Here is a 224117-nt window from a genome sequence, read left to right as displayed (position 1 = left end):
GTTGCGACAGCGAAGCCCACATCTGCGCAGGCGTGCCCTCGAAAAGCCGTCCGCAACCCAGTGCCATGAGGCTGTCGGCAGTGAAGGCCGCACCAGCGGCTTCGAGGTAGAAGGCGATGTGACCCAGAGTATGACCGGGCACATCCATCACCTGAACCGGATGGCCCGCAAAATCCAGCGTATCGCCACCGGCAACCTGCACATCAAGGGCTGGCAGCCGGTGGGAATCTGCTGCGGCCCCGGTCACGCGCGCACTGTACCTGTCCAGCACAGCATCCAGCCCCTGAACATGGTCATCGTGGTGATGCGTGAGCCAGACCTCGTCCAGCTGCCAGCCACGCGTATCCAGGGCTGCGAGCACGGGGGCTGCTTCGGGGACGTCCACCAGTGCTGTGCGGTGGCTGGCAGGATCGTGGATCAGGAAGGCATAATTGTCGCTCAGGCAAGGGACAGTAACGATTTCGGGGGCCATGGTCATTCTCCTGCGGTTTTGCGACACTATGTACTGACAGTGAACCAACACGGGGCCACCTGCAATGCACCTGGATGTCCAGGACCTGCGCGACTTTTACTATCGTTCTGCGCTGGGCCGTGCGGCCCAGGCGAGCCTTCGCGGCAGAATGCTCGAGATCTGGCCCGAGGCCAAGGGTCAGACCGTGGTCGGGTACGGGTTCGCAGCACCTTTGCTGCGTCCCTATCTCGGCGATGCCCGGCGGGTTATGGCGCTGATGCCCGGACCACAGGGGGTGATGCCCTGGCCTGCGGGGATGACAAACGTCTCGGCACTCATCGAAGAAACACTCTGGCCCATTGAGACGGGGCATGTGGACAAGCTGGTGCTGTTGCACGGACTGGAAACCTCCGAACGTGCCTTTGACCTTCTTGAGGAGTGCTGGCGCGTTCTGGGGCCGGGTGGCCGGGCGCTGTTCATTGTGCCCAACCGGGCCGGCCTGTGGGCACGGCGTGACCGTACGCCATTCGGCTTCGGACGTCCCTATTCGCCGGGTCAGCTCGAGACACAGCTGCGCAAACACCAGTTCCTGCCCGAACGTCACCTTGGTGCACTCTATCAGATCCCTTCCTCAAAGCGCTGGTGGATGAAATCCGGCGCTGCCTTCGAGAACATCGGTCGACGTATGCCCACCATGATGGCAGGTGGAGCCTTTATGGTAGAGGCCACAAAGCTGGTCTATCCACCCAAAGGAAAAGTGTCGCGCGCGCCGCGTGCGAGTGCCGTCGGTGTGCTGAAGCCGGCCGCGAGAGGTGTCTGAGCTGTCGGGGCCCGCGAAAACCGCCGGTATGCGCGAATTTGTGGCGCGGGAATCGGGTCTGACACAGGATATTTCACTGTTTTTGTAAACTTTCTGACCTGCCAAACCGTCGCACCTGGGCCAAGGCTCTGAAAACATGGGAAAACACGTCTCCAGCGGCGGTGCGATCATATGTTGCGGGGTCTGATCACGTCTGTTACATCACCGCTGATTTCGACGTCTTGACTTGAATCAAGCCGCGCCAACACTCCCGGTGACGCGATCTGTTCGCATATCCGGGGCCAGAACATCGGAAGGGTGGACGTGTCAGAACCAGCTTCGATTTCCACAGGCATTGCGAAACGCTATGCCACTGCGGTCTTCGAGATCGCCAGAGAAGGCAAAGCCGTCAAAAAACTGGAAGCAGACATCGATGCGCTGCAGGCCGCCCTGAGCGACAGTGGCGACTTTAACGCGCTGATCCATTCGCCAGTATACACGCGCGACGAGCAGGCCGGTGCCATTTCTGCGATCGCTCAGAAGATGTCGCTGTCAGAGACCACCGCAAACACGCTTGCGCTGATGGCGCAGAAGCGCCGCCTGTTTGTTCTGCCGCAGCTGCTGTCGACGCTGCAGGAACTGATTGCGGCCGACAAGGGTGAGGTGACTGCAGAGGTCGTCTCGGCCAAGGCGCTCACGAAAACCCAGTCGGACAAGCTCGCGAAAACGCTGAAAGCGTCCACTGGCAAAGACGTAAAACTCAAAGCTTCCGTCGATGAAAGCCTCATCGGCGGACTTGTCGTTAAAGTTGGTTCGCGCATGATCGACACGTCGATCCGCTCGAAACTGAATTCCCTCCAGAATGCAATGAAAGAGGTCGGATAAATGGGTATCCAAGCAGCAGAAATTTCTGCGATCCTGAAGGACCAGATCAAAAACTTCGGCCAGGAAGCTGAAGTGGCCGAAGTGGGCCGCGTACTCTCCGTCGGTGACGGTATCGCGCGTGTTTACGGTCTGGACAATGTGCAGGCCGGTGAAATGGTCGAATTCCCCGGCGGTATCCAGGGTATGGCGCTAAACCTCGAATCCGACAACGTCGGTGTGGTTATCTTCGGCTCCGACCGTGACATCAAAGAAGGCGACACCGTCAAGCGCACGAACTCAATCGTGTCCGTTCCGACAGGTGACGAACTGCTGGGCCGCGTTGTTGACGGTCTGGGCAATCCCATTGACGGCAAGGGCCCGATCAACGCGAAAACCTCTTCGCAGGCAGACGTCAAGGCGCCGGGCATTATCCCGCGTAAATCCGTGCACGAGCCCATGGCGACAGGCCTCAAGGCCGTCGACTCCATGATCCCGATCGGCCGTGGCCAGCGCGAGCTGATCATCGGTGACCGTCAGACCGGCAAAACAGCTGTGGCCCTCGACGCGATCCTGAATCAGAAATCCTATAACGATGCCGCCGGCGACGATGAGGGCAAAAAGCTCTACTGCGTCTATGTCGCCATCGGCCAGAAGCGCTCCACCGTGGCGCAGCTGGTGAAAAAGCTCGAAGAAACCGGCGCGATTGACTACTCCATTGTAGTTGCCGCGACCGCCTCCGAGCCTGCACCCATGCAGTTCCTGGCACCCTATGCTGCGACAGCCATGGCCGAGCATTTCCGCGACAATGGCCGCCACGCGCTGATCATCTATGATGACCTCTCCAAGCAGGCCGTGTCCTATCGCCAGATGTCCCTGCTGCTGCGCCGCCCACCAGGCCGTGAAGCCTATCCGGGTGACGTTTTCTATCTCCACTCCCGCCTTCTGGAACGCTCTGCGAAGCTGGGTGATGACGCAGGTAACGGTTCGCTGACGGCCCTGCCGATCATCGAAACCCAGGGTGGCGACGTTTCGGCGTTTATTCCGACCAACGTGATCTCGATCACGGATGGCCAGATCTTTCTCGAGACAGAGCTTTTCTATCAGGGTATCCGCCCGGCCGTGAACACGGGTCTGTCGGTATCCCGCGTGGGTTCTTCCGCTCAGACATCTGCAATGTCGTCGGTGGCTGGCCCGGTGAAACTGTCGCTGGCTCAGTACCGTGAAATGGCGGCCTTTGCACAGTTTGGTTCCGATCTTGACGCCTCCACACAGCAGCTGCTGGCCCGTGGTGCGCGCCTGACTGAACTGATGAAGCAGGCGCAGTATTCGCCGCTGACCAACGCGGAAATCGTCTGCGTGATCTTTGCCGGTACAAACGGTTTCCTCGACAAGGTTGACGTCAAGGACGTTGGTCGCTTCGAGACAGGCCTGCTGGCGCATATGCGGTCCAAGCACAACGATGTGCTGGAATGGATCACAAATGAAGATCCGAAGATCAAAGGCGATGCCGCCGACAGGCTCAAAGCAGCGATCAGCGAATTCGCCACTGACTTCGCTTAAGAGGTAGGCCCATGCCAAGTCTTAAGGACCTGAAAAACAGGATCGAGTCGGTCAAATCGACCCGCAAGATCACAAAGGCCATGCAAATGGTTGCCGCGGCGAAACTTCGCCGCGCGCAGGAGGCTGCTGAGCAGTCGCGCCCCTATACGGAGCGTTTCAACGCGGTGATGGCAAATCTTGCCTCTTCCGTGGGCGGATCGGATTCTGCGCCCAAACTGCTGTCGGGCACCGGCAGCGACAAGGTGCAGCTGCTGGTCGTGATGACATCCGAACGCGGCCTCTGCGGCGGCTTCAACTCGAACATTGCCAAGCTGGCGAAAACCCACGCAGCAAAGCTGCAGGCCGAAGGGAAAGAGGTCAAAATCCTCACCGTCGGCAAAAAGGGCCGTGACCAGCTGAAGCGTGATTTCGGATCGCTTTTCATCGGCCATGTGGATCTGACCGAGGTCAAGCGCGTCGGCTATGCCGATGCTCAGGGCATCGCCAAAGACATTCTGGCCCGCTTTGATGGTGGCGAGTTTGACGTTGCCACGATCTTCTACGCGAAGTTCGTGAATGTTGTCAGCCAGATCCCGACGGCGCAGCAGATCATCCCCGCCAGCTTCGAAGATGCCGAAGGCGATGAGGCCTCGACGCTCTTTGACTACGAGCCGGACGAAGAGGCGATCCTCGCCGACCTTCTGCCGCGCGGTGTGGCAACACAGATCTTCTCTGCTCTGCTGGAAAACGGCGCCTCTGAACAGGGTGCCCGGATGTCTGCAATGGACAACGCGACCCGCAATGCAGGCGAAATGATCGACAAGCTGACCATCGAGTTCAACCGCTCGCGTCAGGCTGTCATCACCAACGAGCTGATCGAAATTATTTCCGGCGCGGAAGCGCTGTAGAACAAACCGGAGAAACGACATGGCAAATGCAGTCGGCAAACTTACACAGGTCATCGGCGCGGTCGTCGACGTCCAGTTCGAGGATCACCTGCCGGAGATTCTCAACGCGCTTGAAACGGACAACAACGGCAACCGCCTGGTTCTCGAAGTTGCGCAGCACCTTGGTGAGAACACCGTGCGCGCCATTGCGATGGACAGCACCGAAGGCCTCGTACGTGGCCAGACCGTGACAGACAGCGGTGGCCCGATCTCGATCCCGGTTGGCAACGCAACGCTGGGCCGCATCATGAACGTCGTGGGTGAGCCCGTGGACGAACAGGGCCCTGTAAACGCGGACGAGAAACGCTCCATTCACCAGGATGCACCGGAATTCGCGGCACAATCGACAACTTCCGAAGTGCTGGAAACCGGCATCAAGGTTATCGACCTGCTCGCACCTTACGCCAAGGGCGGTAAAATCGGCCTCTTCGGCGGTGCGGGTGTGGGCAAAACAGTTCTCATTATGGAACTGATCAACAACATCGCCAAAGTGCACTCGGGCTATTCCGTATTCGCGGGCGTGGGCGAGCGGACTCGTGAGGGCAACGACCTTTACCACGAGATGATCGAATCCAACGTGATCGACCCTGAAAACCTTGAGAACTCGCAGGTTGCCCTGGTCTACGGTCAGATGAACGAGCCTCCCGGAGCACGTATGCGCGTTGCTCTGACCGGCCTGACGCTGGCCGAACAGTTCCGTGACCAGTCCGGTACCGACGTTCTGTTCTTTGTGGACAACATCTTCCGCTTTACACAGGCGGGTTCCGAGGTGTCCGCTCTGCTGGGCCGTATTCCTTCCGCTGTGGGCTACCAGCCGACACTCGCAACCGACATGGGTGCGATGCAGGAACGGATTACATCGACCAAAGCAGGCTCCATTACATCTGTGCAGGCCGTCTACGTCCCTGCGGACGACCTTACCGACCCTGCGCCGGCGACATCCTTTGCGCACCTTGACGCGACAACGGTTCTGTCCCGTGCGATTTCCGAGCTGGGCATCTATCCGGCCGTTGACCCGCTCGACAGCTCCTCGCGTCTGATGGACCCGCAGGTTGTTGGTGAAGAGCACTATCAGGTGGCCCGTGACGTTCAGGGTATCCTGCAGCGCTACAAGTCACTCCAGGACATCATTGCGATCCTGGGGATGGATGAACTCTCCGAAGAGGACAAGCTGACCGTGGCCCGTGCCCGGAAAATCCAGCGTTTCCTCAGCCAGCCGTTCGACGTGGCCAAAGTCTTCACCGGTTCTGACGGTGTTCAGGTCCCACTGACCGAGACCATCGAGAGCTTCAAAGCGGTTGTGGCCGGCGAATACGACCACCTGCCCGAGGGCGCCTTCTATATGGTTGGCGGCATCGAGGAAGTGAAAGCCAAAGCCGAGAAAATGGCGGCCGACGCCGCTTAAGGAGCCTGAACCATGGCAGATACAGTCCAGTTCGACCTTGTCTCACCGGAACGTCGCCTCGCCTCTGCGCAGGTGACAGCGGTGCAGATACCAGGTGCCGACGGCGACATGACAGCGATGGCGGGCCATGCGCCTACCATCACGACCCTGCGCCCGGGTGTTCTGAGTGCCGAGGGCCCGGACGGTACAACTGACTATGTTGTCACCGGCGGTTTCGCAGAGATCAGCGCCGAAGGTATTTCGGTGCTGGCTGAACGCGCGATTCCCAAGGCCGACATGACCAAAGCCGATCACGATGCGATGGTCAAAGAAGCTGAAGAAGCGCTGGCAAATGCCAAAGAGGTATTTGTAAACGAACCCGGACCGGTTGATGATGCCGCCAAACTGCTCGCCGATATGGTGGCCGTCGGCGATCACATCAGCGTCTGACCCGGCAGCAGCCTGAATTTCCGAAAGGCCCCCGTGTGGGGCCTTTCTTGTACCTGCCGCCGAGAATTATTGCGGCTTTTGCCGGCGCAGCCATTTCAGGAACGTTGCCAGCTGGGGTGAAGAGCGGCCTGGCACTGTGACAATGTGGTAGCCCACCCCCTGTTCCCGCAGTTCACAGACGGCAACCAGCTGACCGCTGCGCAGTTCGCGCTCTACAAGCGAACGTGGCTGGAAAGTAACACCGAGGCCAGATACCGCAGCAGACAGCGCCAGCTCGTTGGTGTTGAGCATCGTCAGCCTGACCTTATCCAGATCAACGCCCTCGCGTTCTATGATGCGGCGGCGCTCCATTACATGGGCGTCCAGCAGCCACGGCAGATCCAGCAGGTCCTCGAGGCAGTTTATTTTACGTCCGTCGATCAGGTCCGGGTGCGCAAGGCCAAGGTAATCGGCGCGGGTCAGCAGCTCCGCATCCAGTCCCGGCCAGGAACCCTCTCCATAGCGCACGGCCAGATCAAACCCATCCCGTCGCAGGTCAACAACCGTTGACGCCGGGCTGATGCTGATCTGAACCTCTGGATGTGCGGCCCAGAACTCACCGATCCGCGGCATAAGCCAGCCTGCAGCGAATGCGGGGGTCACACTGATATTGACCGGTCGGTCCGCGCCCCGCCTTCGCTGATTGGCAACAGCTTCCCCGATCCGGCCAAACCCCCCGGCCAGTCCCGCGGCCAGCTGGCGTCCGGCATCGGTGGGGATCACCCCACGGCCCTCGCGTACAAGAAGGCTTTCTCCGAACTCCTGCTCCAGCGCGCGGACATGCTGAGCGATCGCTGCATGTGTCACGTTCAGTTCACGAGCAGCGGCACTGAGGCTCTGATGCCGCGCAGCTGCCTCATAGGCGCGCAGCGCCGAGAGCGAAGGGATTTTACTCCAGTCCATAAGTGTAATTTCAACTTACATATTAAAAGACATATTGTTTTGCCTGAACGGCCATGCGGCAACTATGTTCAGTGTCAGAGGATAAATCAAGGAGACTGACATGTTCGAAATACTTTCACATAGCCTGAGAACTGCCACCCGCGAAGAGGTCTGGGGTCATCGTCGCTCGCTCCCGGAACATGACGGGCTGATGTCCGAGGTCGAACGCCGTGCCAGAGGCGCGCGGGGACGCTGGCGTGCACCTGACAGCTGGACCCGCCGCTGAAAGTCGCAGCCGCCCATTCGGCTGTCGCTGCCGCTCTTGTCCTGCGCGTGTATTCCCCCTAATGACATCCGGGGAAAACAAGCGGCGGAGGGCGGCAGATGCAGAAAACGGTGGTCAACAGCTGGAACGAATGGGATCCGCTGAAACATGTGATCGTAGGCCGTGCCGACGACTGCCACATCCCGCCCGAGGAGCCGGCTTTGGATGCAAAGGTACCCGAGGACAGCGACATGCGCGGCCAGTGGGGCCGCCGCCCGCAGGAAACCATCGACCGCGCCAACGAGCTGCTGGACAACTTTGCCGCACAGCTGCAGGCGCGCGGTATCCGTGTCGACCGGCCCACTTCGATTGACCACTCGCTGCCCGCCACAACCCCGGACTTTCATACTGACAGCCAGTTCGGCTGTATGCCACCGCGTGACGTGCTTCTGACCGTTGGTTCCGAGATGCTGGAGGCAACGATGTCCTATCGCTGCCGCTGGTTCGAATACCTGAACTATCGCCCGCTGATGCAGCAGTATTTTGATGAGGACCCGAATTTCCGTCATGAAAGTGCTCCCAAACCGCGCCTGACCGATGCGGACTATCACCCCGATTACCTGAGCGACAAAATCGGCGTGGAAAAGCGCCTGCAGTGGGCAGCTGAAAAGTTCTTTGTCACCACCGAGGAAGAGCCGCTTTTTGATGCGGCCGACGTGCTGCGCTTTGGGCGTGACCTTGTCGTGCAGCACGGATTTACGACAAACCTCAAGGGGATCGAATGGCTGCGCCGGCACTTCCCGGAACACCGTGTGCATACGGTGAACTTCCCCGGTGACCCGTACCCCATCCACATCGATGCAACCTTCACGCCACTGCGCCCGGGTCTGATCCTGAACAACCCGCAGCGCCGTCTGCCCGAAGACCAGCGCGGTATGTTCGAGAAAAACGGCTGGGACATCGTGGATGCCGCACAGCCGGCGCATAACACACCGCCACCACTGTGCTATTCCTCGACCTGGCTGAGCATGAACGTTCTTGTACTCGATCCTAAAACCGTCTGTGTTGAGAAATCAGAAGTCTACCAGGCGGAGCAGATGGATAAACTGGGCATGGAGGTCGTCGAGGTGGAACTGCGCGACGCCTATGCCTTTGGCGGCGGGCTGCACTGCTGTACAGCTGACGTCTATCGCGAGGGCGATTGCGAGGATTATTTCCCGAACATGTGAGGGTGCGATGAACAAGCGCAGATGGACGACATTCTTTGAGGTGCTGGGTTCGGGTCTTGCGATCCTCTATGCGCTGCTCATTGCCTCGAACACCGGCAACGAGATCACCGGCTTTGCCCTGCTGCTGGCCTCGGCGCTGCTCTTTGCCGGCTGGGCGGTGATCGACAAACGCTGGGCTTTTCTGGTGCTGCAGTTCTTTTACGCGACCTCGGCCATTATCGGACTGATCCGCTGGTCCTGAACCCGCTGTGATCCAAAGGACTGCCCCGCGCGGGCGCGGGACAGACGCCATGCCCCGGGCCGCGTGAGAACACGCGTCCGGCGCGCAGCGGCAGGGGTCTGCGGGGATGGCATGCGCCGGTCGCAGCGGTAAGGGAGTGTTTGGAAAAAGCCCGTTTCAGCCACCGCGCGGGACACACCGACAAAAACACCGACGTAATACCGACGTTTTACCGACGTGATACCGACCTGCGGTTTTGCCATGTTTTACAGGGGCTTTTCCCGCGCGCTGGCCCCGGGACCCCGCTACCATGACCGGAGTGTTGCGCGTACGCTGCGTTTACTCCGCGGCATACATCCCGTCATAGATCGGGCTCAGCGTGTCCGCCTCAAAAAGCGAGGAGACCGAGGTGCCGTTCCAGATGTTCAGGATCGCCTGGGCGAAAACCGGTGCAGTGGGCACAACGCGGATATTGGCGGCCTCCTTGACGGATTTGGTCGGGGCAATCGTATCTGTAATGACCAGCGACTTCATGACCGAGGCCGTGACACGTTCGACCGCCGGGCCGGACATGATCCCGTGGGTGATATAGGAGTGCACTTCCTTGGCACCGTGCTCCATCAGTACTTCCGCTGCCTTGCAGAGTGTGCCGGCGGTGTCGCACATATCGTCCACAATCAGGCAGATTTTCCCCGTCACATCACCGATGACTTTCATTTCCGCCACTTCGCCGGGTTTCTCACGGCGTTTGTCCACAATGGACAGCGGCGAGTTGATCCGCTTGGCCAGTTCGCGCGCACGTGCCACGCCGCCCACGTCCGGGGACACAACCATCAGTTCGTCCATCCGATCCTTGAATTCTGATTTGATATCAAGGGCAAAGATCGGCGAGGCATAAAGGTTGTCCACCGGAATATCAAAGAAACCCTGGATCTGAGCCGCGTGCAGGTCCATCGTTAGAACACGTTCGATACCGGTGCCAACCAGCATGTTGGCGACCAGTTTTGCAGTTATCGGCGTGCGCGCCTTGGTGCGGCGGTCCTGGCGGGCGTAGCCGAAATAGGGCAGAACGGCCGTGACCCGCGCGGCCGAGGACCGGCGGAGTGCGTCGGCCATGATCAGCAGTTCCATCAGATTGTCGTTGGCGGGGTTCGAGGTGGACTGCAGGATGAACATATCCTCGCCGCGCACGTTCTCGAACACTTCGACAAAGATCTCACCGTCGTTGAACCGCTCGACGCGCGCATCGACCAGCCCCACCTGCATGCCCCGGTGCATCGACATGCGCCGCGCAATGGCCTGGGCCAGCGGCATGTTTGCATTGCCGGAGATCAGTTTTGGTTCGTGAAGCTGTGGCATGGGGGAGGGGTCCTGGAGCAGAGGCACGGGAATGTGACAGATTCGTGATGTTGACTCCACCTAACACGGCCTTACCAATCGGCAAAGAACCCAGACCCAGCTAGGAGCCGCAAAATGGCGCATATTGATCTGTTTTTCTCAACCATCTCCCCTTACGCCTACCTTGCCGGGAACCGGGCGGAAAAGGTCGCGCAGAAGCACGGTGCCACGATTACCTACAAGCCATTGGATATCATGGGCTTGTTTTCCCGGACGGGTGGAACACCCCCCAAAGACCGGCATTTCAGCCGCGTGGAGTACCGGGCTCAGGAGCTTGTGCGCCAGGCCAGAAAACTGGACATGCCCTTTAACCTGAAACCGGCCCACTGGCCCACGAACCAGGCACCTTCGGCCTATGCGGTGATCGCCGCGCAGAATGCGGGTGGTGGCGATATAGGGGCGCTCTGTACCGGCCTTTTGCGCGCTGTCTGGGCCGAAGACAGGGATATTGCACAGGATGACGTTGTGCGTGATTGTCTCGGGGCCGCCGGGTTTGACCCGTCCCTGGCAGACAGCGGTATGCTGGTGGGGGCTGAAACCTACGCGGCCAACCTGGAAGAGGCTGTTGAGCGCGGCGTGTTCGGCTCACCTTTTTATATCACGGACGGCGATGCGCGTTTCTGGGGGCAGGACCGGATTGATGATCTGGATGCGCATCTGTCCGGAAATCTGTGACCTCGCATTCTGAGGCACGGGTATGGGGGGCGGGCCCTTACCCGGCCCTGGCCATCCACTGTACGCTGGGTCATTCGGGCATGTGGCGCGGGGTCGCCGGGCACCTGAGCGACCTGCTGACGTTTACGGCCTTTGACCTTCCGGGTCATGGGCATGGTCCCGCGTGGGACAGCACCACAGATCTGCACCGCGCCTGCTGCGACACTGCGCTGCCGCATCTCGCAGAACCACAGCATCTGATCGGTCATTCATTCGGTGCCACGGTTGCGCTGCGGCTTGCAGTCGAAAATCCGCAGATGGTGCGCAGTCTGACCCTGATTGAGCCGGTTTTCTTTGCCGCACTGAACGGGACCGGTCAGGCACATCTGGCAGCGCATCTGAAATCAGCAAAACCATGGACGGAGGCGATAGAACGCGGGGATTTCGCTGTGGCGGCGCGGCTTTTCAACCGCCAGTGAGGAGATGGCACGCGCTGGGCAGATATCTCTGAAAAGTCAAAACATTACATGACAGAGCGTGTTCATATGGTGCCGGCCCAGACACCTGCGATCTTTGACGATAATGCAGGTCTGTTACGGCCCGGCGCCGCAGAGCGGGCAGATATGCCTGTGACCCTGATCCGTGGGGCGCAAAGTCTGGAAGTCACACGCCAAATCAACCACGCGCTGGCCCAGAGGCTGCCTGACGCGCATGAGGTGACGATCGGGGGTGCCGGACATATGAGCCCGGTTACCCACGCTAGTGAGACCGCAGAGGCAATCCGGTCACTGGTCGAAAAGGCCGAGGAACGTGTCAATCTGCGCGGTTGTCACTGACCAGTCGCAGACAAGGCGCGCCTCAAGCATCTCTTCGGGGTCATCGCCCTCCAGCTCGCCTGACCAGATATAATAGACCGCTCCGGCGTCATGCAGCGCGCGGTGAATGCGGCGCGGAAACGCTGCAAAGATCATGTTGGCCTGCGGTTCATGCACAAATTCTGCCCCGGCAGACCGCAACCCTGAGATCAGATGCGCGGCATTCGCATTCGCCTGACGCGCGGTTTCCAGCCAGAGATCGTTATCAAGGTATCCTGCCATTTGCGCCGACAGATAGCGGTGCTTGGAAAAGAGGTGTGCGCCCCGTTTGCGTCGCAGCTCGAACTCCCACGCCTTGTCCGGATCGAACATGATAACGGCTTCTACCCCCAGGCAGCCGTTCTTTGTGCCTCCGAAACTGACAACGTTAACGCCGGACTTCCAAGTCATCTCTGCTGGTGTGCACCCAAGAGCCACCATCGCATTTGCAAAACGCGCGCCATCCAGGTGGACCGGAAGATCATACTTTTTTGCCACATCTGTCAGGGCGCGCAGCTCTTCCAGGCTGTAGACACGGCCGCGTTCTGTCACCTGAGTGATCGACACAGGCCCGCGCTGAGGGCCATGCACACCGCGCGTGTTTTCAGAGCGGATCGCCGTTTCCAGCGCGTCTGCCGTCATCTTGTCGCCGCCGCGCACCAGCGTCAGTTTGGCCCCTGAATAAAACTCCGGCGCGTTGCATTCATCCTCGTGCACATGGGCGACCTCTGAGCAGAACGTCGTCTGCCAGGGCGCGCAATAGCAGGCCAGCGCCAGGCTGTTGGCAGCAGTACCTGTCGCGACAAGATAAACAGCGGCGTCCGGTGCCTCAAAAACATCGCGGATCCTGGCTTTTACACCGTCCATGATCGGATCAGCACCGTAGGGCAAAGCAAAGCCTGCGTTGGCCTCGTTTACGTGTTGCATCACCTGAGGGTGCGCGGCTCCGGCATTGTCAGAAGCAAAATACATCAGGTCGGCTCCTCAATTATATGCTCTTCCCATTCGTCTTCGGGAACGTCGAACTCGCTCAGGGTCATCCCGCGCACTGAAATGCCTGCATCATGGACTGACTGCGGGGTGCCGCTGATGAGCGGATGCCAGTCATAAAGCGGCTTGCCGAGCCACAGCAGCCGGTATGCACAGGTCTGTGGCATCCAGTAGGCATGCGTATCCAGATTGCCGGGCTTCAGAACAATGCAGTCGGGCACAAACTGGTGGCGGATGTCGTACTGCGCACAGCGGCAGCTTTCGTCATCCAGCAACCGGCAGGCGACGCGAGTCAGTGCAACGTCGCCGCTGTCTTCATCTTCCAGTTTGTTCAGGCAGCATTTCCCGCAACCGTCGCACAGCGCTTCCCATTCCTGATCGTTCATTGCCGAGAGCGGCTTGCGCTCCCAGAACCTGTGGCCGAGGCCTGCACGGTTGATCGGATCCTTCACAGCGCGGCCAGAATATCGCGTGTCCGGACGCTGTCAGCATCCATCTGGGTGATCAGGGCATCAAGCCCGTCAAACTTCGCCTCTGGCCGCAGGTATTCCACAAGACCGACCGACAAAGGTGTGCCGTAAAGGTCGCCCTGAAAGTCAAAGATGAAGGTTTCCAGGTTCGGGCGGTTTTCCCCGAACATCGGGCGCACGCCCATCGAGGCGACACCGTGATAACTGCCTGCGTGGGGTCCGCTGAGCACGTCAACCAGCACCGCATAGACACCAAAGGCGGGGGGGTGCAGCCCATCGATGGACATATTGGCCGTCGGATATCCCAGCTCGCGGCCGCGTTGTTCGCCGCCGATCACCGGCCCCTCAATCCTGTGCCAGTGGCCCAGCATCGCCGCTGCATCGCGCGGCGCACCATCACTCAGAGCACGGCGGATTGCGGTGGAAGAAACAGTGGTTTCCGCCTGAGACACAAGTGGTGCAACAGTGACACCAAAATCCATTTGCCGGCCAAACTGTACAAGATCCGCGGCGGTCCCCGCGCGTCCCTTACCAAAGCAGAAATCCGAGCCGACAATCACGTGTTTCAGGCCGAACCCATCCGCAATAACCCGACGCGCAAACTCCTGTGGCGCAAGAGCCGCAAGGGCGGCATTGAAGTTGAGTTCGCACAGAACTTCGACTCCCAGCTTTTCAAGGCGACTGGCACGGGCTTCACGGCTCATCAGGCGAAAGGGCGGGGCATCCGGTGCAAAAAAAGCCCGTGGGTGCGGCTCGAAAGTCAGGACCCCCAGCGGTGCATCCGGTGCAGCGGAGCGCGCCAGCGAGATCACCGACTGGTGACCGATATGCACCCCGTCAAAATTGCCGATGGCGGCGGTGGCACCGCGGTCTGCCGGGTCTACAAACTGATAGTCGCGCAGTATTTTCATGCCCCGTGGTTAGCCGCCGGGGCGCACAGGTGCAAGCCGTGAGAGGCGCTTTCAGGAGCGCGCGATCAGTCGAATTTGCGCGAGGGCGCCAGGACAGTCGCTTCGCCTGCCAGTACCTTTTTGCCGTCGACGCTACACTGGCACTCCATCCGGACCCTGCGTTTGGCGGGATCAATGTCGGTAACAGTGACCTCGGCGTGCACCAGATCGCCCGGGCGGACCGGTGCGAGGAACTTCAGGGACTGGCCAAGGTATACCGTACCGTGGCCGGGCAGCTGTTCACCGATCACCGCAGAAATCAGCCCCGCGGTCAGCATCCCGTGTGCGATGCGCCCCCCGAAGATCGTATCGCGTGCGTAGTCATCGTCCAGGTGTACCGGGTTCCGGTCCGTGGAGATCTGCGCAAACATTTCGATGTCTTCGTCCGTCACTACCTTCTGAAGGTAGCGGGACATCCCCATTTCGATGTCTTCGATGCAGATCGTGCCTCGGGGCAGGTTATCCAACATTGCGCGCCTTCCGGTAATTTTCTGAAACTTACGACACTAAAGTTGAAACTTAATTACTTTGCGGGCGCAGAAAATCAAGGGAAAAATAGGTCAGCGCAAATGCCCTATTGTAAAGGTCGGACTCGATTTTTCCTTTGAAAGATAGGAGGCTAGCGCATCCGGATCGGGTTGCTCAGAAGTCTTTGTTTCTTCTGCCGCAAGGCCGCCGGAAATAAACAGCGAATCAATATCCTCTCCCATGGCCCCGGCTATGTCGGTGAGTATGCCGTCACCGATTGCCAGAATCCGGTCGTCCGGGACGCGCGCGCCCAGCTCCGCCAGCCTGCGGCGTGCGAGATCATAGATCGGCGGATAGGGTTTGCCGAAATAGAGGCTCTCACCGCCCATTTCAGTATACAGAGCGGCCAGGGCACCGGCACACCATTCGCGGACCTCGCCCCGGTCCACCACGATATCCGGATTGGCACACAGGAGTTTCAGGCCCATCTGCTTGGCCATCAGAAACTGTGGGCGCATGACAGCGGGCTCTGCGAGGCTGTCGAACGGGCCGGTGCAGACCATTCCCTCGGCGTCTTCCAGCGCCACCCTCTCTATGACCAGCGGGTTATCGACGACGTTGATCGGTTCAAAGAATTTCAGGTCAGTGGGTGGCCCGATGTGCCAGACCTTTTTCCCGACGACACCCCGGTACATGGCTGACCGGGCGCTGTCGCCTGATGTGGCAATGGTGTCCCAGGCATCATCCGGCACGCCAAAGTGGACCAGCTGTTTGCGAACGCCGGCCCGCGGACGTGGGGAGTTGGTGACGAGTACTACCTTGCCCCCGCTTGCGCGATATTTCTGCAGCGCCGAGACGGCACCAGGGAGAGCCTGCACGCCGTTGTGCACGCAGCCCCACAGATCGACAAAAAGCGCGTCATATTGCGCGGAAATTTCGGCAAGTGCGGAGATGATCCGGGTCATTCTGAGCGGTATCCTGAACTGGGAGCTGTTGCCGTTCTATGCCGGACTGGCCGTGTAATCGCCAGACAAAAGCTCTGCTCAGTTGCTGACGCTCTGAAAAAACCGGGGTGTGTCGCGATCTTTCTTCGCGCCGAAGCCGGAGAACTCCAGTGTCTCAAGATGACTCAGCGCAAGCGGCACCACGATAACACCTGCCCAGATCACAGGGACGACATTCAGCATAAACCCAAAAGGCTGCTTTCTGGTTTTGTGCCGGAACCTGCGCTGTGCCAGTTTCGCCGCGGGCCAGCCACCGCAGAGCGACAGGGCAAGCAGTGTGATTTCGGGTATCCGGCGTGTCTTTGCCAGCGCGCGATGTTTGTCGGAACGGAATGCCATCCAGGTCATGGCATTCAGCGGAACGAGATAGAAAAGAACAGCGGTCAGGGTCATATGCCCTGCGTGGCGTGGCAAAACGGCGCCAATGCGGCGCCGTTCGGAAAAATTATGGCATTTGAAAAATGGTTAGACCGCGAGATTCGGGATGATCTGTTTTTTGCGGCTCATTATGCCGGGCAATACGACCGTGTCGCCATCCACTGCGGCATCAAAGCTTTTCTCGGCCACGGTTTTCACAGTGTCGTTGGGCACCAGCAGAGTTGCCTCTTCATTCAGGATGTCGACGACAAAAAGCAGTACTTCGTCAGCGCCGTCTTCTTTGGCTACGCCGGGCATGGCCGCCATCAACGCATCCTTGCGGTCAAGAACCTGCGCCGGTGAGGTGGTTTCCAGAACCGACACCCGGAACTGCTTGCCGCCAACCGCGTATTCCTTGCTGTCCATGCGCAGCAGTTCTGCTTCTGAAAAGGCAGAGACATCGGATTTTGCCGCGAACATTTCGGCTGCGTATTCTGCAATATCAACGCCCAGATCTTTGGCCAGATCATGCGCAATTGCCTTGTCTTCCTGCGTGGTTGTCGGGCTACGGAACTCCAGCGTGTCCGACAGAATGCACGACAGCATGGCGCCTTTGACGTTTTCAGGCATCTGCGCCATGTCCTTGCCGATCATCTTCCACATGATGGTGGCCGTACAGGCGAGTGGTTCGATACGGATGTCGATCGGCCCTTTCGTTTCCAGTCCGCCGACCAGTTTGTGGTGGTCGATAATCTGGCGGATGTCGGCGTCATTGATATTGTCCGGCAGCTCCGCAGGGTTGTTGGTGTCAACGATCACAACAGGTGCGTCTTCATCGAGACGGCCTAGAACACGCGGCATGGTAAGCCCCCAGCGTTCGACGACGAATTTTGCCTCGGTATTTGGGTCACCCAACAACACGGCCTCGGCCTTTTCGCCTTTGATCTGGTTGAGATACCAGGCCCAGATAATGGGCGATCCTGTGCTGTCGGTGTCGGGGGACTTGTGGCCGAAAACGAGCGTGGTCATTTTTGTGTTCCTGATAATGCAACTGAATTCGCGGGCCTTATAGCATGGTGCTCTGCGTTGTCACCCCGCGCCTGCTGCAGTGCGGCATCGTGGTTTACAGCGGATGGAGGTTGCGGTCGGGCGTCCGTTGCGGGCAGGATCAAGCCAACCGGTTCCGGGACGGAAAAAGTGACGAAACCCAGCGAGACAAACCTTTATCCCCCTGTAAAATCCTTTCTTGAGGATCAGGGGTATGTGGTGAAGGCCGAAGTCGGGGCCGCCGATGTGGTTGCTGTCAGAGGGGGCGAGCCGCCGGTTGTGGTCGAGCTGAAGCTCGGATTTTCACTCGCGCTTTTTCATCAGTGCATTGCGCGACAGGCAGTAACGGACGATGTCTATCTGGCAGTGGCGCGTCAGCCGGGCAAACGCTTCGCAAGGGCACTGAAGGACAATACGGGCCTGGCGCGTCGCCTTGGGCTGGGGCTGATCACAGTGCGCCTGTCGGATGAGCTGGTCGAGGTGCATTGTGATCCGGGCCCGTTCAGCCCGCGCAAATCGGGAAAGCGTCAGACTGCGCTGCTGCGTGAATTTGCGCGACGGCAGGGAGATCCGAACGAAGGTGGACAGACCCGCAAAGGTCTTGTCACAGCCTATCGGCAGGACGCCCTTAAAATTGCGCTCTACCTTTTCGAAGCCGGTGCGAGCAAAGGCGCGGATGTGGCGCGTGAAACCGGCGTGTCCCGCGCGACGCGGATGATGGCTGATGATCACTACGGTTGGTTTGAGAGGGTGGAAAAGGGAATTTACGGTCTGACGCCTGCGGGCGCATCGGCGGTTACAGCTGCGAGCGACATCCTTGGCACCGGCTGAGATGGCCCGCGAAGATTCATAAAAATTTTGCAATGCCTCTGGTTGACAGCCACCGGACCCTTCCTTAGCTATGCGCCGTTAGCACTCACCACTGTCGAGTGATAACGGGCCGCCGCGCAACTGCTGCGGGGGCTCTGAATGGGAGAAACTTTGAGCCTCAAGGAGCTGCAAAGATGGCATTGAAACCGCTTCATGACCGCGTGCTGGTACGCCGCACGGAAAGCGAAGAGAAAACTGCTGGCGGACTGATCATCCCCGACAGCGCAAAAGAGAAGCCCTCCGAGGGCGAAGTGGTGGCTTGCGGTGCAGGCGCACGCAAGGACAGCGGCGAGCTGATCGAGATGGCTGTAAAGCCTGGTGACAAAATCCTGTTCGGCAAATGGTCCGGCACAGAGGTGTCGCTCGAAGGCGAAGAACTGCTGATGATGAAAGAAAGCGACATCATGGGGATCATCGAGTAAGCGCAACCGCTGCTCTGAACCTTTCGCTGACTTCAAACTGATATTTCTCAAGAGGAGAAGACAACATGGCAAAAGACGTCAAATTCGACACCGATGCCCGCAACCGTATGCTGCGGGGCGTGAACGTCCTGGCAGACGCGGTCAAAGTGACCCTGGGCCCCAAAGGCCGTAACGTGGTTCTGGACAAATCCTTCGGCGCTCCGCGCATCACAAAAGATGGTGTTTCCGTAGCCAAGGAAATCGATCTCGAGGACAAGTTCGAGAACATGGGCGCGCAGATGGTCAAAGAAGTGGCCAGCCGCACCAATGATGAAGCAGGCGACGGTACAACAACCGCGACTGTTCTGGCACAGGCCATCGTAAAAGAAGGTATGAAATCGGTTGCCGCTGGCATGAACCCGATGGACCTCAAGCGTGGTATCGATCTGGCAACAACCAAAGTGGTTGAAGCAATCAAATCCGCGTCCCGTGAAGTTAACGACAGCGCAGAAGTTGCGCAGGTCGGCACGATCTCTGCCAACGGCGAAGCTGAAATCGGTCAGCAGATCGCAGACGCGATGCAGAAGGTTGGCAACGAAGGCGTTATCACCGTCGAGGAAAACAAAGGTCTGGAAACAGAAACAGACGTCGTCGAGGGCATGCAGTTCGACCGCGGCTATCTGAGCCCCTACTTTGTCACCAACGCTGACAAAATGACCACCGAGCTGGAAGACTGCATTGTGCTGCTGCACGAGAAAAAGCTGTCCTCGCTGCAGCCGATGGTGCCGCTGCTCGAGCAGGTTATCCAGTCTCAGAAACCGCTGCTGATCATTGCAGAAGATGTTGAAGGCGAAGCGCTGGCAACTCTGGTCGTGAACAAACTGCGCGGCGGTCTGAAAATCGCAGCTGTCAAAGCACCGGGCTTCGGCGATCGCCGCAAAGCCATGCTGCAGGACATCGCAATCCTCACAGGCGGTCAGGTGATCTCCGAGGATCTGGGCATGAAACTCGAGTCCGTCACGATGGACATGCTGGGTTCGGCCAAGAAAGTGCAGATCACCAAGGACGAGACAACAATCGTTGACGGTGCCGGCGAGAAAGCCGAGATCGAAGCACGTGTTGCTCAGATCCGCACTCAGATCGAAGAAACCACATCCGACTACGACCGTGAGAAACTGCAGGAACGTGTTGCCAAACTGGCAGGCGGTGTTGCTGTGATCCGCGTTGGCGGCATGACAGAAGTCGAAGTGAAAGAGCGCAAAGACCGCGTGGACGATGCTCTGAACGCGACACGTGCCGCTGTTCAGGAAGGCGTCGTCGTCGGTGGTGGTGTTGCTCTGGTTCAGGCAGGCAAAGCTCTGGACGGTCTCGAAGGCGTGAACAACGACCAGAACGTCGGCATTAACATCGTGCGTAAAGCCATCGAAGCGCCCCTGCGCCAGATTGCAGAGAACGCGGGCGTTGACGGTGCTGTTGTGGCGGGCAAGGTCCGCGAAAGCTCCGACGTCACATTCGGCTTCAATGCGCAGACCGAAGAGTACGGCGATATGTTTGCCTTTGGTGTGATCGACCCGGCCAAAGTTGTCCGGACTGCTCTGCAGGACGCGGCATCCGTGGCAGGTCTGCTGATCACCACCGAGGCAATGGTTGCTGACAAGCCGGCCAAAGAGGGCGCAGCACCTGCTGGCGGTATGCCCGACATGGGCGGCATGGGCGGCATGATGTAAGCCACCCCGGCATTGCAGAAAAATCAGGGCCCGCCGTTCAGGCGGGCCCTTTTTCGTCCGTACCTGCCGGTTTCAGGCCGGTATCGACGCTGTCTGGTTGTCGCCACCCAGCGTACTGAGCGCAGCAAAAAGGCTGTCCCGCGGATTGTCTTTGCACAGATGCGCCGCAACATGTGGTTCGTAAGGAGTGAGAGCGTCACGTGTGATCTCGTGGGAGGAGAAGGGCAGTACCACGATGTCCTGAAGCGACGGATCGGCGCTGACGACATCGAGAAATTCGATCCCGTTCATACGCGGCATGTTGATGTCGAGCGCCACGATAAACGGGGGCAGTGCGCCCCCGGCGGTTTCGACCTCATTGTGCAGAATATCAAGTGCTTCCCGGCCATCCCGGGCGACAAGCGTGCGGTTATCGATCTCCAGTTTTCGCATTGCCCGCTGCATCGCCATGATGCTGATCTGGTCGTCATCGACCAGCAGAAATGTGGCATCGTTCAGTTGTCCGGCCATGTGCGTTCCTCGGGGTTTGCGTTGTGTCTTTGTGCAGCCCGCATCCGGTTGAATGGGGCGCCCTGCGATGGCGCTCTTGTAGGCTCAAGAGGTTTACAGAGCGTTGTCCGGTGATGTTTCCCGGCAGAGCGGCGCTGTTAACCGAGTGTTCAAGGCTGCCTGTTACCACCACCTTCACACTGAATTCTGAGGTCCAGTCTATGAATTACCCTGATATGATTTCGGACAATGCGGACCGGTCCGTTCCCGCGGATAGTGCTCGCGCGTCGAAGGAGTTCGAGGATTTCGTCTATCTTATCAGTCACGATGTCCGGAATTCCGTCCGGGCCCTGATCGAACTGCCACAATGGATCGAAGAAGATCTTTCCGAAGCCGGTGTTCGGATGGATGGTCCGATCGGCCGGAATATCGAGCTGATGAACAGGCATACCGGACGGCTGGATCGCATGCTTGTGGATCTTCTGACGTTCTCCCGTGTCGGGCGGATGCAGGACATGGTGTCCGCGGATCTGGCGGGCGTACTCGAAGAGGTGCTGGATGAGGTAATTCTGCCCGGTGGGTTCAGGCTTGTGAGCGCTTTTGACTGCACTCATGTCCGGATTGGCGAGCGCGACATCCTGACCCTGCTGACGGCCCTGATATCCAATGCAGTCAAGCATCACGATGGCGATGCGGGAAAAATCATCGTTTCTGCGCATGAGGAAAAGGACGGTGTTGTCCTGTGTGTCAGCGACGATGGTCCGGGTATTCCCGAAGATTTCCGCAACCAGGTTATGGACGCAATGACCACATTGCGCCCCCGCGATGAAGTCGAAGGAAGCGGTATGGGGCTCGCAATCGCGCGAAAAATCGCATTGCGCTACGGCGGCTCGATTTCCCTGAGCAGTGCCGGAGATGGCCGCGGTACGCGGGTCAAAGTCATATTGCCTCTGCAACGATAGAAAAACTTCCGGTTTTGTCGGCCGTTTTCCGGGTGATCACATTTGCGGCACGGTGTCTGGTGAACTGAACATTGTACTTGGCCGCATTGATGCGAACAGCTAATCGGAAGCAATGCGCCTGATACTGCTGACCGTTGTCACTATGGTGGCTTTCGCCTCCAATTCGCTGCTGACCAGGCTGGCAGTCGATACAGGCGCTTCCGACCCTTACAGTTTTGCGCTGCTGCGTGTGCTGGCAGGTGCCAGTGTGCTCGCAGCAATTCTGGCAATCAGCGGAAAGGGAAACGCATTCAGCCCGCATCAGAGGGCGGTAGGTGCGCTGAGCCTTGCCGTCTACATGATTGGATTTTCACTGGCCTATCTGACGCTGGACGCAGGCCTTGGCGCTCTGATCCTTTTCGGCGTTGTGCAGATTACGATGTTTTCGCACAGCGCTCTGACCGGCTCGGTCCCGACGCTGCGTCAGATGACGGGGGCCGCCGTCGCTTTTTCGGGGTTACTTCTTGTTTTGTGGCCCGGTGACGCTGCTCCGACCGATATCGTGGGTGCGGCCTTTATGGTACTGGCAGGGCTCGGGTGGGCCGTCTACACGATCTCGGGCCGTTCTGCTGCTGACCCTCTGGCAATGACCGGTGCAAATTTTTTATTGTGTCTGCCAGTCATGTTACTCTTTTTGCTGGCACCGGACAGGAACGTGACGGCGTCGGGATACCTGCTCGCGCTGATCTGCGGCGCGCTGACATCGGGTCTGGGGTATGCACTGTGGTATCTGGTTCTGCCGCAGCTGCAACAGACGGTCGCAGCAGTCGTCCAGCTGAGCGTTCCGGTAATCGCGATCGCCGGCGGTGCTGTGCTTCTCGGAGAACCCGTTGCCATTCAGGTTGTCGTCGCCGCCACTCTTGTTCTTGGCGGAATCGCTCTGGCGGTTACATCACAATCGTCTCAAGCGGGTCGTAAATAGCGGTCTCATCATCGGAAAATGCAACTCTGCGCAATCCGTCTGGCTTTAAGCGCACGGAATCCAGCTCATCGGCAGTAACCCACATGTGCTGATCGACAATGTTCTCCGGATCCCGCCAGTCGTGGTCAATTCTTGCGTCACCAACAATGCAACAACGGAAAAACACTTCGATCTGGTGAAAGCCGATACGCGGGTCGTGAAACTCGTTGACCATACAGGGTACACCGACCTCGATGCTCAGGCCGGTTTCTTCATACACCTCGCGCGCGAGATTTTCGGGCAGACTGGTGCCCGGGTCTGCACCGCCACCCGGTGCGCACATGAGATCGCTTTTGCCGTCTGGCCAGGCGTTGACGATAAGCAGCCGGCCTTCATGCACAATGACAGCACGCACAGCGATACGAGGCGTTTTTGAAGTCATCCGAATCTTATTCCCCGCAATTTCGCGTGACGTCATTCTTTTGTAACGGTGCAATTGCGCCTATCTCAATGATCATGAGACACGCAGGCGTTCTTTTGGTTGTCGTATCGCTGTTCTGGGGCCTGGCCGCCCCGGCGCAGGCGCGTTGTGTGGTTTTGCTGCACGGTCTTGCGCGTACAGAGTTTTCTTTTGCACTGATGGAGGCAGCACTGGCATCCGAAGGCTATCAGGTTGTCCGTCCCGGATATCCGTCCACGTCAGCTGAGGTCGAGGAACTGGTCCGGCGCACTGTTCCGGATGCGGTTTCGTCCTGCGGTCCACGCAATACAGTTGATTTTGTGACCCATTCTATGGGTGGCATCCTCGTGCGCCAGTGGGCAGCTGCCAACCCCGAGGCGCCCATTGGCCGCGTCGTCATGCTGGCACCGCCCAATCAGGGCAGCGAACTGGTTGACGCACTGGATGACATCGAGGCTTTTGACTGGATCAATGGCCCGGCCGGTGCGCAACTGGGAACAGGACCGGACTCGCTCCCGCGCAGTCTGCCCCCAGTGAATTTTCAGCTTGGTGTGATCGCCGGTGATCAGTCACTGAACCCGTACTTCTCCTCGCTTCTTCCCGGGCGTGACGATGGCAAGGTGTCTGTGGCGTCAACCCGGGTTTCAGGTATGCGGGACCATATTGTACTGCCTGTGACGCATACCTTTATGATGAACAACCCGCGTGTAATTGCGCAGACGGTGGCCTTTCTCGGTGCCGGCGAATTTGACCATTCTCTCAGCTGGCTTGATGCGGTACTTGGACAGCTGGGCTGTCCGGATGGCAGCTGTATGCCAGGGGTGGGAACTGCAGTTGGTAAGCCTTGATCTTGTAAATGCCCGCGTTCTGCGGCCCCGGGGGCTGGAGCACGACACACTGTCATTTGCCGGTGGATTCATCGCGGAGGAACCTGTCGGGCGGCCTGTCGACCTGAGCGGGTTTCTCGTTTTGCCGGGTATCGTTGATCTGCACGGAGACGCGTTTGAGCGGCATCTGGCACCACGGCGGGGGGCAATGAAGCAGATGTCCGAAGGTCTTGTGGCAACAGCCGCAGAGCTTGCGGCGAATGGCATTACCACCGGTGTTCTGGCGCAGTTTGTGAGCTGGGAAGGTGGGGTGCGTGGTCCGGAGTTTGCCGAAAAGGTCTTTGAGGCGATCCGGGATACAGCGCCGACGCTGGATACAGATATCCGCGCGCAACTGCGCCTCGAGATGCACCTTCTGGACCTGTACGAAGACCTGCCCGACAAGCTCCGGGACTGGAGTGTGGACTACGTCGTGTTCAATGATCATCTGCCGCATGACCGTCTCGCCGAAGGGCGGCGGCCACCTCGTCTGACGGGCCAGGCTCTCAAGGCGGGGCGCAATCCGGACGCCCATTTTGAGATGTTGCTTGAACTGCATGCGCGCCGTGCTGATGTGCCGGCGGCGCTGGACCGTCTGTGTGGACGGCTGGCCGAAAGAAATGTGCTTATGGGCAGCCATGACGACAATACAGCGGCAGAACGAAGCGCCTGGAATGCACGGGGTGCCAGACTGGCCGAGTTTCCGGAAACAGCCGAAGCCGCCGAGGCCGCCCGGGAAACGGGCGATACGATCATCCTCGGCGCGCCGAACGTCGTGCGCGGAGGTTCGCACAAGGGAAACGCGAGCGCGGTGGAACTTGTGGCGATGGGGCTCTGTGATGCGCTGGCGTCGGACTATCACTACCCCAGCCCGCGCCGCGCGGCGCTCATGCTGGCAGACAGCGGCGTGACCGACTTTGCCGGTGCGTGGTCGCTGGTCTCGCACGGTCCTGCAAAGGCGCTTGGCCTTCACGACAGAGGCACCCTGGACGCCGGGAAACGGGCTGATATCGTTATCCTCCACGAGAAAACCCGCCGGGTCGCTGCCTCCCTTGCGGGGGGCAGTTTCACCTTTCTGTCGGGCGAGCTCGGATCCCGCCTGTTTACCTGAAATTCACAGGATCAGCGGGCGATCCGGTTGACATGACCCATTTTCCGGCCCGGCTTGATATCGGCTTTGCCATAGAGATGCAGTGCAGCGTCTTTTTCCCGGGCGATTTGCGGCACCCTGTGCATGTCGTCTCCGATAAGGTTCTCCATCACAACATCCGCATAGCGCGAGCCGTCTCCCAGTGGCCAGCCTGCGACGGCGCGAATGTGTTGCTCGAACTGGTCTACGGCACAGCCGTTCTGGGTCCAGTGGCCGGAGTTGTGAACCCGTGGCGCGATTTCATTCACGATCAGCCCGCCCGGTGTCACAAAAAGCTCGACACCCAGAACACCGACGTAGTCCAGGGCATTGAGGATTTTCGCTGCCATAAGAACGGCATCGGTGCGCTGTGACGCGCTCAGCCGTGCGGGAACAGTTGTGGTGTGAAGAATGCCGTCACGGTGTACGTTTTCGCCCGGATCGAAACAGGCCACATCGCCGTTTTCACTGCGGGCCGCGATCACGGAAACCTCATGGGTAAAGTTCACAAACCCTTCAAGAACAGCCGCCTCGCCGCCCATCTCCCGGAACGCAGTGTCCGCATCTGACGGTGACATCAGCCGCGACTGGCCCTTGCCGTCGTAGCCGAACCGGCGCGTTTTCAGGATAGAGGGCGTGCCCGCCTGTTCCAGTGCCACGTCAAGACCGGCCCGGTCTGACACACCTGCGAAAGGGGCGACCTGAAGGCCGAGATCCTGGAGAAATGTCTTTTCCGTCAGTCGGTCCTGGCTGATGCGCAGCGCCTCGCGTCCCGGTCGGATGGGCACAATGTTTTCGATCACATCCAGCGCGGCCGTCGGGATGTTCTCGAACTCATAGGTGACCACGCTGACGCTTTTTGCAAAAGCGGTCAAAGCCTGCGCGTCGTCATAAGATGCGGTGGTAACCACTTCCGAAACATGACCGGCGGGCGCGCCCGCACCCGGTTCAAACACGTGGGCCCGAAGTCCAAGGCGGGCGGCCGCGACAGACAGCATGCGGCCAAGCTGGCCACCGCCCAGAATGCCAATTGTCGCCCCGACGGGCAGCGGGTTACTCATCGACGGGGCTCTCCGGAATTGATGCAGAAAGGGCTGCGCGCCAGGCGTCGAGGCGTTGCGCCAGATCCTGGTCCTGCAGAGCCAGGATACCTGCCGCCATCAGCCCGGCATTTTTCGCACCGGCGGCCCCGATGGCCATCGTCGCGACCGGATAGCCGCGGGGCATCTGGAGGATGGAATAGAGCGAATCGACGCCCGAAAGAGCGCGCGTCTGAACCGGTACACCGATCACCGGCACGCGGGTTTTCGAGGCCATCATACCAGGCAGATGCGCCGCCCCACCTGCACCTGCAATAATCACCTGCAACCCGCGGTCCACGGCCGTTTTGCCATAGTCCCACAGGCGGTCAGGCGTCCGGTGCGCAGAGACGATGCGTTTTTCAAAGGCGACGCCCAGTTCGTCCATAATATCGGCTGCTTCGGACATTGTGGGCCAGTCCGACTGGCTGCCCATAATGATTCCGACAGATACGGTGGTCATGAAAAAGGCCCCTTACGCCCGTGACTTGCGAAGCGGCACTATAGCCAAAACCAGGGGTCAGGCAATGATGTCGGGCGTCAGGCGGTCTTCGATCTGTGCAATCAGGTCTTTCAGCCGCAGCTTGCGCTTTTTCAGCCGTTGCAGGGTCAGCTGATCACTCACGCCTTTCTCGACCAGCGCGTGGATCGCTTCATCCAGGTCGCGGTGCTCACGGCGGAAAACCTCAAGTTCCACGCGCAGCACCTCATCGGTTTTCATCGACAGATCCGAGGGGGCATTCATGTCATGCGTGATTCCAAAGCTGCAGTGAACATAACATAGGGTGTCGCAGACAAACCGCCTAGCCCTTGCGTCATCAAAGGATGCTCCCCATATTCACCTCAGGTGTCGCCAAAAAGGGGCCCTGAATGACTGTCGCTTGACCACAAAGGACGTGTCGTATGACGAAAATGACGCTGGGATCTTATCCCCATATGCTGGGTTTTGAGCAGCTGGAGCGCCTGCTTGAGCGTACCGCCAAATCCGGCAACGAAGGCTATCCGCCTTTCAATATCGAACAGACCTCTGATTTTTCCTATCGTATCACGCTGGCGGTGGCCGGTTTTGCCGAAGACGATCTGTCGATCACTGTAGAAGACCGCCAGCTGGTCATCCGGGGACGGCAGACGGACGACAGCGAGGGGCGGATTTTCCTGCATCGCGGGATCGCTGCACGGCAGTTCCAGCGGAGTTTTGTTCTGGCAGACGGCGTCGACGTGGGCGAGGCCGTGATGGAAAACGGCCTGCTGCACGTGGATCTGACCCGCGCGCGGCCACAGAAGGTCGTTCAGACGATCAGCATCAAGAAGGGGTAAGACATGACAGAAGCATTTGATTCAGCACCCGAAGCGACCCGCATTGTCTATGTAAAGACCGTGGATGTGGCAGAACTGCCTGATGAAGTTCAGGGTCAGGTTGAAGGGTTTGAGCACCTCTACGCCGTTCATGACGCCGAGGGCCAGCAGCTGGCACTGGTTGCGGACCGCAAACTGGCGTTCCGGCTTGCGCGTCAGAACGATTATGCACCCGTCGCGGTGCATTGACCCCGACACCGGAACGTTGAATTCTGAAAAGGCCGCAGTTCCCTGCGGCCTTTTTTCATGGAGCCTGGTATGCAGTTCAGTTTTGATTGGGTCGACGCCTTTTCTGATGTGCCCTTTGGCGGAAACGGATGTGCCGTTGTGCACGACGGAGCCGGTCTGCCCGACGATCTCTGCATGGCATATGTGCGGGAAACATCACTGGTTGAATGTACTTTTACCGGGCCGTCTGAAGTCGCCGATCTGCGCGTGCGGTATTTTCTGGCCAGCCGCGAAATCCCGTTTGCCGGTCACCCGACAATTGCCACGGTTGTCGCCCTGCGTGCGCGGAACATAATCGGAGACGGGGATCTGGTGCTGGAAACCCTGGCCGGCAATATCCCCGTGTCCGTTCAGGGGAACCGGGTGAAAATGACGCAGAATGCGCCGGTCTTTGGTCAGCGGTTACCGGAAGACCTTGTCGCCGCTGTCGGCGGGATCAGTCCAGAGGACATCATTGCACCCCCGCAGATTGTGTCGACGGGTCTGCCATTCTGCATAACACTGCTGAAAGACAGGGCTGTTCTGGACAGCCTGGAACTGGATGCTGCAGCACTGCGCCGGTTTGCTGATCATCTGGGGCAACCGGGCACGGATATGATGGAACCCTTCTGGGTGACCCGGCACGATACTCCGGAGGGAAGTGATACCATCAGCCGCCTGCTGATTGCTCCGCCCAGTCCGCCCGAGGATCCCTTTACCGGATCGGCGACGGGCGCGATGGCTGCGTTCCTCTGGCAGGGTGGTCATATCAGTCGCCCGGAATTTGTTGCCGCGCAGGGCGATGGCATGGGCCGTCCGGGTCGTGCGCAGGTGCGCGTGCTGGGAGCACGCGATGCGATTTCAGGTGTTGAAGTCAGCGGCGCCGGAACGGTTGTGATGTCGGGTCAGGTGACATTCCCCCCGGCGGATCAGGCGGCCATGCGCAAATGCTGATCGCCCTTTCGAAGCACGATCGGCAAACCACCTTTCGGTTTCGGGATCGGCATCCGTTGCCAGTCCGGTGCGCCATGGGGCAGGACCACATGGTGATCCCGCAGAAGGGTCGCAACGAATAGCTTCACCTGCATCCGCGCAAAATGCATGCCGATACACTTGTGGGCGCCGCCGCCGAATGGCGTCCAGGCAAAACGGTGACGCTGGTCCTCGGCACGCTCGGGTGAAAAACGGTCCGGGTCGAAGGTATCAGGGTTTGTGTAGAGGTCCGGCGACAGCATCGTTACCCCGGGGTTGAGCGCCAGCGAAGTGCCCGCGGGGATATCGTAGCCGTGCCAGTGGAAATCCCGCAACGCCTTGCGGGGAATGAACGGGACCGGCGGCACAAGGCGCAGCGCTTCGCGGAAAACCTTGTCGGTTTCGGTCATGCTGCTCAGGGCCTCCTCGTCCAGAGGGCCCTTACCCAGTGCCGCTACCTCGCGCAGAATACGTTTCTGCCAGTCCGGATGGCTGCCAAGTGCGGCCATCATCACAGAAAGCGATGTTGCCGTCGTGTCGTGGGCTGCCATGATCAGCAGGTTGAACTGGTTCAGGATCTCATCCTCGGTCCAGACTTTGCCGTCTTCATCCTGCGCCAGGCACATGCGGGAGAAGAAATCATCTCCCCCTTTGGCGCGCCGCTCGGGGATCATTGTCCGGAAGGTTTCGCGCAGAAAATCCCGGCCGCGCACACCGTGCCACATCGGTGTCAGAGGAAAAGGCTGACGGATCGGCGTGACCGACGCGCGGATTTCATCAGTGATCGCCCGGTTGATGCGCTTTGCCAGATCACCGTCCAGCGGCAAACCCATGAACACGGCGCCGCCGACGCGCAGCGTCAGATCCTTGATCGCGGTATAAAAACAGAACGGCGTGTCCTTGGGCCAGGTCGTCACCAGGTCAGCCATCGTTTCCGCCATGCGGTCCCGATAATCCCGGATCGCCGAAGCCCGGAATGCCGAATTCATTATGCGCCTGTTCTGTCGGTGGTGATCAAAGTCCTGGAGGATCAGACCACCGGGATAGATGCGCGCCAGTGCGTCCCACCCACCTTCGGAGGAGAAGTTTTTCTCCTGATCCATCAGGACGTATTCCAGCGCATCTGGCCCGCACATATTCACCCGCCAGACCCCGAGCATTCTGGTTTTGTAAACGTCGCCGTAGCGCCGGATGTATTCCTGCTGCGTGCCATAGCTGTCGCGCGCGATAGTCAGGGTGTGGCCGATGACCGGCGGAACAGGAGGGCCAGGGATGTGGGAAAGGGCGGCACGGGTGGGCATATTGGACCTCGCAGGAGACGAAAAAGCAGCGTGTCTCAGTGGACACAGACTGCTTTATCCGTCTGCAAGGTTTGGGGCGGCTTAACCCACCGTACGCACGCAACACCTCGGCGATGCGGCTTTATTCCGCGGCACTCTCTGAGAGCACTGCGGTCTCGTCTGTTTCGTTCTCTGCGAGGAAACGTTCAGCCTCAAGTGCTGCCATACACCCCATGCCCGCCGATGTGACGGCCTGGCGGTACTTGTGATCTGTGAGATCGCCAGCGGCAAACACGCCAGGGATGGAGGTTTCGGTGCTGTCAGGCTTTGTGACGACATAGCCGCCCATGTGAGTTTCCAGCACGTCGGCGACCAGCTCGTTTGCCGGAGCATGGCCGATTGCAACAAAGACACCCTTTGCCGTGATTTCACTGATTTCGCCGGTTTTAGTGTGTTTCACGCGTACAGCTTCAACACCCAGCGGAGCATCTGTGCCGATGACTTCCTCAAGCTCGTGGAACCACAGGGGCTCAATTTTCGGATTTTTCATCAGCCGGTCGATAAGTATTTTTTCTGCACGCAGTTCATCGCGGCGGTGAATCAGGGTGACCTTAGACGCAAAGTTTGTCAGAAAAAGTGCTTCTTCTACGGCAGTGTTGCCGCCCCCGATGACCACAATCTCCTGACCACGGTAAAAGAATCCGTCACATGTTGCACAAGCGGATACGCCAAAGCCCTTGAACTTTTCTTCTGACGGCAGACCCAGCCATTTTGCGCGCGCGCCGGTCGCCAGAATGACCGCGTCGGCGACATAGGTCGTGCCACTGTCACCGGTGGCGACAAAAGGGCGGGTGCTGAGGTCCAGATCGTTGATGATGTCACCGATGATCTCGGTGCCCATGGCCTTTGCATGCGCTTCCATGCGCACCATCAGGTCGGGCCCCTGGACTTCTGTATCTCCGGGCCAGTTTTCCACTTCTGTTGTTGTGGTAAGCTGACCGCCGGGCTCGATACCCTGAACCAGGATGGGTTCAAGCATTGCACGGCTGGCGTAAATGCCTGCGGTGTATCCCGCCGGGCCGGACCCGATAATAAGAACGCGTGTTTTCCGTGTGTCGCCCATTGGATCCCCCGAGAATCTGGCTCTGTGTAGCAGACCCGATATACAGTCCGGCGGCGTTGTCTTAAACCCCCGCCGTCGCCGCGTCAGTTACAGGTCCGGCTGCTACGTTTGCGCGTGTAAGGAAATATTGTTGCGTGATTGCGAAATATTATTGCGCATGACGCGGTTGATGTTATAACTTCCGCAAATTCAAAGGGGGGCTTATGGCCGGAACACGTCTTGATCCGATTGATCGGAAAATTCTGGCTGAACTGCAGGCGGATGGTCGTATGACCAACGTAGAGCTTGCAAAACGGGTGGGTATCTCCGCTCCTCCCTGCCTGCGCCGCGTGCGGACCCTTGAAGAAGCCGGGTACATCCGCGGATATCACGCAGAAGTCGATGCCAGAGAACTGGGGTTTGAGGTTCAGGTCTTTGCTATGGTCGGACTGGCAAGCCAGGCAGAGGCAGATCTGTCAGCTTTTGAGGAACGCTGCCGGGCGTGGCCTCTCGTACGCGAGTGCCACATGCTCAACGGCGAAGTCGACTTTATTCTCAAGTGCGCCGCGCCTGACCTGTCCAGTTTCCAGAAATTCCTGACCGGGGAACTGCTGACGACGCCAAATGTGGCCAGTGTCAAAACGTCACTGGTGATACGTGGCGCAAAGGATGAACCCGGTGTGCCATTTGACGTGCTTGAACAGCGGCTTGCGTCCGGAGACTAGGCCGCGGTCAGATCGGCGTCATCACCGGACAGTCGCGCAAATTTCATCGGACCAAAATCGCTCAGCGCGCTGATGTGGGGAAACAGCGACATAAACACATCGCTCAGGGTCTGTGACATATGCTGCAACGGGTCACGACCCGGATGATAGCTTTCCACTTCTAGGCCTGCAGCAACAACCGCTGCATGTCCGCGCAGGCCTATGTGAAACAGACGCACCGGCGTCGGCGGCGACATTTCGATGACGTTCACACCATCCACGAAAGCGCGCGCAGGGGTCAGCACCTGCTGGCCGTCGCGGGCCTTGGCGGTCCCTGGTTGTGACTGTAAAAGGCGTGCGCCAGCACCAAGGCTGACGAAACTGTCGGGCCGGCTCACACCGAAACTGTCAGCCATGATCCTAGTGAGGGGCATACGGCCCATTCCCTGTGTCGGCGCAAACGATGCAGAACCGATCCAGGTAATCTCGCTGTGCTGGCCATCAGACGTCAGGACGGCGTCGCCGGGCTGAAGGTCTTCAACGGCTGTCTGGCCATGTTGTGTCTGGATCAGGGTGCCCTGCGCAAAGGCGGAAAAGGCGGCGTCAAAAACTGCAAGTGCGGGGATCCGGCGCTGACCGATCACCATGCTGCCGTCCGGGCGCAAAGCAGCGATATCTGCGATGCGGGTTCCGGGCGAGGACTGGCCGGGAACGCGGGACATGCCATGATGAGACGTGGCGGAGGAAGCAGCGTGTGGGGTCGGGGTCATGCAATCACCTTTTAACGGTTGGTCACATCCCGTGCCGGCCCCCACCGACGATCACGGAAAAGACAGTTTACAGTTCTTTCGTGTACAGGGTCTGAACAAACTGACCGATGCCGGCCCATTCTGTCAAAAAAGACAGTTAATTGTTTGTTGACGCGTGCCAGTGGGCGCCAGCCCGGTTTTTTGTTTCCGGACAGGCACGCCCGTCGTCACAATTGGGATCGCAACAAAAAACCCTCCTGCGATTCGACACAGGAGGGTTTCTGTCGACAGTAAAACCTCTGGTGAAGCAGAGGAGAGTTTCAGGCAGACTTTCTGAGAGGTGTCTGCTCTTGCTTTCGACGCGCAATGAAAGCCGCCCGGCGGCTGCCGCGGGTCCAGGGCAACTCGGTGTCTGACGCCGACGCTGTCCTGATGACCGATTGTATGAAACGTGCGTTCTTTTTCATTGTCGTGTCCTGCTCGATTATCTGCGATTGGGCCTTTTTGCCTCTTGTTAACCCTTAAATTGCCCGTTCAATCTGGCCGGATTTTGACCATGACCGTTTTTTTTCAACAATTCTTTCAGCAGATCCGCTGCAATTTTGAACGAATTGCCGCAATTCTCCATAAATGCGTAATAAATTGAAATTAAACGGAAAAGGGTAGATCGGTTTTTTATGACCCGAACAATCCGTGTAAAGCAGCGGGATTGTTTATGAGCATTCTGGCAATTTCCAGGCAGCGTTTGCCAGATTTCTGCCGGTATCGGTGCTTTTTCAGAGCGCGATCGCGGCAATCAGCCGGCCATAGTCCGCTTCCTTGGCGTGCGTCGTTCGCCTGTAGGAATAGAAACGGTCAGGGTCTGAATAGGTACAGTGACGGGTCCATTCAGCTTCAGCTATTCCCACGCTGCGCAGCCGGTGAAGGCCGAAGCCAGGCAGATCGAAATGAAAGCGATCGCCTTCTCCGTTCGCAAAGAACCGGGCATAGTCGCTGTCTTCGGCCATGAAGGTGTCAAAAAACTCCGGGCCCACCTCGTAGGCAGTCTGGGAAATTGACGGGCCGATCACAGCCGTAATGTCATTGCGCTCCGCGCCGAGCCCAACCATGGCTTCGACCGTTGCTTCCAGCACACCGTCCAGCGCACCACGCCAACCCGCATGTGCGGCGCCAATGACGCCGGTACCGTGATCCGCGAACAGCACCGGCTGGCAATCTGCGGTCAGAACCGAAAGTGCAATGCCGGGTGTACGCGTGACCATCGCGTCAGCCTGGGGTTTGTCCGTCAGAGGCGCGTTTATTTCGATAACTCTTGCAGAGTGGACCTGGTAGACCCCAACCAGGTGATCTGCGGGCACCTGCATGGCTCCGGCGACGCGCCCACGGTTAATCGCGACGATTTCTGACTGGTCCGAGCTTCCTGTTCCACAGTTCAGGCCAGCGAATACTCCGGAAGAAGCGCCGCCACGGCGGGTAAAGAAACCGTGGCGTACGTCGCCGAGAGTGTCAGATGTCAGAATTTCGAGGGTCATACTTCCAGTCCTGGCGGAGGTGTGCCGGCGTGGGGAAAAAGCCCCAGAACCTTGAACAGGTTTCCCATTTCCTGAGGGTGCGTCAAGCGGCGATGTGCGGCGATGTGCTGCTCCAGCGCAGCTCCGCTCAGCCTGCTGGCCAGCGCCTGTGCGCGCGCAGTGATGCCCAGACGTTCAAGAAATATCCCCTGTGGTGTCACGCGCGTACAGGCACAGGGAGCGGCGGCGGAGAGCGCTTCGAAATCGACATGGGCCGTAAGGTCAGCCTCGCCAGGGGACGCCAGGGGATCAACCGGTGACCGGGACTTCAGAGCCTGCAGCGTATCGCCCAGGCTGCGCCAGTCGCCATAGTCGATGATCAGTCCCGCACCACCATACTCCGCAATCCGGCGGCCAGTTGCATCGACCGCAGGTGCTGCGGCCGGACAGTACTCGACAAGATCGCCGGACACGGTGTCGTCGAGGCGACCCGCCAGGGCAGGTTGCGGGCTTAGGGGCCCCAGTCCGAAACAAAGATCACCGTCTGCCTCGCCGATCTGGCGTTCCCGCCAGTGCGTCTGATCGCGCTGAAATTGCCGGATCGGCAGCGCGTCGAAAAATTCATTCGCCACAAAAAACAATGGTGCGTCAGGCAGCTCTGCACAGGTGTTTACGAAAGTTAACTGAATGCCCTCCAGCGTCCTGCGCTGCTCGTTCCTGAGGCGATCGGACGCCTCAATCAGGACGACGTTCGCCGCCTCCCGAAAGCCCGGCAGCTGACCGGCCGCGCGCAGGATATCTGCCATCAGTGTCCCCCGACCGGGTCCGGCCTCTGCCAGTGTGAACGCTGCCGGCCGCCCCTGGTCTGCCCACGCCTGTGCAAGGCAGAGGCCGACAAGTTCTCCGAACATCTGGCTGATTTCCGGAGCGGTCACAAAATCGCCCGCGCTGCCGAATGGCTCGCGCGTGGTGTAATAGCCAAACCGGGGGTGCAGGAGGCATTCCTGCATGTATTCCGCAACACTCAGCGGTCCGTTTGCCGCAATCCTGGCAAGCAGTTCTGCGCGCAGGCTCACCGGACCGGTCTCGCTTTCAGGATCAGCCAGGCTCCGGCCAGTATCATCGGCAGCGACAACAGCTGACCCATTGTCAGCCCCCAGCCGCCGACGTGCCATGCAAGCCCCAATGGGTTACCTGCCGTAACGAAATGCGCATCAGGCTGACGCACAAATTCGACGAGAAACCGCGAAAGGCCGTAACCGGCAAAGAAAACGCCTGCGATCAGTCCCGGACGCCGCAAGGCGCCTGAACGCCAGACCAGCCAGATCAGCAGGACACCCAGCAACAGGCCTTCCAGCCCGGCTTCGTAAAGCTGGGACGGATGCCGGGCGCATATACCCGCCACATCCGGGCAGTTCTGTGCCTCGGGTCCGGGGAAGGCCACGCCCCATGGCAGATCCGTGGGCCGGCCCCAGAGCTCGCCATTGATAAAGTTTGCCAGCCGCCCGAGCAACAGGCCCGGCGGCACGCCGAGTGCAATTGCATCTGCAAGGCTCAGCCGGGGCAGAGCGTGCTTCCAGGCAAAAAGAAACGCTGCAGTGATAACACCCAGCAACCCGCCGTGAAACGCCATACCCCCCTGCCATACGGCGAGGATTTCTCCGGGATGGTCGAGATAGTAATCGCGCTGGTAAAAAAAGACATAGCCCAGCCGCCCGCCGATGATGACGCCCAGGATCACCCAGGTCAGCAGGTCTTCGATCTGACGGGGTGTGGCCGGTGGGGTTTCAGCGGGCCAGAGAGCGGGGCGCTGCAGCGCCGCGACAACCAGCCGCCAGCCGATGACAATCCCGACGATATACGCCATGGCGTACCACCGCAGGGCCAGCTCAAAGCCAAAGACGGTAACAGAAAAAATCTCGGGTGAAATTTCCGGAAACGGGAGGATCGCTTGCATAACGCCCAATTGCCCGCGCTGCGTGCGGGAAGTCAACCTTGCAGCGCGGGTCGAACAGCCCCATATACCAACTGACAGCGAGACGGAGAGATCACATGCAGACGCGCAACAAAATGTTCGACGACATTTCACAGCTTATGACCAACGCCATGGGTGTGGCGCAGGGTGCGCGTGAAGAGGCCGAAACCGCCATGAAGAGTCTTGTTGACCGCTGGCTCGCTGACCGCGATTTCGTGACGCGCGAAGAGTTCGACGCGGTGCGCAGCATGGCGCAGAAGGCGCGTGAGGAAAACGAAGCGCTGCGTGCGCGCCTTGATGCGCTCGAAGCGAAAGAGTGATCTTTTGGCGGTGCGCCGCCTGATACAAACCTGCGAAATGACCTGAAAACCGGCGAAACGGTAAAGATTTTCTTTACCCGTGCCTCAGGTGTTAACACATGCGGACAATTTGAGCCGCAAATCGCGATATCCACAACTTATTGTGTTAACCCGCAAGAAAAGGGGTTGCCAGAGAAGCCATGGCACAGCACCATATTGTGTATGGGTCGAGGGGATCGCCCCGACCCATAGCGCAGGCACCTGGTTCCTGGGGGCCAATAGGCCCTCATCGCCAGAGCGAAAAAAAGAGGTGTACCTATGGCCCTGTCCGAGCAGTATCTGGAAGAAGACATTCACCCCATCGACATCGTTGAACATCTGGCTGCCCACCATGAATGGGATTTTGACCGGATTTCCGATGAGCAGATCGCGATGGCCGTAGAAGGGCAGTGGCGCACCTATTCGCTGACGCTTGCGTGGTCCGCCTATGACGAGACGCTTCGGATGATCTGCACATTTGACATGGAGCCGCCCGAAGAGAAACTGGCTCTCACGTATGAGCTTCTGAATCATATCAATGATCAGTGCTGGGCGGGTGCCTTCACGTACTGGCAGGAACAGAACCTCATGGTTTATCGCTATGGCCTCGTGCTTTCCGGCGGTCATGTGGCCAGCGCGGATCAGATTGACACCATGATCCGGGCCGCAGTGATGAGTGCCGAGCGTTACTACCCTGCAATGCAGCTGCTTGCCTGGGGCGATCAGACACCGGCCGAGGCACTGCAGGTGGCCATTGCAGAGGCTTACGGCCGCGCGTAAACCTGACCCCCGAACGGAACGCGAGGGGGGTACATGGAAAACAGTCGAATCGCGCGCGAGGGCCTTGTCCTTCTGGGCTGTGGCAAAATGGGGTCAGCGATGCTTCAGGGCTGGCTGGCCCAGGGGCTGCCGGCGTCCTCCGTCAGTGTCATTGACCCTTATCCTTCGGACTGGCTGAAAAGCACAGGTGTCGTACTGAACGCGCACCTGCCTGCGACACCCGCGGTTGTCCTGGTCGCCGTCAAGCCACAGATGATGGCCGACGCATTGCCGGAGCTGAAAGCCATGGGCGGGGGCAGCACAGTGTTCGTGAGCGTGGCCGCCGGTATCACCATCAGTTACTTTGAACAGATGCTGGGCGCCGATACGCCGGTAGTACGCGCAATGCCGAACACCCCGGCGGCCATCTCGCGCGGGATTACGGCGATTGCGGGCAATGATAGCGCGGGCGAGGCGTCGCTGAATGAGGCCGAGGCTCTGCTGTCAGCTGTCGGCGAGGTCGTGCGCCTCGAGGCAGAGGCTGATATTGATGCCGTCACCGGTGTGAGCGGTTCAGGACCGGCGTATGTTTTTCATATGATCGAAACGCTTGCGGCGGCGGGCGAGGCCGAGGGACTGGCACCTGACCTGGCTCTGAAACTTGCAACGGCGACCGTGGCGGGTGCCGGTGCTCTTGCGCAATCTGCAGATATCGGTCCGGACCAGCTGCGCATCAACGTCACATCGCCCAATGGGACAACACAGGCAGCCCTCGAAGTGCTGATGGACGCAGAACACGGCTTTCCCGCGCTGATGAAACGCGCGGTGAAAGCGGCAACAGACAGATCAAGAGAGCTGGCAAATGGCTGAAATTACGTTCGATGACTTCATGGCGGTGGACATCCGCAAAGGCACGGTCCTGCGTGCGGAACCCTTCCCGGAGGCGCGCAAGCCCGCAATCAAGGTCTGGATCGATTTCGGCCCGGACATCGGCGAGAAAAAGACCTCTGCCCAGATAACCACGCATTACACGCCGGAAACGCTGGTGGGCCGGCAGGTTATGGGTGTCGTCAATTTTCCGCCACGTCAGATCGGGCCATTCATGTCTGAAGTCCTGTTGCTTGGGGTCGCGGACAGTGATGGTGCGATTGTGCTGATCAGTCCGGATCATGATGTGCCGGACGGAGGGCGGATGCATTGACCCGCGTTTTCATGAGCCGCCCGCTGCCAGAGCGTGTCCAGGCTGCCGCACGCGCCCGCTTTGACGTGACTGTCCGTGCTGAGACAGGTCCGCTGAGCCGCGCAGAGATGCTGGAGTCGCTGCGGGAGTATGATGCGGTGGTCCCGACCCTCGGCGATCTCTACGATGCCAGTCTGTTCGCAGATGTGCCGTCGCCGCGGTGCCGCCTGCTGGCGAATTTTGGTGTCGGCTACAACCATATTGATGTGGACGCCGCCCGCGCCGCAGGCATTGCGGTGTCGAATACGCCCGGTGCGGTAACCGATGCCACCGCAGATACCGCGATGACGCTGATGCTGATGAGCGCGCGCCGGGCGGGTGAGGGCGAGCGGATCGTGCGGGCAGGCGCCTGGGAAGGCTGGCATCCGACGCAGCTGCTGGGGATGCACCTGAGCGGAAAAACGGTCGGTATTGTCGGTATGGGCCGGATTGGTCAGGCCATCGCGCGGCGCTGTCATTTCGGATTTGGCATGACAGTTGCCTATCACAGCCGTTCGGAAAAGCAGCTGGATTTCCCGGCAACCCGGGCGGACAGTCTGCTGGCCCTGGCCGGCTCTGTTGATGTGGTCGTGATTGCTGTGCCGGGTGGTGCGGAAACCAACCATCTGATCAATGCTGACGTGCTGGCGGCCATGCAGCCGCATGCGCACCTGATCAATATCGCGCGGGGTAACGTCGTTGAAGAAGCAGCGTTAATCGGGGCTCTGGAACAGGGGCAGATCGGCGGTGCGGGTCTTGACGTCTATGAGTTCGAACCACGGGTGCCGGATGCTCTGAAAGCGCTGGAAAATGTGGTTCTGCTGCCGCACATCGGCACGGCAGCTCTCGAAGTGCGTGAAGATATGGGGCTGATGAGCGTGAACAATCTGGTCGCGTTCTTCGACGACCAGCCATTGCCCAACGGCGTCTAGGCGCTGTTCTCTGTTTCGTCCCGCCAGTGGCGGCGGCACAGCGAGACATAGGTTTCGTTTCCGCCGATCTGCACCTGGGCGCCGTCAAGCAGGGCTTTGCCGTTCTGATCTTTGCGCACGACCATCGTGGCTTTTTTCCCGCAATGACAGATGGTACGTACTTCACGCATCTCATCCGCGAGCGCGAGAAGTGTGGCCGACCCGGGAAAGAGCTCGCCGCGAAAATCCACCCGCAGTCCAAAGCACATGACAGGAACACCAAGGTCGTCAACAGCGCGTGCAAGCTGCCACACCTGCTCCTTGCTCAGAAACTGGGCTTCATCGATAAAAACGCAGGCTACCGGACCGGCATTCTGGCGTTTGTGAATGAGAGCAAAGAGGTCATCTTCACGGCCGAAGGTATCAGCGGGTTCACCTATGCCAATCCGTGAGGCGATCCTGCCTTTGCCGGCGCGATCATCGAACCGGGCGGTCAGAAGATAAGGCTCCATACCCCGTTCCCGGTAGTTGTGCGCAGCCTGAAGCAGCACCGTGGATTTGCCGGCGTTCATGGTCGAATAGTGAAAGTAAAGCTTGGCCATGCGGTTTGATAATCCGGGGCACGGGCGGTCGCAAGCAGGACCAGGGGTGTTGAAGGGAGCGGCTGCGCAATACCCGGCGGGGGCCGGACTGTTTTCCCGTCACAACAGAGCGCAGCGCGGCTCCTACCAAAAAACCAGCTGCGGGAGCGCCGGCCACTCTTTATGCCCAAAACACGCGGGTGCGTTTTTATAAATGACATTTCCCTGCCATCCGATTAATGGGGAAAGCCATAACTGTATTTCCGGCGACCGATTGGCGAGACCGGGTTCGGGAGAATGCTCAATGACTGCGATCGCGCGTTATCTGAAAAAACACACCGAGGCCCTTGTGAAGGATGTGGGCATCGAGCAGGCCTGCCGTGTGACCGGGAAGTCAAAGGCGACGCTGGGCCGCTATTATTCGGACCACGACGAGCATTCGGATCGCTTTATGCCGATCGAAACGGTTGCACTGCTGGAGCAGGCCGCACGGTACCCGCATGTAACCGGCGCGCTTGCAGAACTGTCCGGTACCTCATTGCAGTACGACGAGCGGCGTCCGAACGACGAACGTCCCGGCGGTGTAAACAGCGATGTGATTGCACTGAGCCAGCGCTTTGCCATGCTGATGGGCGAATATCAGCAGTCAATGGAAGACGGAAAAATCACCGTCAACGAGGCTAAGCGTCTGTTGAAGGAGACAACGCTGTTGCAGCAGGTACTCATCGACATGAAACTGCACCTGGAGCAGGATCACGGGGCCGCCTGACCTGGTGACACAGACTCAGCTGTGCCTGCGCAGCAGCACCGAACCTACCGAATAACCCGCACCAAAAGAACAGATCAGCCCGGCGTCACCTTCTGCCAGGTCATCGGAGTATTTTGAGAATGCGATGATGGATCCGGCAGACGACGTGTTGGCATAGTCCTGCAGGATGTTGGGCTGTTCTTCGGGCGCGGGCGTTCTGCCAAGAACTTTCCGGCCGATAAAATCATTCATTGTTTTGTTGGCCTGGTGCAGCCAGAGGCGTTTCAGGTCATCAGCCGCGATGCCTTCGCTCTGCATATGTGCGGCGATATGATCGGACACCATCGGCAGGACTTCCTTGAACACTTTCCGGCCATTCTGCATGAACTGCATGTCGCGGCGGTCAGCCATGCCGGCGGGGCGGGAGCGGCGCAGGTAACCGTTGTTATTGCGGATATTGTTGGAAAAATCGGTCGCGCAGCGGGTCGACAGGATTTCGAAATGCGCCCCGCTGGCGGCGTCCCGGCGTTCTATCAGGGTTGCCGTGGCCACGTCGCCAAAGATGAAATGGCAATCGCGGTCACGCCATTCCAGGTGCGCCGAGCAGATTTCGGGGTTGATCACGAGGGCACTGCGGATACTGCCGGAACGCACCATGTCGGCTGCGGCCTGGATGCCGAAAGTGGCCGAGGAACACGCGACATTCATGTCGAAAGCAAAGCCGCTGACACCCAGAAGCTGCTGGATTTCGATCGCCACAGCGGGATAGGCGCGCTCCATGTTGGAGGCGGCACAAACTACCAGATCAACGTCGCTCGCTGTGCGTCCGGCCTGCAACAGAGCTTTGCGCGCCGCATCAACACCCATTTCTGCCATAAGCGAGGGTTCATCATCGTCGCGCTGCCGCAGCAACGGGTGCATGACAGCAGGGTCAAGCACACCTGACTTGTCGATCACATAGCGCTGTCGGATGCCCGAGGCTTTGACGATAAAATCCTCGGATGAATGTTCTTTGGCCTCGACGGTGCCTGCGGAAATTGCCGCTGCATTCTCTGTATTGAAGAGGTCTGCATATGCATTGAAGGCCGTCACGAGTTCGGCGTTGGTGATCACATTGTCCGGTGTGAATACGCCGGTTCCGGTTATGACGGGTCTGTGCATGGCTCATATCTCCGAAGGTGCGCCGTTCTGGTCCCATCTGTGCGGTGTGGTCAAGCCCGGCAAGGGCAAGTGACGCAGCGTCTGCGCATTATCGGTACGGCGTCGTCAATGTATGGGCGCGCGGGGAATGCCGGAGCACCTGGTCGTCAGCGGACGGGAACTGAATAGAGCACATAGCCATCACGCCGCGCGACCTCGACCGCGCCGGTGTCGATCACAAACACACCGAGGTTCTCGGCATCTGCAGGGCATGCCACGAGATCGGCGGCATCATCGAGGAACTGGTTGGTGAAATCATCCTCGCCGACGCGGCGGCAGATATCGCCTTTGAACCGGTAGCCTTCGCCGAAAAGCGGCAGGGAACCGGAGACGGGTTCGGGGGCGGGGGTGCAGGCTGAAATCATGGTTGCGAAAACGACAGCGGTGGCAATGCGCATGTTTGTGATCCTTCAGTGAATGGAGTGCAGTCTATGCCAGACGGAGCGTTCTGTCCAAACAGGGCACCACCCGGTCCGTCCGGCGGCACGCAACGCCATGTAAAAACCGGTGTTTATAACCGCCCCGCCGACCGTCGCGCTCGGGAGGCAACCGTTATCCCCGATGCGTTTCCCTGTACGGAACGCCGGCCGCACGGATGTTCTCCGCCAGCCACGACAGGCTGACACCGGAATACGGTTGCAGCTGTACCGGGTCACGTGCATGGAAATGTACCCAGTACTCGCGTTTGTCCTGTGCTTCGTCCTGGTGAATTGTCCGGAATTCGATTTCTTTCAATTCATCAAGTCTGGCGGAGAACCCGCTTTCGCTGCCGTGCGCATGGCGCGGTACATGCCAGAGAAGTTCGCCGTCTTTCAGACGGAAGTGCCATTCGCCGGAAGTCCCGAGGGAGCGCGCTGCGAATAAAAGCTCTCTCAGCATTCCACAGAACCCGCAGGCGATGCAAACGACGCCAAGGAACGCCTGAACAGACCAGGTTTCCACAGCCTCGATTTCCACTTTCAGGATAGTCTTGTCCGGAATGAGCCAAAGCCCGGATGCAATCAGTACAGCGGACATCATTGGAGCAATGATCAGGCGCGTGGTGTTACGCTTCCGGACAGACTGGCGAACGTCGAAGAAGGGGAAATCGCTTTCTGTTTCCATCAGGTGAATGACCCGTGAGTTCCGAAGGCCCGGTGCATCACTTAACGCCCACAATGCTTTGCGGTACTGTAACGTGTTTGCCGCCCCGGCCGCACAGCAACCCGATCTTTCTGTTGCCTGACTGTCCTTCCGCATATGTAGCACATTACGTCAACTTGCGTGACAGTGCCGGCTGCATCGAGGCCGTGACCATCGTCATGTGGCTGCACATGCCGGACGCGCCTTGCCTGCTGGCAGTTTCCTGCGCAACACGGCGCTGTGCAACGATGCGAAAAGGGTTTCGTCGCAACAGCAGACGTTCGTGTTCGCAAACGGGAAAGGGCAGCTCTTTATCCCTGCAGTGATTTGACGCCAACATCCCCATCAGCCTGTGCCCGGATCGCAAGCGCTGCGGCATAGGACCCGGCAGCTGTGGTGAAGTAGGGAATCCGGTCATACAGCGCGATGGAACGAATGGATTTGCTGTCCTCGACGGCTTGGGCGCCCTCGGTGGAGTTCATCACCAGCTGGATGCCTTCGTCCTTCATCATGTCGGTGACGTCCGGGCGGCCCTCGTAGACCTTGTTTACCGTCCCGCAGGTCAGGCCCTGCTCGTTGAGCCAGCTGGCTGTGCCGCGTGTGGCCACGAGGGTAAAGCCTTGCTCCAGAAGAATTTTTGCTGCTGACAGCATATCTTCTGTTTTGTCTGCGTCCTTGATCGAGATAAAGGCACAGCCGGAGGTTGGCAGCGGGTTGCCCGCGCCCATCTGCGCCTTGAGGAAGGCGCGGGGGAAGTCGCGGTCCCAGCCCATGACCTCGCCGGTGGAGCGCATTTCAGGCCCAAGGATCGTGTCCACGCCGGGGAAACGGGCAAAAGGAAGCACAGCTTCCTTGACCGAGAACCACGGCATGTTCGGATCGGCCAGCGTCATCGGATCACCAAGTGGCAACACGTCATCATAGGCGGCACTGGCATCATAGGGCGCGCGCAGAGGGAAGTTGCTCAGCGGCTCACCGGCCATGATGCGCGCGGCGATGGACGCGATGGCGCTGTCGGTTGCTTTGGCGACAAAGGGCACGGTGCGCGAGGCGCGCGGGTTGACCTCAATAAGATAAATCTCGCCATCCTTGACCGCGAACTGGATGTTCATCAGACCGACCACGTTGAGGGCTTTTGCCAGGGCGCGTGTCTGCTCCTCTACCTCCGCGATGACCTCGCGGGAGAGGGAGTAGGGCGGCAGGGAACAGGCGCTGTCGCCCGAGTGCACGCCGGCCTCTTCGATGTGCTGCATGATGCCCGCGACATGCACATCCGTGCCGTCACAGAGCGCGTCGACGTCCAGCTCCACCGCGCCGGCAAGATAGCTGTCGAGCAATACCGGGCTGTCGCCCGAGACAACCACGGCGGACGTGATATAGCGTTCAAGGCTTGCCTGATCGCGCACGATTTCCATGGCCCGTCCGCCCAGCACATACGAGGGGCGGATGACCAGCGGGAAGCCAATGTCCTCTGCAATCTCCAGTGCTTCGGCGTCGGAATGGGCGATGCCATTGTTTGGCTGTTTCAGGCCAAGCCCCTGCACCAGCTGCTGGAACCGTTCACGGTCTTCGGCCAGATCGATGGCGTCTGGTGTGGTGCCCAGGATCGGGATGCCCGCGTCGTGCAGCGCGTTGGCCAGCTTGAGAGGTGTCTGGCCACCGAACTGAACGATCACACCGTGCAGGGTGCCGTTTTCCTGTTCGACACGCATGATTTCCATGACGTGCTCGAACGTGAGCGGTTCAAAATAGAGGCGATCCGAGGTGTCATAATCTGTCGAGACGGTTTCGGGATTACAATTGACCATGATGGTCTCGTAACCGGCATCCGTCAGGGCGTAACAGGCATGGCAACAGCAGTAATCAAATTCGATCCCCTGGCCGATCCGGTTCGGGCCTCCACCGAGAATTACCACTTTTTTGCGATCAGAAGGGCGCGCTTCGCATTCCACATCGCCAAAAACCGGCGTTTCGTAGGTGGAGTACATATAGGGCGTCTGCGCTTCGAATTCGGCGGCACAGGTGTCGATACGTTTAAACACGGCGGTGACACCAAGATCGGTCCGGGTGCGGCGGACAGATGTCTCGGACTGGCCTGTCAGCGCGGCCATTCGGGCGTCGGTGAAACCCATCATTTTGAGGTGCCGCAGTGCACCTGCGTCGTCCGGCAGTCCGTTGGTGCGCAGGTCCCGCTCAGCTTCGACAATCTCACGGATCCGCGCAAGGAACCAGGGGTCAAACATGGTCACGCCATGGATCTCGTCATCGCTCAGCCCGTGCCGCATGGCCTGAGCTATCGTCCGCAGCCGGTCGGGTGTCTGCCGGCTGATCGCCTTGACGATTGCCGCTCTGCTGGCACCTTCGCTTTCCCAGTGGCCGACGCCAACGCCTTCGATGTCGATTTCATCAAATCCGCTCAGACCCTCTTCCATCGAGGCAAGCGCCTTTTGCATGCTCTCATGGATGGTGCGTCCGATCGACATCGCTTCGCCGACGGACTTCATCGCCGTCGTCAGATCCGGTGTCGACCCGGGGAACTTTTCAAAGGCGAACTTGGGGATTTTAGTGACGACGTAGTCGATCGTTGGCTCAAAGCTCGCAGGGGTGACGCGGGTGATGTCGTTATCGAGCTCATCCAGCGTATAGCCTACGGCCAGTTTTGCCGCGATCTTTGCAATCGGGAAGCCGGTGGCTTTGGACGCCAGCGCCGAGGAGCGCGACACGCGCGGGTTCATTTCGATCACGACCATGCGGCCATCGACCGGGTTCACGGCCCACTGCACGTTGGAGCCGCCGGTTTCCACTCCGATCTCGCGCAGAACGGCGATCGAGTGGTTACGCATGATCTGGTATTCTTTGTCCGTAAGCGTCAGGGCCGGGGCCACTGTTATGCTGTCGCCGGTATGCACGCCCATCGGGTCGACGTTCTCAATCGAGCAGACGATGATGGCATTGTCGGCCGTGTCGCGCACCACCTCCATCTCGTATTCTTTCCAGCCCAGCAGCGATTCATCGACGAGGATCTGACCCACAGGCGAGGCATCCATGCCTGACCGGCAGATCGCCTCATAGTCATCCCGGTTATAGGCCACGCCGCCACCGGTGCCGCCCATGGTAAAGGCGGGACGGATGATGGCAGGCAGGCCAACTTCTTCCAGCGTGTTGAGCGCCAGACGCACGCCCTCGGCCAGGTCTTTCCTGCCATTGGCGTCTTTCGGGGCGGTGACAATCGCCGCTTTGGGGTTCTCGATGTTCAGGCGGTCCATCGCTTCGCGGAACAGTTTCCGGTCTTCGGCCATTTCGATGGCTTCGCGTTTTGCGCCGATCATCTCGACATTGTATTTGTCGAGCACGCCCATTTCCTCAAGCGCCAGCGAAGTGTTCAGACCGGTCTGTCCACCCATGGTGGGCAGCAGCGCGTCGGGGCGTTCTTTCTCAATAATCTTGGCAACCATCTCTGGCGTGATCGGCTCGATATAGGTTGCATCCGCCAGGCCGGGGTCGGTCATGATCGTCGCGGGATTGGAGTTGACCAGGATCACCCGATACCCCTCTTCCCTGAGGGCTTTACAGGCCTGTGCGCCGGAATAGTCGAATTCGCAGGCCTGACCGATAACGATGGGCCCCGCGCCGATGATCATGATCGATTTGATATCGGTTCTCTTTGGCATGGCGCAGCCCCCTTTTGATCAGACACCCCCGTGTGTCCAAATTGTCCTGCGTTATAGGCATGAGAGGCCGCTGCGCAAGGGGGAATGGGCGATTCGCCGGGTGTTTGTGCGGGCCTGTCAGCCGCCGCGTGTTCAGAGCCCCAGGAATGTCCGTACAGCAGCTTCGAACTCGCGCGGTTTCTCTGCATGCAGCCAGTGGCCAGCGCCCCGCAGTTTCGCGAAATGTGACTGAGGAAAGAGGCGCCTGATCCCGGGACGATGGTCCGGCAACACATAATCTGACGCCGCACCGGACAGAAACAGGGTCTCACCGTCAAACCGTGCATCTGTCGCAGGAAAGCCGAGGATTTTGTCCATTTCTGCAGCAAGCGTATCCAGGTTCAGCCGCCATGTTTTGCCCGGCACATCCAGTGACTGTGTGAAAAAGCTGCAGAGCGCAGGTTCAACACCCTGTTCGGCCAGTTGGCTCTCTGCTTCCGACCGCCGTGTCACCATGCTCAGGTCAACCGCGCGCATGGCTTCGATGTACTGAATCTGGCTGTGACTGTAGCTCACGGGGGCAATGTCCGCGACAATCAGGCGATCCACCAGATCGGGGCGGGTCAGGGCCAGCATCATGGATGCCTTGCCGCCCATCGAATGCCCGACCACATGAACCGGTCCGCCAAGATGCGTGATCAGTTCTGCGAGGTCTGTTGCCATGTCATCATAGGTATGTGTTTCGGTGCGCGGGCTGTGACCGTGGTTGCGCATGTCCACCGTGATCACGCGCGTGTCCGCTGCCAGGCGTTTTGCGATTACACCCCAGTTGCGCCCGGAACCGTAGAGGCCGTGCACAATCACCACCGCTCTGGTCCCGCCCTCGCCATATTCGCTGTAGTTCAACATGACCCCTCGCTAGCGGATATTCCCGCTCCGCGCCAGACCGCAGGCGCAGGCCCTGGTGGTGATAAAGATTTGTTAAGACTTTCCGGCCAGAAAGGCTTTGGGGGCGCCAGCTCAGTATGACGGCGCGAGGACCTGACCGAACCATGAAAAAAACCGTTATCGGACGTCTGGGTGAAAGCCCGGAGCAGGAGGATCTTGATCTGTTCCGGACGTACGGCGGACCGATTGAGGTCGAGATTGTTCCGGGGTTCCACCGATCAGGCAGATACCTTTTTCTGGCCCGCGCATTCTTTGAGAGTGACAAGGAAATCGTGACCGTTTTCTCAGGCCGCAGAGCGCTTGATACAGGCCCGCTGGCCCGCACCCTGCAGGCGTTGGAAAGCCTTGCCGCACAGCGCGCGGCTGCACAGCGCAGACCACCGCCGCCCAAGGACGCAATCCGTCTGCCGGTTCAGATAAAAGGGGCGTGGCAACATCAGTACTATGCTGATGACGAAGGCGAAGAAGTGAAGATTTTCCAGCTTCTGGTCGCGCGCTGGAGCTTTACTGATCTGCAGGGGCAGGAACACCAGTTCGGCGAATCCCCGGCGGGTGCGGTGCGTGCCCAGAGACGGGTAAAATCCCGCATTCTGCAGCGCCGCGAAATTGATGCCGTTCCGCGCGAACGGGCCTCCGGACCCGCCGAGGGCTGACGTCACAATGAAAATGGCCCCGCATCGGCGAAGCGGAGCCATTTCAGCTGTAAATCTGCAAAAACGATCAGAGGTTGGGGTACATCGGAAAACGCGCACAGAGTTCTGCGACTTCGGCTTTTACCTTCTCTTCGACGGCGGCATTGCCGTCCTCGCCATTGGCTGCCAGACCGTCCACCACTTCGATAATCCAGTCTGCGATCTGCCGGAACTCAGGCTCGCCAAAGCCACGCGTCGTCCCTGCCGGGGAGCCGAGGCGGATACCGGATGTGACCATCGGTTTCTCGGGATCGAACGGCACGCCGTTTTTGTTGCAGGTAATATGCGCGCGACCCAGCGCTTTTTCGGTCGCGTTGCCTTTCACACCTTTGGGGCGCAGGTCTACGAGCACCACATGCGTATCAGTGCCGTGGGTTACCGTATCCAGTCCACCTTTGATCAGCTGATCGCTGAGTGCCTGTGCATTGGTGACGACCTGCTGAATATAGCTTCTGAACTCAGGGCGCAGCGCTTCTCCAAAGGCCACCGCTTTTGCCGCGATTACATGCATCAGTGGCCCGCCCTGGATGCCCGGGAAGATCGCAGAGTTGAACTTTTTCGCCAGCGCCTCGTCATTTGTCAGGATCATGCCGCCGCGTGGGCCGCGCAGGGTTTTATGGGTCGTCGTTGTCGCCACGTGTGCATGGGGAAAGGGCGAGGGATGTTCGCCTGCCGCCACGAGACCGGCAAAATGCGCCATGTCCACATGCAGATAGGCGCCGACGCTGTCTGCGATTTCACGCATCTTTGCAAAGTCGATCTGGCGCGGGATTGCAGAGCCGCCGGCGATGATCAGTTTCGGCTGGTGCTCGTGGGCAAGGTTTGCAACCTGTTCGTAGTCCAGCATGTTGTCCTCTTTGCGGACGCCGTACTGCACGGCGTTGAACCACTTGCCGGACTGGTTGGGCCGCGCGCCGTGGGTCAGGTGTCCGCCTGCGTCCAGCGACATGCCGAGGATTGTATCGCCCGGTTGCAGAAGCGCCTGAAAGACCCCCTGGTTGGCCTGGCTGCCCGAATTGGGCTGGACGTTTGCAAAATCACAGCCAAAGAGCTTGCAGGCCCGTTCAATGGCCAGGTTTTCCGCCACATCAACGAACTGGCAGCCGCCATAGTAACGGCGCCCCGGGTAGCCTTCGGCGTATTTGTTGGTCATGACCGAGCCCTGGGCCTCCAGAACAGCGGCCGAAACGATGTTCTCAGAAGCAATCAGTTCGATCTCGTCGCGCTGACGTCCCAGTTCGTCGGTGATAGAGCCGAAAAGTTCCGGGTCACGGTCTGCAAGGCGTTCGGTGAAAAATCCGGGTGTGCGGTGCGGGGCGTTCATGGGGCAGTCTCCCTGGCAAAAAGCAGATATGCGCGCCTCATAGCCTAAACATCAAACCGGCAAAAGACGGTAAAGCGACGCCCCGCCGCTTTACCGCGGCATTGACTGAGCGGATCGGAAACCTGAGAACCCGGTTGTTTGGCAGGGCTCTGGTCATGGCGCGCCATATGTGCTTGTTTCAGGGAGATAAACCTGACCGGCGAAAGACCATGCCTGACAAAATCGCCTTTACCGCCAGCCGCGCCGAAGTGGCGCAGACTGCGCGCGCGGCGCTTATCACACGTTATGGCAACGTGGATCCCGAAGAGGCAGAAGTCATCGTAGCACTGGGCGGCGACGGGTTTATGCTGCAGACCCTGCATGCATCGCAGCGGCTTGATGTGCCGGTCTACGGCATGAACCGAGGCACCATCGGCTTTCTGATGAACACCTATTCCGAGACCGACCTGCGCGACCGGCTGGCCGATGCCGAAGAGGCGGTGATCAACCCGCTGAGCATGAAGGCCACGCAGGCGGATGGCACAGTGGTTGAGGCGCTGGCAATAAACGAGGTTTCGCTGCTGCGCGCGGGCCCGCAGGCGGCAAAGCTGAAGATCACTGTCGATGATCGGTTGCGGATGGCCGAACTGGTCTGTGATGGCGCGCTGGTCAGCACACCGGCAGGTTCGACCGCGTACAATTATTCTGCGCACGGGCCTATCCTGCCAATCGGTTCAGAGGTGCTGGCGCTGACAGCGATGAGTGCGTTCCGGCCGCGGCGTTGGCGTGGCGCACTGCTGCCCAAAGACGCCACAGTGCGTTTCGATGTGCTGGAGCCTGAAAAGCGGCCCGTTATGGCCGAGGCTGATGCCAAGTCCGTGACAGGTGTGGTTACCGTGGAAATCCGTTCTGAGCCGTCTGTCGCGCACCGGATTCTCTTTGATCCGGGTCACGGCCTCGAAGAGCGGCTGATCAATGAGCAGTTCACGTGATCATAACACCCGCGTTTGAGGCCCCCGCACCGCGGGGACTCTGCACGGACTGCGGAATTTCCCGCATGAAGAATGCCAGAGACTGCGGGCGGGCGTGCCAGTTCATTGCGCCGGATTATGCGGGCATGGAAACCCTCATACACGGACGTCAGCGCGGCACAGGTGACGAGCGTTTCTTTGGGCCCTTTCAGGCGATGTACCGGGCCCGCATGACGTCCCCCGCTGCTGGTGCGCAGTGGACAGGGATCACGACTGCACTGGGCGCGCAGCTGCTGGCAGCCGGTACGGTTGACGCAGTTCTGACCATGGTGCCCGACGCACAGGACAAGTGGCGACCTGTGCCCGCGCTGATCACGGATGCAGCCGGCATGGAGCAGGCACGGGGCATGCGCATGGGATATGCGCCTCTGCTGGCCTTGCTGGAGGAGGCGCAGGAACGCGGTTTTTCGCGGCTGGCTGTGATCGGTATCCCCTGCCAGATCTACGCGTTGCGCAGGCTTGAGGAAGCTCTGGGCCTTGATGCGCTTTTTGTTATCGGAACACCCTGTTCAGACAACACCACCACGGAGAACTTTCACCGGTTTCTTGCGTTGCTGGATGAGGATCCGGACAGCATCACCTATCTGGAATTTCGGGCAGATTACCGGGTGGAGCTGCGGTATGCGGACGGGCGGGTGCGCATGATCCCGTTCCTGTCGCTTCCCATTTCGGATCTGCCTCAGGACTTCTTTCCGCTGACCTGCCGGACCTGTGTCGACTACACCAACGCGCTGGCGGATATTACGGTAGGGTACATGGGTGGCGAGGGCGATCAGTGGCTGCTGGTGCGTAACGCGCGCGGTGCAGAGATGCTGGCGTCGCTGGGAGACAGGATCGAGCTGAGCGCGCCCGGATCAGCGGGCAGACGCGCCGGCGCGGTCAGAGGATTTATCGCCAATACCGCACGTGCGGCAGGCGGGCTGCCGCTGCGTCGCATGCCGGACTGGCTGCGTCCCGTGGTCAGCTGGCTGCAGCCGAGGACAGGTCCGAGAGGTCTTGAATTCGCACGCGCGCGTCTGGAAATGAAAGCTGCAGAAACCATTCTGCACCTGCGCCGGCAGATGCCGGCCCGGATGAAGAACATGATCCCGGATCACGTCTGGCGCATCGCCGCACCCTACGACCTGGAGCCGCAGCCCGGTGAACGGCAGGATGATCGTTCATCCTAGGCCCGGGCTGAATTTTTTTTATATTTTCCGGAACTCTGAGCGCCTTTGGCACGTTCTTACTCCAAGAGCATGTGATGCGCATGTGCTTGGCTCAACTGAGACGACATGACGAAGGAGAGACCAATGAACTGGGACATCATCAAAGGCAACTGGTCGCAGATGACCGGCGACATCAAAGCAAAATGGGGCGAGCTGACGGAAGACGAGATTTCCGAAGTCAGCGGCGAACGCGAAAAGTTCGTCGGCCTCATTCAGGAGAAATATGGATATGCGAAATCCGATGCCGAGCATCAGGTGGACGCATTTTTCCGTGATGTGAAAAACGCGGCATAACGCCGGACCTGCATCAGACGTTTAACGAGTAACACAGGGCGGCCCCGCAAAGGGTCGCCCTTTTTCCGTGTTACGAGCCATCCGGTGAGAGATAGGTACGCAGAATTGTGGCCGTCTCGTCAACGCTGAGTACCGGTGGCAACAGCGTGAGCAGCCGGCCGTCGGCATCCAGCAGATGTACGAAGCTGCCGTGCGAATAAATCCAGCCGTACTCGGGATCCTGAAACAGCGGCTCGACCTCGACTGAAAAAGCATCCCAGGCTGATTTCAGGGCTTCGGGCTCGCCTGTCAGACCAACGAAATCCGGGTGAATTTCTGCAAGAGGTGCCCCCATCGTGCCAACCCGGTCCTGGTCCGGCGCCACGGTAATCATCACAGGCGTGACGCTTATCCCGTCCTCGGCGAGGGTGTCCACGACGCCTGCCATGGCCGGCAGGGCAGCGGAACAGATGTTCTGACAGTTTGCATAGCCGAAAAACAGCAGTTGCGCCCGCCCGTCAGGGTCGGCCTCGGTCCTGGTCTGACCATACTGATCGGTCAGCTTGAACGGGCCACCGATGTCGAATGGCAGTGGTGTGCCTGCCACCAGCGGGCCACTCACCAGCAGAGCCGCCAGCAGGGCCCGGATGATCATCAGAAATTCTCCGCGGCATAGGCGGCATCGGCTTCGGTACCGAGGCCAAGATAGCCCTCACGTTCTGTCACCTCTCTGATCCGCGGATCGCGCCGGAACCAGGGGCCTTTGCCCTTGGCTTCGGGGTATTTCTTCGCCCACTTCTTGGTCCAGGTGTTGGCTTTGATCCAGTCGGCATCACCGGCTTTGATGCGCTGCACCAGGTAAATGTTATTTGCTGCGAGGTCCTCGTCTTCGATCATCAGACCGTCCACCTCGATCACCTGGGCACAGAAAGGCAGGAGTTCTTCGGCCGCACCGGTAAAGGCGGGCTGGCTGTTTTTCATCGGCAGAACCAGCACGTCATCTGCCGTGCGGACCAGACCCAGCTGGCGCGCGCCATCACCGCAGTTTGCCGGGCAGTCGCCGGTCAGTTCGCACAGAACATCGACGACGGTGGCCTCAAACCGGGCAGGCACTTCGGCATAGAGGTTCCAGGTTTTTGCCTCGGAACCTTCGGAAAAGTCCTGGGCTGTCAGCGGGCTGGCGACAAACGCCAGAAGGGTCAGAAGTTTTCTCATTTGTTCGGATCCGGGAATGAAAAAGGTGGCACGGTGCCATAATCCTCGTGGGTGGTATTGACGATATCCATGTCGCTGATGACTTCGCTCACCACCAGATAGTTCAGGCCGTCGCGTTCGTAGAGCATGCCGTCGGCTGTGACCGTGTGGGCCGCGAGACTGAGCTGGGTGTCTCCGCTTGCGGAGCCTGCGTCCTGTTCAATTTTGAGCACCATATAAACCGTGCCGTCTTCTGCCAGCAGTCCCACCGGAATTCCGCCGGCCGAACACCAGAGCGCGCAGGTGTGGTGTGCCGAGCCGACAACCGCATCGGGGCCGCCCATCACGCCCGAATAGTAACACCACGTGTCGATGATCTCGCCTGTGACCTGGATGCGTGTCCCCTCTGATGCCGCTGCCGGGAGGGCGAGTGGCGCCAGCATAACCGCCAGGGCTGCCTTGAATTTTCCGCGCATATTTATTCCTCTCTGATGCCTCCAGCCTGACAATGCGTCTGCCACCGGTCAACATAAATGCTTGTGCCGCCCGATCACATTTTTCAGGTGATCCTGTCGCGCGCGGATATCTGCTCATTTCATGCCCTTTGGTTTCCGGCGGTCGGCGAGACGCCGCGGGCGTTTCTGACGGGTCAGGAAAGGCTGTTGCGGAGGTTCTGGCGGGTGCTGAAAACCGGCCGTCATCCCAGTGGTCTGATGTGTGGCTGCACGTGTCACCGGGTCCGAACAGGGGGTCAGCCGGCGGTCCGGTTGCGCACTTTGATCGGGACGGCCTGCGCGGGTTGCCGCCCGCATCGAGGTCAATTCTGAATGTCTGGGGATGCCTGATACCTTTACTTTCCGACACTTCCGGCGGCGGTATCTATCGGCTGTACCCGTTCCGGACGGAGATTGGAACGGGTGTCGGAAAGAAGAAAGGGCGCCCCGATCCGGAGCGCCCCCTCAGCTGCATTCTGTCAGCAGATCAGGCTGCTTTACGCTTTTTGCGACCCATGGCGCCAAGACCTGCAACGCCTGCGATCAGCATCCACGCTGCTGCGGGCAGCGGTGTCGGGATCAGATCTGCGTTGATATCGCCTTTTCCGGATGATCTGACGCTCCATGACGGCGCTGCAACCCGAGCAGCGAAATCAGAAACCGGCGCTGAGACGAGTGTATAGTCGTACCACAGCGAAACACCCAGCGCGTCGTCCAGCAACAGTGCGTTGGCATTGATGCCTGCCTGTGTCTGGTGGCCGCTGTTGTTTGCCAAAGACCAGACGTATCCGGCAAGAGCGCCCGTGCCCGTGATGGTACCTTTGTCAAGATTGAAGTAGTCCCAGGCCGTTGGATCCAGATCACCGTCGGCAATCAGCTTTTTGGTGTTGTCTGCATCGCAGCCCTGATCGATGCTGCCAAGGAACTGGCAGTACGCACCTTTGGGGCCGATCTCCGAACGAGTAAAGCTCAGCTCGAAGTCAAACGTCAGACCCGATGAACCCGTGTTCGTTGCGGAGCCGGACATAGTGGCTTTTCCGTCTTCAACAACCATGCGGCTGTCTGCGCTGGCAGACCAGTGAATGTTCACGCCCGAACCGGTGACGTGGTTACTGTAAAATGTGCGGGGCTGCTTGACCTCGCCGATATTGTAGTCAGTCAGGTAGTACACGTCGTCTTCGAGGTTATGTACTGTTCCCGCAAATGTTGCCACAGGCGCTGCAAGCAGCAGGGCCGCGGCCGCTATGATACTTTTGTAAACCATTTAATTTCCTTACTTCGTCCCATTTTTGCCGTTTTTTTGTGTGGTGAGGAGACGTGAAGGCAGGGTCTGAAACAAGAACGAAGTGTTAAAAAACCGAAAACGTGAACGGTTTTCTACCCCGACGGGAGAAGGCAGGAAACAATCCCGCAAAATGTTCTAGTTTGACGAGACATCGTTTCGAAAACGCGTCTGTACGGTGTGTTCGCGTTGATTCGAAATCACCGCAATGCGGCAATAGCCTCAGCCGTCGCTGGCGTAGCCGATGGTTTGCAGAGCATCGCGTATCTCGTCCAGAATGACCGGATCGTCGATCGTGGCCGGCATTCGGAATGGCTGGTTGTCAGCGATTTTGACAACGGTCGCCCGCAGAATTTTCCCTGATCTCGTCTTTGGCAACCGGTTGACCACCAGCGCGTTACGGAACGCCGCAACGGGGCCGATTTTCTCGCGCACCAGTTTCACGCACTCTGCAGTGATTTCATCGTGCGGGCGGTTCACACCGGTTGTCAGACACAGCAGGCCCAGCGGAGCCTGTCCTTTGAGCGCGTCTGACACGCCGACAACAGCGCATTCCGCAACGTCCGGGTGGCCGGCCAGAACTTCTTCCATCGCGCCGGTCGAGAGCCTGTGACCCGCCACGTTGATGACATCATCGGTGCGGGCCATGATGTAGAGGTACCCGTCCTCGTCGATCATGCCGGCATCGCCGGTTTCGTAATAGCCCGGGAAGGTGGTCAGGTAGCTTTTGCGGAAGCGGTCGGTGGCGTTCCAGAGGGTCGGCAATGTGCCCGGCGGCAATGGAAGCTTCACGGCGATGGCGCCCAGTTCACCGGGTTTCATCGGGTGCCCGGCCTCGTCAAGAATCTGAACGTCGTAGCCGGGCATTGCCACAGTGGGTGAGCCGACCTTGACAGGCAGTGCTTCGAGGCCCGCCGGATTGCCGGCAATGGTATAGCCGGTCTCGGTCTGCCACCAGTGGTCATAGACAGGCACGCCCAGCAGATCGCCTGCCCACTCAATTGTATCCGGGTCAGCCCGTTCTCCAGCCAGATAGAGCGCACGCAGACCTGACAGATTGTACTTCTGGCGCTCGAGCCCTTTTGGGTCCTCACGTTTCACAGCGCGAATGGCCGTAGGTGCCGTAAAGAAACTGCGCACATTGTGTTCAGCGATAACGCGCCAGAACGTGCCGGCATCCGGCGTTCCGACAGGCTTGCCCTCGAACACAACAGTCGTGTTGCCGTGGATCAGCGGCGCGTAACAGATATAGCTGTGCCCCACGACCCAGCCCACATCTGAAGCGGCCCAGAAGACATCACCCGGATCGACATTGTAGATGTTTTTCATGGTCCAGTGCAGCGCCACGAGGTGTCCGCCAGTGGGGCGCACCACGCCTTTGGGGGCGCCGGTGGTGCCGGATGTATAGAGGATATAGGCGGGATGATTGCCCTCGACCGGAACGCAGTCCGCAGGTTCAACGCCTTCCTGAGCTGCGTGCCAGTCCAGATCGCGGCCCGGGATCAGCTCTGCCATCGCCTGTTCGCGCTGCAGGATAATGCAGACGTCGGGCTTGTGGGCGGCCATGTCGATTGCGCCGTCGAGCAGTGGTTTGTATTCCACGATCCGCCCGGGTTCGATGCCGCAGGATGCTGCCAGGACAGCCTTGGGCGTGCAGTCGTCGATGCGCACAGCCAGTTCGTTTGCGGCAAATCCGCCGAAGACCACCGAGTGAACTGCGCCGATCCGCGCGCAGGCGAGCATTGCGACCAGCGCCTCCGGCACCATAGGCATGTAGATGATCACGCGGTCGCCCTTAGTGACGCCCTGCGCGACAAGCGCACCTGCCAGACCCGCCACCTGTGTCTGCAGCTCTGCATAGGTGGTTGCGGATTTTGCGCCGGTAATCGGACTGTCGTAGATGATCGCTTTCTGATCGCCACGTCCGGCATTCACATGCCTGTCGACGGCGTTCCAGCAGCCGTTGACCATACCATCAGCGAACCATTCATAGAGGTTTTCGCCCAGATCAGTCAGCGCTTTGCGGGGTTTGCGGTCCCAGTCAATGGCCTCAGCGGCGTTCATCCACCAGTTTTCGGGATCGTCAAGGCTGGCCTGATAGGTTTGCTTGTAATTCACGCTGTGCCTCCCCCGGTCGCTTCTGGCGCTATGGTTACGCCCTTGGACAGGGGGAGAGCAAGTCCTGCGTCAGTTGGTCACAAGGCGGGGGCACGGCCGGGCACAGGGAAAGGCTCCGGCCTGGGCATGCCGGTCAGAAGTCGACACGCCGATCCTGTTTCGCCAGACGCACAGCCGCTTCGCAACTGCCCGGGCTTGCAGGAAGACACTGGAACCACATGCCGCGTACGCGCACGCTGCTGGTATCGAATGTGCGGCTGCCGCTGGTAACCGTCTGTGTGCGCAGCGGGTAGACCTGGCCATCCACAGTATAGGTGGACGTGCGTTCGTTGCTCACAGAAGCGCAGGCGGCCAGTGCCGAAAAACTCAGGATCAGAAAAATTCTCAGAAACATCGGATAAACTCCAGACCAACCACTTGTATAACCGGAGATAGAGAGCTTGTCGCCTGCGGCAACCCCACGCAGGGTCACACAAGCGTGCGTCTGCCCGTGCCCCGTCAGGCCCCGAAGGGACCGGCAGGATGAGCAGGACAGGCGCGTGATCAGCCGTAAACGTCGACGGGTGTACCCGCGATGGCCGAGACATTCAGCAACCCGCGCGCGGTAATCGACTGAGAAACGATATGAGCCTTGTTGCCCATGCCCATCAGAATCGGTCCGACCTCGAGCCCACCACCCTTCATCTTGAGAATGTTGCGTACGCCAGAAGCTGCGTCCGCATGGGCAAACACCAGCACATTCGCGGCACCTTCCATCCGGTTGCCGGGAAGGATGCGGGCACGCAGTTCCGGATCAAGCGCCGTGTCGATGTTCATCTCGCCTTCATAGCAGAAATCATGGTTGCCCTCGTCGAGCAGTCTGATGGCGGCGCGCAGACGCCCGCCGGTGCCTTCGCCCTTGTTGCCGAACTGGGACTGCGAACAGAATGCGATGCGTGGCTCGATCCCGAAGCGGCGCACGTGGCGCGCAGCGCCGATGGCAATCTCGGCGATCTGTTGCGGGTCAGGGTGCAGGTGCACCTGGGTGTCAGCCACGAAAAGCGGCCCGTCCTCAAGGATCATCATCGACAGCGCGCCCACCGGATGCAGACCGTCCTTGCCAAGCACCTGATTGATATAATTCAGATGCCAGGTGAACTCGCCGAAGGTGCCGCAGATCATGCTGTCGGCCTCCTCGCGGTGCACCATTACCGCCGCGATGGCGGTTGTATTCGTTCGCATGATCGCACGGGCAAGATCGGGCGTGATACCGCGACGGGCCATCAGGTGGTGATACGTTTCCCAGTAGTCCCGGTACCGCGGGTCATTCTCCGGGTTCACAAGATCTACGTGTTCACCAAGCCGGATGGTCAGCCCGGCACGTTCCAGGCGGCTGTTGATCACATCGGGACGACCGATCAGGATCGGGCGTTCGACCGTTTCCTCAAGCACAGCCTGGGCTGCGCGTAACACACGCTCGTCTTCACCTTCTGCGAAAACAATGCGGCGCGTTGCTCCGCGTGCGGCTGCAAATACCGGGCGCATGAACAGGGCTGATTTGAATACGGAGCCATCCAGTTTCTGCCGGTATGCTTCCAGGTTTTCGATGGGGCGTGTTGCGACGCCGGTTTCCATTGCTGCCTGTGCGACAGCCGATGAAACCACGCCCACCAGCCTTGGATCGAAGGGTTTTGGGATGAGGTAGTCTGCCCCGAAAGTGAGTTGCTCACCCTGGTATGCCGCCGCTGCCTCCGCCGAGGTGGTCGCGCGCGCAAGCTCGGCAATCCCGTCAATACAGGCAAGCTGCATCTCATCGTTGATGGTCGTGGCACCAACATCAAGCGCACCTCGGAAAATAAACGGAAAACACAGCACGTTGTTGACCTGGTTCGGAAAATCAGAGCGGCCTGTCGCGATGATGGCGTCGGGGGCAACTTCGCGTGCCAGCTCTGGCAGGATTTCCGGTGTGGGATTGGCCAGGGCAAAGATGATCGGCCTTTTGGCCATCTTCTTGACCATGTCCTGGCTCAGCACGCCCGGCCCCGAAAGGCCGAGGAAAAGATCGGCGTCGTGGATGACGTCATCCAGCGTGCGCAGGTCCGACACCTGGGCGAATTCGGATTTGATGGGGTTCATGTCGACCTCGCGGCCTTCATAAACGAGGCCGTTGATGTCACAGAGCCAGACGTTTTCACGTTTCACACCGAGCTTGAGGAGCATGTTCAGACAGGCAATGCCCGCAGCACCCCCGCCGGTCGAGACGATCTTGATGTCTTCGAATTTTTTGCCCGCAACGTGCAGCGCGTTTTTGGCAGCAGCCCCCACGACAATCGCCGTCCCGTGCTGGTCGTCATGAAATACCGGGATATTCATCCGTTCACGGCAGATGCGTTCAACCGTGAAACAGTCCGGCGCCTTGATGTCCTCGAGGTTGATCGCGCCAAAGGTCGGCTCGAGCGCGCAGACAATATCTGCGAGCTTTTCCGGATCGGTTTCGTCAACCTCGACGTCAAAACAGTCAATTGCCGCGAATTTTTTGAACAGAACTGCCTTACCTTCCATCACAGGTTTCGAGGCAAGTGCTCCGATGTTTCCAAGGCCCAGAACAGCCGTTCCGTTCGACACGACGGCCACAAGATTGCCGCGTGCTGTAAAGCGCGCAGCGGCGGAGGGGTCTTCCTTGATTTCAAGGCAGGCTTCGGCAACGCCGGGCGAATAGGCGCGGGCGAGATCACGACCGTTGGCCAGAGGTTTGGTCGCGCGGATCTCGAGTTTTCCGGGTTTGGGAAATTCGTGATAATCGAGCGCTGCCTGGCGCAGATTCTGGGTGTCGCTCATCTCATGCATCTCCTGCTTCAATAATAGTTTAGCATTAAACTAATCGGGTGATGCCGCCAAGGCGTAGTTTGGCGCGAACCCGTGCCCGGCGGTAATTGTGATCGCTGCCGCGTCGCCTTTCCGGCGCGTATCAGGCGGCGTGCCGGCAGGTGGCACAGCCCGGAGCGAAAGGTACCGACGCCTGGAGACCGCCGGAAATTTCAGGCCACAAGCAGAACGCCCGGCCTTGTCAAAACAGCGGACAGATCGCAGTCTGCGCGGGCGATTGAGAGGTTTAGATGGCTGAGATCAGAGCAGAGGTGGTTCTGCCCACGCAGGAGTTGCGGGCGGATATACCTTTTTTCACAAAGGTGCTGAAGATGCGGATGGATATGATCTATCCGGCTGATGATCCTTCGGTTGCGGTTTTTTCCGGTCACGGCCTGCGCGTTCGTGTTGAAAAAAATGCCGCAGAAGCGCCGGGAACGCTCAGGATACTTACTGAAGAACCGGACCAGTTTGCTGAGGGTCAACGCATTCTCACTGCTCCGAATGGAACCCGCATCGAGATCGTGCCTCTGCACGAACCTCTGGTGATGCCCGAAACTGTGCATTCCTTTGTGGTGCGACGCCTGGCCGATCAGGCACCATGGATTATCGGCCGTGCCGGAATGCACTATCGCGATCTGATCCCGGATCGTCTGGGCGGATCGATTATCGCCAGTCACATCCGGATTCCGGACGGCGGTCCGGTGCCGGACATGGTTCACTATCATACCGTCGGTTTTCAGCTGATCTTCTGTTACCGGGGCTGGGTTGATCTGGTTTACGAAGATCAGGGCGAACCGTTCCGGCTGTTTGCCGGGAACTGTGTCATCCAGCCGCCGGAGATCCGCCACCGGGTGCTTTATGCTTCGGATAATATTGAGGTGATCGAGATAGGTGTTCCGGCAGAACACGTCACGACAATAGATCACGAAATGACATTGCCAAACGGGCCGGCCAACCCGGGTCGTGACTTTCAGGGACAGCGCTTTGTGCATCACCGTGCGGACGACGCGATCTGGGCACCGTTTCGCATTCCCGGTTTTCAGAGCCGTGACACAACGATCGCGCGGCATACGGGCAATGTGGCGGGTGTGCATGTGGTCAGACCAGCGGGCGGGCCGTCGCCGCAGACGAGGCACGACAGCGATATCCTGTTCACGTTTGTGATGGAGGGGCGCATGACGCTGACCGCAGAGGGACGTGACCCACATCTGCTGGAAGCAGGCGATGCCTTTGTGGTCCCGCCAGGAATGGCTGTCGGTTACGAGGATCCTTCCGAAGATCTGGAATTGCTGGAGGTTTCGCTGCCCGGCGTGTTCGAAACATCTCTGATCTGACTCAGAAAAGAGACCTCCGGCTCTTGCAAAGCGGGAAGCACGGCGACAGGCTGGTGATCTGACATGCAACAGGATGCACAGTTATGAGCCTGCAGAAAGCCGCGACAGAGGTGCGCGAAAACGCCTATGCGCCATATTCCGGTTTCCAGGTCGGTGCGGCTGTGCGCGGCGCATCGGGAGAGATCTACGTGGGCTGCAACGTCGAGAATGTCGCCTATCCCGAAGGGACCTGCGCCGAGGCGGGAGCCATTGCCGCGATGGTTGCTGCTGGTGAGACGCAACTGACCGAAGCCTATGTTATTGCCGGTTCACCAACGCCTGTCACACCCTGCGGCGGATGTCGCCAGAAGCTCGCAGAGTTTGCGTCGGCTGATGCTGTCGTTACTATGGCAACGACCGGTGGTGCAGAGCAGTCCACGACGGTGGGTGACCTGTTGCCAGGCGTTTTCAGCGCAAGCCATATGGACCGCTGATGCCCGGCGCGCGCAACATTCTGGGGCGTCTCAGGCATGGATTGCCACTGGATGATGATGCGTTGGGCTGGATGGCTCAGGGGCTGGCCGACGGATCGGTCAGCGATGCTCAGGCGGGGGCTTTTGCCATGGGCATCTGTGCGCGCGGACTTGATGAGGCGGGACGTGTGGCACTGACGCTCGCGATGCGTGACAGCGGCAAGGTGCTGGACTGGAATCTGGACGGGCCTGTACTGGATAAACACTCAACGGGCGGCGTGGGTGACTGTGTGTCGCTTTTGCTGGCCCCGGCACTCGCTGCCTGTGGGGCCTGGGTTCCGATGATTTCGGGTCGTGGCCTGGGGCATACCGGAGGTACGCTGGACAAGCTTGATGCAATTCCCGGCCTGATCACACAGCACGAAGAATCGCGGTTTCGCCAGATTGTTGCCGAAGCGGGATGCGCCATCGTTGGCGCAAGCGCCGACGTCGCGCCTGCAGACAGGCGCCTCTACGCGGTGCGCGATGTAACTTCGACAGTCGACAGTCTTGATCTGATCACAGCGTCCATCCTGTCCAAAAAGCTGGCAGCCGGTCTTGATGGGCTGGTGCTGGATGTAAAGACCGGCAGCGGCGCGTTTATGAAGGATACCAAAGCGGCCAGAAAACTGGCTCATGCGCTGGTCACAACCGCAAACGCGGCGGGCTGTCCGACCACAGCTGTGATCAGCGACATGAGCCAGCCGCTGGCTCCGTCGCTCGGAAATGCGCTGGAAGTGGCCGAGGTGGTTGCAGTGCTGAACGGCGACAAAAGAGGCCCGCTGGTCGAGATTTCTGCAGCTCTGGGGGGCGTTTTGCTGGCCAATGCCGGCGTCGTCGACGACGTCCAGACCGGTGCTGATGCGATTGATGACGCGATCCGTGACGGGCGCGCGGCAGAGCGGTTTGGTCGTATGGTTGCGGCAATGGGCGGACCGGTGAAATTTCTGGAAAACAGCGGTCGTTTTCTGCCTGAAGCCACGGTGATCCGCGAGATCACAGCGCGCAAAGGCGGCTACGTCAGCGCCATTGATGGCGAGGCGCTGGGAATGGCTGTTGTGGCGCTGGGCGGGGGACGCCGGGTGGAAACTGACAGGATTGACCCCGCTGTCGGAATCGCGGGCGTTGTCCGGCTTGGCGAGCGGGTTTCGCGCGGCCAGCCGCTGGCGGTGGTTCACGCGGCACGTCCGGAGGCTGCGGATGCCGCTGCGGCTGCGGTACACGCTGCGGTCCGGATTGATGAGGAGGCGCCTGACAGTCTGCCGGCGCTGATCCTTGAAAGGATCGGCTGATGGCGCGGGCTTTTCTGGTTGTCATGGATTCTGTTGGCATCGGTGGTGCCCCGGACGCTGATCTGTTTTTCAACGGCAAGGTGCCCGACACCGGGGCAAACACGATAGCTCACATAGCCGAGGCCTGCGCCCGCGGAGAAGCCACAGGGGGGCGGTTCGGCCCCCTGATGATGCCGAACCTCGACCGGCTGGGACTGGGACGCGCCGTGCATCTGGCAAGCGGCGTCACCGCACCCGGCCTAGGGCGCGAACCGGTCGGGCTCTGGGGGGCTGCCACGGAGGTATCACGCGGTAAAGACACACCTTCCGGACACTGGGAACTTGCGGGATTACCGGTGCCATGGGACTGGCACTATTTTCCCGACGAAACGCCTGCTTTCCCCGACGATATTGTCCGGCGGGTCTGCGAAATCTCGGGCGCGGATGGTATCCTGGGCAACTGCCACGCCTCGGGCACGGCAATCATCGGAACCTGCGGCCCGGACCATATCCGCACAGGCAGGCCGATCTGCTACACTTCGGCGGATTCGGTTTTTCAGATAGCAGCGCACGAAGAACATTATGGTCTTGAAAAACTGCTGCGCCTTTGTGCGGAACTGGCGCCGGAGCTTCACTCCATGCGTGTCGGCCGTGTTATCGCGAGGCCCTTCACCGGTGATGCGGAGACCGGGTTCCGCCGCACAGGAAATCGCCGGGATTACGCAGTGCAACCGCCGGAGCCATTGCTAACCAACTGGGTGCAGGACGCCGGAGGTCATGTCAGTGCGATTGGCAAGATTGGCGACATCTTTTCAATGACGGGCATAGACGATGTCCGAAAGGGTACCGATTCAGAGCTGATGCGGCATCTGAATGAAGCGGTTGCAACCGCTCCGGAAGGCAGTCTGACCTTTGCAAACTTCGTTGAGTTTGACAGCCTCTTCGGTCACCGCCGCGACGTTTCCGGTTATGCCGGTGCGCTGGAGTGGTTCGATACCGAGATCGGTGATGTGATCGCGGCGCTCCGCCCGGGAGATATGCTGCTTCTGACGGCTGATCACGGCAATGACCCGACCTGGAAAGGGACAGACCATACGCGCGAGCGTGTGCCGGTTCTGATCGCCGGAAAGGGAACCGGGTCGCTGGGATTAATGGGCTTTACGGATGTGGCCGGGCTGGTTGCGCAACATCTGGGCATCGACGTGCCGGTCTGAGGCCATCGTTTCCCGAGCCGGATGTCTTGCAGGCGCAGGTGGATCAGGGATAAACGGAGTGGACCCAGCAAGGAAAAAACCATGTCTGACCATCTGACCGTCGTTGATCACCCGCTTGTACAGCACAAACTGACCATCATGCGGGACCAGCAGACCCCGACGGCCGTGTTCCGGCAGCTTCTGCGCGAAATCAGCCAGCTTCTGGCCTATGAGGTAACGCGTGGTCTGCCGATGACGACCAAGCAGATCGAAACGCCGATGCAGACGATGGATGCACCGACGCTGGACGGCAAAAAACTGGCGCTGATTTCGATCCTGCGGGCCGGCAATGGTCTGCTTGACGGGGTGCTTGAGCTGATCCCGTCGGCCCGGGTGGGATTTGTCGGTCTGTACCGCGATGAAGAGACTCTGAAACCCGTGCAATACTACTTCAAGGTGCCCGAGGGGCTGGATGACCGACTGGTGATTGCAGTTGATCCAATGCTGGCGACCGGCAATTCGTCTGTTGCCGCCATTGATCTGCTGAAAGAGGCCGGTGCCACCAACATACGGTTTCTGTGTCTTCTGGCGGCCCCTGAGGGAATCGCCCGGATGAAGGAAGCGCATCCGGATGTGCCGATTGTCACAGCTGCGGTCGACGAACGCCTGAATGACATCGGTTATATTGTCCCCGGTCTCGGAGACGCCGGTGACAGGATGTTTGGCACAAAATAAACCCGCTGCAGGCGCGCGGAACCCTTTCCGGCGCTTGCCATAGCCCGATGGCTGTTGCATCGTCTCCATATCTTGTGGGGGCAATGATGATACTTACCAGAACTATTGTGGCCAGTGTGCTGGCCCTCGGGGTTGTTACGTCTGCGGGCGGTGTGTTGGCGCAGGAAGCAGTGCGCCCCAGTGAACTGCCGCCGGTGACTTTTCGCGGCAATCAGTTCGCAGACAGCACCGGCTGCGTCTTTACCCGCATTGGTGTCGATGATGCCGTGCGCTGGGCTCCGAGAGTAGACCGCAACCGCCAGCAGATCTGCGGCAGAACGCCGACCTTTGACCCGGCTGAGGCCGTCGCACCACGCACTGAACCGGCGATTGTCCCCGAAGGGGAAGAGGTGGTGATCGTGGTGCCCAGATTGCCATCCGCCGACAGCGAAATTGCCGTAGTTCCGTCGGCCGGGGCGCCGGATGCATCAGTGCCGGCCGTAACCACCCGGACGACAGCAGATGCTGCCCCGGTTGCACCTGTTGCAGCGCCAGCGGCCGCCAGGGCTGCGCCAAAGGCCCCCGCGCCGCGTAAAAAACCTGCTGCGCCAAAACCGCAACCGGCTCAGACGAGCAGCGCGGGTCCGGACCTCGCAGGGGTGGTTGTCACCGCTGAAACCGCTCAGAACCTGGGTGTGGGCGGCACAGTCAGGGTTCTGCCGCGGCATGTTTTTGAGGAACGCCGGGACTTTAAACCGGTGCGCGTGCCCAAGGGGTATCGCAAGGCCTGGAACGATGGCCGGATGAACCCGCGCCGTGCGGAGCAGACACTGCAGGGACATCAGAGAATGCAGGAAATCTGGACCCGCACCACGCCCATGCGCCTTGTTGAGCGCTGAGGCTTCATTCAGGTTCAGCCGCCGCAGATACCCTGCAGGCGGAGCCAGTCTGCGTCGCTCAGGAGTGCAACAGGGTCTTTGCCCGACATCGGATCACCTTCGATCAGTGGCAGGACCGTTTCCCCGGTGATGTCGCGCGCATAGGCGTAGGGCGTACTGCGCAAGGAAACCTTCTCGAAGGCTTCGATCAGGCCGGTCATTTCAGGCTGGGTGCGCTCACCGGTCAGCAGATGCTCGGCATAACGGTCAAGCGTTTCGCCCTCGAGCCTGCCGGTCGTCAGCAACCTGAAGCTCGACCAGGTACCAGTCACATCCAGCAGATCGCGCAGCGGATCGGAGCGACGCGCCATCGCGTGTTCGGCCAGCGCAAAGCCAGCCGCAACATCCGGCTCCTCAAAATCTTCGACCAGCGCGCGGTCCATCAGAATATGGCCGCCCGGCAGGTGCAGGCTGGTTTCGACAATCCCCGGCATCATACTGATCGGCCCGGTGCCAAGCCGCGCCCGCAGCTGGCGCAGCGCGCGCAGGCCTGCAGGATCACTGCACGCCGGCCCGGTCATCCGTTCGATCCGCTGCATCAGCGCATCGCCGATTTCAGCGCGTTTGACCTGGGGCACCACGGAAACGGTGTGGCTGACCAGCGCGCCGGGCAGCCAGAACAGCGCAAGAGCCGCGACAAGTGACAGAGAAAGCAGCATGCCGACCCAGCGCAACCTGCCCGGCCGCGGTCTGGCCCGTTCCACAGCCCGGCGCAGCTTTTCGATGGCATCGATCATCTGCGCTTCTGACGGGTCGAGCTCGAGCGTCTCGCCCGGGTCGCCGTCGGGGTAAAATATTGCCGGACGCTGGCCTGGATTGGTCCGTCGGATTGCAGCAAGAGACCAGTGGGTCAGCGGCTGATCGCGCATGTCAGCGATCGTCAGTGTGGCATCGCCGATGGACACAACAACTTCACGCCGCTGATCCTGCGGCGACGCGCGCCACAGACCGGTTGCCTCGATCCTCGCGTATTTCGTCAGAGCCGTCATTGCGGTTATGTCTGCCCGTTCTCTCTCACAGGCAGTCTAGCACCAGCGCGACCCGTGCGAAACGGCAATGCCGCGCCTCTTCAGAGAGTTTTGGCCAGTTTGCGCAGTTCGAACTTCTGGATTTTACCGGTCGAGGTCTTTGGCAGTTCGCGAAACACGACATGCTTTGGTGCCTTGAAACCCGCCAGCGTCTGACGTGAAAAGGCAATCAGTGCCGCGGCATCGCCGGTAACGCCCGGTTTCAGTTCGACAAAGGCGCAGGGCACTTCGCCCCATTTCTCGTCCGGTTTCGCAACCACCGCCGCCAGCAGCACGTCGTCATGCTCCATCAGCACACCTTCGACCTCGACGGACGAAATGTTCTCGCCCCCGGAGATGATGATGTCCTTGGCCCGGTCCGCGATCTGCAGATAACCGTCTGAATGCTGCACGGCGATGTCGCCGGAATGGAAATACCCGCCGGCAAAGCTCTCACGCGTGGCTTCGGGGTTCTTATAGTAGCCTTTCATTACGGCGTTTCCGCGGATCATAACCTCGCCCTGGGTCTGACCGTCCATAGGAATCTGCTGCATGTTTTCATCCAGGGCAGTGATGTGTTCCATCATCGGGAACGCCACACCCTGACGCGCTTTGACTGCTGCGCGTTCAGGTTTGTCCAGATCGTCCCAGTCAGCCCCGCGCCACAGGCATTCGGTCACATGCCCGTAGGTTTCCGTCAGGCCGTAGACCTGAGTGACGTTAAAGCCCAGAGCTTCGATCTTGGACAGTGTTGCTGGGGCAGGGGGGGCGCCCGCTGTGAAAACCTCGACCAGGTGATCAAAGTCACGGCGTTCCTGATCCGTGGCGTTTACGATCATGTTCAGGACGATTGGCGCGCCACCAAAGTGTGTAACGCCTTCGTCCGCGATGGCGTCGTAGATATTGCCGGCGGTAATGTCCCGGCAGCACACGATTGTGCCCCCCAGCACAGGCATCATCCAGGTGTGGTTCCATCCGTTGCAGTGAAACAGCGGGACGATCGTCAGGTAGACTGGATGCAGTACCATGCGCCAGCTGATGACAGTACCCATCGTCATCAGGTATGCGCCCCGGTGGTGGTGTACAACGCCTTTGGGCCGCCCGGTCGTCCCCGATGTGTAACTGAGCGCAATGCTCTCCCACTCGTCTTCGGGCATCACCCATTCATAGGTCGGGTCACCTTCGGACAGCAGCACCTCATACTCCGTTTGACGGCCTGACGCGGGATATCCCGCAGCGGGGTCTGGCACTTCGATAATCACCGGCGGGGTTCCGTCCATTGCAGCAGCGGCGGCTTCGGCGAGTTCCAGAAACTGAGTGTCGACCAGAGCAACACGCGCTTCCCCATGCGCGAAGATGTAGCTCACGGTATCCGGGTCAAGCCGGGTGTTTATGGTGTTCAGCACGGCGCCGCAGGCAGGTACGCCGAAATGGGCTTCGGCCTGGGCGGGCACATTTGGCAGGATCGTTGCGACCACGTCGCCGGCCCCGACGCCCCGGGCTGCCAGTGCAGAGGCAAGTCTGCTGCACCGGGCGTAATATTCGGAATATGTGACCCGGTGCGCACCGTAGCTGACAGCAGGATGGTCTGCGAAAACACCGGCCGCCCGCCGAAGGTGCGATAACGGTGTCAGTGCCACGTGGTTGGCCGCGCATTTGTCCAGCCCGGTTTCGTCGCTCATCCAGCCCATTTTTTCTCTCCCCAGCCGTTATGACCCGGCGCCGTTCCGCCGCAGCGGCCACGATATTGTTTTTGAGAGGATTGAAAAGCCTGAGTGCGGCATTTCAGGGCGGTTCGCGGTCTGCACTGGCCGGAAAATGCAAAAGGGGGCCTGTGGCCCCCTCAGCGGTTTCAGGTCTGCGGTGCCTCAGGCGGCAGCAGAAGCCGCACCAAAGCGACCGTAAAAGCTCTGGTTCTTCGCTGCCATCTCGCGCAACAGATCCGGACAGGCGAACCGTTCGCCGAAGCTTTCCGTCAGCTGGTCGCAGCGTTCGGCGGCATAGGCCGAACCCAGCATGTCCAGCCAGCTCAGCGGACCACCGGACCAGGGCGCAAAACCCCAGCCAAGAATGGCGCCGACGTCGCCCTCGCGGATATCCATCAGCACGCCCTCTTCCAGCGCGCGGACGGCTTCGAGGGTCTGGGCAAACAACAGCCGGTGTTGAACGTCCACCAGATCGGGTTGTTCGTCGCGCGGCGCATACCTGTCGCGCAGGCCTTCCCAGATGCCCTGACGTCTGCCTTTTTCGTCATAGGCGTAGAATCCGGCATTTGCCTTACGCCCCAGGCGGCCTTCTTCTTCCATCCAGAAGATAACCTCGTCGGCAAAGTCGTCATAGGCATCGCCCATTCCGGCCTTGGTGGCGCGGGCAATTTTCGCGCCAAGGTCGATGGAGGTTTCGTCGGTCAGCTGCAGTGGGCCCAGCGGCATGCCCACCAGTTTGGCCGCGTTCTCGATGAGGGCCGGCTCGACGCCTTCCTTCAGCATCCGCACGCCTTCGTTGACGTAAGGCAGGATGCAGCGGTTGGCGTAGAAAAAGCGCGCATCGTTGACCACGATCGGCGTCTTGCGGATCTGGCGTACGTAATCGAGCGCTTTGGCCACAGCGCGGTCACCTGTGCCCTTGCCTTTGATAATCTCCACCAGCAGCATCTTCTCGACCGGAGAGAAGAAGTGGATACCGATGAACTGATCGGGACGACCAGAGGCTTTGGCCAGATCGGTGATTGGCAGGGTGGAAGTGTTGGAGGCAAAGATGCAGTCCTCCGGGATCACTGCCTCGACCTTTTGCGTCATTTCGGCCTTAACTTTCGGATCCTCGAAAACGGCTTCGATGATGAGGTCACAGTCTTTCAGCGCGTCGAGGTCTGTTGTTGCAGTGATCATCCCCAGCAGCTGTTCTTTCTTCTCGGGCGTGGTCTTTTTGCGCGCGATCCCCTTGTCCGCGAATTTCGCGGTATAGTCGCGGCCCCGGTCAGCAGCTTCCTGTGTCTGGTCGATCAGCACCACTTCGATGCCCGCCTGCGCGGACACAAGACTGATACCGGCACCCATCATCCCGGCGCCCAGAACGCCAAGCTTTTTCACCCTCTGGTCAGCGACGTCTGCAGGGCGCACGGCGCCTTTTTCCAGAGCTTCCTTGTTCACGAACAGCGAGCGGATCATGTTGGAGGAAGACGGGTTCATCAGCACATTGGTGAACCAGCGCGCTTCGATCTTCAGGGCGGTATCGAAAGGCACCAGAGCACCTTCATAGACCGCCGAGAGCAATGCTTTGGCGGCCGGGTATACGCCCTGGGTCTTGCCGTTGACCATCGCGGATGCGCCGACAAAGGTCATGAAACCTGCGGGATGATAGGGCGCACCGCCGGGCATTTTGTATCCCTTTGCATCCCATGGTTTGACCAGGTCGGCCTCTTTGGCCGACAGAACCCAGGCGCGCGCGTCTGCCATCGGATCATCTGACACCTCGTCGATTATTCCTGCGGCTTTCGCTTTTGCAGGGTCCGACAGCCTGCCTTCCAGCAGGAAGGGAGACGCCGCCATGGCACCCATCTTCCGGGTCAGGCGGGTTGTACCGCCTGCACCCGGAAAGATGCCGACCATAATCTCCGGCAGGCCGATTTTGGCCTTCGGGTTGTTGGCCGCGAAAATCCGGTGTGTCGAGAGCGGAATTTCAAGACCGATGCCCAGTGCTGTGCCAGGCAGAACTGTTGCGACAGGCTTGCCGCCCTTCTGGGTTTTGGGATCCATTCCTGCCAGTTCGATTTTCCGCATGATGCGGTGTGCGTTCATAATGCCATCAAACAGGCCCCTGGCAGGATTGTCGCCGGCCATTTCCTTCATCCGTGCGATGACATTCAGATCCATCCCACCGGCAAAGCTGTCTGGTTTTCCGGACGTGATGATGACGCCTCTGACCGCATCATCGGTCAGTGCACTGTCGATCAGCCCTTCGAGATCGTCCCAGGCTTCCAGCGTCATCACATTCATGGATTTGTGTCTGACGTCCCAGGTGATGGTCGCGATGCCTTCGGCATCTGTGTTCATTGTAAAATCGGTCATGTTACTTCTTCCCTTTTTTCGGGCTGTCTTTTGCGATGTCTATGATTTTTGCAGAGGGCAGGCTGCCGGACTGATCAGCAGCGTCTGTATCTCTGGATATCCAGTTCAGATGCCCGAGCGCCTGCATGATTTTTGTTATGTACCAAAAGCCGTCCTGACGCCGGAATGTCATGGCACCGGTCCAGGGCGGCACCACATACCGGGCGCCGCTGATGACATGCGCACGATAGGTCGCGAGCATGAGATCATCGTCGAGCTTTTCTGCGGTGCGGATCACGCGGGTGATGTCTGTTACACCATGAATGCGGAATTCGTTGCGGTAGATGTCAAAATCTTCGCGCAGGGTCTGCATATCTTCGATGATGGACTGACCCTGCCGTGTTTCGACGACCAGCGGAAGCAGGTAGGACCCTTTCCATTCGTCAAAATCGCCGTGAAGCAGAGTTGTGTCCGCTTTGTCGAGCATGGTCTGCACAACGCGCCGTAACCTCATTTCTTCTGAGGTGTCCTCGCGCTGAAACTGCGTGAAGTCGCTGTGCGGCAGCAGCTGCCTGTCTTCGGCACTGATGGTGCTCACATCTTTGGAAACATGCCACGTTCCGCTGTCCTGCAGATGCAGCACCCATTTCACAGTGTACTCCGGCAGCGCTGTGCCATCGGCTGTGTACATCACCGTGTCATGGTATCCGGTGATCGTGTCCCGTTCGGACTGATAGGCAAAGCGGCAGACCTGGACCATGCGCACCACGCCTTTGCGCCGCAGGGCACCAACGAAATCGGCAAACCCCACGGCGACGTCCCGCTCGTTCTCGTGTACAAGTGTGCCTTCCGCTGTCGTCATCTGAAACGGAATACCGATGATGGTCGACCACAGCCGATAGTCGTTGTCGAATACGGCCTTTGCGAGCCGTTCGAGCACAGACTGATATATGGCTTTGGCTGACTGCATGCCGCTGTCAGACCCGCTCGATGATTGTGGCGGCACCCATTCCGGATGCAATGCACAAGGTGGCGAGGCCGGTTTCCTTGTCCGCGCGTTCCATTTCGTCAAGCAGCGTGCCGATGATCATGGCGCCTGTGGCACCCAGTGGATGACCCATGGCGATGGACCCACCGTTCACGTTGACCTTTGAATGATCCACATCAAAGGCCTGCATGAACCGCAGAACCACCGAGGCAAAGGCCTCGTTCACCTCAAAAAGGTCGATGTCTTTGATATCCATGCCGTTATCAGCCAGGATTTTCTCGGTCACCGGCACGGGGCCGGTCAGCATGATGGTAGGGTCGGTGCCAATTTTAGCGGTTGCACGGATGCGTGCCCGGGGCTTCAGCCCGTGTTTGTCGCCAAACTCTTTGGAGCCGATCAGCAGGGCCGCTGCCCCGTCCACGATACCGCTGGAGTTGCCAGCGTGGTGGATGTGATTGATCTTTTCCAGGTGCGGATACTTCATCAGCGCGACTTTATCAAAGCCCGGCATGACCTCGCCCATGGCCTGGAAGGCCGGGTTCAGACCGCCGAGACTCTGCATATCCGTCTGCGGACGCATGTATTCGTCGTGATCCAGAATGGGCAGGCCGTTCTGATCGCGGATTTCGATGACGGATTTTGCAAAACGTCCCTCATCCCAGGCGGCTTTGGCGCGACGCTGGGATTCGACAGCCAGCTGGTCTGCATCATCGCGGGTGAATCCGTATTCGGTGGCGATGATGTCGGCGCTGATACCCTGTGGCACAAAGTATTTTTCCATCGCGATAGACGGATCTACGGCAATAGCAGCCCCGTCCGAACCCATCGCGACGCGGCCCATCATCTCGACACCGCCTGCGATATATCCATCGCCCGCACCGCCCTTCACCTGGTTGGCCGCAAGGTTCACGGCCTCCATACCTGAAGCACAGAACCGGTTGATCGCCAGACCCGGTATGCGTTCGTCCAGATCAGAGGCCAGCACAGCCGAGCGCGCCAGGCACCCGCCCTGTTCCATCACCTGCGTGACGTTGCCCCAGATCACATCCTCGACCGCGTGACCTTCAAGGTTGTTGCGTTCCTTCACGGCGTTCAGCGTCTGAGCCGAAAGACGCAGCGCGGTCACTTCGTGCAGGCTGCCGTCTTTGCGGCCCTTGCCGCGCGGGGTGCGCAGCGCGTCATAGATATAGGCTTCGGTCATTTTCTTCTCCTAAGGGCGCCTGTTGCGCCTGTCTTGTCAGGTCCGGTCCGCAGGGGAACCGGGCATCAGATCGTAGGGATGTTTCCATCCCGGCGTTTCGGAAATACGGGTGAGCCAGGCGTCGATATTGGGCCAGTCCGCCCGGTCAAATCCAAAGGGCTCGGGGTAAAAAAGATAACCGCAACAGCTGATATCGGCGTTGGTCAGACTGTCGCCCACGATCCAGTCGCGGCCTTCAAGGTGGTTATCCAGCACACTATACGCGGCTTTGAGCCGCCCGAGCTGGAAGCCGATCACCTCCTGTGGGCGTTTGTCCTCGGGCAGGAAGTTCATCAGAAAACGGGTCATGCCCGCGGCAGAACTGAGCTTGTGGTTGTCCCAGAATACCCAGCGCAGAATCTCGCGCCGTTCATGCGCGTCCCAGCCGCTGAACTTCCCGGATTTCTCAGAGACATAGTACTGAATAACGCCCGACTGGCTCAGGCGGATATCGCCGTCTACCAGAACCGGTGCCTCGCCCATCTCGTTAACGTCCCGGCGATATTCCGGGGTGCGGGTCTGGCCGCCAAAAAAATCCACCTTAACGGCTTCCCAATTCAGTCCGGACAGTTCCAGCGCCAGCGCCGCCTTGTACGCGTTACCACTTTCACCGAAGCAATAGAGTTGGATGGTCATAAACTGGCGTCCTTCTGCACGGTCTGTCAGGCCGGTATCTGAGTATTTTCGGAAGGGTGAAGCGGCATCCCGCGCAGCCCTGAACGATTTGTTAACCCTGATGAGGGCAAATTCTGTGCACGGTACAGGCTGGAGAGCCGATGACCGTGAAGGGTGAAGGCGCTTCGGCCGGGATGGCCAACGCCCAAAGGCCGAAGTGTCTTCGCGTCTTCACCTTTCTGAAAATACTCCCGCCGGAGGCGGCCGATAGGTTCAAAAAACGCTGATACGCTTGTTTTCACAGTGACCTCCCGATCAGCTCTTTCATAATCTCGTTGGTGCCACCGTAGATACGTTGCACCCGCGCGTCTGCCCACATTTCCGCGACGGCGTATTCCTGCATGAATCCGTAACCTCCATGCAGCTGGACGCATTCGTCGAGCACTTCACCCTGCGTATCAGTCAGCCAGTATTTGGCCATGGCGGCTTTTTCGACGGTAAGTTCGCCGCGCAGGTGTTCAACCATACATTCATCCAGGAACGCGCGTGAGACCGCCGCCTTGGTTTTACATTCAGCCAGTTTGAACCGGGTATTCTGAAACTGTGTGAGCGGCCCGCCAAAGGCCTCCCGTTCCTTGCAATAGGCGATGGTACGTTCAACAGCGCCCTCCATTGCACCTACCGCCCCGCAGGCAATGATCAGGCGTTCCTGCGGGAGTTGCTGCATCATCTGGTAGAAGCCCTGACCTTCGGAGCCACCGAGGATGTTCTCTGGCGGAATCGCGACATCGTCAAAAAAGAGTTCTGAAGTATCGGCGGCGTGCAGGCCGATTTTTTCAAGGTTACGGCCCCTTTGGAAGCCATCGGCCCCATCGGTTTCCACAACCACCAGGGACACTCCCCTGGACCCCTCTGAAGGGTCGGTTTTGGCCGCCACAATAATCAGATTGGCGTGCTGGCCGTTGGTGATAAAGGTCTTCTGGCCGGACAGTCTGTAGGCATTCCCGTCTCTGAGCGCTTTTGTCCTGATGCTCTGCACGTCTGAACCGGTAGATGGTTCGGTCATGGCCAGCGCGCCGACCAGTTCACCTGAGGCCATTTTCGGCAACCAGCGTTTCTTCTGGTTTTCGGTGCCATAGGCCAGCACGTAATGCGCAACAATGCCTGAATGTATGCCATGACCCCAGCTTGCCAGGTTGGCGCGGGCGGCCTCGATCAGAATAGCGGCCTCATGGCCAAAATCGCCACCGGCACCACCATATTCCTCAGGAACAGAGGGGCACAGCAGACCGAGATCACCGGCTTCACCCCAGGTGCTGCGATCCATCTCGCCCTGTTTGCGCCACGTCTCGAAGCGCGGCGACCATTCATTGGTGATGAACTGTGCCGTCATATCCGCAATCATGCGGTGTTCGTCGGTCATCCAGGCAGATGGACTGGCGTTCATTGTGTCTCCCCCGGGCGCTGTCCGCCTTGTCAGCGCTTGCGCGCATCAATTTCCGCATTGAAAAGCCGCAGCCTGTGGCCGAAAGTCTCTTCATTGATCACGCTGTCAAAATTCTCGAAGAGAAAAGACAGTGCTTCACCTTCATCGAGGCCGGCCTCCGATGCAAAACGTTTCAGCCTGCGGTATCCGTCTTCGGTCATTGCGACGGGAAAGCGGCGTGTCAGGCGGAAACGTTTCGGCATCCGGGCACCTCATGGAATGTGGGCGATGGCGCGGGCAGACCGCGCCGCCGCATCAGAAGTTGGCCGCGTCAAGCGCCATAACCGTGTCTGCACCCGACTGGATGCGCGACAGGTGCAGGGCGGTGCCGGGCAGCTGGCGTGCCATATAGTATCGACCGGTGTGCAGCTTTGTCTCGTAGAACGCCACGTCGGATGCGTCTGCTGCGAGAGCATCGCGTGCGGCCTTGCCCATCATTGCCCACATCAGACCCAGGCAGACGTGACCAAAGAGGTGCATGAAGTCATAAGAGCCTGACAGTGCATTGTTCGGGTTTTTCATGCCGTTCTGCATGAAGTACATGCCTGCGGCCTGAAGGTCCTTGCTGGCCGCTTTCAACGGCTCCAGGAACTGAGCGTCGAAATCAGCGTCCTGGCCTGCGTTGTCTTTGATGAAGGATTTCACCAGATCAAAGAAGGCCATCACGTGTTTCCCGCCGTCCTGCGACAGCTTGCGGCCCACCAGATCCAGCGCCTGGACGCCGTTCGCACCCTCATAGATCATCGCAATACGGGCGTCGCGGGTGTACTGGGACATGCCCCATTCTTCGATGTACCCGTGCCCGCCGTATACCTGCTGGGCTTTGATGGTCATGTCGTAGCCCTGATCGGTCAGGAAACCCTTGATAACCGGGGTCAGCAGCGAAACCAGCCCATCGGCCGCATCGTCTTTGCCGCGGTGGGCGGCGTCGATCAGTGTGGACGCCCAGAGGATAAACGCGCGTCCGCCTTCGGCAAAGCTCTTCTGGTCCATCAGCGAGCGACGGATGTCCGGATGCACGATCAGCGGATCGGCCGGTCCATCGGGGTTTTTGGCACCGGTCACGTCACGGCCCTGCAGACGGTCTTTGGCGTATTCCAGCGCGTTCTGATATGCCACTTCGGCCTGGCTGAGACCCTGCATGCCGACGCCGATGCGCGCCTCGTTCATCATGGTGAACATCGCGCGCATACCCTTGTGCTCTTCGCCAAGCAGGAAGCCGGTTGCACCGTCATAATTCATAACGCAGGTGGAGTTGCCGTGGATACCCATCTTTTCTTCGATCTTACCCACGGCAACGCCGTTCCGCTCTCCAAGGGAGCCGTCTTCACTGACCATGAATTTCGGCACGATGAACAGAGATACGCCCTTGATACCTTCAGGCGCCCCCGTGATCTTGGCCAGCACCAGGTGAATGATATTGTCGGACATGTCGTGTTCGCCGGCAGAGATAAAGATCTTCTGCCCGGTGATTTTATAGCTGCCGTCATCCTGGGGTTCGGCTTTGGTGCGCATCAGGCCCAGATCCGTTCCGCAGTGGGGTTCGGTCAGGTTCATCGTGCCGGTCCAGTCGCAGGCGACCATTTTGGGCAGATAGGTTTCTTTCTGTGCCTGGCTGCCGTGCGCGAGGATCGCCGAGGCCGCACCATGGGTCAGGCCCTGGTACATCGTAAAGGCCATGTTGGAGGATGAGAACATCTCTCCGACGGCAGTGCCCAGAACGTAAGGCATGTTCTGTCCGCCGAATTCTTCTGGCATATCCAGTCCGGGCCAGCCGCCCTCTTTCACCTGATCAAAGGCGCCTTTGAAGCCGGTGGGTGTGCGTACGACGCCATTCTCCAGCCGGCAGCCCTCGGTGTCACCGACGACGTTCAGAGGCGCCAGAACCTCCGATGTCAGTTTGCCCGCTTCTTCCAGAATAGCTGATGTGAAATCTGCCTCGAGTTCATCATAACCCGGAATATCCTGGCCGGTTACGTTGAGCACATCATGCAGAATGAACTGCATATCTTTTGTCGGTGGCGTGTAGCTGGGCATCGGTTTCTCCCTGATACGAAAAACGGTCTTGGATGTTGATTATTCGGCGGCCCTGGGGGCCTTGTTCATTGAGGCAAGCATCTGTTCGCCCCACTTGAGCTGGTCTTTGAGTTCAGCGATTGCGTCGTTGAGCGCGTCGCGCTGTTCGACCAGGCTTGCGAGACGGCGCTGGGCGACATCAAAAGTTGCCATCATCTGTGTGCGCTGCTGATCGCCTGCATCGTAGAGGTCGAGCAGCTGGCGGATCTCTTCGAGACTGAAGCCAAAGCGTTTGCCGCGCAGGATCAGCTTGAGCCGTGCGCGGTCGCGTCGCGTGAAGAGGCGCTTCTGGCCCTCGCGCAGCGGAAACAGCAGTTCCTTCGATTCGTAGAACCGCAGCGTGCGCGGTGTGACATCGAAGGCGTCACACATCTCTCGGATTGTCATGTAAGTCTCGGACATATGCTTTACTCTTATGGCGTCGGATTACGCCTCAGTTAAGGGTTGGGTATTCTGCTACAACACCGGTTCACGTTTACGTAACCCGAACGTTGCGTCACTTTGCGGCCGACCCAACGGCATCCTTGAAAACACGACTTCCGGGCCGTCTTCCGCTCAGAATCCTGGGGGGTGGCCGGACGCACCGGCAGTGTGACCGCTGAATTAATGTCGGGGGAATGCTGGCTGCATCCGTATCAGCCGAGAGATGCGGCCGTATCGTCGCGCAGTTTTTTCAGCTCGGAGATTGCGTCTTCCAGCTGAGCTTTGTCTTCCGCAAGCTGGGCGAGCTGCTGGTCTGCCAGCTCGATCCAGGCCTGCATCTGCGCTTCGTTGCCCTCGTTTTCATAAATAAGCAGCCACTGCCGGATATCCTCGAGCTGAAATCCGAACTTGCGTCCGCGCAGTATCAGCTTCATCCGGGCTCTTTCACGGGGCCCGTAATACCGCGCCCGGCCTTCGCGGTCCGGTTGCAGCAGTTCAATGTATTCGTAGTAACGCAGCGTACGTGGAGTCACGTCAAATTCTGCGCACATCTCTTTGAATGTCAGACGATCTGATGCCATCTTTGTCTCTCTCCCGCCGTGAGCGTAGGACGCCAGCAGCGCAAGCGCAACTCCCGCCCTTGATCATGGTGCAGGTCTGCGCTGATAAAGGGTCAACCGGGCGCGACCGCGTCGGAACGGAGCAACTGTCATATGTCATCCAAAACCCAGATCGCCCGCCAGTTCATCGAGGCGATTCCCCACAGCAAAGCGCTGGGCATGCAACTGACCGAGCTCGAAGACGGCGTGGCGGTGATCGAGATGCCCTATGATGAAAAACTGGTGGGCGATCCGGAAACCGGCGTGATCCATGGTGGCGCGGTCTCAGCGCTTATGGACACATGTTGCGGGGCCGCCGTCATGGCGCATCCCGAGAACCCGGGCGGCACCGCGACGATAGACCTGCGGATCGACTACATGCGCGCAGCAAAGCCCGGTCAGCGGATTACGGCACGCGCGACCTGCTATCATGTGACCCGCACCGTGGCCTTCGTACGGGCAACTGCGACGGATGAGGATACAGACAACCCTGTGGCTGCAGCGACCGGCGCCTTTACTGTAGAGGGCCGCCGATGAAATCCCCCAGACGCCCGCCTGAACCGGTTCAGGTCATCAAACAACGACGTGACGCAACTCTGCGCGCCCTCGTTTCCGGTGTGCCCTACATACAGTTTCTGGGTATCCGTTTTGAACGTCGCGGTGACGAACTGACAGGTATCCTGCCGTTTGATCAGAAGCTGATCGGCAACCCGATGCTGCCGGCGATTCACGGTGGTGTAACCGCCGCATTTCTTGAGGTGACGGCAATCATCACCCTGAGCTGGACCTATCTCTGGGCTGATGTCGAATCCGGTGCGATCGACGCCAGCGGCCTCGAAGAGGAAGGCTTGCCGCGGTTGCCGAAGACAATTGATATTTCAACAGATTACCTCCGTTCCGGCCTGCCCCGGGACGCGTATGCGCGGGCGCGTATTGTGCGATCCGGACGGCGCTATGCCAGTGTGCAGGTCGAGGCCTGGCAGGATAACCGGGACCGGCTTTTTGCCTCGGCGACGGGTCATTTTCTGATGCCTGAGAAGCGTGACTGAGGCCGCCACCGAAGCGAAGGCGGCGATCAGTCACCGGCGGGTCCTGCGAATTGCACTGCCGATTGTTCTCTCAAACGCGACGGTACCAGTACTTGGAGCGGTCGATGTTGGCGTTGTGGGACAGCTGGGCGAGGCAGCGCCGATCGGCGCTGTGGGCCTCGGCGCTATCGTCCTGTCTACTGTCTACTGGATTTTCGGCTTTCTGCGCATGGGGACGGTCGGACTGGTGGGACAGGCAGAGGGGGCGGGTGACAAAGCTGAGGTCTCGGCCTGGCTGACCCGCGCGTTGCTGGTCGCGATGTCGGCAGGTCTGGCGCTGATCGTGCTGCAGCCGCTGATTTTCTGGGCTGCCTTATCGCTGGCACCTGCGAGCGAAGAAGTCGAAGGCCTCGCGTATACGTATCTCAGCATCCGCATCTGGACAGCGCCGGCCGCGATTGCTGTTTATGCGCTGACCGGATGGCTGGTAGCGATGGAAAAGACGGCGGGCGTTTTCTGGGTTCAGCTGGTGATGAACGGGGTCAACATACTGCTCGACCTGCTTTTCGTGCTCGTGTTCGACTGGGGTGTCGCCGGTGTCGCCTCTGCGACTGTGATTGCGGAGATTACCGGTGTGTCGCTTGCGCTCTGGTTCTGCCGTGACGCTTTCGCCCGGCCTGACTGGCACGACTGGCCCCGGATCTTTGATCGCGCAAAACTGATCCGGATGGCTCTGCTGAACACGGATATTCTGCTGCGTTCAGCGATGCTGATGATCATCTTTTCGTCGTTCGTTTTTATTGGCGCCCGGTTCGGTGACGTTACGCTGGCCGCGAACGAGGTGCTGATCCAGCTGATGTACATCACGGCCTACGCAATGGATGGTTTTGCTTTTGCAGCAGAAACACTGATCGCCCGTGCCATCGGCAGGGGTGACAGGGCGTTCGTGCGGCGGTCTGCGGTGGTTACGTCAACCTGGGGTCTGGTTGTCTGTGTCACACTCGCGTTGGTTTTCGGTGCAAGCGGCGGCTGGATCATAGATCTTATGGCAAAGGATACGGATGTTCAGGCGACGGCGCGGGAATTTCTGCCCTATATGGTTGCAGCGCCTTTTGTCGGATGCGCCGCCTGGATGCTCGACGGAATATTTATCGGTGCAACACGCAGCAGGGACATGCGCAACATGATGGCGCTGAGTTTTGTGATCTACTGGGGCGCGATTTTCGTGTTGTTACCGCTTTATGGAAACCACGGGCTCTGGTTGGCACTGCTGATTTCGTTTGTCGCGCGGGGGATCACTCTGGGTATGCGATATCCTGCGCTGGAGCGGCAGACAGGAGCAGCCTGACTGCCCGGTGTGCCCCGGCCAGGCCCGGGCACACCGCGTCTGTGCGGGCTGCAAAGCTGTTGTTAACGCCTTTTTGCTACAAATTCCGCGCATCTGATGCAGGTGGGAGATGGCCGTACCTGAAAGGAGACGGCAAATGTATTCGAACTGCATATTGCGTCGGCTCGTCGCCGGACTGCTGACACTGCTGATCACTGGCCTCGCTGCAATCGCAGCTGCGGGTGACGCGGACAATCTGCGCTACGCCTCGGGCCGCGCAGACGTAAACGATCCGACGCGCGTTGACATTGCTCTGGTTCTGGCTGTCGATGTATCTTCTTCGATCAGTTCGCAGGAGCGGCTGTTCCAGCGCGAGGCCTATGCTGAGGCCCTGAGTGACCCCCGGGTTGCAGCGATGGCCCTTGGTGGTGGTGCGGGCCGTGTTGCCATTGCCTATATGGAATGGAGTGGTACCCGGTATCAGCGCGTTCATCTGCCCATCCGCATTATGTCCTCGCACGCCGAGATGGCAGACTTTGCAGAAGATATTCTCGCCATTGACGACACTCCGAATGATCCGATGTACCTGCAGCCGACAGCCGTGGGCGATGCTTTGCTGGCGGCGGAAACGGCGATGTCCGCGCTGCGCGTTGCGGCACGTGACTACATCATCGACATCTCGGGCGACGGGGTGATCAACGATGGCTTTGCCGTACTTCAGGCCCGTGATCATCTGCTGGCCATGGGGCTGACTGTCAACGGGCTGCCCATCGAAGTGTCGGCGGAACCCCCCGCCTTTGAGGATCCTTCTTTTCAGCGGGTTACTGAATTCTATGCGGATTGTGTCATTGGTGGCCCCGGTGCTTTTCACCTGGTGGCACGCGGCTTCGGTGATGTCCGGGAAACCCTTGTCATGAAACTCATGCTTGAGATGGCCCGGCTCCCGGCAGAGGAGAAGACCCGCCTGGCGACAGCCTGGAACATGGGGGACATGGGGCAGGTTGCGCGCATTCTGCCGGCCGTTGTTCTGCAACTGAACCCGCAACAGCCTCAGCGGGAACGCAAAAGCAACTGCGGTGAACGGCAGACGAGTTCTCACAATCCGTTTCGCACCAACCAGTAATCGCCTGGCGGCTACAGCCAGGCGTCCCGTCCCGTACCTGTGGCGTCCCGGACCGAAGTAAAACCGTCCTTTTCAAGCAGGCGGTCGAGATCCTGCAGGATGTCCCGGACCAGAGACAACCCGCCGAAGACCAGCGCGGTATAGAGCTGGACTGCCGAAGCTCCGGCACGGATCTTGGCATATGCCTGTTCGCCGCTGGAAACCCCCCCGACACCGATGAGCGGGATGTCCGTGAGCCTTGAAAGCTCTGCCAGAACACGCGTCGACTTTTCAAACAGCGGCTGGCCGGAAAGCCCGCCGGCTTCGCGCGCGTGCCGACTGCTCAGCCCGTCGCGTGAAAGCGTGGTATTGGTTGCGATAATGCCGTCGATCCGGGCATCTGCAGCAACGGTTGCGATGTCCCGCAGTTCCGCGCTGGTCAGGTCTGGCGCTATTTTCAGGAATACCGGCGTGCTGCCGCGCACATTCATAACGCCGTCAAGCAGTGCCGCCAGTGCTTCGGGCCCCTGAAGGTCGCGCAGTTTTTCGGTGTTGGGTGAGGACACATTGACCGTTGCAAAAGCAACAAAGGGGCGCATCTGTTGCATGACTTTCGCAAAGTCGGCAGCCCGGTCTTCGCTGGTCTTGTTCGCACCGAGATTAATCCCCAGAGGTACCTCCGATCGTGCCCGGCTCAGCCGCTGTGCAATGGCCGTCATACCTTCATTGTTAAAGCCGAACCGGTTTATTGCGGCCTGATCTTCTGACAACCGAAAGAGCCTCGGGCGGGGATTGCCCGGTTGCGCCAGAGGCGTCGCCGCACCGACCTCGATGAACCCGAAGCCAGCCCGCGAGAGTGGCCCGACTGCTTCAGCGTTCTTGTCAAACCCCGCAGCCAGGCCCAGCGGGTTCGGCATGTCGATGCCAGCAATTCTGGTGCGCAGTCGGTCCGACTGAACCGGACCCGGCTGCCGGGCGAGACCGACTTTCAGCGCGCGCAGAGCAAGACCATGGGCCTTTTCCGGGTCCACCTGGCGCAGAGCGCGCAGTCCTGCCTGTTCCATTAGTTTTTTCATGATCAGCCCTCTACCGTCCGGGATTTCACGGATCGCTGATCCCCAGACCTGCAGGGAAAGCATGTCTGCCCGCGCTGAGCGGGAGAGGCTGGGCCCATGCCACGTCTTCGAGACGCAGCGCTCTGTAGAGATGCGGAAAAAGCTGCCCGCCCCGTGAAGGTTCCCACCTGAGCGCGTCACCAAGCCGGTCCGTCTCGACCCCGAGAAGCATCAGATCGTCTTCGTCGGCGAAATGTTTTGCGGCAGTTTCTGCGGCCTGTTCAGCCGTTGAAAAGTGCACGTATCCATCTGTGACATCAATCGGCGCACCAGCAGTTTCGCCGTTTGCACGCAGATCGGCCCACTCGGAGGCGCGGAATATCTTGTAAATGATCATAAACCGCTCTTGCCCTGTGCCCTTTGCGGGGTCAAGTGCCTGCACCGTGACCGGTGACGCAGGGACAGCGCACACAAAGGCAAGACAGCCTTTGACAGCCCGCAACAGCCGGGTCACGATGGAGCAGAAGTCTTCTGAGGGGAAAAACAATGAAACGATTCCTGACCGCAACTGCGGCACTGGCGCTGACTGGTGGCATGGCTGCTGCCGAATACAGCCTGACCATTCTGCATACCAACGATTTTCATGCGCGCTTTGAACCAATCAGCAAATACGACAGCGGCTGTTCGGCTGAAGACGACGCAGAAGGCAAGTGTTTTGGCGGCTCCGCCCGCCTCGTGACGGCCGTCGCAGAGGCCCGGGCCCGCAGCAACAACTCGATTCTCGTCGATGGCGGTGACCAGTTCCAGGGCACGCTTTTCTATACCTATTACAAGGGCGCTCTGGCCGCGGAGATGATGAACAAGCTTGGCTATGATGCCATGACCGTTGGCAACCACGAGTTCGACGATGGCCCCGAAGTGCTGCGTGGCTTTATGGACGCCGTGAATTTCCCGGTTCTGATGTCCAACGCAGATGTTTCTGCTGAACCGCTGCTGGCGGATACACTGGCAAAATCCACGGTCATCGAGCGTGGCGGCGAAAGGATCGGCCTTATTGGCCTCACGCCTGAAGATACCGATGAGCTCGCCTCGCCTGGCCCGAACATCACATTTTCGGACCCGGTTGCTGCCGTTCAGGGTGAAGTGGACCGCCTGACTGCTGAAGGGATCAACAAGATCATCGTACTGAGCCACTCCGGTTATGGCACCGATCAGAGGGTTGCAGCAGGCACGACCGGCGTTGATGTGATCGTTGGCGGCCACTCGAACACGCTGCTGTCAAACTCCAATGAACGCGCCGTGGGTCCCTACCCGACGATGGTCGGTGATACCGCCATCGTCCAGGCCTATGCCTATGGCAAGTTTCTGGGTGAACTGAACGTTACCTTTGATGACGACGGGAACATCACTGAGGCAACGGGCGAGCCGCTGATCATTGACGCAGCTGTGACAGCCGATGCCGCAACCGCCGCGCGGATCGCTGAGGCCGCGGCGCCTCTGGATGAGATCCGCAATCGCGTGGTGGCCGAAACCGCTCAGGAAATCGTCGGCGTGCGCGAAGAATGCCGGGCCGTTGAATGCGCCATGGGCAACCTGATCGCCGATGCGATGCTGGACCGGGTCAAGGATCAGGGCATCGAGATCGCCATTCAGAACGGTGGCGGCATCCGCGCAAGCATTGATGCCGGCGAAGTAACGATGGGTGAAGTGCTGACCGTGCTGCCTTTCCAGAACACGCTCAGCACGTTTCAGGTCGACGGTGCAACGATTGTTGAGGCGCTGGAGAACGGCGTGAGTGAGGTTGAGGAGGGCGCGGGCCGTTTCCCGCAGGTTGCCGGCATGAGCTATGCTTTTGATGTATCCAAACCCGCAGGCAGCCGGATCAGCGACGTTATGGTCGGTGGGGCCCCCATCGACCCAGGTAAGCTCTATGGCGTCGTGTCAAACAACTACCTGCGTAACGGAGGAGATGGTTACAAAATGTTCCGCGACGCTCAGAACGCCTATGACTTCGGGCCGGATCTGGCTGATGTAACTGCCGAATTTATTGCGGCCAATGCACCTTATACGCCTTACAAGGACGGTCGCATTACTGCGAAATAAACACGCCTGAGTGTTTTCCGGATGCGCCCGTTGTAACAGCGGGCGCATTTTTTTGTTCCGGGGGTTCTGGTGTGGGGCGCCCGTCAGGAATAGACTGGGATTGTGTGTGGACGTTTCGCCATAACCCTGCCGCGCGACGCGATGGCGCAGCTCTTTAACGCGCAGCCGGATAACGATCTGCCGGATGTACCGAATTTCAATGTCTGCCCTACCACAGACATACACGTTGTAATCGGAGGTGTTGAGCGACCTCGCAGGCTGACGACCATGCGCTGGGGTTTTTTGCCCCACTGGTACCGAAAACCAACCGGCGGGCCGCTTCTGATAAATGCCCGTTCAGAGACCATCGCGGAAAAACCTGCATTTCGTGACGCTGTTCGCCAGCGGCGCGGGCTGATCATAGCGGATGGCTTCTACGAATGGACCCGAACACCTGATGGTGCCCGTGATCCCTGGTATATCCGTCTGGCAGACAGGACACCTATGGTCATGGCGGCGGTCTGGCAGGAATGGACCGGACCGGAGGGCGAGGCAATGCGAACCTGCGCCATAGTCACGGTGGCCGCGAACGGGCGAATGGCTGAGATTCACCACAGAATGCCGGTTCTGGTGAAGCCCGATGATTTTGGATTGTGGCTGGGGGAAAACGGTCACGGCGCGGCCGTGCTGATGGAAGCCGCGCCGGACGAGGATCTGGTGCAGTACCGGGTCAGTCGGGCGGTAAACTCAAACCGTGCCAGCGGTCCTGAACTGATTGAGCCGTTCGAGCCGGAAAAACAGAATTAGAGAAAGGGCCGGTTAATCTGCGGCCTGATCTGTGCGGAGCAGATCACCGGAAAAACGCCCGGTGTTGTCAAAGAACCGTCCTGCCATCTCTGCGGAAACGGACATGACGAGTTCCTGACCCTCATCAATGTCCATCGTTTCCCACAGACCGTCTTTATGGCGCACGCTGTGGGTTTTCCCGCTGACGTTTACGAAACGGACAGAATCTCCTTCGCGGACCTCGGTCACCGTCGGGAAGTAGGACGTTGCAAGGATGAAAATAACGTGCTCGCGCGCCTCCTGGGCGGCAATGCTGAATGGGGCCAGTCCGAGAAAGAACAGGGTAACAAACGAAACAGATTTAACTCGCAAAACACTTTCCTCAGACCGGCCCCACCCAATCAGCAGATGTGAATTGTGATAAATTTGAATTGAGACTGAATTGGGCCAGAGCAATGTCCCGGTAGCGGCATTCCGGGTGCATACAGAGTGTTTCCGATGCGTCTACAATACTGGCAACAAAGCACTTTTCTCGTTATGGGGGAATTGATCCGGCTGTATCCGGTGCCGTGTCCACCTGATGGGACAGCCATGACCGGAATGAAGAGAGCGCCGGGTCATTGCTGCGTTCACCTGGCCACACAAGGTAATAGCTCCCGATACTTTCTGTGGTTTGCCGTGCTGCGAGTACCAGTTGCCCGCTGTCGAGATAAGGTTGCGCGAAAAAGGTTGGCAGAAGGGCGATGCCCAGACCGTGGATTGCGGCCTGCGCCATTGTTGAGAACTGATCAAAAACCATGCCTGCAGGAGGATCCTGATCAACGCCAACCGCGCGAAACCACCGCGCCCATCCGCGGGGGCGTGTGTCGAGGTAGAGCAGATCGCAGGCCAGTAGTTCTGCCGGATCGCGTGCCTGGCCGTTGAAAAGATCCGGTGCACAAACCGGGACGACCGTCTCCGGCATCAGCGGCAGATAATGCACACCGGGCCAGTCTTCGCGTCCGAAGTGAATGGCTGCGTCAAAGGTGCTCGACCGGAAATCGAAAGGCGCAAGCCTGGTGGACAGGTTCACTGTTACTTCGGGATGCAGCCTGGCGAAATCCTGCAGGCGCGGAGCCAGCCAGTGCATCCCGAAAGCCGGCAGGATGGACAGGTTCAGCGTGCCACCGGAAGAGTCTGTACGCGCGGCGAGCGAGGCACGGGCCAGGCTGGTCAGCACGTCGCGGATTTCGGTCACATAATTTCTGCCTGCCGGCGTCAGTGCCAGTCCCCGCCCTTCGCGAACGAGGAGCGTGACATCCAGCTGCTCTTCCAGTGTGCGCAGCTGACGGCTGACAGCGCTTTGCGTCAGCGAGAGCTCTGCTGCGGCGAGGGTTGCGCTGCCAAGCCGTGCGACGGCTTCAAAACACAACAGCGCGGAAACGGAGGGCAGAAAACGGCGTGGCGCAATCATATGACTTTTTCTCATACAATGAGGGACAAAGCTTCGTTAGTCATTCCGCGTTGCATTTGCAATAATGCGACGCGAACGCTCATCTGTCCAAAAAACCGAGAGGAAATGTCATGAATGCCGAAGCGCCTGTCCTGAAAGCCAAAGACGCACCAGATCTGGGCAGTTTTGACTGGTCTGATCCTTTCCGCCTTTCTGATCAGCTCAGTGAAGACGAGCGTATGATCCGCGACAGTGCAGCGGCCTACGCGCAGGAAAAACTGCAGCCGCGGGTGATTGATGCCTTTGCCGGTGAAACGGTAGAGCCGGGCATCTTTCGCGAGATGGGCGACATGGGGCTCCTCGGTGTGACCTGCCCTGAGGAATATGGCGGGCTTGGGGGGTCATATGTATCTTACGGCCTGGTCGCGCGTGAAGTCGAACGGGTGGATTCGGGTTACCGTTCGATGATGTCTGTGCAGTCCAGCCTCGTGATCTACCCGATTTATGCATATGGCTCAGAGGCGCAGCGCAGAAAATTTCTTCCGAAGCTCTGTTCCGGCGAGTGGATTGGCTGCTTTGGTCTGACAGAACCGGATGCAGGCTCGGACCCGGCCGGTATGAAAACACGGGCTGAAAAGACGGCAACCGGATACCGGATCACCGGTTCCAAAATGTGGATTTCAAATGCGCCGATCGCAGATGTTTTCGTCATCTGGGCCAAGTCGGAAGAGCACGGTGGCAAAATCCGTGGTTTTGTCCTGGAAAAAGGTATGTTTGGCCTTTCCGCTCCCAAAGTTGGCAACAAGCTTTCGCTCAGGACTTCTGTGACGGGCGAAGTTGTGATGGACGGTGTCGAGGTCGGTGAGGACGCGCTGTTGCCCAATGTTCAGGGCCTCAAGGGACCGTTCGGCTGTCTGAACCGTGCGCGGTATGGCATCAGCTGGGGTTCCATGGGGGCCGCTGAATTCTGCTGGCACGCTGCGCGCCAGTATGGCCTGGACCGACATCAGTTTGGCAAGCCACTTGCCGGCACACAGCTGTTTCAGAAAAAACTTGCGGATATGATGACGGAAATCTCGCTGGGTCTGCAGGCTTCCCTGCAGGTCGGGCGTCTGCTTGACGCTGCGAATGCGGCCCCTGAGATGATCAGCATCGTGAAACGGAACAATTGCGGAAAAGCGCTTGAGATTGCGCGGCAGTCGCGTGACATGCATGGCGGCAACGGGATTTCCGGCGAATTTCAGGTGATCCGGCACATGATGAACCTCGAAACGGTCAACACGTATGAGGGCACGCATGATGTTCATGCGCTGATCCTTGGCCGGGCACAGACAGGTATTCAGGCGTTTTTCTGACGGCAGACTGGTTGTACGATTCGTGCGGTCCGGGACCATCCGGGGCCGCACAGACCTGTTATTGTGGCCGCTGCGTGATGAAAAATCCGGCAGTTGCCTCGGCAGCATGCGCCAGTATCCGCCGGTGTTTTTTAGAGGTTGATGACCTGTGTTTCCGGATGTGCGCCTGACGGTTCGCAGGTGCAGATTCCCAGCGTAAATCCTGAGTTTTGTAAGTATCCGGACCGGTTATCAGACCGGTCTGTCCCGTGCTGCCGGTGTCGGATCGTGCTGCGGTTGCATTCGGTCATCTGACGGACCCTTCTGCAGGAATTTTGCACACGTTTGCAAAAAATCCTTGCCAAGCGTTAACCTCGCTGACTAGCGTTAGGAAAGGCCTGCTGTCCGTGGGCTGTGTCAGTGGGGGGCATCATGGCCGAAATTCAACTGCGCAATGTCAACAAACGCTGGGGCAGCTTTGTCGGAGTGGACAACTTCGATCTGACCATTGCGGATCAGGAATTCCTCGTGCTGCTCGGCCCCTCAGGTTGTGGCAAGACGACGACAATGCGGATGATTGCGGGCCTTGAGGACGCCACCGATGGCGAGATTATCATTGACGGGCGCGTCGTGAACGACCTCGATCCGAAAGACCGCGATGTGGCGATGGTTTTTCAGTCCTACGGTCTTTATCCGAACATGAACGTCTACGAAAATATCCGGTTTCCGCTGAAGGTCCGGAAAGTGCCGGACAACGAACACGATGAGCGCGTCCGCCGCGCCTCTGCCATGGTGGAACTGGACGATTTCCTGCATCGCAAACCCGCCGAGCTTTCAGGTGGCCAGCGTCAGCGGGTGGCTCTGGCGCGTGCGATCGTGCGCGAACCAAACGTTTTCCTGATGGACGAGCCGCTGTCCAATCTGGACGCAAAACTGCGCGTTTCCACGCGGGCACAGATCAAAAATCTCAGCCACGAACTCAAGGTGACGACGGTTTACGTCACCCACGATCAGATCGAAGCCATGACCCTTGCTGACCGCGTGGTTGTCATGAAGCAGGGCAAAGTGCAGCAGGTTGGCACACCTACAGAGATTTACGACAACCCGGCGAATACATTTGTGGCCAGCTTCATCGGAAGCCCGGCGATGAACCTTATGGATGGTGATGTCTCGGGGGGGGTATTTCGCGGCAGTAATGTCGAGATCAGCGGTCTTTCCGCGCCGGACGGACCCTTTACGCTGGGGTTTCGTGCCGAGGATGCGAGCATTGCCGAAAACGGCGCGGGCCAGATCAACGCGCCGGTCTATACGATTGAGCTTCTGGGAGATGCCACGATGCTCACGGTTCGGGCAGGTGGCCAGCTTGTCTCGGTCAAAGCACACAAAGATTTCCGGGCAGAGATCGGCGATATGATCTCCTTCGCTGTTCCGGTTTCGATCTGTCACCTGTTCGACAGGGACAGCGGGATGCGCATAGGCGCGTCCTGATCGGATCACGTCCCCTGCGGGGGGCCAAAAAAGGGTGCAGCCTTGCAAGATGCACCCGCGTAAACGCAACAGGGAGTTTGCATATGTTTTTGAAAAGAATTGCACTGGCGGGCGCGGTCTCGCTCATGGGGAGCGCGGCATTCGCGGCCTGCTCCTACGAGAACGAGGTGCCGATCAAGTCGCTCTCAGCCGGTTTTGAGGCATGGAAAGCCGTCACTGACGCGATGGCCGAGTGCGGTAACTTCCAGGCTGAGCTCGATCAGGAGTTCCGCACAAAGCAGCCGGCCGCCTTTGAGGCAAATCCGTCGCTGTATCAGATCGGTGGCGTTTCCAACGGCACGATTACACCGCTGCTGAACGCCGGCACAATCCGGCCACTTGATGATCTCGTCGAAAAGTACGGCCAGAACCTGAGCCCCAACCAGCTGATCCGTATCAATGGCGAGATCATGGCTGTGGCGATGATGGTGAACACGCAGCACCTCATGTACCGCTCGGATATCCTGGCCGATCTGGGTATCGCAACGCCCACAACCTGGGATGAAGTCTATGCTGCCGCGGACAAGATCAAGGCGGCCGGGGTTGTGGATTATCCGCTGGGTGCCACGATGAAATCCGGCTGGAACCTGGCGCAGGAATTCGTGAACATGTATCCCGGGCATGGTGGTCAGTTCTTCAACGACGACAACACCACAGCGGTAAATTCTGACGCGGGGCTTGCCGCGCTGGCGACCATGAAGAAAGCGCTGGAGTACACTGACCCGGAAGTTCTTGTAAGCGATTCCACCTACGTTCAGCAGCAGTTCCAGCAGGGCAAGATCGCAATGGCGAACCTGTGGGCAAGCCGCGCAGGTGCTATGAATGACGAAGCCGAGAGCCAGGTTGTCGGCAAAGTTGCCATGTCCGCCGCGCCGAAAGCGACGGCAGACGGTGCACCTGCAACCACACTGTGGTGGGATGGTATCGTCATCGCGAAAAACATCTCGGACGAGGAAGCAGATGCAGCTTTCCGTCTGGCCATGGAAGGTCTCGACACAGAGATGGTATCCGGCGCGAATGACGCAGCGATCTGGCTGGTCAGCGGCTACCAGCCGACCGATATCGCAAAAGGGGCGATTGAAACGGCGACAGCCAACCCGGCACCTCCCGCGTACCCGTCCACCACACAGATGGGCCTTCTTCACACCGCGCTCGGCAACGAGCTGCCCGCATTCCTGACAGGCGAGCGCGATGCAGCTGCCACTCTGGTTGCGATTGAGGAAGCCTATACAACATCGGCCAAAGAAGCCGGCGTTCTGAAGTAATACACGCGCTGGCCGGATCCGTCCGGCCAGCCGCCACCATCCGGGCATTTTGCAAAGTGGCGCGATGCGCTTCTTTGCAAACTATCCGGACACATTGCAAACCAGACCGGTGCAGGGAGTAACCCCATGAAGTTCAGGACATTTGCAGCCTTTGTCGGCCCGTCAGTCTTTATGATGCTTCTGTTTATTGCGGCCCCTCTGATCAGCGTATTCATCCAGAGTTTTCAGGTGACCCAGCCGATCCTTGAACAGGTCGAGGTCGAGACCTGTACGCCGGGTTTCCTGACGCAGACCTGTACCACTGAAATAAAGACGGTCCCGGTGCTGGACGACAATGGCAAGACCATCACCGAGACCAGATGGGTTGGTTTGCAAAGCTACAAGAACGTTCTGCAAATGGATAAATTCTGGGCCGCCGTCGGCAATGGCAGCTGGAATGACATCATGCAGATCGATTTCTGGAAGGCCTTGCGGTTTACCCTGTCTTTCACTTTGCTGACCCTGCCGCTGGTGATCGGCGTTGGTCTGGCGATCGCGCTAGCGGTCAATAACGCCACCCGGGCCATACGCGGACCGATCATCTTTATTTCGCTTCTGCCGTTCATCATCACGCCGGTGATCGGGTCGCTTTCTATCTACTGGCTCTTCGTAGGCGACGGTATTCTGACCGCGATGATGGAACGCTGGTCCGGCCAGAATATCTCGATGTTTGCCCAGGCCTGGACCATCGAATTGCTGATGTATTTCTACCGTGTCTGGCACGTGGCACCTTTTGCGTTCGTGATTTTCTACGCAGGCCTGCAGACCGTAAATATGGACACGCTGGAATCTGCTGTAATTGACGGGGCCAGCCGCTGGGAAAGACTGCGTCATGTGATCGTGCCGCATCTGATGCCGCTGATCGTTTTCATTGCGCTGATCCACCTGATGGACTGCTACCGCGTCTTCGAGGAAATCGTCGGCTTCCGCAGCCAGGCGCATGTGATTTCTCTGCAGTGGCTGACCTATGACTTCATGACGCCTGACGATGCCGGGAACCGGGCAATTTCCCGGGCCTCTGCCTCTGCCATGCTGACCATGATCGGGATTGTCTTCCTGCTGATCCTGCCGCTGCGCCGTACATGGCGTGACCACAAAGGGAGTGCGCACTGATGTCTACCTCCAAAGCGATGCAGCAGTCCTTTGCACTGCGTTTCTCCTCCGGCGCTTTTCTTGCCTTCTGGTGCCTGCTCGCGGCATTTCCGATCTTCTGGATCGCAATCATGAGCTTCAAATCTCCGGTGGATGCCTTTGCCGACAGCCCCTGGGACGTCATCAGCGGCCCGGCGACACGGGCGGCGGGAAACGGACTTTCGGTTATTGATATCGTTGTCGGGCTGATCGTGCTCTATTTCTCGATCCGCTGGGCATTCACGCGCCTCCCGGGACTTGTGCAGCAGTACTCACCGCCCGCGTTTCTTGTGCTGGGCTGGGTCTTTGGCGCCGTTCTCTATGCGGTCGCGTTTATCCTCGTATTTTTTGGATTGCTGCCACTGGTGCTGAGCGTTGTGAACAGTATTCTGGGCCCGCTCGGAACACCTGTGCTGGGTCTGACGACCGAACACTATGTGGCCGTCTGGGGCGAGAATGAATTCTACCGTAACTTTCTCAACTCCATGCTGGTCACTGCCGGGGTTGTTACCATCTCGCTGACCGTCGGCACGCTTGCCGGGTACGGGCTGGCGCGATCAGGTTCCGATCTGGCGTTCTGGCTGCTGATCCTGGCGCTGATCTTCCGTGCTCTGCCACACTCGGTGCTTGTCGCCGGCTACCTGCCGGTGTTCATCAACTCCAGCGAAATACTGCGCCCGATCTTCGGTGAAGGTGCTCCGACGCTCTATGGTCAGCCGTGGGCGGTTATTGCCGTGCTGGTGTCGATCAACCAGCCTTTCACCATCTGGATGCTGCGCAGCTTTTTCCAGAACATCCCCGCCGAACTGGACGAGGCCGCCCGCGTTGACGGGTGCAGCCATTTCCAGGCTTTCCGCCGGGTGATCATGCCGGTGATGTGGCCGGGCGTTATTACGACGGGCCTTTTCAGCTTTCTGCTGGGCTATAACGACTTTCTGGTAACGTCGCTGCTTCTTGATGCGCAGAACCAGACCATGGTGCCGGCCATCGCGGGTTACTTTAACCGCGAAACCACGACCACAGACCAGGTCGAGGCGGTGGCGGCCGCGGTATCCATCACGGCACCGCTCTTTTTGCTGGTCATGGTGTTCCAGCGCCAGATTGTGAGCGGCCTGACGGCAGGGGCGGTGAAAGGCTGATGAGCAGAAACGCCAGATCAGGGCTGATGCAGCGCCATCCCGCTCTGAACAGAATGCCCCGTGATTTCATCAGCGGGACGCGCAGATAACCAACGCGTTTCCAACCTGATGAAGAAAGGAGGGTCCGGATGAAGGGCTCCAGACCAGAACAGGCCGTGCTGAGCAAAGACACGGACATGAGCAGAACAGATGAAACCCGTGCTGTGATTGAAGGCATGGTGGATGGGCTGAACGATCACCGTATTGACGACATCGGCACCTTTTTCGCGGAAAGTTTCCGCTGGATGGGCAACCAGGGCTGCGGGACCAAGAACGGTCTGCGCGAGTTTCAGGACAACTGGCAACGTCCTTTCCAGGCAGCGTTTTCCGACAAGGTCTGTGTCGACGAGGCGCGTCTGTATATGGGCGAATGGGCGGCGGCATTCGGGCGTCAGGAGGCGACGCATTCCGGAGAATTCATGGGCGTCGCCCCAACCGGCAGGCGGGTCGAGATCCGTTACATGGATTTCTGGAAAGTCGAGGAAGGGAAGATCACCGACAACTGGGTGATGGTGGATTTCCCGCACGTGCTGGCCCAGCTGGGCCATGACGTTTTTGGCGGTGAGGGCTGGGAAGCCTTTGATCGCGGCGAGAAAGAGCCGCCGCGCCCCGGTCAGTGAGGAACAGGAAGAATGGCTATAGAATATCTCAAACGCGGAAAATCGGATGCCGAACGTGCCGATGACGATGCAAAAACCCGTGCTGCGGTCGAAAGCACCCTGGCAGATATTGAGGCCCGCGGCGATGTAGCGGTGCGCGAGCTGAGCGAGAAATTCGACAGCTATTCGCCTGCATCCTTCCGCCTGAGCGAGGAAGAGATTGAGGCACTGATCTCCCAGCTCAGCCCGCAGGAGCTGCACGATATCGAATTTGCCCAGGCGCAGGTGCGCAACTTTGCCCAGGCGCAGCGCGACAGCATGCTGGATATCGAGATCGAGACAATGCCGGGGGTCATTCTGGGGCACAAAAACATCCCTGTGCAGTCCGTGGGATGCTATGTGCCGGGGGGCAAATTTCCGATGGTGGCATCGGCACATATGTCCGTGGCGACGGCCAGCGTAGCTGGCGTGCCGCGTATCATCGCCTGCACGCCGCCTTTCAGGGGCAGGCCGAACCCGGCAGTGATCGCGGCGATGCATCTGGGCGGTGCGCATGAGATTTACGTCATGGGCGGGATCCAGGCTGTGGGTGCGATGGCAATTGGCACGGAAACGATTGAGCCTGTGCATATGCTGGTTGGCCCGGGCAATGCCTTTGTGGCCGAAGCCAAAAGGCAGCTTTTTGGCCGCGTCGGGATCGATCTGTTCGCCGGTCCGACTGAGACCATGGTGATCGCCGATGAAACCGTGGATGCCGAGATGTGTGCAACCGACCTGCTGGGGCAGGCCGAGCACGGGTACAACTCGCCCGCGGTGCTGCTGACCAATTCGCGCAGACTGGCCGATGAGACCCTCTCAGAAATCGAACGTATTCTGACCATTCTGCCCACAGCCGACACGGCGCGGGTCAGCTGGGAAGAATATGGCGAGGTTATTCTGTGCGACACATGGGAGGAGATGCTGCAGGTGGCCGACGATGTCGCGTCAGAGCACGTCCAGGTCATGACAGAACGGGATGACTGGTTTCTGGAAAATATGACCTGCTATGGCGCCCTGTTTCTGGGGCCCCGCACGAACGTGGCAAACGGCGACAAGGTCATCGGGACAAACCATACATTGCCGACCAAAAAGGCCGGTCGTTATACCGGCGGTCTCTGGGTTGGTAAGTTCCTCAAGACCCACAGCTACCAGAAGATCACCACCGATGAGGCGGCCGCAGAAATCGGGGCCTACGGTTCGCGGCTCTGTATGCTTGAAGGGTTCGTAGGGCACGCCGAGCAGTGCAATCTGCGCGTCCGCAGATACGGCGGGCTCAATGTGCCCTATGGCGAAGGTGCGCCGGCGAAGGAAGCAGCGGAGTAAGCACGCGTGCAGCCAAACCAGCGAAACAAGGAGACGGCTCTGCGGCTGTGGCGGGCGCTTGACACTGATCCTGCCAGTGCTTTGCCGGAACTGACCCGGGTGAGCCACTGGCAGGGTCCTGAACCTGTTGGCATCTGTACGTCTGCGGGGGCGATCATTGAAAAGATGTTTGCGCCCCTGCGTGCCGCGATCCCGGACCTTGCGCGGCAAACCCATCTTTTCCTCGGAGGGGACTCGTCTGCGCATGAAAGCGGACAGGGCGATGGCACCAGGTGGGTAGCCGGCACCGGGTATTTTACCGGCCATGCCACATCGCCGGTTTTTGGCATTCCGGCACAGGATACCGCGCTGCGCATCCGGTGGGGCGAGTTCCTGCGATTTGATGCCGGGGGCAATGTTGTACACGCCCAGACAATCCTGGATTTTGTGGACTGGTTCGATCAGATCGGCCTTGGTGTTCTGCCGCCGCCGCGCGGTGCTGCGCATGTCTATCCTGCGCCGACCGCGTACGATGGTGTTCTGACAGAACCGCAGGACCCCGGTGTAACCGCAGAAACGCTGGATTTTGGCCGCCGGTTTATCTTCGGCGGGCTTAACAGCTTTGACGAGCAGGACCTGTCCAGCATGGGGATGGCCCGGTTTTTTCACCCGAATGTAAAATGGTATGGCCCGGGTGGCATCGGCGCCTGCCTTTCACTGGCGGAGTTCGAAAATCTGCACCAGCAGCCATGGCTCAGAGCCTTTCCCGACCGGAAGGTCATGCATCTGGAGAGCCTTTTTGCTGAAGACCGTATCCTGGCCGCGTCCGGGCCTATGGGCGTCGTGGGCACCCATGGCGGTCCCTATCTGGGTCATGCCGCGACTGGGCGACCAATCGAGGTCTCGGGCCTCGATTTCTGGCTGAGAACCGGGGACCGTTTCACCGAGAACTGGGTGTTCGTGGATATGGTTCACCTTTTTGCCCAGATGGGTATCAGCCTGTTTGACAGAATGAAGGAAAAGGCGCGGGCATGACAGACCGGCACAGTACCCATAAAGACCTGATCGCACCGGTTCGGGCGGCGATGTATGACTTTAATCCCGACAGTCTGCGGACAGCGCTGAACAAGGCCTGTGCGCAGGATGTGGTTTTCCGCCTCGCATTTCCGTTCGAAAACCTGGCGGGCGTCGAGGCATGGATGAGCAGCGCGGTATTGCCGCTCGCGGCGGCGGTCCCGGATCTGGAGCGGCGTGATTTCATCGTCATGGCCGGGACAACCCCGGAGGGTGCGGACTGGGTTGGCTGCGGGGGCTATTATTGCGGTACATTCTCGGCGCCCTGGCTCGATATTCCGCCGACCGGACACATGGTTCATCTGCGGTTCCACGAGTTCTATCGCATCACGGATGGCAGGGTTACCGAAGTACAGGCGCTCTGGGATATTCCCGAAGTTATGATGCAGGCGCGCGCCTGGCCAATGAGCCCGTCGCTGGGGCGGGAATGGCACGTCCCGGGGCCTGCGACCTGTGACGGGCTGATCACAGGGCCATCAGACGAGGCAGCAGGCTTTCGCACCTGTGAGCGTATTGTCGATATGCTGAGCCACATGAAAAAGCATCCCTCAGAAGGCGGACCGGAGGTCATGCAGATGCACCGGTTCTGGCACCCGAAAATGTCCTGGTACGGACCCTCGGGCATTGGTACAGGCCGGGGCATCAGTGGCTTCAGGAACTGGCACCAGATCCCGTTTCTGAATGCGATGCCTGACCGCGGCCAGTACCTGGACGAAATCGAATACCACTTCTTCGGTGACCGCAATTACGCCGCCGTGACGGGATGGCCCAATATGGTGCAGTCGATCACAGACGGCGGCTGGCTGGGCATCGCACCGCCGGGTAAAAAGATTTCGATGCGCAGCCTCGATTTCTGGCGGCTGGAAAAAGACCTGATCCGTGAAAACTGGGTGATGGTCGACCTGTTGCACATGTATGATCAGATCGGGGTCGACGTACTGGCCCGTATGCGCGAGTTTAACAAGGTACGAAACGGGTTTGACCCGGAGACCGGAGCAGCACTGTGACCCGTTTACCCCGAACACCACGATCCGACCTGACCGGCAGCCGCGCGCTCGTTACTGGTGGATCGTCAGGCATTGGTCTGGGGTGCGCGGTGGCGCTGGCCGAAGCGGGCGCGCATGTGGTCTGCGCCGCCAGGCGCGCCGGACCGTTGCAGGACGCTGTGGATGCGATGGCCGCGGCGGGTCTCTCGGCCGAGGCGCTGACATTTGATCAGACAGACCTGCAGGCGATGGATGAGGTCTTCGGGACACCTTTCGACGTGGTCATCAATTCGGCAGGGCTCGCACGCCATAGCCCGGCGACCGAAACAACACCGGCAGATTTTGATGCCGTGATGAATATCAACCTGCGCAGCGCCTATTTCCTGTCGTCGCGCGCAGCCGGAGCGCTCATCGCAGCCGGCCGGCGGGGATCCATCATTCATATCTCCAGCCAGATGGGGCATGTGGGCGGTGTGGACCGTGCAGTCTATTGCGCATCAAAGCATGCGCTTGAGGGCATGGTGAAATCCATGGCGATTGAGTGGGGAAAATCCGGCATCCGCATCAATACGATCTGTCCGACCTTCATCCGGACGCCGCTTACAGAGGGTACATTTGCCAACCCGGAGCGGCTGGCGTGGATCATGGATAAGATCAAGCTGCCCAGAGTGGGCGAGGTGGAAGACATCATGGGGGCGGCGGTTTTCCTGGCCTCGGACGCCTCTGCGATGGTGACCGGCACATCAATGCTGATTGATGGCGGATGGACAGCTGGTTGATGGGGCTTTCAGACCAGCATATCAGCGTCGGAGAGGTGCCATGGGTAAGGTGACCTCTCTCGAAGTTGCTGAAAAGGCAGGTGTCAGCCGTTCGGCTGTCAGCCGTGTTTTCACGCCGGGTGCGTCAGTCAGCAAACGGACAGCTGAAAAAGTGCGTAAAGCCGCAGCCCAGCTGGGATACCGGCCAAACGTCATTGCGCGCAGTCTGATTACGGGACGCAGCCGGATCATCGGTCTGGTGGTGGCCTATCTGGAAAACCAGTTTTATCCCGAGGCGATCGAGCGTCTTTCCAAGGCACTGCAGTCTGAGGGCTATCATGTGCTGGTCTTTATGGCCTCCAATGATCACGAGGCCACACAGACGGTGATTGACGAACTCCTTGACTATCAGGTGGATGCAATCATCGCGGCCTCTGTCGGTCTGTCCAACGATCTGACGGAACGCTGCGAAGGTCTGGGCATACCCATCGTGCTGTTTAACAGGCACCAGTATGACGACAGGCTGTCCAGTGTCACATCGGACAACGTTGCAGGCGGGCGCAAACTGGCGGAGTTTCTTGTGGCCGGCGGACACAGGCGCATTGCACATATCGCGGGATGGGAAGGAGCCTCGACCCAGATCGACCGCGAGGCAGGCTTCATGGATGGCCTCAGGGACGCAGGCCAGACGCTTTTTGCCCGCCGTGCAGCGGATTTCGATTTCGAGAAGGCCCGCGCCGTAGCACGCGAAATGTTCAGCCGGTCAGAGCGCCCCGATGCTGTATTCGTCGCCAACGACCATATGGCCTTTGCTGTGATGGATGTGCTGCGTTTTGAGCTGGGTCTTTCGGTGCCGGGTGATGTCTCTGTTGTCGGCTATGATGACGTGACCCTCGCGCGCTGGCCCAGCTATGATCTGACGACGGTAAGACAACCTGCCAACCGGATGGTTGCTGAGACGGTGAGTGTTCTGATGGACAGGCTTTCCGACAACGATACCGCTCCGAGACGCGTGGCCCTCGACGGACCACTGATTGTCCGCGGCTCTGCCCGCAAACCAAAGGAATAGTACCGTGAAAGGTTTCGACCCTAAATTCAGAGATTTTCCCGACTACATTCTGGGGATCACAAAAGAGATATGGGAAGACCGTGGGATTGCCACGCTCCACCGGTACTACTCTGATGATATTGTGGTGCGCACGCCTGCGTCAGTTGTGGTGGGCAACCAGAATGTCATCGGGGCAACGATGGCGACGCTGGCGGAATTCCCGGACCGTACCCTGCTCGGCGAGGATGTGATCTGGTCCGGCACGCCCGAAGAGGGGATGCTGTCGTCGCATCGTTTGCTGAGTACCGCGACGCACGCGCGGGATGGAGTTTACGGCAAAGCCACGGGCAGGCCGCTGGTTTACCGCATCCTTGCTGACTGTCATGCCATCAACAATCAGATCAACGACGAGTGGCTGATCCGGGATCAGGGCGCGATTGTCCGCCAGCTGGGTGTTGATCCGAAACGCTACGCCGCCAACCTGATCGAAGAAGAAGGTGGACCGGAAAACTGTGTCCGCCCGTTCAGCCCGGCGATTGATCAGCCGGGGCCCTACAGGGGGCGTGGCAATGACAATGAATGGGGTCAGAAATATGCCGATATCCTGACCCGGATCATGGGGGCGGATATGGCGGCGATACCGGCGGAATATGACCGGGCTGTTCATGCCGAGTATCCGGGCGGTATCAGCGCGCACAGCCATCCGGCAGTCGATCAGTTCTGGATGGGTCTGCGTGCATCATTTCCCGATGCGGTCTTTCAGATTGATCACCAGATCGGTCGGGATGATCCTCTGATGCCGCCGCGCGCTGCTCTGCGCTGGTCACTGACCGGCAAACACAGCGGCTGGGGCACATTTGGCGCGCCGACGGGTGTGGATGTTTATCTGATGGGTATCTGCCACGCCGAATTCGGGCCGTGGGGTCTGAGACGTGAATATGTCATCTATGACGAGACGGCGGTCTGGAAACAGATCCTCCTGCAGACGGGCTGACCGGTGGAAAGCTACGGCAAACTGATGTTCACCCCGGCCGTCCAGGCCGAACAGCGTGCGCGTGGTTCCCGTGAGATGTGCGAGCGCATTGCCGAACGTGCCGCACCCGGAGCGCTGGGACCCGATGAAAGTGCATTTATCGCTTCGCGCACGTCCGTCTACATCGCAAGCGTTTCCGAAAACGGGTGGCCCTATGTCCAGCACCGTGGAGGGCCGCATGGCTTTCTGAAGGTGCTGAATGAGAACACGGTCGGGTTCGCGGACTACCGGGGCAATGCACAGTATATTACTTCCGGCAATCTGCGCAGCGACGCCCGGGTGTCGCTGTTCGCGATGGACTATCCGCGCAAGGCCCGTCTGAAACTGCAGGGACATGCCTCGATGATCCCGGCAGATGCCGATCCGGCACTGGCTGAAAAACTGGCGACCGAAGGCGGGGGGCGCGTTGAACGCATCGTGCTTATCCGCGTGAAGGCCTTTGACTGGAACTGTCCTCAGTATATCACGCCGCGATTTGACACCAGCGAAATTGCAGCCCTGGTTGCACCCGAGCTGGAACGACTGGAAACCCGGAACGCAGAACTGGAGGCCGAACTGGCCCGGTTGCGTGCCGACAAAGAAAGAGAAGAGACATGACCCCATCCGAGATGGAAAACCGCATTGTGCGTTATGGCGATCTGCAGCCCTGCAAGACCGCTTTTATCGACGCACACACCCCGGGCAGCGACCAGAAGGAAAACTTTACGATTATCGGCGGTGGCGTGTCAGAGAGCCCTGATCAGCATGTGCATATCGCTTTGCCCCATGGCTTCAACATCGGTGCTGCGGGCCAGCCGCCGAAATGTCGCAACAGTCTGCACAGTCACCGCACGGCAGAGGTCTTTTTTGTCCTGTCAGGCCGCTGGCGCTTTTTCTGGGGGCGCCGGGGCGATGCCGGTGAAGTCGTTCTGGAGCAGGGAGATATCTTTAATATCCCAACAGGGATTTTCCGCGGATTTGAGAATATCGGCAATGACTACGGAATGATCATGGCGATCCTGGGCGGTGACGACGCCGGAGGGGGCGTGATCTGGGCACCGCAGGTCATCGAGGACGCACGTGCACACGGCCTGATCCTGTCAGAAGAGGGCAAACTCTACGACAGTAAAAAGGGGCAGACCCTTCCGGAAGGAGTGAAACCGATGCCTTTGCTGTCCGATGACGAACTCAAAACCTATCCGGAGCCAGTATCCGGTGATGTGGTGCCCGGATATGTGGCGCGCTACTGGGATATGCATGCCATGGCGGACCGCAAGCCTGTCAAGGTTATCGGCGAGACAGGTATGCTGCGGGACAGGCCGGGTTTCGAAGTTGATTTTGTTACCCGTGGCTCTGCAGGCGAAACGATGCACAGCCATGACCGGCCGTCTGTGCTGATGCCTGTCCGTGGTCACTGGCGTGTGACATGGGAAGGGGGCGCGGCGACGCTTGCACCCGGCGACACAATGTCTGTTCCGGAAAACCTGATGCACAACGCCATGCCCTCGATGACTGGTGATGCCGGTCTTTATCACATCGTGGCCACGGGGGATCCCGCTGGCCAGACCTGGACCGGAGACTGAACCATGAATATTCCCGTCACCCACGTTGGCAGTCTCCCGCGATCCCAGGACGTTGTCGATTTCATCTTTGCCCGTGAGAACGGCGAAACCTATGACCAGTCTGATTTTGATGCGACGATGACCACTGCAGTTTCCGAAACGGTACGGCGTCAGGTCGAAGCCGGTGTCGGTATTGTCAGTGATGGTGAAACTTCCAAGATTTCCTATGCCACTTACGTCAAGGATCGCTACACCGGCTTTTCCGGTGACAGCAAGCGCAACGCGCCTGCCGATCTCAGGCAGTTTCCGACATTTCTGAAAAGGCTGGCAGACGAGGGCGGCACCCCACAGTATGCGCGGCCGATGTGTACCGGTGAGGTCCGTTCGAAAGGGCAGGGCGAGCTGGAAAAAGACATCGCAAATCTGAAAGCGGGAATGGCGGAACATGGCGCAGAACGTGGCTTTATGAATGCCGCCAGCCCGGGGGTGATCTCTCTTTTCCTGCAGAATGAACACTATGCCACCCGCGAAGCTTATCTGGCAGCGCTGGCAGATGCGATGCGCGAAGAGTATGAGACAATCGTCGGCGCAGGTCTTGATCTGCAGCTGGACTGTCCCGATCTGGCCCTGTCCCGCCACATGCTTTTCAACGATCTTTCGGATGCGGAATTTGTCAACATCGCCAACAGCCACGTCGAAGCGCTCAATCACGCGCTGCAGAACGTACCCGAAGACCGGGTTCGCATTCACATATGCTGGGGAAACTACGAAGGGCCGCATACCTGTGACATCGGCATGGACAAGGTTTTCGATACGCTGATGTCGGCCAAAGCGCGCTATGTGCTTTTTGAAACATCCAATCCGCGGCACGCCCATGAATGGACAGTGTTCCGCGATCGCCGCAAAGACATTCCGGACAATAAGATACTGGTGCCCGGTGTCGTGGACACGACAACAAACTTTGTCGAGCACCCTGAAGTGGTCGCCCAGCGGATCGAGCGGTTTACCGGCATCGTCGGGCCGGACCGTGTGATCGCCGGGTCAGATTGCGGTTTCGGTACTTTTGCCGGTTTCGGTGCCGTAGACCCGGAAATTGCATATGCGAAACTGAGTGCGCTGTCCGAGGGCGCAAGACTTGCGGAGACGCGATGATGGACGCATCACTGCTGGAACTGCTGCGAAAGGTCGATACACCCACCGTTTGCAATGCCATTGAAGTGGCACAGGGCAAACGGGGCTTCAGTGACTTTACCCGTGGCACGATGCTGTGCTCGGCGCCTGACAGCGGTGCTGTGGTGGGCTACGCAAGGACAGCGCGCATTCAGGCGGTCAGTCCGCCAGCCGAGCCTGCAGATGTTATCCGCGCACGTCGCATGGCCTATTACAGATACATGTCAGAGGGGCCCCGACCGGGTGTGGCCGTGGTTCAGGATCTGGACGTTCCGGATGCGATCGGCGCCTACTGGGGCGAGGTCAACACCAACATCCACAAGGCGTTTGGCTTGTCTGGTGCGCTGACAGATGGCGTCATGCGTGATCTGGGCGATCTGCCGGAAGGATTTCCTGTGGTCGCCGGATCAGTCGGCCCAAGTCATGGTTTCGTGCATGTTGTGGATTTTGATCAACCCGTCGTGGTCCATGGTATGACAGTGGCGCCGGGCGCGCTGGTACATGCGGACCGCCATGGCGCCGTAACCGTCCCCGACGACGTGGTGCCGGAACTGGCGGATGCGGTTGCGACGCTCATGCGGTCTGAATCGATTGTCTTTGAAGCGGTAAAGGGCAGGCAGATCAGTTTTGAGGAGTTTGAGGCAGCATGGGCCGCCTTTGAAGCAGCGCGGACCTGAATTTCAGGTCTTTTTGTGCCCTTTGATTTGAAACGATCTGTTGCTTTGGCGGCGATGCCGTCTGGCCGGACCGGTGTCGGGTGAAATGCGCTTCTGAACTTTGCCTGTGCGGCGCACAGCGTGTTCCCCGGGTATTCAGCCGGCACCTGATACGTCGGGAACATCGCTCCCGAGATCTGACAGAAGCGTCAGAGCCTGATCCAGCTCAAGCGGTGGTGAAAAATAGAAACCCTGGGCCACGTGAACGCCAATCTCCATAAGAAGCTGTGTCTGTTCCCACGTTTCCACCCCCTCGATGGTCACTGTTTTATCAAGATCATGAAACATGCGTGTCAGGTGGATCAGCATTCCCCGGTTCTGTTCGATCCGTGTCACATCCTTTGCCAGGGATCTGTCGATCTTGATTTCATCAAACGGGAACTCCAGCACATATGACAGAGATGAATATCCGGTACCAAAATCATCAAGGGCAATTTTCACACCAGCCTTGCGCAGCTGTTCCAGAGTATGACGTGCCTGTTCCCAGTTGCGCATAAAGACACTTTCGGTAATTTCGAGCGTCAGCCGGGAAGGCGACAACCCTGTCTCCAGCAGAACATCGAGAACTTTTTCAACGAACTCCGACGTTCGCAGATCAATAGTGCTGAGATTCACGGCGAGGCCGACTGAGGTGCCAGGCCTCTGTGAGGCGCGGGAGACAAAACCTGCGGCTTCTTTCATAATGTGGAAGTCAACCTGTTCGATCAGACGGCTTTCCTCGGCCAGCGGAATGAACTCCGAAGGTGCTATATCATCGTCGCCCAGACGCCAGCGCGCGAGGGCTTCAAACCCTACCAACTCGCCTGTGCGCAGGTTGATCTTCGGCTGCAATACCGGACGGATGCTGTCTTTTGCTATGGCGCGGGGTAATTCCGAGATCAGCTCCATCTTGCGGCCCATTTTGGCACGGAGCGGTTCGTCAAATACCTGGAAGCAGGATTTGCCGGCGCCCTTGGCCGCATAAAGAGCGACGTCTGCGGCTTTCATAAGAGCTGCGTTGCTGTTGCCATTTACCTCGGAAAGCTGTGCTATTCCGATGGAGCAGCCAGGGCGCAACATGGCCTGACCAAATCTGAATTCCTGCTGGATTGTATCGACAAGCTGCTGTGCCAGCACCAGGACATCAGAACCGGGCCGGTCTGGCGCCAGTACCACCGCAAATTCGTCACCGCCAAACCGTGCTACAAGGCCGCCTTCGGGTTCAATCACCTCCCGCAGGCGTTCTGCAATCGTGACGAGCACTGCGTCGCCCGCATCATGGCCCATGGAGTCATTGATCAGCTTGAAGTCATCGAGATCCAGCAGACAGATGATCACATCGGCAACCGCACCTTCCTTTACACGTGTGATTTCCGCGTCGAGCCGGTCGTTGAACATGCTGCGGTTGGCCGATTGGGTCAGTGCATCGTGTGATGCGAGGAATTTGGCCTGTTCTTCCGCTTTTCGCTGGTTCTTTTCGGCGGTCACCTGTCGTTTGAGCGCCGTTACAGTTCGTGCCGACCGCTGCGCCTGCTGCGTGATGATTGCAAAGACCAGCATACCGACAAAGGGCACCGTCGCCAGTCCGTAGACCGCGCTTTGCGTGACGGAACCGGTCAGGTCAGTTTCCACAACAAATGCGCCCATAACATCCCCGACGCTGTAGATTTCCTGTCCAAGTGCCGCGTTGTGGCAGGCAACACAGCTTTCGGACGAAGCGATGGAGGGGATGATGGTCCGTCCGATAAACAACCCGTTCTGCCAGAGGTGCTCATTGTGAGCCGCGGGCGTATCCGCCTGTGCCATTTCTTCAATGAGAGACCGTATATGAGCGTCTTCTTCAACGGTTTCCAGCTCCAGGCCGGGGGTGCCGGGCATGCGCATTGTGGACGCGGTTGCCCGGACATCGACACTGCTTTTGACGTTGTCCGTGAATTCCTGGATGCCGATACGGCGGAAGGTGGCGGGCACCAGATTGTCTTCGTCGCGGTGCACCGAAAATGCTTTTGTGAAAGCATTGGTCATGTCTATGAGCTGCTGTCGCTGCGAGGTCTCGTTCATCATAACCTTGTAGTTGGACGCAACAAAGTAACCGGCGCCGACAAGTGTCGCGCAGAGCAGGCAAACAAGCACACGCAGTCGTTTTTCGTTAAACCATGCCAATTTTCAGCCACTCTGGTGATGAGAGGCCAAAAAAACTTATGCCGGGTTTCAGAGCCGTTACTGGCCTGCTGATAAATACCTAGAAATCAAGGTAAAAGCAGAACTTTACCTGCGAAACACGCCGGGCACGTCGTCAGCCAACGAGGCAAAGCGCCCGGACGCTGTCAGTCCCTTGGTGCAGGGGCACCACCTTCAAAGTCATTGCCATTGACATAGTCGCACGGCTCTTCCTGCATCTGCAGATGCAGGCCGTCACCCGTCCAGGGATGAGCGCGCGCCAGTTCCTCGTCCAGGTCGATGCCAAGACCAGGCGTCTGCGGCGGGGTGATGAACCCATCCTCAACCCGGATCGTGCTGCGGATCAGACTGTCGTGAAAGGGTGTTTCGATGGTTTCGGCCATGAGCAGATTGGGGATTGAAGCCGCGAGATGTACATTGGCCGCCCATTCAACTGGTCCGGCATAGAGGTGTGGTGCCATCTGCGCGTTGTAGACTTCCGCCATGGCGGCGATTTTCTTCACTTCCCAGATACCGCCCGCGCGGCCGAGCGCCGGTTGCAGGATCGTGGCGGCACCACTGCGCAGCACAGGTGCAAATTCGGCCTTTGTGGTCAGCCGTTCGCCGGTGGCCACGGGGATACGCACGGCGCGCGCGACCTTTGCCATTTCCTCTGCTGCGTCGGGCGGGATCGGTTCTTCGAACCACAGCGGGGAATAGGGTTCCAGCGCCTGACCCAGCCGGATGGCCCCTGCGGTGGTGAACTGGCCATGGGTGCCAAAGAGCAGATCGGCGCGGTCGCCCACCGCCTCGCGGATGGCTTTGCAGAAAGCGACGGACTGGCTGATGTCGCGCATGCCAGGCATGTGCCCGCCGCGCATCGTGTAGGGCCCGGCGGGGTCGAATTTCACGGCAGTATAGCCCTTGTCCACCATGGCGAGGGCGCTTTCGGCGGCCATGTCGGGCGAGGTCCAGAAGGCCGCGAGGTCATGTTCGGGCAGTGGGTAAAGGTATGTATAGGCGCGTATCCGGTCGTTCATCATACCGCCGAGCAGCGCCCAGACCGGTCTTTCCCGGGCCTTGCCAAGAATATCCCAGCACGCGATTTCGAGACCTGAGAATGCCCCCATGACGGTCAGATCCGGCCGCTGAGTAAAGCCCGAAGAGTAGGCGCGGCGGAACATAAGCTCGATGTTTTCCGGATTCTCACCTGCCATATGGCGGTGGAAAACGTCTTTGATGACATGCCGCATCGCCTCAGGTCCGACAGATGATGCATAGCACTCGCCCCAGCCCGTAATGCCGTTGTCAGTGGTGACCCTGACCAGAATCCAGTAGCGGCCACCCCAGCCCGGGACGGGCGGTGCGGTCACAATCACATCAAGGTCGCGGAGCTTCATCGGCTGTCCTTTCGCACTGGCGGTCAGGTGTCGAAAACGATCACATTGCGCCGGGCGCCACCGGTTCTGGTGTCGGCAATCGCCTCATTGATCTGATCCAGCGTCCAGCGTCCTGAGATCAGTTCATCAAGCTTCAGACGACCCTGAGAATAGAGGTCCACCATCCACGGAATATCCCGCTGGATGACCACGTCGCCCATCTTTGATCCGGTCATGCCCTGACCTGTCGCAGCCAGCATAACCGGCTCATAACGCGACAGCGCGCCGGAATGCGGCATGCCGACCATGATGACTTTGCCGCCTGCGCCAAGATATCTTGGGGCCTGATCATAGGCGGGAATGGCGCCGACGGTTACAATCACGGCATCGGCGCCGCGCCCGCCCATGGCGCTGATCGCTGCGCGCCATGGTTTGTCCGACGTTGCAAGGACCCCGTCGGTTGCGCCGAAGTCGCGCGCAGTCTGCAGTTTCTCCTCACTCATATCGACCGCGATAATCCGGCGGGCACCGGCGATGCGCGCACCCTGGATCGCATTAAGCCCGACGCCCCCGGCGCCGATGACGACAACATCCTGACCAGCCCGCAGGCCAGCGGCATTCACAACCGCGCCCACGCCGGTGATCACGCCGCAGGCCACCAGGCAGGCAGCCTCTTTGGAGATGTCCGGGCTGATGCGGACGACCTGGTTCTGATCGACGACAACTTTCTCGGCGAAGCCGCCGCAGGCCATAGCCTGATGCAGCTTACCCCCTGTTGTCGTTGTGATCGGCCCGTGGTCGCCGTCGTAAGGGGTTTCGCAGATGGTCGGTTTGCCGGATGCGCAGTTACCGCAGCTCCCACAGGCCCGGATAAGCGTGACAATGACACTGTCCCCGTCTGAAAGCCCGGTGACGTTATCGCCTGTTGCCGAAATAACGCCGGCAGCTTCATGGCCGTAAACCGCGGGCAGGGACCCGCCCCATGCGCCGTCTGCATAGGATATGTCCGAATGGCAGATTGCAACGGCGCTCAGGGTCACTTCGACTTCACCTGCCTGCGGTGCCCTGAGGTGAATGTCCTCGACCACGAGGGGGTCGCCAAAACTGTGGCACACTGCGGCTTTGATTGTCTGCATAAACTGTCACTTTCTGTGGGCGGCGATGCGCCTTTGCTTTTCCGCCAGCCTGTCGTCGTGGCCGCCGGGTTGCAAGCCTGAAGACGACAGGGTCTGTCGCTTCAGTCTGGCCCTGCGGCTGCTTTACTCCGCATTACAAACACTGCCAGGCCCAGTACAATCAGACCTGCAGAAAACAGAAAGGGTGCGCCGGGCAGATAAACCGGGGCATCATCGGCTGTAAACGTCGCAAAAGTGGCCGTCATGATCATCGGGGAAAAGATCATTGCGAGTGCCGAAAGCGAAGTCAGCGCCCCCTGCAGTTCGCCCTGTGCATCAGCGCCCACTGCTTTGGACATGATACCCTGCAGAGCCGGTGTGATAACTGCGGCAAGAGCCGCAAGTGGTGTCAGGATCAATGCCAGCGTTCCGTTGGTGACAAAGGCAAGCGCCAGAAAGGCAAGAATGTCGAACACATGGCCGTATACAACGGTGCCACGCTCCCCGAGGATTCGCAGGACCGGCCTGATCAGGCCACCCTGCACGATGGCCAGCATAATGCCGAAAAGCGCAAGGCTCAGCCCGATTGTCTGAGGATCCCATCCAAATCGTTCTTTGCCGAAAAAGGACCAGACAGCGGGATACACCATAAAAGCCACCTGGTAGATGAAAAACACCATCAGCATCGGACCGATGCCGGGCAGTCTGCGGAGCTGTTTCAGACTGCCCAGCGGATTGGCCCGCGACCAGCGAAAGGGCCGGCGGATTTTGTCAGTCACTGTCTCCTTCAGCACGAAAAGTCCAAAGCCAAAGTTCAGCAGGGCCAGAAAGGACGCGGCATAGAACGGCGCACGCGTGCCATACCCGGCCAGCAGTCCGCCGATCAGAGGGCCAAGAACAAAACCGACCCCGAAAGCTGCCCCCACCAGGCCAAAGTTGGCGGCTCGGTCTTCGGGTCCGGAGATATCCGCCATATAGGCGTTGGCGGTGGACTGGGTCGCAGCGGTGATGCCTCCGACCACACGACCGACCAGCAGCAACCAGATGCTGCCGGCGACGGCCATTACCAGGTAATCGAGCGCCATGATCACCAGTGAGACCAGCAAAACGGGACGACGGCCAAATCTGTCTGACAGGCCGCCGAGGACCGGCCCGAACAGGAACTGCATCACAGCGAAAACCGTCGAGAGCAGACCACCCCACAGAGCAGCCTCGGCAAGGTCGCCCGCGCGGACTTCCTGGATGAGGTCAGGCATGACGGGGATAATGAGGCCAATTCCCATGGCGTCGATCATGACAGTGACCAGAATGAAAAGGACTGCAGGGCGCAAAATCACATCCCGGCTATGCGGTCTGCAAAAGCGCGTGCTTCCGCGGGCGCCTGACCGGTTGCACCGCGCAGATCAAAGAGGTCAGGGGACAGATCTGGCCAGCGCATGCGGGCAAGAACGTCCAGTGGCGTGCCGCTGGAACGTGCGTCCCTGCAAAGTTCTTTGACGGCAGCCTGCGCCTCCGGACGCGACATCCTTGCGGTCAGAGCAAAACTCAGTGCTTCGGCATGTATCATCCCGCCGTCACGCTCCAGCGTATGCCGCATAGCGGCGGTGTCCGGCTCCAGGGCTGCAGTGACGGTTCGCGCAATCTGCAGAGCTGCAGCGCAGCCAAGGACAATCTGTGGCAGTACCATCCATTCGGTGAACCACGCGGCCCCGTCCCGCTGGTGCTGGTGCACCGCTGATGTCTGCAGGCTGCTCAGCAGGCCTGCCGTCTGATGGGACAGCGCGGTCATCGCCGAGGGCCCGACCGGGTTCTGTTTCTGCGGCATCGTCGACGATGCACCCGCACCGCTCAGGCGAACTTCGCCAAGGCCACCCGTGGCAAGGCCTGTCAGGCTGTGCCCCATCGCGCCCAGCGTCGCAGTAACGCCGGACATCCAGCCTGCGATCCGCAGCACAGGGCTGCGATCTGTGTGCCAGCTGCGGCGTGGGTCCCCAAGACCCAGGCCTGCGGCCAGTTCTGCCCGGAGCGCGCCAGGGTCATCACCCAGCTCTGACGCGGTGCCGGCAGCACCGGAAAGCGATACCCAGAGGCTGCTGTCGCGCAGCCCGGGCAGGGCCTCCAGCGCATCCGCCAGCGGCATTCCCCAGCCAGCGAGTACAGCGCCCCAGGTGGTTGGCGTTGCCAGCTGTCCATAGGTGCGTGCCGCCATCGGCGTTTCTGCATGTTCGGTGGCCGCTTTTGCCAGCACGTTCAGGATGTGGCGCAGATCTTCTTCGGCCAGCAGCAGGGCCTGGCGCAGCCGCAACATCAGACCGGTGTCAATGATATCCTGCGAGGTCGCACCCCAGTGCACGAACTGCGCATGTTCCGGGGCATTCATCTCGGCGCGAAACGCCTCGACCAGGGCGGGCACGCAGACACCATTGGTGCCGGTTGCGCGGGTGAGCGCGCCGGGATCAACCTGAATCTCCAGCGTCGCCCGCTGGATGGCGGCGGCGCTCAGCTCAGGGATCAGACCGGCCTGCGCCTGGGCCTTGGCCAGCGCGCCCTCGGTCAGCAGCATGGCCCGCAACGCGGCACTGTCGGAAAACAGGCGGCCCGTTTCACCTGTCGGGAACAGGCTGGCGTAAAGCGGGGTGTCGAAAACGCTCGCCGCCATGGTCAGATCGCAGCCCTAGCCGTCGTTTCAGACATGACCGACCTCGCGCAGAAAACCGGTCAGAGCATCCGCGTATGCGCGTGGGTTTTCCACGCAGGGCAGATGACCGGCACCGCGGATCAGGTGAAACCGGCTGCCAGGCACAAGATCGGTCGTCTCGCGCACCAGGTCCGGTGGGGTCGACCCGTCCTCGCTGCCGGCAATGCCCAGCGTCGGCAGGCGCAGGCTGGCGGTTGTCGTATAGAAATCCGTTCCGGAAATCGCTGCCGAACAGCCGATATAACCTTCGTCTTCCTGGCGGGTCAGCATGTTGCGCCACAGCTCCAGTTCCGGTGTGTCCCGGAAACTGCGCGAGAACCAGCGTTCCATCACGGCGTCCGCCAGGCTCTCGATGCCACCGGCCCGGACGCCGGCGATACGTTCCGCCCAGAGATCCGCATTGCCGATCCTTGCGCCGGTGTTCGACAGAACCATCGCACGCACAAGGTCCAGGCGTTTGACGGCGAGCCCCTGTGCAATCATCCCGCCGATCGACAGCCCGACAAAAACGCAGTCCCTTACGCCCAGATGATCGAGGAGTTTTTCAACATCCGTGACCAGCGCACCCATGGTGTAGGGAGACGGCGGACAGGTCGACAGACCATGACCGCGTTTGTCGTAACGGATCATCCGGAGGCCCCGGGGCAGTAATGGCAACACCGGATCCCACAGGCGCATATCCGTCCCGAGTGAGTTTGCAAAAACCACCGGAGGGCCATCTTCGGGCCCGTCGATGCGGTAGTGCAGGCGGACATCGCCCAGATCAGCTGTCAGCATGTGACCTCCCCGTTTGTTTTGTCAGGCCATGTTTCGGTGCAGAGCGGTCTGAAACACGCCGGCGTCCACATTGCCGCCGGAGATTGTGACGATGACGTCGTCGCCGTCAATCTCGTCCTGGCGGAAGAGTGCTGCTGCAAGTGCAACAGCGCCGCCCGGTTCGGCCACAAGTCTGAGGTGGCTGAAGGCTGCCGCCATCGCGCTGAGCGCTTCGTTGTCGGTCACAACCAGTCCCGGACCTGCCAGTCGCAACAGGACGGGCAGGGTGAGTTCGCCTGGTTGTGGCGAAACGATCGCATCGCACAGACTGCCCGATGGTGTCGCGTTTCTGCACTGCCGGCCTGTGGCAAGTGAGCGGGCCATGTCGTCAAATCCGGCAGGCTCGCAGGGCCGGACGCGCAGGCCCGGTGCCTCTGCTTCGAGCGCGAGCGCGATGCCAGAGGCAAAACCGCCACCGCCGCAACAGACCACGACATCAGCATCGCTTATCCCTGCTTCCCTTGCCTGATCCGCAATTTCAAGGCCCGCAGTACCCTGACCGGCGATCACCTGAGGTTCGTCAAAAGGCCGGATAAGGGTCAGGCCGCGGGATGCCGACAACTCGGCGCCAAGTGCGTCGCGATCCTCTCCGGCTGCGCGGTCATAGAGTACCACTTCGCCGCCGAGTGCCCGGGTGTTGTCAATTTTGACCCTGGGCGCATCAGCGGGCATGATGATCACGGCTGTTGCGCCGTGTTCGCGCGCGGCAAGGGCCACACCCTGCGCATGGTTCCCGCTTGAATACGCGATGACGCCCCGCGCAAGTTCCGCCTCTGAAAGAGCAGAGACGGCAGCCCGTGCGCCGCGGTATTTGAAACTGCCGGTGTGCTGCAGGCATTCGGGTTTGATCCAGACGCGCCGCCCGGCCATTTCGTCGATGAACGGCGAGTTCAGCAGAGGCGTTCTGCGAATGTGCCCCGCAATACGCTTCTGCGCCGCACGTATCATGTCGATGTTCATTTCAGGCTGTTGATCCACGTCTGAAGGGTTGCGACGGATTCAGGTTCGTCGAGAAAGGGGATATGTCCGCGCCCCATGACAGTCGCGGCAATCATATCCGGCCTCCTGCGCTGCATTTCTGCAAGTGTATCTGCGCTGAGGAGGTCAGAGTGCTCGCCACGCAGACAAGCCAGCGGCAGGCCGTCCAGTGCGTCGAAAAAGGGCCACAGGTCCGGTGCGGCCTGCGCGCCCTGTGCCTCGACAGCATCGCGCAGGCGGGGGTCATAGGTAATTGCCAGACCCGCGGGAGTTTTCCGAAAGTGTTTGATCGCCTCTTCCATCCAGCGGGTAAAGGGCACGTCACGAAAAGCGGTCATCGAGCGCTCAAGACTTCTGGCGGCATCCACATGGTTCTTGGCACCGGGATTCCGTCCCAGATAGCTCATGATAAACGACAAACCAGAAGGGTCGAGCTCGGGCCCGATATCGTTCAGCGCCACACCGAGCAGCCGGTCTTTGTGCGTCATGGCAAGACCCATAGCGTTCAGGCCACCCCGCGACGTGCCGAGGACAGCAACCCGTGGCACCTGCAGATGATCGAGCAGCGTCAGCACGTCCCGGCATTCGACCGGCAGGGAATAATTGTGCCAGTTTTTATCCCAGTCGGAATGGCCACGCCCGCGGTAATCCATGCGGATAACACGACATCCCCGGAGATGCGGCATCACATAGTCGAAATCCGCTGTGGTGCGGGTCAGCCCGGCAAGACACAGAAGCGGCAGCCCGTCGCCCTCGTCCGAGTAGTAGATTTTCAGACCATCATGAGAAAGAAAAGCCGGCACTACGCACCCGCCAGTGCCGGAATACCGGTCAGGTCGGGAATTATATGGGCGGGCCGCCAGGGCAAGCGATCAACTGGTTCTTTTGCCCGGTTCACCCAGGCAGTCGTAAAGCCGTAGCCGGTCGCACAACCGGCGTCCCAGCCATTGGATGACACAAAGAGCACCTGCGATTTTTCGCATCCGAACCGCTGGCACACCAGATCGTAAACCCGGGCATCAGGCTTGAAGACGCCGACGCTTTCGACTGACAGCGTGTCATCGAGCACGTCACCGATACCTGCGGAAGCAACGGCTGCAGCCAGCATATCAGGCGCACCATTTGACAGGATGGCTGTGTTCATGCCTCCGGCTTTCAGTGCGGCAAGCATCTCCGGCACTTCCGGATAGGCCTGCAGTTCGCGGTAAAGCGCCATCAGGCGATCATACAAAACGGTGTCCCCGGCAAAACCGTTTCGTTCGAGAGCCCATTCCAGCCCGTCGCCGGTTACGGTCCAGAAATCGGTATGGGCATGCGCGACCGCACGCAGCCATGTGTACTGCAGTTGTTTCAGCCGCCAGTGTTCCGCAATAGCCTGCCAGCAGCCCGCTATCCGTTCAAACTCCGGTTCAGCAGCCGCCTGCCGGGCTGCTGCACTGACGTCGAAAAGTGTGCCATAGGCGTCAAAGATACAGGTCGTGACAGTCATCTTCTGTCCTCTCATCGCGCTGAACGTACACTGTCACGCCTGGTCGGCCTCTGAAAGGCCAAATCATATGATTTTTGCCTTTACTCTGCGACCCTGCACGGGCAGGCTTGGGCGAGCCCGAGAGCACCCGCGCAGATACGCGGCCTCCGCCACCTTTCCCGAAAACACAGGACTGCATATGACCCAGGTAAAATCGGGCGATACTGTCGCCATTCACTACACCGGCACTCTGCTGGACGGCACCACTTTTGACAGCTCAGACGGGCGCGATCCGCTGGAGTTTGTTGTTGGATCAGGCCAGATCATACCGGGGCTTGATGTGGCTTTGCCGGGCATGGCAGTGGGCGACAAAAAAGTGGTCGATATCCCCTGTGCTGATGCCTATGGCCCGCTGAACCCTGAAATGCGGCAGTCGGTGCCGCGTGAAGGCATCCCGGACGATATCCCGCTGGAAGTGGGTACACAGCTGCAGATGCAGACCCCGACCGGACAGGCCATGCCGGTGATGGTGGTTGAGGTTGATGAGGCGACTGTAACACTCGATGCGAACCACCCGCTCGCGGGACAGGATCTGAAGTTCGACATTGAACTGATGCGCATCGACGCCGCCTGACCCGGCGGCATGACAGCAGGATCAGGGACGGTTGACCCTGATTTTTGAATCCGAAAGACGTGCAGCAGGAAGGCCGGCCAGTTTCGCTTTTCCAGGCATGTCTGGCAGTTTTGCGCTGTGTGCGGCGGCTGCCATCTCCCGGAACGTACCGCCGTCCATTGCGACCTGAGCCATGAGCTTTGCGCTTTCAAACTGCAGGCGCATCTGCGGCTGGGCAACCGGATCAGACCAGAGGGCTGTGGAGAACATCACCGCAGTCACCGGGATCAGCATTCTGGCCCGGTAACGCGCCTTTTGTCCGCGCTGCACGCAGGTAATCTGGCGATAGTCTTTTTTGGTCAGATTCGGTTTCATGGCAAGAACCATGCCACCGAATTCGGGCGCGAGTTGGGCACAATCATGGAGAGGTGTCGGCGGAACCTCACCCTCCGAACGGGATCAGAGGTTGTCTGCCTGTGGCATGCCCAGCACATGAAAGCCGCCGTCCACACGGATGACCTCACCGGTCGTGCAGGCACCCGCATCAGATGCCAGATAAACGGCTGTTCCTCCGACGGCCTCAAGGGTCGCGTTGGAACGCAGGGGCGCGTTCTCATCCGTATGCTTGTATGTCCGCCGCGCGCCACCGATTGCCGCGCCCGCAAGCGTTTTCATCGGGCCTGGCGAGATGGCGTTAACGCGGATGCCTTCGGGACCGAGGTCGTTTGCCAGATAGCGCGTCGCACTTTCCAGCGCGGCCTTGGCCACGCCCATGACGTTGTAGTTCGGTGTCACGCGGTTGGAGCCCATATAGGTGAGGGTCAGAAGCGTGCCCCCGTTCTCCGTCATCATGGGATGCGCCCGACGCGCGATTTCGATGAAGGAATACGCGCTGATGTCCATCGAGTTTTTAAAGTTTGCACGGCTGGTATTCAGGAACCGGCCGGTCAGTTCGTTCTTGTCTGAAAAGGCGATGGCGTGCACCACGAAATCAATCGTCGGCCAACGCGCGCCAAGGGCTTCAAAAGCGGCATCCAGCGAAGCATCGTCAGTGACGTCCACATCGACCATGAAATCCGAGCCCACGGACTGCGCCAGAGGTTCAAGGCGTTTGCCAAAGGCGTCGCCCTGGTAGGTAAAGGCCAGTTCAGCACCCGCCTCGGACATCGCTTTTGCGATGCCCCAGGCGATGGAGCGTTCGTTCGCCACGCCCATGATAAGGCCGCGTTTTCCTGCAAGAAGACCGGACATGTGAACCCCTCTCAGCCTTTGTATTTCGACAGGATCATTGATCCGTTGGTGCCACCAAAGCCGAAGGAATTGGTCATAACAGAATCGAGCCCGGCGTTTTCCACCGTTTCGCGCGCGATCTCGCCGTCGTTGATCGCAGGGTCCTGATCGATCACGTTGATGGAGCGGGCGATGAAGTCGTTGTCCAGCATCAGCAGGCTGAAGATCGCCTCCAGCGCGCCCGCGGCCCCCTGGGCGTGTCCGGTCATCGACTTGGTGGAGCTGATGGGCGGTGTGCTGCCCTCGCCAAAGACGCGCCGAACGGCTTCGACCTCGCCAACATCCCCTACGGGTGTCGAGGTGCCGTGGGCATTGATGTAATCCACTTTGCGACCCTCAGGCAGTGTGCTGAGAGCCAGACGCATCGCCCTTTCGCCCCCCTCGCCAGAGGGTGCGACCATGTCGTGGCCATCGGATGTCGCCGCATAGCCAGTAACCTCGGCGTATATTTTCGCACCCCGCGCCAGGGCATGATCCAGGTCTTCCAGCACTACGATGCCGCCACCGCCGGAGATCACGAACCCGTCGCGGTTGGCGTCAAAGGCCCGGCTGGCCAGCTCGGGTGTGTCATTGTACTTGCTGCTCATCGCGCCCATCGCGTCAAAGAGACAGGACAGCGTCCAGTCCAGCTCCTCACCACCACCGGCGAACATCACATCCTGTTTGCCCAGCATGATCTGCTCAGCCGCATTGCCGATACAGTGCAGCGAGGTCGAACAGGCCGAGGTGATTGAATAATTGATACCCTTGATCTTGTAGGCTGTGGACAGGTTGGCGCTGACGGTTGAGGACATGCACTTCGGCACAGCAAAAGGGCCGATCCGTTTTGTGGCACCGGTGTTCTTTACAACCTCATGCGCGGTCAGCATCGCGGATGTCGATGGGCCGCCTGAGCCGGCAACAAGACCCGTGCGCGGATTGGAAATCACGTCCTCGTCCAGACCTGCATCCGCGATCGCCTGTCCCATCGCGATGTAGGCATAGGCTGCCCCGGGGCCCATAAACCGCAGGGTGCGTTTGTCGATATGCTCTGACACGTCGATTTTGAGCGTGCCGGCGACCTGGCTGCGGAACCCGTGTTCTGCCATCTCGGGGCTGGCCACAATGCCGCTGGTTCCGGCTTTGAGCGAGGCGAGAACTTCTTCAGCATTGTTCCCGATGGATGAGACGATCCCCACCCCTGTAACGACGACGCGGCGCATGGGCGCATTCCTTCTGCAGTACAACGCCTGTGTAAGTCAGCACTGGCATACGGGCAAGCGGTTAGGCTGCAGGGGCGGGTCAGTATTTGCTGAGGGTGCGACGGATACCTGGAGGGCTGCTTTGAGGCCAGGTTGTCGAGTGCAGCGCCATATATCTGTGTCTGCACTTTGATCCCATGCGATGTCTGGCCTCTGGAAATTTAGTGCTTGATCTAAACCTTACTTGAGCTTCTAGGCTCAGTGACAGACGCGCGTCGCCAGCCTGAAAAGAGAAAGCAGGGAAACATGAAATTCACAATGGCAGGGATAATTCTCTTCACAGAGAACTACGAAAAGTGTGTGGCGTTTTACAGATGGGCGCTTGAACTGGAAATATTGCATGTGATTGATCGTCCCGGCGAAAGACTGACCACCTTCCTGTTGGGCGATATATATCTGATGGTCGAGTCAGGCGGCACCGCCTCTGACGGCGCAAAAACAATAAAGCAAAACCCGACTAAATTCCGCTTCAACGTTCCGGATGTTCGGGAAACTAGCGCCGCGCTCAGAAACAAGGGCATCAATGTGCAGGTCTTCGAGCACACCTGGGGAATAACTGCTGAGTTTGCCGATCCTGACGGTAACCTCTGTGCCCTAAGGTCAGATACGGGCTTCGGCGACTGAAAAGCGAGCACCAGGATCACTTATTCCGGCATCGCAGCCGAAAGCCGCCGTTGGCACGCCTGCAGCGAACCGCAGCAAGGTCCCGCAAAGCGGGCAAGGGGCGAAATCTTGGTCAGACAGGCCGGGTCAGTTCTCGGATAGGGCGACTTTCATATCCGTGACCTGGTAGATCACTTCGCCGTCGGCTTCGACGCGGCCATTGGCGACGCCCATGGTCAGGCGGCGGGTCTGGATCGCTTTGGTGAAATCCACGTAATAGGTCAGCATTTTCCGGTCAGGCCGGACCATGCCGGTGAGTTTGACCTCGCCCACACCCAGCGCATAGCCGCGCCCCTGCCAGCCGCGCCAGCCGAGATTGAACCCTGTGAGCTGCCACAGGCCGTCAAGGCCAAGGCATCCGGGCATGATCGGGTTGCCGGGAAAATGGCAGTCGAAAAACCACAGGTCGGGCGTGATATCGAACTCGGCCACCACATGGCCTTTGCCATGTTCGCCGCCGTCGCCTGAAATATCTGTGATGCGGTCCATCATCAGCATCGGAGGGGCCGGCAGCTGCGCGTTTCCGGGGCCAAAGAGTTCACCGCGGGCACATTTCAGCAGACCTTCTTTGTCGAAACTGGTGGGGTACTGGCTCATTCTGACGCCTCTCCTGACGTATTTCTGACGTTCTGACCCCTCTAACACCGGCTCCGCCTGTCCTGCAAGTGCGCGGGCGGTTGCATCCCTGTTGCCTGCGGCAGAGCGGCGCGCCCGTTTTGAATTGAAAATCGTTCGCAGAAACCTTTATATAGAAAGGAGAAGCGGATTGAGGGTGCGATGACCACGCAGGAACATGAGATCGGTACCAGCTGGCTGGCAAAAGGCGGGCTGCGTCCCACGCGTCAGCGCGTTACGCTGGCTGCGCTTCTGATCGGCGATGGTCAGCATCGCCATGTAACCGCTGAAAGCCTCTTTGAAGCGGCAAAATCCCAGGGCGAGGCTGTGTCTCTGGCGACCGTGTACAACACGCTGCGTGCGTTCTGTGATGTGGGCCTCGTGCAGGAGGTCACCGTGGACGGGTCCAAAAGCTATTTCGATACGAACACGCATGATCATCCGCATTTCTACTGGGAGGATGATGGCAGGCTGACCGACGCGCCCTCTGACCAGCTTGTGATTGCGCAGGTGCCTGATGCACCAGATGGCGCAGAAATCGCCTCTGTTGATGTGGTCATCCGCCTGCGTCGCAAATCCTGACGACCGCGCGCCCGAAGGCCACAGAATGAACCAGCCGGCTGTCACGCCCGAAATGATCAGCGCCTTTGCGCAGGACGGCGTCGTTATGGTGCCTGGCCTGTTTGCAGATCACGTGGATGATCTGCGGCAGGGCATTGCGGAGAATATGGCCGTACCCGGCCCCTTTGCATCTGAGAACAGGCGCGATGGCGAAACGGGCCGGTTTTTCGACGACTACTGCAACTGGCAACGCATCGAGGCGTTCCGCCGCGTGGCGGAGACATCGCCTGCGGCTGGTGTCGCGGCAGCGCTGATGCAGTCGGACAGGGTACAGCTTTTTCACGACCACGTTCTGGTGAAAGAGCCGGGCACGTCGATGGCCACGCCCTGGCACTCGGACGGACCATATTATTTTGTCCAAGGGCGTCAGACGATCAGTTTCTGGTCACCGCTGGACCCGGTACGCGAGGCGACGCTGCGCTGCGTCGCGGGCTCGCATCTGTGGGAAAAGGACGTCCTGCCGACGCGCTGGGCCAGGGGCGACGCTTTTTTTGACCCCGCACCCTATATGCCTGTGCCCGACCCGGAGGCGGAAGGCATGCGGATTGTGGAATTCGACATGGAGCCAGGCGATGCCGTGGCCTTTCATTTCCGCACCCTGCATGGTGCGCGGGGCAATACATCCGGCACACGCCGCCGCGCCTTTTCGTTGCGTCTGGTGGGAAATGATGCACGGTATGTGGACCGGCCCGGTCCCACCTCGCCACCGTTTCCTGATCATGGCATGGTGGATGGTCAGCGCCTGCGCGAGGACTGGTTTCCATACCTGCGTTGACCGCAATACACAGTGCCCGGCGTTTCAGGGTCGGGGATCAGCTACAATCTCAGAACAAGCGGGCAGTGATCGGACACTTCCGGATCAGAAACCACGTCAAATGACTGCACCGCGGCCGGGTCACTGATCAGCATGTAGTCCGCAAATCTGCCCGGTTTGGGATAATGCGTGCTCCGCGTACCCGCGAAACCGAAGCGGGTCACCAGTTCCGTGAACCCGGCCTCTGCGAGAAGGCTCAGGGTTTCGCTGCCCGGTTCCACGTTGAAGTCACCGCAGATAACCCGCGTGTCCCCTGGTTCCGATACTGACTGTGACAAACCGATGAGCTTTCGCGCCTGTTCTGCCCGTTCAGGCGTGTCCATCTTGCCCCTCAGATCCCGCAGACCATGCATATGGGTCACACTGACCGCGCGGGATGCGCTGTGGTCGAAAACCCTCACACCATGTGCGCTGCGGGACCTGGGGTGGTCGCCGTAACCGTCGGGTGAATAGTGTTTGTGCACAAAGCCCTGTGTCTGTCCGATCACAGGCAAAGACCGGTGCACAAAAGTGGCGAGCCCCCATCGCGAGGGGACAGGGGTGTCACCCTGCCACAACACACCCTGTGCGGCAGGGAAAAAAAATGCAGCGTGTTCTGGCAACGCGTCGCAGACATCGCGGAAAAAATCTGCCCGCTGCGGCAGGACATGCGCCCCGTCTCTGTATGTCAGCCAGTCCTGGTCACAGGCCGGGCTGTGCACAACTTCCTGCAGGCACAGAATGTCGGGCGCTGCTTCGGAAAGATATGGCAGCAGCGCTTCGTGCAGTTTCCCGCCCCACCCGTTGAGGCACATTATTTCCACAGGATGTTCCGGCTGGCCGTGCGGGTCAGGGTGCGCGGCAGCCTGCGCCGCGGTGTCTGCTTCAGAACCATTGGCCTGGTTCCATCAGGCCGAGGTCCAGCAACTGGCGCGAATGCCATTCGAACGGCGCGGAGTTGTGCCAGATGAAATCCGATACCTCGTACCGGCTGGCCGGATTTGTGCGCAGTGCCTTGGCCGCACGGAAGGAACAGATGGCTGCCGTCAGGTTGTGATGCCAGGGACAGGCATAGGTGTTGTATTCCTCGTCCGAGAAAGTGTGATCCGGGCGCAGTTCCAGCCCGGGTCTGGTGCGGAAGATGCCGATGCGGTCAATCCTGCGCCGCGCAGGTGGGATGTGTTCATCAAACCGCCAGCGCAGCCCGCCGAAAAAATCCAGTTGCCGGTCTTTGGGTGTGTCGGGTTTTGCCACTTCGTGCCGGGCGAGCGCATAATAGCCTGACCGGTCAAGGTGCGCGCGGTCCAGCGATACAGCATCCGGAAAACTTCCGAGATCGTCGGCGTAAAGGTCAATCACATAGGTCAGCATTGAATCACGCCGTTCTTCGGTGTGAAAGGCGAGCATTTCCCCGACGGACCTGGTCTCGCAAAAAGGAAAGAACAGGTACTCGGCATTGTAGCAGTAATACATCCAGGTGCCGGGTTTTGCGGCCGCGGCAATACTGTTGACCGCATGTTCGGCTGCGCCCGAGGCTGTGGCGTCATAATCGACGCGGTGCACGGTGGTCTGCAGATCGCGTGGCAGCGGGAACTGCGGCGGCATCAGGGCGATCACGGTGGCAAACCCGCACTGCTGGTGGTGCCGCAGTGTTGTGTCGGTTTCGGTGTCGTCCTCGACCAGAATGATTGCGACGGGTCCGTCTGTGAGAGCCGGACGACCTATCTCAAGAAATTCTGTCAGGCTCTGATAGCGCATCCGCCGTTCTCCCGGGACCGGGTGCAAAATTCGGGCAATTCACGGCGCATTGCAAGCCCCGTCAGCGGCTGATACTCAGCGCGGAACACCCCAGAACCCGGATACCGTGCTATGACTGCGCCCAAGAAGCTCTTTATCAAGACCTATGGCTGCCAGATGAACGTCTACGACAGCGAACGCATGGCGGAATCGCTGGGCGGCAGCGGCTATGTGGAAACGCAGAACGCCGACGAGGCGGATATGATCCTGCTGAACACCTGCCATATCCGCGAAAAAGCGGCAGAGAAAGTGTACTCTGAACTGGGCCGGCTGAAGTCGCTGAAAACGGCGAATCCGGACCTGAAAATCGGCGTTGCCGGATGCGTGGCCCAGGCGGAGGGGGAAGAGATTATCCGGCGCCAGCCCGCGGTTGACCTGGTGGTGGGACCTCAGTCTTATCACCGGTTGCCCGAGATGGAGAAACATGTCCGCGGAGGAAACCGGGCGCTGGACACGGACTTCCCCGAAGAGGACAAGTTCGAGAAACTCAAAGCGCGTCCCATGGCGCGCCGCGCGCCATCGGCATTTCTGACCGTCCAGGAGGGTTGCGACAAGTTCTGCGCGTTCTGCGTTGTGCCCTATACCCGCGGCGCTGAGGTCAGCCGTCCGGTCAGCCGCATTCTGGATGAGGCCCATAACCTGGTCGACCGTGGGGTGCGGGAAATCACGCTGTTGGGTCAGAATGTGAATGCCTATCACGGCGCCGGTGCCGATGGCACCGAGCAGACGCTCGCTGATCTGATCTGGCAGCTTGATGGCGTCGACGGGCTGGAGCGTATCCGCTATACCACGTCGCACCCCAATGACATGCACGACGATCTGATTGCTGCGCACGCGGAATGCGGCAAGCTGATGCCGTACCTGCATCTGCCGGTGCAATCAGGGTCAGACCGCATTCTGAAGCGCATGAACCGCAGCCATACGGCTGAAAGCTATCTGCGGCTGATTGAGAAAATCCGCGCGGCGCGGCCGGATATTCTGATGTCGGGCGATTTTATCGTGGGCTTCCCCGAAGAGACCGAAGCTGATTTCCGGGCGACGCTCGATCTGATCGAGGCGGTGAACTATGGTTATGCCTATTCGTTTAAATACTCGACGCGTCCGGGCACGCCTGCTGCAGAACGGGCGCAGGTGGATGCGGGCGAGGCGGATGAACGGCTGCAGCGGATTCAGGCGCTGATCACACGCCAGCAGCAGGACATTCAGGCAGGTATGGTCGGACGGGACGTCAAAGTCCTGGTCGAAAAGCCGGGTCGCCACGACGGGCAGATGGTTGGCAAGTCAGAATACCTGCATGCGGTCCATATTGAGGACTGCGCGGCATCTGTTGGTGACCTCGTCCCTGTGAGAATCGTTGAGGCGAAACGCAATTCGCTGTCTGCAAAACTGCTTTGACGGACCACCCGCGCGAACGGTTCAGACCTTTATGCCGTGCGAATCTGAGACTTCTGAGGCGGTTACCCGTTTTTTTGACTGACGTTACCTGAATCCGGCAGTGCACCGCTTGCGTCCGGGCCGTGGAATTGGCACCGTCAGATCAGACCAGTTTTTCGGCAAGGAACAGCTATTGTCTCCCAGTGACCCGAGTGCCCCAGATACACTGACCGCAGCACCAGGCGGAACAGTGGAATTTCCCGACAACAGGCTGCTGATCGATCTGTGTGGCCCCTATGATGCCAACCTTGCGCAGATTGAGACAGCGCTGGGTGTTCAGATCGTGCGCCGTGGCAATCAGCTGGCGGTCATCGGCGAAACGGATGCGCAGACTGATGCGACCCGCGTGCTGCATGCGCTCTACACCCGGCTGGAAAGTGGCCGGGCGGTTGAAGCCGGAGATGTGGACCGCGAATTGCGGATGGGACCGTTTGACGAAGCAGCGCCTGAAAACGGCGACCAGCTTGAGATGCCTATTGGCAGCCGGATCGAGATCCAGACCCGCAAAAAGCGCGTTGAGCCCCGCACGGATGCCCAGAAGGCCTATGTTCAGTCGCTTTTTGAGAATGAGCTGGCTTTTGGTATCGGCCCTGCGGGCACCGGCAAGACCTATCTCGCGGTCGCAGTCGGGGTTTCCATGTTTATTACCGGGCAGGTGGACAAGATTATCCTTTCGCGTCCTGCCGTTGAGGCGGGTGAGCGGCTGGGCTTTCTGCCGGGTGACATGAAGGACAAAGTTGATCCCTATATGCAGCCTCTTTACGACGCGCTGGGCGATTTCCTGCCCGGCAAGCAGCTGTCGAAACTGATCGAGGAAAAACAGATTGAGATTGCCCCGCTTGCCTTTATGCGCGGGCGGACTCTGTCGAATGCATTTGTGGTGCTGGACGAGGCGCAGAACGCCACGACGATGCAGATGAAAATGTTTCTCACACGTCTGGGGGAAGGCTCGCGTATGGTGATCACCGGTGACAGGACACAGATCGACCTGCCGCGCGGGACAGCGTCCGGACTTGCCGATGCTGAACGTCTGCTGAAGACAATTCCGAATATCAGCTTCAACTACTTCACCTCAAAAGACGTCGTGCGCCACCCGCTGGTTGCGGCGATCATTGAGGCCTATGAGGCGGATGGCGGCCCGTCGTGATGCCGCTGCTGGTGGGACAATGCCCGACGTTCTGACGGAGGATCCCCGCTGGGATGCCTTCGGGCTTGCGGCGCTTGCGGAACGTGTTGTGCCACTGACCCTGGAGCATGTGGGCGTTTCGCCCGATGCGCAGGTTTCACTGATGGGCTGTGATGATGCGCGTATCGCCGCACTGAACGCGGATTTCCGCGATAAACCCGGTCCGACAAACGTCCTGAGCTGGCCTGCGGCTGATCTGGCGTCAGAGACACCCGGGGGCGCGCCCTATCCGCCGGAGCCTGAATTTGACGGGACGGTTGAGCTTGGGGATATTGCGATTGCCTGGGAAACCTGCGCTCGCGAAGCGGAGGCTGCGGGTAAACCGATGGCAGATCATGTGTGCCACCTCATTGTTCACGGGCTGTTACATCTTCTGGGCTATGATCATATCCGTGACCCGGATGCCACGCTGATGGAAGGGCTTGAGTCACATATACTTGGCAAAATGGGTCTGGATGACCCATATAGGAACTGAAGGCAGCCTGTGGCTGCTGCTGACCGGAAAAGGACCCGATGGGCGACAACGACGGATCTTCTGATGCAGCGCGGGGCGCGCAGCAGGAAAACGCAACATCAACGGACCCCGAACCTTCGAGGCCCGGCGGCTTTTTCAGCCGCGTAATCGAAGCACTGAGCCCGGGAGAGGACGGTGAGCCGCCCGAAGAAGGTGCAGCACCGGAACCCAGGCATCCGACCCACGGGATGATCAATCTGCGACGCAAGCGCGTCGAGGATGTTTCTGTGCCAAAGGCTGACATCACCGCGATTTCGGGCAATGCAACACTGGATGAAGCGGTCTCTGTTTTCAAGGAAAGTGGTCTGACCCGGCTGCCGGTGTATGAGGGGACGCTGGATACTCCTGTGGGAATGCTTCACCTCAAAGACATTGCTCTTCAGCATGGATTTAATGGTGGCGGCAAAGACTTTGACATGAAAGCGGCACTGCGTCCGCTGCTGTTCGTTCCTCCCTCTATGACCATCGGTGTTCTGCTCACCAAAATGCAGGCTGAACGCCGCCATATGGCACTGGTGATTGACGAATACGGTGGCGTAGACGGTCTGGTGACGATTGAGGATCTGATCGAGCAGGTCATCGGAGAAATTGAAGACGAGCATGACGTTGACGAAGGGCTCCACTGGACGCTTGAGAAACCGGGGTGCTATATCGCTCTGGCCAAAACGCCGCTCGAGGATTTCGAAGCTGAAATCGGACAGTCGCTGACAGAACATGAAGAAGTCGATGAAGAGGAAATCGACACGCTCGGTGGGCTGGTATTCATGCTGTCCGGCCGGGTGCCTGCGCGTGGCGAAGTGGTCGTTCACCCTGACGGTCCCGAATTCGAGGTGCTTGATGCGGACCCGCGCCGCATAAAACGGCTGCGTGTTCGCACCAGCGCACACCAGTCGTGACATACCCCGCCAGTCGGGTTCTGGCAAAGGACGGCTGGTCTGGAAATCTCCTGCTTGCGCTGATCAGTGCGGCAGCGGGGGCGGTAGGCGCTCTGGGGCAGGCTCCGTGGGATTATCCCGTCATTATGATGCTGGCCCTTTCGGGAGCATTCTGGATGTTCCGTCAATGCAGCAGTCCAGGCAGGGCGGCGCTTGCCGGCTGGGCGTTCGGGGCAGGGTGGTTTGCGCTGGCGTTGCACTGGATTACCGAGCCATTTCAGGTCGATGCCGCGCGGCATGGATGGATGGCGCCTTTTGCACTTTTCTTGCTGAGCAGTGGACTGGCGCTGTTCTGGGCCGGGGCATTCTGGCTCGCGCGGCGCCTGTCGACGGGTGCGTTGGCGCTCGTGCCAGTCTGGGCGGCAACAGAAATGGCCCGGGCGTACGTCTTTACCGGGTTTCCCTGGGCTGCACCGGCACAGGCGCTTGTTGGCACGCAGGCAGGGCAGGGGCTCGCCTATCTTGGTCCGCATGGGGTGAACTTCTGCCTCTTTGGCTTTGCGTGGGTTCTGTCACTGCCCCTGTCGCGTCCGGGCATGGCAGGTGGGCTGGCGCTGAAGGCAGGTGCGCTTGCAAGTGCGGGTATCGCGCTGATGAATTCGCCCGGCGAAGCCCCGGTTGCAGATACCGGTCATTACGTGCGTCTTGTACAACCGAACGCGGCGCAGCATCTCAAATGGCAACCGGGCCATGTGCAGCGGTTTCTTGATCTGCAGATGGAACTGACTGCCCGGCTGCCGGAGCCGGGCAAGCCCGCACCGGAACTGGTGATCTGGCCAGAGACTGCCATTGCGTGGCGACTGGATCAGGCCGGCCCTGTATTTGAGCGCATCCGTGAGATCACCGACGCTCAGGTTGCCCTGGGCATTCTGCGGAGCGACGGAGAACGCCTGCGCAATGCATTGGTGCATCTGACCGGTAGTGGCGCGCAGAACATCTATGACAAACATCACCTTGTGCCATTCGGGGAGTATCTGCCGTTTGCGCCGCTCGCCGAACGTCTGGGCCTTGCGGCGCTGGTTCAGACCGGTCCGGGTTTTGGCGCCGGACCCGGGCCGGAGGTTATGAATTTTGGTCGCCTTGGCCCGGGAATGCCTCTGATCTGTTACGAGGCGGTTTTTGCGCATGACGTTAATGCAGCGCCGGAGCGTCCCGCATTTTTACTGCAGATCACCAATGATGCGTGGTTCGGACAATTTGCCGGCCCGCACCAGCATCTGGCTCAGGCCCGGATGCGTGCAATCGAACAGGGGCTTCCGATGTTGCGGGCAGCGAATACAGGGATTTCTGCAGTTATCGGTCCCCGTGGTCGTATTCTGGCGCATCTGCCACTGGGTGTCGCTGATACCCTTGATGCCGCTGTCCCGGTGCCATTGCCGCCAACCGTGTACAGCCGTGCCGGTGACCTGCCGATTGTTCTTTTGATCGGGACAATGGTTGGCGTCCTGTTGCTTTTTCGTGCCGGTTCGGAGAGGGCCCTTCAAAGGCAGGATAAATAGCGATTGACCGCGACGGTCACTGCACGTAACCCCTGCGAGCGCGTCCAACGGCTTCCTGACGGGCGCTGATTTTATCACTGGAGCGTAAAATGTCCCGACAGAATTATATTTTCACTTCGGAATCCGTGTCTGAAGGGCACCCGGACAAGGTCTGCGACCGTATTTCCGATGCAGTGCTGGATGCGTTTCTGGCAGAAGAACCCGAGGCGCGGGTTGCCGCGGAAACATTTGCGACCACCAACCGGGTCGTCATAGGTGGCGAGGTTGGCCTGTCTGACCGCGACAAGCTGCATGACTACATGGGGCGTATTGAGGATATCGCGCGGGACTGTATCCGCGATATTGGCTACGAGCAGGACAAGTTTCACCACGCGACCTGCGAAATTACAAATCTGCTGCATGAACAGTCGGCGCATATTGCGCAGGGTGTTGATGCTGGCGCCGACAAGGATGAGGGCGCCGGAGATCAGGGGATCATGTTCGGGTTTGCGACCAGCGAAACGCCGGAACTCATGCCCGCGCCTATACACTATGCGCATGCCATTCTGCGACGCCTGGCCGAGGTGCGCAAAGACGGCACGGAACCCACGCTGCGGCCGGATGCCAAGAGCCAGTTGTCTGTCCGGTATGAAAACGGCCGGCCGGTGGGTGTGACATCAATCGTTCTGTCCACGCAACACGCTGAGGAGAGCCAGACATCGGATGATATCCGGGCGATTGTAGAACCCTATATCCGTGAAGTGCTGCCAGAAGGCTGGGTATCGGATGAAACTGAATGGTGGGTGAACCCGACAGGCACCTTTGTGATCGGCGGTCCGGACGGTGATGCTGGCCTGACCGGGCGCAAGATTATTGTGGACACCTATGGTGGTGCGGCGCCGCACGGTGGCGGGGCATTTTCCGGCAAGGACCCGACCAAGGTTGACCGGTCTGCCGCTTATGTCTCACGCTATCTTGCAAAGAACGTTGTTGCGGCAGGTCTGGCGGAAAAGTGCACCATTCAGCTGAGCTACGCTATCGGCGTTTCCAGGCCGCTGTCGATCTACTGCGACACATTCGGGACCGGCGATGTTCACGACAGTGCCATCGAAGCTGCAATTGACAAAGTTATCGATCTGACGCCGCGCGGTATCCGTGAACATCTGCAGCTGAACCGCCCTATCTATGCCCGGACGGCGGCGTATGGCCATTTCGGCCGCGCCCCAGAGGCCGATGGTGGTTTCAGCTGGGAAAAAACTGATCTGGTTGACGCTCTGAAAGGGGCCGTCTGATCCGGATGTGCAGCTGCGCTGCAGGACATGTCTCCAGTCTGTGCCGCCGGCACCGACCGGATGCCGCCCCGTGTGGCGCTCCGGTAATGTTGCAGTAGTTGCACGGGAGCGGTAAAGGGCGCGCATGACACGCACAACCGAACGCCCGAGACGCAACTTTTACGGACGCCTCAAGGGCAAAACGCTCAAGCAATCCCAGCGCCGGTATCTGGATGAGGATCTGGCAGCGCTGTCGCCGGGCCCGGTAACCTGGGAGGATAACCCGGACCGGAAAGCGCTCGACACATCGGCACTTTTTGACGGCAGGCCGGTATGGCTGGAGGTCGGTTTTGGCGGCGGTGAACATATGGTGCACCAGGCCGCTGCGAATCCGGATGTCGGTATTCTGGGGGCAGAACCATACATCAACGGGGTCGCGATGCTGCTGGGCAAGATCCGTCGCGCAGGCGTAGACAACGTGGCGGTGCACCCGGGCGATGCGCGTGATCTGATGGATGTTCTGCCCCCGGCCTCGGTGGACCGTGCTTTTCTGCTCTATCCGGACCCCTGGCCGAAATCGCGGCATCACCGGCGCCGGTTTGTTACGCAGGAGCACCTCGTCCCGCTGGTCCGCGTTCTGCGTCCGGGCGCCATTTTCCGTGTTGCAACGGATATTGAGGATTATGTGCGTCAGACCCTGGAGGAAGTTCCCCGGGCTGGCTTTGAGTGGCTGGCCGAAGGACCTGGCGACTGGCGCACCCCCTGGGATGACTGGATTTCCACGCGATATGAGCAAAAGGCTGTCCGAGAAGGTCGCACGCCGCATTATCTGACCTTTCGCCGCGCCTGACGCGCGGGGCGGCGACAACGGGCTGGACCCCCGCGGGCCGAGAGGATAAGCCACCGCGCAAGAGTACCAGAAACGCGGAAAATGCTATGTCCAGCCACGGCGCCCCGATCCCGATGACGTCACGTCCCTGCGGTCCTCTGACCGGAGAGGCGAAGGTGCCGGGCGACAAATCCATTTCGCACCGGTCTCTTATTCTTGGGGCGATGTGCATCGGGGAAACCGAGATTACCGGTTTGCTGGAAGGTCAGGACGTGCTGGATACAGCCCGCGCCATGCGCGCCTTTGGTGCTGTTGTAACAGATCACGGCGGTGGGACGTGGACGGTGAACGGTGTCGGTACAGGTGGCTTTGCGGAACCGGATCACGTGATCGACTGCGGAAATTCCGGCACCGGCGTCAGGTTGATCATGGGCGCCATGGCGACCACGGGGATAACGGCGACTTTCACGGGTGACGCGTCTCTTAATGGTCGCCCGATGGCGCGGGTGACAGACCCGCTGGCACTGTTTGGTACTCAGTCTTTTGGCCGTTCCGGTGGCCGGTTGCCGATGACGCTTGTCGGGGCTGCAGATCCGGTGCCGGTGACCTATACAGTCCCGGTGCCGTCTGCGCAGGTTAAATCGGCTGTGTTGCTGGCCGGACTGAACGCCCCCGGGCAGACGGTAGTTACCGAAGCAGAAGCAACCCGCGATCACACCGAGCGGATGCTGGCCGGTTTCGGCGCAGAGATCACAACAGAAGAAACCGAAACCGGGCGCGTCATCACACTCACGGGCCAGCCAGAGCTGATTCCGCAGAAAATTGCGGTGCCCAGAGACCCGTCTTCGGCCGCATTTCCGGTTTGTGCAGCACTTATTGTGCCTGGTTCTGATGTTCTGGTACCCGGTATTGGTCTGAACCCGACACGCGCCGGGCTCTTTACCACGCTGCGTGAAATGGGGGCCGATCTGACCTATGAAAACGAGCGCACAGAAGGTGGTGAGCCGGTCGCGGATCTCAGGGCGCGCTTTTCGCCCGGCCTGAAAGGCATCGAAGTACCAGAAGCGCGCGCTGCCAGTATGATAGACGAATACCCCATACTGTCGGTGGTGGCCTCTTTTGCCAGCGGTGACACTGTCATGCGCGGGGTTAAAGAGCTGCGCGTCAAGGAGAGCGACCGGATTGATGCGATGGCGACGGGTCTGCGTGCCAACGGCGTTACCGTTGAGGATGGCCCTGACTGGTGGACTGTAACCGGTCGCGGCCATGGTGAGGTGCTAGGCGGCGCGACCTGCGCCAGTCATCTGGACCACCGCATCGCAATGTCGTTCCTCATCCTCGGTATGGCGACGCAGAAACCGGTCAGCGTCGATGACGGCGGCCCGATTGCCACATCGTTCCCGGTTTTTGAACCGCTCATGGCAGAACTTGGTGCACAGCTTGTGCGCGACAACGCCTGAGGTCGCAGTGCCCGGCCCGTTCACCATCGCCATTGACGGGCCTGCGGCAGCCGGCAAAGGAACCATCTCGCGCGCCGTCGCGGCACACTTTGGATTTGCTCATCTGGATACCGGTCTGCTTTACCGCGCTGTGGGTGCCAGAATGTTGCTGGGTCAGGACCCGGCAGAAGCTGCACTCGGCCTGACCGCTGAAGATATGGAGACCGGTGATCTGCGATCTCCCGAAGTTGCACAGGCGGCAAGCCGTGTGGCCGTTATGCCAGAAGTGCGGGACGCTCTCGTTGATTTTCAGCGCAGTTTTGCGCGACGTGCAGGCGGGGCAGTGCTGGACGGGCGCGATATCGGGACGGTGATCTGCCCGAGGGCAGAGGCCAAACTCTTTGTCACAGCAAGCGCTGAAGTCCGTGCCCGGCGCAGATATGAAGAGCTTGTGGCATCCGGTGCTGATGTAAGCCCCGAACAGGTACTGGCAGATGTACGGGAGAGAGATGCCCGCGACAGGGATCGCGCGACTGCGCCATTGAAACCCGCAGCAGATGCGATCGAAATCGATACTTCTGATATGTCCGTTGAGGCGGCTGTTGCTGCCGCGATAGAAGCAATCAGCAAGCGCCGTCTGGGCTAGAGGAACGGATTTTCGCTGCGTTCGGTATTGGCGGCGATGATCTTGCGTCTCAGATCGCGGGCGATCCCGACATCCAGAGCCCCCGAGACCTGCGGATCCGTGTCCTGGAGCACGCGCAGTTTGTCCGAGGAAATCTGCCAGTATCGCGCCTCTTCAGCGACAACAGCGGTGGCAGAAGCTGGTTCTGATGCCAGTATCGACATTTCTCCGACGAAATTTCCCGGCCCGCAGCTGCCGACGAGCACATCCGAACACAGGATATCCACCCGTCCGGAGACAAGATAAACGACGTTTGGCACCGGGTCGCCTTCGGTTGTCAGGACTGTGCCCGGTTTGCCTTCTGTCCAGCGGCCAAGGTTCAGCAGACGTTTTGCATCGCGTTTTGAGACGCCACGCAGGCGCGACGACACAAATCTCTGCTCCTCAGGCGTAAAGCGGACGCGCCTCTCGCTGAACCATTCCCGCGAAATCTGTACGATGTTCACAAGTACCAGCAGAGTTTCCCAGAATACCCCGACGGGGTCCTTCAGCCAGATCGTGTCATAGGCAATTGCTACGAAGGCTGAGGCAATTACCAGCAGCCGCAACAGGGTAATGGACCGCATCATCATGGACACCACCAGCAGCAGATAGGACATATGCCCCACCATGCCTCCGGTGGAAAATGCCGATTCTACAGTCAGTTCCAGTGTGCGGTCCTCTTGTCGGTGCGCTACCAGCATAGCGTGCGTTTGTTGTCTGCGCCAGCGCAGTGGCTGTGTTTCAGACAGATCACCAAAGGGTGCATGGATTTCATGAATTCCGGCGTTTAGCCTGTAGATGGTCAAAAGATCCGGAGGTCAGGAATGCAAAGACTGCTGATTTCAATCGCCTTGCTGTGGTTTGCCGCTGCAGCCGCGGCGCAGGAGACGAGCCCTGTGCCTGACCCGTCGCCGGGCGAACCGCCGATGACAATGCCGAGACTCGCTGAGATCATACGGTCGATCGACCCCGAGGCTCAGGCGCGCGGTCCCGCGATCGAGTTCACAGTTCAGGACATACCGGTGATCGTGATCGCGGATGCCCGGGCCGACCGCATGCGCGCCATGGTGCCGATCCGCGCTGCGGACGGGCTCGGGTCTGATGAGCTGATGAGGCTGATGCAGGCCAATTTCGACAGCGCTCTGGACGCCCGGTATGCGGTTGCTCAGGGGCGCCTCTGGGGCGTGTTCATTCACCCCCTGTCGCCTCTGGAGCGTGAACAGTTCCTGTCAGGCCTCGCGCAGACCGTGAACGTCGCGCGCACATACGGACAGACCTACTCTGGCGGGGCGAACGTTTTTGGCGGTGGTGACTCCAACGGCATCTATCAGGAACTGCTGGACGAGTTGCGCAAAGGACAGGAGCTCTAGGCGTCTATGCGGCCACCGATGAACGCAGGCCATGTGAATTGTTGACCAGCAGGGTCACGATGTCGAACGGGTCCAGCGCGTTGATCTGCAACTGGTTTTCGGAGACATGCAACAGGTCGCTGATGCGCAGCTGAGACGGGTCGGTAAATCCCATCTGCCAGTCCGGCAACATCCTTGTGCGCGCCGTACCGCTTTCTATGATTTCGAAGTTTTTGTGCCTTGGATCGCGGCCGATCCGCGCCAGGGTGCTGAACAGAAGGGTTTTGGGTCCTTCAAGATACTGCAGAAAGAAATCGCCCTCGCGGTGAAGGAACCCGCTTATCCCGGCCACGCTGTTGTTGCGCTGGCTTACTGTCAGGATTTCGTTGTGAACAGACGGTGTGTCCGGAACCAGAGACTGGCTGTGATACAGGGCGTGATAAAGCTCTGGCATGACGAACCTGTTTCAGAGAAGCTTAGACCGAGAATACACGGTGAACGTTATTGCTGTGTTAACGCCCGCTGGGGTGACATCCGCCAGACTGTTGCCCGGAATACACTGTCCCCTTGATCCCCGGGTCAATCCCACGTATACGCGCGGGCGTTGACGAGGCGGGAACAGCCTGTGCGGCAAAGCAGATGAGCAGGGTCGGTAAAATACCGGCCCTTCGTTTGTTTTCCGGCACCGGACCCGGCGGGCGGCATATCAATCCAAAGACCGGCGGAGACAACCGCACGGCCAGAAACAAACCAAGTTAGGAAAACGACGCCACATGGCAAATATGATGGATGAGTTTGAAGCACTCCTGAATGAAAGCTTCGAAATGGACACCCCCCAGGAGGGTTCGGTTGTCAAAGGCAAGGTTATCGCGATTGAAGCGGGCCAGGCCATTATCGACGTAGGCTACAAAATGGAAGGCCGCGTTGAACTGAAAGAATTCGCTGATCCGGGCGAAGCTCCCAAAATCGAAGTCGGTGACGAGGTAGAGGTGTTCCTCCGCCAGGTCGAGAGCGCGCGTGGCGAAGCTGTCATTTCCCGCGAAATGGCCCGCCGCGAAGAAGCCTGGGATCGTCTGGAAAAAGCATATGCAGACGAAGAGCGCGTCGAAGGCGCCATCTTCGGCCGCGTCAAGGGTGGCTTCACTGTCGATCTCGGTGGTGCTGTGGCCTTCCTGCCCGGCTCCCAGGTCGATGTGCGCCCCGTGCGCGATGCGGGCCCGCTGATGGGTCTCAAGCAGCCGTTCCAGATCCTGAAAATGGACCGTCGCCGGGGCAACATCGTTGTGTCGCGCCGTGCGATCCTCGAAGAATCCCGTGCCGAACAGCGTGCCGAGGTTATCGGCAACCTGACCGAAGGTCAGACAGTCGACGGCGTGGTCAAGAACATCACCGAATATGGTGCGTTTGTTGACCTGGGCGGTGTTGACGGCCTGCTGCACGTGACAGACATGGCATGGCGCCGCGTCAATCACCCGTCCGAGATCCTGTCGATTGGCGAGACCATCAAGGTTCAGGTCATCAAGATCAACAAAGAGACGCACCGTATCTCGCTCGGTATGAAGCAGCTGCAGGAAGATCCGTGGGATCTGGTGGCCGCCAAGTACCCGCTGGAATCGGTACACACAGGTCGCGTGACCAACATCACCGACTACGGTGCCTTTGTTGAGCTGGAAGCCGGTGTCGAAGGCCTCGTGCACGTCTCCGAGATGTCCTGGACGAAGAAGAACGTTCACCCGGGCAAGATCGTGTCGACCTCTCAGGAAGTCGAAGTCATGGTTCTGGAAATCGACGGTGCCAAGCGCCGCGTGTCCCTTGGCCTGAAACAGACTATGCGCAACCCATGGGAAGTGTTTGCAGAAACACACCCCGAGGGCACAGAGGTCGAAGGCGAAGTCAAGAACATCACCGAATTCGGTTTGTTTGTTGGCCTCGACGGCGACATCGACGGCATGGTTCACCTCTCCGACCTTTCCTGGGACGAGCGGGGCGAGGATGCGATCCAGAACTACCGCAAAGGCGACATGGTCCAGGCCGTTGTGTCTGAAGTGGACGTCGACAAGGAACGTATCTCGCTGTCCATCAAAGCGGTTGGCGGAGACAAGTTCGCTGAGGCCGTTGGCGGCGTGAAGCGCGGCTCGATCGTAACCGTGAACGTCACAGCGATCGAAGATGGTGGTATCGAAGTGGAGTACGAAGGCATGAAGTCCTTTATCCGCCGCTCCGATCTGTCGCGCGACCGTGCGGAACAGCGCCCGGAGCGTTTCTCTGTCGGTGACAAGGTCGACGTGCGTATCACAAACGTGGACAGCAAGGCCCGCCGTCTCGGCGTGTCGATCAAAGCGCGCGAGATTGCAGAAGAGAAAGAGGCTGTTGAACAGTACGGCTCTTCCGACTCCGGCGCATCTCTGGGTGATATTCTCGGTGCGGCGCTCAAAGGCGACGAATAACCGCGAACTCCTTCCGAACGAAAAGCCCCGCAGTCTCTGCGGGGCTTTTTTTGTGCCTGCTTCTCGTGCGCACCGATCCTGTGCCAGAACAGCAGGTCACGTCAGAACAGGCAGGGGAAAGCGCGCCGAATCACGGTGTCGTGCTGCGACGCGGCAAGGCTGGCACGCCCCGTTCAGACGACAACCAAAGGAGATGTGGGTGAAAAACTGCGCAAATACAGGGTGTTCGAATGGAAAAAACATGCCGCCCGGACGATGGCTGACTTTCCGTACTGCCGGTTTCTTTCTATAGTTTGTTTAACAGGCAGCCTGGCTGCCAGAACAATCCCGGGGGGTGGCGCTATGATACGGTCTGAGCTGATCCAGAAGATCGCAGACGAAAATCCACATCTTTATCAGAGAGACGTGGAGCGCATCGTCAATACGATTTTCGAAGAGGTTACCGGTGCGATGTCACGCGGCGACCGGGTAGAGCTTCGCGGGTTTGGTGCGTTTTCGGTCAAAAAGCGAGACGCGCGTGTCGGTCGGAACCCGCGCACAGGTGCGACGGTACACGTAGAAGAGAAACATGTTCCGTTCTTCAAGACCGGTAAGCTGCTGCGTGACCGTCTGAACGGGAAAGCCTGATGCGCTATATCCGCTATGCCTGTATCGCCGTTTTTGGTGCAGCACTGATCGCAGTGGCGATTGCCAACAGAGGATTGGTTTCCCTGCAGCTGATTCCGTCCGAGGTAGCCGGATGGTTCGCTGTTAACCCAAGCATTCAACTGCCGCTGTTTCTTGTGATTTTTGGCGGGATCATCGTTGGTCTGCTTGTTGGTTTTGTCTGGGAATGGATCCGCGAGCATACCCAGCGCGCGGAAGCGTCGCGCCAGGCCCGCGAACTGCGACGCCTTCAGCGCGAGGTCGCACGACTTAAAGGCGAAAAGCACGAGGGTAAGGACGAAGTAATTGCGATGCTTGAGCAGGCCAGCTGATCAAAGCGGCATTACAGGTTGCCCGCGCTGCGGCGCTGTGTTCAACACCGGTCATGACATCTGAAACTGCCGTCAAAATCTGTGGGCTCAAAGAGCCGATGCACGTTCAGGCCGCTGCCCGCGCAGGGGCTGCCTATTGCGGCTTTGTTTTTTTCCCGAAATCTCCGCGCAACGTTTCCGTTGCGGATGCGGCGGCACTGGCACTTGAAGCCCCGCCCGGGCTGGCGAAGGTTGCGCTGGTGGTTAACGCCGACAATGCCTTTCTGGATACACTGACAGCCACGGTTCCGCTGGATATGTTGCAGCTGCACGGCGCGGAGACACCTGAACGCGTGGCGGAAGTCCGTTCGCGATACGGGCTGCCAGTCATGAAGGCAGTGGGCGTCGCGGATGCGTCAGACCTCGAGGCCATTGATGCGTATTCGGCTGTAGCGGATCAGTTGCTGATAGACGCCAAACCACCCGGAGGCGCGGACCTGCCCGGAGGCAACGGCCTCGCATTTGACTGGAAGCTGCTCGCAGACCGGAAGTACTGGACCCGGCCCTGGATGCTGGCGGGTGGTCTGACACCTGAAAACGTCGCTGAGGCGATGCGGCTGACCGGAGCGCGGCAGGTCGACGTCTCGTCAGGCGTGGAATCGGCGCCAGGACAGAAAGATCCGGAACTGATCAGAAAATTTGTCGTTGCGGCGAAAAAAAGTCTCTCTGCGTAACCTCGTTCACAGAACGATCGCCCACAGGCAGCTAAAACCGTCATGCAGGCTTAAACCTGCACAGTGTTTTATCCGCCTCAGGGACTGTTCAAATGACATTCAGAGCAACCATCGCCGCCGCCGCCATCCTCGTCACCGGTCTCAGCACCGTGACTGCATTGCTGTCCGACGCGGGAAGCGAGACCGGAACCGACGCGGGCGAATATGTGATCATGCAGTTTGCAGGCGATGCGTCTGCTTTTTCGGCAGTCCGGGCCAACTACGCAGTAGACTGATCTGCTGCTGCGCGCGCCGGTTCTGTCCCCGCCGGCGTGCGCAAACGTCGCCCCTTTGCTCCTCAAAACGCCTTGTTTCCTCTGAGTTCGCGCGGTAGGCAGAACGCCACACGCGGAGGACAGGTGCGCTATGGCCAATGATCTTTTCAACTCCTTTATGACCGGACCTGACGATCAGGGCCGCTTTGGCAAATTCGGTGGGCGGTTTGTGTCCGAGACCCTGATGCCCCTGATCCTGGAGCTTGAGGCGCAGTACGAAAAAGCCAAAACGGACGATGATTTCTGGGCCGAAATGCACGATCTCTGGACACACTACGTCGGACGTCCCAGCCCGCTTTATCATGCCGAACGCCTGACAGAACATCTGGGTGGTGCAAAGGTCTACATGAAGCGCGACGAGCTGAACCACACCGGTGCGCACAAGATCAACAACGTTCTGGGTCAGATCATCCTGGCACGCCGTATGGGCAAAAGCCGTATTATTGCGGAAACAGGCGCGGGCCAGCATGGAGTCGCGACGGCTACGGTCTGTGCAAAGTTTGGTCTGAAATGCGTTGTTTATATGGGTGCACATGACGTTGAACGCCAGGCGCCCAACGTGTTTCGTATGCGCCTTCTGGGAGCCGAGATTGTCCCGGTCACTTCGGGGCGCGGGACGCTCAAGGATGCGATGAACGACGCCCTGCGCGACTGGGTCACCAATGTCCGCGACACATTCTATTGCATCGGGACCGTGGCCGGTCCGCATCCCTATCCGGCGATGGTCCGTGACTTCCAGTCGATCATTGGCAAAGAAGTCCGTGAACAGATGACAGCTGCCGAAGGCCGGCTGCCTGATACTGTGATTGCAGCGATTGGCGGCGGCTCGAACGCGATGGGTCTGTTCTACCCGTTCCTTGACGACAAGGAAGTCGGGATCATCGGCGTGGAGGCCGGCGGCAAAGGCGTGAACGAAAAAATGGAACACTGCGCATCGCTTACCGGTGGGCGCCCCGGCGTTCTGCACGGCAACCGCACTTATCTGCTGCAGGATGACGACGGGCAGATCCTTGAAGGGTTCTCGATCTCTGCGGGGCTCGACTATCCGGGTATCGGCCCGGAACACGCCTGGCTGCATGACATTGGTCGCGCAGAATATGTGGCCATCACAGACAAAGAGGCTCTGGAGGCATTTCAGCTGTGCTGTGAGCTGGAGGGCATCATCCCCGCGCTGGAGCCCAGCCACGCGCTTGCGCATGTGATGAAAATCGCCCCGGAGCTGCCGTCCGATCACATTATCTGCATGAACATGTGCGGTCGTGGTGACAAAGACATCTTTACCGTTGCGCGTGCGCTCGGCTTTGAAATGGGTGAGTTCGCCTGATCTGAAAGGGTCGGTCTCCCGGTCATCAGACCGGACGACCCATCGCCGGAGCAGGGTCCTGTCTGTGCGGCGTTGCCCGGGCGTCCGGTATTTCAGGCCTGCACCTGATGCGGAATGCAAGTAATCGGTGGCGAAATTATCGTAAGCTGAAACCCTGATGTTTCAGAACTTTGCGGCGCATTTTCCGCGTTGACGCAGGTTTGATATACGACACAGGGTTGCCTTTCGTGGCCGTCCCGGCGGCTTCCACCACGCGGTCGACCGGAAACCGTGTGCCGCCTGTTTAAAACACAATGTGTAGCCGCAAATCCGGTTTACGTGGGCCCGCCCGGCATTTGTCGTCATATAAAAAACGTTGTCCGTACCGGACACCAGTGCGGGTAAATCCGGGCCTACGCCAGAGCGCATGCGCGCAGTACGTCCAGGGGAACAATCTCCAGTGCCCGCTCGTGTGTGGCATCAAGATTCACCTGCGGCGCGCATCCTTCGTCATGTGCCTGCAGAAACCGGCCTGCACACAGGCACCAGGCGTCACCAGGCTGAAGACCGGCGAAACCGAACTCCGGACGTGGTGTCGACAGATCGTTGCCAACGTATTTGGAATAGGCCAGAAACTCTGCGGTCATGACAGCGCAGACTGTATGGCTGCCTCGGTCTGCAGCACAGGTGTTACAGCTTCCGTCGCGGAAAAAACCGGTCATGGGGCTGGTGCTGCAAACATCCAGCGGGCCGCCGAGAACATTGACACTGTCGTCTTTTTCCATGCGAACCTCCTTACAGGCTGTCTGCAATCTGCCGGAAGAACGTGATGTTCTGTCGCTGGATTGCGCGATCCCGAAACTGTTGATCTGCCGCCGTCATTACAATTACGACGCCGGCCTTTTCGTTGATGTAGAGGTACTGGCCATAAATGCCACGCCCCATGTACTCCCGCGGCCTTGCGTCGCGGGGCATCCACCACTGAAAGCCATACCCCATCTGATCGTCACCGGTAGGCGCCGAGGCCGTTGTGGACTGCACGACCCAGTCGGCAGGAATGATCTGCTGATCCTGCCATCGGCCCTGTTGCAGAAACATCTGGCCGAAACGGGCATAGTCCCGCGTTGTCATGTTGAGCCCACCCAGAGCAAAGGCAACACCCGTGCCATCGGTGAGATAGTAAGGTGCGCGCCTGACACCAAGAGGGGCAATGATATGTTCGGACATGAGCTCAACGACAGATTTTCCGCTGGCGGCACGCAACACCATGCCAAGCACGTGTGTGTCTATGGAAACGTACTGCCACTGAGCACCCGGGTCTGCGAATTTTTCGGTCAACCCGGCGGCAAAGGTGTCCATCTCGCCGCCCAGAGCCAGGATGCGCCCCATCCGGTTGATATCGGAATTTTTGTCCAGATAGTCTTCGTCAAACGTGACACCCGTGGCCATGTTCAGCACATGCCGGATGGTGCTTCCTTCGTATGCGCCGCCGGCCAGCTGGGGTACCAGATCGGTGACAAGGGCATCAAGGTCCCCGATGACACCCCGTGCCACCAGCACACCAGTCAGCGCAGACAGGTAACTCTTGGCCATAGACCAGCTGATCCGCAGATCGTCGGGCCCGGTTCCCAGCCGGTAATCCTCGTGTACGATTTTACCGTCACTGAGCACGAGCAGTGACGTGACGCGGCGGTCATCAAGAAACTGCTCCAGACCCTGAGGCATTTGTAGCGGTACCCCGGGCTGCAGGGTCGAGACAGGCCCGTCACCGCGCGGAACCTCGCGGTGCAGGAACGCTGCATCCATACTGGAGAAGTTCTGCACAATCCGGTCCGGTTCGAAGAGGCTGTTCACGGCCATGAGCCGCTGAATCTCCTCCATCCTCCAAAGGCCGAGTGCCGTTGCCGCCAGCACCAGCGCAAGCAAAATACGTCCAAGCCATTTTCCTAACCTGCGCATGAGGGCAACGTCCTTAGTCTGTCAGGGGGCCTGCCATCTGATCCACCGGCCATGAAAATCGGCGCGCCCCAGTTCCAGAGTGACGTCGCCCGGCCAGAGCCGCAAGGTCAGCGCGGCACCGACCGCACCTTTTGTGTCGCCATCGCTTTCCATGGCCAGCCACGCAATGGGGCGCTCGGGCGTGGCCGAAGCTCCTGCGGTTTCAATCAGTGTGCGGCCCCGGTCCTGGGCTGCTTTGGGGAAATACTGCCAGGCAACGGTGTGCTGGATCAGATGAACATGACCCATGGGCGCAGTCTTCAGACGTTTTGCCAGCCAGTCGATCGCGTCGCCTCGGTCAATTCCGGCGGTCATGACGGAGGCCGCTGCTCTGGTCAGTGCAAGTCTTTCAGGCTGATCCGGCCAGAGATACGCGGTCAGTCTCAGCAGATCATCCGCGCGCTGGGGATTAAGGGGGTTCAGGTCAACGCCTGCGCGCCTGGCAATGACCGGTCGGCGCGCAGGGGGCAGGGGGCCTTCCCAGTCGGGAGACAGGGTCAGGGCAGGTGCGTCGGGACCCGTTACCTGGCCGGGGAGCGCGAGTTCATAGTGATCCCACATCAGGTTAAGTCCGCCGCTGGCACCAGCTTCCGACACCCAGAAAGGCAGGTTGAAACAGTTTGCTGCGACGGAGGCAGCAGCGATCAGCGCGGCGGAACGCCTTACCTCGTTGGTCTGGGGCGGGCTCTCCGTCCAATCCAGCATAAAGACTTCATGCTGATGGAGAGCCTCCAGTACGGCCGCGCGCAGCGTGTCATTATCAACCCTGGCAGGTGGATAGACAGCGGCCAGCCCGGGCGCTTTGCCGCTCAGCACCAGCGCATGCAGACCACCGGCTGTGCGCAGTGGCAGAGAATGGCCTGCCGGACCAATGTCACCTGTGAAATCATCAAATTTCCGGCCCAGTGCACTGTCGCCGGGCCAGCTGTCTGACAACAGATCCAGCAGCTGCCCCATGAACGGGGATCCCATTGCTCTGCAACTGATGGCCTGATGCGCGAAAGCGTCGCTGAGGTTCACCGGAACCTGTCCAGCAGTTTCTGCATTGGAGATCTTTCGTCTGTCTGCGGCTCGCCTTGTTTTTCTGGTTCAGCTGCAACGGCTGTGTCCGGTTTCGCCGGTTTGTTTCTGGCATTCCCCTGCGTCCTCGGCGGCGTGATCCGCATCCCCACCGCGTTCATAAACCGAGCGGCATCGCCGGCTGCGAGCCATGGCGCGCCGTCGCTGACACCGCGCAGAACATCGTCCAGCCATTCCTCATCCGCTTTGGAAAAATCGTGCAGCACATATCCCGGGACCCGGTCCTTGTGTCCCGGGTGACCTACGCCCAGACGGACGCGCGCATAGGCCGGGCCGATATGAGCGTGCAGCGAGCGCAGACCGTTATGTCCGGCATGCCCGCCGCCCACTTTGTGTTTTACTTTACCAGGCGCCAGATCGATTTCGTCGTGCATGACGACAACGTCATCAGGTTGCAGTTTATAAAAGCTCATGGCGGCCTGCACAGACTGGCCGGAATTGTTCATGAACGTCTCGGGTTTCAGCAGCATAACCCGGTCGGAACCAAACCGTCCTTCGCTCAGACTGCCCTGATGTTTGCCTTTCCAGGGACCAAACCCGTGATCTGCGGCAATACGGTCGAGCGCCATAAAGCCGATGTTGTGCCGGTGGCCTGCATATTTTGGGCCCGGGTTGCCCAGCCCGACAATGAGTTTCAATTTTTCTGCTCCCTGATGTTGCGCCGCAGCATAGCACCGGGTCGGCTGAAACGAAATACGGGGCCGCAAAGGGCCCCGTATCCTCCGTTCCCGATGGGGGAAAGGTTTTACTCTTCTGTGTCGCCTTCGGCCTCGGGTGCATCACCCTCTGCGCCGTCGTCGTCATCTTCGTCATCCGAAGAGGCCAGACCTGCTGGCGCAGAAATCTGTGCGATCACGAAATCACGGTCGATCGTCGGTTTTGCGCCTGCCGGCAGGTCAACGGACGAGATCGTGATGTTGTCGCCAATTTCCATTTCTGAGATGTCTATGGTGATGTGATCAGGGATATCGCCCGCCGTCACAACCAGTTCAACTTCCGGACGGATCAGCGTCAGCACACCACCTTTTTTCAGGCCGGGGGCCACATCGTCGCCAACAACCTCAACCGCGATGAAGAGGTTGATTTTTGTGGTGCGGCGCAGGCGCATGAAGTCGATGTGCGTCGGCAGATCCTTGACCACGTGACGCTGCACGTCGCGGCAGATCACACGCACGTCGTCGTGACCTTCAACTTTCATGTTGAACAGGGTCGACTTGAACCGGCCCTCTTTCAGCTTCTTGAACAGAACGTTGAAAGGGATGTTGATCGGAAGCGGGTCCGTGTCACCACCAAAAACGATACCAGGAACCATGCCATCGCGGCGTGCCTGACGAGCGGCGCCCTTGCCTGTCCCCGTCCGTTCCTGAGCGACAAGATCCGGAATTTCTCCAGCCATTGATACTCTCCAATTTGTAAGGGCGGGCATCCTCCAAGGCTGTATGCCCGCATGAAGCCGCGCGTATAGACCGGAATCGGTTGCAGGGAAAGGAGTTTTTGCACCCGTTCCGCTTGTGGGGAAAGTGGCCCTGTGCGACATGGCTGCATGGGCCTTCTGGATGACCTCAGAATATCATACAAACCTCTGGCCGGCTTTCTTGTCATCGGTGGTGCATGGGCTGCGTTCTTTGCCCAGATGCCCGTGATCAAGGCGGCCATCGGAGCATCAGACGGTGTCTATGGCGCAGTTGTTCTGCTGGCTTCTCTGGGCGCACTGGCCGCCATGTGGCTGGCGCCGCTTGCCGACCGCTTCGCAGGGCGCTGGGCTACGCCCGGCGCGTCGATCGTCGTGGCGACAGGTATGCTCATTGCGGCAGGTTCCGCTGATCTGATCGTTTTCGCCCTGGGCATGACGCTGGCCGCGATTGGTTCAGGTGTTGTGGATGTGCTGGTAAATGTCCGGGTCTCGGAACGCGAGGAACAGGTCGGCAGGCCGCTGATGAACCTGAACCACGCGATGTATTCGTTTGCCTATGCGGGCACGGCCCTGCTGACCGGATTGCTGCGCGAACTGGCCTGGACGCCTGCGGAGGTTTTTCTGGCATTCGGGGGCATTGTTTGTGTGCTTGCAGTGATCATGCTTGAAAAACGCACGACCATCCTGCCGGTGGCAGAGCCTGGCAAGGCGGTGGCTTTGCCCACAGGGCTGATCTGGCTGGGTGGAGGCCTGGTGCTGGTCGCATTCCTGACGGAGGCCTCGTCAGAAGGATGGTCAGCGCTGCATCTGGAGCGCACACTGGGCGGCGGTCCGGCAGAAGGCGCGCTGGGTCCGGCCATACTGGGGCTGACCATGGGTATCGGACGGCTTGCGGGCCATGTGATGTCCAGCCGCCTGCCGGAACTGCCCCTGATGGTCGCAGCATCCCTGACAGCCGCAGCAGGGCTGATGATCGCGGGGGCAGCGCCCGGGCTGATCATTGCATATGCAGGATTTGGCCTTGCCGGGCTGGGAGTTTCGGTGATCGCCCCGCTGGCGCTGGCTCAGGTAGGGCGTGTGGTTCCGGCGCACAAAAGACTTGCCGCGATCAGCCGTGTTTCGGTTATGGGCTACGGGGCCTTTTTTATCGGGCCGCCACTGATGGGGTTCACATCCGAAATCCTGGGTCTGCGCGCCGGTTTCTTTCTTGTCGGTGGCATCATGGTTTTTGCAGCGCTCGTTCTGGTGCCTGGCCTGGGCCGCACAGTCAGGTCGTTGCAGGATGCCGGTCGCGACTGAGGTATCCACCGGCTTTCTGCAGCCGTTCATACAGTGCAAAGTCGTCGGCGCGTCCGGCACGCAGCCGGGCAGCGACCTGAGCAGACAGTTCCGCCGGTACATCCGGCGACACGTTGCGCCGCTCCAGGACTGGTATTTCGCCGAAACGCGCGCCCAGAAAATCCAGGAACCCGGCCGGTGCCTCGTAGGCGAAAAGGTGATCGACCATGCATTTGCCACGGCTGTTGCACAGAAAAGAGAACTGGCGCCCGACGCGTGCGAATTCTGGCGGGTCATCCCGCAGAGCGGCCAGAACAAAATCGTCGAAACTCAGGTTTTTCGTGGATTGTGGCGTGCCATCTTTCTCGTCGCGGCGACGATAGCGGTACCAGCTGCGCAGTTGTTCGACGGGCTCGCGCATAACGGCACAGCTTTCGGGTCGTACGCCAAATGTCGCTTCGACAAACGGCGCCACGCGGGCATCATAGCGTTGCGCGGGGATGTGTTTGCGACTGCGCGCGAAAATCACGTCCGCGCGGGATCTCAAAGCCATTTCGACGGCTGTGGAGCCGGTCTTGGGTGTAGCAAGAAAGGCGAGGCGCTCGGCCAGAAAAATCAACATGCCGGAAACAGTATCCCGGGTCGTCAGCTCTGCCAACGACCTTCAAAATCTTCCGGGATCAGAAGGTTGTGCCGCCCTAGTTTTCTTACGTCTGTTTCGCCGCACAAGGCCATCGTCGTGTCGAGCTCTTTGTGAATGACTTCCAGCGCGCGCGTCACACCCTGCTGGCCCATTGCGCCGAGCCCATAGATAAATGCGCGACCGATGTAAGTACCACTGGCCCCCATGGCGAGCGCTTTCAACACATCCTGGCCAGAACGGATACCACTGTCGAGGTGCACCTCAATCTGGTCTCCGACCGCTTCCAGGATCGAAGGCAGCGCGCGGATAGAGCTGAGCGCCCCGTCCAGCTGCCGCCCGCCATGATTGGATACGACAATCGCATCTGCTCCGACTTTGAGCGCCATTTTCGCGTCGTCAGCATCAAGTATCCCCTTCAGGATCACCTTGCCGCCCCATTCTTCCCTGATCTTTGCGACCTTGTCCCAGTCCAGCGTCGGATCGAAGGATTCCGCAGCCCAGGTGCTGAGCGATTTGGGGTCAGAAATGCCCTGTACGTGCCCTACAATGTTTCCGAACTCGCGCCGTTTTGCGCTCAGCATTTCGATGCCCCATGCCCATTTTGTGGCGAGATTGGCAACTGTTTTGACTGTCAGCTTGGGCGGGGCAGACAAACCGTTTTTGATGTCTTTGTGGCGCTGCCCGAGAATCTGCAGGTCCAGTGTAATTACAAGGGCGGAGCACTTCGCATCCTTTGCCCTCTGGATGAGACGCGACACATAATCGGTGTCCCGCATCATATAGAGCTGGAACCAGAAGGGTGCGCTTGTAAAGCCGGCTACATCTTCGATGGAATTGATCGACATCGTACTGAGCGTAAAGGGGACACCGAATTTCTCAGCGGCCCGTGCGGCTTTCATTTCGCCATCGGCGTGTTGCATGCCGGTGATGCCCACAGGCGCAAGCGCCACCGGCATTGCGACTCTTTCGCCGATCATTTCGGATTCTGTTGTGCGGCCCGACATGTCCACAGCTACCCGTTGCCGCAGACGGATCTGGTCAAAGTCAGATGTGTTCTCCCTGAACGTCTGCTCGGTCCAGCTGCCGGATTCAGTATAATCGTAGAACATCCGCGGCACGCGTCGTTCGTAAATGCGTTTCAGATCATCGATATTGGTAATGACAGGCATGGCGGCTTTCCGTTTTGGTTAGTTTTCATTACCAATTTCTTCATATTGCTTCAACTCAACAAATCACACGGTATCAGAAAATCCTTGTGTAATACGATATCGAACTATAATGGTGCGATATCGTATTAAAAATAGGATGAGCTTATGGTACTCTCAAGACGTAGATTCCTGACTCTGGCAGGCGGCGGCACGATTCTTGCGGCAACTGCGGCTTCGGCTGGCTTTCTGAATACGCGGACACCGCAACGCGCTCTGGCTCCATGGCAGTTGGCTGGCAGCTATGCGGATCCGCGAAAGAACGCCCTGAGTTTTGCTTTGCTTGCACCGAACCCGCACAACCTGCAGCCCTGGCTGGTGGAACTGCAGGGTGATGATACAGTCCTTCTCTGGCACGACACTGACAGGCGCCTGCCGGAGACCGATCCGTTTGACAGGCAACTGACCATCGGGTTCGGGTGTTTTCTGGAACAGCTGGTTCTTGCAGCAGGCGCTGCGGGATATTCAGTGCAGACAGAGCCTTTCCCCGAGAATGAAAACGGCCCTGTCGCACGCGCCGTTTTCACGCCTGGAGGCATTGCTGATCCTCTGGCCGAACACATTCTGAACCGCCGCTCCTGCAAGGAGCCTTTCGAGGACCGGGATCTGCCCGCCGATGCGGTGCAGGCGCTCGAGAGCCACGCGGTTATTCTGACCGATGCAGATCAGGTTGCGGCAATCAGATCAATTACTTGGGATGCGTGGGTCACCGAAATGCAGACTCCGCGTACACTGAAGGAATCAGTCGATCTGATGCGCTTTGGAAAATCGGAAATCAACGCAGACCCCGATGGAATTGATCTGGGTGGACCCTTCCTCGAAACACTGATGCTTGCCGGACTGATCAGCCGGTCCGTACAGGCCGATCCGGACAGTCGCGGATTTCAGGAAGGCGTCAGAATCTATGACGAGATGCTGCATGCCACACCTGCTTATGCGGTACTGAAATCAGCGGGGAATACACGTGCCGACCAGGTCAGGGCAGGGCGTGAATGGTTGCGTCTGAACCTTCGCTGCACAGCACTCGGGCTGGCCCTGCATCCTGTCAGCCAGTGTCTTCAGGAATTTCCGGAAATGGCTGAACAGTACACGCGCATCCATGATCTGCTCGCAGAAGAGGGTGAAACGGTTCAAATGCTCGGGCGGCTGGGCTATGGTCCGGAAGTGGCGCAATCCCCGCGCTGGCCGCTGGAGGCAAAACTGCTGAATGGATGAAGATCCGGTCTCGCTCTGTTTCGAGGTTTTCAACGAAATAGGGATCATTGAGCAACTCAGCAGGACACTGCTGGAGGCGCGGTTGCCCGAGGGGCTTATCGCGCCGCACTTTGGTGTGATCAGTCACCTGTCACGGCGCGGAGACGGGCGCACGCCCATGGAAATCGCGCGCGCGTTTCAGGTCCCGAAAACCAGCATGACGCATACCATCAAAGGCCTCGAAGCCCACGGACTGGTGGAGGTGCGCCCCAACCCGGATGACGGACGCTCGAAACTTGTGTGGCTGACGGCGCGGGGGCAGAGCTTTCGGGACGAAACAATCCGGGCCATGGTACCCGATCTGAACCGGCTGTCCGAAGTTTATGCGGCCGAAAAGCTGATTGGGATTCTGCCGGCGCTTCGTGAGCTCAGAGCAGTGCTGGACGCAGACCGTGACCCGCCTGTATCCAAAAATGCCTCAGGCCGAATGCGCGCCGTCTGACAGGGTCCGGACGAAGTCGAGTACTTTTTCCGTGCTGTCACCCGCGGCGATCCGGCTGACGATGGCAGACCCCACGACGACGCCGTCGGCAACACTCGCAATGGAGCGCGACTTGTCCGGTGTATTAACGCCAAATCCGACAACTACAGGCAGGCCACTTGCGTCGCGGATACGCGAGACTTCCGGGCTGACATCTTCTGCCTGTGCTTCGGCTGCGCCTGTGATCCCGGTGATCGACACATAATATACAAACCCGGATGTATTCTGAACGACGCGGGGCAGTCGTTTTTCGTCGGTGGTAGGAGTCGCAAGGCGAATGAAGTTCAGCCCGGCCGCCTGCGCCGGAATGCAGAGTTCGCTGTCTTCTTCCGGTGGCAGGTCCACAACGATCAGTCCGTCGATACCCGCGTCTTTGGCGGCTGCAAGAAACCTGTCCACGCCGTGGCTGTAAATCGGGTTGTAGTATCCCATCAGAACGATCGGCGTCTCGTTGTCCGATTCCCGGAATGCTTTTGCGAGCTCGAGGGTGCGCTGAAGCGTCATCCCGCCTTCGAGCGCGCGCTGTCCCGCCAGCTGGATGGTAGGACCGTCGGCCATAGGGTCCGTAAAAGGCAGCCCCAGTTCGATAATGTCCACACCCGCGCCCGGCAGGCCTCTCACAATCTCCAGGGACCTGTCAAAGTCCGGGTCGCCGGCCATGACATATGAGACGAATGCCTTTTTCCCTTTGCGGGACAGTTCGGCAAATCTGGCATCGATACGGGTCATTTTCACTGCAGCCTTCCTGAAACGTCCGGACCCGAATGCCCAAATCCGGCGGGGAAATCAATGCGTCAAACAGGGGTGATCTGGGCAGAGAGGGACCGACGGGGTAAAAAAACCGGACTTTCCCCTCAATATGTCTGCAAAGCACTATATATCGGCATTATGAATTATCTTCTCGCCATACTTCTGCCGCCACTGTCCATACTGCTCACCGGGCGTCCGATCGTCGCAGTTCTGGTTTTCATTATCTGGATTCCGGCCCTCATTTTCTCCGGAGGCCTGACACATCCGATGTTCATCATCCTCGCCTGGGCGCTGATCTTCCATGCGCGCGAGGACAGACGACACCGCCGGGACTTGTCCTGAGGCGGCTCAGGCCCTAAGGGGATTGCGCCAGCAACAAAGGACTGTGTCATGGGCTTTAAGATGGGAATCGTGGGTTTGCCAAATGTGGGTAAATCCACTCTGTTCAACGCGCTGACGCGCACGGCTGCAGCACAGGCGGCAAACTTTCCGTTTTGTACCATCGAGCCGAATGTTGGCGAAGTGGCTGTTCCTGACGCTCGCCTTGATCAGCTTGCTGCTATCGCAGGTTCCCGACAGGTTATCCCCGCACGCATGACCTTTGTGGACATAGCAGGCCTCGTAAAAGGAGCGTCAAAAGGGGAAGGTCTGGGGAATCAGTTTCTTGCGAACATTCGTGAAGTAGACGCTGTTGCGCATGTGCTGCGCTGTTTTGAAGATGATGACGTCACGCATGTTGAGGGTCGCGTCGATCCTGTTGCCGATGCCGAGACCATCGAAACCGAGCTGATGCTCGCGGATATAGAAAGCATCGAAAAGCGCTTGCAGAACATCGTACGCAAGGTACGTGGTGGTGACAAGGAAGCTGTCCAGCAGGAGCGGCTGATGAAAATGGCGCTGGAAGCGCTCGAAGACGGACGTCCTGCACGGGTTCTGGACATCGACGCCGAAGACGAACGTGCATGGAAAATGCTGCAGCTGCTGACAACAAAGCCAGTATTGTATGTCTGCAACGTCGATGAGAGCGATGCGGCGTCTGGCAACTCCCTGTCTTCTGAAGTTGCCGAGATGGCTGCAGCTCAGGGCAACTCGCACGTGATCATTTCTGCACGGATCGAAGAAGAGCTCAGTCAGCTCGAGCCCGAAGAGGCCGGAATGTTTCTCGAGGAAATGGGGCTTGCTGAAGCAGGTCTCGACCGGCTGATCAGTGCAGGTTACAGCCTGCTGCACCTGGAAACCTATTTTACTGCGGGCCCCAAAGAAGCGCGCGCCTGGACCATCAGCGAGGGTACGACAGCGCCCAGGGCAGCCGGCGTTATACACGGCGATTTTGAAAAAGGCTTCATTCGCGCGGAAACGATTGCCTACGACGATTATGTTTCGCTTGGAGGGGAAAGCGCCGCTAAGGAGGCAGGTAAAATGCGTGCTGAGGGCAAATCATATGTGGTGCGCGATGGAGATGTTCTGCACTTTCTTTTCAATACCTGATCGCATTCTTCTCAGTGGGAAACCGGGGCGCTTTCGGGGGACTCTGTCCGACTGCCCCGAAATCCGGTGTTATGCGGCATCGCTTTCGTCTCTGTCGTACTGCGCGGCCTCATTGTCCGATATGCGGAAACTTGAAATTGTGCGGGTCAGCTGTGAGGCTTCTGCAGTCAGTGACTGACTGGCCGCGGTCGTTTCTTCGAACATCGCTGCATTCTGTTGCGTCCCGCGGTCAAGTGTTTCAACCGCAGTGTTAATTTCTGCAATACCGCTGGATTGTTCGGCGGCAGAAAGAGCGATGTCGGAAACGTTCTGGGACACGTCAACAATGCCTCTGAGGATTTTGCCGAGAGCATCTTTGGTCTCGTCCATAAGTGTGACGCCCTTTTCAACGTGACCGGTTGAGGACGAGATCAGTTCGTTGATCTGCAGCGCAGCCTCTGAGCAGCGGTGCGCAAGGATACGCACCTCAGAGGCGACCACGGCGAAACCCCGGCCTGCGTCGCCTGCTCGCGCTGCCTCCACTCCGGCGTTCAGAGCCAGCAGGTTCGTCTGGAATGCGATTGAGTCAATCACTTCGACGATTTTGGCAATTTCGCCTGATGAGCTTTCAATCTCTCCCATGGCGGCAACAGCTTCATGCATAACGGTTTCGCTGGATTCTGCATCTGTGCGGACTCTGTCCACGGTGTTTGCCGCTTCCTTTGCGCCCTGAGCCGCGGAAGAGACGCTGCTTGTCAGTTCATTGAGAGCTGCGGCGGTTTCCTCGAGCGTTGCAGCAGAGTTTTCGGTGCGGCGCGACAGATCCAGGGCTGAGGACGCAATTTCGGCGCTGCTGGTGTCAATCGTGCCGGCGCTCTCTCCGATGCGACGTACCAGATCGGCAAGGTTTTCTACTGCCAGATTGTAGTCATTTCTGAGAGCGGCATATTCACCGGGAAATTCTGTTTCAATCATATGAGTCAGATCTCCGGACGACAGTTTTCGCAGACCGGAAGCCAGTTCACCTACAACAGTTTCCTGCTCGCGGGCTCTGGCGGCGCGCTCAGCTTCGTTCGCCCGGCGTATCTCTTCTTCGCGCGCACGCTCTGCCTGTTCGCGTTCGCGCATCTCCTGTTCTCGCTCTGCTTCTGCGACACGTTCTTTTTCTTCTGCGTCCCGCTTTGCCTGCTCCGCCTTCTTCTCACTTTCGCGAATTTCAGCGTCGCGTTTCTTTTCTTCTTCCTGCATCTGCACCCGTTCGAGCGCATTGTTGCGGAAAACCTCAAGCGCCCGTGCGAGCCGGCCAATCTCACCCTTGTAACGCGAAGCGTTCTCAATTTCCGAGAGGTCGCCTTGCGCCAGCCGTTCGGTTATGGCGGTGACACTGTTGAGCGGTCGCGTGACCATCAGCCATATCAGGACTGGAGCAAGCGCAACGATTGCCGCACTCAGCATGCCAATCAGCTGAAGATCTGCGCGCGCCGCGGCAACTTCTGAATTCAGCTGGGCGGATGTCGCTTCGATATGGCTCTGAGATGCGGACGCAAACTCGCTCACAGTGACAGAGATATTGCGAACAGCTTCTGCCGCGATAAGTGTTGCCTCCCTCGCGTTCGACTGCGCATCAAATGCCGCTGCGCGTATTGCTACAATGCCGGTGGCCGGATCTGAGATTTCAAGGATTGCATTCAGTGGCGCGCTTATGTCCGAAGCAACTCCGCTTTTCGCATCTTTCAGCCGCAATTCCGCAACCCGTAGCATATCGGCACGCTGAGCCAGCTCAAGCGCGTCGCGCGACAGCGCTGTCTGCATTGCTGTGGCGAAGAACGACTGCACGGCGGAATCGAGTGTTGCCTGGGTTCTGATCCGGGCGACCTGGTCATCCAGAAGCGCCTGAATTGCTTCTGAGTTGTCGGTCTTTGCATCATCGCTGTTGATCACCAGCTCGAAGTAAATATCGTCGAGCGCTGACGACAGGGCAGCGTCAATTTCCTGTCTCGTGGAAAGTATATCAGAAGGCCGGAGCAGACTGCGCGACTGGGTGAAGAGGTCCCGGAACTCCTGTTGTGCTGCATCAACAAGAGTTGCAACATCCTGTGTCGCCGGCGCGTCCGAGAGCGCGGGCAGAAGCCCGGACAACCTGTCATCGGCGGCATTTCCCAGATCCTGGAGAATTGACCTGATTGCGGTGTCTCGGGTCTGTGTCATACCGAAGGCAAGTCCGGATATGAGGTTTACTTCGGCGCGTACTGACAGCGCGGACTGGTACAGAGCAAAGTCCGCCTCAATGAGTTGCGACAGCGTTGCATCGATATCCGCGATCGTATCTTCGCCCCCGATGATCAGATCAAAGAACGCATTGTCAGAGGCTTCTGCAAGCATTCCGGTAGCTTCGGTTGCACGCTTCAGGGCGGCTGCGACAGCATTGGCGACGCCGCTGGTGCTTGTGAACTCTGCGTTGCGTGCGTTTCTGAGGTTTGTGAGCGCGCTTTCAACCGTGTCGATTCTCGCGGATAACTCCTGTTGTTTTTCGGGGTCAAACGCTGAAGCAGCATTGCGAATGTCCTGCAGCACCAGTTGCGTCTTAAGCTCCAGGGCTTCAAGGTCACTGGTCTCCTGGGCAATCAGCAGGTCAGACAGAAGCCCGCGCAGCCGGTCGGCGACTGATACAACAGCGGCACTGTCTCTGAGCTCCGGCAGCCTTTCATCGGACAGAACCGTCATGCTGGTTGCAATCGACTGGAAGACGATCCAGCTGACAACGATTGCGGCCATGGTGGTTGCGGCCAGCGCACCGAAAATCAGTGCAAGCCGGGTCAGCACCGACCCGAAAAGACGAGAGACCAGATTTTTCATGACGGATGCTTTCCTGACCGAAGAATTTTTAGAAAAAATGGGCTGTCCGGTATCTGTTACCGGACAGCCCCGCTGTATCAGCTACCCGGCGACATCGCCGTAAAGGAGCCATCAGTTTCTATCCGGGTCAGGAAGACATCGTCAGATCCCTGGTTGTCACCAGCGCCGAATGTCATTGTCATCCCACCGAAATCAACCGTGCCAAGATTATTCATGGCTGCCATAAAGGTTTCCCGGGAGAGATCGGCACCGGCGTTACGCAGACCTTCGATTGTGAGGCGTCCGGCAACATAACCTTCGAGCGACACAAATCCCGGTTCCGCGGATGCGTCAAGCGCGCTCAGTGCCGCCTGGTATTCTGCGACGATCGGCAGATTTGTGTCCCAGGGCTGAGGCACGACCTGACTGATGATCACACCTTCTCCGTCGGCACCCAGTTCTGCCGCCAGCGCTTTGGACCCGACGAATGAAATCGTCACGAAGGTGGCATCCATTTTCATCTTGCGGGAAAGCTTGATGAACTCGGCAAGCGGCTTGTACGCGCCGACCATAACAATCGCCTGTGGCTTGGCTTTACGGATTTCCAGCAACGCAGATTTCACGGCGACTGTGTTACGGGTGTAGCTTCCCTCCGCCACAAGCGACATACCGCGTGCTTCCATGGCTTTTGTTACGCCAGACAGGCCAACACGGCCAAAGCCGTCATCCTGGTAAAGAATGGCGATGTCCGTCAGGCCTTCGACATCCACAAGGTGGTCGATCCAGGCCTGTGTTTCTGCATCATAGGTCGCGCGTACGTTTACAACGTTGTCCAGTTCCGGAGCGCGCAGGAAACCAGCGCCCGTGAATGGTGCGATCATCGGCATGCCCGCTTCTGTCGCAATCGGCTGTGTTGCTTTTGTTGTCGGCGTGCCAACGGGACCCACAAGCGCCAGATAGTCGTCGCTTTCGATGATGGTGCGCACTTCTGCGACCGAGCGGTCCGGTTCGTAGCCGTCATCAATGCTCGTCAGGGAGATCATGCGCCCGTTGATGCCGCCGGCCCGGTTTGCTTCTTCGAACGCGGCCAGCATGCCCTGCCGCATTCCGGTTCCCAGAGCGGCAGCCGGACCTTCCATGGCGGCGACCTGTGCCAGTTTGATCGTGTCGTCTGAAACGCCCTGTCCGGCCGCCAGCGGCCCGCCAACGCACAGCGCTGCGGCGAGCGCTGTCATTCTGGTGAGATGAAACATTTTGCAGAATTCCCGGTACTGTTAAAACTGCGACATTCTGGCGCGAAGAACCCTGAATAAAGGTTTAATCCGGAGCGGGAAATGGGCGACATCCGCCTGGTGCAAGTGCGCAAACTGAATGTGCCCGCAGTTCCGCGAACTGAGATAAATGCAGTTTTTCCGGTGACTTGTGAGGATCGTATCAGGCGTCTGAGCTGAGATGCGCTTTGGTCTTTGAGAAATTCCGGCAGTTTTTAAAGGTCACGAGTGACAATACGTTTTTACCCGCTATGCGGGTGGCGCGTGTGTGTGCCGCCATCTTTGTCGCCGTCGATTCCCGCAGCCATTTTCCGCACCAGAACAGATCTGAGGTCATGCAGAGCGAGCAGGAGCTGATCCGACACCTCCGAAACCTCTTCATGACTGGCATCTGACTGTATCCAGTGCGCTGTCATGTTGATCTGTTCAATTGTGTGCCTGACTTCGTCCCTGCTGCGTTGCTCCAGAACCGACCGGCGGTTATCCAGCCAGCTCCTGATGGCCGATACCTCCGCTTCGGACAATGCCCGGTTGCCATGAGGCCGGATATCGCCGTTGCGTGTGTTTGCAAAGGCGATCTGCTGAAGGTCCAGTCGTCTGAGCCGGTTTTCTGCTTCTACCCGGAAAACAGCGGCGCCGTTGTCCCGGATACGAAAGAAATACTCAGGCAGATCGGCGGCCATATCCCGTCAACCCGTCAGGCCTGCGCAGAAAGTCTGGATGCGTGTGCAGGCCTCGGTCAATGCTTCGTCCGAGGTTGCGTAGCTGACCCGGAAGTTCGGGCTCAGACCGAATGCTGCACCAAACACAACAGCAACGCCGGTTTCTTCCAGCAGCGCCGTTGCGAATGCCTCGTCGTTCTCGATCAGAACACCACCGGCCGACGTTTTCCCGATCAGTCCCGCAATTGACGGGTAGACATAAAAGGCACCTTCGGGTTTCGGGCACGTAACGCCGTCGATAGCGTTGAGCATTTCCACAACCAGGTTTCGACGACGCACAAACATTTCATTGTTGGGCGCGATGTAGTCCTGTGTACCGTTCAGGGCCTCAACGGCTGCCCACTGGCTGATGGTACAGGGGTTTGAGGTGCTCTGTGACTGAATTTTGCGCATGGCGGCGATCAGTTTCTCGGGTCCGGCGGCATAGCCGATCCGCCAGCCGGTCATCGCATAGGCCTTTGACACGCCGTTAACAGTCAGTGTCCGGTCATAAAGCCCGGGTTCCACCTGGGCCGGCGTGCAGAACTCAAAATCGTCATAGGCAAGATGTTCGTACATGTCGTCGGTCATCACCCAGACATGCGGGTGCCGCATAAGAACATCGGTCAGGCCTTTCAATTCTTCGCGGCTGTAGCCTGCGCCCGTGGGGTTGCTGGGTGAGTTGAAGATAAACCATTTGGTTCGCGGTGTAATCGCAGCCTCAAGCGCCTCTGGCGTCAGCTTGAAATCCTGTTCCAGCGTCGCAGTCGCGATGACCGGCTCTCCGCCTGCGAGGAGCACCATGTCCGGATAGCTGACCCAGTAAGGCGCGGGAATCACGACTTCCTCGCCCGGGTTCAGTGTCGCCATCAGGGCGTTGTAAAGAATTTGTTTACCACCGGTACCCACACTGATCTGTGACGGCGTATACGCCAGATGGTTGTCACGGGAGAATTTGGCGCAGATGGCCTGCTTGAGCTCTGGAATTCCGTCCACGGCGGTATATTTGGTTTTACCGGAGGCGATGGCCGCAACAGCAGCGTCCTTGATATTCTGAGGGGTGTCAAAGTCGGGCTCGCCCGCGCCGAGACCGATTACATCGCGCCCCGCTGCCTTGAGTTCACCGGCTTTGGTGGTGACCGCAATGGTCGGGGACGGTTTGACACGCGCAAGTGTCGCAGAAAGCAGTTCCATGTCGGCCTCTGGTTGATAGGACTGAGGCGCATTGTTAGGGACCATACTGACATGTATCAAGCGCGATAACAGACAAGGAGACTTCAGAATGGACGATTTCCAGGACTGGTACGGGCCTGATACCGCCACCTTCGGGGACCGGGTCGCCGCCGCGCGTGAAACCGCCGGTATGAACCAGAGTGAACTGGCGCGCCGGCTGGGTGTTCGGGTTGCAACTCTGCGGTCCTGGGAAAACGACCTCAGCGAACCGCGCGCGAACCGGTTGTCAATGATGGCAGGTCTGCTGAATGTTTCGATGATGTGGCTTATCAACGGCGAGGGCGTTGGCCTTGATGCCCCCGGCAACGACGGCGAGCTTTCCGCGACGTCGGCGGAAATCCTGAATGAAATCCGCGATCTTCGGGCGGATATGCTGTCGCGTGTAGAACAACTGGGGCGTCTGGAGAAGAAACTGCGGCAGACACTGGTGACCGAGGCGCATGACGGAACAGCATGAGCACCGCCTGAAAAGGCTGAAGATGCGCTCAATGCGCCGCGGGATCAAGGAAATGGACCTGATCCTTGAACGCTTTGCGAACGCCAGTCTTGAAGGTATGAGTGATGCGGATCTGACGCTCTACGACGCCATGCTGAGTGAGAACGATCATGACCTTTATCAGTGGGTTAGCGGTCAGGCTGCGGCTCCAGAGCCTTACGGCGATATGGTCGCCCTGATCATTGACCAGCTGCCTGAAACGCGCGGCTGAGGGCACCGCGCGCCTGTTTTTCGGGTTTTTAACGAAATATTGGCGTTTCCGTCTCAATTTCTGTGCAAATCAGAATGAATCGGAGCGCGTGTATGAGTATCCAGGATCAGATCCAGACAGACCTGCCCCAAGGGGGGCAGAATCAGGGTTTCATGGTCAGTTATCTTGAGGCCCTTTCGCTGGTGGAACGTCTCCACCGGCTGCTGCTTGATGTGATCAAGGACGAGTTTGAGCGCGTCGGTGTGCTGGAGATCAACGCTGTACAGGCCCTGTTGCTGTTCAATATCGGCGACAACGAAGTAACTGCGGGTGAACTGAAAAGCCGTGGGTACTATCAGGGCAGCAACGTCAGCTACAACCTGAAGAAACTGGTCGAGATGGGTTATATGCACCACCAGCGCTGTGAAATCGACCGCCGGTCGGTACGCGTTCGTCTGACCGACAAGGGCCGCAAGATCCGCGATGTCGTGTCAACGCTGTTCCTTCGTCATGCGGAAGGTCTCGAAGACAAAGGGGTCCTCGGTCCGGCGGGTATCGATGACATCACGACGTCGCTGAAACGTATGGAACGCTACTGGTCTGACCAGATTCGCTATATCTACTGAAGCGCACTGATGGCCAGCCCTTCGAGTTCGCGTTTCAGTTTGAGTGTCATGGCGTCTGCATATGCCTCAAACCCGATGGCCGTCTGAACAAAAGAATCCGGGCCCGTGATTACCTCGGCCCGGAAGTAAGACGAAAGCTCGCCCAGTTCCTGTTGCCGACGATCGCCTGAAGCCGGTGAGTCGGCGCCGATGACAAGAGCATTCACCGTTATACCAAGATCAGAGACATCGGTCCTGACATCCCGCGGCCTTGGCCCCAGGTTGGATTTACCATCGCCTGATATATCCAGGGTCTTTTTCCAGCAGTGGTCTTTCTGGGTCAGCAAAGACGCGCCGAGCGCCATCGCGGTGCCCAGTGCGGTACCCGGCGTGCTGCTTCTGCGTTCTGTTCGCGACAGGATAACGCTGATGTCGCGCAGATCAGCGGGCCCGCGGATTGCTGTCCACGGCACCAGAACCGCCTGATCGTCCGGCCCACTCCATTCGTAAATAATAAGAGACACAGGAGCAGATGGTGTCGACAGCAGCAGAGAAACCACATCAGGATTGTTCAGTGCGGTTACCAGCCCGTCAATCTGAAGGCGGTATTCCCGAAGATCGACTGAACCCGACACATCCAGACCAAGCGCAAGCGCCTGCCGGCAGGATTCGTCCGCCGCCAGTGGCTGTCCGGACAAAAATGACAATACAAACGCGATGGTGATGCGCACCGATCAGCCCCCTGTCGCCACAGACGCCGCCAACCCGATCACAGGAGGTGTCACCTCACGTTCCAGTTTCCTGCGCATGGCACGTTCATAGTCCTCGAACCCCTGCGCTATTTCGATAAATGCGCCGGGACCGTGCAGCACTTCTGCCTTGTAAAAAGCAATCAGACCGGTTTCGGCTTCGTAATCAGCTCCGTTGACAACAAGACCATTGACCGTAACGCCGTCAAAAGGGAACTCGCGATAGGCCTGCTCTGGTCCGAAACCCTCATTGTTCTGTCCGTCACCGGCGATGTCGATCGTCTGGTAAAGGCACTCAGGCGCACGTTCCAGCAGGCCCGCGCCATACCCCAGGGCGTACCCCATGGCTGTCGGAAAGTCATTGTGGCTGCGCGTGCTGGTGGCCACCGTTTCAGCGGCCTTCACAAGCTTTTCCGGCCTGTCAATCAGAACCCAGTCCAGCAGAATTTCCTGATTGTATCGCCCGGACCATTCGAATACCGCCAGCGCCACCGGAATATCGCTGGCGAAAAAAGCCCTCTGCACCTCAGGAGCCGTGAGCGCAGCGACGAGGCCGCCGCGCTGCAACGCATCTTCCCGTGCATCTACCGAGCTTGAGACATCCATCGCCAGAACAAGGGCCAGGCGACATCCCGCGGCATCAGCAGTGGCACCTGCAACAAGCAGTGCGCCGACAAGGGCGGACCGGATTACCAATGGCCGGTGTTCTCCATGCTTGACCACGGTTCTGCAGGCGCGAGATTTTCACCTTCCTGCAACAGTTCGATGGAGATGTTGTCCGGCGACCGGACGAAGGCCATGTGCCCATCGCGTGGCGGGCGATTGATCGTGACGCCATTGTCCATCAGGTGCTGGCACACTTCGTAGATATTGCCGACGCGGTACGCCAGGTGCCCGAAATGCCGGCTGTCCGATGGCAGGCCGTCATCGCCGTCCCAGTTGTACGTCAGCTCGACGGGGCACTCTTCCTGGCCCGGTGGCGCCATGAAAACGAGTGTGAACCGGCCACCTTCGTTGTCAAAACGACGCGTTTCCTCCAGCCCCAGAAGTCTGAAGAAGGCGATCGAGTCATCAAGATTTTTCACACGGACCATGGTGTGCAGATACTTCAGCGTCATGGGAGTCTTCCTGTAGATTAATGATTTCCAGCTAAAACGTAACACGCCCGCCGGGCATTGCCACCCGGTACCTCACGATCGTGATCGCGGCCGGCTGCTCTGGCTTTGCCTCCATCCGGTATTGCGCTAAAGCTGTCTCCAGCTGAAGGACAACCGGGCCATCCGGCTCCATCCCCGGGGAGGGAAATTTGCAACAGTATCACGATGCATTGCGCATGGTTCTGAACCAGGGGACGGAATCAACAGACCGGACCGGAACCGGAACGATTTCACATTTCGGCCTGCAGTGCAGATATCCTCTGAGCGATGGCTTCCCGCTGGTTACGACCAAGAAGCTTCATCTGCGTTCGATCATTCATGAACTGCTGTGGTTTTTGTCAGGAGATACGAACATCCGTTACCTGCAACAGAACGGGGTTTCGATCTGGGATGAATGGGCTGACGAAAACGGTGATCTCGGGCCTGTCTATGGACACCAGTGGCGACATTTCCCGAAAGTGATCCGAACAGAAGATGAAGAGGCGCGATTCCTGATCGGCGAGGTTGACCAGATCAGCACTCTCGTGGAAGCCATTCGCCGCACGCCCGACAGCCGCAGGCTTATCGTATCGGCCTGGAATCCGGGGGAGGTGGACCAGATGGCGCTGCCCCCGTGCCACACTCTGTGGCAAGTGAGGATCACGGGCGGAAAACTCCACCTGCAGCTGTACCAGCGCTCGGCCGACATGTTCCTTGGCGTGCCGTTCAACATTGCCTCTTACGCTCTGCTTCAGGTGATGCTGGCACATGTGACGGGCTATGAACCCGGTGATTTCGTGCACACCATGGGCGACGCCCATATCTATTCCAATCATCTGGATCAGGTGAAAACGCAGCTGGCACGTACACCCCGCGCGCTGCCACAGCTCCGGCTTACGCGGGATGTCGGTTCAGTTTTCGACTTCCGTTACGACGATTTTGAATTCGTGGGCTATGATCCGATGCCGGCGATCAAAGCTCCGGTTGCGGTCTGACATGCTGACGCTGATCGTCGCCCGGGCGCGGAACGGAGCCATCGGAAAGGGAAATGAAATTCCCTGGCATGCGCCGGAAGACCTCAGGGTTTTTCAGCGCGAAACCACAGGTGGTGCGCTGATTATGGGGCGTAACACATGGAACAGCCTGCCACGGCGACCTTTGCCCGGAAGGCTGAACTGTGTTGTTTCGCGGGACACAAGTGTTGCCGAGATGGTCCGTGCTGACCCTGTTGAGGCAGTAACGGCGTGCTATGAAGCAGGCTATACCCGCATTTACGGGGCCGGCGGGCAGAGAATTTATGCAGAACTGATGCCGCTGGCGGAGAGGTTGCTGATTACAGAAGTCGATGTCGAAGTATCGGAACCGGATGCGGTGTTCCCTGACTTTGACCCAGCAGACTGGCGAGAGGTGCGAAACCAGCTGGTGAGAGCCGGGGATCCGGCCTGTACGCTGCGTGAGTTCCTGCGGGCAACGACGGCCTGACACCGGTTCAGCGGCAGCGTTTTCTGATCTTTCCGTTCTTCTTGTAGCAGGATGGGTCAAGCTCATTGCTGGCGTAAGTCTGTTCACCTGCTTTATCGTCTGTCTGTACCGTTTCGTCCGAGGTACTGCTGTTGCTCTTCTCTGGTTCAGAGGGCTCTGACTTTTCAGCGGTCTGAGTTTCTTTTGCCGGGGCTTCCTGGTTTTCACCGGCCGAATCTGATGTTCCGCCGGTTTCAGCTTCTGTCGGAGATGCGCCCTGGTTTCCTTCGCCCGCTTCTGTTGCAGCCGTGTCACCGGCGGGCGGTGTCTGGCCGCCTGCGGCCGGTTGTCCTCCGGAAGAGGACGGTCGTCCGGAACTGCCAGCTGTTTCGGGCAGACCGCCGGAGGACACAGCATTGCCACCCCCGGCAGGTTGGCGGTGTTTGACAGACGAGGGGGCTTTTTTGGACAAGACTTCCTCGCCAACCTTTGCTGCCATAACATTCGTGCTCGCTGACGTCATCTGAAGCACACCGGCAGCGAGGCTGATGATCAGAGCCGAAACAACAACGAATTCCGACGTCACCGTGCCGCTCTGGCTGTTGGCAAACCGTCTGAGGCTGGCCCATAGATTTTTTTGCGCAATAGATGCGAAACTGTGGAAAAACACAGGAAAACACTCCGGGCAATCGTTAAAAACTTACTGAAAATAAGTCTTAAAGGGCGCTCGTGGCGTAAAGAGGAAATCAATCGGGCAATTTCGGGTCAGGGTTAACGACCGCTGTGAAACCGCGTGGTATTTGACAGTCTTGCCGGGACAGGCACAGTGTGCACATGCTCGATCTGACCAGCCTGCCGCCGGGTTTTCACACAGATCCCGGACCCATTTACGATCTGCTGCTTGATCACGCTCCGGTCTGCCGTCAGCCGGACGGATCTTTTCTGCTGGCTGCCCATGCGGATCTGAACAGCGTTTACCGTGACACACAATTGTTTGTGTCTGACAAGCGCGCGGTTTTCGAGCCAAAATTCGGCGCTGGCACGCCATTGTTTGAGCATCATACGACCAGCCTGGTTTTCAACGATCCTCCGCTGCACACGCGCGTCCGTCGCATTATGTCTTCAGCGCTGACACCGCGGGCGCTGCAACGCATGACACCCGGACTGATCCGCACTGTTGACCGTCTGCTGGATGAATTGCCGCCAAAAGCAGACCTCATTGCAGAGTTTGCATCCCGCATACCCATCGAAGTCATTGGCAACCTTCTGGACGTTCCGGCCGGAGAGCGGGAGCCGTTGCGCGACTGGTCGCTCAGCATACTGGGAGCGCTGGAGCCGGTTCTGTCGCCTGCTCAGCAGGAAAAGGGAAACGCGGCGGTCACCGGGTTTTCTGACTATCTGGCAGATCTTATCCGGCGGCGCAGACTCTGTCCCGGTGATCCCGAAACCGATGTGCTGACCAGACTGATCAAGGGGGACCCAGAGGGTCAGCTTTCGCCTGCCGAGCTGATCCACAACTGCATCTTCATCCTGAATGCCGGGCACGAGACGACAACGAATCTCATCGGAAGCGCGCTCGCGCTGCTTCACGACAATCCGTCCGAGCGCACTGCTCTCCTGAACAACCCGGACCTGATCGACACAGCAGTTGAAGAGGTCCTCCGATGCCGGTCACCCAATCAGTTCGGTAACCGTGTGACGACCCGGGATGTGCAGTTTCAGGGCGTTGTAATACCTGCCGGCTCAAATCTTCATCTTTGCATCGGCGCGGCGAACCGAGATCCGTCAGTGTTCACCGATCCCGGGCGGTTTGATATCAGGCGAACCCCCAACCGTCATCTTGCCTTCGGAGGCGGGCCGCATGTCTGCGTTGGCCTGACCCTCGCGCGCATGGAGGGCCGCATTGCAGTCGACCGCTTCCTGCGTCGCTGGCCGGATTATACCCTGACAGATCGGACAGAGGCCGGCCGCGTGCGGTTCAGGGGATACGAGACGCTTGTCGGCGATCTTGCGGGCCGGTCAACAGCATAATTGCGCAAACGTTTCGCTGCGCCGGAAGACAGCATTCACCGTTTTCAGCGGCGGGACTGTCCGGCTCAGGGCAGCATCGGCAGAGCGCCGCCACAGCGGCGCGATAGCGTCAGAGGAGTTTCAGGTCGCTGGCCATCTGGCGCCCGTCACGGCCTTCGGTCAGCTCAAAGCTTACTTTCTGATCATCTGCGAGACCTGTCAGTCCCGATCTTTCTACAGCGGAGATGTGAACGAAAACGTCCGACCCTCCTTCTTCCGGGGCAATGAATCCATAGCCCTTGGTCGTATTGAACCATTTCACGGTGCCAGTAGGCATTGTTCCGTGCCTCCTTTCCACTTGTGCAGCACCGGGTGGGCGGTGCCGCTGACTCTGAAGGGCGGGTTTTACTTTCTGTAAACCGCCCCACACTCTAGACATTGCTCATTGCGTCTGAAAATCAAGGGGAAGGCACCGGAACTGTTGCGGATTGCCTGATTGTTACTGGCCGTTCGGGGAATAATTATGCAGCTTTTTGGTCTGAAGAACTGTGACACATGTCGTAAGGCGTTAAAGGCGCTGCCTGATGTGGATTTTCTGGACGTTCGTGCAGATGGCGTCCCCGCTGAGTTGTTGTCACGCGCCTTTGCACAGTTCGGAACCGCGCTGCTGAATACGCGTTCTGCGACATGGCGGGGACTGGACGAGAGCGAAAAAGCGGATGATCCGGTTGATCTGCTCACGCGGCATCCGACGCTGATGAAGCGCCCCCTTATCGCGGACGGCGAGACGCTCTATCTGGGGTGGACACCCGAAACGCGCAGTTCGCTGTCCGTGGAATGAGCGCGGCGACTCAGTCCGATGGTTTGCGGCGAAACGCCGCGTCCAGAGACAGCGGTCCGGCGCCTTTGACGACAAGGACCAGTAACACAAAAATCCAGAAGGCGCGCTGATCGAGGATGACGCTGTCGGGAAAACGGTCAAACCACGCGCCCAGCGTTTCTTTGTGTGCAAGTCCGCCGTGTCCCCAGAGATCGGTGAGTGACTGCACCACCACAAAGCCGATCATGGCCAGGGCAGACAACCTGGTGAACAGGCCGATCACGATCAGAGCCGGCAGGATGAACTCTGCCCAGGTGCCAGCAACAACGACGGCCCAGTGATAGGTCGTCAGCTGTGTGACGTCATAAGTGACCGCCTCCATCGCCTTCGGGAAAATCTGTGCGTAGGCACCGATGGATGGCGAGAAAAGCCCGGCAAGACCGTCACCAAGTTTAGTCATCCCCGAAACCCAGAAATAGAACAGCAGGGTTGCGGCAAAGATCAGCCGCGCGACGCTCGAAAGGAGCCAGTCTGCCCGCGAGAGCCGGTTGGTGACGTTGGTATAGAGGGAAATCATCGTTCAGTCCTTTGTTCGGGCCTTTATTCCGGCGCTGCAAACGCCTCGGTCGTCAGAGAGAGTGTGAGTGTTGCCGCAAGGTCGAAATCCGGCGTTTTGCGCAGGGTTTCTGCATGCGCTTCGCCCAGTGAACTTCCACGCGCGAGCGCGTCGAACCAGAGCGCGGCACCGTGTGGGAGCAGATGCGGGGCCGGGTCAAATTCGGGCCGGGTCACCAGAACGTCCTGAGCAGCGGCACGGGGCTTCGGTGCATCCGTGACGTTGTTGAAGCGCCATAAATCAAACAGCGGCCAGCGGGACCTGATCACAATTGTCGAGGGTGCGGGCGCGAGCCTGATTGCCATAAGCGTTTCCGGGACCGTCTGCAGGACGGCAGGGTCCAGCGATGCGGCGTCTGCGGCATGGTAGGATCTGCGAAAAGCCAGATCGAGGCGTGCGCAGTCGGCGAGATAGCCGATATGGGACAGTGGCGCAAAACCGGACAGGAACTCCGGGAACGTTTCACCGTAATACATCATGAGAGGCGATGCGGGTGGGTTTTCCCGCACGTAGTGACCGGCCAGTTGCCCGAAAGTCTGTGTGCCGATCAGTTTTCGAACCAGAGGGAACGCTGTTGCGAGTGCCTCGGTGAGGGAAACCACAACATTGTTGCGATAAACAGAAAAGCGCGCACCGGCCGGGCCCGCGTGCGGGTTCTGCAGTCCTTCTGGGACAGCGCGGTCTGCGTCCAGCAAAGCGGCACGGAATTCTGACTGAGAGACTGTCATCTCACTGGCTGAAGTGCTTCGGCCGCCCGGCGGGCTTCGGCCCGAAGTACGGGCCAGTCCGGGACATCGTTGTCCCATTCGACGAGGACCGGTCGGGGCCCGGTGACCGCCAGTGTATAGCACAGCAATTGCCAGACCGGGTCGACGACCGGCTTGCCATGGCTGTCGATCAGCAGGGCTGCGCCGTTATCGTCGGTGTCTTCGTCATGACCGCCAACATGGATTTCACCAACCGCGTCAAGCGGGTAAGCATCGATATATCCCTCCGGCGAATAGCCAAGGTTTGTCGCGGAGATGAAAACGTTGTTGACGTCAAGCAGCAGCCCGCATCCGGTCCTGCGCACGACTTCGGCCAGAAAATCGGTCTCGTCCCATGTGCTTTCCGAAAATGCCAGGTAACTGGACGGGTTCTCGAGAAGCATGCGCGTGCCCAGAGTGTTCTGTACTTCGTCAATGTGGGCACAGACGAGTTTCAGCGTGTCGTTGGTATAGGGCAGGGGCAGCAGATCATTGAGGAATTCTGCACCATGTGTTGACCAGGCAAGATGTTCGGAAAAACTGGCAGGCCGGAGCCAGTCGACAAGCTTCCTGAGGCGGGCAAGGTGGTCTTTGTCCAGCGGACCTTCGCCGCCGATGCTGAGACCGACGCCGTGCACGGAAACAGGGAACCGCTCCGCCAGGCTGCGCAGTTGAGCCAGTGGACGTCCACCGGAGCCCATATAGTTTTCCGCGTGCACCTCTATCCACGATACCGGGGCAGGTTCGTTGAGCAGATCGTTAAAGTGCTGTGGTTTGTAACCGACACCCGGCCCGTCAGGCAGCCGTTCGAAGCGGGGAGAATTGTCCAGCATTTAGGCCTCCTGTCCGTCGGTCGGGTACAGAAAAGAAGGGGGTGGCAGGCGACCATTGTCGCCTGCGCGCAAGTTTCCTTCTCCGGATCAGGCTGGCAGATCGCGGCTCAGCTCTTCGAGCGAACCTTCGCGTGCTGTGCCGTCTGCCATATTCGGCAGTTCGATCTCGGCGCAGGTGCCTGCATCGACAAGTGTCCATGCGTTGCCCTGATAGTCGACCGTAGACGTCCCGGCGCAGGTCGTGCCTGGCCCGGCAGCGCAGTCATTTTCGCCGGCCAGGGAAACGCCATAGCACTTCTCCTTGGCAGCAGCTTCGGCTGTTGTTGTGCTGTGACCCACCAGCGCGGCAGCGACGGCACCTGCGATTGCAACGGTCTTCATTGTATTCGACATGTGTTTTTTCCCTTGTTACCGGCCAAGCTGGCCTTTCGTGGTGTATAGGTAGTTGTACCGGCCAGAGGTTACCATTCACGAGCCTGTGTGTCACATCGACGTTAGAAAGTTCCTGGCAATTTGTCAGAAAACACGGCCTTTCCGGGCCGTAATGTTACAAAACCGCCCCGATAGTTGTTATAGAAGGTGCGCTGCCCTTGCCATTGTTACAACAGGTCCGGCGGTGTCGCGTCGGTACCAAGCCGCTTTGTTACATCCGTCAGCGCCTGAACGCTGGTTTGTTTCTCGCCCAGACGCCTGACGGTCACCGTGCGCTCCTCGACCTCGCGGGCACCAACGGCCAGAATAACCGGCACTTTGCCAACGGAGTGTTCACGCACTTTGTAATTGATCTTTTCATTGCGGACATCTGCTTCGGCGCGCACACCTGCTGCTTTCAGTTCGGCAACGATCTCGTGCACGTACTCGTCAGCGTCTGAAATGATCGAGGCCACAACAACCTGGCGCGGCGCCAGCCAGAAAGGCAGTCTGCCCGCAGAATTCTCAATCAGAATTCCGATGAACCGCTCAAAAGAGCCGAGGCACGCGCGGTGCAGCATATAGGGGCGATGTTTCGCGCCGTCCTCGCCGATATATGTCGCATCCAGCCGTTCGGGCAGGTTGGGGTCGACCTGGAAGGTGCCGCACTGCCATTCGCGGCCAATCGCGTCGGTCAGTTTGAAATCGAGTTTCGGGCCGTAAAACGCACCTTCGCCTTCGTCCAGGGTATACGGGTGCCCTGTTGCCTTGATGGCATTTTCGAGGGCGGCTTCAACATGATCCCAGCTTTCCTCGGATCCGACTCGTTTTTCGGGGCGGGTCGCAAACATGATCTCAAAGCTTTCAAAGCCGAGGTCCTGATAAACTGACGACAGATAATTGATGAAGTTTGCGCACTCCGCCTCAATCTGGTCCTCGCGGCAGAAGATGTGGCCATCATCCTGGGTAAAGCCGCGAACCCGCATGATCCCGTGCAGCGCGCCCGACGGCTCATAGCGGTTGCAGGAGCCGAACTCGGCCATACGCAGGGGCAGGTCGCGATAGGATTTCAGACCCTGGTTGAAGATCTGCACATGGCAGGGGCAGTTCATCGGCTTCAGTGCGTTGATCGCCTTTTCGCGCGCGTGCTCTTCGTCCACTTCGACGATGAACATATGCTCCTGGTATTTGTCCCAGTGTCCGGATTCCACCCACAGCTTGCGGTCCACGACCTGGGGTGTGTTGACCTCGACATAGCCGGCAGCGCGTTGCTTGCGGCGCATGTAGTCCTGGAGGGTGGTATAGATAGACCAGCCGTTCGGGTGCCAGAAAACCTGCCCGGGGGCTTCTTCCTGCATGTGGTACAGGTCCATCTCGCGGCCCAGTTTGCGGTGATCGCGTTTGGCGGCCTCTTCCAGCATGTTCAGGTGCGCGCGCAGCTTTTCCTTGCCGGTAAACGCCACACCATAGATGCGTTGCAACATGGCGCGGTCACTGTCGCCGCGCCAGTAGGCACCGGCAATCGACATCAGCTTGAAAGCATCTCCGGGAACCTGCCCGGTGTGCTGCAGGTGGGGGCCACGGCAGAGATCCTGCCAGTCACCATGCCAGTACATCCGCAGCGGTTCATCGCCGGGGATCGCGTCGATCAGTTCAACCTTGTAGGGCTCGTTGTTGTCCTCGTAGAACTGCACGGCCCGCGCCCGGTCCCAGACCTCGGTTCGTACAGGGTCCCGCTTGTTGATGATCTCTTTCATCTTCTTTTCAATCAGGCCGAGATCTTCCGGCGTGAAGGGCTCGGCGCGGTCAAAGTCATAATACCAGCCATCTTTGATCACCGGGCCAATGGTGACTTTGGTCTCCGGCCAGATTTCCTGAACAGCGCGGGCCATGATGTGCGCCAGGTCGTGGCGGACAAGCTCGTTGGCCTGTTCTTCATCCTGCATGGTGTGAATCGCGATGCTCGCGTCTGCCTCGATGGGCCAGGCCAGATCATAATGTGCCCCGTTCACGGTGGCACTGATCGCCTTTTTGCGCAGGGAGGTAGAGATGCTGGCCGCAACATCGCCTGCGGTCACGCCGGCATCGTATTCGCGTGCATTGCCATCGGGAAAAGTCAGGGAGATCCGGGCCATCAGGGGCACTCCTCGTCGGTCTGGCGCCTACGAGACGCCCGGTTGCGGGTTATGGTGTCGCGCTCTTCGCCCTGCGCGCGTCGGCTGTCAAGCAAGAATGGCTGCCAGACAACCATTGTATACCTAAGAATACGTTGACTGCGACATTTCACGTGTTAAATCCGACACAACGGCAATGGGCCGTAGCCACCGGGGGAACCAGATGCCACGCTACAACAAGACGTTCGATCTGAGCATTCATGACGTGGATCTGATTGAAGAGGCCTTGCGTGCCCGTGGCCGTGAATTGTGCCGTATGCGCCGCGCGTTGTCCGAGGAAAACCCCGCCGACCTGCAATCTGTTGGTGTTATTGAAGCCGACCAGCGCGAAAATGAGGAGCTGCTCGGCCGGCTTCACAATCAGAAGATTTTCTACCGCCCCGGCGCGGCACCCTACGTCGGCGGGTAACCGCACCGGCGGCGGGAGGGCTCAGCCCTTCCAGGCCGCCCCCGCCATTATCAGACAGCACAGCCAGCCCGCAGTGAAAAGCAGTGGCCTGACCGGCATACGCGCTGCGCCTGTAATCATGCCGGCGGCATGCGCGACACGCAGCCAGAAAAAGGCGATGGCAGTCCAGAGTGTGACTGTCGAATAGGCATCCAGACGATCGACAATCAGTACAAGAATGGCAAACGGCAAGAGCTGTTCCAGCAGGTTCAGATGTGCGCGGTGCGCCCGGTGCACCCATTCCGGAAACCCTTCCAGTGATGGCGGCCGTGCAAAGCTGTCTGCGTTTGTCTGCGGGTGTTTGTTGACCCCGACAATGTAGGGAATCCAAAGCGATGCGGCGAGAATACACAGCATGACGACGATCCCGAGTTCGGTTGAAAGTGCGGGGTTGTCCATCTTATGCCTCCTCGCTGTGCGAGAATTTCACAGCGCGACCTGTCTCTAGCCAGGTCTTCAGCCCGGCAAGCGTACGGTGCCAGCCATCTGCGACCCCTTCCTGACCAGCAGGAATGTCGTAGTGTTCTACCGTCAGCAGGCAGTTATCCCCCTGCGGGTCGATCATGTAGACAAAACGTGAGGTTTCCAGCGGCACATCCGGTCCGGCCCAGTGCGGCTCAAAAGTGCTCTCGATGCGTGTTTTGGGTGTCAGTTTGGTTTCCGTCAGCACAAGCATCAGGTTCTTATCCGGCATGCGGAACACCAGTCTGTTGCCATCGCGCTCGCAGCTGCCTGCAACAAAGTTGTAAGCCGCATTGGCCTCCGGATCGGTCAGCGCATGCCACAGGGCGTCCTGTGTGCAGTTGATATAGGTCTGCATCATAAAGTCGGGTTTGGTCATTTTCCGTGGTCCTTCGAGTTGGGTTTTCAGGTCAATCACCGCTCGTGCCGCCGGTTGTTCGAGCAGGGGCCCGATCCAGCGGTCTGTCGCTTCCTGCAGGGGCAGGGCGTTGATGTAGTGGTACTTAAACCGGCCTTTCTTATGGGTAACGACGAGCCGGGCCTCTTCGAGCACACCGAGATGTTTCATCACGCCAAAACGCGACATCTTAAATTGCTCAGAGAGATCCTGGAGGCTCTGACCGGGTGTTGCGCGCAGGATGTCCAGCAGCTGTCTGCGGGCTGGGTCGGCCAGAGCTTTGAAAATCGAATCCATATAAATCTTATAGGTTACTAAATAGTCACGTGACAATAGAGTAACATAAAAAATCCTGTTGCAGCAGGTCAGTGCGCCGTCGCATGATCCGCAAAAAAGGAAAAATCCATGTCTGCACCGCAATATTTCGAGACGCCGCACGGACGGCGTCTGGCCTATCATCTCCATCCCGGAAAAGGCCCCTGCATCGTGTTCCTTGGTGGTCTGAAATCGGACATGGAAGGTACAAAGGCGCTGCATCTTGAAGCCTGGGCGCGAGCGCAGGGTCGGGCGTTTCTGCGTTTTGACTATTCCGGTCACGGACAGTCATCCGGTACCTTTGAGGAAGGCTGTATCGGCGACTGGGCCCAGGACACGGCGGACATACTGACAGAAGTTGTCAACGGACCTGTGGTACCGGTTGGTTCCTCAATGGGTGGATGGCAGGCGTTGTTATTCGCCCGGCGTGCCGTGAAACGTGTTGCGGGTATGGTGACGATCGCCGCGGCACCGGATTTCACCGAAGACGGCTATTGGGCCTCTTTTTCTGATGCCCAGAAAGAGCAGATAGAAAAGGAGGGGCGCATTGAAATACCGTCCGACTATATGGAGCCGTATGTGATCACCAGGCGCATGATCACAGATGGCCGGGACCAGCTCGTTCTGCGCAATCCGCTCGAGTTACGGTTCCCGGTCCGGTGTCTGCAGGGGACGGCCGATACGGCGGTCAGTACAGAAACGGCAGTGCGACTGCTGGAGCATGCCTCGTCATCCGATATGCAGCTGCTGCTGGTCAAGGACGCGGATCACCGGTTTTCCGACGAAACCTGCCTGCGTCTTATCGAGGATGCGGTCGCAGAAGTCCTTTCACTCGCAGAGACTGTGGGATGATGGAACAGCGCATCAGTCTGATCACCCTTGCCGCACGGAACATCGATACACTGGCTGCGTTCTACCAGGCGCTGGGCTGGGAGCGCACAGACAGCCCGGATGGTGTCGTTGCTTTTGACCTGATCGGACAGACGCTGGGCCTTTATCCCCTTGATAAACTGGCACTGGATATCGGGATCGAACCAGAGGCGCTGGGTCATGGCGCAATGACCCTGGGGCACAATGTACTGAGCCGCGAAGAGGTGGCACCGGTTCTGGCAAAAGCCGAGACCGCAGGTGGCCGCATTCTGAAACCCGCACAGGACGTCTTCTGGGGTGGTCATCATGGGTATTTTGCGGATCCCGAGGGCCATATCTGGGAGGTTGCCCACAATCCGTTTTCGCCGCTTCGCGACGATGGTGCCTTTCGCTGGAATGGATACGGGGAACCCGGCTGATGCGACGGCCGCGCAGCATGTGGTCGCTGGAGACTTTCGGGCGCGTCAGGCTGTCCAGGCATTTCTACATGCGCGACTTCCTGTATTCGGAAATCAGCAGTTATCACCAGATCCGGAACATTCCTGACGACCCCGACCTCGCGATCGAAAACGGTCGGGCCCTGTGCACGCAACTGCTCGACCCTCTGGAGGAAACATTCGGGCGTATTGCTGTCCGCTCGGGTTACCGGTCAGCAGCGCTCAACCGGTTCGGCAATGAAAACCGACTGAACTGTGCCCGTAACGACAACCCGCTTGAATGCCATATCTGGGACCGGGGGTCGGGGTCTGAAGCGATTGCCGGCACATCTCTGGTGATCCCCTGGTTTGCGGATCAGTATGATCAGGGGCGCGACTGGCGCGATCTTGCGTGGTGGATACACGACCATCTTCCCTATTCGGACATGTGGTTTTTCCCGAAGCTTGCTGCGCTGAACCTCGTCTGGCGCCCGGTGCCACAGCGGACGATTTCCAGCTATATCGCACCACGGGGAATGTTGTTGCGCGCAGGGCACGAGGCGAGTGAAGCGCTGGAAAGCCGCCGCACCCGGTATGCAGATTTTCCACGATTCCGCGGGATAGACTTCCCGTAGAACGTGCACATTTTGTGGATAAAGTGATATTTTACCACAACATCCTGGAATCTGATTGACCCACGACAATGACTTTGCAGTATGACCGGATCATTGGGGGATGATTCATGGTCCGACCGCTGGCCATAGCGATATTTGTATTGTCGTTGCAGGCGACGGCTGCGCAGGCGCAGGTCTGCGGTGGCCCGTATATCGTGCGGCCGGGAGACAGCCTGTCTCTGATTGCTGCACGTGCTTACCGGAACGCCTTTCTGTGGACCCGGATCTTCGAGGATAACCGGGATGTGATCGGGCCTGACCCTGACCGCATTCTGGTGGGCAGCCGCCTTGTCCTGCCGTGCGACGAGCAGGGTAATCCTGTCGCCGAAGTGCTTTCGCCGGAAAACAAAACCCTGACTGACAACGACCCGGAGCCTGAAATCCCGGCGCCGATCACTGCCACAGCTCTCTATGAGATCGCGCCGTTTGTGACCGAAGCCCGTCCGAATGGGGGGATGATAACAGATATTTTCAGCACCGCTCTGCAGAAGGCATTCCCGGAGCGTGCAGGCCCTGTGCGGCCCGGGCCCGGTACGACGGCGGATGCGCCGGTTGTTTTTCCGCTGTTCGCATGCGACCGGGACGCCCGTGACAGAATATGCGACAGGTTTCTGCTTGCCGATCCGGTTTTTGAGGTGCTCATCCATCTCTACGTACGGACACAGGATCCGCTGATCCTGAACGGGTCACACCAACCCGATCCTGCCCGTCTGTGCCGGCCGGCGGGTTTTCAACAGGTAACACCGGAGGAAAACCGGATGCGGCGGATGGAGACCGCAGAGGCATGTTTTGCAGCACTCATCGACGGACGGGTGGACGGTGTGGTGCTGAATGAATTCTCCGGCCGCCAGACGCTGGCCAGGATGGGCCTTTCGGACAATACAGTCACACAGGAGGCGCACCCGCTCGCGATAACCACGCTGCACGCGGGCGTCCGCGTTGCGTCCCCGGGGGCCGGGCAGGTGCTGGCTGATCTGAACCAAGCCCTCGCTTCGATGCGAAAAGACGGCTCCTTTCAGGTGCTGCTGGACCGGCACCTGACCTACGTCTGGGCGGGACTGTGATGCGTAGGCTCTGCGCGGGTGTTCTCGTGGCCATGGTCAGTGTTGGAACGTCTGCCGTCGCGGATATCAGCCTGCTGGCTGCCGGCGGAAATGCGCCTTTTGCAGATCCGGAGTGGCCGCATCGCGGGCTGGCAACTGAACTTGTGGAGACAGCCCTGAAGGTCGGCCCTGACCCGTTGCCGCACAGTCTCGCGTGGCAACAGGACGTAACCCGCCATCCGGACATTCTGACCGCTTCCGAAGCGGATATCGGATATCCATGGATCGGCGCCGACTGTGATGGTGCGGGCGCGGCCACCCCGGTGTGTCGCAGCTTTCACTTCTCTGATCCGATCGCCGAAGTAGCGGTTCTTCTGTTTACCACGACGGAGGGGGAGTTTGATTTCCGGCAGATTGCAGACCTTGAGGGACGCAGACTGTGCCGTCCGGCGCGGCACTACTCTGTCCGGGTGCCATCGAGCGGACCCTATGAAATGCGCGAGGCAGCGTCTCCCGCTGCATGCTTCTCAATGCTTGTGGCGGGAGATGTGGATGCAGTCGCCATTGACGAGTTTCTGGGCGTCCAGCAGCTCTTTGCTCTGGGGTTGACCGAAAAGGTGGTTCCGCTGCCGCGCCCCTTTGGTACGCAGACACTGCATGCGGTCATTTCCCGTACACACTGGCGTGGTACGACCCATCTGTACCGGATCAACGCGGGCCTTGCGCGATTGCGGGGTAACGGGGGATATGCGGAAATCCTCGACCGCCACCTGACCCTCTACTGGGATGAGATTAAACGCTGATTTTTGCTCAGCGCCGTGTGTGACCTCTTGCGGTATCGCGCTATGCGGGTAGACTCGACGCATTGAGCATCGGCGCAGGATCTGACATATGACCAGAGTATCCGGTTCGCTCCTGTATGGGGGTGCAGATGGCTGAGCCACTGGTCTTTTTGCCCGGGATGATGTGCGATGCCCGCCTCTTCGGGCCGCAGATTGCGGAACTCTCTTCAGAGATACCTGTTACGGTGGCGCCGATAACGTCCGGTGAACGGATTGAGGAGATTGCCTCGGCTTTGCTGGACCAGCTGCCTCAGCGCTTTGCGCTCGCCGGTCTGAGTATGGGCGGCATTGTCGCGATGGAGCTGTTGCGGCGCGCCCCCGACCGGATCACCCGAATTGCACTGATGGATACAAACCCGCTGGCTGAGACGCCACAGATGGCCACAGCGCGCGAGCCACAGATCGTGGCGGCACGGGCGGGGCGGATGCTGGACGTGATGCGAGAGGAAATGAAACCCAAGTATCTGGCGCCTGGTCCTCATCGTCAGGCCGTGCTTGATCTGGTCATGGACATGGCGGATGCACTGGGGCCCGAGGTTTTCGTGCGCCAGTCCCGTGCGCTGCAGCGCCGGCGTGACCAGCAGAAAACGCTCCGGCAGTGCAAAGTGCCTGCGCTTGTGCTTTGCGGCGCACATGACGTGCTCTGCCCGGTCAAGCGGCACGAGTTCATGTCGGAACTTATCCCGTCAGCGACGCTGCGCGTACTGGATCACTCGGGGCATTTGCCACCACTTGAGCAGCCCGCAGAAACAACTGCAGCTTTGCGCGAATGGATGGCTCTTCCGCTGGTTCTGCGCTGACCGCGATCAGGCCGCGGTATTGCGGTTTGCGGCTTTTCGTGGCGCGCGCGCCGGTTTTCCGGAATTTGCGTCGATGAAGTCCAGCACCAGCGGGCGGATATTCCGCCGCCAGCTTTTGCCGGCGAAAATCCCGTAATGGCCTGCGCCTTCCTCGAGATGGCTGGCCTTTTTGTCGTCGGGCAGGCCGGTGCAGAGATCAAGCGCAGCAATACACTGACCCGGTGCCGAGATGTCGTCCTTGGATCCTTCGACCGTCTTGACGGCCACAGTTGTAATTTTTCCGATGTCGACCTGCTTCCCGGCGACCGTGAATTCGTTCTTTGCGATTTCGCCGTTCTTGAAAATACGTTCGACCGTCGAAAGATAGAACTCGGCGGTCATGTCCATCACCGCCAGATATTCGTCGTAGAACTTGTTGTGCTTGTCATGCTCAGCGGCTTCGCCACGGGCCACCCGGCCAATCTGGTCTGTAAATGCCCGGGCATGCGTCTCAAGGTTCATCGAGATGAAAGAGTTCAGCTGAAGAAGGCCGGGGTATACCATGCGGCCCACGCCCGGATACTTGAACCCGACGCGCTGGATCATCAGCTCTTCAAGCTGTCCCATGGTCACCCGGTGGCCAAAGTCCGTCACATCGGTTGGTGTCGCATTGGGGTCAATCGGTCCGCCGATCAGCGTCAGGCTGCGGGGCTGCGCAGAAGGATCTTCCTCGGCCAGATAGGCGGTCGCGGCCAGCGTGAGCGGTGCAGGCTGACACACCGCGATTACATGTGTGTCCGGACCCATCTTTTTCATGAAGTCGACCAGATAGAGCGTGTAGTCCTCGATATCGAATTTACCGGCGCTGACCGGGATATCGCGCGCATTGTGCCAGTCGGTGATGTAAATGTCGGCGTCGGGCAGCAGACTTATCACGGTCGAGCGCAGCAATGTTGCGTAGTGACCGGACATCGGCGCAACAAGCAGAACCTTTCGCTTGGGTTCTTCTCTGCCGGGTACGACAAAATGCAGCAGGTCGCCAAAGTCACGTTCAATTACCGCTTCGGTTGTGACAACATGATCCTGCCCGTCTACGCCGGGCACCGGAGGGATATTCCAGTCCGGTTTGACAATCATTCGCTGGAACGTGCGCTCGGTCACCTCGCCCCAGGCGCGCGCCCAGGACAATGCAGGATTTGGTATCATGGCAAAGGCAGGGTAGGATGCCATTGCAAGAGCGGATGCACCCAGCCACTGGTTCGTGTTCCGGATCGTCTCCATAAGGTCGTATGTGGCCATGTAGCGCATAGGGGTATCCTTCAATCAAACGGGCGCACCAGTACAGAAAGCCGCCCCGCCCCCTGAAAGCCAACGACAATATGCTGCAGGTGCAACATACGAGGGAAAGACTGATATGACAACAAAAACTGACACTCCCGATATCCCCTCCGGCGAAACGCTGGAGCGTATGACGCACAACCTGCAGAAAGTTGAGGAGCTGAGCGAACGGCTGCACCGGGTCATGGCAACAAGGCAGGGGCACAACCCGGCACTGGACGGGCCCGGGCAGGATCTCTTCGGCAAGGCGGCGCAGTCCTACTGGGCTGAGGCGGTCAATAATCCGGCCAAGGTGCTGGAACATCAGATGTCTTACTGGTCCGAGACAATGAAGCACTTTGTGCAGGCGCAGCAAACGCTGGCAAAGGGAAAGCTGAGCGCGCCGGAGGATCCCGGCCCGTCAGACCGACGCTTTTCCAACCCGCTCTGGGATACGCATCCCTATTTCAATTTTGTCAAACAACAGTACCTGATCAACGCGCAGGCGCTGACCCGCGCTGTAGAAGACGTCGGGGATCTCGACCCGCTTGAGAAAAACAGGCTCAAGTATTTTGCCCGCCAGATCGTTGATATGATGTCGCCCACGAATTTCCTGGCGACGAACCCCGATGCGCTGGAGCGGGCGATCGAGACCGAAGGGCAGAGCCTTGTTCAGGGTCTGGAGAATCTGATCCACGACCTTGAGGCCAACAACGGCGAGCTGGTCGTCAAACTGGCGGACGAAGAGGCGTTCGAGCTGGGGCGCAACATCGCCACAACACCCGGCAGCGTCGTTTTCCGCAACCGGATGATGGAACTGATCCAGTATACGCCCACCACGGATGAAGTGCGCAGAACGCCGCTGGTGATCTTCCCGCCCTGGATCAACAAGTACTATATTCTCGACCTCAAGGCGCAGAACAGCCTTGTGAAATGGCTGACCGAGCAGGGGTACACGGTCTTCATGGTCTCGTGGATCAATCCGGACCCGACGTATGCTGAGATCGGTCTCGAAGATTATATTGAAGACGGTTACCTGAGCGCGATCAGTGAAATCAAAACGATCACTGGCGAGAAGCAGGTCAATGCGGTCGGTTACTGCATCGCCGGCACCACATTGTCACTGACACTGTCGCTGATGAAGCAGCGCGGCGACAAGTCGGTGAAATCCGCGACGCTCTTTACCGCGCTGACAGACTTTTCTGATCAGGGAGAGTTCACGCCCTTCCTGACCAACGATTTTATCGACGGGATCGAAGAGGAAATCGCGGACAAAGGCGTCCTGCCATCAGTGATTATGGCCAGAACCTTCAGTTTCCTGCGCAGCAATGACCTGATCTATACCCCTGCGATCAAAAGCTACATGATGGGCGAGACACCACCCGCGTTTGATCTGCTCTACTGGAACGGTGACGGTGCGAACCTGCCGGGTAAGATGGCGAAGCAGTATCTGCGTGGTCTGTGTCAGCGCAATGAACTGGCCGACGGCGGGTTCGAACTGATGGGCCATCGGCTGAAGCTGTCGGATATCACCGTGCCGCTCTGTGCGATTGCCTGCGAGACAGACCATATTGCGGCCTGGAAAGACAGCTATCGCGGTGTCCAGCAGATGGGATCAAAGGACAAAACCTTTATCGTGACCCAGTCCGGACACATCGCGGGCATTGTGAATCCGCCCAGCCGGAAAAAATATGGTCACTATACCAACCCTGATCTCAGTCTGGATCACAAAGACTGGCTGGAGGATGCGGATTTCAATGAAGGTTCCTGGTGGCCGCGGTGGGAAGCATGGCTGGAAAAGCGCTCTGGCAAGCAGATTCCCGCACGTATTCCGGGAGATTCGAGCCACCCCGTGCTCTGTGATGCACCCGGTACATATGTTGCTGGCAAGGCAACCTTATGATTTTGGTAGACTAATTCCTGATCCGCCGATTAATGCTGCAATGCAGAAAAAAAACCTTGAAATGCTGCAGTGCAGCGTCTATATAGTTTTCAGACGCAGAAACGGGGTGGTCCCGCAAGGCGACGAAAGGAATTTGAAATGGCTAAGACAACAGACATGAATGCAATGTTCAAAGACGTTCTGGGCTCCTTCCCGGTGGACACAGCGGCGATGGAAGACGCATTCAAGACAACTGCAACGCTGAACGAGAAACTCTCCGGCGTGGCGCTGACAGCTGCTGAGAAATCGACAGAGATCTCCAGCAAGTGGGCACAGGACACATTCTCCAAACTGGCAGAAATGTCCAAAGCGAAAAAAGAGCCTGCTGACTACGCAAAAGCAATGACAGACTTTGCTTCCGCATACTCGGAAACAGCAGCAGAGCACATGGCAGCCTTCGCAGAAATCGCGAAGAAAGCACAGATGGACACCGTTGAGCTGATGATGGCCGCTGGCAAAGACATGAGCGAAGACGCAACTGCCGCAGTCAAAAAAGCCACAACCGAGGCGACTGCAGCTGTGAAAAAAGCAGCCGCCAAGTAAGACGGCTCAGAGATTTGCGCTGAATCCTCCCTGAAAAAGCGCAATATTATGGGGCGGGCTGACGACAGCCCGCCCTTTCTTTTTGGAAAACAGTGTCCTAAGCTGCAATGCAGCACTGATGTCGGGGAGAAGACCTGTGGCGGAACAGAAGCAACCACTGCTGATCAAGCGATATGCAAGCCGCAGGCTGTATAACACCGAAACAAGTGACTACGTAACGCTCGAAGATATCGCGGGTTTCATCCGCGAGGGGCGGGAAGTCCAGATTGTGGATCTGAAATCGGGCGACGATCTGACCCGCCAGTACCTTCTGCAGATCATCGCCGAACACGAAAGCCGTGGCGAGAGCGTGCTGCCGGTGGATGTCCTGAACGATCTGGTCCGGAGCTATATGACCCCCGGCGCCAGTGTTGTCCCGCAGTTCCTGCAGGCATCTTTTGAGATGCTGCGAGACGGTCAGAGCCAGATGATGGATAAAATGAATGCGATGAACCCGATGGCGAAGATGCCCGGGTTCGAGCTGATGCAGGCGCAGCAGGAAGCGTTCATGAAGGCTATGACAGGTGGTATGGGTGGCGCGGCCGGCACCGGCTGGGGCGGGCAGGCTGACACGGAAAAGACCGCAGGAGACGCTGCCGAAGGCGAAGACCTGGATGCGATCAAAAAGCAGCTGGCTGAACTTCAGGACAAGCTGTCCCGTCTGAAATAATATGGAACTCAGGCGACTGCGACACTGTCTGGCGCGGTGACTTCCTTCATCGCGTCCATCAGAACCTGCGTGACAGCATCAAGCTCGGGATAAGTAAGCCGCACCGGCAACCTTACATCACAGGCGCGCATGAGCATGTCTCTTGTCGCCGGAAGATCAGGCAGGTTCTCGATAAACTGCCAGTTCCAGAAGGCGCGCGCATTGTCTTTGCTCTGGCCGAAAACCTGAACCTTCACACCCTTGCGGTCTGCCAGCGCAGCAAAAGCCGCAATCTGGTCGGTCTCAAGCTCAAGGATGTTGAACTGGATACTGTCCGGTGCACGCTCTTCACCCGGCAGCGGATCGGGCACGTCAAAGTACCGTGCCGCATTGAGGCGGGCTGCGACATAGTCGTGATTTCGGCGCCCGTCTGTCACACGCCTGGGCAGGGCATCCAGTTGTGGCCTGATCAGCGCCGCCGACATGTTGCTGAGACGCAGGTTATAAAGCGGTAACTGGTTCTGCCAGCGCGCAAAGGCTTCGTGCAGAACGGGATGCTTTTTCCAGTTGTGCTCATATGCGCCTGACATGATGATCGCACGCGCCACAAGGTCCGCATCGTCAGTGATGAGGATGCCGCCTTCGCCGGCATTGACCATTTTATAGGACTGAAAAGAAAAGCAGCCCAATTTCCCGATTGTGCCAATCTTCCGCCCGCGCCAGACGGTTCCAAGCGAGTGTGCGGCATCTTCGATTACCGGCACATCAGCCTCGCTGCACAGCGCCATAATCGCATCCATATCAGAAGTGTGCCCCCGCATGTGGCTGACGACCACGGCGTCGATGCCACCCTTAAGCCGGTGCGCAAAGTCATTCATACTGATTCGGTAGTCCTCGCCCACTTCGCACAGAACAGGCACGCAGCCCGCATGCACGACGGCAGAAGGAACAGCCGCGAACGTAAAGCCGGGTATGAGAACCCGCGCGCCGGCACTCAGGCCAAGCGCACGAAGAGAGAGAAAGAGTGCCGCCGAACATGAGGAAACAGCCAGCGCGAACCGGCTGCCCATCATTTCTGCAAATTCTGCTTCCAGCAGAGACACAGGAGAATCGTGTTCTGCGGTGTACCGGAAAAGATCACCGCTGCGCAGAAGGCGTTCAATCTCGGTTCTTGCGGCATCCGGGATCGGCTCGGCGGCGTGCATATCAGGCAGCTGCATATTTGAATTTCCTTAATTTAACTTTTGGAAATTCTAAATGAAGGTGCGCGCAAGGCCAAGTGAATCTTTTATGACGGCAATCAGACGCCGATCCTGTCGCGCAGTGCATACCATGTCATCGCCAGTGCCAGCAGGGGGCTTCGCAATGCACCGCCGCCCGGAAAGGCTGGTGACGGAATGCTCTGCATCGTATCGAAACCTTCTGTCTGGCCCTGCACAGCCTGAGCCATCAGCATACCGGCATGGGTTGCCGTCCCGACGCCGTGACCGGAGTAGCCCGACCCGGAGAGCACGTTTGGCGCTGGTCTGGTCAGACAGGGAAACCGGTTCATCGTGATCCCCAGCGTTCCGCCCCAGGCATAATCCACACGCACATCGCGCAGATGCGGGAAGACGACGTCCATCGGTTTGCGCACAACGCGCGCGATGTCGGCAGGAAAGCGGTACCCATAGGTCTCGCCGCCTCCGAAAAGCAGTCGTTTGTCGTGGGACAGACGGAAGTAATTGACCACAAAGCGGCTGTCCGCCACGGCCACATCCTGTGCCAGAACCTGGTCGGCGGCGTCTCCGAGAGGTTCGGTTGCGATGATGAAATTGTTGATCGGCATTACCCGTGCGGTCACCGAAGGTGCCAGGCCGCTCAGGTAGCCGTTACACCCGAGAATGACATGGTCTGCGGTCACTTCGCCACCATCTGTCGTCACTCGTACCGGAGTGCCGTGTTTGATTTCTGTCACGCGGGCATTCTCGCAGATTACTGCGCCCGCTGTTTCCGCCGCGCTGGCAAGGCCAAGGGCAAATGCAAGCGGATGCAGGTGGCCTGCGCCGACATCCAGTATGCCTCCCCTGTAATCGGGCGACGGACATATGCGCGCGAAGGCATCCGCGTCCATAGGCTGACAGTCAGAATACCCATACCGGTCGTGCAGAAAGTCTGCGTAGTCATGCAGTTCTTCGACTTCGGACACCCGCGACCCCGCCCAGGCGACACCGGGTTTGTAGTGACAGTCAATTTTGTGACGCGCGATCAGTCCTCGTACCAGCTCCTTGGCTTCCTCGCCCATGTTCCACAGCTTGCGCGCTGTCTTTGGGCCGGCCATTTTTTCAAGCTTTGTCTGATCGATACGCTGGCCGCTGCCCAGCTGTCCACCATTGCGCCCGGAGGCGCCGAACCCTGCACGATGCGCTTCGAGCAGCACGACGCTGAGCCCGGCTTCAGCCAGATGGAGAGCCGCCGAAAGGCCGGTGTATCCACCGCCGATGACACAGACATCCGCCCGCAGTTTCCCGGAAAGTGCCGGTCTCACAGGACCGGGCGAGACCGTGGCGGCGTACCAGCTTTCCGGATACGTCCCCTGCCGGTCATTGGCATAGAGCAGATCCATAAGGCCTCAGACGTTGAGCAGGAGATGTTCCCGTTCCCAGGGTGAAATCACCTGCAGAAACTCGTCATATTCCGCGCGCTTTACGATGGAATACACGCGGGCAAATTCTGGCCCCAGAACGGCATGCAGGGCGTCTGCCTGCTCGAACAGATCCAGCGCAGAGCCAAGCACGCGGGGGATGTCTCCGTCGCCATCATAGGCGTCGCCACGGAATTCGGGCGCGGGTTGTTCAGCACCGGTCAGACCCAGAAAGCCGCAGGCAAGGCTCGCGGCGATCCCCAGGTAGGGGTTGCAGTCCATGCCAGCCAGCCGGTTTTCCACGCGCCGCGACTCCGGGCCGGACAGAGGGATCCTTATGCCGGTCGTCCGGTTGTCGCGTCCCCATTCCAGGTTAATCGGGGCGGCGTGGTCTTTGACGTAGCGCCTGTAGCTGTTCACATAGGGCGCGATCACGGCCAGCGCTTCCGGCATGTGGTGCTGCAGGCCACCGATAAAATGATGAAACAGGGGTGTCTCGCCACCGTCCTTGTCAGAAAAGATGTTGGTGCCTGTTTTTGCATCCAGAACCGAATGGTGGATGTGCATCGCACTGCCCGGCTCGTCCGCAATGGGTTTGGCCATGAATGTCGCAAAGCAATCGTGCCGCAATGCGGCTTCCCGGATCAGGCGTTTGAAATAGAACACCTCATCGGCCAGGCGCACCGGATCCCCGTGTCGCAGATTAATCTCCAGCTGGCCAGCGCCGCCCTCCTGAGTAATGCCGTCGATCTCGAACCCCTGGGCCTCGGCGAAATCATAGATGTCATCAATCACCGGACCAAACTCGTCCACCGCGGTCATGGAATAGGCCTGGCGCGCAGCCGCGGGGCGACCCGAGCGGCCCATCATCGGTTTGATATCATGCGCAGGATCAAGGTTCCGCGCGACAAGGAAGAACTCCATTTCCGGGGCGACGACCGGCTCCCAGCCTTTGTCGCGATAGAGCTGGCAAACCCGCTTCAGCACGTTTCGCGGGCTGAACGGCACGGCGTTGCCCTGGCGGTCATAGGCGTCGTGGATGACCTGCAAGGTCCAGTCGCCTGTCCATGGCGCGGCAGATGCCGTGTCCATATCGGGCTTCAGGAGCATATCTTTTTCGATGAACCCGTCCTCGCCTGCAGCCTCTCCCCAGTCGCCGGTAATCGTCTGGTAAAAGATACTGTCGGGCAGGTAGAAATAGTCCTGGCGCGCAAACTTTGAGGCAGGCACGGCTTTGCCGCGGGCAATGCCCGGCAGGTCTGATATGATGCACTCGACCTCATCAAGGCGGCGGCCGGAAAGGTATGCCTGCGCGGCGTCCGGGAGGTTTTCTGTCCAGTCGGCCATCAGGCCCTCTCTTTCATGAAAAATTCGGCCATCGTTCTGGCGACGGCCATACGATCCGTTGGTGCGTCCATTTTTTTTCGGGCGCTTTCCAGCAGTGTCTCTGGCACAACCCCGCGTCCGCGGGTTTCGATCAACCCGTCGATAAAGTCGGAATCGTACTCAGGGTGCGGCTGGATCGTCCAGATACGGTCCCCGTAAACAAGACCCGCATTCTCGCAAAAATCGGTACGGGCAAAGACCTCGGCCTGTGGCGGACGTTTGGTAACCTGATCCTGGTGCCACGCGTTGATGGCGACCTGCCGGCCGTTCATTTCGTATTCGGTGCGCCCGACAGACCAGCCTCCGGCAAATTTTTCGACGCGCCCGCCAAGGGCCTGCGCAATGATCTGGTGACCGAAACAGACGCCGATCATCGGGACCCCGGCGGCGTAAGCATCGCGGATAAATGTCTCGAGAGGCGGGATCCAGTCATGCGCTTCATAAGCGCCGTGGCGCGAGCCGGTGATCAGCCAGCCATCTGCGGCGTCCACCCCATGAGGAAACGCGCCATCCACAACGGCCCAGCCTTCAAATTCAAAACCGTTGCCGTCCAGCAGGCGCTCGAAATACGCGTCATACCGTCCGTTGGCCGCAAGACTGTCCGGCGGGTGACCTGTCATGAGGATACCGATTTTCATTGCTCACCTCTGCTCAGACCGTGTCGAGATAGATGTTCACCTGCTCGGCGGGTGTCAGTTCCTGCATATAATGCAGTTCCTGGCGTTTCGTCAGCACCAGGTTCCTGATGAGTTCCGGAGCAAAAATGCGTGCGATGTCCTCGCTTGCCTCGAAGGCATCGATCGCATCTTTCCAGTTGCCGGGGATCTGCGGCAGATCTGCCTCATAGGCATTCCCGGTGACGGGCTCTGGCGGTTCGGTGCCATTCTCGATACCGTTAATCGCCGCTCCCAGAACGGCCGCCAGCATCAGGTAGGGGTTTACGTCCCCGCCCGCGACGCGGTGCTCGATGCGCCGGGCCGCCGGGCTGCCGGACGGAATACGAATGGCGGAGGTGCGGTTCTCATAAGCCCAGCTGATCCCGGTAGGAGCATGACTGCCAGGCACCATGCGATCGAAGCTGTTGGCGTGTGGCGCAAAGATCAGAGCTGAACCCGGCATGGCAGACAGACATCCGGAAACCGCGTGGCGCAGCACATCCGTGCCGGTTTCCGATCCGTCATCGAAGACATTGTTGCCATCGGCGTCCAGTACCGAGAAATGCACGTGCAGGCCTGAACCGGCGTAGTCAGCATAGGGTTTGGCCATAAAGCTGGCGGCAAACCCGTGCTTGCGCGCCATGCCTTTGACCAGCATCTTGAAAAGCCACGCATCATCTGCGGCGCGCAGGGCGTCATCGCAATGCATCAGATTGATCTCGAACTGCCCTAGACCCGCCTCTGAAATCGCAGTATCCGCTGGGATGTCCATCTCTTCGCAGGCGTCATAGAGATCAGTAAAGAAGGTGTCGAACTGGTCCAGTGCTCTCAGGCTCAGGATTTCACCGGCCACCCGGCGCTTGCCGGATCGGGGAGAGGGCGGGACCTGAAGGTTTCGCCCGGAATCGTCTATGAGAAAGAATTCCAGTTCCACCGCGCAGACCGGGGTCAGCCCACGCGCGGCATACCGCTCCAGTACGCGGCGCAGTGCGTGGCGCGGGTCTCCGTCAAAGGGCCGGCCGTCTTCATGGTACATCCAGATCGGCAACAACGCCGTGGGCGCATCCAGCCACGGCATCGGCATGAAGCCACGCGCGGTAGGGCGCAGCACACCGTCGCGATCCCCGGTTTCCCAGACCAGAGGGCTGTCGTCGATATCCTCACCCCAGATGTCGAGGTTGAGCGCGGACATCGGAAAACGAGTGCCGTCCTGGAGAACCTTGTCTGCGAAACGTGTGGGAATACGCTTGCCGCGCGCCTGTCCGTTCAGGTCAGACGCCGCGACCCGGATGGTGCGCACATGCGGATGCTTGCGAAGCCAGTCTTTCATAAATCACCACAGATACAGCTGCACAGAGCGGCTTTTCTCTTAGATGCCTTTTTCTGCGAGGGATCGCCAGCAAAATTTGATCAAATTATGTCTGGCGCGTTGCACCTGCCACACAGGCAGGCCGGATCAGCGGATCAGATTGGGGCGTATACGCAGCTTTTTCTGAACGTTCTGCGGCAGATGGCGGTTCAGCCGCGCATTCACCATTCCAAAGATCCCAACAACAATCAGCGTCAGAATGATGAAATACATCGCAAGGATCGGGTAGGGCACGAAAGGGTTGAACGTCTTGTCCGCAAAATAATTTGCGTAATAAAGGGCATCGCCGCGCTGCTGCCAGGCGGGGAAGCCGGAGAAGAAAACGAGCGCCGTGGCGTGGAACAAAAAGATTGCTTCATTCGTATAGGCTGGCCAGGCCAGACGCAGCATCGTCGGCCAGATGACACGCCGGAACCGTGGCCATCCGGTCATACCGTAGGCGTCGGCGGCCTCGGTATCGCCTTTGGGGATTGAGAGCAGCGCGCCATAGAAGATCTCGCCTGAATACGCGGCAGTATTCAGGAAAAGTACGATCAGTGCCCCCAGCCAGGCGGCCGTAAACGCGTCGAAAAACGGATGGACGCCCTTGAGGCTGAGAAACAGAAAATAGCCAAAGAAAAACTGTATAAAGAGAGGCGAGCCGCGGAAAATGAAGATAAACCATTCAGCCGGTTTGCGCAGCATCCGGTTCGGTGAGGCCTTGCCTACAGCCAGCGCCGTGGCAAGAAAAAACCCAAAGGTCAGTGCCACAAGCCCGAAGTAGATATTCCATATCATCCCCGAGCCGATCAGGGTAAATTGCTGACACAGGGTGAAATCCTCGCGTGGGAGCAATCGTTCGCCAATGCCAACGGCTCTGAGCCCGTAAGCCTGGATGGTTTCCAGGCAGCTCATGATCGGGCGCCATGAATTTCAAGGCGGAAAACGGCTGATCGACATCTTGCGGCACCAAGGGTGCGCGGGGGCTTTCGGCGCGCAGTGCTGATCATGCCAGAGCCTTTCGCTGTGCTTCGCCGCCGGCAGTTGCCTGTCCGCGCGTCAGCCGCTGCATCACACGATCGAGAACAATCTCGGAAATCCGGGTGAAGATCAGATAAAACACCAGAAGCGCCAGAAAATACCACATGCGCCAGTCACCATGAGGGTAGTCGGTAAAGCGTGAGGTTTTTGTTCCGCCAAGTTCACGGGCCCAGTAAACGATGTCTTCGACGCCCAGCAGAAACAGCAGGGGTGTGGCCTTGATGAGTACCATCCACAGATTGCTGAGGCCGGGCAGGGCATAGACCCACATCTGCGGCACCAGTACACGCCAGAACGTCTGGCGCGGGCTCATGCCGTAGGCTTCAGCTGTTTCCAGCTGCGCACGTGGGACGGCCCGCATTGCGCCAAAAAGCACATTTGCGGCGAAAGCACCGAACACGATTGCAAAGGTCAGAACCGCGAGCGCAAACCCATAGCTTTCATGCACCCATTGCGGTGCGTCGCCGAGCGGCATCTTGGCGGCCTGACAGACAACAAAGTCATTGCCCTGGCGGATCGGCTCTGACCAGTCGCGGCAGAGTGCCTTGTGGCGCAGATATTCAATGCCCTGATCAAGAGCGATCACGAAAAACAGAAAAAATGCGATATCCGGCACGCCGCGGACAATCGCGATATAGCTTTTGCCGAACCAGCGCAGCGGGGCCAGCGGTGACCGGGCCGCGGTCGCTCCGCCAAAACCGAAAGCCAGCGCCACCGGGGCGGTGATCGCAAGCAGCAGCAGCACGGTAAACACCGATGTATAGATCGACATGTGTTTGCCGGTCGTCAGATAGCAGGCCATCCATGACCAGTCAGACAACACGCTGGGATCTGTACAGAAACTGAAAATCTCGGGCCTCGCAGGGTGGATTGTCCCGGAAAGAAAACCGGGGGCAGCACCTGGCCGCCCCCGCTGTCAGTGGATCAGAAGGCGCCGCCGATTTCCCATTTGGTGAGCAGCGCATTGAGCGATCCATCGTCCTTCATGGACTGGATTGCCGCGTCGAACTTACCGCGCAACTCGCCGTCACTTTCGCGCAGACCCATGCCAATGCCGCCACCGATCAGCTCTTCCTGCTCGAGGAACATCAGATCAGGGTCATCGGCCGCAATCGGCGTCAGGAATGCTTTGTCTGCCAGAACCGCATCTGCTTCACCGTTTTTCACAGCAGCAATCGTTTCCTCGGGCGTTGCAAATTCGACCAGCGTTGCACCCGTATTTGCAATGAATGCGGCCTGAATGGTGTTGGTCTGCGCCGCGATTACGCCGCCGGCGAGATCGACGTCAGCGGAGAGAACCAGATAGGCAGAAGGGTCCGGCAGAGTGTAGTTCTGCGTGAAATCAATAACTTCGTCGCGCTCATCGGTGATCGACATGCCGGCGATGATGGTGTCGTAGTTGCCGGACACCAGGTTGGGGATGATGCTGTCCCACTCGTTGGTGACCCATTCGCAGGTCAGTTCGGCGCGTGCACAAAGCTCGTCGCCCAGCTCGCGCTCAAAGCCGTCAACCTCACCGGCGTCATTGATGAAGTTATAGGGAGGGTAGGCGCCCTCGGTGCCCATACGGACGGTTTTTGCGTGGCCGTCAGCCAGTGCCATACCCGCAGTCAGCGCGACAGCAGCGGTCGTCAGGATCAGTTTTTTCATTTTGGTGATACTCCCGTTTCTTTTTTTGGTGGTGTTACGCTGGCTGAGTTGCCGAAAGGAACCCGCGCAGACGTTCTGATGAAGGCGCGCCAAAGAGTGTTTCCGGCGGCCCCTGTTCTTCGATGAGGCCCTGATGCAGAAAGACAACGTGGTCTGACACATCAGCGGCCAGTTTCATATCGTGTGTCACGATGATCATTGTACGCCCCTCGGCGGCAAGGTCTTTGATGACCCGGACAACTTCCTGCTCCAGTTCAGGGTCGAGCGCCGAGGTCGGCTCGTCAAAAAGGAGCGCTTCGGGTTCCATGCAGAGGCCGCGCGCGATGGCTGCGCGCTGTTGCTGGCCACCGGACAGCTGTGCCGGGAAAGCATCGCATTTGTCGCCGATCCCGACCTTGTCCAGATACCCGCGTGCGGCGTCTTCCACTTCGGCGCGATCGCGTTTCAACACGGTCAGAGGGGCCTCCATCACATTCTGCAGAATGGTCATATGAGCCCACAGGTTGAACTGCTGAAACACCATGCTCAGATTTGTGCGGATCCGCAGCACCTGGCCCGCGTCCGCGGGGCGCCGGTTGTGGCCATCGCCCTTCCAGCTCACCGGTTCGCCCTTGAACAGGATTTCGCCCTGCTGGCTGTCCTCCAGCAGGTTGCAGCAGCGCAGCAGGGTCGATTTGCCGGAACCTGACGATCCAATGAGCGAGATCACATGTCCCTTGGGCGCGGTAATGTCGACGCCCTTAAGAACCTCAAGCGCACCATAGGCTTTGTGCAGGTTTCTGATTTCAATAACCGGGGCTTGAGTCGTCAAGGGAACAGGTCTCTGAATTGTTTCAGTGCGGTATAAGGGGTCAAAACGCGCCCATTTGCAACGCGGAAAGCATGCCGGCGTCGCCTGAACGCGGTGAATCCGGTTCCCTGATCAATCCTCAGGCGGCAGCGGCTCGGCCAGATATGCCGCTGCGGGGATATCGACTATATCCCGGATCATAAGGCAATCGCGATCCGGGGCCGTCAGTCCGGCCAGTGCCGACTGGCAAGCCGCGCGCAGTTTGCCAGGATCGCGACCCACCGCGGTGATCAGCGGCAGTCCAGGCGTTGGCCGCGTCACAGCAATGATCCGCAGCGGGTCTGTGAGGTCGGTATCGCGCACAAGAAGTGACCATGTGACAGCGTCAAGCGATGCAATATCAGCATCGCCACAGGCGACTGCTTCTGCCGACCTGACGTGAGAGCCTGTGTCGACGGTTCGCCCGGAAAAGCTGAATCCGATATTGTTTTCAGACAGATGAGCTTCTACAGCTGCCCAGCCTGACTGGGACCGCAGGTCGTTGCGGGCAAGCATGCTGTCGCTGAAATCACGCAGATCGGTCCGTTTGTCTTCAATGCGCACAGCAAGAACAGAACAGTAGTATCCCGGCGGGCAGCCGGGTACCCCATAGTCCGGGGTGCCCACAAGGCTTACCTTTTCATTCAGGCCGTTGCGGAATGGCAGGCCGCAGGTCTGTGACAGGACAAGTTCCGGATCTTCCCAGGTTGCGTGCGGATCAGTGTTGCGGTCCAGCTTTGGTGGTCCGTCGCCATAAGCTGTCCGGATCAGATCCCAGAAACGGTCATTGGCTGCCCTTGTGGCAGCCGTGTCGTACATCGGAAGGCTGGCGGTCATCGCCGCGCGTCGACGGCCTGACGGGCCAGGGCCGAATCACGGTCACTGATGCCCAGAAAGCTGCTGACCATCCGCACCAGAGCATCTTCTTCCTGCGCGCGTTCGCCATCGGCCAGAACCACGTCCCAGAGCGCTTCGAGCACGGCCAGACGTTCCTCGTAGGGCACGGCATCCTTGATTGCCCGGGTGAAGCGTACGGTGTCGGGCGCCTCGGCCTCCAGGCTCTCGGCCTCACGGCGCAGAGCATCCGTGGCGCCGGGGCCCAACCCGTAGCGGCGGGCATTGATGGCATCGATGCGCTGTTTTTCACCATCGCTGTAGTGATTGTCAGCGCGGGCCACCCGCACAAGCAGCGCAGTGAGTGCCAGACGGGCGTCCTCGTCAGGCAGGGTATCGGGTTCCGGCTGTGTCAGCCTTTTGAGCAGTTCTCCAAACATACCGGCGATATAGTCCCTTTGCACAGCCTGTGCCACTGTCAGTTTCCGCGCAGCGCGTTTTCCCTTGCGGCAGCGATATCTGCATCGGTCAGACCAAGTGCGGTCTCAATTTCTGTCAGCTGAGTTTCCTCGCTGTCATCACGCTCGCCATCTGCCAGTGCGACAGACCACATTGCATCTGCGAGCGCTTTGCGGTCGGCGTAGTCAACTTCATTTCGCAGTATCTCCGCGAACTCCGGCGTGCCGGGCGCATGGCGTTCCAGAGCCTCGCAGGTTGCGCGGAGTTTCGCGGCATCGAGCGGTTTCAGGTCAAATGTCGCGGACAGAATGCGGTCGATCTGTCCTACTTCCGAGGCCTGATAGTTCTGGTCCGCCATCGCGACGCGCACCAGAAGCGCGCCCAGTGCAAGCTGTGCGTCAGGCTGCGGCAGCGGGTCCTGCTGGCGTTTCTGGCGGGGGAAAAGGCGTTCAAACATTCCGGTCTTTCTAGCTCAGGTCAGGAGCACGGCCAAAGCGGATATTATCCAGCGCCAGGCCCTGCGGGTCGGTGTTGGTGATCAGCACGCCAGCGATGTCGCCTGTGCCGGTGTCGCGGGCGAAACCAAAGGAATGCTCACCGGCGGGGGGCAGATCAAGCTCGGCAATAACCGTGCCGTTCCTGTTCAGAAAACTGACCCGGGCTGTGCCCGCTTCGCCACCGCGCAGCTGAAAGGCTATGGCCGACTGGTCCTCGTCAAACAGAAAGGCCATCGCTCCTTCCCCCTGTGCATGTCGCTTGGGAAAGCCCGCCGCACCATAGCCATTGAGTACGTTATTGCCCTGCATAAAAACGACGGAAAGGTTCTGGCCAGGGGGTCCGGCGACGACGGTCAGCGGTGACAGCACCTCGCCGGAGACCACGTCGTGATCGCCCTGTGCTGCGACGAGCTGTCCGGCAAACCGCTCGCCGAACACAGCACCGGGCAGCACCAGCAGATCAGAGATCTGGTGGCCCGGTCCGTTGCGGCTCTGGGTGTCCTCGAATGTAATGATCCGTGTCAGCGCCAGGCTGTCGGGGTCCACCAGACAAACGGGTTGACCACAGGCCAGTGCGGCCTGTGGGAGCATGAACATCAGCAGGGCGAGGATGCGTTGCATAAACGGTATCCTGCCACGCCTCCTGACCGGGTCAACTTTTTTTGGCAGATCACCCAGTCAGATCGGCGAAATGTGACGCCAGACGTGCTGCTTCGTCCTGCAGCCCCCAGGGGGGATTGATGACAAAAAGGCCGGATCCGACCATGCCGTGACCAGGTCTGGCAGGGGGGAAACGGACTTCATGGCTGAAGCCTGCGGGATGATCTGCGCGCAGACGGCGTACCATTGCGCGCTCCGCGCCAGAGGTCAGAACAGGGTACCACAGACAGATCACGCCAACATTCCACGCCTTGTGGTACCGGGAAATGTGGCGGGGTATTTCGTCAAAATCGCTCTTTATCTCATAACTCGGGTCAATCAGCAGCAAGCCCCGGCGCGGGCTCGGCGGCAACAGCGAATGTGCCAGTTCAAACCCGTCCTGCCGGTGGCATTTTACCTTGTAGCTGCGCAGCGCCTGGCGCAGTTCTGCGTGCTCACCGGGGTGGAGCTCGGCCAGATGCAGATTGTCCCGCGCGCGCAGCATCCCGCAGGCGATGAGCGGCGAGCCGGGATAGCTCTGCGCCCCATGTGCCGCGCGGATGCGGGCCAGTGTCCTCGAAAAAGGGTGATCTTCCGGGAAAAAACCGGCGGCGCGGGCGATGCCCTGGGCCGCCTCGCCGGTGCGGATCGCGGCCTCGCTGCTCAGGTCATAGAGCGCACGGCCCGCGTGGGTTTCAATATAGGTGAGGGGTTTATCCTTGCGCGTCAGATAAGCCAGTATCCAGGCCAGAAGCCCGTGCTTGTGCACGTCCGCGAGATTGCCCGCGTGATACATATGCTGATAGCTGAGCATCCCTCTGACATGCCCTCAACGCAGCGCGCGCGCAATGCATAAGCGCGGTCACTGCGCTGAATCTTGGATTTGAGGGCAAGTTGCCGGTGAACCTGAAAAAGCCTCCCCGGATTCGCACCGGCGTTATGTGGGAACATGTGTCTGTTCAGGTGTCGTCAAAAGTGCAGGGCGAGGTTTGGTGACGACGGGCAGGTGCGGGGAAGCGCGCTGAGCTGCCGTGCAGGCCCCGGCGACCAATGACGACTGTACCGGCGTTCGATGCAGACCCGGGGCTGGCGACCGTTCCGACGCGGGTATAACTGACGCAGGCGCATGCAGGTTTTCAGCCTGCTTGTCTGGAGGCTGACATCATCCAGTGCTCCTTTTCACTCCATTCGAGAATATTGGACATAACCGCCACTGTGCCGTCATCCCGGACGTCCGCAAGAACCTGAATTGCATCACGGAGAGCATCGTTGAAACTCTGGAAACCGGCGCAATGGGTCGCAAGCATCTCATCTGCTGTCCGGGCGGTCGTATCCTGCGCGGTATTGGACAAAGCAAGAAGCTCGTCCAGGGATTCAGGGGCTTTGATGCCCAGCACACGCAGCCTTTCTGCGACAGCATCGTTGAACCCGCTGAGCGTCTGGTACTGGGTTTCAAACATGGCGTGCAGGCTGCGGAAGTTTGGACCTTCCACATTCCAGTGATAACACTGGCTCTGCACGTAAAGGCGGAAAACCTTTCCCAGAACGGCTTTTATGGTGTCTTCCCTGACTGAATTTGATGTCATTTCCTTGTCCTTTGATGGCGATCTGTCCGCGCGAACCGGGCCGTGACCGCACCCGCCTTCGGAGAAACCGATAACGGGCACGGCGCAGCCCTGGCCACGGTCAGATTAAATGGGCAAGGGTGGGCTCAGAGCGCAGCCGCCCTGATTTGCGCGACAGCTTCTTCTGTGCTCCAGACAGCGTTGGCGATGTAGCGGAAGTTGATCAGCGCCGCCAGATATCCGTCTCCCTCGGGCAATTGCGCCGCAGCAGTAGCATCCCGTACCACGGCCACTTCGAAACCGTTTTCAATCAGTTCACGCATGTGCGATTCCGTACACAGGTTGGCCGACATTCCTGCAAGAATAACCTGATCCACGCCTTGCTTGCGCAGTTGCAGAGTCAGATCGTTGGTGTCGTTGCCGTACATCTTGTGGGGCGAGGTCACGATGGTCTTGCCGTCGTTGATGTAGGGTTTGTACCGCTCCAGCCAGTCCGCGCCCGAGCCTTCGAAACCGTCGACGTTCAGCTGACCTTTGCGGTCAAACATGCCAATCTGGTGCATCAGTTTTTCCAGCGCGCCTTCAAATTTCCAACCATGGTCAGTCGGAAAGTAATAATGCGGTGAAACGGCTGTGGTGATGTCGTGTTCCTTTGCGGTGCGGAACAGCGTTTCGATGTTCTCGACCGTGTTGTGTTCGGTAACAGACGCACCAATCACACCCCAGGTCACGCCATCCGGGCTGAGAAAATCGTTCTGGGGGTCGGTCACCACAAGGGCTGCGCGGCTCAGATCGAGTTTCATGTCAGAGGGGGGCAGCGCAGGTTCGGCCGGCTCGGCATAGGGGTTGGCCCTCTCTTGCGCCTGAGCGGTCCCTGCCAGTGCGGTGGCTGCAGCCGCTGCTGTCCCGGCCAGCCCGGAGGTCATGGCTGCGCGGCGCGACAGTTTCCTGCCACCGTGATCATGGTCATCGCAATTACACATCAGGTTTTTCCTTCTTTGGAGGTATCGACAGACCTTATGTGTGACAGTCGGTGTGCCTTTTCGTCTTGATTTGGACCAGTCCCCAAAATTTCCGTGACGGCAAAGAAGTTAAGGAGCAAAATCACCTGATGAACTATGACCACATATTCGATCAGCTCGACATTCGTACGGAACCGTTTGCCGTCTGTGAGATCCACGGAACCTGCCATGTTTCCCTCAAACCGGATGCGGCGGTTACCCTGCACTATGTTCTGTGCGGCGAGGGACAGATCACGATGCGGGGCCAGGCCCCGATCAGGATAACCAAGGGCAGTTTGGTGTTGGTCCCATCGCTGAACAGCCATGAGGTCCTGAATGACGGTGCGACGGTCGTACCCGGGCCGTCGTGCAAACCAGCGGCACTGAACCTGGCGCAGGTTCTCAAAACGGTGCCGGATGAAAGTGCCGGCAGCGTCAGCCGCCTGATCGCTCTTTGTGCTCATGTGAGCATCGGACTCATGGGGGCCACCGATGTGGTCAACCTGATCCGTGAACCACTGGTGACGCGTGCCGAACCCGGCAGCGACCTGATGATATTGGTCGACACATTAATGCATGAGGTGTGCGAGCCCAGCGTTGGCAGCCGCGCCCTGATCCGGGTTTTATTGATGCAGGCTGTAATTGTTATGATGCGCAAGCGAATGACAGAGCAGGGCGGACCCTTGGACTGGATGGCTGCGCTGCGTGATCCGATGCTGTGGAAAGCGCTGAATGCGATGCTGAACGAGCCGGGCAAACCGTATTCTGTCGAAACCCTCGCGGACATTGCCGGTATGAGCCGGGCCGCATTTGCGAAGCGGTTTTCCGAAGCATACGGCGCAGGACCGATGGAGCTCCTGCGCAATCTACGCCTGCGCAAGGCGGGCGATCTGCTGCGCAATACCGATTTGCCGATGAAGCGTGTTGCGGAGTCTGTCGGCTTTTCAAGCCGCAGTGCCTTCAGCCGGGCATTCGAAGCGACATCCGGCCAAAGCCCCGGTGAATTCCGTAAAGCGGTCAGAACGCTCTGATTTCGGGTGCCGCTCGCGCCTCGTCTGGCGTGCATTTTTGCATCAGGCAAAACAACTCGGCCAAAGCAGACCTTTGTCCGCACCCCAATAGGCAGCATGAGGGGATCGCAACCGGATGAAGATTTGTCCGGCTTCCCGCCTCAGACCAGACGCGAAATCTCTTTCGCTGCTCTTACGAAATCGCGGAACAGCGGGTGCGGGTCAAAGGGCTTGGATTTCAGTTCCGGGTGGAACTGGACGCCGATGAACCAGGGGTGATCCGGCCATTCGACTATCTCGGGCAGTTTGCCGTCGGGCGACATGCCTGAGAACACCAGACCGGCCTCTTCGAGCTTGTCGCGGTATTTGATGTCGACTTCATAGCGGTGGCGGTGGCGTTCATCGATGGTCGTGGTGCCGTAGACCTCTGCGACCTTTGAACCTTCGCTCAACACGGCGTCATATGCGCCCAGCCGCATGGTGCCACCCTTGTCGTCCCCGACCTTTCGAGAGACCTTGGCGTTGCCCTGGACCCACTCCTTGAGGTGATAAACGACCGGTTCAAAACGCTTTTTACCAGCCTCGTGGTCAAACTCCTCGGAGCCCGCGGATTTGATGTCGGCGACATTGCGCGCGGCCTCGATCACGGCCATCTGCATGCCGAGGCAGATACCCAGATAGGGCACTTTGTGTTCGCGGGCGTATTGCGCGGCCTTTATCTTGCCTTCGGTCCCACGCTCGCCAAAGCCGCCGGGCACCAGAATGGCGTGGAAGCCTTCAAGGTGAGGAGCGACGTCATCGGCAGTGTCAAAAATCTCGGCGTCCACCCATTCCACGCGCACTTTGACGCGATTGGCCATGCCGCCGTGGGTCAGGGCCTCTGCGATGGATTTGTACGCATCCTCAAGCTGGGTGTACTTGCCGACGATGGCCACGCGGACCTCACCCTCTGGGTTATGCACCCGGTCCGAGACGTCATGCCAGACGGTCATGTCGGGTTTAGGCGCAGGCGAGATGTCAAAGGCGTCGAGCACGGCCTGGTCCAGCCCCTGTCCGTGGTAGGCCAGTGGCGCGTCATAGATGGTTTTCAGGTCATAGGCCGCAACGACCGCTTCCTTGCGCACGTTACAGAAGAGCGCAATCTTTTCACGCTCCTTTTCGGGGATCGGCTGTTCAGAGCGGCAGACCAGAATGTCGGGCGCGATGCCAATGGACTGCAGTTCCTTGACCGAGTGCTGCGTGGGTTTGGTTTTCAGCTCACCGGAGGCAGCGAGATAGGGCAGCAGCGTGAGGTGCATAAAGATGCACTGGCCGCGTGGTTTGTCATGGCTGTACTGGCGGATCGCCTCGAAAAAGGGCAGCCCTTCGATGTCACCCACGGTGCCGCCGATCTCGCAGAGCATGAAATCGACCTCGTCACCGCCGACATCGAGGAAGGCTTTGATCTCGTTCGTCACATGGGGGACGACCTGGATTGTTTTCCCCAGATAATCGCCACGGCGTTCTTTTTCGAGCACGTTGGAATAGATCCGGCCCGACGAGACCGAATCCGTCATGCGCGCGGGCACGCCGGTGAAACGTTCGTAGTGGCCCAGATCGAGATCTGTTTCTGCGCCATCATCGGTGACGAAAACCTCTCCGTGTTCAAACGGAGACATCGTCCCGGGATCGACGTTCAGGTAGGGATCGAGCTTGCGCAGTCTGACCGAAAATCCGCGCGCCTGAAGCAGCGCACCAAGGGCCGCAGAGGCCAGCCCCTTGCCAAGGCTTGAGACCACACCGCCGGTGATAAAGATGTAACGTGCCATGTGCCGAAGCTCCCGTGCGTCTGTTGAGGCCTGTCGAAATCGGCCCGGTTCAGCCATGAATCTTCACAGCACCACGGGACTTAATTGTATCAGGATTCGCGCGGCAAAGGCAAGACGAACCGCAACATCATGTTGCGAATTCTGGCATTGCCGCAAAGTGTAGTTAATTCATGTCAGTCGAGGGTCGGGACCAGCGGTGCGTTGTCGCCAGGTGCAGGTGGCAGAAGCGTGTCGCCATCAGGCGCTGCCGGTGTGGTAACTTCGCCCGATGCGGGAGGCGTCACCCCGAGCCTGTCAACCACCGACGAACCGGTGGCATTCTCGGCTGCAAAAATAGTCAGCGTTATCGAAGTGCAGATGAAAGCAATGGCCAGCATCCAGGTCACCTTGCCCAGCGCCGTAGCCGCAGCACGGCCCGATACGGCGCCACCGCCGCCACCACCCATGCCGAGCCCGCCGCCCTCGGAGCGCTGCAGCAGCACCACCGCGATAAGCGCGAGCGCGAGAATAAGGTGGACGATCAGGACGACGTTTTCCATTGAGACCTGCAGATTTCCAATTCGCTTCCGGGCTATCTAGGCAAGTTTGATCTGCGCCGCAAGGGACGATCGGTGTGTGCGAACGCTTTCCCCGACACCGAAAACCGCCGCACAGAGGCGACGGTCTGGCGAAGCGGTGCTCACATGCGCGCAACTAAGAGGGATATCCTGGAACTGAGGCGCAGCAGACTCACTTCTTACCCGCAGTATAACACAAAAACGCCCGCTCCGGTTGCATAAAATATCTTGTTTCTGCCGTGGGTTCCGCGCTGGACAAGGATCAGGGAGCGGGCAATGATGTCCCTATGCCCCATGATCACCGCGACCACCCGCACGACCGTCTGCCCTCCGACCCGGCGCTGCGTGTCCGCGCCCTGGAAACCGTTCTGACGCAGAAAGGGCTCATCGATCCTGCAGCGCTGGATGAAATCATCGACACTTATGAAAACCGCATTGGCCCACGTAATGGCGCCCGGGTTGTGGCACGGGCCTGGCGTGACCCGGATTTCTGTGCGGCACTGCTCGACGACGCCACGGCGGTTGTGTCCGGGATGGGGTACTACGGGCGTCAGGGGGAGCATATGGTTGCTGTGCAGAATACGGATGAGACGCACAATATGGTCGTCTGCACCCTGTGCAGCTGTTATCCGTGGCCGCTGCTGGGTATTCCCCCGACGTGGTACAAATCCGATGCCTACCGCGCGCGTGCGGTGCGTGAGCCGCGAAAAGTCCTTGCCGATTTCGGGGTGACGTTGCCAGAGGGCACTGCTGTGCGCGTCTGGGATTCGACCGCCGAAGTCAGATATCTGGTCGTTCCGCAGCGTCCCGAAGGCACGGATGGGATGAGTGAAGAGCAGCTGATGGCGCTGGTCACGCGCGACAGTATGATCGGTACCGGCCTTGCGGTGAGCCCATGACCCGGCCTCATGACATGGGTGGCCGTTTCGGCGACGGACCGGTGATCCCTGAGCAAGAGGGCGAGGTCTTTCACGCAGACTGGCACGCCCGCGCGCTGGCGGTGACCCTTGCCTGTGGTGCGTTCGGCAAATGGAACATCGATGTGTCCCGACATGCGCGGGAATGCCTTGCTCCAACGGACTATGCGCGGTTTTCCTATTACGAAAAGTGGATTGCCGGCCTTGCCGACCTTCTGGCTGACACCGGTCTGGTCAGCCCGGAAGAACTGGCGGGCGGTCCCGTTACAAAAAGCCCGGATGCAGACCGGGCGCTGAAACCGGATGCCGTCGCAGGTGTGCTGGCCGCCGGAGGCCCGGCCGACCGCGCCAGCGATATCGCTCCGACCTTTGCGCCGGGTGACGCGGTTGTCACACGCAGGATCGCCTCCAACATAATGGTCGATGGCGGACATACCCGCCTGCCGTCCTATGCCGCCGGAGCGCACGGAAGGATTGTGCGGTATCACGGCACGCATATTCTGCCTGACAGCTCAGCCCACCGGCTGGGCGATGCAGCCGAGCCGCTTTACGCGGTGGCTTTCCCTGCATCAGAGCTCTGGGCGCACCCGGAGCACCCGCGTGATGAAGTCGTACTGGACCTGTGGCAGAGCTATCTGAAGGCGGCACCATGACTGCCCGCCCGGAGCCTGTCTTTTCCGAACCGTGGCACGCGCAGGTCTTTGCACTTACCGTGCATCTGAATGAAGCGGGGCATTTTGACTGGCCGGAGTGGGCAGTGGCCTTTGGTGCGACACTGAAAAAGGACGGTCTGTCACGGGAACTGGACGGTGGCGACGATTATTTTGCTGCCTGGCTGGAAACGCTGGAGGCGTTCCTGGGGGACAAAGGGCTGGCTGGTGCGACAGAGTTGCAGGAGAAAAAGGCCGCCTGGGAGGCCGCTTTCCTGCGCACGCCTCATGGGGCGCCTGTCCGTCTCTAATCCGGTCGCTCTGGACGCGATGTCAGGCCCGCTTTCTGCAGAAACCGACGAAAACCGCCACGCTGTGGCAGCCTTGGCAACCGACGCCCCGACCGGCCGGCCAGGCGGTCGAATTCGTGCATGTCAATAACGCGCTCTGCACAGCCACAGCCTTCACCAAGGCCCACTTTGGCATAGTAGAACTTCTGAAAGTCTTCGGGTCGTTCGGTTTTGCGGGTCATCGCGCTACTGTGCCACGGCACAGATTACTCGTCTACATCGTCCATGTCGGCCTGACCGGAAAGCGCGCGCCGCACATGGCTCCAGCTCAGCCCGATGCCCAGCACAAGCGACAGGGCAATGAGACCCAACCAGACATTCAGTCCGGGTTTATCGAGGTCTACGATGCCGAGATCCCGCAGCACCCAGACAGATGCCGCAAAGATCGCCAGCACAAGGGTCATACCCAGCCCGCCAATAGAGCGCAGCGTGGCACGCAGATATATGATGTAACCCACCGCAAGCAGCAGGCCGGCCAGGACCGCTACCGAAAGGTTCTGGCCGCCATAATCCCGCACCCATTGTACATAGTTGTACTGGGTCGGGTTGAATGTCGCGGCCAGCAGGATGAGGGCACAAAGCCAGCGGGTCAGAAATCCCATCATATCCATATTTCAAAGACGCCTTTCCTCAGATGGCGGAAATATCCGCAGGCCGGGGCAAAAAGTCCATGGCACACCGGCAGTCACATGGGTATACCGGCGCCGGTTTAACCCGGATGAAAAGGACCCGCCATGGCCAATGTTGTCGTCGTCGGCGCCCAGTGGGGCGATGAGGGAAAAGGCAAGATCGTTGACTGGCTCAGCGAACGTGCAGATGTGATCGCGCGGTTTCAGGGCGGGCATAATGCGGGCCACACCCTGGTGATTGACGGCAGAGTGTACAAGCTCAATGCCTTGCCATCGGGTGTGGTGCGGGGTGGCAAGCTTTCTGTGATCGGGAACGGCGTTGTGCTGGATCCATGGCACCTGCTGGGCGAGATCGACACGATCCGCGGGCAGGGTGTGGAAATCACGCCCGAAACGCTGATGATCGCCGAAAACACACCGCTGATCCTGCCCATCCATGGTGAACTGGACCGTGCGCGCGAAGAGGCCGCGAGCAAGGGCACCAAAATCGGCACCACCGGGCGGGGTATCGGCCCGGCCTATGAAGACAAGGTCGGCAGGCGTTCCGTGCGAGTGGCGGACCTTGCAGACCCGGCTACACTGGAGGCGCGCGTTGACCGCGCGTTGCAGCATCACGACCCGCTGCGCCGCGGTCTTGGCATCGAGCCAGTAGACCGCGACGCGCTGCTGGCGCAGCTGAGCGCAGTGGCGCCCGAGATTCTGAAATATGCAGCCCCTGTCTGGAAGGTGCTGAATGAAAAGAGAAAAGCCGGAAAGCGCATTCTGTTCGAAGGCGCACAAGGCGCGCTGCTGGACATTGATTTCGGCACATACCCGTTCGTGACCTCGTCAAATGTTATAGCGGGTCAGGCGGCCACCGGCGTGGGGATCGGGCCGGGATCAATCGACTATGTGCTGGGCATTGTGAAGGCCTATACAACCCGTGTGGGCGAAGGGCCTTTCCCGACGGAGCTGGACGACGCGGACGGACAGCGTCTGGGCGAAAGAGGTCATGAATTTGGTACTGTCACAGGCCGCAAGCGTCGTTGCGGGTGGTTTGACGCGGTGCTGGTGCGCCAGACCTGTGCGACATCCGGCGTGAACGGGATAGCTTTCACAAAGCTCGACGTTCTAGATGGATTTGACACGCTGAAAATCTGTGTCGGATATGAGCTGGACGGGCGGCGGGTCGACTACCTGCCCACAGCCGCAGACCATCAGGCCCGCTGTACTCCGATTTACGAGGAGATGCCGGGCTGGTCAGAAAGCACCGAGGGCGCGCGCAGCTGGGCTGATCTGCCGGCTAATGCAATCAAATATGTACGTCGGGTGGAAGAGTTGATCGACTGCCCGGTTGCCCTACTTTCTACCTCTCCCGAACGGGAAGATACGATTCTCGTTACGGATCCATTCGCAGACTGAGGTGCAATATGACCTACAAGACCCGCCGGCGGCTGGCGCTTCTGATTCTGCTGATCGGACTGCCGCTTTACATCGTAGTGGCGGTTTCGGTGGTCAGCCTGATGGACCGTCCGTCAATACTGGTTGAGTTACTGGTTTATGTAGGCCTTGGCGTGCTGTGGGCAGTGCCGCTCCGGGCGGTGTTCCGTGGGATCGGGCAGGCCGATCCGGACGGGCCGGACGGAGAAACCTGAAGAAAAAAAGCGACAGGCCAGAGCCTGCCGCTGTTTCCAGGGCTATGAAAGTTCACGTTCAGCCTGCTGCGCGTTCGTCCGGGCGGTAGCCGATATCTTCTGAGGCTGCAAAGCGTCCTCCCTGCATTTTCTCGATCTTGCCGGCGCGCAGCAGCTGACCAAAGCTGCGCAGGCCGTCTTCGCGGGAAAAGTTGCCGCCTTCTGCCTGGCGCACGCGGGTCATCAGCTGCGGGCGCGAAAACTGTTCCTGTCCTTCGACGAAAGCCATGTAGGCGGCGGCCGCTTCGAGAAGGTCGGGCAGTTTGGTAGCGCCCATTTCTTCGGCAAAAGCTGCAAATCCGGTGTCCTGGGTTGCATCAGTGTCCTCTGCAAAAGCAGCCGCGACACGACGCGGTGCCACCGGGGCAGCAGGTACTTCATCCTCGCTGATGCGCTGTTCGGCTACCAGCTTCAGCGGTGCGGCCTGCGACGCCTCGGGGCGGTCGGTGCGCACCGGGCCTTCTGCGACAGGGCGGCGGGGTTTTACAACTTCGGCCAGATCACTGCGGTAAACATCCGCGGAAGCGCGGACGTCTTCTTCTGTAGTCGCCATTGTTTTGTCCGCAAAGCGGGCAGCAACGGCGGCACGCAGATGCGCAAAAGCGCTGCGTCGCGTCGCGCCTTCGGGTTCTTCCATCTGGTGGTCAGCTTCGGCCATCAGTCGCGATACATCTTCATCCGACCCCTCGCCGATCGCCGGCAGGGTGTCACGCGCAGCCGGTTTATCCGCCTCACTGTCACGAGCGCGTTGTTCGGCGCCATCAGCTTCTAGCGTTTCCAGCTCGCCGCTCTCCAGGGCCGCATCAAGCTCTTCGGTGCTGACTTTCATCACCCGCGCTGTGACCGGGGAAACCGTTTCTGTGTCGGCGCTTTCCACGAACTCCTTTTCAGTGTGTGCGGTTTCGGCTTCCGTCACAGGTGCATCAGCGCCCTCGACGACTTCTGACACTGCCGCTTCTTCGCTGATGTCCCCGTACTCGCCGGCGTCAGTATCAGACGCGAAAAGATTACGGTCCTGCGCATGGGCAGGTCCGTCGGGATCTGCATCCGATATGGCCTCATCTGCGATGACGATTGTGTCATCATCATCTTGATGATCTGTCCCGGTTTCGTTCGATTCAGTGCTGTCTTCACTTGTCAGAATAAGAGGCTTCACATCTCCGGCGGCGTCTGCCCCGCCCATCTCCTGTTCAGTGTCATCGGCCGGTACTCCGGTCTCGATCCGCTGGAGAATCGCAGCCAGATCGTCCTGGTCGACCTCCTCATCCCGGAGGTCCTCCTCAACCGCGCCGGCACTGGCTGTAACATCATCCGCCTCGAATGCCTCATTGATGTCGCGGGCTACATCCGCAAGCATTTCCTCGTCGTTCTGCTCCGCTACGCCTTCGAGTTCTTCGTCAGCGTCGGAAAAATCCGGCATGGGTATCCCACTGAACTCCGACGTGGGCCCGGCGTTTTCCAGGACCTCTTCTTCGTAATCCACATCGACCTGCGCATCAGCATCATCATGGCGGGATACGACGGCGCGGATACGGGCAAGCCGGTCCGCAATGCTTTCAACCCGTGCCGCACCGGTGTCCTCAGCCTCGGGAATGTCCGCCTGCTGCGGCTCCGGCCCGTCAAAAGCAACCGTCAGGGAATCGTGGTCTGCCGGGGCATTGGCATCTGCCTCGAAAAAAGTTTCGTCTACCGCCGGGCTGTCAGCAAAAAAGGCGGCGGCGTCTGATACCGGTGCAGGGGCCACTTCGGCAATTGCCGTATCCGGGATTTCGGCAGCAAAGGTCTCAACTGGTACTTCGGCAACCGGTGCTGCCGGCGCGGCAATGGGTTCTTCTGCGACAGGTTCCTCGGTTGCCACGTCCTCCTCAAGGGGCGCCTCCCAGGCGGTCTGACCGGCAGTTTCAGGCGCGTATGCAGCTGGTTCTGCGTAAACGGCGTCCGGCATCTGTGCTACAGGCTCTGACGCAGGGGTTTCCATGATGGCCGGGGCTTCCGTCACCGCTTCAGGCACAAATGCAGGTGCATGCGCAGCGGCAACTGCGGCCGTGGTTGCCGCAGTCACAGGCGCGGCGTCGGGTGCTTCAGCGACGGGGGAAGGAGCCTGATCCTGCGGTGTGGCCACTTCAGCCGCTGTCGATTCTCCGGCCTCTTCGTGCGCCTTCAGCATGATCCTGCCGTCCTGTTCACGGGCTTCAACCCGGCGGGAGACCTCGCGTTCGGCAATACGTGCCAGCAGTTCTGCATCGGGCTGGGGCGGTTCAGCGCCGAAATACCGGTCATCAGCCGCCAGATCGCGGAAGTATTCCGCAATCGCTTTCATGGTGTCAAAGCTGTCGTCAAAACCTTCCAGCGTGCAGGAAAAAGTGCCGTAGGAAACTGTAAGTATCTTGTTATTATTCATCATCGGATGCTCGTCCTCAGTGATTATCAACAAGATATTTACCAAGATGGCAGGTGCCAAACCGGCGCGAATCTGTGATTATTTCCGTATCATTTCGTGGCAACATTGTGACTTACTTCTTCGAAGGGCGTTAAACTTTAGTGAAAAACTCCATCTTTTTCAGCGATCTACCGCTCATTCTGGTCGGAGGCGGACAGGTCGGCCCGGAAGATTTTACCACAGTGCAGCCTCTGGCAAAGACCTGTATTGCAGCGGATGGCGGCGCGGGGGTTGCGCTTGCGGCAGGTATGCTGCCGGAGGCCGTAATCGGTGACATGGATTCGATCAGTCCGGATACTCTCGCGCAGATCCCCGCAGAGCGTGTGCATCACATCGCTGAACAGGACAGTACGGATTTTGACAAGGCGTTACGCAACACGGATGCGCCACTGATCCTCGCTCTTGGCTTTGCCGGCGGGCGCATTGATCACCAGCTGGCGGTTTTTCACACGATGACAGTGCGATGTGACAGCCCTGTGATCGTGATTGGCGCGCATGATATTGTCTTTCTGTGCCCGCCTGAGATGCGCTTTGATGCGGTGCCGGGGCTGCGTGTTTCGCTGTTCCCTATGGGTCCCGTCACGGGGCGGTCCGAAGGACTGGAATGGCCGATTGATGGCCTCAATTTTGCGCCCGGCGTCCGGTCGGGCACGTCCAACCGGGCGACGGGGCCTGTCACGCTTTGCATGGATGCCCCTTATATGCTGTGCCTGCTGCCGCGTTCGGAGCTGCACAGGGTGGCCGATACCTTGCTCAGGCCTGGACTGCACGGGCGGTGGCCCGCTCGCGCAGCACGATATAAAGACCTGCCGCCATCGTTATGATAATTCCCGCCGTGGCCATCGGGTTGGGCAGATCTCCGAAAACCGCAAAACCGATGACTGTGGCAAAGGGAATTTCGAGGTACTGCATCGGTGCCAGCGTGGCAGAGGGCGCATACCGCAGAGACCAGGTCATCAGCAGGTGCGCGACCGTCCCCAGCAGGCCAATGCTCAGAAGCAGTGACCAGTCGGTTGAGGACACAGAGATCAGCTGCAGTTGCGAAAAGCTGCTGCCCTGAAACATCACAAAGACCGGCACCATGATCAGCACTGCGATCACGCCGCTGACGGCCTGTAGTCCGATGGGGTCTGTCTGCTTGGCAATCTGGCGCGTAACCAGCATGAAAAACGCGAAGTTCAGCGCCACACCGATCGGCAGCAGAGCAGGCCAGCCCACCGCAGCAAAGCTGGGCTGCACAACCAGGAGTGTACCGACAAAACCCACGGCGCAGGCCGCAATACGTCGGCTGCCCACCTCCTCACCAAGCGCATAGTGACCGAGTATCAGCATGATGAAAGGCATGACAAAGGCGATGGCAATGGCGTCGGCCAACGGCAGGTATTTCAGGGCCGTGACCATCATTCCGATGCCCGCAATATGCAGAACCGTCCGCAGCACAGTCAGCGACAGTACACGCCCGCTGGTTTTCCAGGCCCTGCCGGTGATCCAGACTAGCGGCACAAGCACCACGGCCTGTACTGCAAACCGCACGATGACAAGCTGACCTACCGGGACTGTCTGGCCGAGTATTTTTGCCACCGCATCCCCGACAGGGGCGATGATGCAGAAACCGAGCATCAGCATGATACCCAGCAGGGGGCGGTCCACAGACATTGGCGGACCCTACGGCGGGTGTCGCGCTATTGCAAGCAAAGGTTGAGACGTTTTGAATGGCCGTTCAGAATTGACCGTTCATTCAGCAATTAGGGATATTCACCGCGAGTCCACCCAGCGACGTCTCTTTATATTTTTCTGACATATCGGCCCCGGTCTGCCGCATGGTTTCGATACAGGCATCCAGAGGAACAAGGTGGGTGCCGTCACCGCGCAGGGCGAGTGAAGCGGCCGAAACGGCCTTGATCGCGCCCAGTCCGTTACGCTCGATACAGGGCACCTGCACCAGTCCTTTGACTGGGTCACATGTCATCCCAAGGTGATGTTCAAGCGCGATTTCCGCGGCGTTTTCGACCTGCTGGGGCGTCCCGCCCATGACTGCACAGAGGCCCGCTGCCGCCATTGCCGCCGCAGAGCCTACTTCGGCCTGACATCCGGCTTCGGCACCGGAGATCGACGCATTGTATTTGACCAGCCCGCCGATGGCTGCGGCTGTCAGCAAAAAGTCCTCGATATGGCTTTCTGATGCGCCTGGTACGTGTTCGAGGTAGTATTTCAGCGTGGCCGGCAGTACGCCTGCGGCACCGTTTGTAGGGGCGGTAACAACCTGGCCGCCGGCTGCGTTTTCTTCATTCACGGCCATCGCATAGACGCTCATCCAGTCGTTGATCGTATGTGGCGCCGAAAGGTTCATGCCACGTTCTTCCAGCAGCTTGTCATAGATACCCTTTGCCCTGCGCCTGACATTCAGCCCGCCTGGCAGAATGCCGTCGTTTGTCAGTCCGCGTTCGATGCAGTCATTCATAACCTGCCAGAGCCTTGCAGTGCCGGTCCGCAGACTTTCGTGACCGACCCTGCTGTCTTCGTTGGCGCGTTTCATCTGGGCAATTGTCTTGCCGGAGGCTGTGGACATTTCCAGCATTTCAGCAGCGGATTTGAAAGGAAAGGGCACCGGTGCGCCGTCGTCTGTATCCTTGCCTGCCGCCAGTTCGGCCTCCGTCATCACGAAACCACCACCGATGGAGTAGAATGTCTCGCGCAGGGTCACGTCGCCCTGAGCGTCGGTGGCCATCAGGATCATGCCGTTGGCATGTCCTGGCAGCGGATTGTCGTAATCAAACTGCAGGTCGTTGGCCGGTGCAAACTGCAGAGGAGGCAGGCCATCAGGTTCAATCATACCGGTGGCCCGGATCTCTGTCAGAACTGCCTCGGCTTTACCTGCATCATATGTGTCTGGCACAAAACCCGCGAGGCCCAGGATCGTGGCGCGGTCGGTCGCGTGGCCCACACCCGTAAAAGCAAGGCTGCCATGCAGTGATGCCCGCAGACCATGAAAGACGAAAGGTGAGGCACGCATCATGTCCAGAAAGCGCGCAGCGGCCATCATCGGACCCATGGTATGAGAGGACGACGGGCCAATGCCCACCTTGAACATATCAAAGACAGACAAGAACATCTAAAGAGCACTTCCTTCGGGGGGTTCCGGCGCGCGGGGCGCCGTGAAAGGGGTCGGGCCGAGGCCTTCGGCAGTCTGTGCTGCGTGGGTACTGTCGCGGGCTTCGATACGCAGGGCCATCGACTGCAGGGCCGGATACTGTTGCAGATCGAACCAGCTGTGGTCAAAATCCTGCGGATAAAGCGCGCACCAGCGCAGCATCGCCGCCAGGTACCAGTCGAGGATGTCCGGATCATGACCATCTGGCATGGCCGTGTCGAGCAGTTGCAGATGCCCGCTGATCGCAGCGCATGAGTATCGCCGCAGCAGCGACTGGTCATCTTCGTCCCCACCCACGTAGAGACGGGCATAGAAAAGGCGCCGCAGTTCGGCATGCAGGGTGTTGGAGGCAAAAAAGAGCCATCGCAGCCGTTCACCGCGCGCGGGGTCCGCCGTTGCGGGAAAAAGCGCACCGTGCCGGTCGGCCAGCCAGAGCAGAATGGCGGCGGTCTCTGAGACTACGCCATAGGGTGTCTCAAGGGCGGGGATCAGACCTGTTGGATTCACTGCGAGATATTCGGGTTTGCGCTGTGCCTCCGAAGCCCGGTCAACCAGCCGGGTTCTGTAGGCGACCCCCAGTTCCTCGAGCACCAGCCGGACCGGCAACGAGGCATTATCGGGGGCGTAATGGAGGACGTAGGGATGAGCCATGCGTCCCAGATAGTACATCTGCGCCGGACAGCGCGATGGAAAACGACGCCGCAGCACAGAAAAGCGCAAAGGCGGTCCCATGGAAAACCGGGTTGTACTGCGCAGGGCCGCAAAAGAGGCCTCGCGCAGGCCTCACTTGTTTTCTATAAGGCCGGGGACTGCCAGTTACAGGAGCCTGCGAGATGCCCTCAGACCTCTCCCCGATCGACAAAGCGAAGTTCATTTCTGCGAAGCGCGCGGCGCAGTATGTGGAGAGCGGCATGAAGGTCGGACTGGGCACCGGATCGACGGCGGCCTGGCTGGTGAAATGCCTGGGCGAGATGGTCCGTGAAGAGGGTTTGCGGATCAAAGGGGTGCCGACCTCCACGCGCACGGCGGAACTGGCGCGGGACGTGGGCATCGAGGTAATCTCGCTGGATGAGGCACGCTGGCTGGATCTGACAATTGACGGCGCGGATGAGTTCGACGGGGAACTCAACCTTATCAAAGGTGGCGGCGGTGCGCTGTTGCAGGAAAAGATCGTGGCCACTGCGTCTGATCAGATGATCGTCATCGCCGATGCCGGTAAAAAGGTCGACACACTGGGGGCGTTTCCGCTGCCCATCGAAGTGATCCCTTTTGGCTGGCAGACCACGCAGGCACTGGTCGAGGAAACCCTGGTGTCGATGGACGTTCTGGGGCGCTCTTCTGCGCTGCGGATGAACGGCGAAACCCCGTTTCTGACCGACGAGGGCAACCACATCCTTGATCTGCATCTCAAACGGATCGGCAATGCCCGGCAGCTGGCGCTGGTGCTGAACCAGATGCCTGGCGTCGTCGAGAACGGTCTCTTTATTGATATCTGTGACCGCGTGATCATCGGGTTTGGTGACGGCAGGGTCGAGATCCATGATATTGGCGAGGGCCGGGTTGATGCCGAACACCTCGACCTTGCAGAGAGCGACAATCTGTTTTCGGATCTGTCAGACTGAGACGATCACAGTTCGGTGACCCGGCTTGCGCTCTGCTGGCATGGGTTGCAGATCAGCACTCCGACACCGCAGAGCAGAGCCGAAACATCGGCATATAACCGGAAAGGTCCCGATATGAGCGAATTTGACTATGATCTTTTTGTGATTGGCGGGGGATCGGGCGGCGTACGCGCTGCGCGCGTGGCGGCAGGCGAGGCCGGTGCAAAAGTCGCCCTGGCCGAAGATGACCGGTATGGCGGTACCTGCGTGATCCGGGGTTGCGTGCCCAAAAAGCTGATGGTTTTCGCATCCGAATACGCGGATGTGGTGGATGATGCGCGGTCTTATGGCTGGGATCTGAAGCAGGGGCCGTTCGACTGGTCGTCTTTCCAGGGGCGGCTGAACGAAGAGCTGAACCGGCTTGAGCAGGTGTACCGTAATCTGCTGGCCGGCTCGGGGGTCGAGACTTTTGATGCCCGCGCGCGGATCGCCGGACCGCATGAGGTCGAGCTGTCGACGGGCGAAAAGAAGACGGCGAAACACATTCTTGTGGCCACGGGCGGGCACCCGGTGCGCCCAGACATGCCCAATGCCCATCTGGGTATTGTGTCGGACGACATCTTCCATCTCAAAGAACTGCCAAAATCTATTCTGATCGTTGGTGGTGGATACATCGCCTGTGAATTTGCCGGTATTATGAACGGGTTGGGCGTGAAGGTGACGCAATACTACCGCGGCGCGCAGATCCTGCGCGGGTTTGATGACGAGGCGCGCGGTCTTGTCGCTGAATCCATGCGTGAACGGGGCATCGACCTGAAAGTGGGCACAAACATCGTGGAAATGGCCCCGGCGGATGCGGACCATTCGCTGTCGGGGGCCGGGACGGCCAGCGATGCGGCGCTGGGCGGTATGGCGCGTGAGCGCGCTGAAACCGCGCACGAGCGTGAAGCCGGTGAGACATCCGGGCCGATCTGGGTGAAATCCACAAACGGGAGCGAAGAAGTTTTCGATGTTGTGCTCTTTGCAACCGGCCGTGATCCCAACAGCCGGGACATGGGCCTGGAAGAAGTCGGGGTAAAGCTGGGCCGGCGCGGGGAGATCGTGGTGGACGAGTTCAGCCAGACAGCCGTGCCGTCAATCTACGCCATCGGCGATGTGACGGATCGCGTCAACCTGACGCCGGTGGCAATCCGCGAGGGCATGGCCTTTGTGAAAACAGTGTTCCAGGCCGAGCCAACGGCGGTCGATCACGATCTGATCCCGTCGGCGATCTTTACGCAGCCCGAGATGGGAACCGTAGGGATGAGCGAGGAAGCTGCGCGCGACCAGGAGCCGGTTGAAATCTACTGTACCTCGTTCCGCCCGATGCAGACGGCCTTTGCCGGGAGACCGGACCGGGTGCTCATGAAACTTATCGTATCCAAGGCCACGCGAAAGGTGCTTGGCTGCCACATTGTGGCACCGAATGCGGGCGAGATGATCCAGCTGGCGGGTATCGCGGTGAAGATGGGTGCGACCAAAGAAGATTTCGACAGGACGGTTGCCGTGCACCCGACAATGTCCGAAGAGATCGTGACAATGCGGAACCCGATGCGTACGGCTTGAATTCCGCGCGTTTCGTCGTACCTATGGCTTGCATTTATCGCGCACAGGCGGATGAGGAAGGAAAGAGTATTAATGGCTGGCAATAATGGCGGCCCCTGGGGGGGCGGCGGAAATTCGGGCGGCGACAAGCCGAACGGCGGATCGGGCGGCGGCGGCGGTGGTGGCGGGCCACGCGGACCACGCAATGACGGACCCCAGATCCCGGAGATCGATGAGCTGGTCAAAAAGGGTCAGGAGCGCCTGCGCGTCCTGATGGGCGGCAAAGGCGGCGACGGACGCAACGGTGGCGGTGGCCAGCGTGGCGGCGGAAACGGCGGACCGGCCATGACGCGCGGCACGGTCGGGCTCATTGCGCTGGGTGCTGTTGGCGCCTGGCTCATGGCTAGCTTCTACACAGTTGCTCCGGAAGAACAGTCTGTGGAGCTGTTTCTTGGTGAATATTATGCAACCGGCAATCCGGGCCTTAATTTTGCGCCCTGGCCGCTTGTCAGCGCAGAAGTTCTGCCGGTAACACGCGAACAGACCGAGGACATCGGTACGCGTTCGGGCAGTGGCCTCATGCTGACCACGGACGAGAATATCATCGACATCGACTTCCAGGTCGTTTGGAACATCAGCGATCCGGCACTTTACCTCTTTAATCTGGCAGAGCCGCAGGAAACAATCCGCGCGGTGTCTGAATCGGCCATGCGCGAGGTCATCGCCCGCAACCAGCTGGCGCCGATCCTCAACCGAGACCGTCAGGTCATCGCAGATGAGGCAGAACAGCTCATCCAGGGCACGCTTGATGCCTATGAGAGCGGACTGAACATCGTCCGGCTCAACCTCGACAAAGCAGACCCGCCCCGCGAGGTGATTGACAGTTTCCGGGAGGTGCAGGCCGCCGAACAGGAGCGCGACAGGCTTGAACGTCAGGCGGATGCCTATGCCAACCGAGTGACAGCGGGTGCCCGTGGTGAGGCTGCGAGCCAGCTGGAACAGGCGGAGGCCTACCGCGCCCAGCAGGTCAACGAGGCCCAGGGTGAGGCGGCACGCTTCACTTCGGTTCTCGAAGAGTATTCCAAGGCGCCGGAAGTGACCCGCAAGCGTCTCTATCTGGAGACCATGGAGCGCGTGCTCGGTGACGTGGACAAAATCATTCTTGAGAGTGATGGCGGCGGCTCGGGCGGACAGGGCGTCGTGCCCTATCTGCCGCTCAACGAACTGCGTCGCTCTACAACCGGAGGGTCGAACTGATGGGTGCGTCCAAATTTCTTGTACCGCTGGTCGTGATCGCCGTTATCGGCGTGCTGAGTTCGGTGTTCATCGTAGACGAGCGTGAAAAGGCGCTTGTTCTGCAGTTCGGGCAGATCAAATCTGTTAAGGAAGACCCGGGTCTGGCGTTTAAAATTCCTCTGATCCAGGAGGTCGTGCGCTATGATGACCGGATCCTGTCGCTGGATACGCAGCCGACCGAGGTAACGCCTTCGGACGACCGTCGTCTGGTTGTCGACGCCTTTGCACGCTACCGTATTTCTGACGTTACCCAGTTCCGTCAGGCGGTTGGTGTGGGTGGTCTGCGCGCGGCAGAGGACCGTCTGGAAGGAATTCTGAACCCGACCATCCGTGCAGTGCTGGGTTCAGATGGTGTGACATCCAACACGATCCTGTCGGCAGACCGTGCGGAACTGATGGCGCGGATTACAACGCAGGCGCGCCAGCGGGCGCTGCCTCTGGGGCTCGAGGTGGTCGATGTGCGTCTCAAGCAGACCAACCTGCCGGACCAGAACCTTGATGCGACCTTTGCGAGGATGCGCGCGGAACGTGAACGTGAGGCTGCGGACGAGATTGCCCGCGGCGAGGAAGCAGCGCAGCGGGTCCGGGCCCTTGCAGACAGGACTGTTGTGGAGCTGACATCCGATGCGACGCGTGAAGCAGACATCATCCGTGGTCAGGCAGACGCAGAACGTAACGCAATTTTTGCCGACGCGTTTGGCGCCGATCCTGAGTTCTTTGAGTTCTACCGCTCGCTGACCGCTTATGAACGGTCACTGAAGGGGTCCAACTCGACAATGGTGCTGTCCCCGGATTCAGAGTTCTTCAACTACCTGCGGTCTGATCAGGGCGCACGGTCGGACGAGGGCGAAAGCCGGTGAGCATTCTTCTTCTGGCCCTCGGGCTGGTGATGATACTGGAGGGGCTGGCCTATGCGCTGGCCCCTTCGCTTGTTGAACGCATGCTGGAGATGCTGCGGTCACTGCCGGAGGCAGCGGTACGTCAGATCGGCTGGCTGGTGGTGGTCTCGGGCGGCATTCTTGTCTGGCTGGCAATGCATCTGGGCTTCTGAGCCAGCAGACACCTTTTCAGACGTCGTCCTTCACGCTTTGGTCACATACAGTTGAAACCGGGATCAGGCGAACCATCTTGGTTGTTGCAACCATGACACCCTACATGCACTCTGTCCGCACCCGCGGATCATCAGTGCAACTGAGGCCCGAGCGGCCACTAACGAGAGCGAGGAGGCAACGCATGCAGCCCAAGGCGGTATCTCTGTCCAGAACAATTTCACCGAATGTGCATCCGCGCGTTCTTCTGCTGGCGCTTCTGACGCTGGCATTCATGGTTCTCCACCCGTTGGTCGCGCTGGCACAGCAGGCCAGTCTGGCGCCGCTGGCTGAAAAGATCAGCCCATCGGTGGTGAACATCACGACCTCAACGGTCGTTTCCCGGAATACCGGCCCGCAGGGGATCGTTCCGGAAGGGTCGCCTTTCGAGGATTTCTTCCGTGACCGCGGCGGCAATGGCGACAATCCGCGCCGGTCGTCCGCGCTGGGTTCGGGGTTTGTCATTTCCGAGGACGGTTTTGTGGTCACCAACAACCACGTGATTGAAGGCGCCGACGAAATTCTGATCGAATTCTTCAATGGCGAGGAGCTTGAGGCCGAGGTCATCGGCACGGACCCCAATACGGATATCGCGCTGCTGAAGGTCGAAGCCGAAGAGGCACTGCCCTTCGTTTCCTTTGGTGACAGCGACACGGCCCGCGTGGGCGACTGGGTGATTGCCATGGGCAACCCGCTGGGGCAGGGGTTCTCTGTCTCGGCAGGCATCGTATCGGCCCGCAACCGCGCGCTCAGTGGTACATATGACGATTACATCCAGACCGATGCCGCGATCAACCGGGGCAACTCGGGCGGCCCGCTTTTCAACATGGGCGGCGAGGTGATTGGTGTGAACACGGCGATCCTGTCTCCCAATGGCGGATCGATCGGGATCGGCTTTTCAATGGCCTCGAACGTTGTGACGCGCGTGGTTGACCAGCTCAAGGAATTCGGTGAAACGCGCCGGGGCTGGCTGGGTGTGCGGATCCAGGATGTGACCGAGGACGTGGCCGAGGCCATCGGTCTTGAGGAAGCGGCCGGCGCACTCGTTACGGATGTTCCCGAAGGTCCGGCCCGCGAAGCCGGTATGGAAGCGGGCGATGTGATCATCAGCTTTGCCGGTGAAGCTGTCGGCGATACCCGCGAGCTTGTGCGCCGTGTGGGCAACAGCCCGGTCGGTGAGACAGTACGCGTGACCGTTGTCCGCGATGGTAAGTCGAAGGTTCTGCGCGTGACGCTGGGTCGGCGCGAGGAAGCAGAAGGCGCTGTACCCGCGGTGGCTCAGTCACCTGATGCAGATGAGCCGGCAACCACGCAGATGCTTGGCCTGACGCTGCAGGTTCTGAACGATGAACTGCGCGAGGAACTTGGCGCCGGCGACGGGGTGCTGGGTCTTGCGGTGACGGAAGTCGACGAGACCTCGGAAGCCTTTGAGAAAGGCCTGCGTCCCGGCGATGTGATCGTCGAGGCGGGCCAGGCAAAGGTCGGGACCGTGGCCGAGCTGGAAACGCGCGTGGAGGAAGCCCGCGAAGCGGGGCGCAAGTCGCTGCTGCTTCTGGTGCGCCGGGCGGGCGATCCGCGGTTCGTGGCACTTTCACTGGCCGACAGCGAAGAATAATCAGGCGTATTCAGACCTGACCGGGAAAGGGCGCCGTTCAGGCGCCCTTTTTTTGCTTTCAGTCAGGGCGGGGCGTGATGATCAGGCCAAGAGCCCGCGCCGCATCCGTGCTCAGGCCTGTGCCGGGATAGCCTCCCTGGGCCTGATAGGCAGCCACTGCTGCACTCGTGCGCTCGTCTGGGATGCCATCCGCAGGACCAGTGAGGTACCCGCGTGCGATGAGCGCGCGCTGCACAGAGGCGGTGAATTCCGGGGTCATCTCTGCAGGGCAGACGATCTCGAACCAGCTGTCGGTGCGGGGCCGCAGGATTTCTGTAACATCTTCGTTGCGAAAGGTTGCCGGCGCTCTGATGATGCCGTCTTCGCTGACCTCGGCGGGGCTGATCGCCACTGAGCGTGTGGTGGTTCTGATTTCGGCAGGAGCCGTGGTGCGATCCCAGCAGGTACCGGGCGGGACACCCGGTGGAGCGGTGCTGTCGGGGTCGGCGGGCAGGGTGATGACCTGGCCGGAACCGGCGCCGCCTGCAGGCGCCGTCGGGGCAGGGACAGGAACGCAGGCAGTAACGAGGATGGTGCCGCCCAGGAAAGCTGTTCGGCACAGCCGCATGTATAGAAGGTTGTCTGCCACAATCTGTTCCCTGGTTGGAGGCAGCGTAGTTTCTGTCAGGTGGCCTGACCAGTGTTAAACAGGGGCCACAAGGGTGTCGAGCATGGGCGAGATATCCTCGATCTGTTCGGCGAGCACATGGGTGACGGAATGGGCGCGCTGCAGGCGGCCTGTGACCCGCAGCATCCGCCCGGCAATAACTGCTCTGCGAAAGCGCTCGTAGATGTGGCGCCAGACAATGATGTTGACCACGCCGGTCTCGTCTTCGAGCGTGACAAAGATCACCCCTTTGGCGGTGCCCGGGCGCTGACGGAGAATCACCAGGCCCGCCACCGTAATCCGGGCATTGACCGGGGGCTCGTCCAGCCGGCCGGCGGTCAGGCAGGCCGGTGGGCGGGGCCAGTCACTGTGCCTGGCAGCGGGGCGCATGCCGGGAGAAGTGGAAATAATCTGCATGAGAACAAATATAGAACATCTGGCGGTTACGGCAAGGTTACCATTTCGGGTTCGCAAAACGGGCTGGCGCGTCCTGTATCGCCCAGGTAGACATGGGCGCAGAGAAATCAGAAGGGACCCGAAGACGTGGCAAAGATCACCTATATCGAACACGGCGGCAAAGAGCATGTCGTCGAGGTCGCCAACGGACTGACCGTCATGGAAGGCGCGCGCGACAACAACATTCCCGGGATTGAAGCCGACTGCGGCGGCGCCTGCGCCTGCTCGACATGCCATGTCTATGTGGACCCGGCCTGGGCGGACAAACTGCCTGCCAAGGAAGACATGGAAGAGGACATGCTCGATTTTGCCTATGAGCCTGACCCGGCGCGTTCGCGTCTGACCTGTCAGCTGAAGGTCACGGATGCGCTTGATGGTCTGGTCGTCCAGATGCCCGAAAAGCAGATCTGATGTCAGGCGGGGCGCGGCGTCATCTGTCGCGCCTGTCGCGCGCGCTTGCCCGCCGCGCGCTGCTGGCGGTGTGCCTGTGGCACGCAGGAACCGCGGGTGCCGGTGAGCGCATCACGGCTGCCGGATATGCAGGACCCACATCTGAATACCCGCATGGTGTCCTTGGCGATGCAGTCGAGTGGAAAACCCTGCGCGTGACGGCAGGCAACAGGGTGTTCGAGATCACCGCCGGTGATGGCAGGGTCTTTGAAGATGTCGCCCCCCGGCTCTGGGACATCACTGGTGATGGTGAGCCGGAAGTCGTAGCAGTTGAGAGCGACGCCCGACTTGGCGCAAGGCTGGTGATATATACGCTTGATCAGGACGGCCTGCGCGAATTGGCAGCGACGCCGAATATCGGCACAAGATTTCGTTGGCTGGCACCGGTCGGCGCTGCGGATCTGGACGGAGACGGGCATACAGAGATTGCCTGGGTCGACCGGCCACACCTCGCAAAAACACTGCGCATCTGGCGCTGGAAGACCGGAAGTTTCGAGCAGATCGCCAGGTATCCGGGTGTCAGCAACCACCGGATAGGCGAGGATTTTATCTCGGGCGGGCTGCGTGATTGCGGTGCAGGACCCGAGATGGTGCTGGCCGATGCGCCCTGGCGCGGGATACTGGCGCTCAGGCTGGAGGATGGTGTTGTTTCTGCCACGCCGGTTGCGCCTTTTGAGGGGCCGGAGAGCTTTGAGGCCGCACTGAGCTGCACCCCGGCCTGAGGCACCACGTCTCAGGCAAGGCCTTCCTGCTTAGAAAATGCCGGTTTTTGTGGTATTCTTGTCAAAGTTGAAGAAATTACCGCGACCGTATTTTTAAGAGGAGGCCTCAATGTTTAAGAGGTATCTGGGACCTGGTCTCGCATTGCTGCTGGTGTCTGCCACACATGTTGCCGCACAATCTGTCTATCAGGGGTACTGCCGGGGCAGCTTTGACGGTGTCCCGCTGGAGGGCGTTTTCAAAGTCGATTACTACCCGCGCAGCGACACCTACAATCATCATGCGGTGTTCCGCGATCAGGCGGGGAACCGCTATGATATCGAAGTCATCTCTAATCAGAATGGCGGTGTGGGCGGCGCCTGGCAGAACGGCGCGCGTCATCGAGAGATGAAAATTGAGATGCGCTATTCAGGCAACAGCCTGTTTATCCGCGAGCTTTATGGTGCATCAGGCGGACAGTTTACCTGCAACTGATGCCGCGGCTCAGAGCGCGCGCCAACCGATATCGCGACGACAGAAACCTTCGGGCCAGTTCACAGCGTCGACCATGCGATAGGCGGCGTCCTGCGCCTCGCGCAGTGAGCCGGCCCGTGCCGTGAGGGCCAGGACACGGCCACCCTGGGCGGTGAACTGCCCGTCCTTGCGGCCTGTTCCTGCGTGAAACACCATCCGGCTGCTGTCTGCGGGCATGTCGGACAGGCCACCGATCACAGACCCCTTGCTGTAAGCGCCTGGATAGCCGGCGGCGGCGAGCACGACGGTCAGCGCGTGATCTTCCGCCCAGTTTACCTGCATATCGGCAAGGCGTCCCTCGGCGGCGGCGTGCATCAGATCCAGCGCCTGTGCACCGAGCCGCATCATCAGCACCTGGCACTCAGGGTCGCCGAAACGTACGTTGTATTCCACCAGCCGCGGCGCACCGTCCTTGATCATCAGACCAACAAACAGAACGCCCTGATAAGGCATACCGCGCCTCGACATTTCTGCCATGGTCGGGCGCACGATCCGGTCCAGCGTGGCCTGTGTGACCGCGTCTGTCATCACGGGCGCAGGCGAATAGGCCCCCATGCCGCCTGTGTTCGGGCCGGTATCGCCTTCGCCCACACGTTTGTGGTCCTGCGCGGTCCCGATCGGCAGAACATTTTCACCATCGCAGAGCACAAAGAACGAGGCTTCCTCGCCTTCCATGAATTCTTCGATCACGACCTCAGCACCCGCATTGCCGAATGCGCCATCAAACATTTCATCCACGGCCGCCAGAGCTTCTTCGACGGTCTGCGCGATGATCACGCCCTTGCCGGCGGCCAGCCCGTCGGCCTTGATCACGATCGGTGCGCCCTGTGCCTCGACATAGGCCCGGGCCGAGGCCGGATCGGTAAAGTGGCCATAAGCTGCAGTTGGCGCGCCTGCCGCGTCGCAGATTTCCTTTGTGAAGGCTTTTGAAGCCTCGAGCTGCGCCGCTGCAGCGCCCGGCCCGAACACCAGCAAACCGGCGGCGCGGAGCCTGTCGGCCACACCTGCGGCCAGCGGGGCCTCCGGACCGATTATGACAAAATCGATGGCGTTTTCCTCGGCAAACGTCACAACCGCGCTGCCATCTTCGATATTCAGGGTGGCGCAATCTGCGATTTCTGCAATCCCGGCATTGCCAGGTGCCACGATCAGCCGGTCGCATTTCGGGTTCTGCAGGACCGCCCAGGCCAGGGCATGTTCGCGTCCGCCACTGCCGAGAATAAGAATGTTCATGGGGCGCTCCTGATCTGCATGGCCTTTGGGTTTCGGGCGTTCTAAGCTGCGCCCGAGCAAACGACAACACCAGAGCAGCAATGGACCTGATCGACAGTCCCGTACCAGGGTCGAACACACCCGAATTCACCGTCTCTGAGATCGGCGGCGCGGTGAAAAAGCTCGTCGAGGCCGAACTCGGCTGGGTCCGGGTGCGCGGCGAGGTCGGCCGCGTTGTGCTGGCGCGGTCGGGGCATCTTTATTTTGATCTCAAGGACGACCGGTCGGTGCTGTCCTGCATGACCTGGAAAGGGCAGGTGCCCGGCCTTGGTATGATGCCCGAGGAAGGTATGGAGGTTGTTGCCGAGGGCAAGATGACCGCCTCGGGATTCCAGTCGAAATTCGGACTGAACACACAGCGTCTCGCCGTGGCAGGCGAAGGTGCGCTGATGGCGATGCTGGAAAAGCGCAAAAAGGCGCTGGAGGCCGAGGGGCTCTTTGATCCGGCCCGCAAAAAGCCACTGCCGTATCTGCCCGACATCATCGGCGTGGTGACTTCACTACAGGGGGCCGTGATCCGCGATATTCTGCACCGTCTGCGCGACAGGTTCCCACGCAAGGTACTGATCTGGCCCGTGGCCGTCCAGGGTGAGAAATGCGCGCCCGAAGTGGCCCGCGCAATTGCCGGTTTCAATGCGCTGACACCGGGGGGCGCGATGCCGCGTCCTGACCTGCTGATCGTGGCGCGGGGCGGCGGATCGGTCGAGGATCTCTGGGGGTTCAACGAAGAAATCGTTGCCCGGGCGGCGGCGGCTTCTGATATTCCGCTGATCTCTGCTGTTGGGCACGAGACAGATACGACGCTGATTGACTTCGTGTCGGATCAGCGCGCGCCGACGCCAACCGCAGCGGCAGAGCTTGCGGTGCCGGTGCGCCATGAACTTGCAGCCTGGCTTGATGGCCAGGAGGGCCGGATGGCACAGGCCCTGAGCAACGGGCTGACACGCCGCGACCAGCGCCTGCGGGATCTTGCGCGCGCGCTGCCACGGCCCGACAGCCTGCTGGATGTGCCGCGCCAGCGGCTGGATTCCCGTTCTGAGCGCCTTGGGCCTGCGTTGATGGCGGGGGTGCAACGCCGCAAAGTCCGCCTTTCAGATGTCAGCGGATCACTGCGGCCTGCCACGCTGATGAGGGGACTGCGCGCAGAGCACAAACGGATGCAGGACCGCGCTGCCCGTCTGGACCCGGCGCTGCTGAGGGCAGTCCGCGTGAAACAGGACGACCTGAAATCGAGGCTGCGCCGGTTCCGTCCGGAGATGCTGGTGCGCGAGCAGGATCAGCGCGTTGCAAAGCTGGCTAGTGTCTCGGCACGTCTGGCCGAGGCCGCGCAGCGGCAGATAACCGGGTGGCGCGGTGAGATTGATGCCGCAGAACGTCTGCGCCGGACACTGGGGTACGAAGCAACACTGGAGCGCGGGTTTGCCGTTGTCCGCAGCGGAGGCAGCGTCATAACAGACAGCGCCACGGCCTCGGAGGCGAAGAATCTTGAAATCCAGTTTGCCGACGGGCGCGTTACCCTCGGGGGTGTCAGCAGCGACACACCTGCAAAACCGGACCGTCCGGCGCCCCGCAGGGCGCCCACAAAGAAGAAACCGTCGGGACAGGGCTCTCTGTTCTGAAATCAGACGCCGACTTCGGGGCCGAGACAGATCATTTCCTCGTTGATGTCGCGCGCCTCATAAAGCTCGGTCGTCCCGGGCATATTTGCGAAACGTGCGATCAGCCCGCCTGCCTTTTCCTGAAAGGTCCAGCACTGCGGGTCGGGGTTGTCCTCGTAGACAAAGCAGATCTGCCCGGCCTGTTCGTACCAGACACCTTCTTTGCATTCACCGTCCAGAAAGGACCAGCGGACCCGCCGGTTATCGAGGTATACCTCGGCGCCATAAGTTTGCCCGTTCTCGCCGTAAAAGAGCGTTTTGCCGCGTGTGTATTCGTCAAATTCCCGAGCATTCATCGTGCCACTGGCCGTTTCAGCGGCCTGGACGGCACCGGCGGTCAGCATGGACATGACAATCAAAGACTGGAGTAGTTTCATCTCAGGTACCTCTTACATTTACAGGGGGGAAACAGCGGCTACTGCTGGCACTACGGGTTCGGAGGGGACCGGTCCGGTTGCCGTCCACCGGGCGACACGCGGATCCATCACCCGGCGCCAGAGCGGCGGCAAAAAAGCGATTGCGCCCATCACCGGCAGTGAAAAGGGCAGCGTGGGCATTGCGACGGGTTCATACCGAAGCTCGCTGAACGATCTTCCGGGATGGCTGTGGTGATCAGAGTGTCGCGGCGCGTTCAGCATCATCGCGCCGGACCAGTTTTGCGGTGCATTCCAGCTGTGGGCGTTGCTCACCGGGCGGGCTTTGCCATCGGGGGAGGTCTCGCGCACCAGTCCGTAGTGCTGGACATAATCTGACAACATCAGTTGCATATGGGCGTAAAAGCTCAGAGCGGCAAAGGCTGCGAGGCCCGGCAGACCGCCTGCAAACGCTGCTGCTGTCGTGCTGAGCAGAGCCCCGCCGATCCACAGGGTATAGGGGTGAATGCGCCCCTGTTTCTGACGCCGGCTTTCAGCCTTCCAGCCTGCACGGAACTCCTGCAGCGGTGCGCGCTGCATGAACCGGTAAAAGCTTTCACCGGCGGCGGCGGTGTTCGGATCGCGGCCTGTACCGGCCCAGACGTGATGCACGAGCAGATGAGCAGAGACGTGGTGCCCGTTGAGCATTGACGAAAACACCGCCGCCCCGATCAGACGTGACACCCGGTCCTGGCGATGGATCAGCTCGTGCGCGCAGGCGTTGGAGACCTGACCGAGCCACAGCCCTGTCCCGAGCAGTAACGCGCCGGTTTGACTGTCCGTGAGATGGCCGGGCAGCGCGACAGCAGTCACAGTGCCTGCGAGCACCGCAAAGTGCGCGGTCGCAAGGACAAGTGGCAGGCCACGTTCCAACAGAGGACCTGCACTGGCAGGCAGTGCCGTCCGGTCCAGCCCCCAGACGGCTACTGTCATGACCAGCAACCCACTCCATGCCCAGGCGCCGCCCAGCACGCCTCCGGCAAGCAGACAGGCCGCCGGAAGAAGGCTCGCGGTTGCAAACAGCACAGAGAGGTTCAGCGTTTTCATGTTAACCCTTTGTTTACCTCTTTGCGCTGGCTGCTCCAAGCGCTCCGGTGCGATGCAGTTAATGGCGGAAGTTTCGGATCGGACACGGGAGTGTCGTTTCTGGCCGTATTTTCCACGGCGACAGCAGCTATTCTGGGCCCGGCGGGGCTGCGGCATCGCGCGCGAAATGACATACAATGACCTGCCGCAGCAAGGCGGCCGGACCCGGAGACTGAGCCTATGGCACTGGACAACGCAGATAAAACACCGCGCAAAGGCGTCTGGAAATCCGGCAAAGGCAAGGGGCGGCATCACACCAAAGGCCGCCAGCTGCAGGATGACGCATGGAACGAAGTGCGCGCCCTTCTGGGAGACGCCCCGCGTCGCGCTGATCTGCTGATCGAGCATCTGCACCGCATTCAGGATGCGCACGGGCATCTTTCCGCCGCGCATCTGCGAGCACTTGCCGAAGAAATGCGCCTGTCGATGGCCGAGATCTATGAGGTCGCAACTTTTTATGCGCATTTCGACGTGGTCAAAGAAGGCGAAACACCGCCCCCGGCACTGACCATCCGCGTGTGCGATTCGCTGTCGTGCGAACTTGCCGGCGCGCAACAGCTGAAAGCCGCATTGAAAGATGGACTGGATCCGGCCGAGGTGCGCGTGCTGCGCGCGCCCTGCATGGGCCGCTGTGACACCGCACCTGTGCTGGAGCTGGGTCATGCGCATATCGATCATGCCACGCCAGAAAAAGTGCATGCGGCGATTGCAGCTGGCGACACTCACGCGCATATCCCGGACTATCAGGACTTTGCGGCCTATGCCGCAGACGGTGGGTACAGCACACTGAAGTCCCTGCGCGAAAAGGGTGACTGGGAGACCGTGCAGGACACCGTTCTGTCCTCGGGACTGCGGGGCCTTGGCGGTGCGGGTTTCCCGTCAGGCAAAAAATGGGGTTTCGTGCGCGCCAATGCCGGACCCCGCTATCTTGCTGTCAACGGCGACGAGGGCGAACCGGGCACTTTCAAGGACCGCTATTATCTGGAGCGGGTGCCGCATCTTTTTCTTGAGGGCATGCTGATCGCGGCCTGGGCGGTCGAGGCGGAGACGGCCTTTATCTACATGCGCGATGAATACCCGGCCGTACTCGAAATCCTGGCCCGCGAAATCCGCGCGCTGGAAGAGGCGGGTATTGTCGCGCCCGGCTATATTGATCTGCGTCGTGGCGCCGGTGCCTATATCTGCGGAGAAGAATCCGCGATGATCGAAAGCATTGAAGGCAAACGTGGCATGCCGCGGCATCGTCCGCCTTTTGTCGCGCAGGTCGGCGTATTCGGACAGCCCACGCTGGTTCACAACGTCGAAACACTGCACTGGGTCGCGCGGATCTGCCGCGAGGGTCCGGAAGTGCTGTCATCGGTTGAGAAAAACGGTCGCAAAGGCCTGCGCAGCTATTCCGTCTCCGGCCGGGTGGCAAACCCCGGCGTTCACCTGTTGCCTGCAGGCTCGACCATTACTGATATTATCGAGGCAGCCGGCGGTATGGCGGAGGGTCATGTGTTCAAAGCCTATCAGCCAGGTGGCCCTTCCTCCGGTATTCTGCCGGCGTCCATTGACGACGTCCCGCTTGATTTTGATACGCTGCAACCCCTGGGGTCGTTTATTGGCTCAGCGGCTGTTGTTGTCCTGTCGGATCAGGACAGCGCGCGTGGAGCTGCCCTGAATATGCTTCGGTTCTTTGAGGACGAAAGCTGCGGGCAGTGCACACCCTGCCGTGTGGGCTGCGAGAAGGCTGTTAAGCTCATGCAGGCGGACCAGTGGGACCAGGGATTGCTTGAGGAACTCAGCACCGCGATGGTCGATGCGTCGATATGTGGTCTTGGCCAGGCAGCTCCCAACCCGATCCGGCTGGTGATGAAACACTTCCCCGAAGAAATCTGAGACCGGCGCCGGCCCTTTTCCTTTGTGGTAATTCCCCTTAGATGGGGACCACTGCATAATTTCCGGGGCGGGGCCGCTATGGCGTTTTTCAAAAAACTCAAAGACCGGCTTTTCAGGTCTTCGTCAAAGATCGACGAGGGCCTCGAGGCGATTGTCGAAGACGGCGGCGTTGAGGAAACCGTTGAAACGGTCGCCGAGGCGCCCGTCCCTGACGTGCCGCGGACGCCGACGCCCCAGGACGCTGTAACGCCTAAAGTGGCGGAGCCGGCCCCAGAACCCCGGGACCCGGTTCCGGAAGTGCCGGAGGAAGAACAGCAGGCGTTCGATGCCCCGGCCGCATCGCCGGCTTCCGCGCCAGATGAGTTCACCTCTCAACCGGCCCCGGAAAGTATCGAACCAAACGCTGTTGACCAGTGGTCTGAACCTGAGATTGTTCAACCCGAACCCGAACCCGAACCCGAACCCGAACCCGAACCCGAACCCGAACCCGAACCCGAACCCGAACCCGAACCCGAACCC

General features: G+C 59.4%; 242 protein-coding genes and 1 pseudogene (1 of these 243 running past the window's edge). 122 read left to right on the top strand and 121 right to left on the bottom strand.

What is annotated here, in order from left to right:
• Positions 1-472: the 5' portion of a hydroxyacylglutathione hydrolase gene (gene gloB, locus Q0792_RS09175; RefSeq protein WP_298839278.1), read on the bottom strand. Its footprint begins 296 nt before the window's first position; the window shows 472 of its 768 coding nt (coding positions 1-472); its start codon is at positions 470-472; the stop codon falls past the left edge of the window.
• A 64-nt stretch (positions 473-536) separates the two neighbouring features.
• Here gloB and Q0792_RS09170 point away from each other — a divergent pair, with 64 nt between their 5' ends.
• The 6 genes from Q0792_RS09170 (at position 537) to Q0792_RS09145 (ending at position 6434) form a co-directional block, all read left to right on the top strand.
• Positions 537-1271: a hypothetical protein gene (locus Q0792_RS09170; protein WP_298839275.1), complete on the top strand. Its 735-nt coding sequence runs from the start codon at positions 537-539 to the stop codon at positions 1269-1271.
• A 303-nt stretch (positions 1272-1574) separates the two neighbouring features.
• A complete protein-coding gene (locus tag Q0792_RS09165; RefSeq protein ID WP_298839273.1) occupies positions 1575-2135 on the top strand; it encodes a F0F1 ATP synthase subunit delta in 561 nt (186 codons plus the stop codon).
• Positions 2136-3674 (top strand): F0F1 ATP synthase subunit alpha, encoded by a 1539-nt coding sequence (gene atpA / locus Q0792_RS09160; RefSeq protein WP_298839270.1) that lies wholly within the window; start codon positions 2136-2138, stop codon positions 3672-3674.
• Positions 3675-3685: 11 nt separating this feature from the next.
• On the top strand, positions 3686-4561 hold the full coding sequence (locus Q0792_RS09155) for a F0F1 ATP synthase subunit gamma (RefSeq protein ID WP_298839268.1): 876 nt from the start codon (positions 3686-3688) through the stop codon (positions 4559-4561).
• A 19-nt stretch (positions 4562-4580) separates the two neighbouring features.
• The gene (gene atpD, locus Q0792_RS09150; RefSeq protein ID WP_298839266.1) at positions 4581-6005 is read left to right on the top strand and encodes a F0F1 ATP synthase subunit beta; all 1425 of its coding nucleotides are present in this window, start codon (positions 4581-4583) and stop codon (positions 6003-6005) included.
• Between the two features lie 12 nt (positions 6006-6017).
• Positions 6018-6434: a F0F1 ATP synthase subunit epsilon gene (locus Q0792_RS09145; protein ID WP_298839263.1), complete on the top strand. Its 417-nt coding sequence runs from the start codon at positions 6018-6020 to the stop codon at positions 6432-6434.
• A gap of 66 nt (positions 6435-6500) precedes the next feature.
• Here Q0792_RS09145 and Q0792_RS09140 read toward each other — a convergent pair whose 3' ends face one another.
• Positions 6501-7376, bottom strand: a complete 876-nt coding sequence (locus Q0792_RS09140; RefSeq protein WP_298839260.1) for a LysR family transcriptional regulator — start codon at positions 7374-7376, stop codon at positions 6501-6503.
• 100 nt (positions 7377-7476) lie between these two features.
• On the opposite strand from Q0792_RS09140, the gene Q0792_RS09135 reads away from it, so the two are divergent.
• The 3 genes from Q0792_RS09135 to Q0792_RS09125 all read left to right on the top strand — a co-directional run bounded on the left by Q0792_RS09135 (position 7477) and on the right by Q0792_RS09125 (position 9090).
• On the top strand, positions 7477-7641 hold the full coding sequence (locus Q0792_RS09135; protein ID WP_298839258.1) for a hypothetical protein: 165 nt from the start codon (positions 7477-7479) through the stop codon (positions 7639-7641).
• 98 nt (positions 7642-7739) lie between these two features.
• The gene (locus Q0792_RS09130; RefSeq protein WP_298839255.1) at positions 7740-8849 is read left to right on the top strand and encodes a serine/threonine protein kinase; all 1110 of its coding nucleotides are present in this window, start codon (positions 7740-7742) and stop codon (positions 8847-8849) included.
• 7 nt (positions 8850-8856) lie between these two features.
• The gene (locus Q0792_RS09125; RefSeq protein ID WP_298839253.1) at positions 8857-9090 is read left to right on the top strand and encodes a hypothetical protein; all 234 of its coding nucleotides are present in this window, start codon (positions 8857-8859) and stop codon (positions 9088-9090) included.
• 318 nt (positions 9091-9408) lie between these two features.
• Here Q0792_RS09125 and Q0792_RS09120 read toward each other — a convergent pair whose 3' ends face one another.
• Positions 9409-10428 carry a ribose-phosphate pyrophosphokinase gene (locus Q0792_RS09120; RefSeq protein ID WP_298839250.1) on the bottom strand — a complete coding sequence of 340 codons (1020 nt, stop codon included), beginning with the start codon at positions 10426-10428 and terminating at the stop codon, positions 9409-9411.
• 114 nt (positions 10429-10542) lie between these two features.
• Between Q0792_RS09120 and Q0792_RS09115 the strand changes: the two genes are divergently transcribed.
• The 3 genes from Q0792_RS09115 to Q0792_RS09105 are packed head-to-tail and all read left to right on the top strand — an operon-like array spanning position 10543 to position 11957.
• Positions 10543-11142, top strand: coding sequence for a 2-hydroxychromene-2-carboxylate isomerase (locus Q0792_RS09115; RefSeq protein ID WP_298839247.1), 600 nt, complete (start codon positions 10543-10545; stop codon positions 11140-11142).
• Positions 11139-11600, top strand: coding sequence for an alpha/beta fold hydrolase (locus Q0792_RS09110; protein WP_298839245.1), 462 nt, complete (start codon positions 11139-11141; stop codon positions 11598-11600). Before Q0792_RS09115 ends, Q0792_RS09110 begins: the two co-directional genes overlap by 4 nt.
• Before the next feature lie 48 nt (positions 11601-11648).
• Positions 11649-11957 carry an alpha/beta hydrolase gene (locus tag Q0792_RS09105; RefSeq protein WP_298839242.1) on the top strand — a complete coding sequence of 103 codons (309 nt, stop codon included), beginning with the start codon at positions 11649-11651 and terminating at the stop codon, positions 11955-11957.
• On the opposite strand, the gene Q0792_RS09100 is transcribed toward Q0792_RS09105, so the two are convergent.
• The 7 genes from Q0792_RS09100 to Q0792_RS09070 all read right to left on the bottom strand — a co-directional run bounded on the left by Q0792_RS09100 (position 11907) and on the right by Q0792_RS09070 (position 17243).
• Complete coding sequence (locus tag Q0792_RS09100; RefSeq protein WP_298839239.1) at positions 11907-12947, bottom strand: low specificity L-threonine aldolase; 1041 nt, start codon at positions 12945-12947, stop codon at positions 11907-11909. The genes Q0792_RS09105 and Q0792_RS09100 overlap by 51 nt on opposite strands.
• Complete coding sequence (locus tag Q0792_RS09095) at positions 12947-13417, bottom strand: YcgN family cysteine cluster protein (RefSeq protein ID WP_298839236.1); 471 nt, start codon at positions 13415-13417, stop codon at positions 12947-12949. Before Q0792_RS09095 ends, Q0792_RS09100 begins: the two co-directional genes overlap by 1 nt.
• Positions 13414-14346, bottom strand: a complete 933-nt coding sequence (locus tag Q0792_RS09090) for a bifunctional riboflavin kinase/FAD synthetase (RefSeq protein WP_298839234.1) — start codon at positions 14344-14346, stop codon at positions 13414-13416. The genes Q0792_RS09095 and Q0792_RS09090 overlap by 4 nt, the downstream gene beginning before the upstream one ends.
• Positions 14347-14411: 65 nt before the next feature.
• On the bottom strand, positions 14412-14855 hold the full coding sequence (locus Q0792_RS09085; RefSeq protein WP_298839229.1) for a MaoC family dehydratase: 444 nt from the start codon (positions 14853-14855) through the stop codon (positions 14412-14414).
• Positions 14856-14945: 90 nt separating this feature from the next.
• Positions 14946-15818, bottom strand: a complete 873-nt coding sequence (locus Q0792_RS09080) for a TIGR01459 family HAD-type hydrolase (RefSeq protein ID WP_298839226.1) — start codon at positions 15816-15818, stop codon at positions 14946-14948.
• A gap of 78 nt (positions 15819-15896) precedes the next feature.
• A complete protein-coding gene (locus tag Q0792_RS09075) occupies positions 15897-16250 on the bottom strand; it encodes a DUF1294 domain-containing protein (protein WP_298839223.1) in 354 nt (117 codons plus the stop codon).
• Between the two features lie 72 nt (positions 16251-16322).
• Entirely contained in the window at positions 16323-17243 is a 921-nt protein-coding gene (locus Q0792_RS09070) for a manganese-dependent inorganic pyrophosphatase (protein ID WP_298839219.1), read from the bottom strand.
• Positions 17244-17411: 168 nt separating this feature from the next.
• Between Q0792_RS09070 and Q0792_RS09065 the strand changes: the two genes are divergently transcribed.
• The 3 genes from Q0792_RS09065 (at position 17412) to groL (ending at position 20259) form a co-directional block, all read left to right on the top strand.
• Complete coding sequence (locus tag Q0792_RS09065) at positions 17412-18092, top strand: DUF2161 domain-containing phosphodiesterase (RefSeq protein WP_298839216.1); 681 nt, start codon at positions 17412-17414, stop codon at positions 18090-18092.
• Between the two features lie 173 nt (positions 18093-18265).
• Complete coding sequence (locus Q0792_RS09060) at positions 18266-18553, top strand: co-chaperone GroES (protein ID WP_298839213.1); 288 nt, start codon at positions 18266-18268, stop codon at positions 18551-18553.
• Positions 18554-18618: 65 nt separating this feature from the next.
• A complete protein-coding gene (gene groL, locus Q0792_RS09055) occupies positions 18619-20259 on the top strand; it encodes a chaperonin GroEL (protein WP_298839211.1) in 1641 nt (546 codons plus the stop codon).
• Positions 20260-20331: 72 nt separating this feature from the next.
• Here the strand turns inward: groL and Q0792_RS09050 are convergent, their stop codons facing one another.
• Positions 20332-20769 (bottom strand): response regulator, encoded by a 438-nt coding sequence (locus Q0792_RS09050; protein WP_298839206.1) that lies wholly within the window; start codon positions 20767-20769, stop codon positions 20332-20334.
• Between the two features lie 200 nt (positions 20770-20969).
• Between Q0792_RS09050 and Q0792_RS09045 the strand changes: the two genes are divergently transcribed.
• Together Q0792_RS09045 and Q0792_RS09040 are read left to right on the top strand one after the other, a co-directional pair.
• Positions 20970-21710, top strand: a complete 741-nt coding sequence (locus Q0792_RS09045; RefSeq protein WP_298839204.1) for an ATP-binding protein — start codon at positions 20970-20972, stop codon at positions 21708-21710.
• A gap of 112 nt (positions 21711-21822) precedes the next feature.
• Positions 21823-22671, top strand: coding sequence for a DMT family transporter (locus Q0792_RS09040; protein WP_298839202.1), 849 nt, complete (start codon positions 21823-21825; stop codon positions 22669-22671).
• Here Q0792_RS09040 and Q0792_RS09035 read toward each other — a convergent pair.
• Positions 22637-23092: an NUDIX domain-containing protein gene (locus Q0792_RS09035; RefSeq protein WP_298839199.1), complete on the bottom strand. Its 456-nt coding sequence runs from the start codon at positions 23090-23092 to the stop codon at positions 22637-22639. The two genes, Q0792_RS09040 and Q0792_RS09035, sit on opposite strands and share 35 nt — an antisense overlap.
• A gap of 74 nt (positions 23093-23166) precedes the next feature.
• On the opposite strand from Q0792_RS09035, the gene Q0792_RS09030 reads away from it, so the two are divergent.
• Both Q0792_RS09030 and Q0792_RS09025 read left to right on the top strand, forming a co-directional pair.
• A complete protein-coding gene (locus tag Q0792_RS09030) occupies positions 23167-23958 on the top strand; it encodes an alpha/beta fold hydrolase (RefSeq protein ID WP_298841804.1) in 792 nt (263 codons plus the stop codon).
• Entirely contained in the window at positions 23912-25087 is a 1176-nt protein-coding gene (locus tag Q0792_RS09025; protein WP_298839196.1) for an alpha-D-ribose 1-methylphosphonate 5-triphosphate diphosphatase, read from the top strand. Before Q0792_RS09030 ends, Q0792_RS09025 begins: the two co-directional genes overlap by 47 nt.
• Before the next feature lie 11 nt (positions 25088-25098).
• Here the strand turns inward: Q0792_RS09025 and Q0792_RS09020 are convergent, their stop codons facing one another.
• The 3 genes from Q0792_RS09020 to Q0792_RS09010 are packed head-to-tail and all read right to left on the bottom strand — an operon-like array spanning position 25099 to position 26929.
• Positions 25099-26166, bottom strand: coding sequence for a 5-(carboxyamino)imidazole ribonucleotide synthase (locus Q0792_RS09020; RefSeq protein ID WP_298839194.1), 1068 nt, complete (start codon positions 26164-26166; stop codon positions 25099-25101).
• Positions 26159-26647: a 5-(carboxyamino)imidazole ribonucleotide mutase gene (gene purE / locus Q0792_RS09015; protein WP_298839191.1), complete on the bottom strand. Its 489-nt coding sequence runs from the start codon at positions 26645-26647 to the stop codon at positions 26159-26161. The genes Q0792_RS09020 and purE overlap by 8 nt, the downstream gene beginning before the upstream one ends.
• A gap of 57 nt (positions 26648-26704) precedes the next feature.
• The gene (locus Q0792_RS09010) at positions 26705-26929 is read right to left on the bottom strand and encodes a DUF465 domain-containing protein (protein WP_298839188.1); all 225 of its coding nucleotides are present in this window, start codon (positions 26927-26929) and stop codon (positions 26705-26707) included.
• A 158-nt stretch (positions 26930-27087) separates the two neighbouring features.
• Here Q0792_RS09010 and Q0792_RS09005 point away from each other — a divergent pair, with 158 nt between their 5' ends.
• From Q0792_RS09005 to Q0792_RS08995, 3 genes are all read left to right on the top strand, one after another.
• Positions 27088-27501 carry an Hsp20 family protein gene (locus tag Q0792_RS09005; protein ID WP_298839185.1) on the top strand — a complete coding sequence of 138 codons (414 nt, stop codon included), beginning with the start codon at positions 27088-27090 and terminating at the stop codon, positions 27499-27501.
• Positions 27502-27504: 3 nt separating this feature from the next.
• Complete coding sequence (locus tag Q0792_RS09000) at positions 27505-27729, top strand: DUF1150 family protein (protein WP_298839182.1); 225 nt, start codon at positions 27505-27507, stop codon at positions 27727-27729.
• A gap of 69 nt (positions 27730-27798) precedes the next feature.
• Positions 27799-28701 (top strand): PhzF family phenazine biosynthesis protein, encoded by a 903-nt coding sequence (locus tag Q0792_RS08995; RefSeq protein ID WP_298839180.1) that lies wholly within the window; start codon positions 27799-27801, stop codon positions 28699-28701.
• On the opposite strand, the gene Q0792_RS08990 is transcribed toward Q0792_RS08995, so the two are convergent.
• Positions 28677-30020, bottom strand: a complete 1344-nt coding sequence (locus tag Q0792_RS08990) for a cytochrome P450 (RefSeq protein ID WP_298839176.1) — start codon at positions 30018-30020, stop codon at positions 28677-28679. The two genes, Q0792_RS08995 and Q0792_RS08990, sit on opposite strands and share 25 nt — an antisense overlap.
• Before the next feature lie 121 nt (positions 30021-30141).
• Positions 30142-31122 (bottom strand): thioredoxin-disulfide reductase, encoded by a 981-nt coding sequence (trxB, locus tag Q0792_RS08985; RefSeq protein ID WP_298839174.1) that lies wholly within the window; start codon positions 31120-31122, stop codon positions 30142-30144.
• 203 nt (positions 31123-31325) lie between these two features.
• Between trxB and Q0792_RS08980 the strand changes: the two genes are divergently transcribed.
• A complete protein-coding gene (locus tag Q0792_RS08980; protein WP_298839171.1) occupies positions 31326-31826 on the top strand; it encodes an Lrp/AsnC family transcriptional regulator in 501 nt (166 codons plus the stop codon).
• Here Q0792_RS08980 and Q0792_RS08975 read toward each other — a convergent pair.
• The 4 genes from Q0792_RS08975 to lgt form a co-directional block, all read right to left on the bottom strand.
• Entirely contained in the window at positions 31823-32575 is a 753-nt protein-coding gene (locus Q0792_RS08975; protein WP_298839168.1) for a Hint domain-containing protein, read from the bottom strand. The genes Q0792_RS08980 and Q0792_RS08975 overlap by 4 nt on opposite strands.
• A 755-nt stretch (positions 32576-33330) precedes the next feature.
• The gene (gene pgeF, locus Q0792_RS08970; RefSeq protein ID WP_298839164.1) at positions 33331-34086 is read right to left on the bottom strand and encodes a peptidoglycan editing factor PgeF; all 756 of its coding nucleotides are present in this window, start codon (positions 34084-34086) and stop codon (positions 33331-33333) included.
• The gene (locus Q0792_RS08965; protein ID WP_298841802.1) at positions 34083-35141 is read right to left on the bottom strand and encodes an SAM-dependent methyltransferase; all 1059 of its coding nucleotides are present in this window, start codon (positions 35139-35141) and stop codon (positions 34083-34085) included. The genes pgeF and Q0792_RS08965 overlap by 4 nt, the downstream gene beginning before the upstream one ends.
• Positions 35138-36022, bottom strand: a complete 885-nt coding sequence (lgt, locus tag Q0792_RS08960; protein ID WP_298839161.1) for a prolipoprotein diacylglyceryl transferase — start codon at positions 36020-36022, stop codon at positions 35138-35140. The genes Q0792_RS08965 and lgt overlap by 4 nt, the downstream gene beginning before the upstream one ends.
• Positions 36023-36117: 95 nt before the next feature.
• On the opposite strand from lgt, the gene Q0792_RS08955 reads away from it, so the two are divergent.
• From Q0792_RS08955 to Q0792_RS08935, 5 genes are all read left to right on the top strand, one after another.
• The gene (locus tag Q0792_RS08955; protein ID WP_298839156.1) at positions 36118-36360 is read left to right on the top strand and encodes an accessory factor UbiK family protein; all 243 of its coding nucleotides are present in this window, start codon (positions 36118-36120) and stop codon (positions 36358-36360) included.
• Positions 36361-36657: 297 nt separating this feature from the next.
• Positions 36658-37158 carry a YbjN domain-containing protein gene (locus tag Q0792_RS08950; RefSeq protein WP_298839153.1) on the top strand — a complete coding sequence of 167 codons (501 nt, stop codon included), beginning with the start codon at positions 36658-36660 and terminating at the stop codon, positions 37156-37158.
• A 33-nt stretch (positions 37159-37191) separates the two neighbouring features.
• Positions 37192-38007 (top strand): pyrroline-5-carboxylate reductase, encoded by an 816-nt coding sequence (proC, locus tag Q0792_RS08945; RefSeq protein WP_298839151.1) that lies wholly within the window; start codon positions 37192-37194, stop codon positions 38005-38007.
• A complete protein-coding gene (locus tag Q0792_RS08940) occupies positions 38000-38338 on the top strand; it encodes a tRNA-binding protein (RefSeq protein ID WP_298839148.1) in 339 nt (112 codons plus the stop codon). The genes proC and Q0792_RS08940 overlap by 8 nt, the downstream gene beginning before the upstream one ends.
• An 11-nt stretch (positions 38339-38349) precedes the next feature.
• Positions 38350-39288 (top strand): D-glycerate dehydrogenase, encoded by a 939-nt coding sequence (locus Q0792_RS08935; RefSeq protein ID WP_298841799.1) that lies wholly within the window; start codon positions 38350-38352, stop codon positions 39286-39288.
• Here Q0792_RS08935 and Q0792_RS08930 read toward each other — a convergent pair.
• Positions 39285-39869, bottom strand: coding sequence for a thymidine kinase (locus Q0792_RS08930; RefSeq protein WP_298839145.1), 585 nt, complete (start codon positions 39867-39869; stop codon positions 39285-39287). The two genes, Q0792_RS08935 and Q0792_RS08930, sit on opposite strands and share 4 nt — an antisense overlap.
• Before the next feature lie 283 nt (positions 39870-40152).
• Here Q0792_RS08930 and Q0792_RS08925 point away from each other — a divergent pair, with 283 nt between their 5' ends.
• The gene (locus tag Q0792_RS08925; protein ID WP_298839143.1) at positions 40153-40617 is read left to right on the top strand and encodes a hypothetical protein; all 465 of its coding nucleotides are present in this window, start codon (positions 40153-40155) and stop codon (positions 40615-40617) included.
• A gap of 15 nt (positions 40618-40632) precedes the next feature.
• Here Q0792_RS08925 and Q0792_RS08920 read toward each other — a convergent pair whose 3' ends face one another.
• The 5 genes from Q0792_RS08920 to Q0792_RS08900 all read right to left on the bottom strand — a co-directional run bounded on the left by Q0792_RS08920 (position 40633) and on the right by Q0792_RS08900 (position 47477).
• Entirely contained in the window at positions 40633-41757 is a 1125-nt protein-coding gene (locus tag Q0792_RS08920; RefSeq protein ID WP_298839141.1) for a beta-ketoacyl-ACP synthase III, read from the bottom strand.
• A gap of 146 nt (positions 41758-41903) precedes the next feature.
• Entirely contained in the window at positions 41904-42194 is a 291-nt protein-coding gene (locus Q0792_RS08915) for a hypothetical protein (RefSeq protein WP_298839139.1), read from the bottom strand.
• 154 nt (positions 42195-42348) lie between these two features.
• The gene (locus Q0792_RS08910; RefSeq protein WP_298839137.1) at positions 42349-42900 is read right to left on the bottom strand and encodes a hypothetical protein; all 552 of its coding nucleotides are present in this window, start codon (positions 42898-42900) and stop codon (positions 42349-42351) included.
• Positions 42901-43229: 329 nt separating this feature from the next.
• A complete protein-coding gene (gene carB / locus Q0792_RS08905) occupies positions 43230-46589 on the bottom strand; it encodes a carbamoyl-phosphate synthase large subunit (RefSeq protein WP_298839135.1) in 3360 nt (1119 codons plus the stop codon).
• Positions 46590-46721: 132 nt separating this feature from the next.
• Positions 46722-47477, bottom strand: coding sequence for an alpha/beta fold hydrolase (locus Q0792_RS08900; protein WP_298839133.1), 756 nt, complete (start codon positions 47475-47477; stop codon positions 46722-46724).
• Positions 47478-47620: 143 nt separating this feature from the next.
• Here Q0792_RS08900 and Q0792_RS08895 point away from each other — a divergent pair, with 143 nt between their 5' ends.
• Positions 47621-48169 carry a hypothetical protein gene (locus tag Q0792_RS08895; protein ID WP_298839130.1) on the top strand — a complete coding sequence of 183 codons (549 nt, stop codon included), beginning with the start codon at positions 47621-47623 and terminating at the stop codon, positions 48167-48169.
• A 67-nt stretch (positions 48170-48236) separates the two neighbouring features.
• Here the strand turns inward: Q0792_RS08895 and glyA are convergent, their stop codons facing one another.
• Entirely contained in the window at positions 48237-49532 is a 1296-nt protein-coding gene (glyA, locus tag Q0792_RS08890; protein WP_298839127.1) for a serine hydroxymethyltransferase, read from the bottom strand.
• A 209-nt stretch (positions 49533-49741) separates the two neighbouring features.
• Here glyA and Q0792_RS08885 point away from each other — a divergent pair, with 209 nt between their 5' ends.
• From Q0792_RS08885 to Q0792_RS08875, 3 genes are all read left to right on the top strand, one after another.
• On the top strand, positions 49742-50503 hold the full coding sequence (locus Q0792_RS08885) for an NAD kinase (protein ID WP_298839124.1): 762 nt from the start codon (positions 49742-49744) through the stop codon (positions 50501-50503).
• Entirely contained in the window at positions 50503-51711 is a 1209-nt protein-coding gene (locus Q0792_RS08880) for a Coenzyme F420 hydrogenase/dehydrogenase, beta subunit C-terminal domain (RefSeq protein ID WP_298841796.1), read from the top strand. Before Q0792_RS08885 ends, Q0792_RS08880 begins: the two co-directional genes overlap by 1 nt.
• Before the next feature lie 123 nt (positions 51712-51834).
• Positions 51835-52044 carry a CsbD family protein gene (locus Q0792_RS08875; RefSeq protein ID WP_298839122.1) on the top strand — a complete coding sequence of 70 codons (210 nt, stop codon included), beginning with the start codon at positions 51835-51837 and terminating at the stop codon, positions 52042-52044.
• A 70-nt stretch (positions 52045-52114) separates the two neighbouring features.
• Here the strand turns inward: Q0792_RS08875 and Q0792_RS08870 are convergent, their stop codons facing one another.
• From Q0792_RS08870 to Q0792_RS08840, 7 genes are all read right to left on the bottom strand, one after another.
• Positions 52115-52678, bottom strand: a complete 564-nt coding sequence (locus Q0792_RS08870; RefSeq protein WP_298839121.1) for an SCO family protein — start codon at positions 52676-52678, stop codon at positions 52115-52117.
• Positions 52678-53238 carry a hypothetical protein gene (locus tag Q0792_RS08865; protein ID WP_298839120.1) on the bottom strand — a complete coding sequence of 187 codons (561 nt, stop codon included), beginning with the start codon at positions 53236-53238 and terminating at the stop codon, positions 52678-52680. Before Q0792_RS08865 ends, Q0792_RS08870 begins: the two co-directional genes overlap by 1 nt.
• Complete coding sequence (locus Q0792_RS08860) at positions 53235-53693, bottom strand: hypothetical protein (protein ID WP_298839119.1); 459 nt, start codon at positions 53691-53693, stop codon at positions 53235-53237. Before Q0792_RS08860 ends, Q0792_RS08865 begins: the two co-directional genes overlap by 4 nt.
• 505 nt (positions 53694-54198) lie before the next feature.
• Complete coding sequence (locus Q0792_RS08855) at positions 54199-54975, bottom strand: VPLPA-CTERM sorting domain-containing protein (protein WP_298839118.1); 777 nt, start codon at positions 54973-54975, stop codon at positions 54199-54201.
• 240 nt (positions 54976-55215) lie between these two features.
• Positions 55216-57111, bottom strand: coding sequence for a propionyl-CoA synthetase (locus Q0792_RS08850; protein ID WP_298839117.1), 1896 nt, complete (start codon positions 57109-57111; stop codon positions 55216-55218).
• A gap of 133 nt (positions 57112-57244) precedes the next feature.
• On the bottom strand, positions 57245-57505 hold the full coding sequence (locus Q0792_RS08845; RefSeq protein WP_298839116.1) for a hypothetical protein: 261 nt from the start codon (positions 57503-57505) through the stop codon (positions 57245-57247).
• 149 nt (positions 57506-57654) lie between these two features.
• Positions 57655-59928 carry an NADP-dependent malic enzyme gene (locus tag Q0792_RS08840; protein WP_298839115.1) on the bottom strand — a complete coding sequence of 758 codons (2274 nt, stop codon included), beginning with the start codon at positions 59926-59928 and terminating at the stop codon, positions 57655-57657.
• A 278-nt stretch (positions 59929-60206) separates the two neighbouring features.
• Here Q0792_RS08840 and Q0792_RS08835 point away from each other — a divergent pair, with 278 nt between their 5' ends.
• The 6 genes from Q0792_RS08835 (at position 60207) to Q0792_RS08810 (ending at position 65860) form a co-directional block, all read left to right on the top strand.
• Positions 60207-61292, top strand: coding sequence for a cupin domain-containing protein (locus Q0792_RS08835; RefSeq protein ID WP_298839113.1), 1086 nt, complete (start codon positions 60207-60209; stop codon positions 61290-61292).
• An 83-nt stretch (positions 61293-61375) separates the two neighbouring features.
• A complete protein-coding gene (locus Q0792_RS08830) occupies positions 61376-61765 on the top strand; it encodes a cytidine deaminase (protein WP_298839111.1) in 390 nt (129 codons plus the stop codon).
• Positions 61765-63075, top strand: a complete 1311-nt coding sequence (locus tag Q0792_RS08825; RefSeq protein ID WP_298839108.1) for a thymidine phosphorylase — start codon at positions 61765-61767, stop codon at positions 63073-63075. The genes Q0792_RS08830 and Q0792_RS08825 overlap by 1 nt, the downstream gene beginning before the upstream one ends.
• Positions 63075-64268: a phosphopentomutase gene (locus Q0792_RS08820; protein WP_298839105.1), complete on the top strand. Its 1194-nt coding sequence runs from the start codon at positions 63075-63077 to the stop codon at positions 64266-64268. Before Q0792_RS08825 ends, Q0792_RS08820 begins: the two co-directional genes overlap by 1 nt.
• An 81-nt stretch (positions 64269-64349) precedes the next feature.
• Positions 64350-64982, top strand: a complete 633-nt coding sequence (gene upp, locus Q0792_RS08815; RefSeq protein ID WP_298839104.1) for a uracil phosphoribosyltransferase — start codon at positions 64350-64352, stop codon at positions 64980-64982.
• An 86-nt stretch (positions 64983-65068) separates the two neighbouring features.
• The gene (locus Q0792_RS08810; protein WP_298839102.1) at positions 65069-65860 is read left to right on the top strand and encodes a hypothetical protein; all 792 of its coding nucleotides are present in this window, start codon (positions 65069-65071) and stop codon (positions 65858-65860) included.
• A 14-nt stretch (positions 65861-65874) separates the two neighbouring features.
• On the opposite strand, the gene Q0792_RS08805 is transcribed toward Q0792_RS08810, so the two are convergent.
• From Q0792_RS08805 to Q0792_RS08755, 11 genes are all read right to left on the bottom strand, one after another.
• Positions 65875-66888, bottom strand: a complete 1014-nt coding sequence (locus Q0792_RS08805; protein WP_298839100.1) for a hypothetical protein — start codon at positions 66886-66888, stop codon at positions 65875-65877.
• Between the two features lie 80 nt (positions 66889-66968).
• Positions 66969-68597 (bottom strand): AMP-binding protein, encoded by a 1629-nt coding sequence (locus Q0792_RS08800; RefSeq protein WP_298839098.1) that lies wholly within the window; start codon positions 68595-68597, stop codon positions 66969-66971.
• A 177-nt stretch (positions 68598-68774) separates the two neighbouring features.
• A complete protein-coding gene (locus Q0792_RS08795; RefSeq protein ID WP_298839096.1) occupies positions 68775-70973 on the bottom strand; it encodes a 3-hydroxyacyl-CoA dehydrogenase NAD-binding domain-containing protein in 2199 nt (732 codons plus the stop codon).
• Position 70974: 1 nt separating this feature from the next.
• A complete protein-coding gene (locus Q0792_RS08790) occupies positions 70975-71922 on the bottom strand; it encodes a hypothetical protein (RefSeq protein WP_298839094.1) in 948 nt (315 codons plus the stop codon).
• 7 nt (positions 71923-71929) lie between these two features.
• Complete coding sequence (locus tag Q0792_RS08785; protein ID WP_298839092.1) at positions 71930-73141, bottom strand: acetyl-CoA C-acetyltransferase; 1212 nt, start codon at positions 73139-73141, stop codon at positions 71930-71932.
• Positions 73142-73177: 36 nt separating this feature from the next.
• A complete protein-coding gene (locus tag Q0792_RS08780; protein ID WP_298839089.1) occupies positions 73178-73816 on the bottom strand; it encodes a glutathione S-transferase family protein in 639 nt (212 codons plus the stop codon).
• Between the two features lie 277 nt (positions 73817-74093).
• Complete coding sequence (locus Q0792_RS08775) at positions 74094-75242, bottom strand: acyl-CoA dehydrogenase family protein (RefSeq protein WP_298839086.1); 1149 nt, start codon at positions 75240-75242, stop codon at positions 74094-74096.
• A 29-nt stretch (positions 75243-75271) separates the two neighbouring features.
• Positions 75272-75484, bottom strand: coding sequence for a hypothetical protein (locus Q0792_RS08770; RefSeq protein WP_298839084.1), 213 nt, complete (start codon positions 75482-75484; stop codon positions 75272-75274).
• A 52-nt stretch (positions 75485-75536) separates the two neighbouring features.
• Positions 75537-77318, bottom strand: a complete 1782-nt coding sequence (locus Q0792_RS08765) for an acyl-CoA dehydrogenase C-terminal domain-containing protein (RefSeq protein ID WP_298839082.1) — start codon at positions 77316-77318, stop codon at positions 75537-75539.
• Between the two features lie 39 nt (positions 77319-77357).
• Positions 77358-77759: a MerR family DNA-binding transcriptional regulator gene (locus Q0792_RS08760; protein WP_298839080.1), complete on the bottom strand. Its 402-nt coding sequence runs from the start codon at positions 77757-77759 to the stop codon at positions 77358-77360.
• Positions 77760-77992: 233 nt separating this feature from the next.
• Positions 77993-78361: a MerR family DNA-binding transcriptional regulator gene (locus tag Q0792_RS08755; RefSeq protein WP_298839078.1), complete on the bottom strand. Its 369-nt coding sequence runs from the start codon at positions 78359-78361 to the stop codon at positions 77993-77995.
• A gap of 132 nt (positions 78362-78493) precedes the next feature.
• Here Q0792_RS08755 and Q0792_RS08750 point away from each other — a divergent pair, with 132 nt between their 5' ends.
• The 4 genes from Q0792_RS08750 (at position 78494) to Q0792_RS08735 (ending at position 81857) form a co-directional block, all read left to right on the top strand.
• On the top strand, positions 78494-78916 hold the full coding sequence (locus Q0792_RS08750; RefSeq protein ID WP_298839076.1) for a PaaI family thioesterase: 423 nt from the start codon (positions 78494-78496) through the stop codon (positions 78914-78916).
• Entirely contained in the window at positions 78913-79428 is a 516-nt protein-coding gene (locus Q0792_RS08745) for a PaaI family thioesterase (protein WP_298839074.1), read from the top strand. Before Q0792_RS08750 ends, Q0792_RS08745 begins: the two co-directional genes overlap by 4 nt.
• Positions 79421-80755: an MATE family efflux transporter gene (locus Q0792_RS08740; RefSeq protein ID WP_298839072.1), complete on the top strand. Its 1335-nt coding sequence runs from the start codon at positions 79421-79423 to the stop codon at positions 80753-80755. Before Q0792_RS08745 ends, Q0792_RS08740 begins: the two co-directional genes overlap by 8 nt.
• Positions 80756-80891: 136 nt before the next feature.
• Entirely contained in the window at positions 80892-81857 is a 966-nt protein-coding gene (locus Q0792_RS08735) for a DUF1194 domain-containing protein (RefSeq protein ID WP_298839070.1), read from the top strand.
• 11 nt (positions 81858-81868) lie between these two features.
• Here Q0792_RS08735 and Q0792_RS08730 read toward each other — a convergent pair whose 3' ends face one another.
• Positions 81869-82912, bottom strand: coding sequence for a quinone-dependent dihydroorotate dehydrogenase (locus tag Q0792_RS08730; RefSeq protein ID WP_298839068.1), 1044 nt, complete (start codon positions 82910-82912; stop codon positions 81869-81871).
• A gap of 25 nt (positions 82913-82937) precedes the next feature.
• Positions 82938-83288: a DUF952 domain-containing protein gene (locus tag Q0792_RS08725; RefSeq protein WP_298839066.1), complete on the bottom strand. Its 351-nt coding sequence runs from the start codon at positions 83286-83288 to the stop codon at positions 82938-82940.
• A gap of 149 nt (positions 83289-83437) precedes the next feature.
• Here Q0792_RS08725 and Q0792_RS08720 point away from each other — a divergent pair, with 149 nt between their 5' ends.
• Together Q0792_RS08720 and Q0792_RS08715 are read left to right on the top strand one after the other, a co-directional pair.
• A complete protein-coding gene (locus tag Q0792_RS08720; protein WP_298839064.1) occupies positions 83438-84994 on the top strand; it encodes a bifunctional UDP-sugar hydrolase/5'-nucleotidase in 1557 nt (518 codons plus the stop codon).
• Between the two features lie 102 nt (positions 84995-85096).
• Positions 85097-85780: an SOS response-associated peptidase gene (locus Q0792_RS08715; protein ID WP_298839062.1), complete on the top strand. Its 684-nt coding sequence runs from the start codon at positions 85097-85099 to the stop codon at positions 85778-85780.
• A gap of 12 nt (positions 85781-85792) precedes the next feature.
• On the opposite strand, the gene Q0792_RS08710 is transcribed toward Q0792_RS08715, so the two are convergent.
• On the bottom strand, positions 85793-86131 hold the full coding sequence (locus tag Q0792_RS08710) for a hypothetical protein (RefSeq protein ID WP_298839060.1): 339 nt from the start codon (positions 86129-86131) through the stop codon (positions 85793-85795).
• Between the two features lie 163 nt (positions 86132-86294).
• Positions 86295-87212, bottom strand: a complete 918-nt coding sequence (locus Q0792_RS08705) for a LysR substrate-binding domain-containing protein (RefSeq protein WP_298839057.1) — start codon at positions 87210-87212, stop codon at positions 86295-86297.
• A gap of 110 nt (positions 87213-87322) precedes the next feature.
• On the opposite strand from Q0792_RS08705, the gene Q0792_RS08700 reads away from it, so the two are divergent.
• From Q0792_RS08700 to Q0792_RS08625, 16 genes are all read left to right on the top strand, one after another.
• Complete coding sequence (locus Q0792_RS08700; RefSeq protein WP_298839054.1) at positions 87323-88546, top strand: acyl-CoA dehydrogenase; 1224 nt, start codon at positions 87323-87325, stop codon at positions 88544-88546.
• Positions 88547-88957: 411 nt separating this feature from the next.
• Positions 88958-90013, top strand: coding sequence for an ABC transporter ATP-binding protein (locus tag Q0792_RS08695; protein WP_298839052.1), 1056 nt, complete (start codon positions 88958-88960; stop codon positions 90011-90013).
• An 83-nt stretch (positions 90014-90096) separates the two neighbouring features.
• On the top strand, positions 90097-91317 hold the full coding sequence (locus Q0792_RS08690) for an ABC transporter substrate-binding protein (protein ID WP_298839049.1): 1221 nt from the start codon (positions 90097-90099) through the stop codon (positions 91315-91317).
• Positions 91318-91443: 126 nt separating this feature from the next.
• Entirely contained in the window at positions 91444-92469 is a 1026-nt protein-coding gene (locus Q0792_RS08685; RefSeq protein ID WP_298839047.1) for a carbohydrate ABC transporter permease, read from the top strand.
• Complete coding sequence (locus Q0792_RS08680) at positions 92469-93626, top strand: carbohydrate ABC transporter permease (protein WP_298839044.1); 1158 nt, start codon at positions 92469-92471, stop codon at positions 93624-93626. The genes Q0792_RS08685 and Q0792_RS08680 overlap by 1 nt, the downstream gene beginning before the upstream one ends.
• A gap of 128 nt (positions 93627-93754) precedes the next feature.
• Positions 93755-94285 (top strand): ester cyclase, encoded by a 531-nt coding sequence (locus tag Q0792_RS08675; RefSeq protein ID WP_298839041.1) that lies wholly within the window; start codon positions 93755-93757, stop codon positions 94283-94285.
• Between the two features lie 12 nt (positions 94286-94297).
• On the top strand, positions 94298-95626 hold the full coding sequence (hisD, locus tag Q0792_RS08670; protein ID WP_298839038.1) for a histidinol dehydrogenase: 1329 nt from the start codon (positions 94298-94300) through the stop codon (positions 95624-95626).
• Between the two features lie 6 nt (positions 95627-95632).
• Positions 95633-96640: an ester cyclase gene (locus Q0792_RS08665; protein WP_298839035.1), complete on the top strand. Its 1008-nt coding sequence runs from the start codon at positions 95633-95635 to the stop codon at positions 96638-96640.
• Entirely contained in the window at positions 96637-97686 is a 1050-nt protein-coding gene (locus Q0792_RS08660) for an ester cyclase (RefSeq protein ID WP_298839033.1), read from the top strand. The genes Q0792_RS08665 and Q0792_RS08660 overlap by 4 nt, the downstream gene beginning before the upstream one ends.
• On the top strand, positions 97683-98444 hold the full coding sequence (locus Q0792_RS08655) for an SDR family oxidoreductase (RefSeq protein ID WP_298839031.1): 762 nt from the start codon (positions 97683-97685) through the stop codon (positions 98442-98444). Before Q0792_RS08660 ends, Q0792_RS08655 begins: the two co-directional genes overlap by 4 nt.
• A 40-nt stretch (positions 98445-98484) precedes the next feature.
• Positions 98485-99492, top strand: a complete 1008-nt coding sequence (locus Q0792_RS08650) for a LacI family DNA-binding transcriptional regulator (protein ID WP_298839028.1) — start codon at positions 98485-98487, stop codon at positions 99490-99492.
• Positions 99493-99496: 4 nt separating this feature from the next.
• Positions 99497-100465: a nuclear transport factor 2 family protein gene (locus Q0792_RS08645; protein WP_298839025.1), complete on the top strand. Its 969-nt coding sequence runs from the start codon at positions 99497-99499 to the stop codon at positions 100463-100465.
• Between the two features lie 3 nt (positions 100466-100468).
• Positions 100469-101101 carry a pyridoxamine 5'-phosphate oxidase family protein gene (locus Q0792_RS08640; RefSeq protein ID WP_298839022.1) on the top strand — a complete coding sequence of 211 codons (633 nt, stop codon included), beginning with the start codon at positions 100469-100471 and terminating at the stop codon, positions 101099-101101.
• A complete protein-coding gene (locus tag Q0792_RS08635) occupies positions 101098-102066 on the top strand; it encodes a cupin domain-containing protein (RefSeq protein ID WP_298839019.1) in 969 nt (322 codons plus the stop codon). Before Q0792_RS08640 ends, Q0792_RS08635 begins: the two co-directional genes overlap by 4 nt.
• A gap of 3 nt (positions 102067-102069) precedes the next feature.
• Positions 102070-103197, top strand: coding sequence for a cobalamin-independent methionine synthase II family protein (locus Q0792_RS08630; protein WP_298839016.1), 1128 nt, complete (start codon positions 102070-102072; stop codon positions 103195-103197).
• Complete coding sequence (locus Q0792_RS08625; protein ID WP_298841793.1) at positions 103197-103892, top strand: RraA family protein; 696 nt, start codon at positions 103197-103199, stop codon at positions 103890-103892. The genes Q0792_RS08630 and Q0792_RS08625 overlap by 1 nt, the downstream gene beginning before the upstream one ends.
• Before the next feature lie 135 nt (positions 103893-104027).
• Here Q0792_RS08625 and Q0792_RS08620 read toward each other — a convergent pair whose 3' ends face one another.
• The 9 genes from Q0792_RS08620 to Q0792_RS08580 all read right to left on the bottom strand — a co-directional run bounded on the left by Q0792_RS08620 (position 104028) and on the right by Q0792_RS08580 (position 114545).
• Entirely contained in the window at positions 104028-106073 is a 2046-nt protein-coding gene (locus Q0792_RS08620) for a bifunctional diguanylate cyclase/phosphodiesterase (protein ID WP_298839014.1), read from the bottom strand.
• A gap of 164 nt (positions 106074-106237) precedes the next feature.
• The gene (locus tag Q0792_RS08615) at positions 106238-107470 is read right to left on the bottom strand and encodes a mandelate racemase/muconate lactonizing enzyme family protein (protein ID WP_298839012.1); all 1233 of its coding nucleotides are present in this window, start codon (positions 107468-107470) and stop codon (positions 106238-106240) included.
• A 23-nt stretch (positions 107471-107493) separates the two neighbouring features.
• On the bottom strand, positions 107494-108585 hold the full coding sequence (locus Q0792_RS08610) for a Zn-dependent alcohol dehydrogenase (protein ID WP_298839009.1): 1092 nt from the start codon (positions 108583-108585) through the stop codon (positions 107494-107496).
• Between the two features lie 101 nt (positions 108586-108686).
• Positions 108687-109895, bottom strand: a complete 1209-nt coding sequence (locus Q0792_RS08605) for a TCR/Tet family MFS transporter (RefSeq protein WP_298839007.1) — start codon at positions 109893-109895, stop codon at positions 108687-108689.
• Positions 109896-109897: 2 nt separating this feature from the next.
• Positions 109898-111223: a lyase family protein gene (locus Q0792_RS08600; protein ID WP_298839005.1), complete on the bottom strand. Its 1326-nt coding sequence runs from the start codon at positions 111221-111223 to the stop codon at positions 109898-109900.
• Positions 111224-111250: 27 nt separating this feature from the next.
• The gene (pcaD, locus tag Q0792_RS08595; RefSeq protein WP_298839002.1) at positions 111251-112039 is read right to left on the bottom strand and encodes a 3-oxoadipate enol-lactonase; all 789 of its coding nucleotides are present in this window, start codon (positions 112037-112039) and stop codon (positions 111251-111253) included.
• Positions 112040-112060: 21 nt separating this feature from the next.
• Positions 112061-113038: a threonine/serine dehydratase gene (locus tag Q0792_RS08590; protein ID WP_298838999.1), complete on the bottom strand. Its 978-nt coding sequence runs from the start codon at positions 113036-113038 to the stop codon at positions 112061-112063.
• Entirely contained in the window at positions 113035-113859 is an 825-nt protein-coding gene (locus tag Q0792_RS08585; RefSeq protein ID WP_298838996.1) for an alpha/beta hydrolase, read from the bottom strand. The genes Q0792_RS08590 and Q0792_RS08585 overlap by 4 nt, the downstream gene beginning before the upstream one ends.
• Positions 113859-114545, bottom strand: a complete 687-nt coding sequence (locus tag Q0792_RS08580) for a haloacid dehalogenase type II (protein ID WP_298838995.1) — start codon at positions 114543-114545, stop codon at positions 113859-113861. Before Q0792_RS08580 ends, Q0792_RS08585 begins: the two co-directional genes overlap by 1 nt.
• A gap of 178 nt (positions 114546-114723) precedes the next feature.
• On the opposite strand from Q0792_RS08580, the gene Q0792_RS08575 reads away from it, so the two are divergent.
• A complete protein-coding gene (locus tag Q0792_RS08575; RefSeq protein ID WP_298838993.1) occupies positions 114724-115158 on the top strand; it encodes a peptidylprolyl isomerase in 435 nt (144 codons plus the stop codon).
• Positions 115159-115179: 21 nt separating this feature from the next.
• On the opposite strand, the gene Q0792_RS08570 is transcribed toward Q0792_RS08575, so the two are convergent.
• The 3 genes from Q0792_RS08570 to fabB all read right to left on the bottom strand — a co-directional run bounded on the left by Q0792_RS08570 (position 115180) and on the right by fabB (position 117629).
• Positions 115180-115512: a hypothetical protein gene (locus tag Q0792_RS08570; RefSeq protein ID WP_298838990.1), complete on the bottom strand. Its 333-nt coding sequence runs from the start codon at positions 115510-115512 to the stop codon at positions 115180-115182.
• 84 nt (positions 115513-115596) lie between these two features.
• The gene (locus tag Q0792_RS08565) at positions 115597-116388 is read right to left on the bottom strand and encodes an enoyl-ACP reductase (RefSeq protein ID WP_298838987.1); all 792 of its coding nucleotides are present in this window, start codon (positions 116386-116388) and stop codon (positions 115597-115599) included.
• Between the two features lie 11 nt (positions 116389-116399).
• On the bottom strand, positions 116400-117629 hold the full coding sequence (gene fabB / locus Q0792_RS08560) for a beta-ketoacyl-ACP synthase I (RefSeq protein ID WP_298838984.1): 1230 nt from the start codon (positions 117627-117629) through the stop codon (positions 116400-116402).
• A gap of 285 nt (positions 117630-117914) precedes the next feature.
• On the opposite strand from fabB, the gene Q0792_RS08555 reads away from it, so the two are divergent.
• Positions 117915-118292, top strand: a complete 378-nt coding sequence (locus Q0792_RS08555; protein ID WP_298838981.1) for a VOC family protein — start codon at positions 117915-117917, stop codon at positions 118290-118292.
• Positions 118293-118418: 126 nt separating this feature from the next.
• Here the strand turns inward: Q0792_RS08555 and fabA are convergent, their stop codons facing one another.
• Positions 118419-118928, bottom strand: a complete 510-nt coding sequence (fabA, locus tag Q0792_RS08550) for a bifunctional 3-hydroxydecanoyl-ACP dehydratase/trans-2-decenoyl-ACP isomerase (protein WP_298838978.1) — start codon at positions 118926-118928, stop codon at positions 118419-118421.
• A gap of 180 nt (positions 118929-119108) precedes the next feature.
• Here fabA and irrA point away from each other — a divergent pair, with 180 nt between their 5' ends.
• Both irrA and Q0792_RS08540 read left to right on the top strand, forming a co-directional pair.
• Positions 119109-119528 carry an iron response transcriptional regulator IrrA gene (gene irrA, locus Q0792_RS08545; RefSeq protein WP_298838975.1) on the top strand — a complete coding sequence of 140 codons (420 nt, stop codon included), beginning with the start codon at positions 119109-119111 and terminating at the stop codon, positions 119526-119528.
• A 25-nt stretch (positions 119529-119553) separates the two neighbouring features.
• Positions 119554-120342 (top strand): phytanoyl-CoA dioxygenase family protein, encoded by a 789-nt coding sequence (locus Q0792_RS08540; protein ID WP_298838972.1) that lies wholly within the window; start codon positions 119554-119556, stop codon positions 120340-120342.
• Positions 120343-120383: 41 nt separating this feature from the next.
• Here Q0792_RS08540 and Q0792_RS08535 read toward each other — a convergent pair whose 3' ends face one another.
• On the bottom strand, positions 120384-121175 hold the full coding sequence (locus tag Q0792_RS08535; protein ID WP_298841785.1) for an endonuclease/exonuclease/phosphatase family protein: 792 nt from the start codon (positions 121173-121175) through the stop codon (positions 120384-120386).
• A gap of 70 nt (positions 121176-121245) precedes the next feature.
• Positions 121246-122118 carry a hypothetical protein gene (locus Q0792_RS08530; RefSeq protein ID WP_298838970.1) on the bottom strand — a complete coding sequence of 291 codons (873 nt, stop codon included), beginning with the start codon at positions 122116-122118 and terminating at the stop codon, positions 121246-121248.
• 111 nt (positions 122119-122229) lie between these two features.
• On the opposite strand from Q0792_RS08530, the gene miaB reads away from it, so the two are divergent.
• From miaB to cmk, 9 genes are all read left to right on the top strand, one after another.
• Positions 122230-123552 carry a tRNA (N6-isopentenyl adenosine(37)-C2)-methylthiotransferase MiaB gene (gene miaB / locus Q0792_RS08525; RefSeq protein ID WP_298838969.1) on the top strand — a complete coding sequence of 441 codons (1323 nt, stop codon included), beginning with the start codon at positions 122230-122232 and terminating at the stop codon, positions 123550-123552.
• Between the two features lie 172 nt (positions 123553-123724).
• Positions 123725-124738, top strand: a complete 1014-nt coding sequence (locus Q0792_RS08520; protein WP_298838967.1) for a PhoH family protein — start codon at positions 123725-123727, stop codon at positions 124736-124738.
• Between the two features lie 19 nt (positions 124739-124757).
• The gene (ybeY, locus tag Q0792_RS08515; protein ID WP_298838965.1) at positions 124758-125252 is read left to right on the top strand and encodes an rRNA maturation RNase YbeY; all 495 of its coding nucleotides are present in this window, start codon (positions 124758-124760) and stop codon (positions 125250-125252) included.
• A 38-nt stretch (positions 125253-125290) separates the two neighbouring features.
• Complete coding sequence (locus Q0792_RS08510; RefSeq protein WP_298838962.1) at positions 125291-126187, top strand: hemolysin family protein; 897 nt, start codon at positions 125291-125293, stop codon at positions 126185-126187.
• Positions 126184-127725: an apolipoprotein N-acyltransferase gene (gene lnt / locus Q0792_RS08505; RefSeq protein ID WP_298838959.1), complete on the top strand. Its 1542-nt coding sequence runs from the start codon at positions 126184-126186 to the stop codon at positions 127723-127725. The genes Q0792_RS08510 and lnt overlap by 4 nt, the downstream gene beginning before the upstream one ends.
• Before the next feature lie 89 nt (positions 127726-127814).
• A complete protein-coding gene (gene metK / locus Q0792_RS08500; RefSeq protein ID WP_298838957.1) occupies positions 127815-128996 on the top strand; it encodes a methionine adenosyltransferase in 1182 nt (393 codons plus the stop codon).
• A 124-nt stretch (positions 128997-129120) separates the two neighbouring features.
• Positions 129121-129825, top strand: coding sequence for a tRNA (guanosine(46)-N(7))-methyltransferase TrmB (locus Q0792_RS08495; protein ID WP_298838955.1), 705 nt, complete (start codon positions 129121-129123; stop codon positions 129823-129825).
• Between the two features lie 86 nt (positions 129826-129911).
• A complete protein-coding gene (gene aroA, locus Q0792_RS08490; RefSeq protein ID WP_298838953.1) occupies positions 129912-131264 on the top strand; it encodes a 3-phosphoshikimate 1-carboxyvinyltransferase in 1353 nt (450 codons plus the stop codon).
• Positions 131236-131889 carry a (d)CMP kinase gene (gene cmk, locus Q0792_RS08485; protein WP_298838951.1) on the top strand — a complete coding sequence of 218 codons (654 nt, stop codon included), beginning with the start codon at positions 131236-131238 and terminating at the stop codon, positions 131887-131889. The genes aroA and cmk overlap by 29 nt, the downstream gene beginning before the upstream one ends.
• Here the strand turns inward: cmk and Q0792_RS08480 are convergent.
• The gene (locus Q0792_RS08480) at positions 131886-132611 is read right to left on the bottom strand and encodes a Crp/Fnr family transcriptional regulator (protein ID WP_298838949.1); all 726 of its coding nucleotides are present in this window, start codon (positions 132609-132611) and stop codon (positions 131886-131888) included. The genes cmk and Q0792_RS08480 overlap by 4 nt on opposite strands.
• Before the next feature lie 123 nt (positions 132612-132734).
• Between Q0792_RS08480 and Q0792_RS08475 the strand changes: the two genes are divergently transcribed.
• Positions 132735-133280: a hypothetical protein gene (locus tag Q0792_RS08475; RefSeq protein ID WP_298838947.1), complete on the top strand. Its 546-nt coding sequence runs from the start codon at positions 132735-132737 to the stop codon at positions 133278-133280.
• A gap of 4 nt (positions 133281-133284) precedes the next feature.
• Here the strand turns inward: Q0792_RS08475 and Q0792_RS08470 are convergent, their stop codons facing one another.
• The gene (locus tag Q0792_RS08470) at positions 133285-133713 is read right to left on the bottom strand and encodes a BLUF domain-containing protein (protein WP_298838945.1); all 429 of its coding nucleotides are present in this window, start codon (positions 133711-133713) and stop codon (positions 133285-133287) included.
• Positions 133714-134032: 319 nt separating this feature from the next.
• On the opposite strand from Q0792_RS08470, the gene rpsA reads away from it, so the two are divergent.
• The 6 genes from rpsA to trpB all read left to right on the top strand — a co-directional run bounded on the left by rpsA (position 134033) and on the right by trpB (position 139034).
• Positions 134033-135706, top strand: a complete 1674-nt coding sequence (gene rpsA / locus Q0792_RS08465; protein WP_298838943.1) for a 30S ribosomal protein S1 — start codon at positions 134033-134035, stop codon at positions 135704-135706.
• Positions 135707-136048: 342 nt separating this feature from the next.
• Complete coding sequence (gene ihfB / locus Q0792_RS08460; protein WP_298838941.1) at positions 136049-136333, top strand: integration host factor subunit beta; 285 nt, start codon at positions 136049-136051, stop codon at positions 136331-136333.
• The gene (locus tag Q0792_RS08455; RefSeq protein ID WP_298838939.1) at positions 136333-136683 is read left to right on the top strand and encodes a LapA family protein; all 351 of its coding nucleotides are present in this window, start codon (positions 136333-136335) and stop codon (positions 136681-136683) included. Before ihfB ends, Q0792_RS08455 begins: the two co-directional genes overlap by 1 nt.
• A gap of 53 nt (positions 136684-136736) precedes the next feature.
• Entirely contained in the window at positions 136737-137396 is a 660-nt protein-coding gene (locus tag Q0792_RS08450; RefSeq protein ID WP_298838937.1) for a phosphoribosylanthranilate isomerase, read from the top strand.
• A gap of 92 nt (positions 137397-137488) precedes the next feature.
• Complete coding sequence (locus Q0792_RS08445) at positions 137489-137671, top strand: hypothetical protein (protein ID WP_298838936.1); 183 nt, start codon at positions 137489-137491, stop codon at positions 137669-137671.
• Positions 137672-137801: 130 nt separating this feature from the next.
• Entirely contained in the window at positions 137802-139034 is a 1233-nt protein-coding gene (trpB, locus tag Q0792_RS08440; RefSeq protein WP_298838934.1) for a tryptophan synthase subunit beta, read from the top strand.
• Between the two features lie 392 nt (positions 139035-139426).
• Here trpB and Q0792_RS08435 read toward each other — a convergent pair whose 3' ends face one another.
• The 5 genes from Q0792_RS08435 to Q0792_RS08415 all read right to left on the bottom strand — a co-directional run bounded on the left by Q0792_RS08435 (position 139427) and on the right by Q0792_RS08415 (position 143487).
• A complete protein-coding gene (locus Q0792_RS08435; protein WP_298838932.1) occupies positions 139427-139798 on the bottom strand; it encodes a DUF2237 domain-containing protein in 372 nt (123 codons plus the stop codon).
• 10 nt (positions 139799-139808) lie between these two features.
• Entirely contained in the window at positions 139809-140972 is a 1164-nt protein-coding gene (locus tag Q0792_RS08430) for a serine hydrolase (RefSeq protein WP_298838930.1), read from the bottom strand.
• Positions 140973-140993: 21 nt separating this feature from the next.
• Complete coding sequence (locus tag Q0792_RS08425; protein ID WP_298838928.1) at positions 140994-142031, bottom strand: DUF2332 family protein; 1038 nt, start codon at positions 142029-142031, stop codon at positions 140994-140996.
• Positions 142028-142729 carry an aminoacyl-tRNA hydrolase gene (gene pth / locus Q0792_RS08420; RefSeq protein ID WP_298838925.1) on the bottom strand — a complete coding sequence of 234 codons (702 nt, stop codon included), beginning with the start codon at positions 142727-142729 and terminating at the stop codon, positions 142028-142030. The genes Q0792_RS08425 and pth overlap by 4 nt, the downstream gene beginning before the upstream one ends.
• Positions 142730-142836: 107 nt before the next feature.
• On the bottom strand, positions 142837-143487 hold the full coding sequence (locus Q0792_RS08415) for a 50S ribosomal protein L25/general stress protein Ctc (RefSeq protein ID WP_298838922.1): 651 nt from the start codon (positions 143485-143487) through the stop codon (positions 142837-142839).
• Between the two features lie 132 nt (positions 143488-143619).
• Between Q0792_RS08415 and Q0792_RS08410 the strand changes: the two genes are divergently transcribed.
• Positions 143620-144804 carry an MFS transporter gene (locus Q0792_RS08410; RefSeq protein ID WP_298838920.1) on the top strand — a complete coding sequence of 395 codons (1185 nt, stop codon included), beginning with the start codon at positions 143620-143622 and terminating at the stop codon, positions 144802-144804.
• Here the strand turns inward: Q0792_RS08410 and Q0792_RS08405 are convergent.
• Together Q0792_RS08405 and Q0792_RS08400 are read right to left on the bottom strand one after the other, a co-directional pair.
• Positions 144773-145405 (bottom strand): hypothetical protein, encoded by a 633-nt coding sequence (locus tag Q0792_RS08405; RefSeq protein ID WP_298838918.1) that lies wholly within the window; start codon positions 145403-145405, stop codon positions 144773-144775. The genes Q0792_RS08410 and Q0792_RS08405 overlap by 32 nt on opposite strands.
• Before the next feature lie 23 nt (positions 145406-145428).
• On the bottom strand, positions 145429-146595 hold the full coding sequence (locus Q0792_RS08400; RefSeq protein WP_298838915.1) for an alpha-hydroxy acid oxidase: 1167 nt from the start codon (positions 146593-146595) through the stop codon (positions 145429-145431).
• 144 nt (positions 146596-146739) lie between these two features.
• On the opposite strand from Q0792_RS08400, the gene Q0792_RS08395 reads away from it, so the two are divergent.
• Positions 146740-147846 (top strand): twin-arginine translocation pathway signal protein, encoded by a 1107-nt coding sequence (locus Q0792_RS08395; protein WP_298838912.1) that lies wholly within the window; start codon positions 146740-146742, stop codon positions 147844-147846.
• Positions 147839-148327: a MarR family transcriptional regulator gene (locus Q0792_RS08390; protein ID WP_298838908.1), complete on the top strand. Its 489-nt coding sequence runs from the start codon at positions 147839-147841 to the stop codon at positions 148325-148327. The genes Q0792_RS08395 and Q0792_RS08390 overlap by 8 nt, the downstream gene beginning before the upstream one ends.
• Here the strand turns inward: Q0792_RS08390 and trpA are convergent.
• Positions 148304-149095 carry a tryptophan synthase subunit alpha gene (trpA, locus tag Q0792_RS08385; protein ID WP_298841782.1) on the bottom strand — a complete coding sequence of 264 codons (792 nt, stop codon included), beginning with the start codon at positions 149093-149095 and terminating at the stop codon, positions 148304-148306. The two genes, Q0792_RS08390 and trpA, sit on opposite strands and share 24 nt — an antisense overlap.
• Positions 149096-149254: 159 nt before the next feature.
• Here trpA and Q0792_RS08380 point away from each other — a divergent pair, with 159 nt between their 5' ends.
• Both Q0792_RS08380 and ychF read left to right on the top strand, forming a co-directional pair.
• The gene (locus Q0792_RS08380) at positions 149255-149458 is read left to right on the top strand and encodes a hypothetical protein (protein ID WP_298838905.1); all 204 of its coding nucleotides are present in this window, start codon (positions 149255-149257) and stop codon (positions 149456-149458) included.
• A 48-nt stretch (positions 149459-149506) separates the two neighbouring features.
• Positions 149507-150604, top strand: coding sequence for a redox-regulated ATPase YchF (ychF, locus tag Q0792_RS08375; protein WP_298838902.1), 1098 nt, complete (start codon positions 149507-149509; stop codon positions 150602-150604).
• Between the two features lie 69 nt (positions 150605-150673).
• Here ychF and Q0792_RS08370 read toward each other — a convergent pair whose 3' ends face one another.
• From Q0792_RS08370 to Q0792_RS08355, 4 genes are all read right to left on the bottom strand, one after another.
• Complete coding sequence (locus Q0792_RS08370) at positions 150674-153439, bottom strand: methyl-accepting chemotaxis protein (RefSeq protein ID WP_298838900.1); 2766 nt, start codon at positions 153437-153439, stop codon at positions 150674-150676.
• A gap of 77 nt (positions 153440-153516) precedes the next feature.
• Positions 153517-154671, bottom strand: coding sequence for an ABC transporter substrate-binding protein (locus Q0792_RS08365; protein ID WP_298838897.1), 1155 nt, complete (start codon positions 154669-154671; stop codon positions 153517-153519).
• A gap of 260 nt (positions 154672-154931) precedes the next feature.
• Positions 154932-155372 carry a hypothetical protein gene (locus Q0792_RS08360; protein ID WP_298838895.1) on the bottom strand — a complete coding sequence of 147 codons (441 nt, stop codon included), beginning with the start codon at positions 155370-155372 and terminating at the stop codon, positions 154932-154934.
• A 6-nt stretch (positions 155373-155378) separates the two neighbouring features.
• A complete protein-coding gene (locus Q0792_RS08355; RefSeq protein WP_298838892.1) occupies positions 155379-156584 on the bottom strand; it encodes a pyridoxal phosphate-dependent aminotransferase in 1206 nt (401 codons plus the stop codon).
• 88 nt (positions 156585-156672) lie between these two features.
• Between Q0792_RS08355 and Q0792_RS08350 the strand changes: the two genes are divergently transcribed.
• The 3 genes from Q0792_RS08350 (at position 156673) to Q0792_RS08340 (ending at position 157935) form a co-directional block, all read left to right on the top strand.
• Positions 156673-157080, top strand: coding sequence for a helix-turn-helix domain-containing protein (locus Q0792_RS08350; protein ID WP_298838889.1), 408 nt, complete (start codon positions 156673-156675; stop codon positions 157078-157080).
• The gene (locus Q0792_RS08345; RefSeq protein ID WP_298838886.1) at positions 157064-157330 is read left to right on the top strand and encodes a succinate dehydrogenase assembly factor 2; all 267 of its coding nucleotides are present in this window, start codon (positions 157064-157066) and stop codon (positions 157328-157330) included. Before Q0792_RS08350 ends, Q0792_RS08345 begins: the two co-directional genes overlap by 17 nt.
• Before the next feature lie 92 nt (positions 157331-157422).
• On the top strand, positions 157423-157935 hold the full coding sequence (locus tag Q0792_RS08340; protein ID WP_298838883.1) for a winged helix DNA-binding protein: 513 nt from the start codon (positions 157423-157425) through the stop codon (positions 157933-157935).
• Here the strand turns inward: Q0792_RS08340 and Q0792_RS08335 are convergent.
• Genes Q0792_RS08335 through Q0792_RS08325 form a run of 3 tightly spaced genes read right to left on the bottom strand, consistent with a single transcriptional unit; the run spans position 157929 to position 159781 of the window.
• Positions 157929-158645: a DUF1194 domain-containing protein gene (locus Q0792_RS08335; protein ID WP_367276769.1), complete on the bottom strand. Its 717-nt coding sequence runs from the start codon at positions 158643-158645 to the stop codon at positions 157929-157931. The two genes, Q0792_RS08340 and Q0792_RS08335, sit on opposite strands and share 7 nt — an antisense overlap.
• A 3-nt stretch (positions 158646-158648) precedes the next feature.
• Complete coding sequence (locus Q0792_RS08330; protein WP_298841777.1) at positions 158649-159353, bottom strand: DUF1194 domain-containing protein; 705 nt, start codon at positions 159351-159353, stop codon at positions 158649-158651.
• Positions 159353-159781, bottom strand: a complete 429-nt coding sequence (locus Q0792_RS08325; RefSeq protein ID WP_298838881.1) for a VOC family protein — start codon at positions 159779-159781, stop codon at positions 159353-159355. The genes Q0792_RS08330 and Q0792_RS08325 overlap by 1 nt, the downstream gene beginning before the upstream one ends.
• 188 nt (positions 159782-159969) lie before the next feature.
• Between Q0792_RS08325 and Q0792_RS08320 the strand changes: the two genes are divergently transcribed.
• Together Q0792_RS08320 and Q0792_RS08315 are read left to right on the top strand one after the other, a co-directional pair.
• Entirely contained in the window at positions 159970-160794 is an 825-nt protein-coding gene (locus Q0792_RS08320; protein ID WP_298838879.1) for a thymidylate synthase, read from the top strand.
• Between the two features lies 1 nt (position 160795).
• Positions 160796-161281 (top strand): dihydrofolate reductase, encoded by a 486-nt coding sequence (locus Q0792_RS08315; RefSeq protein ID WP_298838877.1) that lies wholly within the window; start codon positions 160796-160798, stop codon positions 161279-161281.
• A 7-nt stretch (positions 161282-161288) separates the two neighbouring features.
• On the opposite strand, the gene Q0792_RS08310 is transcribed toward Q0792_RS08315, so the two are convergent.
• A complete protein-coding gene (locus Q0792_RS08310) occupies positions 161289-161846 on the bottom strand; it encodes a hypothetical protein (RefSeq protein WP_298838874.1) in 558 nt (185 codons plus the stop codon).
• Between the two features lie 248 nt (positions 161847-162094).
• Here Q0792_RS08310 and Q0792_RS08305 point away from each other — a divergent pair, with 248 nt between their 5' ends.
• Positions 162095-163291 carry a cytochrome P450 gene (locus tag Q0792_RS08305; protein WP_298838871.1) on the top strand — a complete coding sequence of 399 codons (1197 nt, stop codon included), beginning with the start codon at positions 162095-162097 and terminating at the stop codon, positions 163289-163291.
• 109 nt (positions 163292-163400) lie between these two features.
• On the opposite strand, the gene Q0792_RS08300 is transcribed toward Q0792_RS08305, so the two are convergent.
• The gene (locus Q0792_RS08300) at positions 163401-163607 is read right to left on the bottom strand and encodes a cold-shock protein (protein ID WP_298838868.1); all 207 of its coding nucleotides are present in this window, start codon (positions 163605-163607) and stop codon (positions 163401-163403) included.
• A 186-nt stretch (positions 163608-163793) separates the two neighbouring features.
• Here Q0792_RS08300 and Q0792_RS08295 point away from each other — a divergent pair, with 186 nt between their 5' ends.
• Positions 163794-164111, top strand: coding sequence for an arsenate reductase family protein (locus Q0792_RS08295; RefSeq protein ID WP_298838865.1), 318 nt, complete (start codon positions 163794-163796; stop codon positions 164109-164111).
• 10 nt (positions 164112-164121) lie between these two features.
• Here the strand turns inward: Q0792_RS08295 and Q0792_RS08290 are convergent, their stop codons facing one another.
• The 5 genes from Q0792_RS08290 to thrS form a co-directional block, all read right to left on the bottom strand.
• The gene (locus Q0792_RS08290; RefSeq protein WP_298838862.1) at positions 164122-164667 is read right to left on the bottom strand and encodes a DoxX family protein; all 546 of its coding nucleotides are present in this window, start codon (positions 164665-164667) and stop codon (positions 164122-164124) included.
• A 23-nt stretch (positions 164668-164690) separates the two neighbouring features.
• A complete protein-coding gene (locus Q0792_RS08285) occupies positions 164691-165434 on the bottom strand; it encodes a DNA-binding domain-containing protein (RefSeq protein ID WP_298838859.1) in 744 nt (247 codons plus the stop codon).
• Positions 165431-166285: a DUF692 domain-containing protein gene (locus Q0792_RS08280; RefSeq protein ID WP_298838856.1), complete on the bottom strand. Its 855-nt coding sequence runs from the start codon at positions 166283-166285 to the stop codon at positions 165431-165433. Before Q0792_RS08280 ends, Q0792_RS08285 begins: the two co-directional genes overlap by 4 nt.
• An 87-nt stretch (positions 166286-166372) precedes the next feature.
• The gene (locus Q0792_RS08275; RefSeq protein WP_298838854.1) at positions 166373-166678 is read right to left on the bottom strand and encodes a DUF2282 domain-containing protein; all 306 of its coding nucleotides are present in this window, start codon (positions 166676-166678) and stop codon (positions 166373-166375) included.
• A gap of 206 nt (positions 166679-166884) precedes the next feature.
• Complete coding sequence (thrS, locus tag Q0792_RS08270) at positions 166885-168831, bottom strand: threonine--tRNA ligase (RefSeq protein ID WP_298838851.1); 1947 nt, start codon at positions 168829-168831, stop codon at positions 166885-166887.
• A 202-nt stretch (positions 168832-169033) separates the two neighbouring features.
• On the opposite strand from thrS, the gene Q0792_RS08265 reads away from it, so the two are divergent.
• Positions 169034-169279, top strand: coding sequence for a hypothetical protein (locus Q0792_RS08265; RefSeq protein WP_298838848.1), 246 nt, complete (start codon positions 169034-169036; stop codon positions 169277-169279).
• A gap of 21 nt (positions 169280-169300) precedes the next feature.
• Here Q0792_RS08265 and Q0792_RS08260 read toward each other — a convergent pair whose 3' ends face one another.
• Entirely contained in the window at positions 169301-169717 is a 417-nt protein-coding gene (locus Q0792_RS08260; RefSeq protein WP_298838846.1) for an MAPEG family protein, read from the bottom strand.
• Position 169718: 1 nt separating this feature from the next.
• Positions 169719-170474, bottom strand: a complete 756-nt coding sequence (locus Q0792_RS08255; protein WP_298838844.1) for a metalloregulator ArsR/SmtB family transcription factor — start codon at positions 170472-170474, stop codon at positions 169719-169721.
• A 108-nt stretch (positions 170475-170582) separates the two neighbouring features.
• Between Q0792_RS08255 and Q0792_RS08250 the strand changes: the two genes are divergently transcribed.
• The 6 genes from Q0792_RS08250 (at position 170583) to Q0792_RS08225 (ending at position 175137) form a co-directional block, all read left to right on the top strand.
• Positions 170583-171344 (top strand): alpha/beta hydrolase, encoded by a 762-nt coding sequence (locus Q0792_RS08250; protein WP_298838842.1) that lies wholly within the window; start codon positions 170583-170585, stop codon positions 171342-171344.
• Complete coding sequence (locus tag Q0792_RS08245; protein ID WP_298841774.1) at positions 171344-171781, top strand: VOC family protein; 438 nt, start codon at positions 171344-171346, stop codon at positions 171779-171781. Before Q0792_RS08250 ends, Q0792_RS08245 begins: the two co-directional genes overlap by 1 nt.
• A 17-nt stretch (positions 171782-171798) precedes the next feature.
• A complete protein-coding gene (locus Q0792_RS08240) occupies positions 171799-172413 on the top strand; it encodes a hypothetical protein (RefSeq protein ID WP_298841771.1) in 615 nt (204 codons plus the stop codon).
• A 107-nt stretch (positions 172414-172520) separates the two neighbouring features.
• Positions 172521-173516: a transporter substrate-binding domain-containing protein gene (locus tag Q0792_RS08235; RefSeq protein WP_298838838.1), complete on the top strand. Its 996-nt coding sequence runs from the start codon at positions 172521-172523 to the stop codon at positions 173514-173516.
• Positions 173516-174298, top strand: coding sequence for an ABC transporter substrate-binding protein (locus tag Q0792_RS08230; RefSeq protein ID WP_298838836.1), 783 nt, complete (start codon positions 173516-173518; stop codon positions 174296-174298). Before Q0792_RS08235 ends, Q0792_RS08230 begins: the two co-directional genes overlap by 1 nt.
• A 128-nt stretch (positions 174299-174426) precedes the next feature.
• Entirely contained in the window at positions 174427-175137 is a 711-nt protein-coding gene (locus Q0792_RS08225; RefSeq protein ID WP_298838834.1) for an alpha/beta fold hydrolase, read from the top strand.
• Positions 175138-175143: 6 nt separating this feature from the next.
• Here Q0792_RS08225 and phaZ read toward each other — a convergent pair whose 3' ends face one another.
• Positions 175144-176424 carry a polyhydroxyalkanoate depolymerase gene (gene phaZ / locus Q0792_RS08220; RefSeq protein WP_298838832.1) on the bottom strand — a complete coding sequence of 427 codons (1281 nt, stop codon included), beginning with the start codon at positions 176422-176424 and terminating at the stop codon, positions 175144-175146.
• 106 nt (positions 176425-176530) lie between these two features.
• Between phaZ and Q0792_RS08215 the strand changes: the two genes are divergently transcribed.
• From Q0792_RS08215 to phaR, 3 genes are all read left to right on the top strand, one after another.
• Positions 176531-178336: a class I poly(R)-hydroxyalkanoic acid synthase gene (locus Q0792_RS08215; protein ID WP_298838829.1), complete on the top strand. Its 1806-nt coding sequence runs from the start codon at positions 176531-176533 to the stop codon at positions 178334-178336.
• Between the two features lie 138 nt (positions 178337-178474).
• Positions 178475-178918: a phasin family protein gene (locus tag Q0792_RS08210; protein WP_298838824.1), complete on the top strand. Its 444-nt coding sequence runs from the start codon at positions 178475-178477 to the stop codon at positions 178916-178918.
• A gap of 136 nt (positions 178919-179054) precedes the next feature.
• Positions 179055-179627: a polyhydroxyalkanoate synthesis repressor PhaR gene (phaR, locus tag Q0792_RS08205; RefSeq protein ID WP_298838822.1), complete on the top strand. Its 573-nt coding sequence runs from the start codon at positions 179055-179057 to the stop codon at positions 179625-179627.
• An 8-nt stretch (positions 179628-179635) separates the two neighbouring features.
• Here the strand turns inward: phaR and Q0792_RS08200 are convergent, their stop codons facing one another.
• The 16 genes from Q0792_RS08200 to Q0792_RS08125 form a co-directional block, all read right to left on the bottom strand.
• Positions 179636-180826, bottom strand: a complete 1191-nt coding sequence (locus tag Q0792_RS08200; protein ID WP_298838819.1) for an aminotransferase class I/II-fold pyridoxal phosphate-dependent enzyme — start codon at positions 180824-180826, stop codon at positions 179636-179638.
• Positions 180827-180906: 80 nt separating this feature from the next.
• Positions 180907-182211: an FAD-binding oxidoreductase gene (locus Q0792_RS08195; protein WP_298838816.1), complete on the bottom strand. Its 1305-nt coding sequence runs from the start codon at positions 182209-182211 to the stop codon at positions 180907-180909.
• Between the two features lie 6 nt (positions 182212-182217).
• A complete protein-coding gene (locus Q0792_RS08190) occupies positions 182218-183576 on the bottom strand; it encodes a glutamine synthetase family protein (RefSeq protein WP_298838814.1) in 1359 nt (452 codons plus the stop codon).
• Complete coding sequence (locus Q0792_RS08185; protein WP_298838811.1) at positions 183576-184253, bottom strand: type 1 glutamine amidotransferase; 678 nt, start codon at positions 184251-184253, stop codon at positions 183576-183578. Before Q0792_RS08185 ends, Q0792_RS08190 begins: the two co-directional genes overlap by 1 nt.
• 13 nt (positions 184254-184266) lie before the next feature.
• Positions 184267-185601: a glutamine synthetase family protein gene (locus Q0792_RS08180; protein WP_298838808.1), complete on the bottom strand. Its 1335-nt coding sequence runs from the start codon at positions 185599-185601 to the stop codon at positions 184267-184269.
• A 126-nt stretch (positions 185602-185727) separates the two neighbouring features.
• Entirely contained in the window at positions 185728-186534 is an 807-nt protein-coding gene (locus tag Q0792_RS08175) for an ABC transporter permease (RefSeq protein WP_298838806.1), read from the bottom strand.
• A 91-nt stretch (positions 186535-186625) separates the two neighbouring features.
• The gene (locus tag Q0792_RS08170; protein WP_298841768.1) at positions 186626-187510 is read right to left on the bottom strand and encodes an ABC transporter permease; all 885 of its coding nucleotides are present in this window, start codon (positions 187508-187510) and stop codon (positions 186626-186628) included.
• 74 nt (positions 187511-187584) lie between these two features.
• A complete protein-coding gene (locus Q0792_RS08165) occupies positions 187585-188310 on the bottom strand; it encodes a transporter substrate-binding domain-containing protein (protein WP_298838804.1) in 726 nt (241 codons plus the stop codon).
• Between the two features lie 34 nt (positions 188311-188344).
• On the bottom strand, positions 188345-189121 hold the full coding sequence (locus Q0792_RS08160) for an ABC transporter ATP-binding protein (RefSeq protein ID WP_298838801.1): 777 nt from the start codon (positions 189119-189121) through the stop codon (positions 188345-188347).
• 111 nt (positions 189122-189232) lie between these two features.
• Positions 189233-189976 carry a PhnD/SsuA/transferrin family substrate-binding protein gene (locus Q0792_RS08155; protein WP_298838798.1) on the bottom strand — a complete coding sequence of 248 codons (744 nt, stop codon included), beginning with the start codon at positions 189974-189976 and terminating at the stop codon, positions 189233-189235.
• Positions 189973-190413, bottom strand: coding sequence for a TerB family tellurite resistance protein (locus tag Q0792_RS08150; protein WP_298841763.1), 441 nt, complete (start codon positions 190411-190413; stop codon positions 189973-189975). The genes Q0792_RS08155 and Q0792_RS08150 overlap by 4 nt, the downstream gene beginning before the upstream one ends.
• Before the next feature lie 38 nt (positions 190414-190451).
• Entirely contained in the window at positions 190452-190889 is a 438-nt protein-coding gene (locus Q0792_RS08145; protein ID WP_298838795.1) for a TerB family tellurite resistance protein, read from the bottom strand.
• Positions 190890-190899: 10 nt separating this feature from the next.
• The gene (locus Q0792_RS08140; protein ID WP_298838792.1) at positions 190900-191550 is read right to left on the bottom strand and encodes a hypothetical protein; all 651 of its coding nucleotides are present in this window, start codon (positions 191548-191550) and stop codon (positions 190900-190902) included.
• A 49-nt stretch (positions 191551-191599) separates the two neighbouring features.
• Positions 191600-192382, bottom strand: coding sequence for a 23S rRNA (adenine(2030)-N(6))-methyltransferase RlmJ (locus Q0792_RS08135; protein ID WP_298838789.1), 783 nt, complete (start codon positions 192380-192382; stop codon positions 191600-191602).
• A gap of 322 nt (positions 192383-192704) precedes the next feature.
• On the bottom strand, positions 192705-193154 hold the full coding sequence (locus Q0792_RS08130) for a DNA starvation/stationary phase protection protein (protein ID WP_298838785.1): 450 nt from the start codon (positions 193152-193154) through the stop codon (positions 192705-192707).
• 125 nt (positions 193155-193279) lie between these two features.
• A complete protein-coding gene (locus tag Q0792_RS08125; RefSeq protein WP_298838782.1) occupies positions 193280-194116 on the bottom strand; it encodes a cysteine hydrolase in 837 nt (278 codons plus the stop codon).
• 128 nt (positions 194117-194244) lie between these two features.
• On the opposite strand from Q0792_RS08125, the gene Q0792_RS08120 reads away from it, so the two are divergent.
• Positions 194245-195165: an AraC family transcriptional regulator gene (locus Q0792_RS08120; protein WP_298838779.1), complete on the top strand. Its 921-nt coding sequence runs from the start codon at positions 194245-194247 to the stop codon at positions 195163-195165.
• A gap of 140 nt (positions 195166-195305) precedes the next feature.
• Here Q0792_RS08120 and Q0792_RS08115 read toward each other — a convergent pair whose 3' ends face one another.
• A complete protein-coding gene (locus Q0792_RS08115) occupies positions 195306-196952 on the bottom strand; it encodes a CTP synthase (RefSeq protein WP_298838776.1) in 1647 nt (548 codons plus the stop codon).
• 173 nt (positions 196953-197125) lie between these two features.
• Complete coding sequence (gene secG / locus Q0792_RS08110; protein WP_298838774.1) at positions 197126-197491, bottom strand: preprotein translocase subunit SecG; 366 nt, start codon at positions 197489-197491, stop codon at positions 197126-197128.
• A 305-nt stretch (positions 197492-197796) separates the two neighbouring features.
• Between secG and nthA the strand changes: the two genes are divergently transcribed.
• Genes nthA through Q0792_RS08095 form a run of 3 tightly spaced genes read left to right on the top strand, consistent with a single transcriptional unit; the run spans position 197797 to position 199387 of the window.
• Positions 197797-198408, top strand: coding sequence for a nitrile hydratase subunit alpha (nthA, locus tag Q0792_RS08105; RefSeq protein ID WP_298838771.1), 612 nt, complete (start codon positions 197797-197799; stop codon positions 198406-198408).
• Positions 198405-199079, top strand: a complete 675-nt coding sequence (gene nthB / locus Q0792_RS08100; RefSeq protein WP_298838768.1) for a nitrile hydratase subunit beta — start codon at positions 198405-198407, stop codon at positions 199077-199079. Before nthA ends, nthB begins: the two co-directional genes overlap by 4 nt.
• Entirely contained in the window at positions 199076-199387 is a 312-nt protein-coding gene (locus Q0792_RS08095) for a nitrile hydratase accessory protein (protein ID WP_298838765.1), read from the top strand. The genes nthB and Q0792_RS08095 overlap by 4 nt, the downstream gene beginning before the upstream one ends.
• Here the strand turns inward: Q0792_RS08095 and Q0792_RS08090 are convergent.
• Positions 199384-199608, bottom strand: a complete 225-nt coding sequence (locus tag Q0792_RS08090; RefSeq protein ID WP_298838762.1) for a hypothetical protein — start codon at positions 199606-199608, stop codon at positions 199384-199386. The genes Q0792_RS08095 and Q0792_RS08090 overlap by 4 nt on opposite strands.
• Positions 199609-199632: 24 nt before the next feature.
• Positions 199633-200028 (bottom strand): DUF6524 family protein, encoded by a 396-nt coding sequence (locus tag Q0792_RS08085; protein WP_298841760.1) that lies wholly within the window; start codon positions 200026-200028, stop codon positions 199633-199635.
• 132 nt (positions 200029-200160) lie between these two features.
• Here Q0792_RS08085 and Q0792_RS08080 point away from each other — a divergent pair, with 132 nt between their 5' ends.
• Both Q0792_RS08080 and Q0792_RS08075 read left to right on the top strand, forming a co-directional pair.
• The gene (locus Q0792_RS08080; protein ID WP_298838757.1) at positions 200161-201456 is read left to right on the top strand and encodes an adenylosuccinate synthase; all 1296 of its coding nucleotides are present in this window, start codon (positions 200161-200163) and stop codon (positions 201454-201456) included.
• An 8-nt stretch (positions 201457-201464) separates the two neighbouring features.
• A complete protein-coding gene (locus Q0792_RS08075) occupies positions 201465-201689 on the top strand; it encodes a DUF2842 domain-containing protein (protein ID WP_298838752.1) in 225 nt (74 codons plus the stop codon).
• Between the two features lie 58 nt (positions 201690-201747).
• Here Q0792_RS08075 and Q0792_RS08070 read toward each other — a convergent pair whose 3' ends face one another.
• A complete protein-coding gene (locus tag Q0792_RS08070) occupies positions 201748-204132 on the bottom strand; it encodes a hypothetical protein (RefSeq protein WP_298838749.1) in 2385 nt (794 codons plus the stop codon).
• Positions 204133-204269: 137 nt separating this feature from the next.
• Here Q0792_RS08070 and Q0792_RS08065 point away from each other — a divergent pair, with 137 nt between their 5' ends.
• Entirely contained in the window at positions 204270-204992 is a 723-nt protein-coding gene (locus Q0792_RS08065) for a thiamine diphosphokinase (RefSeq protein ID WP_298838746.1), read from the top strand.
• Here Q0792_RS08065 and Q0792_RS08060 read toward each other — a convergent pair.
• From Q0792_RS08060 to Q0792_RS08050, 3 genes are all read right to left on the bottom strand, one after another.
• Positions 204922-205824 carry a DMT family transporter gene (locus Q0792_RS08060; protein WP_298838743.1) on the bottom strand — a complete coding sequence of 301 codons (903 nt, stop codon included), beginning with the start codon at positions 205822-205824 and terminating at the stop codon, positions 204922-204924. The genes Q0792_RS08065 and Q0792_RS08060 overlap by 71 nt on opposite strands.
• Positions 205825-205906: 82 nt before the next feature.
• Positions 205907-207280, bottom strand: a complete 1374-nt coding sequence (locus Q0792_RS08055; RefSeq protein ID WP_298838740.1) for an L-serine ammonia-lyase — start codon at positions 207278-207280, stop codon at positions 205907-205909.
• Entirely contained in the window at positions 207281-207970 is a 690-nt protein-coding gene (locus Q0792_RS08050) for a glutathione S-transferase family protein (protein WP_298841757.1), read from the bottom strand.
• Positions 207971-208152: 182 nt separating this feature from the next.
• On the opposite strand from Q0792_RS08050, the gene rpiA reads away from it, so the two are divergent.
• The 6 genes from rpiA (at position 208153) to Q0792_RS08020 (ending at position 214503) form a co-directional block, all read left to right on the top strand.
• On the top strand, positions 208153-208941 hold the full coding sequence (gene rpiA, locus Q0792_RS08045) for a ribose-5-phosphate isomerase RpiA (RefSeq protein ID WP_298838737.1): 789 nt from the start codon (positions 208153-208155) through the stop codon (positions 208939-208941).
• 114 nt (positions 208942-209055) lie between these two features.
• The gene (locus tag Q0792_RS08040) at positions 209056-210525 is read left to right on the top strand and encodes an FAD-dependent oxidoreductase (RefSeq protein ID WP_298838735.1); all 1470 of its coding nucleotides are present in this window, start codon (positions 209056-209058) and stop codon (positions 210523-210525) included.
• A 72-nt stretch (positions 210526-210597) separates the two neighbouring features.
• Positions 210598-211761 carry an FtsH protease activity modulator HflK gene (hflK, locus tag Q0792_RS08035; RefSeq protein ID WP_298838732.1) on the top strand — a complete coding sequence of 388 codons (1164 nt, stop codon included), beginning with the start codon at positions 210598-210600 and terminating at the stop codon, positions 211759-211761.
• Positions 211761-212660: a protease modulator HflC gene (hflC, locus tag Q0792_RS08030; RefSeq protein ID WP_298838729.1), complete on the top strand. Its 900-nt coding sequence runs from the start codon at positions 211761-211763 to the stop codon at positions 212658-212660. The genes hflK and hflC overlap by 1 nt, the downstream gene beginning before the upstream one ends.
• A complete protein-coding gene (locus Q0792_RS08025; RefSeq protein WP_298838726.1) occupies positions 212657-212851 on the top strand; it encodes a DUF2065 domain-containing protein in 195 nt (64 codons plus the stop codon). Before hflC ends, Q0792_RS08025 begins: the two co-directional genes overlap by 4 nt.
• Positions 212852-213033: 182 nt before the next feature.
• The gene (locus tag Q0792_RS08020; RefSeq protein WP_298838723.1) at positions 213034-214503 is read left to right on the top strand and encodes a Do family serine endopeptidase; all 1470 of its coding nucleotides are present in this window, start codon (positions 213034-213036) and stop codon (positions 214501-214503) included.
• Between the two features lie 58 nt (positions 214504-214561).
• On the opposite strand, the gene Q0792_RS08015 is transcribed toward Q0792_RS08020, so the two are convergent.
• Both Q0792_RS08015 and Q0792_RS08010 read right to left on the bottom strand, forming a co-directional pair.
• Entirely contained in the window at positions 214562-215131 is a 570-nt protein-coding gene (locus Q0792_RS08015; RefSeq protein ID WP_298838720.1) for a peptidoglycan-binding domain-containing protein, read from the bottom strand.
• A 54-nt stretch (positions 215132-215185) separates the two neighbouring features.
• The gene (locus Q0792_RS08010) at positions 215186-215566 is read right to left on the bottom strand and encodes an OB-fold nucleic acid binding domain-containing protein (protein WP_298838717.1); all 381 of its coding nucleotides are present in this window, start codon (positions 215564-215566) and stop codon (positions 215186-215188) included.
• Between the two features lie 126 nt (positions 215567-215692).
• On the opposite strand from Q0792_RS08010, the gene Q0792_RS08005 reads away from it, so the two are divergent.
• The 3 genes from Q0792_RS08005 (at position 215693) to Q0792_RS07995 (ending at position 217249) form a co-directional block, all read left to right on the top strand.
• Positions 215693-216016: a 2Fe-2S iron-sulfur cluster-binding protein gene (locus Q0792_RS08005; protein WP_298838712.1), complete on the top strand. Its 324-nt coding sequence runs from the start codon at positions 215693-215695 to the stop codon at positions 216014-216016.
• The gene (locus Q0792_RS08000) at positions 216016-216777 is read left to right on the top strand and encodes a VCBS repeat-containing protein (RefSeq protein WP_298838710.1); all 762 of its coding nucleotides are present in this window, start codon (positions 216016-216018) and stop codon (positions 216775-216777) included. Before Q0792_RS08005 ends, Q0792_RS08000 begins: the two co-directional genes overlap by 1 nt.
• A gap of 109 nt (positions 216778-216886) precedes the next feature.
• A complete protein-coding gene (locus Q0792_RS07995; protein WP_298838707.1) occupies positions 216887-217249 on the top strand; it encodes a hypothetical protein in 363 nt (120 codons plus the stop codon).
• Between the two features lie 9 nt (positions 217250-217258).
• Here the strand turns inward: Q0792_RS07995 and purD are convergent, their stop codons facing one another.
• Positions 217259-218521: a phosphoribosylamine--glycine ligase gene (gene purD, locus Q0792_RS07990; protein WP_298838704.1), complete on the bottom strand. Its 1263-nt coding sequence runs from the start codon at positions 218519-218521 to the stop codon at positions 217259-217261.
• Positions 218522-218601: 80 nt separating this feature from the next.
• Here purD and xseA point away from each other — a divergent pair, with 80 nt between their 5' ends.
• A complete protein-coding gene (xseA, locus tag Q0792_RS07985) occupies positions 218602-220179 on the top strand; it encodes an exodeoxyribonuclease VII large subunit (RefSeq protein WP_298838701.1) in 1578 nt (525 codons plus the stop codon).
• Between the two features lie 2 nt (positions 220180-220181).
• On the opposite strand, the gene Q0792_RS07980 is transcribed toward xseA, so the two are convergent.
• Positions 220182-220562: a hypothetical protein gene (locus tag Q0792_RS07980; RefSeq protein ID WP_298841754.1), complete on the bottom strand. Its 381-nt coding sequence runs from the start codon at positions 220560-220562 to the stop codon at positions 220182-220184.
• Between the two features lie 51 nt (positions 220563-220613).
• Positions 220614-221678: an alkane 1-monooxygenase gene (locus Q0792_RS07975; protein WP_298838698.1), complete on the bottom strand. Its 1065-nt coding sequence runs from the start codon at positions 221676-221678 to the stop codon at positions 220614-220616.
• Between the two features lie 219 nt (positions 221679-221897).
• On the opposite strand from Q0792_RS07975, the gene Q0792_RS07970 reads away from it, so the two are divergent.
• Both Q0792_RS07970 and Q0792_RS07965 read left to right on the top strand, forming a co-directional pair.
• Positions 221898-223598, top strand: a complete 1701-nt coding sequence (locus tag Q0792_RS07970) for an NAD(P)H-dependent oxidoreductase subunit E (protein WP_298838696.1) — start codon at positions 221898-221900, stop codon at positions 223596-223598.
• Between the two features lie 78 nt (positions 223599-223676).
• Positions 223677-224117, top strand: a pseudogene (locus Q0792_RS07965) (signal recognition particle-docking protein FtsY); the annotation flags it as partial.

The sequence above is a fragment of the uncultured Roseobacter sp. genome, from assembly GCF_947495025.1.
Classification (GTDB): Bacteria; Pseudomonadota; Alphaproteobacteria; order Rhodobacterales; family Rhodobacteraceae; genus Roseobacter.
The sequence above is the reverse complement of the archived record's forward strand: the minus strand, read 5'-3'. Positions and strand labels throughout refer to the sequence as shown.

Coding starts and splice junctions, on each gene's coding strand:
- Q0792_RS08805 (WP_298839100.1), bottom strand. CDS start 66,888: ATGACGGCTCTGACGAAATACGCGAGGATCGAGGCAACCGGTCTGTGG.
- Q0792_RS08370 (WP_298838900.1), bottom strand. CDS start 153,439: ATGAAAAATCTGGTCTCTCGTCTTTTCGGGTCGGTGCTGACCCGGCTT.
- Q0792_RS08215 (WP_298838829.1), top strand. CDS start 176,531: ATGACAACAAAAACTGACACTCCCGATATCCCCTCCGGCGAAACGCTG.
- Q0792_RS08275 (WP_298838854.1), bottom strand. CDS start 166,678: ATGTCGAATACAATGAAGACCGTTGCAATCGCAGGTGCCGTCGCTGCC.
- Q0792_RS08480 (WP_298838949.1), bottom strand. CDS start 132,611: ATGCTGGTAGCGCACCGACAAGAGGACCGCACACTGGAACTGACTGTA.
- atpD (WP_298839266.1), top strand. CDS start 4,581: ATGGCAAATGCAGTCGGCAAACTTACACAGGTCATCGGCGCGGTCGTC.
- Q0792_RS08570 (WP_298838990.1), bottom strand. CDS start 115,512: ATGAAACCGAATCTGACCAAAAAAGACTATCGCCAGATTACCTGCGTG.
- Q0792_RS08140 (WP_298838792.1), bottom strand. CDS start 191,550: ATGCAACGCATCCTCGCCCTGCTGATGTTCATGCTCCCACAGGCCGCA.
- Q0792_RS08090 (WP_298838762.1), bottom strand. CDS start 199,608: ATGACCCGCAAAACCGAACGACCCGAAGACTTTCAGAAGTTCTACTAT.
- purD (WP_298838704.1), bottom strand. CDS start 218,521: ATGAACATTCTTATTCTCGGCAGTGGCGGACGCGAACATGCCCTGGCC.
- Q0792_RS08315 (WP_298838877.1), top strand. CDS start 160,796: ATGCTGACGCTGATCGTCGCCCGGGCGCGGAACGGAGCCATCGGAAAG.
- ybeY (WP_298838965.1), top strand. CDS start 124,758: ATGCCCGACGTTCTGACGGAGGATCCCCGCTGGGATGCCTTCGGGCTT.
- Q0792_RS09080 (WP_298839226.1), bottom strand. CDS start 15,818: ATGACCCGGATCATCTCCGCACTTGCCGAAATTTCCGCGCAATATGAC.
- Q0792_RS08245 (WP_298841774.1), top strand. CDS start 171,344: ATGGAACAGCGCATCAGTCTGATCACCCTTGCCGCACGGAACATCGAT.
- Q0792_RS08790 (WP_298839094.1), bottom strand. CDS start 71,922: ATGCAGTCAGCCAAAGCCATATATCAGTCTGTGCTCGAACGGCTCGCA.
- Q0792_RS08825 (WP_298839108.1), top strand. CDS start 61,765: ATGCCCGGCGCGCGCAACATTCTGGGGCGTCTCAGGCATGGATTGCCA.
- irrA (WP_298838975.1), top strand. CDS start 119,109: ATGACCACGCAGGAACATGAGATCGGTACCAGCTGGCTGGCAAAAGGC.
- Q0792_RS08240 (WP_298841771.1), top strand. CDS start 171,799: ATGTGGTCGCTGGAGACTTTCGGGCGCGTCAGGCTGTCCAGGCATTTC.
- Q0792_RS07995 (WP_298838707.1), top strand. CDS start 216,887: ATGTTTAAGAGGTATCTGGGACCTGGTCTCGCATTGCTGCTGGTGTCT.
- Q0792_RS08840 (WP_298839115.1), bottom strand. CDS start 59,928: ATGAGCGACACCCAGAATCTGCGCCAGGCAGCGCTCGATTATCACGAA.
- Q0792_RS08755 (WP_298839078.1), bottom strand. CDS start 78,361: ATGGCATCAGATCGTCTGACATTCAAAGAGATGTGCGCAGAATTTGAC.
- Q0792_RS08920 (WP_298839141.1), bottom strand. CDS start 41,757: ATGCACAGACCCGTCATAACCGGAACCGGCGTATTCACACCGGACAAT.
- Q0792_RS08695 (WP_298839052.1), top strand. CDS start 88,958: ATGGCCGAAATTCAACTGCGCAATGTCAACAAACGCTGGGGCAGCTTT.
- Q0792_RS08610 (WP_298839009.1), bottom strand. CDS start 108,585: ATGCAGACAATCAAAGCCGCAGTGTGCCACAGTTTTGGCGACCCCCTC.
- Q0792_RS08195 (WP_298838816.1), bottom strand. CDS start 182,211: ATGGATCTGCTCTATGCCAATGACCGGCAGGGGACGTATCCGGAAAGC.
- Q0792_RS08060 (WP_298838743.1), bottom strand. CDS start 205,824: ATGTCTGTGGACCGCCCCCTGCTGGGTATCATGCTGATGCTCGGTTTC.
- Q0792_RS08600 (WP_298839005.1), bottom strand. CDS start 111,223: ATGGCGGCGAGCGTTTTCGACACCCCGCTTTACGCCAGCCTGTTCCCG.
- Q0792_RS08800 (WP_298839098.1), bottom strand. CDS start 68,597: ATGGGCTGGATGAGCGACGAAACCGGGCTGGACAAATGCGCGGCCAAC.
- Q0792_RS09135 (WP_298839258.1), top strand. CDS start 7,477: ATGTTCGAAATACTTTCACATAGCCTGAGAACTGCCACCCGCGAAGAG.
- Q0792_RS08775 (WP_298839086.1), bottom strand. CDS start 75,242: ATGAACGCCAGTCCATCTGCCTGGATGACCGACGAACACCGCATGATT.
- Q0792_RS08235 (WP_298838838.1), top strand. CDS start 172,521: ATGGTCCGACCGCTGGCCATAGCGATATTTGTATTGTCGTTGCAGGCG.
- Q0792_RS09170 (WP_298839275.1), top strand. CDS start 537: ATGCACCTGGATGTCCAGGACCTGCGCGACTTTTACTATCGTTCTGCG.
- Q0792_RS08990 (WP_298839176.1), bottom strand. CDS start 30,020: ATGCCCACCCGTGCCGCCCTTTCCCACATCCCTGGCCCTCCTGTTCCG.
- Q0792_RS08165 (WP_298838804.1), bottom strand. CDS start 188,310: ATGAAAAAACTGATCCTGACGACCGCTGCTGTCGCGCTGACTGCGGGT.
- Q0792_RS08365 (WP_298838897.1), bottom strand. CDS start 154,671: ATGTTTCATCTCACCAGAATGACAGCGCTCGCCGCAGCGCTGTGCGTT.
- Q0792_RS08785 (WP_298839092.1), bottom strand. CDS start 73,141: ATGACCGAAGCCTATATCTATGACGCGCTGCGCACCCCGCGCGGCAAG.
- upp (WP_298839104.1), top strand. CDS start 64,350: ATGTCTGACCATCTGACCGTCGTTGATCACCCGCTTGTACAGCACAAA.
- Q0792_RS08040 (WP_298838735.1), top strand. CDS start 209,056: ATGAGCGAATTTGACTATGATCTTTTTGTGATTGGCGGGGGATCGGGC.
- Q0792_RS08745 (WP_298839074.1), top strand. CDS start 78,913: ATGAAATCCCCCAGACGCCCGCCTGAACCGGTTCAGGTCATCAAACAA.
- Q0792_RS08430 (WP_298838930.1), bottom strand. CDS start 140,972: ATGCGCAGGTTAGGAAAATGGCTTGGACGTATTTTGCTTGCGCTGGTG.
- Q0792_RS08635 (WP_298839019.1), top strand. CDS start 101,098: ATGACCCCATCCGAGATGGAAAACCGCATTGTGCGTTATGGCGATCTG.
- Q0792_RS08295 (WP_298838865.1), top strand. CDS start 163,794: ATGCAGCTTTTTGGTCTGAAGAACTGTGACACATGTCGTAAGGCGTTA.
- Q0792_RS08225 (WP_298838834.1), top strand. CDS start 174,427: ATGGCTGAGCCACTGGTCTTTTTGCCCGGGATGATGTGCGATGCCCGC.
- Q0792_RS08450 (WP_298838937.1), top strand. CDS start 136,737: ATGACATCTGAAACTGCCGTCAAAATCTGTGGGCTCAAAGAGCCGATG.
- Q0792_RS08280 (WP_298838856.1), bottom strand. CDS start 166,285: ATGCTGGACAATTCTCCCCGCTTCGAACGGCTGCCTGACGGGCCGGGT.
- fabA (WP_298838978.1), bottom strand. CDS start 118,928: ATGAGCCAGTACCCCACCAGTTTCGACAAAGAAGGTCTGCTGAAATGT.
- Q0792_RS07970 (WP_298838696.1), top strand. CDS start 221,898: ATGGCACTGGACAACGCAGATAAAACACCGCGCAAAGGCGTCTGGAAA.
- Q0792_RS08810 (WP_298839102.1), top strand. CDS start 65,069: ATGATACTTACCAGAACTATTGTGGCCAGTGTGCTGGCCCTCGGGGTT.
- Q0792_RS09090 (WP_298839234.1), bottom strand. CDS start 14,346: ATGAAAATACTGCGCGACTATCAGTTTGTAGACCCGGCAGACCGCGGT.
- Q0792_RS08080 (WP_298838757.1), top strand. CDS start 200,161: ATGGCCAATGTTGTCGTCGTCGGCGCCCAGTGGGGCGATGAGGGAAAA.
- Q0792_RS08625 (WP_298841793.1), top strand. CDS start 103,197: ATGGACGCATCACTGCTGGAACTGCTGCGAAAGGTCGATACACCCACC.
- hflC (WP_298838729.1), top strand. CDS start 211,761: ATGGGTGCGTCCAAATTTCTTGTACCGCTGGTCGTGATCGCCGTTATC.
- Q0792_RS09025 (WP_298839196.1), top strand. CDS start 23,912: ATGGCAGCTGTATGCCAGGGGTGGGAACTGCAGTTGGTAAGCCTTGAT.
- Q0792_RS08750 (WP_298839076.1), top strand. CDS start 78,494: ATGTCATCCAAAACCCAGATCGCCCGCCAGTTCATCGAGGCGATTCCC.
- Q0792_RS07975 (WP_298838698.1), bottom strand. CDS start 221,678: ATGAAAACGCTGAACCTCTCTGTGCTGTTTGCAACCGCGAGCCTTCTT.
- Q0792_RS08575 (WP_298838993.1), top strand. CDS start 114,724: ATGACCCAGGTAAAATCGGGCGATACTGTCGCCATTCACTACACCGGC.
- Q0792_RS09050 (WP_298839206.1), bottom strand. CDS start 20,769: ATGGCCGGACAACTGAACGATGCCACATTTCTGCTGGTCGATGACGAC.
- Q0792_RS08950 (WP_298839153.1), top strand. CDS start 36,658: ATGGCCCTGTCCGAGCAGTATCTGGAAGAAGACATTCACCCCATCGAC.
- nthA (WP_298838771.1), top strand. CDS start 197,797: ATGCCCCATGATCACCGCGACCACCCGCACGACCGTCTGCCCTCCGAC.
- Q0792_RS09115 (WP_298839247.1), top strand. CDS start 10,543: ATGGCGCATATTGATCTGTTTTTCTCAACCATCTCCCCTTACGCCTAC.
- Q0792_RS08895 (WP_298839130.1), top strand. CDS start 47,621: ATGAAAAAAACCGTTATCGGACGTCTGGGTGAAAGCCCGGAGCAGGAG.
- miaB (WP_298838969.1), top strand. CDS start 122,230: ATGACTGCGCCCAAGAAGCTCTTTATCAAGACCTATGGCTGCCAGATG.
- Q0792_RS08680 (WP_298839044.1), top strand. CDS start 92,469: ATGTCTACCTCCAAAGCGATGCAGCAGTCCTTTGCACTGCGTTTCTCC.
- Q0792_RS08615 (WP_298839012.1), bottom strand. CDS start 107,470: ATGAAGCTCCGCGACCTTGATGTGATTGTGACCGCACCGCCCGTCCCG.
- Q0792_RS08415 (WP_298838922.1), bottom strand. CDS start 143,487: ATGGCTGGAGAAATTCCGGATCTTGTCGCTCAGGAACGGACGGGGACA.
- Q0792_RS08540 (WP_298838972.1), top strand. CDS start 119,554: ATGAACCAGCCGGCTGTCACGCCCGAAATGATCAGCGCCTTTGCGCAG.
- Q0792_RS08125 (WP_298838782.1), bottom strand. CDS start 194,116: ATGTGTAATTGCGATGACCATGATCACGGTGGCAGGAAACTGTCGCGC.
- Q0792_RS08725 (WP_298839066.1), bottom strand. CDS start 83,288: ATGATCATTTACAAGATATTCCGCGCCTCCGAGTGGGCCGATCTGCGT.
- pgeF (WP_298839164.1), bottom strand. CDS start 34,086: ATGACCCTCGAAATTCTGACATCTGACACTCTCGGCGACGTACGCCAC.
- Q0792_RS09010 (WP_298839188.1), bottom strand. CDS start 26,929: ATGAATGCCCCCTCGGATCTGTCGATGAAAACCGATGAGGTGCTGCGC.
- hflK (WP_298838732.1), top strand. CDS start 210,598: ATGGCTGGCAATAATGGCGGCCCCTGGGGGGGCGGCGGAAATTCGGGC.
- Q0792_RS08070 (WP_298838749.1), bottom strand. CDS start 204,132: ATGATGAATAATAACAAGATACTTACAGTTTCCTACGGCACTTTTTCC.
- Q0792_RS08870 (WP_298839121.1), bottom strand. CDS start 52,678: ATGATCATCCGGGCCCTGCTGGCGGCTCTGCTGGTGAGTGGCCCGCTG.
- Q0792_RS08155 (WP_298838798.1), bottom strand. CDS start 189,976: ATGACCGCCAGCCTTCCGATGTACGACACGGCTGCCACAAGGGCAGCC.
- Q0792_RS08470 (WP_298838945.1), bottom strand. CDS start 133,713: ATGCCAGAGCTTTATCACGCCCTGTATCACAGCCAGTCTCTGGTTCCG.
- Q0792_RS08765 (WP_298839082.1), bottom strand. CDS start 77,318: ATGCCCAGCTACACGCCACCGACAAAAGATATGCAGTTCATTCTGCAT.
- Q0792_RS08555 (WP_298838981.1), top strand. CDS start 117,915: ATGAAATTCACAATGGCAGGGATAATTCTCTTCACAGAGAACTACGAA.
- Q0792_RS08285 (WP_298838859.1), bottom strand. CDS start 165,434: ATGACAGTCTCTCAGTCAGAATTCCGTGCCGCTTTGCTGGACGCAGAC.
- Q0792_RS08000 (WP_298838710.1), top strand. CDS start 216,016: ATGTCAGGCGGGGCGCGGCGTCATCTGTCGCGCCTGTCGCGCGCGCTT.
- Q0792_RS08685 (WP_298839047.1), top strand. CDS start 91,444: ATGAAGTTCAGGACATTTGCAGCCTTTGTCGGCCCGTCAGTCTTTATG.
- Q0792_RS08210 (WP_298838824.1), top strand. CDS start 178,475: ATGGCTAAGACAACAGACATGAATGCAATGTTCAAAGACGTTCTGGGC.
- Q0792_RS08855 (WP_298839118.1), bottom strand. CDS start 54,975: ATGGTTTACAAAAGTATCATAGCGGCCGCGGCCCTGCTGCTTGCAGCG.
- xseA (WP_298838701.1), top strand. CDS start 218,602: ATGGACCTGATCGACAGTCCCGTACCAGGGTCGAACACACCCGAATTC.
- Q0792_RS08010 (WP_298838717.1), bottom strand. CDS start 215,566: ATGCAGATTATTTCCACTTCTCCCGGCATGCGCCCCGCTGCCAGGCAC.
- glyA (WP_298839127.1), bottom strand. CDS start 49,532: ATGAACGCCCCGCACCGCACACCCGGATTTTTCACCGAACGCCTTGCA.
- Q0792_RS08345 (WP_298838886.1), top strand. CDS start 157,064: ATGACGGAACAGCATGAGCACCGCCTGAAAAGGCTGAAGATGCGCTCA.
- Q0792_RS09155 (WP_298839268.1), top strand. CDS start 3,686: ATGCCAAGTCTTAAGGACCTGAAAAACAGGATCGAGTCGGTCAAATCG.
- phaZ (WP_298838832.1), bottom strand. CDS start 176,424: ATGCGCTACATGGCCACATACGACCTTATGGAGACGATCCGGAACACG.
- Q0792_RS09100 (WP_298839239.1), bottom strand. CDS start 12,947: ATGTATTTTGCTTCTGACAATGCCGGAGCCGCGCACCCTCAGGTGATG.
- Q0792_RS08690 (WP_298839049.1), top strand. CDS start 90,097: ATGTTTTTGAAAAGAATTGCACTGGCGGGCGCGGTCTCGCTCATGGGG.
- Q0792_RS08980 (WP_298839171.1), top strand. CDS start 31,326: ATGGCCGGAACACGTCTTGATCCGATTGATCGGAAAATTCTGGCTGAA.
- Q0792_RS08580 (WP_298838995.1), bottom strand. CDS start 114,545: ATGACTGTCACGACCTGTATCTTTGACGCCTATGGCACACTTTTCGAC.
- Q0792_RS08260 (WP_298838846.1), bottom strand. CDS start 169,717: ATGGACAACCCCGCACTTTCAACCGAACTCGGGATCGTCGTCATGCTG.
- Q0792_RS09125 (WP_298839253.1), top strand. CDS start 8,857: ATGAACAAGCGCAGATGGACGACATTCTTTGAGGTGCTGGGTTCGGGT.
- Q0792_RS08820 (WP_298839105.1), top strand. CDS start 63,075: ATGGCGCGGGCTTTTCTGGTTGTCATGGATTCTGTTGGCATCGGTGGT.
- Q0792_RS08705 (WP_298839057.1), bottom strand. CDS start 87,212: ATGATTGCGCCACGCCGTTTTCTGCCCTCCGTTTCCGCGCTGTTGTGT.
- trpB (WP_298838934.1), top strand. CDS start 137,802: ATGGCCAATGATCTTTTCAACTCCTTTATGACCGGACCTGACGATCAG.
- Q0792_RS07980 (WP_298841754.1), bottom strand. CDS start 220,562: ATGCTGACCGCCGGTGCCGTCCAGGCCGCTGAAACGGCCAGTGGCACG.
- Q0792_RS08535 (WP_298841785.1), bottom strand. CDS start 121,175: ATGTGCCTCAACGGGTGGGGCGGGAAACTGCACGAAGCGCTGCTGCCA.
- rpiA (WP_298838737.1), top strand. CDS start 208,153: ATGCCCTCAGACCTCTCCCCGATCGACAAAGCGAAGTTCATTTCTGCG.
- Q0792_RS08660 (WP_298839033.1), top strand. CDS start 96,637: ATGACAGACCGGCACAGTACCCATAAAGACCTGATCGCACCGGTTCGG.
- Q0792_RS08265 (WP_298838848.1), top strand. CDS start 169,034: ATGCCACGCTACAACAAGACGTTCGATCTGAGCATTCATGACGTGGAT.
- Q0792_RS09060 (WP_298839213.1), top strand. CDS start 18,266: ATGGCATTGAAACCGCTTCATGACCGCGTGCTGGTACGCCGCACGGAA.
- Q0792_RS08120 (WP_298838779.1), top strand. CDS start 194,245: ATGAACTATGACCACATATTCGATCAGCTCGACATTCGTACGGAACCG.
- Q0792_RS08230 (WP_298838836.1), top strand. CDS start 173,516: ATGCGTAGGCTCTGCGCGGGTGTTCTCGTGGCCATGGTCAGTGTTGGA.
- Q0792_RS08650 (WP_298839028.1), top strand. CDS start 98,485: ATGGGTAAGGTGACCTCTCTCGAAGTTGCTGAAAAGGCAGGTGTCAGC.
- Q0792_RS08355 (WP_298838892.1), bottom strand. CDS start 156,584: ATGGAACTGCTTTCTGCGACACTTGCGCGTGTCAAACCGTCCCCGACC.
- Q0792_RS09040 (WP_298839202.1), top strand. CDS start 21,823: ATGCGCCTGATACTGCTGACCGTTGTCACTATGGTGGCTTTCGCCTCC.
- Q0792_RS08935 (WP_298841799.1), top strand. CDS start 38,350: ATGAGCCGCCCGCTGCCAGAGCGTGTCCAGGCTGCCGCACGCGCCCGC.
- Q0792_RS08700 (WP_298839054.1), top strand. CDS start 87,323: ATGAATGCCGAAGCGCCTGTCCTGAAAGCCAAAGACGCACCAGATCTG.
- purE (WP_298839191.1), bottom strand. CDS start 26,647: ATGACCACCGTATCTGTCGGAATCATTATGGGCAGCCAGTCGGACTGG.
- pcaD (WP_298839002.1), bottom strand. CDS start 112,039: ATGCTGACAGCTGATCTGGGCGATGTCCGCCTGCACTACCGCATCGAC.
- Q0792_RS08885 (WP_298839124.1), top strand. CDS start 49,742: ATGCCTGACAAAATCGCCTTTACCGCCAGCCGCGCCGAAGTGGCGCAG.
- Q0792_RS08675 (WP_298839041.1), top strand. CDS start 93,755: ATGAAGGGCTCCAGACCAGAACAGGCCGTGCTGAGCAAAGACACGGAC.
- Q0792_RS08435 (WP_298838932.1), bottom strand. CDS start 139,798: ATGGAAAAAGACGACAGTGTCAATGTTCTCGGCGGCCCGCTGGATGTT.
- metK (WP_298838957.1), top strand. CDS start 127,815: ATGTCCCGACAGAATTATATTTTCACTTCGGAATCCGTGTCTGAAGGG.
- Q0792_RS08995 (WP_298839180.1), top strand. CDS start 27,799: ATGCAGTTCAGTTTTGATTGGGTCGACGCCTTTTCTGATGTGCCCTTT.
- Q0792_RS09005 (WP_298839185.1), top strand. CDS start 27,088: ATGACGAAAATGACGCTGGGATCTTATCCCCATATGCTGGGTTTTGAG.
- aroA (WP_298838953.1), top strand. CDS start 129,912: ATGTCCAGCCACGGCGCCCCGATCCCGATGACGTCACGTCCCTGCGGT.
- Q0792_RS08250 (WP_298838842.1), top strand. CDS start 170,583: ATGTCTGCACCGCAATATTTCGAGACGCCGCACGGACGGCGTCTGGCC.
- hisD (WP_298839038.1), top strand. CDS start 94,298: ATGGCTATAGAATATCTCAAACGCGGAAAATCGGATGCCGAACGTGCC.
- Q0792_RS08510 (WP_298838962.1), top strand. CDS start 125,291: ATGGGCGACAACGACGGATCTTCTGATGCAGCGCGGGGCGCGCAGCAG.
- Q0792_RS08300 (WP_298838868.1), bottom strand. CDS start 163,607: ATGCCTACTGGCACCGTGAAATGGTTCAATACGACCAAGGGCTATGGA.
- Q0792_RS09035 (WP_298839199.1), bottom strand. CDS start 23,092: ATGACTTCAAAAACGCCTCGTATCGCTGTGCGTGCTGTCATTGTGCAT.
- Q0792_RS08780 (WP_298839089.1), bottom strand. CDS start 73,816: ATGACCATCCAACTCTATTGCTTCGGTGAAAGTGGTAACGCGTACAAG.
- Q0792_RS08730 (WP_298839068.1), bottom strand. CDS start 82,912: ATGAAAAAACTAATGGAACAGGCAGGACTGCGCGCTCTGCGCCAGGTG.
- ychF (WP_298838902.1), top strand. CDS start 149,507: ATGGGCTTTAAGATGGGAATCGTGGGTTTGCCAAATGTGGGTAAATCC.
- Q0792_RS08185 (WP_298838811.1), bottom strand. CDS start 184,253: ATGAAAATCGGTATCCTCATGACAGGTCACCCGCCGGACAGTCTTGCG.
- Q0792_RS08565 (WP_298838987.1), bottom strand. CDS start 116,388: ATGTCCGGTCTTCTTGCAGGAAAACGCGGCCTTATCATGGGCGTGGCG.
- Q0792_RS09030 (WP_298841804.1), top strand. CDS start 23,167: ATGAGACACGCAGGCGTTCTTTTGGTTGTCGTATCGCTGTTCTGGGGC.
- Q0792_RS09120 (WP_298839250.1), bottom strand. CDS start 10,428: ATGCCACAGCTTCACGAACCAAAACTGATCTCCGGCAATGCAAACATG.
- Q0792_RS08835 (WP_298839113.1), top strand. CDS start 60,207: ATGGCTGAGATCAGAGCAGAGGTGGTTCTGCCCACGCAGGAGTTGCGG.
- Q0792_RS08350 (WP_298838889.1), top strand. CDS start 156,673: ATGGACGATTTCCAGGACTGGTACGGGCCTGATACCGCCACCTTCGGG.
- secG (WP_298838774.1), bottom strand. CDS start 197,491: ATGGAAAACGTCGTCCTGATCGTCCACCTTATTCTCGCGCTCGCGCTT.
- Q0792_RS09070 (WP_298839219.1), bottom strand. CDS start 17,243: ATGACCACGCTCGTTTTCGGCCACAAGTCCCCCGACACCGACAGCACA.
- Q0792_RS09000 (WP_298839182.1), top strand. CDS start 27,505: ATGACAGAAGCATTTGATTCAGCACCCGAAGCGACCCGCATTGTCTAT.
- Q0792_RS08135 (WP_298838789.1), bottom strand. CDS start 192,382: ATGCTCAGCTATCAGCATATGTATCACGCGGGCAATCTCGCGGACGTG.
- Q0792_RS08795 (WP_298839096.1), bottom strand. CDS start 70,973: ATGACCGATTTTACAATGAACACAGATGCCGAAGGCATCGCGACCATC.
- Q0792_RS08975 (WP_298839168.1), bottom strand. CDS start 32,575: ATGACCCCGACCCCACACGCTGCTTCCTCCGCCACGTCTCATCATGGC.
- Q0792_RS08305 (WP_298838871.1), top strand. CDS start 162,095: ATGCTCGATCTGACCAGCCTGCCGCCGGGTTTTCACACAGATCCCGGA.
- nthB (WP_298838768.1), top strand. CDS start 198,405: ATGACCCGGCCTCATGACATGGGTGGCCGTTTCGGCGACGGACCGGTG.
- Q0792_RS08900 (WP_298839133.1), bottom strand. CDS start 47,477: ATGTTGAACTACAGCGAATATGGCGAGGGCGGGACCAGAGCGGTGGTG.
- Q0792_RS08830 (WP_298839111.1), top strand. CDS start 61,376: ATGAGCCTGCAGAAAGCCGCGACAGAGGTGCGCGAAAACGCCTATGCG.
- Q0792_RS08445 (WP_298838936.1), top strand. CDS start 137,489: ATGACATTCAGAGCAACCATCGCCGCCGCCGCCATCCTCGTCACCGGT.
- proC (WP_298839151.1), top strand. CDS start 37,192: ATGGAAAACAGTCGAATCGCGCGCGAGGGCCTTGTCCTTCTGGGCTGT.
- Q0792_RS09085 (WP_298839229.1), bottom strand. CDS start 14,855: ATGTTGGATAACCTGCCCCGAGGCACGATCTGCATCGAAGACATCGAA.
- lgt (WP_298839161.1), bottom strand. CDS start 36,022: ATGCAAGCGATCCTCCCGTTTCCGGAAATTTCACCCGAGATTTTTTCT.
- Q0792_RS08360 (WP_298838895.1), bottom strand. CDS start 155,372: ATGGCCGCCGATCTGCCTGAGTATTTCTTTCGTATCCGGGACAACGGC.
- Q0792_RS08630 (WP_298839016.1), top strand. CDS start 102,070: ATGAATATTCCCGTCACCCACGTTGGCAGTCTCCCGCGATCCCAGGAC.
- Q0792_RS08400 (WP_298838915.1), bottom strand. CDS start 146,595: ATGCCTGTCATTACCAATATCGATGATCTGAAACGCATTTACGAACGA.
- Q0792_RS08455 (WP_298838939.1), top strand. CDS start 136,333: ATGCGCTATATCCGCTATGCCTGTATCGCCGTTTTTGGTGCAGCACTG.
- trxB (WP_298839174.1), bottom strand. CDS start 31,122: ATGGGCGACACACGGAAAACACGCGTTCTTATTATCGGGTCCGGCCCG.
- Q0792_RS08530 (WP_298838970.1), bottom strand. CDS start 122,118: ATGCGCTATCAGAGCCTGACAGAATTTCTTGAGATAGGTCGTCCGGCT.
- Q0792_RS09140 (WP_298839260.1), bottom strand. CDS start 7,376: ATGGACTGGAGTAAAATCCCTTCGCTCTCGGCGCTGCGCGCCTATGAG.
- rpsA (WP_298838943.1), top strand. CDS start 134,033: ATGGCAAATATGATGGATGAGTTTGAAGCACTCCTGAATGAAAGCTTC.
- Q0792_RS08760 (WP_298839080.1), bottom strand. CDS start 77,759: ATGTCCGAGACTTACATGACAATCCGAGAGATGTGTGACGCCTTCGAT.
- Q0792_RS08910 (WP_298839137.1), bottom strand. CDS start 42,900: ATGGAAACAGAAAGCGATTTCCCCTTCTTCGACGTTCGCCAGTCTGTC.
- trpA (WP_298841782.1), bottom strand. CDS start 149,095: ATGACCCGTATCGATGCCAGATTTGCCGAACTGTCCCGCAAAGGGAAA.
- Q0792_RS08050 (WP_298841757.1), bottom strand. CDS start 207,970: ATGGCTCATCCCTACGTCCTCCATTACGCCCCCGATAATGCCTCGTTG.
- Q0792_RS08925 (WP_298839143.1), top strand. CDS start 40,153: ATGACTGCGATCGCGCGTTATCTGAAAAAACACACCGAGGCCCTTGTG.
- Q0792_RS08915 (WP_298839139.1), bottom strand. CDS start 42,194: ATGCGCATTGCCACCGCTGTCGTTTTCGCAACCATGATTTCAGCCTGC.
- Q0792_RS08255 (WP_298838844.1), bottom strand. CDS start 170,474: ATGGATTCGATTTTCAAAGCTCTGGCCGACCCAGCCCGCAGACAGCTG.
- Q0792_RS08190 (WP_298838814.1), bottom strand. CDS start 183,576: ATGGCCGACTGGACAGAAAACCTCCCGGACGCCGCGCAGGCATACCTT.
- Q0792_RS08770 (WP_298839084.1), bottom strand. CDS start 75,484: ATGCCGAAACGTTTCCGCCTGACACGCCGCTTTCCCGTCGCAATGACC.
- Q0792_RS08145 (WP_298838795.1), bottom strand. CDS start 190,889: ATGTTTGAACGCCTTTTCCCCCGCCAGAAACGCCAGCAGGACCCGCTG.
- Q0792_RS09105 (WP_298839242.1), top strand. CDS start 11,649: ATGACAGAGCGTGTTCATATGGTGCCGGCCCAGACACCTGCGATCTTT.
- Q0792_RS09020 (WP_298839194.1), bottom strand. CDS start 26,166: ATGAGTAACCCGCTGCCCGTCGGGGCGACAATTGGCATTCTGGGCGGT.
- atpA (WP_298839270.1), top strand. CDS start 2,136: ATGGGTATCCAAGCAGCAGAAATTTCTGCGATCCTGAAGGACCAGATC.
- Q0792_RS08150 (WP_298841763.1), bottom strand. CDS start 190,413: ATGTTTGGAGAACTGCTCAAAAGGCTGACACAGCCGGAACCCGATACC.
- Q0792_RS08390 (WP_298838908.1), top strand. CDS start 147,839: ATGGATGAAGATCCGGTCTCGCTCTGTTTCGAGGTTTTCAACGAAATA.
- Q0792_RS08325 (WP_298838881.1), bottom strand. CDS start 159,781: ATGACGCTGAAGTATCTGCACACCATGGTCCGTGTGAAAAATCTTGAT.
- ihfB (WP_298838941.1), top strand. CDS start 136,049: ATGATACGGTCTGAGCTGATCCAGAAGATCGCAGACGAAAATCCACAT.
- Q0792_RS08720 (WP_298839064.1), top strand. CDS start 83,438: ATGAAACGATTCCTGACCGCAACTGCGGCACTGGCGCTGACTGGTGGC.
- Q0792_RS08175 (WP_298838806.1), bottom strand. CDS start 186,534: ATGAGCTGCCTGGAAACCATCCAGGCTTACGGGCTCAGAGCCGTTGGC.
- Q0792_RS08075 (WP_298838752.1), top strand. CDS start 201,465: ATGACCTACAAGACCCGCCGGCGGCTGGCGCTTCTGATTCTGCTGATC.
- Q0792_RS08495 (WP_298838955.1), top strand. CDS start 129,121: ATGACACGCACAACCGAACGCCCGAGACGCAACTTTTACGGACGCCTC.
- Q0792_RS08395 (WP_298838912.1), top strand. CDS start 146,740: ATGGTACTCTCAAGACGTAGATTCCTGACTCTGGCAGGCGGCGGCACG.
- Q0792_RS08590 (WP_298838999.1), bottom strand. CDS start 113,038: ATGAACATCGACATGATACGTGCGGCGCAGAAGCGTATTGCGGGGCAC.
- Q0792_RS09145 (WP_298839263.1), top strand. CDS start 6,018: ATGGCAGATACAGTCCAGTTCGACCTTGTCTCACCGGAACGTCGCCTC.
- Q0792_RS08340 (WP_298838883.1), top strand. CDS start 157,423: ATGAGTATCCAGGATCAGATCCAGACAGACCTGCCCCAAGGGGGGCAG.
- Q0792_RS08845 (WP_298839116.1), bottom strand. CDS start 57,505: ATGTTTCTGAGAATTTTTCTGATCCTGAGTTTTTCGGCACTGGCCGCC.
- Q0792_RS08875 (WP_298839122.1), top strand. CDS start 51,835: ATGAACTGGGACATCATCAAAGGCAACTGGTCGCAGATGACCGGCGAC.
- Q0792_RS09045 (WP_298839204.1), top strand. CDS start 20,970: ATGAATTACCCTGATATGATTTCGGACAATGCGGACCGGTCCGTTCCC.
- fabB (WP_298838984.1), bottom strand. CDS start 117,629: ATGCGCCGCGTCGTCGTTACAGGGGTGGGGATCGTCTCATCCATCGGG.
- Q0792_RS08130 (WP_298838785.1), bottom strand. CDS start 193,154: ATGACATCAAATTCAGTCAGGGAAGACACCATAAAAGCCGTTCTGGGA.
- Q0792_RS08940 (WP_298839148.1), top strand. CDS start 38,000: ATGGCTGAAATTACGTTCGATGACTTCATGGCGGTGGACATCCGCAAA.
- Q0792_RS08180 (WP_298838808.1), bottom strand. CDS start 185,601: ATGAAAGACTGGCTTCGCAAGCATCCGCATGTGCGCACCATCCGGGTC.
- Q0792_RS08115 (WP_298838776.1), bottom strand. CDS start 196,952: ATGGCACGTTACATCTTTATCACCGGCGGTGTGGTCTCAAGCCTTGGC.
- Q0792_RS09130 (WP_298839255.1), top strand. CDS start 7,740: ATGCAGAAAACGGTGGTCAACAGCTGGAACGAATGGGATCCGCTGAAA.
- Q0792_RS08475 (WP_298838947.1), top strand. CDS start 132,735: ATGCAAAGACTGCTGATTTCAATCGCCTTGCTGTGGTTTGCCGCTGCA.
- Q0792_RS08095 (WP_298838765.1), top strand. CDS start 199,076: ATGACTGCCCGCCCGGAGCCTGTCTTTTCCGAACCGTGGCACGCGCAG.
- Q0792_RS08290 (WP_298838862.1), bottom strand. CDS start 164,667: ATGATTTCCCTCTATACCAACGTCACCAACCGGCTCTCGCGGGCAGAC.
- carB (WP_298839135.1), bottom strand. CDS start 46,589: ATGCCAAAGAGAACCGATATCAAATCGATCATGATCATCGGCGCGGGG.
- Q0792_RS08955 (WP_298839156.1), top strand. CDS start 36,118: ATGCAGACGCGCAACAAAATGTTCGACGACATTTCACAGCTTATGACC.
- Q0792_RS08860 (WP_298839119.1), bottom strand. CDS start 53,693: ATGCGCGGAAAATTCAAGGCAGCCCTGGCGGTTATGCTGGCGCCACTC.
- Q0792_RS08735 (WP_298839070.1), top strand. CDS start 80,892: ATGTATTCGAACTGCATATTGCGTCGGCTCGTCGCCGGACTGCTGACA.
- Q0792_RS08405 (WP_298838918.1), bottom strand. CDS start 145,405: ATGTTGATTTTTCTGGCCGAGCGCCTCGCCTTTCTTGCTACACCCAAG.
- Q0792_RS08380 (WP_298838905.1), top strand. CDS start 149,255: ATGAATTATCTTCTCGCCATACTTCTGCCGCCACTGTCCATACTGCTC.
- Q0792_RS08200 (WP_298838819.1), bottom strand. CDS start 180,826: ATGCAGCTGCCTGATATGCACGCCGCCGAGCCGATCCCGGATGCCGCA.
- Q0792_RS08020 (WP_298838723.1), top strand. CDS start 213,034: ATGCAGCCCAAGGCGGTATCTCTGTCCAGAACAATTTCACCGAATGTG.
- Q0792_RS08930 (WP_298839145.1), bottom strand. CDS start 39,869: ATGGCCAAGCTTTACTTTCACTATTCGACCATGAACGCCGGCAAATCC.
- groL (WP_298839211.1), top strand. CDS start 18,619: ATGGCAAAAGACGTCAAATTCGACACCGATGCCCGCAACCGTATGCTG.
- Q0792_RS08865 (WP_298839120.1), bottom strand. CDS start 53,238: ATGAGAAAACTTCTGACCCTTCTGGCGTTTGTCGCCAGCCCGCTGACA.
- Q0792_RS08055 (WP_298838740.1), bottom strand. CDS start 207,280: ATGTTCTTGTCTGTCTTTGATATGTTCAAGGTGGGCATTGGCCCGTCG.
- Q0792_RS08085 (WP_298841760.1), bottom strand. CDS start 200,028: ATGGGATTTCTGACCCGCTGGCTTTGTGCCCTCATCCTGCTGGCCGCG.
- Q0792_RS09075 (WP_298839223.1), bottom strand. CDS start 16,250: ATGACCCTGACCGCTGTTCTTTTCTATCTCGTTCCGCTGAATGCCATG.
- thrS (WP_298838851.1), bottom strand. CDS start 168,831: ATGGCCCGGATCTCCCTGACTTTTCCCGATGGCAATGCACGCGAATAC.